Below are 227,724 nucleotides of genomic sequence, written 5' to 3' on the forward strand. Positions count from 1 at the left end.
CGACCACGACACCACCATCTTCGAACCACACCCGCCCAGCCACAAGCAGTTTTCCCTCACCACCGAGACGCGAAGCGGCTTCGCCGCTCGATACGCCGCTGCGCGGCTACTCGACCAGCATGCAAGCGGCGACGCGGCCGGCATTGAGGGAGTCATGGTGATCGAGTAGCCCGCGGAGCGGGCGTATCGAGATCCACCTGCGTCAGGACGGGAGTCTGCAGTCCCGCCCTGCTGAGGACGGTGGGTCTCGATACGCCGCTGCGCGGCTACTCGACCAGCATGGAGGCGGGCGACCGGGGGTCAGCGGCCGCGGGCCTCGCGCTTGCGCATCTGGGCGGCGATGTCCGCTTCGGTGATCTCCTTCTTCGCCGGGCCCCAGAGGGCGGCGGCCTGGCTGGCCACGCCGATGCCGATGCCGAGCATCGGCCAGATCGGCCAGAAGTAGCCGTCGGCGCCGGTCGCGAACCAGACGCCGGTGGTGATCGCGGAGACGCTCGCCCAGCCGCCGACCGAGCCGGCGAAGTCGCGGCGGCGCTTGAGGTCCTTGACGGCCTGCGCCCGCTCGATGTCCTCGGGGCGGGCGAGCTCGGCCTCCGCCGGCTTCTCGGCGCCGTTCTCGGCAGGCGGCTGCGCTGCGGAGCTCCGTTCGACCCCGGTCGCCGACGGCTGATCGCGCCGGGCCGACGGGTCCGGGGACCCCCAGACGTTGTCGCTCATGACACCCCTCCGCTCGTTCCGCCCAGCCTACGCAGGCGGGCGGTCGAGGGCACGGCCCGCCTCAGGGGAGCTCGGGCTGGCAGTGCGGGCACCACCAGGTGCGCCGCTGCTCCGGGTCGTCGCGGACCTCGGCGCGGACGAGGACCGTGGTGCCGCAGCGCAGGCACGGCCGGCCGGCGCGGCCCGCGACCCAGTGCCGCTCGCCGCGGCGGGTGTCGCCGGTGGTGGTCTGGAACATTCCGGGCACGGTCACCGAGGCGCGCAGTCCGCGGGCGGCGGTGGCGACCAGGGCGCGGACGTCGACGGTGCCGACGGGCCGCCAGGGGAAGAGCCCGCGGAGGAAGCAGACCTCGTTGGCCCAGAGGTTGCCGAGGCCCGCCATCAGGCGCTGATCGAGCAGGGCGGCGACGACCGGCCGCTCCGGTGTGCGGGAGAGGCGGGCGACGGCCTCCTCCGCGCTCCAGTCGGCGCGGAGCGGATCCGGCCCGAGGTGGGCGACCGCGCGCGCCTCGTCGCGGGTCGGCAGCAGCTCGACGACGGGGAGGTCGACGCCCCAGAGGGTCACCCCGTCGTCGAGCCGGAGCCGGACGCGGACGTCCTTCTGCACGGCCCGCGGGACGGAGCGGCCGGGCGAGGTGACCGTCCACGAGCCCTGCATCCGGAGGTGGGTGTGCAGGGTCAGGTCACCGGAGAAGCGGGTGAGCAGGTGCTTGCCGTGCGTGTCGTGCTCGAGGATCCGCAGGCCCTCGAGCGAGCTGCCGGCCGCGTCGCCCGAGCGCAGCTCGCCGTCCGCCACGGTGCGGCCGTCCGCTGACCGCCTCAGACGGGCGGCGAGACGGTGGACGCTGTCTCCCTCGGGCATGCTCCGCACTCTAGGAGCCGGACCCGGACGACGTCAGGGGTGGCGCGACGAGGGCGGGCCCGCTTCTCAGCGGACCCGCCCCGGCGGTCGGTCGTGCGCGGTGCTCTAGCGGGCGCTGTAGGCCTGCTGGTAGGTCCGCTCCGTGCCGTCCTTCGCGGTGACCTCGATCGTCGCGGTACCGGCCTTGATCGGGCGGAGCACCGTGAGGTAGGAGGTCGTGAACGACTGGCCGGGCTTCACCGAGCTCTTCGTCCGCGTGCCGTAGGGCGTCGAGATCTCGATCGCGACCGCCTCCGGGCCGTTGTTGACGGCCGTGACCGTCAGCGTGCGGAGCACGGCGAGGCGCGTGGTCTTCGCGCTGGTCGCGACGTCGATCACGGTCGCCGGCGCGGTCTCGGGCAGGTCCAGGCCGACGACGACCGGGTCGTGGTCGCTGGAGCGGTAGGCCGAGGTGTCGTAGAAGATCGTCGCGTTGTAGTCGTAGCGGCTGTACTCCAGCGCCACCGACTCTCCGCTGTTGATGTTCCAGGTGTCGACACCGGTCACGGTCGCGTCGGCCGCCGGGGAGGCGAAGACGTGATCGAGCGAGCCGACCGCGCCGTCGAAGGAGTAGGAGTACTTCCCGTCCTTCGCGCCCTGGTCGATGTAGCCCGCGTCGCGCAGGACCTGGATCGGGTCCTCCTGCGAGTAGGCGTTGAAGTCGCCGAGCAGGTAGACGAGGTCCGTCGCCTTCTCGGTCTTCAGGCGGTCGGCGAACGCGACGAGCGCGGTGGCCTGGTTGACGCGGGAGGCGTTCGAGGCGCCCTGGCCGTCGCCCTGATCCGCGTCGACTCCGGAGCCGGAGCCCTTCGACTTGAAGTGGTTCACGATCGCGACGAACTCGCTGGCGCTGTCGCCGATCAGGCGGAACTCCTGGGCGAGGGGCTTGCGGGCGTTGGAGAAGGCGACGCCGTCGTTCAGGATGACGGACTCGCCGACCGGCTCGATGACGGCCTTCTTGTAGATGAACGCGGTGCGGATGACGTCCTCGTCCGCGAGCGCGGGGAGGGCGGCGGGCGAGGGCACGTAGGCCCACAGCTCCGAGCCGGCGGCGGTGTTGAGCGCGGCGGTCAGCGTGGCGAGGGCCTCGTCGCGCGGCTTGCCGAACTTGGCCGAGTTCTCGATCTCCTCGAGCGAGACGACGCCGGCGCCGAGGCTGTTGATCGCGGTGACGATCTTGGCCTGCTGGCGCTCGAGGTCGTCCGCGTTCGCGGCGCCGCGGGCGTCGCAGCCGCTGTTGACCGTGACGGGGTCGCCGTCGCGGTCGGTGTAGAAGGTGCAGCCGGTGATCGAGTCACCCGTGGTGGAGAAGTAGTTGAGCACGTTGAAGGACGCGATCGAGAGGTCGCCCCCGACGGCCTCGGGGGCCGCCTCGCGGGTGTTCGCGAAGGTCGCGGGCTGGACGGTCGCGGCGTTCTCGACGGTCAGCTGCGTCGTCGGCTGGAAGGACCAGCCGCCGTTGCGGTAGTCGAGGACGACCGGGGTCGTGAAGGTCGCCGGGGCGCCCACGCGGATCGGCTCGGCCGGGGTGAGGTAGGGCAGCGGGATCGCCTTGTTCGCGGCGGCGCCGAGGAAGTTGATCGAGGCGCCGTCGTCGAGGACGATCGCGCGGGCGGCGTTGTCGGCGACGACCGCGGCCAGCTCGGGCGTTCCGGGACGGGCGACCTCGGTCGGGGTCAGCAGCGGCGAGTCGCCGGCGGCGAGGCCGACGGAGCCGAAGCTGTTGAGGTCGAAGGTGTCGGTCACGGTGAACGCGCCCTGCGGGGCGATCAGCATGCTCTCGAGCGTCTCGCGCTCCTCCGTGGAGCGCGGCAGGCCGACGGCGGCCGGGATCGGCGCGACGGCCGGGGTGCCGAGCTTCTCGACGGTCGCGGCCGAGGTCGGGGTGAGCTCGGTGAGGCCGTTGAACTCGCTGACGGCGCCGGTGATGCGCAGGTTGTCGCCGATCGCGACCGCGCCGACCGAGGCGGAGGAGTAGACGAAGACGGCGTCGGAGGCGGTGCGGCCGGTGGTCTGCGCGCCGGTGCCGGCGGTCTGGATCACGTAGCCGTTGTACCCGCCGGTGGCGTAGCGCGCGGTGACGACGCCGGTGGTGGTGACGGTCTGCCCGACGAGCGGCGACGCGGCTCCGGTGCCCTGGATCTCGGCGATCGAGACCGTCGGCGCGGTGGTCGGCGGCGTCGTCGGGGGAGCGGTGGGCGTCGCGGTGGGGGTCGGCGTCCCGGTCGGCGCGGGCGTCGGCTCCGGGGTGGCGCCGCCGCCGGCGGACTCGGGGGTCATCGCGCCGACGGTGAAGTCGGCGGCGTTGGAGTCGGTGTCGCCGGTCGCGGTGTCGGCGCGGGCGATCGACTCGGTCAGCGTCGGCGCGGTGGCGGCCGCCGACTCGAAGGTGTTGGAGGTGCCGTAGCCGAGCAGGTCGAGGACCGCGTCGGGCTGCTCGGCGGTGCCGGTCGGCGGGGCGACGAGGGTCGCGGTGCCCTCGACCAGGAAGAGCGTGCCGCCCGCGGCCGCGATGTTGAGGCCGTTCGCGGTCTGGTCGGCGGCGGGGAGCGGCGCGCCGTTGCTGCCGTTGCTCGCACCGGCGATCAGGAAGTGGCCCTCGGCGGGGACGGTGCCGGTGAGCGCGACGGTCGTCGTCGGGTTCGCCGTGCCGGTGGCCGAGCGGTACTGCAGCGAGAGGCCCGAGAGCGCGACGTCGGCGCCGGTCGGGTTGTAGAGCTCGACGAAGCGGTTGCTGTAGGTCGCGCCGGCCGAGCCGCCGCGGGCGAAGATCTCGCTGATGACCAGCTCGTCTCCGCTCGGAGCCGCGGTGGCGGGGGTCGCGACCAGCGGCGTGGCGACCAGGGCGAGACCGGCGAGGGCCGCGAGGGCGAGGCGCCTCCTCGGTGTGCGGGCGCGAGGCCTGTCCGCGAGGGGTGCGGGGGAGTCGGGCATGGTGGTCCTCTCGATCGCCGCTCCGGAGAGCGGTGGTGCGTCACCGCACGGCGACGGCGACCCTTCGCCCCTGAAAGGGGCACAGTGAGCCACGCTATGCAGTGCGGGTGCCCGGCCTGTGAACCGGACGTTTCATGAACGTAAACTCACCCACCGACATCGGGGCCGCGGTCCCGTCTTCGCGGCCTCCGTCCGGGAACGCGCGCCATGATCGGGGGATGATCTCCTTCGAACTGGCCAGGGCGCTGCGCACCGCTGGGCTGCGCTGGGCACCGGTCACCGGCGACCGCTTCCGCATCGAGCGCGAGGGGTTCGACGGCGACGTCTTCACCGTGAGCGACATGACCATCGAGGCGCACGAGTACGAGACCGGCACGGTCCTCGGCTTCAACGGCACGACCGAGTGGGCGCTCGACTCCGTGGCGCTCGACGACTCGCTCTGGCTGCCGCGCGAGGACCAGCTGCGCGAGCTGCTCCGCGGCACGTTCCGCTCGCTGCGCCGCGTCGCGGACGGCGGGCCGGTGCGCTTCGCCGTGACCGTCGAGCTCGCCGGCGAGCAGCGCGACTTCGAGGACGAGATCGCCGAGAACGCCTACGCGGAGGCGCTGCTCGCGCTGGTCAGCTCGGTCGCGGTCGACCTCGACGACGTGGACGAGCTCGCCTGAGCCGATCCTCCGGGCCGGAGGGGGTCAGGACGCCGCCTTCTCCTCCTCCGCTTCGGCCGTTGAGGCCGCCTTCTTCGCCGCGGGCTTCTTCTTCGGAGTGATCTTCTCCGGAGCGGCCTTCTCGTCGTCGGTCTTCGCGGCGCTCTTCTTCGCCGGCGTCTTCTTGGCGGTGGTCTTCTTCGGCGCCGAGTCCTCGTCGGCGGAGGAGTCCTCGTCCGCCTTCTTCCTCGTCGCCCGCTTCTTCGCCGGAGCCTTCTCCTCGGGGTCCGCGGACGCCCCCGCCTTCGCCCCGCGGCTGCGCTCGACCGAGCGCTTCAGCGCCTCCATCAGGTCGAGCACCTCGCCGCCGCCCTCCTCCTCGGGCTTCTCGCCGAAGGTGGCGGAGGTGTCGAGGGCGTCGCCCTGCTCGATCTTCGCGTCGATGAGGGTGCGCAGCTCGGCCTGGTAGGAGTCCTGGAACTTCGACGCGTCGAAGTCCTCCGAGTAGGAGTCGACCAGGTGCGAGGACATCTCCAGCTCGCGGGCGGCGATCCGGGTGGTGCCCTCGAGCGACGGGAACTCGACCTCGCGCACCTCGTCGGCCCAGAGCAGCGTCTGCAGCATCAGCAGCTTGCCGCGCACCCGCAGCGCCGCGAGCCGGGTCTTCTGCCGGAGCGCGAACTCGACGATGGCGGTGCGGTCCGTCTCCTCGAGGGTGCGGCGCAGCAGCACGTAGGCCTTGGGGGAGGAGGAGTCCGGCTCGAGGATGTAGGCGCGGTCGAACATGATCGGGTCGACCTGCTCGCTCGGCACGAACTGCACGACGTCGATCTCGCGGTTGCGCTCCTCCGGCAGCGCCTTCAGCTCGTCCTTGGTCAGCACGACCGTGCGCTCGCCGTCGTCGTAGGCCTTGTCGATGTGATCGAAGGTCACGACCTCGCCGCAGATCTCGCACTTGCGCTGGTAGCGGATCCGGCCGCCGTCCTTGTCGTGCACCTGGTGCAGGGGGACGTCGTGGTCCTCGGTCGCGCTGTAGATCTTCACCGGCACGTTGACCAGGCCGAAGGTGATCGCGCCCTTCCAGATGGCTCGCATGGCCCCAGTGAACACCGTGCGCCGCCGCGGCGGGAAGCCCCGCCCCTCCCGCGAGATGCCACTTGTGCACGCGACACGCCGTGGAATCGGGTCACAAGTGGCATCTCGCGGCCGGGGACAGAGGGGGCACTCGACGTCCTTTCGGGCGGCGGGTGTCGAATGGACGGCGATGACTGACCAGAACCGGCCCGCCGACAGGCTCCGCGCCGCCCTGACCGCCCCCGACGCGTCGTCCCGGCTGCAAGCGGCGATGACCGCCGGCACCCGGCCCGCCGGCGAGTACGCCCCGGTGCTCGTGGCCCGCTGCGCCGTCGAGCCCGACTTCGGCGTGCGCGAGATGCTCACCTGGGCGCTCACCCGCCACGATCCGGCGGTCACCGTCGACCTGCTGCTGCCCGAGCTCGAGTCCGAGACGCCGCAGGCCCGCAGTCAGGCGCTGCACACGCTGTCGAAGGTGGGCGACCCGCGCGCGTTCCCGGCGATCACGCCCGCGCTGCTGCACGACGAGCACGCCGCGGTCGCGCACGCGGCCTGGCGCACCGCCGCTCGGCTCGCCCCGGACTCCGAGCGGCCCGCGCTGGCCCGGCAGCTCGCGGAGCACCTCGGCGAGCGGGACCGCCCGGACCAGCGCGCCCTCACCCGCGCGCTGCTGATGCTCGGCGACGCCGCGGCCCCCGTCCTCGAGGCCGCTGCGCGCTCGGAGGAGGACCCCCGTCGCTTCCACGCCCTCGCGACCCTCCGTCTCCTCGCCGACCCGGACGAGGACGTCGAGGAGGCCTTCGCCCGCGCCCGCCGTCCCTGACGCGGGCCCGACGGCCCGGAAGCGGACGCAGGGAACGCGTGAGGCGTCCCGTTCCCGTCGAGGCGTCCAGCAGCAGCGGGACTCCTCGACGGGGACGGGACGCCTCGGGCGTCCGGGTCGGCTCAGCCGATCGGGGTCGGGTTCACGGGGTCCGGCGGAACGGGCAGCGAGCCGTTGATGCGGTTCTGCGCCTGGCACTGGCTCGTGCAGTTGGTCGCTCCCTGCGAGAGCTCGACGGCGTCCTCGCCGAGCACCCCGCCGAGGCGGCCACCCGGGGCGACGGTCCACTTCGTGACCGTGCCGCTCTGGAAGGTCTTCGTGGCGACCTGCGGGCTGTCCTTGCCGAGCAGCATCGAGTGGTAGCCCGTCGCGCTCTGGGCCGGGGTCACTGCGTCGACTCCGCTGCCGAAGTTGATCTTGCCGGTGAAGCTGTTGACGAAGTAGAACAGCCCGGGGCCGAGCGTGTGCACGAGCTCGACGTTCCCGGCGAACTCGGGCTCCATCTGGAAGATGCCGCCCTGCGCGCCGTCCTTCGCCTGCACCTTGAGCTTGCCGGCCGCGGTCCGGAGGATCACCACCAGGGTGTCGTCCTTCACCTCCATCGAGTCGAGCCGCGCGCCCGCGAGCTGCGCCGCGGTGAGCGTCGGCACCTTGGACGCGAAGACCACCGTCGGCGAGGTGACCATCCGCTGCGTGTCGGGGGCGCCGGTGAGCGTGTAGTCGTAGACGCCCAGCGTCGACACGCGGAGGTCGAAGCGGTTGTTGACGCCGCGCACGGCGATGGTCCCGGCGACGGCGACGTCCTTGAGCTTCACGTCCTTGCCGGCGGCCGGGTCGTAGGTGGTGCCGTTCACGGTGACGGAGTAGTCGCCTCCGACGGACGAGGTCTTGGCCTGCGCGGGCGAGGCCGCGAGGCCGGTGAGGAGCAGCGCGATCGCGGCGATCGCCGCAGTGCGGGCGGTTCTGCTGAGGGGGGACATCGTGGCCTTCCTGTCGACCGGCGCTGGGCCGGTGCGGGGTAGGAGGCAACCCTCGCCCGCGCCGCGCCGCGCGGCAATCGGACCTTGGTACTAGTACCCGGGCAGGTGGTCGCGCACCCACAGCGCGGCGCTCGTGCGATCGCGCACGCCGATGCGCGTGAAGGCGTGCCCGACGTGCACCTTGACCGTCCGCTCCGCGATCCCGAGCTCTCGCGCGATCTCCTTGTTCGCTCGGCCGGAGGCGATCAGCCGCAGCACCTGCTCCTCGCGAGTGCTGAGCGCGGGCAGGGCGGCGCCGGCACCGCCCGGCAGCAGAGCCCGGGCCGCCCGAGGATCCAGCGGGGCGTGCCCCGCCGCCGCCGAGCGGACCGCGTCGAGCACCACGGCGGGGTCGGCGTCCTTGAGCTGGTACCCCTGGGCACCCGCCCGCAGCGCGGCGAGGACGCGGCCCCGGTCGTCGAACGAGGTCAGGACCACGACGCGGATCGCCGGGTGCAGGGCGAGCATCCGCGCGGTCGCCTCGATGCCGTCCATGCCCGGCATCGACAGGTCCATCAGGACGACGTCGGGCGCGGACTCCGCCGCCGATCCGAGCGCCTCCTCGCCGCTGCCCGCCTGCCCGACGAGCAGCAGGTCCGGCGCGGTCGAGATCAGCGCGGCGAGGCCCGCGCGGACGAGCGGATGATCGTCGACGATCAGGACGCGGATCACGGCGCCGGCTCCAGTCGCCAGTGCGTCCCCCGGCCTGGAGCGGTCAGGAGGCGCAGCTCGGCGCCGCGCTCGCGGGCGAGATCGCGCAGAATGCTCAGCCCGAGGTGTCCCGCTTCCGGATGCGCGAGCGCCGTCGCCGCGTCGAAGCCGCACCCGTCGTCGACGACGTCGAGCGCGACCGAGCGGCCCGTGCGATCGCCTGCGCGCCGCAGCCGGACGAGGACGCTCCGCGCGCCGGAGTGCTTGACCGCGTTCGTCAGCGCCTCGTGCGCGACCCGGTAGAGGAGCCGCTCGTCGTCCGCGGTCAGGCCGGTGCGCGGCGGCGCCTCGACCACCACGTCCAGTCCGCGCGCGCGGGTCGTGACGGCGAGATCCTCCAGAGCTGCCGCGAGCCCCGCGTCGGCGAGGCTCGGCGGGTAGATGTCGACGAGCAGCGACCGCAGTCCGCCGAGGCCGGTGCGGACGGTCGCGGCGACCTCGCGGAGATCCGCGGCGAGGGCGGGATCGCCGTCCGCCTCGGCCCGCTCCGCCCGCCCGTGCACGGCGAAGGAGGCGGCGACGAGGTCCTGCACGGCACCGTCGTGGACGGTCGCCGCGATCCGCCGGCGCTCGTCCGCCGAGGCGTCGAGGGCGCGCTGCAGCAGTGCCTCGCGACTCCGCCGCGACCGACCGATCAGCGCGAGCAGGCGCGCGAGCACCGGCAGCAGCACGAGCACCAGCAGCACCGTGCTCGCGATCGAGATGACGGCGAAGCTGCGCCAGAGCTCGCCGCTGCGCTCGACGACCTCGTCGTAGCGGAAGTAGCTCTCGAACAGGAGCGGAGTCCCCGACGGCGTCCGCACGGTCCGGTAGGCCTCGAGGAGGCGTCCGCTGTCGCGCTCGTACACGTTCTCCGGGGCCTGCAGGTCGGAGACCTCGGCGTGCACAGCGACGTCGGCGAAGGCCTCCAGATCGTCCTCGTCCAGGGTGAAGGTCCGCCCCTCCAGGCGCCGGTCGTCGGAGTAGAGGATGCGGCCCGAGCGGTCCCAGAGCTTCACGCGCACCAGGGAGTCGTCGAGCACGTGCGCCCGGACCTCGCGGTCGACGAGCTCCAGCGCCGCCGGGTCGCCGGTGAGCACGGCGTCCGCGAGAGCCGGCTCGACGATCACCTCCGCGAGGAGATCGGCGGTGTCGGAGGCGTCGGCGACGGCCTCGGACTCCGCGAGCGTCCGCGCAGCCTGGACGTCGAGGGCGCTGATGCCGAGGATCAGGAGCAGGGCGACGGCGATCACGCCGGCGAACACGCGCCGCGGCCGGACGGCGGGCTCGCCGGTCCGCTCGCCCGCGGCCACGACGACGATCCAGGAAGGCTCCATCGCTCGCGAGGCTATCAACGACATCCGTCGTTCAGTGCGAGCGGTCCGGGTCGGCGGCGGCCCGCCGCGAACGAGCGAGGCGTCCCGCCCCCGTCGAGGCGTCCTGCCGGAGCGGGACGCGTCGACCGGAGCGGGACGCCTCGGGTGGTGCGGTGGCTATGCGCCGATGAGCACGCCGCGGTCGGCGAGGTACTTGCGGATCAGGCGCTCAGCGCTCGCCCGGTCGGTGATGCCGTAGCGGTCGATGATCTGCTGCACGTAGGGACGCGCGATCGCCTCGGTGATGCCGAGCTCGGCCGCGATCTCGCGCGGCGAGAGGCCGGCGGCGATCAGTCCGAGGACCTGCTCCTTGGTGGGGAGCACGAACGGCGGGGTGGTGGGCTCCGGCTCCGGCGTGGTCGGGTCCTTCTCGGCGTCGATCGCGGAGGTGTCCTCGGCGAACGAGGCGGTCACGAAGGCGATCGCCTTCGAGGTGATGCCGAGCGCCTCCTGGTTGATGTTCGCCAGGTCGTCGCCGGCCGAGTGGTAGTTCGGGTCGTGCGCGATGCCGACCGTGCCGCCGAAGAGCGCGGCCTCCTCCTCGGTCTTGATGTCGTCCGCTCCGGTGAACAGGCCCGAGGCCGGGATTCCGGCGGAGATGAAGCCGTCGTAGTCGCTGCGGCCGTCGAACGCCGTGTCGATCCAGGGCTGGTCGATCGAGTCGAAGTAGTCCGTGAACGCCTTCTCAGTGGCGATGGAGCCCGCGGGCACCTCGACCGGTGCCTCGAAGGTGGACTCGTTCGCGTCGTAGACCGAGACGACGTAGTTCGGCGAGGCGACCATGTCGAAGTTCAGGTAGGTCGCGATGTCGCCGGCCTCCTCCTCCGAGAGCGAGTCGACGTAGGTGTACGAGCCGACGAGCCCGACCTCCTCGGCGCCCCACCAGGCGAAGCGCACGGCGTTGGTGGTCTCGCCCGCGTCCGCGAGCTGGACGGCGGTCTCGAGGAGCGTGGCCGATCCCGAGCCGTTGTCGTTGATGCCGGGACCCTCGGGCACGCCGTCGAGGTGCGCGCCGAGCATGACCACGTTGTCGTGGTCGCCGCCGGGCGTCTCGGTGATGATGTTGAAGGTGTCGGTGTCGGTGGTCGTCTGCTCGAGGACGAGCGTCGCCGTGCTGGGCAGTGCGGCGATCAGCGACTGGCCCTCCTCGAGCGTCACGCCGACCGACGGGATGTAGCTGGCGTCGGGCGCGCCGAGCGTGCCGTTGAGCGCCTCGCCGGGAACGTTGTTGTAGATGATCACGGCCGAGGCCCCGGCGGCACCGGCGGCGGCCGACTTCTCCGAGAAGCTGCAGGTGCCGCGGCTGACCAGGGCGACCTTGCCGGTCGCATCGAGTCCGGCCCAGGCGTCGGCGTCGCAGCCCAGCGGGTCGACCGGCTGGATCAGCTCGCCCGTGACGCCGCCCTCGGGGGTGGAGGGGGTGAACGACATCGGGATGCCCTCGACCGCGGGGGTCGTGGTCAGCGAGAACTCGTCGATCGTCTGGGTGGTGGTGGTGAAGTCCTGGCGCTCGGTGGTGTAGCCGGCGGCCTTCAGCACGGCCTCGACGTACTGGCCGCTCTGCTCGTAGCCCTCGGTACCGATCGCGCGGTTGCCGTCGTTGGCGTCCGCGATCGCCTGGAAGGCCTCGAGGTGGTTCATGATGCCGTCGACGGTCACCGAATCGGCGAAGTCGACGGGCTCGAGGGCGTTCGCCGCGGGAGCGAAGGTGAAGCCGGCGACCAGCGCACCGGCGCCGATCATCGCGGCCGAGCCGAGGAGTGGACGTCGACGTCGTGCGCCGGAGGTGTCTTCAGTGGTGGTAGCCACAGGTGGTCCCTTTCGTCGAGGGCAGCGGCCGTCGGACCGACGGCCTCCGTCGCCCTCGCTGTGCTGAGAAGCGGCGGTGCCCTCTGCGAGCGTATTCACAGGTCGCGCGAGAACGACACCCCTTCGCGGTACTTGTCACCCGGTGGAAACACGGGCGGCCGGCCGCGGCCGAAGCGCGTCTCAGGCCGTCGCGTCGCTCTCGGCCCACTCGCGGAGCATCGCGATCGTCTCCGCGGGCCGCTCGCGGTGCGGGCTGTGACCGGCTCCGGAGACCACCGCGTAGCGGACGCGCGGGTTCGCGCGGAGGACCTGGGCGGCGAGGGACGGCGGGAAGAACGTGAACACCTGCGGGTCGCCCGCGAGCACGAGCGCGGGCGCGCGCAGGGCCGGGACGTCGGCGAGCAGGTCCCACGGGTCGTTGTCGTCGACGGTCGCGGCGACGGCGGCCGGGTCGGCGGCGTGCGCGGCGCGGAGCTTCTCGGCGCGGTCGCGCTCGTCCCAGTGCGGCTCGGCGGCGGCGAGCTCGTCCGCGGTGACGGCGAGGGCGGCGAGCTCGCCGGCGCGCACCTTCGCCCGCGACTCGGTCGCCAGCTGCAGCACCGGGTCGAGCAGCACCAGCCGGTCGGCCCATCCGGCGTCGCGCGCCGCTGCCCGGACCGCCACGGCTCCGCCGAGGGAGTGGCCGACCACGAGGTCCCAGGTGCCGGACGGAGCGCGCAGGGCGAGCACGTCCTCGGCGTAGTCGTCGTGCCGGGACGACCCACCGCGGGTGCCCGCACCGTGTCCGCGCAGATCCGGAGCGGTCACGCCCCAGCCGGCGGCGGTCAGCGCCTCGGCGACCCGCCACCAGGTGCCGGAGGCGCCGCCGAGGCCGTGCAGGAGGAGAGCCGCTCTCGTCTCCGGGGATCGCGTCGTCATCCGGCCAGGCTAGGGCGGATCAGTCGAGACTCGGATCGCGCCCCGTGCGCTCGCCGGTCGCGAGAGCGCGGATCCCTGCCAGATCCTCCTCGTCGAGGGCGAAGCCGAGCACGTCGAGATTCTCCCGGATCCGCGCGGGCGTCACCGACTTCGGGATCACGACGACCCCGAGCTGGACGTGCCAGCGGAGCACGACCTGCGCGGGCGAGACGCCGTGCTTCGCGGCGATCGAGGCGAGCACGGGCTCGTCGAGCAGCCGGCCACGGGCCAGCGGCGACCAGGCCTGGGTCACGATGCCGTGCGCGGTGTCGAAGGCGCGCAGCTCGTCCTGGGGGAGCCGCGGGTGCAGCTCGACCTGGTTGATCACCGGCACGACCTCGGTCTCGCCGAGCAGCCGCTCGAGGTGCTCGATCGCGAAGTTCGAGACGCCGATCGAGCGCGCCCGGCCCTCCTGGCGGATCCGCTCGAGCGCGCGGTAGGTGTCGACGTAGCGGTCGCGGGAGGGGATCGGCCAGTGCACGAGGTAGAGGTCGACGTAGTCGGTGCCCAGGAGTTCGAGGCTGCGGTCGAAGGCCTCGAGCGTCTCGTCGAAGCCGTGGTCGTCGTTCCAGACCTTGGTGGTGACGAAGACCTGCTCGCGGGGGAGGCCGCTGGCGCGGATCCCCTCGCCGACGCCGCGCTCGTTGCCGTAGAGGGTCGCCGTGTCGATGTGCCGGTAGCCGGCCTCGAGCGCTGTGGCGACCGTGCGGGCCGCCTCGTCGTCGCCGATCTTGTAGACGCCGAGCCCGATCTGCGGGATCGCCCGTCCGTCGTTCAGGGGAACCAGGGGAACGCTCATCCCCCCATTCTTCCCCCTCCGCGAGATGCCACTTGTGCGCACGACACGCCGAGAAAGCCGGTCACAAGTGGCATCTCGCGGAGGGGGTCAGAGGTGCCGGGGGTCAGAGGTGCCAGTGCAGCTCGCCGTGCGGGCCGACGCGGACGGTGTCCTCGATCAGGGCGGCGAGGCCGGCGACGCCGAAGAGGAGGCGGCGGTCGTCGCGCGCGGCCTGGCTGGTGTGCACGAAGCGGCGGACGGCGAAGTAGTCGTCGTGTCCGGGCTGCAGGCCGTCGACGAGGCCCTGCTCGCCGAGGGCGCGCAGGCCGCGGCCCGGCCGGCGCGCGGGCCCGAGACCGAGCCAGAGCGTGCCCGTCTCGAGCAGCACGACGGTGCTCGCCACGATCGCGCCGGCTCGCAGGCGCCGCGCCGTGATCTGCCAGCCGAAGCCGAGGTGGTGCACCCGGATCGGATGCGGTCCGCGCCAGGCGTGCGAGGGGTCCTCCGCGCGGTAGTAGACCGGGCTGGGGCGGAACGAGCCCTGCCAGAGCGCCGCGGCCAGCTCGCCGGCCCACTCGGGCGTCTCGGGGTCGGCCCAGGGGTCGAGGACGTGCGCCTCCTCCGCCTCGCGCTGATGCTGGCGGACGAGTTCCTCCGCGTCGTCGCGCAGTGCCATCGGCAGCCCCTCCGTCCCGTGCGAGCCCCACCCTAAGGGGGACAGCCTGGGAGCCTCAAGGGAGCCGAGTCGGAGCCGAGTGGGAGACGCCTCCGCGCGAGGGCGTCGGAGGACGCCGACTCAGGTCGGCAGCTCCACCGGCTCGGTGTCCGGCAGCGGGCTGGCGTCGCGGCCGCGGAGGTCCGGGTGGAAGCGGCGGCCGAGCGCCGGGACGACGAAGCCGACGAAGGCGAACACCGCGGCGACCACGATCGCGGCCGTCGGGCCGGACCGGTCGATCTGCACGCCCGCGATCGCCGAGCCGAGCGCCGCTCCGATCAGCTGCCCGGTGCCGACCCAGCCGTAGGCCTCCGCCGTGTCGGAGAACTTCACGCTCGCGGCCGTGATCGTGAAGAGCGCGGCCAGGGCCGGCGCGATGCCGACACCGGCCAGGAACAGCGTGATCGAGAGCCACCAGAAATCGGTCGAGAACGCCGCGAGGCCCATGCCGACGGTGACGATCAGCATCCGCCGCGCGGTCGCCCAGCGGCTGATCGGGATGTGACCGAGGGTGAGGCCGCCGAGCAGCGAGCCGGCCGCGAAGATCGCCAGGACGACGCCCGACTCCACCCCGCCCTCCCCGAAGACCGCCACGACGCCGGCTTCGACCGCGGCGCAGGCGCCGACCAGCAGGAAGCCGACCACGGTCGCGAGCAGCACCGGCGGCTTGGTCAGCACGACGCCGAGCTTCCGACGCGAGCGCGGGATGCGCACCCGGCCGACCTCGGGTGACGCGATGAACCAGATGCCGCCGCCGACGAGGAAGAACGCGGCGGTGAGGATGCCCGCGACGGTCGAGATCTGGATCGAGACGAACGTCGTCAGCACCGGGCCGAGCACCCAGATGATCTCCTGCGCCGACGCGTCGAGGGAGAACAGCGGGGTCAGCTGCGAGCTGGGCACCATCTTCGGGTAGATCGTCCGGACCGCCGGCTGCACGGGCGGCATGCTGAGTCCCGAGACGAAGCCGATGACGACGAACTGCCAGATCTCCAGCGGCAGCACCGCCATCGCGATGATCGCGGCCGCGCAGACGATGAGCGTGGCGGTGAGCACCCGCCGCATCCCGAGCCGGCCCATCAGGCGGCTGGTCAGCGGGCCGGCGATCGCCTGGCCGATCGACATCGAGCCGAGCACCAGGCCGGCCGCGGCGTAGGAGTCGTGCACGCGCTCCACGTGCAGCAGGAACGCGAGCGAGAGCATCCCGAACGGGAAGCGCGCGGTGAGCTGGGCCGCGATGATGCGACCCACGCCGGGAGTTCTCAGGAGTTCGGTGTAGCTGCCCACCGGACGACACTAGCGGCCCGCGGCGGCCCGCCGGCGTCGTCCGCCGAACCGGCCGGCGGCGGCCCCGGTCATCCCGCGAGGACCTTGCGGATCCGCTGCAGCGAGACGCTCTCGACGGTGCCCAGGCTCTGCGCGAAGAAGCTGATCCGCAGCTCCTCGATGAGCCAGCGCGCGCGCACGAGACGCTCCGGAGCGTGCGGCGGCAGCGGGATGGTGCCGCCCGCGGAGCGGTAGAGCTCCTGCGCCGCCTGCACCTCGTTCAGCCAGACCCGGTCGCGGCCGACGTTCTCGCCGATCTTGCCGAAGCGCTCGGTGATGCCGGCGAGGTAGCGCGGCAGGTGCCGCAGCCGCTCGAGGCCGGTCGCGGAGACGAAGCCCGGGTGCACGAGCCCGGTCAGCTGCTCGCGGGCGTCGGTCAGCGCGGGGAGCAGCGCCATGCTCGTGGAGGCCTTGAGGGCCTTCTCGACGCCGCGGGCCGTGGTGAGGATCGTGGTGACGGTCTTCACGGTCTCGAACATCGAGTCCATCACGCTGCCCGAGACCCGGTCGCGGACCGCGTCGAACTCGGCGCGGAGGAAGAGCATGCCGTCCGGCTTCATCCGCCAGAGCACCGCGTCGACGCAGGCGAGCAGGCAGTCGCCGAACAGCGCCGTCGTGTTCTGGTACGGGCTCTGCGCGAGCACGAGCTTCTCGTTCGCGGTCAGGTACTGCTGCACGTAGGCGACCGGGCTGGGCGTCGCGAGCAGCAGCAGGCGGCGGACGCCGCGCGGGTGCTCGCGCGCCTGGTCCTCCGCTGTCGCGAGCAGGCGGATCGAGACGGAGTCGCCGTCGTCGATCAGCGCCGGGTAGGCGCGGATCGTGTTGCCGCCCTGGCGGGTGTCGGTGACGCGGGGGAGCTCCGCCATGTCCCACGTCTTGATCCCCCGGCGCTCGAGGGCGTCGGGCACGCGCGCCTCGACGACCCGGGCGACCTCGTCGCGGACCCGGCCGCGCAGGCGCTCGGCCAGCGGCGCGAGCTCCTTGCCGGCGGCGACCGTCCGGCCGCGCTCGTCGGCGATCGCGAAGGTGACGCGGAGGTGCGCGGGGATGCGCTCGAGGTCGAAGTCGGAGGCGTCGATCACGACGCCGGCCTCGCGGCGGATCGCCCCGGCGAGGGTCGCGGCGAACGACTCCGTCGGCGGGTTCGGCACGTCCTGGGGGAGCGCGGCGGTGAGCTTGCGCGCCCAGTCGTTCGCGGGCACGACGTTCCGGCGCAGGTGCTTGGGCAGCGCCTTGATCATCGCGGTGACGAGCTCGGCGCGGAGCCCCGGCACCAGCCAGTCGAAGCCGAGCGGCGTGACGCGCGGCAGCAGCGCGAGCGGCACGTGCACGGTGACGCCGTCCTCCTCCGTGCCCGGCTCGAACCGGTAGGAGAGCCGGAAGCGCTGGTCGGCCTGGCGCCACTGCGTCGGGAACGCGGTCTCGTCGATCTGCTCCGCGTCCTCGGGCAGGAGGGTCTCCTGCGTCATCGTCAGCAGGTCGGGCTCGTCGTGCTGGGCGGTGCGCCACCAGGAGTCGAAGGAGCGGACCGACGTGATGTCGCGCGGGACCCGGCGGTCGTAGAAGTCGAAGACCGCCTCGTCGTCGACGAGCAGGTCGCGGCGGCGGGTGCGCTCCTCGAGCCGCTCGAGCTCGGCGCGCAGGGCCCGGTTCTTCCGGTCGAAGGCGTGCCGCGCGTCCCACTCGCCCTCGACGAGCGCGTGGCGGATGAACAGCTCGCGGGCGTAGCCGGCGTCGATCCGGGAGAACTGCACGCGGCGCCGCGCGATGATCGGCACGCCGTACAACGTGACCTTCTCGTAGGCGACGGCCGCGCCCTGCGCCTTCTCCCAGTGCGGCTCGCTGAACTGCCGCTTCACCAGGTCGCCGGCGATCGCCTCGGCCCAGGCCGGATCGATCGCGGCGTTGGAGCGGGCGAACAGCTTGCTGGTCTCGACCAGCTCGGCGCTCATCAGGGCGTCGGGCTGCTTCTTCGCCAGCGCGCTGCCGGGGAAGATCGAGAACTTCGCGTTGCGGGCGCCGACGTACTGGACGCTCTGGCGCTCGCGGTTCTTCGCCGCACGTTGGGCCTGCTGCGAGGTGGTGTCCTTGATGCCCAGGTGCGAGAGCAGGCCGGCGAGGAGGCTCCGGTGGATCCCGTCCGGGTCGACCTTCGGCTCGCCGAGCTCGAGCTTGAGCGGCCGGGCCAGCTGGCGCAGCTGGCGGAAGACGTCCTGCCACTCGCGTACGCGGAGGTAGTTGAGGTACTCGGCCTTGCAGAGCCGGCGGAAGGCGCTGGAGGAGAGCTCGGCCTGCTTCTCCTCGACGTAGTTCCAGAGGTTGAGCAGGGTGAGGAAGTCGCTGGTCGGGTCGACGAAGCGGGCGTGCTGCTGGTCGGCCTGCGCGCGGCGCTCCAGCGGCCGCTCCCGGACGTCCTGGATCGTCAGCCCGGCGACGATCGCCATCACCTCGCGGCTGACGTCGTGCTTGCGCGACTCGATCACCATCCGCCCGAACCGCGGGTCGATCGGCAGCCGCGCGAGGTCCCGCCCGATCCTGGTCAGCTGAGGCGCCTTGTCGGCCCCCCGCGAGATGCCACTTGTGCTCGCCTTCTCCGGCGTGTCGCGTACCGAAGTGGCATCTCGCGAGGGGGAGTCGGCGGGGGCGGCGGAGGAGCGGAGGGCGCCGAGCTCGGTGAGGAGGTCGAGGCCGTCCTTGATGCCGCGGGAGTCGGGCGGGGTGAGGAACGGGAAGCCGGCGATGTCGCCGAGGCCGAGCGAGATCATCTGCAGGATGACGGCGGCGAGGCCGGTGCGCAGGATCTCCGGATCGGTGAACTCGGGGCGGCGCTCGAAGTCCTCCTCCGAGTAGAGCCGGATCGCGATGCCCGCGCTGGTGCGGCCGGAGCGGCCGGAGCGCTGGTTCGCCGACGCCTGCGAGATCGCCTCGATCGGCAGGCGCTGCACCTTCGAGCGGGCGCTGTAGCGCGAGATGCGGGCGGTGCCGCCGTCGATGACGTAGCGGATGCCGGGCACGGTGAGGCTGGTCTCGGCGACGTTGGTCGCCAGGACGACCCGGCGGCGTACGCCCGGGGTGCGCCCGCGCTCGAAGACGCGGTGCTGGTCGGCGGCCGACAGCCGGCCGTAGAGGGGGAGGACCTCGGTGCCGGGGAGGTTCCGGCCGCGGATCGCGTCCTCGGCGTCGCGGATCTCGTTCTCACCGGAGAGGAAGACGAGGACGTCGCCCTGGTCCTCGCGGGCCAGCTCGGCCAGCGCGTCGGCGATGCCGGTCATCAGGTCGCGGCTGCCGCTCGTGGCGTCGGGGACGTCGGTGTCGTCCTCCTCCTCGGGCTCCTCGGCGACGAGCGGGCGGTAGCGGATCTCGACGGGGTAGGTGCGGCCGGAGACCTCGATGATCGGGGCGGGCTCGCCGGCGGCGTCCCGGAAGTGCTCGGCGAAGCTCTGCGGATCGATCGTCGCGGACGTGATGATCAGCTTGAGATCCGGGCGGCGGGGCAGCAGCCGGTGCAGGTAGCCGAGCAGGAAGTCGATGTTGAGGCTGCGCTCGTGCGCCTCGTCGATGATGATCGTGTCGTACCGGCTGAGCATCCGGTCGTGGTTCATCTCGTTGAGCAGGATGCCGTCGGTCATCAGCTTGATCCGCGTCGACGCGCTCGCCTTGTCGGTGAAGCGGACCTGGTAGCCGACGATCCCGCCGACCTCGTCGTCGAGCTCCTCCGCGATGCGCTCGGCGATGGTGCGGGCGGCGATGCGGCGGGGCTGGGTGTGCGCGATGCTCTCGCGGCCGAGCTCGAGGCAGATCTTGGGCAGCTGCGTCGTCTTGCCGGAGCCGGTGGCACCGGCGACGATCACGACCTGGTGGTCGCGGATGGCGGCGGCGATGTCGTCCCTGCGCGCCGAGACGGGGAGTTCGGGAGGATACCGGATGCTGAGGACGTCTGACATGAGCCCTCCATCCTACGGCGCCGTGACATGATGCCCAGGTCTCCCGGCGCAATCCCCCGGGCGGTTCCCCCCATCGTCCGTCCGGGCAGAGAGGCAGGAGCGTGAACACGCAGTCCCTGCTCGTGGTGCTCAACATCGTCCTGCTGATCCTCGCGATCCGGGGCGTGCTGGCGAACGGGCGGCTGTCGAAGGTCGCGAAGGTCGGCTGGGTGGCGCTGATCGTGATCCTCCCCTTCGCGGGGAGCATCGCGTACCTGGTCTTCGGTCGGCGGGCGAGCGGCGGCGGGTCGTCGTCGGGGCCGCAGCGGCCGACGGGGTGGTTCTTCGAGCGCTGAGGCGTCCTTCGGCGTCTGGGGTGCTGGCGGGTGGGGTGGACGCGGTACCTCGTCGCGGCTCCTTCCCGCGCGCCTGCGGCGCGCCCGCCAGACCCGAGCCAGGAGCCGCGACGAGGCACCGCGTCCACCCCGCCGGAGGCGAGGGTGGGGCCGAGGGGAGGCGTCCCTCCCTTCGGGAGGAGACGGAGTCGAAGGGGGTGATCGGCGCGGTCAGTGCGTGCCGGCGCCGACATCGGGGGCGGTCACGGGGCGCTCCGCCAGGGCGATCGCCTGGTCGCGGGTGAGGTGTGCCGGGAAGTTCACCGCGGCGAAGCGGCCCGTCGGGTCGTCGCGGGAGGTGGGCGTCTCGATGCTGCTGCCGCGCAGGAGCTCGAGCACGGCCTCCTGCGTCCGGCCGGTCGTCAGGCGTCCGAGGCTGTCGCGCAGCTCCAGGAGGATCGTCTGGCCGGGGGCGTGGAGCTCGATCGCGACGCGCTTCGAGCGGCCACCGGTCGGCCGTCGCTGTGCCGAGGTGAAGGCGGCGAACGGGGTCGTCCGGGAGCGGACGCGGACGGTCCGCGCGGTCAGGTCGGCGTACGGGGTCGGGTGCCGGACGGCCATCAGCGTGCCCATCACGCCGAATAGGACGACGGTCAGTGCGGCGAGGACGGCGATCCGAATGCCGAGCTGAACGCCGTCGACGAACACCCCGACGAGATTCCAGGCGGGGATCGCGAGCACCAGCATGCCGATCAGGACGCTCTCGCTCGGTGTCTTCGCCCGCGTGAACCAGTTCCACTGCGTGAGGGGGACATCCTTCGATGACTGCTCCGTGCGCATCCGCCCGCCTCTCCTGCTCGGGCCACCCTACGATCCCGGGCGGGTCGGCGTCACTCGCCGCGGGGTGGGGCGGACGCGGTGCCTTGTCGCGGCTCCTTCCCGCGCGCCTGCGGCGCGCCCGCTAGACCCGAGCCAGGAGCCGCGACGAGGCACGGCGTCCATCCCTCCGGGGTGAGACGGAGGCGAGGGGCGGCGTCCATCCCTTCGGGATGAGACTCTATGTCGTCAGCGGGGCGGCTGCAGCCATGCTGGTCGAGTAGCCCCGGAGGGGCGTATCGAGACCTACCGGCGTCAGCAGTGCGGGTCTGCATGCTCGGCTTCTGACGGTGGTGGATCTCGATACGCCCGCGAAGCGGGCTACTCGATCAGCATGGGGGCCCCGCGGAGCGGGTGTCGACCGGGGGAGCGGCGAGCGTGGGGCGGCTGTCAACGCCCCGGACGGCGGCGGGCGGCGCGTCTAGCGTGGAGGGCATGGCCGAACGACTCCGCTCCAGTGTCAGTCCGTACCTCCGCTCGCACGCCGACAACCCGGTGGACTGGTGGCCGTGGGGGGAGGAGGCGTTCGCCGAGGCGGTGCGCCGGGACGTGCCGGTGCTGGTGTCGATCGGGTACGCGACCTGCCACTGGTGCCACGTGATGGCGCGGGAGTCGTTCTCGGATCCGGTGCTGGCGGCGCGGCTGAACGACGGGTTCGTGGCGGTCAAGGTGGATCGCGAGGAGCACCCGGACGTCGACACCGCCTATCTGACGGCGGCGAGTGCGTTCACGCGGAATCTGGGCTGGCCGCTGACGGTGTTCACGACTCCGGCGGGGGAGACCTTCTACGCGGGGACGTACTTCCCGCCGCGGGCCGTCGGCGGGGTGCCGGCGTTCTCGGACGTGCTCGACGCGGTGTCGGAGGCGTGGCGGCTGCGGCGCGACGAGGTGCAGGCGACGGCGGGGTCGCTGAGCACGGCGCTGCGGGAGGCGACCGCGGTGGTGCCGTTGGGAGGCGCACTGCCGGACGACGCGGCGCTCGCGGCGGCCGTCGGGGCGCTCGCTGCCGAGGAGGACCGGGTGCACGGCGGTTTCGGCGGGGCGCCGAAGTTCCCGGTGGCGCCGGTGCTCGGGTTCCTGGCGTCGCGGGACGACGGCGCGGAGCTGGCCGAGCGGACGCTGCTGACGCTGGCCGGCTCGCCGCTGCGGGATCGCGACGGCGGCTTCTTCCGCTACGCCACCCGTCAGGACTGGAGCGATCCGCACTACGAGCGGATGCTCTACGACAACGCCCAGCTGCTCGACGTCGCGGCGGTGCTGCTCGGCCGCGAGGGCACCGACCGGGAGGCGCTCGCCGGGGTGGCGGAGGGAGTCGCGTCGTTCCTGCTCGCGACGCTGCGGCGGCCGAGCGGCGGCTTCGCCAGTGCGCAGGACTCCGAGAGCGTCATCGACGGGCAGCGCTCGGAGGGCGGCTACTACCTCGCCGAGGACCGTACGGATCTGACCCCGCCCGCACTCGACGAGAAGGTCGTCACGGGCTGGAACGGGCTGGCGATCGGGGCGCTCGCGCGAGCCGGGCGGGTGCTGGGCCGGGAGGACTGGATCGCGGCAGCGCGGGACGCCACCGCTCTGCTGCTCGAGCGGCACCTGGTCGACGGGCGCGTGAGCGTCCGCGCCTCGCTGGGCGACTCCGTGTCGGCCGCGCGTCCGGCGCTCGAGGACCTCGGCATGCTCGCCGGCGGGCTGCTGCAGCTGGCGCTCGCCGAGGGGGCGCCCCGCTACGCGGTCGTCGCCCGGACGCTGATCGACGGGGCGCTGGACGCGGCGCCGTCCTGGCCGCCGTTCGCGCTGCCCGGCGGCGGGGACCCGGCGCTCACCGCGCGCGGGCTGCTGCTGGCGGCGGATCCGTCCGAGGGCGCCTACCCCTCGGGCCTCTCGGCGGCGGCCGACGCGGCGCATGTGCTGTACCTCCTGACGGGGGAGCGGCGCTACCGTGAGGCGGCGGGGGCCGTGGTCGCGGGCATCGGGCCGGGGGCGCTCGGGCAGCCGATGGGATTCGGCGGTGTCCTCGCGCTCGCCGGGCGCCTCGCGCGGCCGGTCACGCAGCTGGTCGTCGTCGTCCCGGAGGACGGCGCACGGGCGCCGCTGCAGCGCGGCGCCCGGGAGACCGGGCTGGGCGTGCTCGCGGTGGTGAGCGACGATGCGGCGGCGGAGTGGGCCCGCGCGGGCTTCGAGCTCTTCGAGGGCCGGACGTCGCGCGACGGCCTGCCGACGGCCTACTCCTGCGAGGCGTTCGTCTGCGCGCTGCCGACGACCGAGCTCCCGGAGGAGCTGCTCACGCGGCTGTGACGACGAGCGGGGCGTCGGGGTCGGCGGCCCACTCGTTCAGCGAGCCGTCGTAGACGACCGCGGTGTCGACGCCGAGGACGGCGAGCGCGAGCGCGTCGGCCGTCGCGGCGATCCCGCCCGCGCAGTAGAGGACGATCCGCTCGGCCTGGAGCGACTCGCCGAAGAGCGCCCGCAGCCGCTCCGGCGGGAGGAGCGTGTTGTCCTCGCGGCCGACCAGCCGCACGGCCGGAACGCTGACCGAGCCGGGGAGGTGGCCGAGGCGCGGCCGGCGCCCCTGCTCGCCGGTGAACTCCTTCGGCGGCACGGCGCAGACCAGGGCGCCCGGCTCCTCGCCGCGGACGACGCGCTCGACGCCGGCCTTGTCGATCCAGAGCGGGCGCTCGGGGCGCACGGTGATGCCCGCGGCCGCCCGCGGCTCGACGTGACCGGTCTCGATCGGGCGCTCCTCCCGCCGCCAGGCGCTGAGTCCGCCGTCGAGCACCGCGACCGCGTCGTGCCCGGCGGCGCGCAGGAGCCACCACAGGCGCGACGCCCACTGGCCCACCGCGGAGTCGTAGACGACGACCACCGAGTCGTCGTCGATGCCGAGGGCGGCCGTCGCCGCGGCGAAGCGCTCGGGGTCGAGCCGGGTGAAGGGGAGGGCCGCCTCCGGATCCGAGAGCTGCGCGAGCAGGTCGCCGAAGACCGCGCCGGGCACGTGGCCCTCGAGGAGGTACTGCTCGTCGCCGCCGAGGTAGCCGGGCCGGCCGTCGAAGCCGGTCACCAGCAGGACGCTCGCGTCGACCACGACGAGGTGCTCGCGGCCGAGCTGGTCGGCCAGCCACTGGGTGGAGACGATCGGCCGGGCGAGGTAGGGGGCTGCAGTGCTGCTCACCCGCACCACGCTAGGCGCGACCCCCGACGCTCCGCAGGCCGGTGCGTCATCGTGGTTCATCCGGCGTCACAGTCCGCTCGGCGCGGCCGTCCCTCCTGCGGTACCGACCGCCGCGCTCAGCACTCGATGACGTTGACCGCGAGGCCGCCCTCGCTGGTCTCCTTGTACTTCGAGGACATGTCGATGCCGGTCTGCCGCATCGTCTCGATCACGGTGTCGAGCGAGACCCGGTGCGTCCCGTCGCCGTGCAGCGCCAGCCGCGCCGCGCTGACCGCGGTCGACGCCGCGATCGCGTTGCGCTCGATGCACGGGATCTGCACCAGTCCGCCGACGGGGTCGCAGGTGAGCCCGAGGTGGTGCTCCATCGCGATCTCGGCCGCGTTCTCCACCTGCCGCGGGGTCCCGCCGAGCACCGCGCACAGCGCGCCCGCCGCCATCGCGCAGGCCGAGCCGACCTCGCCCTGGCAGCCGGCCTCCGCGCCCGAGATCGACGCATTGGTCTTGCAGAGCGAGCCGATCGCCGTCGCGGTGAGCAGGAACCGCCGGATGCCCGCGCGGTCGGCGCCGGGCACGAAGCGGAGGTAGTGGTGCGCGACGGCGGGGATGATGCCCGCCGCCCCGTTCGTCGGCGCGGTGACGACGCGCCCGCCGGCCGCGTTCTCCTCGTTCACCGCGAGCGCGAACGCGTGCAGCCACTCCACCGAGGTCGCCCGCGCGCGGTCCAGCGGGTCGTCCTCGAAGGCCTCGAGCCGCCCGCGCAGGACGGAGGCGCGGCGCTGCACGCCCAGACCGCCGGGCAGGACGCCCTCGGTCGCCAGGCCGTGCTCGACGCAGGCGGCCATCGCGTCCCAGATCGCGTCCAGCCGGGCGTCGACGTCGAGGCCGGGGTGCAGCGCCCGCTCGTTCGCGGCGGCGATCTCGTCGATGCTCGAGCGGGTCCGGTCGCAGGTCGCGAGCAGGTCGAGCGCGGAGACGAAGGGGTAGGGGTGCGGAGCGAGCGAGGCCAGCTCGGCGCGCTCGCCGGCCCGGCGGATGAAGCCGCCGCCGATCGAGTAGTAGGTCTCCTCCCACTCGGGCAGTGCCGCGTCGCCGAGCCAGACGCTGAAGGTCAGGGCGTTGGGGTGCTCGGGGAGCCTGGTGCGCGGCTCGAAGGCGATGTCGTCGCGGGTCATCGGCAGGCGCGCCTCGCCCGCGAGCGCGATCGCACCGTCCTCGTCGAGCCGCCGCCACGCTCCGCGGACCTCCTCCGGGTCGCAGGTCTCCGGGTGCAGCCCGGACAGCCCGGCGACGATCGCGTCCGGCGTCCCGTGGCCGATGCCCGTGGAGCCGAGCGAGCCGTAGAGCGTGCAGACCACGCGGCTCACCCCGTCGAGCAGCCCGGCGTCGCGCAGCCGCTCGGCGAGGGCCAGGGCCGCCCGCATCGGTCCGACCGTGTGCGAGCTGGAGGGGCCGATCCCCACGCTGAACAGGTCGAAGGCGGAGACGTATGCACTCATCTCCCGAGACTACGCCTCGCGCATGGAAGGGGGCGGGCGCCCGATCGAGCGCCCGCCCCTGTCGTTCCGAGTACCGGGACCGAGGTCCCGAGCGTCAGAACTCGCAGTGCACGTGGTCCGAGTGGCCCGCGTCGCCGGGGCCGAGCGTGAGCGTCGCGCCCATCTTGGCGCAGGCGTTCTGGATCGCCTGGTGGTCGGCGCCCTCGTAGACCCGCACGCCGTCGATCAGGTCGATGTCGACCGCGTCGCCGGTGTAGTGGCCGGAGCCGGTGGAGTGGTCCTCACCCGCGATGGAGGTGACCCGCACCGTGTGGCCGTACTGCGTGTTCAGCTTCAGCAGCGCGTCGAGCATGGCCGGGTTCAATGCGACCGAGGTCACGCCGGCGTCGCCCTCGGGGCTCGTCTTGGCCGGCTGGCCGGCGGCCGTGTCGCGGATGTTCGCGAGCGACGTGGAGGCGGCGTCCGAGCCCAGCTCGTAGAGCTCGATCCCCGGGTTGTCGAGGATCGCCTGCGCGGTCGCGGCGGCGTCGCCCGACGGGGGAGGCGTCGTGCCGCCACCGGTTCCGGCGACGAGCGCCTTCCAGGTGGCCGGTCCGACGATGCCGTCGGCGGTCAGTCCGGCACTGCCCTGGAAGCTCTGCACCGCGGCGGTGGTCGCCGCGCCGAACGCGCCGTCGACCGCGACGGACGCGCCGTTCGCGTTCAGCTGCGTCTGGACGGCGCTGACCGCGTCTCCGGACGCGCCGCTCTGCAGGGTCACCGTCAGCGCGCCCCAGGTGGCCGCACCGATCACGCCGTCGGCAGCGAGACCCGCGCCGGACTGGAAGGAGGTGACCGCCGACTGCGTGCCGGCGCCGAACGCGCCGTCGACCGCGAGCGACTGGCCGGAGGAGCGGAGCAGGTACTGCGCGGTGGTCACGTCCTCGCCGGTCGAGCCGGAGGAGAGGACGGGCCAGTCGGCCGCCTGAGCGCTGGTCGCGGTCCCGACGCTGACGCCGAGGGCGAGCAGCAGGGCGGTGACGACGGCGAGGACGCGGGCGCCGATGCTCCGCCGGTGCCGGGCCTCGGGGGCCGCCGTGCTGGTGGTCGTGCTGATCTCCGTCGTGCTGATCTCCGTCGTGCTGATGTCCGTGGTGCTCATGATCCTCATCCCTCGCTCTCGACGGCCTCGCGCGCCAGGGTCTCCCACTGCGCGTAGGCGTCCGGGTAGGCGGAGACCTGCACGGCCTGCGCCGCCTCGGTCACCGACATCGACTCCCAGCCGGCGACGTCCGTCAGGCCGGTGTTCGTGGTGGGGCTGTTCGCCGCCCCGTAGAACGCCCTCGAGGCGTAGACCGGGTCGACGAGGTCGGCCGGGTCGCCCCAGCCCGCCGACGGGCGCTGCTGGAAGAGGCCGACCGAGTCGCGGTCGCCGCCGGAGAGGTTCCGCAGTCGCGACTCCTGCATCGCCGTGGCGATGGCGACGACCCAGCCGTACTCGGGGACGCCGGCCGTCTTGCCCTCCGCGATGATCGTGCGGACGTTGGCGAGCTGCTCCTCGCTGAGGGTCGCGAACGTCTCGCCCGGCTGGCCCGGGTCGGGCGTGGTGCCCGAGCCGGCGCCGACGAGCGACTGCCAGGTCTGCGGTCCGACGACGCCGTCGACCGTGAGCCCGGCCGCCGACTGGACGTTCTTCACGGCGGCGAGGGTCGCGGCGCCGAACGCGCCGTCGACCGTGAGACTCGCGCCGACCTTGTTCAGCTGCACCTGGAGCGCGCTGACCGCCTCGCCGGAGTCGCCGGAGGACACCGTCGTGATCAGGGCGGCCCAGGTCTGCGCGCCGACGATGCCGTCGGCCGAGAGGCCGCGCGCGCTCTGGAAGGAGGTCACCGCGGCGGCGGTGGCGGGCCCGAAGACGCCGTCGGCGTCCACGGAGGCGCCGGACGCGTTCAGCAGGTGCTGCACCGTGCGCGCGTTGGCGCTGTTCTCGCCCTCGGCGACCACGGGCCAGGCGGCGGCCGAGGCGGCAGCGGCGCTGACCGGTGCCTCGGCCGCGAAGACGGCCGGAGCCGTCGCGACCGATCCGAAGGCGAGGGCCCCGCAGGCGAGCCCTGCGATCAGGAGGCGCCTCGGGCGCTGGGCGACTGGAGTGGGACGGGTGGTTCTCATCGTTTCGTACACCTCTTCGTGGCCGCCGGGCGGCCGGATTCGTTGTCACGATCGGCGGAGTTCGCTTCTCCCTTGCCCGTTCTGCTTACTCCTGTCGCTGTCACGGATCCGGGGACACGGAGGGGTCGCCCAGAGAGCGCCCACGCAATGCGGAGGAGACTCCGCCGGCAGGGGGAGGTGCTCAGCGGACGGCAGGAGGATCCTCCGCCGATGGGCTCCGACGTCCCGCGCCGCGCGACACGCCCGGGTTGCACGCCTCCAGCGGCACTGCTAGCTTCGGCGGGCGCGCCACCGGAGTGCGCACCCCCGACGCCCGGAAGGAGCAGCCCGTGACCGCGAACCGATCGACCCGTGACGAGCTGCTCGTCGCCGATCGCCCCCGCGCCCTCGTCGGCGCGGTCGAGCTCGAACGCTCGAAGCGCGATCTCGCGAACCTCCAGCCCGGCGTCGTCCGGCACCCCTAGGCATCCGCCGCGGGCTCCCGGACGACGTCGTCTCGGGGCCCTCGTGCGTCGGCACTCCTCTGCAGGGGAGGGGCCTCGCGGTCGGCTCGCGGCATCCCGCCGCCCCGAGCGCGTCCCACCCCGATCCCGGCGACCGCCGGGCCTTCACGAGAGGAAGGACCATGCAGAGAATCACGGAGCGGCTCGTCTCCTGGGCGAGCATCCTGGACGACAACGCGCGGCAGCAGGCGCTCACCGCATCGGAGATGCCGTTCATCCACCCCCACCTGGCGCTGATGCCCGACGCGCACCTCGGACTCGGAGCGACGGTCGGCTCGGTCATCCCGACCCTCGGTGCGCTCATCCCGGCGGCCGTGGGCGTCGACATCGGCTGCGGCATGATCGCCGTCCGCACGCAGTTCTCCCGGAGCGACCTCGCCGGCCGCGACCTGGGCGAGCTGCGGCGGCAGATCGAGCGGGCGGTGCCGCTGTCGGCGGGAGCGGCGAACCGGAAGGTCGTCGCGACCGCCGAGCCGCGGGTGGCCGAGCTGGAGGCGCTCGCCGTCGAGGCGGGCTTCGACCCGGCGCGCTCGGCGAAGCACTGGCGGCTGCAGGTCGGCTCGCTCGGCAGCGGCAACCACTTCATCGAGGTCAGCGTCGACGAGACGGACGCGGTCTGGCTGTTCCTGCACTCCGGCTCGCGGGGCGTGGGCAACCGGATCGCGACGGCGCACATCCGGGTCGCCCGCGAGTACTGCGAGCGGCACTGGATCGCGCTGCCGCACCCCGACCTCGCCTACCTGGTCGAGGGGACGGAGCAGTTCGACCGCTACGTCGCCGAGCTGCGCTGGGCGCAGCGGTTCGCGCTGCTCAACCGCGAGGAGATGATGGACCGGGTGATCCGCCAGCTCGCCGAGTGGAGCGGTGTCGCGGTCCAGGAGCGGGAGCGGATCAACTGCCACCACAACTTCACCGAGAAGGAGCGCCACTTCGGCCGCGACGTCTGGGTGAGCCGGAAGGGCGCGATCCATGCCGACGCCGGACGGCCGGGGCTCATCCCCGGCTCGATGGGGACCGCCTCGTACGTGGTGGTCGGGCGCGGTGACGCGATGTCGCTGAACTCGTCGCCGCACGGCGCCGGTCGCGAATACTCGCGCTCGGCGGCGCGGAGGACCTTCAGCCACGAGCAGCTGCGCGAGGCGATGGCCGGCATCGAGTACCGCGACACCGACGCCTTCCTCGACGAGATCCCGGCGGCCTACAAGCCGATCGACCGGGTGATGGCCGACGCGGCGGCTCTCGTCGAGATCTGCCGCACCCTCCACCAGCTCGTCAACGTGAAGGGCGACTGACCCCCTCCGCGAGATGCCACTTGTGCGCGCGACACGCCGTGGAAACCGTGCACAAGTGGCATCTCGCGGGGGAGGAGGGCGGCGTCAGCGCAGGGTCTTGCGGGAGGTGATCTGCCCGGTGTCGAAGCCGAGGAGGTGCAGGCCGCCGTGGAAGCGGGCGTGCTCGACCTTGAGGCAGCGGTCCATCACCACGGTGAGGCCCTTCGACTCGCCGTACTCGGCGGCCTCCTGGTTCCAGATGCCGAGCTGCACCCACACCGTCGGCGCGCCGATGGTCACCACGTCGTCGATGACGGACGGGATGTCGCTCGCCTTGCGGAAGACGTCGACGATGTCCGGCACGACGGGGAGGTCCGCGAGGCTCTTGTAGACCGGCTGCCCCAGGATCTCCTTCGCGTTGGGGTTCACGAAGTACAGCTCGTAGTCGCTCGACTGCTGCAGGTAGGTCGACACGAAGTAGGACGAGCGCGCCGGGTTCGGCGAGGCGCCGACGATCGCGACGGTCTTCGCGCGGCGGAGGATGTCGAGCCGCTTCTTCGCGTCCGGCCCGACCCAGGTGCGCTGCGACTTGAGCAGCTTCGCCAGCGGCGAGTTCGTCGGCACGGAGCAGCTGAGCCCGTTGGACAGGTGCGCGACGACGGTGTCGTCGGCCTCGGTGGTCGCGGCGGTGTCGGCAGCGATGCCGCTGGCGGTGTCGCTCATGGTCAGACCTCCACGGTCGGGGAGTCGATGGTCACCGAGACGTCGTCCGGCAGTTCGGTCGGTGCGTCCGGCGTGCCGTGCGCCTCGACCGCGCGGGTGAGCGCCTGGTCGAGGTCGTAGATGATGTCGTCCGCGTCCTCGATGCCGACCGAGAGCCGGACGAGGCCCGGCAGCACCCCGGCGTGCAGCAGCTGCTGCTCGGTGAGCTGCGCATGCGTCGTCGAGGCGGGATGGATCACCAGCGTCTTCGCGTCGCCGATGTTGGCGAGGTGGCTGGCGAGGTCGACCGACTCGATGAAGGTCTGGCCGACGGCGCGACCGCCCTTGACCACGAAGCTGAACACCGAGCCGGGGCCCTTGGGCAGGTACTTCTGCGCGCGCTCGTGGTGCGGGTGCGCGGGGAGGCCGGCCCAGTAGACCTCCTCGATCCGCGGGTCGGCGTCGAGCCACTCCGCGACGCGGCGCGCGTTGTCGACGTGCGCCTGGATCCGGTAGGGCAGCGTCTCGACGCCCTGCGCGAGCAGGAAGGCCGAGTGCGGGGCGAGGACCGGGCCGATGTCGCGCAGCTGCTCGGCGCGCAGGCGGGTGAGGAAGCCGTACTCGCCGAAGTTGCCGTCCCAGGAGAGACCGCCGTAGGAGGCGACGGCGTCGTGCAGCAGCGGGAACTTCTCCTGCGAGTAGTGGAAGCGGCCCGACTCGACGACGACGCCGCCGAGCGTGGTGCCGTGCCCGCCGAGGAACTTGGTGGCCGAGTGGATGACGATGTCGGCGCCCCACTCGATCGGGCGGACGAGGTACGGCGTGGCGACGGTCGAGTCGATGATCAGCGGGATGCCGGCGGCGTGCGCGACGGCGGCCAGACCCTCGATGTCGGCGATCTCGCCGGAGGGGTTCGCGATCGTCTCGGCGTAGAGCACCTTGGTCCTGTCGGTGATCGCGGCGGCGTAGTCGGCCGGGTCGCTCGACTGCACGAAGGTGGTCTCGACGCCGAAGCGCCGCAGCGTGACGTCGAGCTGGGTGATCGAGCCGCCGTAGAGGTTGGCGGAGGAGACGACGTGGTCGCCCGCGCCGACCAGCGCCGCGAAGGTGATGAACTGCGCCGACAGGCCGGAGGCGGTCGCGACGGCGCCGAGCCCGCCCTCGAGGCTCGCGACCCGCTCCTCGAACGAGGCGACGGTGGGGTTGGAGAGCCGGGAGTAGATGTTCCCGTACTTCTGCAGCGCGAACCGGGCCGCCGCGTCGGAGGTGTCGTCGAAGACGAACGCGCTCGTCTGGTAGATCGGCAGCGCTCGCGCGCCCGTCACCGGGTCGGGGATGTTGCCGGCGTGGATTGCCCGCGTCTTGAAGCCGTACTCGCGATCTGCCATGCGATCGACGCTAGCGGGCGCCGCCGACACCGGGCCGCCGGAGCGACGCATCCCGTAACAGTCCCAGGCGGCGACGCGCCGTCACAGCGTCGCGTGCACCGCCGCCAGCGACATCACGGCGATCGCGAACCACGAGGCGAGCGCGACGACCAGCGCCCGCCAGCCCGTCGTCAGCAGCGCCCGCAGCCGCACCCCGCTCCCGAGCGCGAACAGCGCCGCCGCCAGCAGCCAGGTCTGCGCCGTGTCCGCCGCGACCAGCACGCCCTCCGGCAGCGGCAGCAGAGTCCGCAGCAGCACCGCCGCGAGGAAGCCGACCACGAACAGCGGCACGATCGCGGGTCGCGGTCCGCCCTCGTCTCCGCCGCGTCGCGTCACGGCAGCGGCGACGGCCACCATCGGCGCCAGCATCACCACGCGGGTCAGCTTCACGACCACCGCGATCGCGAGGGCCGACGCCCCCGCGACCTGCGCCGTCGCGACCACCTGGCCGACGTCGTGGACCGACGCGCCGACCCAGTGCCCGAACTGCACGTCCGTGAGCCCGAGCGGGTAGCGCAGCGCCGGCAGCACCGCGATCGCGAGGGTGCCGCAGAGGGTGACCAGCGCGACCGGCACCGCTTGCTCCTCCTCCTTCGCCCGGGTCGCACCGGCCATCGCGCCGACCGCCGAGGCCCCGCAGATCGAGAAGCCCGCGGCCAGCAGCAGCGGCTCGCGGCCGGGCAGGCGCAGTGCGCGCCCGAGGCCGTAGGTCAGCCCGAAGGTCGCGAGCACGATCGCGACGACGATCAGGATCGCGCCCCAGCCGAGCGAAGCGATGTCGACGAGCGAGAGCTTGAGCCCCAGCAGGACGATGCCGGTGCGCATCAGCGTGCGCGAGGAGAACTTGAGCCCCGGGGCCAGCCGGCCGCTCAGCAGCGGGCGAGCCGCCGGCAGCTGCGCGACCAGGATGCCGAGCGCCACGGCGGCCGTCAGCATCGGCACGGCGGGGATCGCCAGGTGCACCGCGAACGCCAGGACCGCCGCGGCCGCGCAGGCCGCGAGCCCGGGCCCGATCCGGGCGATCAGACCCACGAGGGCAACCACATGTGCGCCTGCCAGAACGAGAACGACGTCTGCTGCCCGGTCCAGAGCGGGTAGAAGTACGCGGTCAGGGCCGCCGCGAGCACCACGAAGATCAGCACGATCACGATGCCGCGCGTGCGTCTGCCGCGCTCGTCACCGCGCCTGCCGATCACCACCCCCGCCGTCAGGGCGAGCGCCAGCATCATGTACGGCTCGAAGACGACGCAGTAGAACTGGAAGACGGTGCGGTCCAGGTACAGCATCCAGGGCAGGTAGCCGGCGACGATGCCCATCAGCACGAAGCCGGCGCGCCACTCCCGGTAGCGCGCGAGCCGGTAGAGCAGGTAGACCAGCGCGAGCACACCGGCGTACCAGATCAGCGGATTCGCGACCGAGGTGATCGCCTCGTCGCAGCGCACCGCCGCGCAGCCGTCGACGCCGGTGGCCTGGTCGACGAAGTACATGCTCGTCGGCCGCAGCATCAGGAGCCAGGTCAGCGGGTTCGCCTCGTAGGGGTGGGTGGCGCGCAGATTGATCGAGTAGTCGTACATCTGCACGTGGTAGTGCCAGAGGCTCTGCGCCCAGTCCGGCACCCAGGTGAGCGCGCCGGTCCAGGCGTTGCCCGGCGCTTCCGTCGCCCACTGCCGCGCCCAGCCGCCGGAGGTGCGCAGCCAGCCGAGCCAGGTGCCGAGGTAGGCGATCAGCGCGATCGGCACGACCAGGAGGAAGGTGACCGGCCCCTGCTTGAGGATCGCGCCGCTGACCCAGAACGGCACGCCCGCGCGCCGGCGCAGCAGCGCGTCGACGACCACGGCGTAGACGCCGTAGGCGGCGAGGAAGTAGATGCCCGTCCACTTGACGCCCGCGGCGAGGCCGAAGATCAGGCCGGCGGTCAGCAGCCAGGGCCGCCACCAGAGCACCGGGCCCCAGCTCGGCAGGTCTCCCGCGGCGACCTTCACGGCCATCCGCTCCTCGGCCCAGCGCCGGTCGAGCAGGATCGCGGCGACACCGCAGAGGGCGACGAACATCAGGATGCCGTCGAGCAGCGAGACCCGCGACATCACGATCGCGTGGCCGTCGATCGCGAGCAGCAGGCCGGCGAGCGAGGCGAGGAAGGTGGAGCGGAAGAGCAGCTTCCCGATCACGATCACGAGGGCGACCGCGAGGATGCCGACGATCGCGGTGGCGAGGCGCCAGCCGACGCTGTCGTCCGCACCGAGCAGGCCCATCCCGAGCCCGATGATCCACTTGCCCAGCGGCGGGTGCACCACGAAGGACGGCGCTCCGGTGAAGACGTCGACGGCGCCGGTGGCGAAGCCCGGGTCGGGGTTCTCGGGCCAGGCGCCCTCGAAGCCGAGGTTCCAGAGGGTCCAGGCGTCCTTGACGTAGAAGGTCTCGTCGAAGACCAGCGAGCGCGGGTGGCCGAGGTTCCAGAGGCGGAGCACCGCGGCGACCACGACGACGAGGATCGGCAGCCCCAGCTCCCAGAGCCGGCGGCGGGCGGTGGTCGCGACGAGGCGGTCGTGCACGTCGTCGAACCAGGAGCCGCGGGGCAGGTCCGGCGCGCTCTCGCGCACGTGCGCCGCCGGGGTGCTCTCGGCGGTGCTCGCGGTAGCGCCGCGGGCGGTGCCGTCGGCGGTGCTCCCGTCCGCGGGCCCGACCGGCACGGCGCGCGAGGCCCCCGCGGAGTCGAGGAGCAGGTCGTCGAAGTCGCGCTGCGGTCGGTCCGTCACCCGGCCATGCTAACGGCGCGCGGATCCGCCGCCGGGCCGGGTTCGGCCGTCGTCGCGCGCCGACTGGGAGGATGGACGGATGATCATCCTGGCCGGCACGCCCATCGGCAATCTCGGCGACGCGACCCGGAGGCTCGTCGAGGCTCTCGAGAGCACCCGGCACATCGCCGCCGAGGACACCCGCGTCACCATCCAGCTGCTCCGCGCCCTCGGGATCGAGAACCGCCCGCAGCTCTACGCCCTGCACGACCACAACGAGCGCGAGCGCTCCGCGGAGCTGGTCGAGCTCGCCCGCGAGGAGGACCTCCTCGTCCTCAGCGACGCCGGGATGCCGACCGTCTCGGACCCGGGCTACCACCTCGTCGAGACCGCCGTCGCCGCCGGCGTCCGCGTGACCGCTCTGCCCGGCCCGTCGGCCGTGCTGATGGCGCTCGCCGTCTCCGGTCTGCCGACCGACCGCTTCAGCTTCGAGGGCTTCCTGCCGCGCAAGCACGGCGAGCGGGTCACGCTGTTCCGCTCGCTCGTCGACGAGCGCCGGACGATGGTCTTCTTCGAGTCGCCGCACCGCATCGGTGACTCCCTGGCCGATCTCGTCGAGGCGATGGGCCCCGAGCGGCGGGTCGTGGTCTGCCGCGAGCTGACCAAGATGTTCGAGGAGGTCCGCCGCGGCACCGCGGCCGAGCTCGCCGAGTGGGCGGCCGACGGCCTCCGCGGCGAGATCTGCCTCGTGGTCGAGGGCGCCCCCGAGCGCGAGGCCTCCCTCGAGGACGGGCTCGCCGACGTGCTCGAGCGGGTCGCGGCCGGCGCGCGGCTCAAGGAGGCGTCGGCCGAGGTCGCGGAGATCACCGGCCTGTCCAAGCGCGCGCTCTACGAGGCGGCCCTCGCCTCCCGCCGGGGCTGAGCGCCGAGCACGAGTCGGCCTCGGCACCGCTCCGTCACACAGCGGGAGGCCCCGGCGGCGAACCATAGGATGGTCGCCATGTCCGACGGCGCCTCCTTCTATCTCACGACCCCGATCTTCTACGTGAACGACGTCCCCCACATCGGGCACGCGTACACCGAGGTCGCCGCCGACGTCCTCACCCGCTGGCACCGCCAGGCGGGCGACGACACCTGGCTGCTGACCGGGACCGACGAGCACGGCCAGAAGATCCTGCGCACCGCCACCGCGAACGGGACGACCCCGCAGGAGTGGGCCGACCGGCTCGTGCAGAACTCGTGGAAGCCGCTGCTGTCGACGATCGACATCGCCAACGACGACTTCATCCGGACCACGGAGCAGCGCCACGAGGTCAACGTGCAGAAGTTCCTGCAGAAGCTCTACGACGAGGACGCGATCTACACCGGCGAGTACGAGGGCTACTACTGCGTGGGCTGCGAGGAGTACAAGCAGCTCTCCGACCTCGACGAGGGGACCGGCGAGTACGAGGGGCAGTACGTCTGCAAGATCCACTCGAAGCCGGTCGAGCTGCTCAAGGAGAAGAACTACTTCTTCAAGATGAGCGAGTACACCGAGCGACTGCTCGCGCTCTACGAGGAGCGCCCCGATTTCGTGCAGCCCGAGTCGGCGCGCAACGAGGTCGTCAGCTTCGTGCGCCAGGGCCTCGCCGACCTCTCCATCTCGCGCTCGAGCTTCGACTGGGGCGTCAAGGTGCCCTGGGACGACTCGCACGTCGTCTACGTCTGGTTCGACGCGCTGCTCAACTACATCACCGCCGTCGGCTACGGCCAGGACGAGGCGGAGTTCGAGCGCCGCTGGCCGGCGACCCACATCGTCGGCAAGGACATCCTCCGCTTCCACGCGGTGATCTGGCCCGCGATGCTGATGGCCGCCGGGCTCGACGTCCCCAAGCAGGTCTTCGGCCACGGCTGGCTGCTGGTCGGCGGCGAGAAGATGTCGAAGTCGAAGCTCACCGGCATCGCGCCGGAGCAGATCACCGACACCTTCGGCTCGGACGCGTTCCGCTACTACTTCATGCGCGCCATCACTTTCGGACAGGACGGCTCCTTCTCCTGGGAGGATCTCGCGGCGCGGTACCAGGCGGAGCTCGCCAACGGCTTCGGCAACCTCGCCTCGCGGGTCATCGCGATGCTGCACCGCTACTACGACGGCGTCGTGCCCGAGCCCTCGGCACTGACCGAGGCGGAGGAGCGCGTGCAGGCGACGGTCGCGGAGGCGGCGGCCGCGGCCGACCGCTCGATCGAGACCCTCGCGATCCACGACGCGATCACCGCAGTCTGGACGATCGTCGACGAGCTCAACGGCTACATCACCGAGCAGGAGCCCTGGGCCCTGGCCAAGAGGGACGAGCGCGAGCGCCTCGGCACCGTTCTCTACACGGCGTCGGAGGGGCTGCGCGCCCTGGCGGTGCTGCTCTCGCCGGTCGTGCCCCGCGCGACCACCGCGCTCTGGGTGGCGCTCGGCGTGCAGGACGCCCTCGGCGCGCTCACCGCCCAGCCGCTGCGCGCGGCGGGGGAGTGGGGACAGCTGCCCGTCGGCACCACCGTCGGCACCCTCGCCCCGCTCTTCCCCCGCATCGAGGTCCCGGAGTCCTGAGTCGCCCTGGCCGCTGATCGCGGAGCCCGCTGCGCGGGCGCCTTCCGAGGGTCACGGAGCCTGCTCCGCAGGCGCCCATATGTTGATCGAGTAGCCCGCTTGCGGGCGTATCGAGATCCACCGTCTGCAGACGCGGGGTCTCGATACGCCGCCTGCGGCGGCTACTCGACCAGCAGCGTGGGCCGACACGTCGGCAACAGGACCAGCAGCGTGGGCCGACACGTCGGCAACAGCCTGACCAGCATGCGAGGGCGTTCCCTGCGGGGGCGCTCTTCCATGCTGATCGAGTAGCCCGCTGCGCGGGCGTGTCGAGATCCACCGTCCGCAGGCGCGCACTCTCGAGATCCACCCGCCGGGGCCCCGCCGCCCCGCCCCGGTAGCCTGGAGCCATGACCGACAGCCAGCACGTCCGCGCCCGCGAGAACACGTCCGGCCGCGACCTGACGTACCCGCCGCTGCCCGAGGCGCTCGTCGTCCCCGTCTACGACAACCACACGCACCTCGAGATCAGCGATGGTCTCGAGCCCCTGGACTACCGCGAGCAGCTCGACCGTGCCTCCACGGTCGGCGTCCGGGGCGTCGTGCAGGTCGGCACCGATGTCGAGACCAGCCGCTGGTCGGCCGAGCGCGCCGCCTCCGAGCCGCGCATGCTCGCCGCCGTCGCGATCCACCCCAACGAGGCGCCGGCGCTCGAGGAGCGCGGCGAGCTCGACGACGCCCTCGCCGTGATCGCCGAGCTGGCCTCCCAGCCGCGCGTGCGCGCCGTCGGTGAGACCGGCCTCGACTTCTTCCGCACCGGCGAGAGCGGCCGCGCCGCCCAGTTCCGCTCGTTCGAGGAGCACATCCGCATCGCGAAGGAGACCGGGATCGCGCTGCAGATCCACGACCGCGACGCGCACCGCGAGGTGATGGAGACCCTCCGCCGCGTCGGCGCCCCCGAGCGCACCGTCTTCCACTGCTTCTCCGGCGACGCCGAGATGGCGCGGATGTGCGCGGAGGAGGGCTGGTACCTCTCCTTCGCCGGCACCGTCTCGTTCAAGAACGCCGAGTCGCTGCGCGAGGCGCTGGTCGCCACTCCGCGGCACCTGATCCTCGTCGAGACCGACGCGCCCTACCTCACTCCGGAGCCGTTCCGGGGCCGCCCGAACGCGCCCTACCTGATCCCGCACACCCTCCGCTCGATGGCCGCGACGCTGGAGACCGACGTCGGCCACCTCGCCGCCACGATCGCCTCGAACACCGAGCAGGTCTACGGCGAGTGGGGCGGCGAGGTCGGCTCGGAGCCGTCGGAGCCGGTCGGGCAGCTGGCATGACCGGCCGGCACGCGGCGGAGGCGGCGGCCGAGGAGGTCGCCGTCCCGAAGCTGCTCGGACCCGCCGAGATCCGCGATCTCGCCCAGCTGCTCGACGTCACGCCGACGAAGAAGCTCGGCCAGAACTTCGTGCACGACGCCAACACCGTCCGCCGCATCGTCAAGCTCGCCCGCGTGGAGCGGGGCGAGAGCGTCGTCGAGATCGGCCCGGGCCTCGGCTCGCTCACCCTCGGCCTGCTCGAGGCCGGTGCCGGGGTCGTCGCCGTCGAGATCGACGGCCGGCTCGCGGAGCAGCTGCCCCGCACGGTCCAGCTGATGGCGCCCGCCGCCGAGCTCACCGTGATCCGCGCGGACGCGATGAAGGTGCTCGAGCTGCCGGGCGAGCCCGTGCGGCTCGTCGCGAACCTCCCGTACAACATCTCGGTGCCGGTGCTGCTGCACTTCCTCGAGCACTTCCCGAGCATCCGCTCCGGCGTGGTGATGGTGCAGTCCGAGGTCGGGCTCCGCCTCGCGGCCGGCCCGGGCTCCAAGATCTACGGCGGCCCGAGCGTCAAGGCGTCCTGGTTCGGCTCGTTCACGACCGGCGGCACCGTGTCCCGGCAGATCTTCTGGCCGGTGCCCAACGTCGACAGCGTGCTCGTCTCGTTCGAGCGCGGCGAGGAGCCGGGCGACGAGACCCTGCGCCGAGCGGTCTTCGCGGTGGTCGACGCGGCGTTCGCGCAGCGGCGGAAGATGCTCCGCCAGTCGCTCGCCGCGCTCTTCGGCGACAGCACGGCCGCCATCGCCGCCCTCGAATCGGCCGGCGTGCCGCAGACGGCCCGCGGCGAGGAGCTCGACGTCGCGGCGTTCACCGCCCTCGGCCGGGCGCTCGACCCGGCGCGAGTGCCGGTCCGCGGTGGCGCGGTGCCGACTGCGACGGGGCCCGAGGACGACGGCGAGAGCGTCGACGAGGATGCCGGCGAGGCCGTCGACGAGAGCGCTCCCGCCGCGGACGAGCGCGGCTCCGCCACCCTGTAGCGTGGTCGCATGGCCCATCGCGCGACGACGTCGAACCGGGTCCACGCGCGAGCGCCAGGCAAGATCAACGTCTACCTGAAGGTCGGCGCCGTCCGCGAGGACGGCTACCACGAGCTCGCGACGGCCTTCCAGTCGCTGTCGCTCTACGAGGACGTCCGCGCGAGCGACGCCCCCGACTTCTCGGTCGAGTTCTCCGGCTCGATCGACACCCGCGGCCTCGCCGTCGACGGGTCGAACCTCGCGATCAAGGCGGCGCGGGCCCTCGCCCGGGCGACCGGCTACCGCGGCGGCGTGCACCTCGAGATCGAGAAGAACGTGCCGATCGCGGGCGGGATGGGCGGCGGCTCGGCCGACGCAGCCGCGACCCTCCTGGCCTGCGATGCGCTCTGGGGCACCGCCTGCACCCGCGAGCAGATGCTCGGGATCGCCGCCGGGCTCGGCGCGGACGTCCCGTTCTCCTTCACCGGCGGCACCGCGATCGGCGTCGGCCGCGGCGACGAGCTGAGCCCCGCGCTCGCGAAGGGCCGCTTCGAGTGGGTGCTCGTGCTCTCGGAGCAGGGCCTGTCGACCCCCGAGGTCTACCGCGAGCTGGACCGCCACCGCGAGCGGCACCTGCACGACTTCCGGCCGATCTCCGCGACGCCGAGCATCGAGCCGAACGTTCTGCAGGCACTCCGGGCGGGCGATGCCGCGATGCTCGCCGACGCGATGCACAACGACCTCCAGGCGCCCGCCCTGCACCTGCAGCCCGGCCTCGCGCGGATCCTCGAGCGCGGCGAGGAGAGCGGCGCCCTCGGCGGCCTGGTCTCCGGCTCCGGCCCGACGGTCGCCTTCCTCCTGCCCGACGCCGACGCCGCGCTCGACCTGCAGCTCGAGCTGACGTCCGCCCGCCTGCGCGCCGTCCGCGTCTCCGGCCCGGTCCACGGCGCCCGCCTCCTCTCCACCTGACCACGCGCGTCGAGCAGCCGCCACACCATGCTGGTCGAGCAGCCGCGCAGCGGCTCCCTCATGCTGGTCGAGTAGCCGCGCAGCGGCGTATCGAGACCCGGCGTCTGCTCAACGGTGGATCTCGATACGCCCTCTGAATGGGCTGCTCGATCAGCAGGGGCGGGCCGCCGCGCCGTCCGCAGAGAACGCTCGATCTCGTGGCCTAGAGTGCCGCTCATGGCCCCCAGACGAGTAGCACTGTTCGCGATCCTCACCGGGCTCGTCTCGGCCGCCGTCACCCTCGCCACCGCCGAGCTCGTCGCCGTCTTCACGGGCGCCGGCGGCAGCCCGCTCGTCGCGGTCGGCGGCTTCGTGATCGACATCGTCCCGCCGGGCGTCAAGGACACGGTCATCGCCCTGTTCGGCACCGGCGACAAGCTCGTGCTCCTCGTCTCGCTCGGCATCGCGGTCGCCCTGCTCGCTGTCGCCGCCGGGCTGCTCGAGTACCGCAAGACGCCGCTGGGCGTCCTGGTCCTCGCCGCCGTCGCGGGCCTCGGTGCGCTCGCGACCGTCAGCCGGGAGGGCGCCTCCGGCATCGACGCCGCGCCGAGCGTGGTCGGCATGGTCGCCGGCGCGATGGTGCTGCGCGCCGCCTCCGCCCGCCTGCGCGCCTGGGACGAGGAGCCCGCCCAGGGCTCGACCGACCGCCGCTCCTTCCTCCGCCTGGTCGGCATCGCCGGTGCCGCCGCCGTCGTCGCGGGCGTGGGCGCGCGCGTCGTCACCGCCGCCGCCTCCGCCGTCACCGCGGTCCGCGAGGCCGTCGTGCTGCCGACCCCCGCCGCCACCGCCGCGCCGATCCCCGCGACCGGCGTCCTCGACGACATCGAGGGCATCAGCTCCTACGTCACTTCCAACGACGACTTCTACCGGATCGACACCGCGCTCTCCGTGCCCAGCGTCGACCCGGCGGACTGGTCGCTGAAGATCACCGGAATGGTCGAGGAGGAGATCACCCTCACCTGGGACGAGCTCCTCGCCCTCCCGCTCGAGGAGCATCTCGTCACCCTCTCCTGCGTCTCGAACGAGGTCGGCGGCGACCTGATCGGCACCGCGCTCTGGCTCGGCTACCCGATCCGCGAGCTCCTCGCCCGCGCCCGCCCGACCGCCGGCGCCGACATGGTGCTCTCCCGCAGCATCGACGGCTTCACCGCGTCCAGCCCGCTCGAGGTGCTGACGGACGAGGGCCGCGCGAGCCTGCTCGCCGTCGGCATGAACGGCCAGCCGCTCCCGGTCGAGCACGGCTTCCCGGTGCGGATGGTCGTCCCGGGCCTCTACGGCTACGTCTCGGCCACCAAGTGGGTCACCGAGCTCAAGGTCACCACCTTCGAGGACGACGTCGCCTACTGGTCGACGCGCGGCTGGACCGAGCGCGGCCCGATCAAGGTCGAGTCCCGGATCGACGTCCCGCGCCAGGGTCAGGCCGTCCCGTCCGGCACGGTCGCGGTCGCGGGCGTCGCCTGGGCCCCGCACACCGGCATCTCCAAGGTCGAGGTCCAGATCGACGGCGGCGCCTGGCAGTCCGCGCGCCTGGCCGAGGCCGTCACCGCCGACACCTGGATCCAGTGGGTCTACGAGTGGGACGCGATCGCGGGCGACCACGTCGTCCTGGTCCGCGCCACCGACTCCGAGGGCCTGGTGCAGACGCAGGACGAGGCGCCGCCCGCCCCCGACGGCGCGACCGGCTGGCACATGCGCACGGTGACGGTCGCCTGAGCGCACCGCGTCCGCCCGTGGGGATCCGCGAAGGCGGCCCCCCGTAAACTGGGCCCCTATGGCACATCTCCTGGGCGCTGAGTCGCTCCGCCTCGAGTACCCCACGCGGGTCATCTTCGACGACGTCTCCCTCGGCATCGAGGAGGGCGACCGGATCGGCATCGTCGGCCGGAACGGCGACGGCAAGTCGACCCTCCTCCGCCTGCTCGCCCAGCGCATCGAGCCGGACGGCGGCCGGGTTACCCACCGCCGCGGCGTCACGCTCGGCATGCTCGACCAGGCCGACACCGTCGACGAGGAGCTCACCGTCGCCCAGGCCGTCGTCGGCGGCCTCGAGGAGCACGAGTGGGCCGGGGACGCGCGCACCCGCGACGTCATCGCCGGCTTGCTGCGCGACGTCCCCTGGGACGGCGTCGTCGGCGCGCTCTCGGGCGGCCAGCGCCGCCGCGTCGCGCTGGCCAAGCTGCTCGTCGGCGACTGGGACGTCGTCTTCCTCGACGAGCCCACCAACCACCTCGACGTCGAGGGCATCGCCTGGCTCGCCGAGCACCTCAAGCGCCGCTGGGCCGCGACCTCGGGCGGCCTCGCGGTCGTCACCCACGACCGGTGGTTCCTCGACGAGATCTGCACCGCGACCTGGGAGGTGCACGACCGCCTGGTCGAGCCCTTCGAGGGCGGCTATGCGGCGTACATCCTGCAGCGCGTCGAGCGCGACCGGATGGCCTCGACCATGGAGTCGAAGCGGCAGAACCTGATGAAGAAGGAGCTGGCCTGGCTCCGCCGCGGCGCTCCGGCCCGCACGGCCAAGCCCAAGTTCCGCATCGATGCGGCGAACCAGCTGATCGAGAACGAGCCGCCCGTGCGCGACTCCGTCTCGCTCTCGCAGCTCGCCGTCTCGCGGCTCGGCAAGGACGTCGTCGACCTGCTCGACGTCACCGTCCGCTACGGCGAGCGGACCGTGCTCAACAGGATCGAGTGGCGGATCGCGCCCGGCGAGCGCACCGGTGTCCTCGGCGTCAACGGCGCCGGCAAGTCGACCCTCCTCGGCCTCGTGGCCGGCAGCGTGCAGCCGACCAGCGGCAAGGTGAAGCGCGGCACCACGGTCCGCGTCGCGATCCTCGACCAGCAGCTGCGCGAGCTGACCGAGGTGCAGCACCAGCCGGTCCGCGAGATCATCGCCGAGCAGCGCACCAGCTACTCGATCGGCGGCAAGGAGATGACCCCCGGGCAGCTGCTCGAGCGCCTCGGCTTCTCCAGTGCCCAGCTCTCGACGCCGGTGAAGGACCTCTCCGGTGGCCAGCGCCGCCGGCTGCAGCTGCTGCTGATCCTGCTCAGCGAGCCGAACGTGCTGATCCTCGACGAGCCCACCAACGACCTCGACACCGACATGCTCGCCGCGATCGAGGACCTGCTCGACTCCTGGCCGGGCACGCTCCTCGTCGTCTCGCACGACCGCTACCTGCTCGAGCGCGTCACCGACCAGCAGTACGCCGTGATGGACGGCGCGTTCCGCCACCTGCCCGGTGGTGTGGAGCAGTACCTCGACCTGCGCCGCGCGCTGGAGAAGGGCGCGCCCGCGGGTGGCTCGACGGGCGCGTCCGCTCCGGCTCCGTCCGGCCTCGGCGGCGCCGAGCGGCGCACCGCCGAGAAGGAGGTGTCGGCGATCGACCGGCGCCTGCACAAGCTCACGCAGCTCTCCGCCGCGGTGCACGAGAAGATGGCCACCCACGACCCGGACGACTACGACGGCATCCTGGGCCTGAACGCGAAGCTGCGCGAGCACCAGGACGAGGCGGCCGGGCTCGAGCTGCGCTGGCTCGAGCTGTCGGAGCTGCTCGAGGGCTGAGCGCGGCGCAGAACATCAGCTGAGAGAGGGGTGCCTCCGCTGTCGGGGGAGGGACCCCCGTCTCAGCTGATGTTCTGCAGTGGAGTCAGCCGAAGTCGAGCGAGAGCTTGCGGAGCAGCTGCGCGAGCCGCTCCTGCTGCGCGTGCGTGAGGGCTCCGAGCAGCTCCTGCTCGGCGTCGACGAGCCGGGTGATCGCCGCATCCACCCGGGACAGGCCCGACGGCGTCATCTGCACCAGCACGCCGCGGCCGTCGTTCGGATCGTCCAGGCGCTCGACGAGGTCGCGCTCGACCAGCCGGTCGATCCGGTTCGTCATCGTGCCGCTGGTGACCATCGTCGCCTGGAGCAGCTGCTTCGGGCTCATCCGGTAGGGCGCCCCCGCGCGGCGGAGGGCGGAGAGGACGTCGAACTCCCAGGTCTCGAGCTCCGAGCGGCCGAAGGCGCTGCCGCGCGCCCGCTCCAGCTGCTTGGCGAGCCGGCGCATCCGCGAGAAGACCTGCAGGGGAGTGAAGTCGAGGTCGGGCCGCTCGCGCACCCAGGCGTCGACGATGCCGTCCACCTCGTCATTCGCGCTCACCCGTCCATTCTGGCGGGTGCGCGCCCCGGGAGTCGCCGGGAGCCCCTCGGTGGGGACGCCACGGCGACGGCGGGTGCGGGCGGATGGCAGGATGGACGGCGCGCGAGAGCGCGGTCCGCCATGGTGTAACGGCAGCACGGCAGCCTTTGGAGCTGTCCGGTCCAGGTTCGAATCCTGGTGGCGGAGCTCTGTCGTCCAGGAGCACGGTCGCCGAGTACGGCTCCCCAGCTGTCGCGCACGGTGGCGCGAACGTTGGGATTCTCCCAACGAGCGCGTACTCTGCACGCATGACGGCAGACATCGGACGGCGAGTGGCCGACCTGCTTCCGAGTGGCAGCACTCAGCGGAGCATCGCTGCGGACGTCGGAATGACGCCCGACGCGTTCTCGCGCGCTCTCCGCGGCGAGCGCGGATTCGCCGCGATCGAGCTCGCGAAGATCGCGGATCTCCTCGACGCGGACCTGCACTTCATCATCACCGGGGCGCCGGACCCGACCCGGGTGATCGCGGCCGCACGCCACTCCTTCGACCAGGAGACGCGGCGTCATCACGTGCCGGGCAAGGACATCGATCTCCCGCATCTCGACGCGGTCCTGCTCGCCTATGAGCAGGTGCAGGGCGGGCTCGCCGCCTCCGCTGTCCCCGAGACCCTCGAGTCCGCGCGAGTCGCCCTCGGCGCCGACTTCGTCCGTCCCTTCGCCGATCGTCTGGACGCACTGGGGATCGACGTCGTCCGCCTGAGCGAGCTGACCTCCGCCTACTCCTTCCGCTTCGGTGATCGAGCGATCATCGCGCTCAAGGCGACGGGGAACTGGTTCTGGGAGAACTGGTCGCTCGCCCACGAGCTCGGGCATCTCGTCCACCAGGCGGAGTCCCTCCGACGAGGTCGATCGGTGGAGACGGTTTCCAGCGAGCCGGAGGCCAATGGCTTCGCCGCCGAGCTCCTCCTTCCCTCTCCGTGGATCCGGAGCATCGATTGGACGGGCGTGACGGAGTCGGACATCGCGGAGCATGTCTGGGATCGAGGCGTCTCCGTCGACGCCCTGAAGAAGCGGGTCGCGGCGCTGCGCCTCCCGATGAACGAGCATCTCGAGACGTGGTCGACGCAGCCCACGCAGAGGCTTCTGCGACGCCACTGGAGCACGTCCGAAGCCGGCGACCCCATCACGTCCCGGATGGACGCGGCGTCGACGCGGAGATTCCCGCTCGCTCTGCAGGACGCTCATCTCGCGCAGATCTCACAGGGGATCGTCCGCAAGGACACGCTCGCGTGGATGCTCGGGGTGGATCCTGTCGACCTGGAGGTCGACGAGCCGACCGATGGGTCGGCGCTCTCCTCCGATGCCCTCGCCGACCTCCTCGGTCTCGGTGCCTGAGGAGTGCCTTCGCGTGACGGTTCGGCTCTTCCCTGACAACACGGTTCTCATCAACTTCGCCTACCTCCACCGCATGGATCTCCTTCGTCGTCTGCTCGGAGATCCCGCCTGGTGCGCCACCGTCGCCCATGAATGCTGGATGTCCTCGTCCGAGCCGGATCTGGAGGACTTGAACGAGGCGCCCGACATCTTCGGCGAGCCGCTGTTCCCGGAGACTCCGGCAGAACATCTCCTCACGACCGTCTATCGCAAGCAGCTGTCGCGACCAGGGGATCCTCCGACGAAGAATCTCGGAGAGGCGGAGACTCTCGCTATCATCCACAGTCGCGACCTCAAGGCGGTTTTCTTCACGGACGACGCAGGCCCTGCCGCTCTCCTCGCCGGGGAGCCGAGCGGCATCCAGGTGCAGACGGCGACCACGTGGGGGCTGCTGCGGATCGCGTATCGCGCGCACTTCGTGGACGGCGACACGCTCTGGTCGTACGTCTCGGTGCTCCGATCCAGGAACAGGCATCTCCCTCCCGGACGAGCCCGATACGACCGCGACGAGTTCACTGCGTGGTTGGAGAGCTGAGGCGACTCCGCGGACGCGTGCGTGGGGAAGCCGGGAAGGGCCGCTGTCGATTCCGGTAGCGTGATCGGCGGCGCTCAGCTGGTCCGAGGCCCCGGAAGATGTCCGGGGACCCGCCGGCTGTCCGTTCGAGACGAGTCGCCCACCCGATCGCCGACGGAGTTCTGAGGATCGCCGAGGATCTTCAGGTGGCCAGCCGGGGCGCTCACGGAGGAGAACGAATCATGGTCGACAGTACGCTCGCGGTGGTGATCCTGGCCGCCGGTCAGGGCACCCGGATGAAGTCCCGCACCCCCAAGGTCCTGCACCGCCTCGCCGGGCGCCCGCTGCTGGGGCACGTCCTCGACACGGCCGCCTCGCTCGACGCGGGCCACGTCGTCACCGTCGTGCGGCACGAGCGCGAGCAGGTCGCGGCCGCGGTCCTGGACCACTCGCCGGCGGCCCTCGTCGTCGATCAGGACGAGGTGCCCGGCACCGGCCGCGCCGTGGAGCTCGGCCTGGCCGCGCTGCCGGACGACTTCGACGGGACCGTCGTGGTGCTCAGCGCCGACGTCCCGCTGCTGGACGCCCCGACGCTGCGCCGCCTGGTCGACGAGCACCTCGCCGCGGCGAACGCGCTGACGATGCTCTCCTGCGTGCTCGAGGACCCGACCGGCTTCGGCCGGATCGTGCGCGGCGCTGACGGCGGCTTCGCCTCGATCGTCGAGCAGAAGGACGCCAGCGACGCCGAGCTCGCGCTCACCGAGACCAACGCCGGCGTCTACGCCTTCGAGGCCGCCGCCCTGCGCGCGGTGATCGGCGCCATCGGCACCGACAACGCGCAGGAGGAGAAGTACCTCACCGACGCCGCCGCCGCGCTCAAGGCAGCCGGCCGCGCCATCGAGGCCGTCCCCGTGCAGGACCGCTGGCTCGTCGTCGGCATCAACGACCGTGCCCAGCTCGCCGACGCCGCGCTCGAGCTCAACGCCCGCATCGTCCGCCGCTGGCAGCTCGAGGGCGTCACGATCCAGGACCCGGCCACCACTTGGATCGACGTCGACGCGGTGCTCTCGCCCGACGTCGAGATCCTCCCCGGCACGCAGATCAAGGGGCCGACGGTCATCGCCTCCGGAGCGATCGTCGGGCCGGACACGACCCTCGACTCCTGCGAGGTGGGCGAGGACGCGGTGATCAAGCGCTCGGACGCGACGCTCGCCGTGATCGGCGCGCAGGCGCAGGTCGGCCCGTTCTCGTTCCTCCGCCCGGGCACCGTCCTCGGCGAGCGCGGCAAGATCGGCGCCTACGTCGAGACCAAGAACGCGACGATCGGCGCCGGCTCGAAGGTGCCGCACCTCTCCTACGTCGGCGACGCGACGATCGGCGAGGAGTCGAACATCGGCGCCGGCTCGATCTTCGCCAACTACGACGGGGTGAACAAGGCGTCCTCCGTGGTGGGGTCGCACGTGCGCGCCGGGTCGCACAACGTCTTCGTCGCCCCCGTTAGAATCGGTGACGGAGCGTACACGGGCGCCGGCACGGTCATCCGCAAGGACATCCCCGCCGGAGCCCTCGGCATCACCGTCGCTCCGCAGCGCAACATGGCCGGATGGGTGCAGACCCATCGTCCGGGAACCGCGTCGGCCACCGCCGCCGAGGCCGCCCAGGCGTCGGAGCCCGAGGGCACCGACCGCGCGACCGGAGGAAGCGGAGCACAGTGACGGGCATCACCGCCAGCAACAAGAAGAGCCTGGTCCTGGTCTCGGGGAGGGCGCATCCGGCACTGGCGGAAGCGGTCGCCGACGAGCTGGGCACCGAGCTGGTCACCACCGAGGGGCGCACGTTCGCGAACGGCGAGCTCTACGTCCGCTACGGCGAGTCGGTCCGCGGCGGGGACGTCTTCGTCCTGCAGTCGCACACCTCGCCGATCAACGAGTGGCTCATGGAGCAGCTGATCATGGTGGACGCGCTCAAGCGCGCCTCGGCCAAGCGGATCACCGTGGTCGCGCCGTTCTACCCCTACGCGCGCCAGGACAAGAAGGGCCGCGGCCGCGAGCCGATCTCGGCCCGCCTCGTCGCCGACCTGTTCAAGGCCGCCGGCGCCGACCGCATCATGTCGGTCGACCTGCATGCCGCGCAGATCCAGGGCTTCTTCGACGGCCCCGTCGACCACCTCTTCGCGATGCCGGTGCTGCTCGAGCACTTCCGCGAGAAGCTCGACCCCTCGACCCTCACCGTCGTCTCGCCGGACATGGGCCGCGTCCGCGTCGCCGACATCTGGAGCGACAAGCTCGGCGTCCCGCTCGCGATCATCCACAAGCGCCGCGACCCCAAGGTCGCGAACCAGGTCTCCGTGCACGAGATCGTCGGAGAGGTCAGCGGCCGCGTCTGCCTCCTCGTCGACGACCTGATCGACACCGGCCGCACCATCGCCAAGGCCGCCGAGGCGCTCAAGGCCGCCGGCGCGATCGGCGTCGTCGTCGCCGCGACCCACGCCGTCTTCTCCGATCCGGCCCGCGAGCTGCTCAGCTCCGAGTTCATCGACTCGGTCGTCGTCACCGACACCCTGCCGCTGCCCGAGGAGAAGAAGTGGGACCGCCTGACGATCCTGCCGATCGCCCCGCTGCTCGCCCGCGCGATCCACGAGGTCTTCGACGACGGCTCCGTCACGTCCATGTTCGACGGCGACGCGTAGGCCGCACCACCTCGGAAGCCCGCTTCGCGGGCTGCTCGATCAGCAGCGGGAAGCTCGCGCTCGGCGCGGCACATGCTGGTCGAGTAGCCGCGGAGCGGCGTATCGAGACCCGCCGTCGCCCGCGGGGTCATCTGCAGGCCGGCGTCCGACGGTGGTGGATCTCGATACGCCCGCTGCGCGGGCTACTCGATCAGCATGGTGGGGCGGCTCGCGAGCGAGCGGCGCCGTGCTGCTGCATGCTGGTCGAGTAGCCGCGGAGCGGCGTATCGAGACCCGGCGTTGCCAGTAGGGGTGGTCTGCAGGCCGGCGTCTGACGGTGGTGGATCTCGATACGCCCGCTGCGCGGGCTACTCGATCAGCGTGGGGGCGCGGCCTCGTCCTCGGGTCCGCTGCTGTCAGCGGCCTTCGGCCCGCCGGGAAGAGGCCCGACGCCCTAGCATGAGTGAATGCGCATGCATGGTGATCAGACCCGGACGGGGGGTCTGCTGCGCGCCTCCGAGCTGTCGCGGGCGTCGATCGCCGGGGCCGCGCTCTTCCTGGTCTGGTCGCCCGCCGCGCACGAGGCCGGCTGGTGGCTGCTGCTCGGTCTCGGGCTCGCGGCGGCGATGGCCGTCGTCGGAGCAGTCGCCGACTCCGGCCGCGAGGTGCACGACGGACCGACGGGGGAGTGGCTCGGGCTCGCCGGCCGCGCGCTCGCGGCGTCCGCGCTCGCACTGACCGCCGCCGACTCGATCGTCGGCGCGAGCGCGCGCCCGGTGGCCGTGCTCCTGATCGTCGGCACCACCCTTTTCGTGCTCCGCGGCGGTGCCGTCCCGCCCGGCCTCGCGCGCCTGCTCCTGGGGCTCGTGCTGCTCCTCCTGCTGGCCTCGGCCGTGATCGTCGCCCTCGCGGACCCTGTCGCGACCCCGTCCGAGACGGTGATCGGCGGTGCGGAGGGGGCCGGTACAGCGGCCGCCCTGCTGCTCGTCCTCTTCGCTCCGGCCTCGCCCGGCGAGACGCCGACGCTCGGCCGCTCGCTGCTCGCGATCGGCGTCACGACCCTCGTGGCAGCCGTGATCGGCGTCGGGCTTCTCCTGCTCGTCGGTCCGCAGGAGCTCGCCGATGTCCCGGCCTCGCTCTCCGCGGTCGCAGCCGGGACCCCCGCCGCCGCCCTCGTCGGCATCGCGGCCGTGCTCGCCGCCCTCCTCGCGCTCGTCGCCCTGACCCGGCTGGACGCCTCGGCGCTGGTCCGGCTCGCGGACGCGGGAGAGATCCCCGGCCCCTTCGCCCACCGCAACCGCCGCACGGGCGTGCCCGCGGCCGGTCAGCTCGCCGTCTGCCTGGTGTCGGTTCTCGCCGTGGTCGTCCTCGACGCCGACGCCCTGCTCGCGTTCGCGGTCGCGGCCTCGCTGATCGCGCTGATCCTGCGCCGGCTGGACCGCGGAGTCGCCGGCGCGCGGTGGCCCGCGATCGTCTCCGCGGCGGGCGCGCTCGTGCTCCTGCTCGCGCTGCCCTCGGCGACGGCTGCGGCGGTCGCCGTCCTGCTCGCGCTGCTGCTCATCGTCCGCGCCTTCCGCCGCTAGCGGCCTCTACGCGAGCGCGGCGGCCTCGACCGGCCGGTTCGGCAGCGGCAGCGCGAGCGGATCCGCCCGCACCCGCCCGAGTCCCGAGCGGACGGCGCCGAGAGCGACCGCCTGATCGCCGAGGGTCGACGGCAGGATCCGCGGTGCCGGGGCGTGCACCTCGCCCACCAGGCGCTCCGAGACCGCGGCGAGCAGCGGGCCGGCCGAGGCGGCCAGCGCCCCGCCGACCACGATCAGGGAGACGTCGAGCAGGTTGGCGACGGTCGCGGTGATGGCGGTGAGGCGGTCGGTCAGCCGCGCGACGACGGCGGAGGCCAGTGGATCGCCCGCGTCGGCCGCGGCCAGCACCTCGGCGGCCCCGGGCTGCGCCACGGCGTCGAGGAGCGACGCCGGCCGGCCCGCGACGGCCAGCGCCTCGCGGGCCCAGGTCCGCGCGAGGGCCGCGATGCCCTCCGCCGAGCCGACGCCCTCGACCAGGTCGAGGTAGCGCATCTCACCGGTGAGGCCGCGGGCGCCGCGCAGCAGCGAGCCGCCGAGCACGATCCCGCCGCCGAGCCGCTCGCCGGAGAGCAGCGCCAGGTAGTCGTCGCAGCCGATCGCCGCGCCGCGCCAGCCCTCGGCCAGCGCGGCGAGGTTCGCGTCGTTGTCGACCACCGGCGACCAGCCGCGGCCGGAGTAGTGGTCCACGAGCCCGGGGTTCATCGCGCCCCAGAAGCCGTTGTCGCCCGCGGGGGAGTGGCCGAGCGCGTCGACGGGAGCCGGGACGCCGAGGGTCACTGCGAGGACCTCGTCGTCGGTCACGCCGGCGAGGAGGAGGGCGCGGTCGAGCACCCGATCGATGTCGGCGACGCGGCGCTCGTGCAGGAGGTCCTCGACGCGCTCGTGATCGACGGCCTCGACGTGCCGCACGAGGGTCTCGCCGAGCAGGTCGGCGACGAAGACGCCGACGCTGTGCTGTCCGGCATCCACGCCCACGACGACGCCCGCGCGGCGGCGGAGTGCGTACCGGCGCGCAGGCCGACCCTTGACGTAGTCGCCGGCCGCGCGCTGGTTCTCCAGCTCCTCCAGCCATCCGAGCTCGATCAGGTCGTCGCAGACGGCGATCACGGTGGAGCGGGTGAGGCCGGTGCGCTCGATCAGGGCGGAGGCGGTCACCGCCTCACCGGTCCAGGCGCGCTCGAGCACGTCGAGCGCGCTGCGCCGGCGCTGGAACGAGCCGGTGCTCAGGGAGAGCCTGCTCTCGGACATCGCGTCCCCCTTCCCCTTGACGTCGGCCGGATCGGCTGCAAAAGTACATCGCGTACTAGATTTATTACCTAGATTTAGTCGCCGAAGTAACTTATCCGCAACCCGGGAGACGACGACGTGCCCCTCACCACCACCGCCCTCAGCCGGCGCACCCTGCTCACCGCGGCGGGTGCCGGCGCCGCCGCGCTCGGCCTCGCCGCCTGCGCCTCCCCCTCCGGTTCGGGCGGGGTCACCGAGATCACCTTCTTCCAGTCCAAGCCCGAGGTGATCGGCTACTTCGACGAGGTCATCGACCGCTTCCACGCCGCGCAGTCGCGGGTGCGGGTCGTGCACGACTTCTCCTCGAACCTCTCGGCGGGCTTCGTCCGCACCAATCCGCCGGACCTCGGCTGCCTGAACTACAACTTCGAGGTCGCGCGGTTCGTCGAGCGGGGCGCCCTGAGCGACCTGTCCGACATGGCCGAGGCGAAGCGGATCAACCCCGACCTGCAGCCGCTGATCGAGCAGACCGCGTCCTACCCGGGCCGCACCAGCGTGCTGCCCTACTCGCTGATGATGTCGGCGGTGCTCTACAACCGCGAGATCTTCGCCGCGCAGAACCTCGAGGTGCCGACCACCTGGACCGAGTTCCTCGCGGTCTGCGACGCGCTGACCGCGGCGGGCATCACCCCGATCTACGGCACCTACAAGGACCCGTGGACGGTCGCGCAGGGGCTGTTCGACTACTCCGTCGGCGGGACCGTCGACCTCGAGGCCTTCTTCTCGCAGCTGAAGGAGCAGGGCGCCGACGTCGGCCCCTCCTCGCCGGTCTCGTTCGAGAAGGACTTCGCCGCTCCCGTCGAGCAGATGGTGCAGCTCGCCGGTTACGCCCAGCCGAACGCCGCCAGCCGCGCCTACGGCGACGGCAATCTCGCGTTCTCGAACGGCGAGGCGGCGATGTACTTCCAGGGACCGTGGGCGCTGAGCGAGATCGCGAAGACCGCGCCGGATCTCTCGATCGGCGCCTTCCCGCTGCCGATGACGGACGATCCGGACGAGCGCCGCGTGCGGGTGAACGTCGACCTCGCGCTCTGGATCCCGGAGGCCTCGACCAAGAAGGCGGCGGCGCGCGAGTTCCTCTCCTTCCTGATGCAGCCGGAGATCATCGACGCCTACAACGCCGACAACAACGCCTTCGGCGTCACCACCGACGCCCCCGCCGTCACCCAGCCCACCCTCGTCGAGCTGCAGGAGTTCTACGACCGGGCGGCGTTCAGCCTCGGCGCCTCGCAGCTCGTGCCGCAGAACATCCCGCTGCAGAACTACGTCCAGGGCGTCGCCCTCGGCTCCGACCCCGCCGCGACGCTCCGCACGATCGACGCCGACTGGGCGCGCATCGCGTTCCGCTCCTAGACCTCCCCGACCACCTCTCAGAGACGAGACACCATGGCCCTCTCCGCCCCCGCCCGCCCGGAGGAGCGCACCGTCGCGACTCCCCGCACGGCCGTCGCCCCGCGCCGGAAGCCGCGCACCGACCGCACCTTCCTGCTCTACCTGCTCCCCGCGCTCGTGCTCTTCACGCTCGCGATCACCCTGCCCGCCCTGATGGGGATCTTCTTCAGCTTCACCGACTCGATCGGCTTCGGCGAGTGGAGCTTCATCGGACTCACGAACTACGTCGCGCTGTTCTCCGACCCGGCGATCCTCGCCTCCTACGGCTTCACCGTGGGCCTGGCGCTGGTGACCGTGCTCCTGGTCAACGTCGTCGCGTTCCTCCTGGCGATCGCGCTCACCTCGCAGATCCGCGGCAAGGTCGCGCTGCGGGCCGTGTTCGTGCTGCCGATGGTCGTCTCGGGCATCATCATCGCGTTCGTCTTCAACTTCCTCTTCTCCAACTCGCTGCCCGCCTTCGCGCAGTCGGTCGGAGCGACGCCGCTGGCGAGCAGCATCCTCGCGGATCCGAACCTCGCCTGGCTCGCGATCGTGATCGTGACCGCCTGGCAGGCCGTGCCCTCCGCGCTGCTGATCTACATCGCCGGCGTGCTCTCGATCCCCGGCGACGTCTACGAGGCCGCGTCGCTCGACGGCGCCTCCAGCTGGGGGCAGCTGCGCTCGATTACGCTGCCGCTCGTCGCGGGCTACGTCGTGATCAACCTCGTGATCGGCTTCAAGAACTTCCTGAACTCCTACGACATCATCGTCGGCCTGACCGACGGCGGCCCCGGAACCTCGACCCGCAGCGTCGCGATGACGATCTTCTCCGGCTTCACCAGCGGCGACTACGCCTACCAGATGGCCAACGCCACGATCTTCTTCCTCATCGCGCTCGTGATCGCGCTCGTACAGCTGCGCGTCTCGCGCGGAAAGGCGGCCTTCTGATGACCAGCCAGGTCCCCCTCGCCCCGTCCCTCCCCGGCACCCGCGCCGCCGTCGACGCCGACGCCGACGCCCGACGCGGCGGGAAGCGGCGGCGCTCGAGCCTCCTGCTCACCCTCGTCCTCGTGGTCTGCGCCCTCTCGGTGATCGGCCCGCTGTGGGTGACGCTGACGATGGCCTTCAAGACCGGCGCCCAGGCGGTGGACGGGAACGCCTTCTCGATCCCGCTGCCGTTCTCGGTCGACGGCTTCGTCCAGGCCTGGAACCTGACCGACTTCCCCCGCGGCTTCGCCGTCTCGGTGTTCGTCTCGGCGATCACGGTCGGCGGCACCATCGTCCTCTCGGCCCTCGCCGCGTTCGCGATCTCGCGGAACTGGAGCAGGCGCTTCTACCGCTGGTCGTTCTTCTACCTGCTCGCGGCGATGTTCCTGCCGTTCCCGGTGCTCGCGCTCTCGCAGGTCTCGCTCACCGGACTCGTCGGGCTCGACAACCCGCTCGGCGTCGCGATCCTGCACGTGATGTTCCAGCTGAGCTTCAGCGTGATGCTCTTCACGGCGTTCCTCCGCTCGCTGCCCGAGGAGCTCGAGGAGAGCGCCCGGCTCGACGGCGCGACCACCAACCAGGTCTTCTGGCGGCTCGTCTTCCCGCTGCTCGCCCCGATGAGCGCGACGGTCGGCATCTTCGCCTTCCTCGCCTCCTGGAACGACTTCATGATGCCGTCGCTGATCACCTCGGACCCGTCGCTGCAGACGCTCCCGGTGCTGCAGAAAATCTTCCAGACCCAGTTCAGCAACGACTACAACGTCGCCTTCGCCTCCTACCTGATGGCGATGGCCCCGGCGATCATCGTCTACCTGTTCACCCAGCGCTGGGTGATGTCCGGCGTGACTCAAGGCGCCATCAAGTAGGGCTCGCGGGCCTCGGGGCGGCCGTCTGCGGCGTTGTCGTCGGTCGCCGTAGCTCCGCTACGCCTCCCTCCTCCGCCTTGCAGCCGACCACCCCGAGACCCGCGGGCTCGACTCCGGGAGAGGGTGCCGTGCTGCGCACGAGCCGGCCCCGAACATGCTGGTCGAGTAGCGCCGCAGGGGCGTATCGAGACCCGCCGTCACCGAGCGCTCGGCCGCGGCCGACGACGAACCACCAGACCAGACCACGCATCACGAAGAACGGAAGGACACCCGTGACGGACACGGTACTCAGCAGGAGCGGCACGACCGAGGACGCCCAGTGGTGGCGGCAGGCGGCCGTCTACCAGATCTACCCGCGGAGCTTCGCGGACGCGAACGGCGACGGGATCGGCGACCTCGCCGGCATCCTCGAGCGGATCCCGTACCTGCGGGAGCTGGGGATCGACGCGGTCTGGCTCAGCCCGTTCTACCCGTCGGCGCTGGCCGACGGCGGCTACGACGTGGCCGACTACCGCGACGTCGACCCGCGGATCGGCACCCTCGCCGAGTTCGACGAGCTGACCGCCCGCCTGCACGAGAGCGGCATCCGCGTCATCGTCGACATCGTGCCCAACCACTCCTCCGACCTGCACCCGTGGTTCCAGGAGGCCCTCGCCGCCCCGAAGGGCTCGCCCGCCCGGGAGCGCTACGTCTTCCGCGACGGCCGCGGCGAGGACGGCGCCCTGCCGCCGAGCGACTGGGAGTCCGTCTTCGGCGGCCCCGCCTGGGAGCCGGTCGGCGACGGCCAGTGGTACCTGCACCTCTTCGCGAAGGAGCAGCCCGACTGGAACTGGGCCGACCGCGAGATCCGCGACGACTTCCTCGAGACCCTCCGCTTCTGGTCCGACCGCGGCGTCGACGGCTTCCGGATCGACGTGGCGCACTCGCTGGTCAAGGACCTCACCGAGCCGCTCCCCGCCGCGGCGGAGATCGACGGCCAGCGGATCGACGGCAGCCACCCGTTCTGGGACCGCGACGAGGTGCACGAGGTCTACGCCGAGTGGCGCGCCCTCTTCGACTCCTACGACCCGCCGCGCACCGCCGTCGCGGAGGCCTGGGTCGACGCCTCCCGCCGCGCCCGGTACGCCAGCCCGGAAGGGCTCGGCCAGGCCTTCAACTTCGACCTGCTCGAGGCCGGCCTCGACGCGGAGGAGTTCCGCCGGCTGATCACCTTCAACCTCGAACTGGCCGCGGAGTCGGGTTCGTCGACCACCTGGGTGCTCTCCAACCACGACGTCGTCCGGCACGCGACCCGCTACGGGCTCCCGCAGAAGGGCGCGGCCGAGACCGCCCCCGCGAAGCAGTGGCTGCTCAGCGGGGGAGCGGAGCCGGTGCTCGACCGCGCGCTGGGCCTCCGCCGCGCCCGCGCCGCGACCCTCCTGCTGCTGGCCCTGCCCGGCTCGGCCTACCTGTACCAGGGCGAGGAGCTCGGCCTGCACGAGGTGGCCGGCATCCCGGACGCCGACCGCCAGGACCCGACGTTCTTCCGCAGCGGCGGCACCGACGTCGGCCGCGACGGCTGCCGCGTCCCGCTGCCCTGGGAGGCGACCGGCGACTCCTTCGGCTTCGGGCCCGGCGGCGCGCACCTGCCTCAGCCCGCCTGGTTCGCCGACTCCTCCGTCGAGGCGGAGGAGCTCGCCGAGGACTCGACGCTCGCGCTCTACCGCAGCGCCCTCGCGCTCCGGCACGAGCTGCAGACCGACGAGAGCCTGGAGTGGCGGGACGCGCAGCCCGGCGTGCTGCACTTCGCCCGCCCGAACGGCTGGCACTCGGTGACCAACCTCGGCGAGGAGCCGGTCGAGCTCCCCGAGGGCGAGGTGCTGCTCGCGAGCGCGCCGCTCGAGGGGCGCCTGCTGCCGCCGGCCACGACCGTCTGGCTGCGCTGACCCGGCGACCCGTCGCTCCGCACGACGAAGGCGCCCCCGCCCGCGGGATCCGAGGATCCGGCAGGCGGGGGCGCCTTCTGCGTGTGCACCCGTGGGCGCGTCCGCGGGTCAGTGCGTGGACGGGTCCTGCTCGACCTCGGTGCGGTCGCCCGACCACAGCGTGTGGAAGGTGCCGTCCTTGTCGACGCGCTGGTAGGTGTGCGCGCCGAAGAAGTCGCGCTGGCCCTGCACGAGGGCGGCGGGCAGGCGCTCGGAGGCGAGCGAGTCGTAGTACGACAGCGCGGCGCCGAAGCCGGGGATCGGCACGCCCGAGAGCGCGGCGGTGGAGACGATGCGGCGCCAGGCGGCCTCGCCGTTGGCGACGGCCTCGGCGAAGTACGGGTCCTCGAGCAGCGTCGTGATCTCCGCGTTCTCGGCGTAGGCGTCGACGATGCGGTTGAGGAACTGGGCGCGGATGATGCAGCCCGCGCGCCAGATCTTCGCGACGGCGCCCTTGTCGATCTCCCAGCCGTACTTCTCGGCGCCGGCGATGATCGCGTCGAAGCCCTGCGAGTAGGCGACGACCTTGGAGGCGTAGAGGGCGGCGCGGACGTCGTCCTCGAAGCCGTCGTAGAGGGCGACGGGCGTCGGGCGCGAGGTGACGCGCTTCTGCACGGAGGCGCGCTGCGCGGGCTTGGAGGAGACGGCGCGGGCGAAGACGGCCTCGGCGATGCCGCCGACGGGCACGCCCAGGTCGAGCGCGTTCTGCACGGTCCAGACGCCGGTGCCCTTGGAGCCGGCCTGGTCGAGCACGATGTCGAGGAACGGCTTGCCGGTGTCGGCGTCGACCTGGCGGAGCACCTCGGCGGTGATCTCGATGAGGTACGACTCGAGGTCGCCCTTGTTCCAGGCGTCGAAGACGTCGGCGATGGCGGCGGGCTCGTGGCCGCCGACGGTGCGGAGCAGGTCGTACGCCTCGGCGATGAGCTGCATGTCGGCGTACTCGATGCCGTTGTGGATCATCTTGACGAAGTGGCCGGCGCCGTCGGTGCCGATGTGGGTGACGCAGGGCTCGCCCTCGGCGACCGCGGCGATCGAGGCGAGGATCGGGCCGAGCGTCTTGTACGACTCGACCGAGCCGCCGGGCATGATCGACGGGCCCTTGAGCGCGCCCTCCTCGCCGCCGGAGATGCCGGTGCCGACGAAGTGGATGCCGGTCTCGCGGACGGCCTTCTCGCGGCGGATGGTGTCGGTGAACAGCGCGTTGCCGCCGTCGACGATGATGTCGCCGGGCTCGAACGCCGCGGTCAGCTGCTCGATCACGGCGTCGGTGCCGCGGCCGGCCTGGACCATGATGATCGCGGTGCGCGGGGTCTTCAGCGAGGCGGCGAAGGCCTCGATGGTCTCCGAGGCGACGAAGCCGGCCTCGGGGTGCTCGGTGATCAGCGTCTCGGTGCGCCCGTACGAGCGGTTGTAGACGGCGACGGTGTTGCCCTCGCGGCTGGCGAGGTTGCGGGCCAGGTTCGAGCCCATCACCGCCAGACCGACGACTCCGATGTTGGCTGTGGCGGTGGGCTGGTCAGACACGGTTCTCCTCGACGTACACGTTCAGGGTTGACGGATCCAGGCTAGCGCCGGGGTCGCACGCGCAGCCGGGAGCGGCCGTGCACGGAGGGGGAACTCAGCGCGCACGGCCGTTCAGGAGGTCAGGCGCCGTGGCCCTCGGGGACGACCTCGGCGGGGATCGGCGGGCCGGGCGGGGTGCCGTCGCCGAACGGGCGGCCGCCGAGCTCCTCGCGGTGCGAGGGGACGAGCCAGCCGGACAGGTCCGGGCCCTTCGGCACGACGCCGGTCGGATTGATGTCGCGCTGCACCTCGTAGTAGTGCGACTTGATGTGCTGGAAGTCGATCGTGTCGCCGAAGCCCGGGGTCGCGAACAGGTCGCGGGCGTAGCCCCAGAGGGCCGGCATCGCCGAGAGCAGGTTCCGGTTTGCCTTGAAGTGGCTGTAGTAGACGGCGTCGAAGCGGGCGAGCGTCGTGAAGAGGCGGACATCGGCCTCGGTGATCGTGTCGCCGACGAGGTAGCGCTGCGTGCTGAGGCGCTCCTCGAGCCAGTCGAGCCGGGCCCAGAGCGCGTCGTAGGCGCGCTCGTACGACTTCTGCGAGCCCGCGAAGCCGCACTTGTAGACGCCGTTGTTGACGTCCTGGAAGACCAGCTCCGCGACCTCGTCGATCTCGTCGCGGTGCTTCTCCGGGTACAGGTCCGGGGCCCCGTCGCGGTGGAACTCCGTCCACTCCCGCGAGAAGTCCAGCGTCATCACCGGGTAGTCGTTGGTGACGACCTGACCGGTGGGGATGTCGACGATCGCCGGCACCGTGATGCCGCGCGGGTAGTCGGGGAAGCGGGCGAGGAACGCGTCCTGCAGGCGCGGGATGCCGAGCACCGGGTCGACGCCGCCCGGGTCGAGATCGAAGGTCCAGCTGCGCTTGTCGTGCGTCGGGCCGCAGATGCCCATCGACAGCGCATCCTCGAGGCCGAGCAGGCGGCGGACGATCACGGCGCGGTTCGCCCACGGGCAGGCGCGCGAGACGACGAGCCGGTAGCGGCCCGCCTCGACCGGGTAGCCGTCGCGGCCGTCCGCGGTGATGCGGGTCGGGATGTAGTTGGTGTCGCGGTGGAAGCCGTTCTTCTCGACGTAGGAGCCGAAGTCGTCAGAAGTCATCCCCGCACGCTAGCCAGCCCGGCTGGGGGCGCGGTAGGGGCGCCCGCGGGTGGCGGCTCGGCCGCGCGGCCGGTAGGGTGGGCAGCTGAACTTCGGCGAGGGATGCCCCGTGCATCCGTGATCGACGCGGTGGAACCAGGTGGAGCTCCGGAAGGAGCGCCGCGGACCTTTCCTCACGCAGACACGCGTTCGAGTCGAAACCCCGTCCGCGGCCCCAGGCCGGGACCCGAGCAGGCGGCGCACGGCGCCGTCCAGGAGAACACCATGGCAGAACTCACCAACAAGGTCGTCGCCGAGGTCCGCACCTCGTTCGGCAAGGGAGCGGCCCGCAAGATCCGCGCCCAGAACAAGATCCCCGCGGTCCTCTACGGCCACGGCACCGACCCGGTGCACGTCACGCTCCCCGGTCACCAGATCCTCCTGCTGACCCGCAAGGCGAACGCGATCCTCGAGCTCGACATCGAGGGCGTCGCCCAGACGTCGCTGGTCAAGGACATCCAGCGCGACCCGGTCCGCCAGATCATCGAGCACATCGACCTCGCGGTCATCCGTCTCGGCGAGAAGGTCTCGGTCGACATCCCCGTGCACGTCGAGGGCGAGGCCGCTCCCGGCACGCTCGTCTCCACCGAGGCGAACACGCTCTCGCTCGAGGTCGACGCCACGAAGATCCCGCAGAACGTCGTCGTCTCGGTCGAGGGCCTCGAGGCCGGCACGCAGATCACCGCCGCCGACGTCACGCTCCCCGAGGGCGCGACGCTGCTCACCGACCCCGAGGCGCTCATCGTGAACGTCACCGAGGAGGTCGAGCAGGACCTGGGCGAGGAGGGCGAGCCCACCACGCCGGCCGAGCCCACCGAGGCCGCCGAGTAGTCGGAGCACCACCCGCACGGACGGGCCCGCCGCGATCGCGAGCGGGCCCGTTCCGCGTCCGGGGGGCTGCGCCCCGCGGAAGACGTCGCTGCTGAGCGCATCGAGAAGAGGGAACAAGATGGGCGAGACCTGGCTGGTCGTCGGACTGGGCAACCCGGGCGCGCAGTACGCGCGCAACCGGCACAACGTGGGGCAGATGGTGCTCGACGAGCTCGCGACCCGGATCGGCGGCTCCTTCCGGCGGCACAACCGCGCGAACGCCGTGGTCGCCGAGGGCTTCCTCCGCCCCGGCGGGCCGAAGCTGATCCTCGGCAAGCCGAACAGCTTCATGAACCTCTCGGGCGGCCCGACCGCGCAGCTGCTCGACTTCTACTCCCTCGCGCCCGAGCGCCTGATCGTCGTGCACGACGAGCTCGACATCCCCTTCGACACCCTGCGCCTCAAGAACGGCGGCGGCCACGGCGGCCACAACGGCATCCGCGACATCCTCGCCGCGACCGACGGCGCCGACTTCCTCCGCGTGCGCGTCGGCATCGGACGCCCGCCCGGCCGCCAGCCCGCCGCCGACTTCGTCCTCAAGGACTTCGCCGGCCCCGAGCGCGAGAACCTGCCGATCCTGATCGCCGACGCCGCCGACGCCGTCGAGCTGATCGCCGACGCCGGCCTCCAGGCCGCCCAGCTGAAGGTCCACACGACCTCGTAGCGCGCCCTGCGCGGATCCCGATACGGGGCGCTGCGCGGCTCATGCCGGTCGAATAGCCCCGGAGGGGCGTATCGAGACCCACCGTCCTCAGCACCGCGGATCTCGATACGGCCGCTGCGCGCCCTACTCGATCAGCATGCTGTCGCGGATCATGCTGGTCGAGTAGCCCCGCAGGGGCGTATCGAGACCCGCCGTCACCAGCAGGGCGGGTCTGCAGACTCAGGTGCTGACGGTGGTGGATCTCGATACGCCCGCTCCGCGGGCTACTCGATCAGCATGGTTTCTCCATCCTTAGGAGGTGATCTTTCCTAAGAGACCCATCATCCTCAGCGCGGTGGATCCGCCCGCGCTACCGTGGGGCAGCCGACGCGAAGGAGCCGCCGTGAGCGAGTCGTTCTTCCGAGAGGTCGAGCCGCGTGCCCACGACGAGGACGACCTGCTGCCGCCGTTCGAGCTGCCTGCCTGGACCGGCCCGCCGTGGCACCGCATCCCCGGGACGGTGCTCCTGGAGCACGAGCTCGGCCGCTCCGCGACGACGGTGATCTCGCTCGATCTCGCCCGCTGCTACGACGAGGGCGTCCTGCTGCGCTTGAGCGTCCGGATCGCCGACCCCGGCCGCCGCGCCCGCCGGCGCGTCTTCGAGTACCTCGAGCGCGCGCACGGCCGCGGGCAGCTCGACGAGCGCTTCGCCCCCGACGGTCTGCGCTGGGGCGTCTCCTTCGCCGACGGCCGCACCGTCACCACCCAGGACGAGTCCCCGTGGGCCTCGACAGCCGACGTGTTCGAGGCGCACGTCGACGGCCCCGTCCTCGAGGGCGACGGCCGCCCCGACGTGAACCGCGACACCTGGTCCCGCGACTTCTGGCTCTGGCCCCTCCCGCCCCTCCCCACCCTCCGCGTCGCCGTCGAGTGGCCCGCCCGCGCCGTCCCCGAGACAGTCACCACCCTCCCCGCGTCCCCCTTCCACACCGCCGCCCACCGCACCCGCCCCCTCTTCCCCTCCACCTGACCGCCCCGCCGACCCGTCACGAACGGCTGTTCCAGCTCCCCTCAGGTGACCACCGACGACCGATCGATTCCGCCCCTCTCCCGAACGCCGAGTCGATCCGTCAGAAACGGTCGCCTCAACCCCTCCCGGACATCCACTCCCGACGGATCGAGAACGACGAGCACCCGGCAAGCCAGCCGACCCCGCCGAAGGCGAATTCGAAATCGCGTGCCAAGCGATTTCGAAGAGCCGAACGCAGGACGCTCTGCGGAACGCACCCCGCGCCCGACCCGACCGCGCCGCGCCGGGCAGGGACCGGCGTGGACCGACGTCCGACACCGGCCGAGGCCGGTGTCGGAGGTCGGCAGTAAACTCCTCCGGTGCCTCTCAACCGGATCATCTCGGCGCTCTCGCGCGCCTCCACGTTCGACGACGCTCTCGCGTTCGCGATCCGCGACGCCGATTTCTCCGTGGCCGACGGCCTCCGCGTCCCCCTGCTGGCGGGCCTCCTGGAGCGCCGCGCCGAGGCCGACCGTCCGCAGGCCGCGCTCGTCGTCACCGCGACCGGCCGCGACTCCGAGAACGTCCGCGCGTCGCTCAGCTGCGTGCTGCCGGACGCCGAGGTCGTCGAGTTCCCGGCCTGGGAGACGCTGCCGGACGAGCGCCTCAGCCCGAGCGCCGAGATCGTGGGCCGCCGCCTCGACGCCCTGCGCCGGATGAAGACCTGGTCCGGCGAGAAGCCGCTCGTCGTCGTCGCCTCGGTGCGCGCCGCGCTGCAGCCCGTCGCAGACAACCTCGCCGACATCGCGCCGATCCGCCTGGTCAAGGGCGGCCGCGGCTACGACCTCGGCCGCATCTCGTCCGAGCTGGTCGACCTCGCCTACTCGCGGGTCGACATGGTCACCCGGCGCGGCGAGTTCGCGGTCCGCGGCGGCATCCTCGACGTCTTCCCGGCCGTGGCCGAGCACCCGAGCCGCATCGACTTCTTCGGCGACGAGGTCGACTCCATCCGCGGCTTCTCCGTCGCCGACCAGCGCTCGCTGCCGGGGGAGGCCGACTCCGTCGTGCTGCCGCCGAGCCGCGAGCTGCTGCTCGTGCCGGCCGTCCGCCAGCGCGCCCGGGAGATGCTGCACGAGTTCCCGAGCCTCTCCGCGATGCTCGCGAAGATCGCCGAGGGCATCCCGGTGGAGGGGATGGAGTCGCTCGCGCCCGCGCTGCTGGAGCGGCTCGTCCCGATCTCGCACTACCTCCCGGCCGGCGCCGCGGTGGCCGTGCTCGCTCCGGAGCGGGTCGCCACCCGCGCGATCAGCCTCGCCGAGACGAACCGCGAGTTCCTCCAGGCCGCGTGGAGCGCCGCGACCGCCGGCGCCGAGGCCCCGATCGACCTGGCCTCCGGCGAGTTCATCTCGCTCGGCGCCCTCCGCGACGCCGTGAAGTTCAGCGCCCCCGGCGCCGAGACCCCCGACCACCCGTGGTGGACGATGAGCACCTTCCGCCAGGGTCCCGCCGCCGGCGAGGCCGAGGTGCTGCCGGAGGACCTCGGGATCGACGAGATCCTCGCCGTCCGCGTCGACGGCGAGCCCGTGCCCGGCTTCGGCGGCGCGGTCGAGGGCGCGCTCGCGCACGTGCGCGCCCGCCTGGCGGACGGCTGGAGCGTGGTGCTGACCGCCCCCGGTACCGGCACCGTCGAGCGCACCGACCAGGTGCTCGCCGAGCACGAGGTGGCCGCGCGCATCGTCCCCGATCTCCCGGCCGAGCTCGAGCCCGGCCTCGCCTACGTGCTCCAGGCCAACGTCGACCACGGCTTCGAGGTCGACGGCGCCAAGGTCGCTCTGCTCACCGACACCGAGTTCTACGGCCGCACCGTCGGCTACGACTCGCGCGCCGTGAAGAAGCTCGCCTCGCGCCGCAAGAACGTCGTCGATCCGCTGCAGCTCAGTCCCGGCGACTTCGTCGTGCACGCCACCCACGGCATCGGCCGCTTCGTCGAGCTCTCGCAGCGCGAGGTCTCCAGCGGCGGGCGGAACGCCGTGAAGACCCGGCGCGAGTACCTCGTCCTCGAGTACGCGCCCAGCAAGCGCGGCTTCCCGGGCGACAAGCTGCTGGTCCCGACCGACCAGCTCGATCTCCTCTCCCGGTACGTCGGCGGCGAGGCCCCCGCGCTGAGCAAGATGGGCGGCAGCGACTGGGCGCAGGCGAAGAGCAAGGCGCGCCGCGCGGTCCGCGACATCGCGGTCGAGCTGGTGAAGCTCTACTCCGCCCGGATGGCCTCGCGCGGGCACTCCTTCCCGCCGGACACCCCGTGGCAGCGCGAGCTGGAGGAGGCGTTCCCGTTCGCGGAGACGCCCGACCAGCTGACCGTGATCGACGAGGTCAAGGCCGACATGGAGCGGCCGATCCCGATGGACCGCCTGCTCTCCGGCGACGTCGGCTTCGGGAAGACCGAGGTCGCCGTGCGCGCCGCGTTCAAGGCGATCCAGGACGGCAAGCAGGTCGCGATGCTCGTGCCGACCACCCTGCTCGTGCGCCAGCACCTCGAGACGTTCCAGGAGCGCTTCGCCGGCTTCCCGGTGCACCTGCGCGCCCTCAGCCGCTTCCAGAGCGCGAAGGAGTCGAAGGAGACGATCGAGGGCCTCGCCGACGGCACCGTCGACATGGTCATCGCGACCCACCGCCTCCTCAGCGACAACATCGTCTTCAAGGACCTCGGCCTCCTCGTGATCGACGAGGAGCAGCGCTTCGGCGTCGAGCACAAGGAGAAGCTGAAGGCGCTGAAGAAGAACGTCGACATCCTCTCGATGAGCGCGACGCCGATCCCGCGCACGCTCGAGATGGCGGTCACCGGCATCCGCGAGATGTCCACGCTGGCGACGCCGCCGGAGGAGCGCCACCCGATCCTCACCTTCGTCGGCCCCTACTCCGAGAAGCAGGTCTCGGCCGCGATCCGCCGCGAGCTGCTGCGCGAGGGCCAGGTGTTCTTCGTGCACAACCGCGTCTCGACGATCAACCGCGTCGCCGCGCAGCTCGCCGAGCTGGTGCCGGAGGCGCGCATCGCCGTCGCGCACGGCAAGCTCAGCGAGTCGCAGCTCGAGCGGATCATCGTCGACTTCTGGGAGCGCAAGTTCGACGTGCTCGTCTCGACCACCATCGTCGAGACCGGCCTCGACATCCCGAACGCGAACACGCTGATCGTCGATCGCGCCGACAAGTACGGCCTCTCGCAGCTGCACCAGCTGCGCGGTCGCGTCGGCCGCGGCCGCGAGCGCGCCTACGCCTACCTCCTCTACGACGAGATGAAGCCGCTGTCGGAGACCGCGCACGATCGCCTGCAGACCCTCGCCGCGAACTCCGACCTCGGCGGCGGCATGCAGATCGCTCTGAAGGACCTCGAGATCCGCGGTGCGGGCAACCTGCTCGGTGGCGAGCAGTCCGGCCACATCCAGGGCGTCGGCTTCGACCTCTACCTGCGGATGATCGGCGAGGCCGTCGACGGCTTCCGCGGAGAGGTCGCGGAGGGCCAGACCGAGCTGCGGCTCGAGCTGCCGGTCGACGCGCGCATCCCGGAGGAGTACGTCGACAGCGAGCGGCTGCGCCTGGAGGCGTACCAGAAGCTGTCCGCGGCGACCTCGCCGACCGCGAAGGAGGGCAGCGTCGACCTCGTGGTCGAGGAGCTGACCGACCGCTACGGCGAGCTGCCCGAGGCGGTGGAGAACCTCGTCCTGGTCTCGCGGCTGCGGATGCGCGCGCAGCGCGCCGGCCTCAGCGACGTGGTTGCGATGGGCTCGAACGTCCGCGTCGCGCCGGCGCACCTCGCCGACTCGATCCAGGTGCGCCTGCGCCGGATGTACCCGACCGCGAAGTACCTGCAGCAGGCGAACGCCGTGGTCGTGCCGATGCCTGTGCTCGACGGCGTCCCGCTCGGCGACCGCGCGCTGATCGACTGGGTCGCGAACCTGCTCGACGCGCTCTTCCCCGAGCCCGCCGCCGTCGTGAGCTGACCGCCGGCGTCCTCTCGATCGGGCGGCGCCACCGTTCCGGACGCCGCCCGACGACACCGACCCCCGACGACACCGACCCCCGAACGAAGGACGATCATGACCGCCTCCGACGAGCACTCCGTCCCGCCGCGCATCCCCGCTCCCGACGAGCCGAGCATCCCCGAGCTCGAGGAGGACGAGACGATCGCCCCCCGCCCCGAGGAGGAGGCCGCCGACCTCGATCGCGCGACCCCCGACCTCGCACCGCACCCCGAGGGCTAGCCCTCCCCGCGAGATGCCACTTGTGCACGCCTTTCACGGCGTGTCGCGTGCACAAGTGGCATCTCGCGGCGGGGGTCAGGACGCGAAGTGGGCGCGGACCTCGGCCTGCCAGCGGGTGCGGTCCTCGTCGGAGATGAAGGCGGCGTCGAAGGAGTTGATCGCGAGGCGCTCGAGCTGCGCGTCGTCCATCCCGAGCTCCTCGACCAGCGCGCGGTAGTTCGCGTCCACGTAGCCGCCGAAGTAGGGCGGGTCGTCGCTCGAGACGGTGACGATCAGGCCCGCGTCCAGCATCGCCGGCAGCGGGTGGTCCTTCATCGTGTCGACGGCGCGCAGCGCCACGTTCGAGAGCGGGCAGACCGTGATCGGCACGCCCTGCACGCGGAGCATCGCCACGACGGCCGGGTCCTCCATCGCGCGGATGCCGTGGTCGATCCGCTCCACCTTCAGCAACTCGAGCGTCTCGGCGACCGTCTCCGGGCCGCCCTCCTCGCCCGCGTGCGCGACGAGGTGCAGGCCCTCCGCCGCGGCCCGCGCGTAGACGTCGATGAAGAGCTCCGGCCCGAAGCCGACCTCGTTCGAGTCGAGCCCCACGCCGATGATGTGCTCGCGGTAGGGGAGGATCGCGGTCAGCATCTCGTCCGCCGCGTCGGCGCCGAGGTCGCGCAGGAAGCACATGATCAGGTCGGTCGAGATGCCGTGCGTCTCCTCGCTCCGCCCGAGCGCACGGGTGAGCCCGGCCATCACGACGTCGAGCGGCACGCCGTTGCCGAGGTGCGTCTGCGGATCGAAGAAGATCTCCGCGCGGCGGACGTTGGCGAGCTTCGCGCGGTCGAGGTACCCGGTGGCCAGCTCGAAGAAGTCGCGCTCCGTCTTCAGGACCGTGAGGTTCGAGTAGTGCAGCTCCAGGAAGGACGCGAGGTCCTGGAAGGCGTAGCGCGCGCGCAGGGCGTCGAGATCCTCGGTCGGCAGCGCGATGCCGTTGCGGCGCGCCATCTCGACGATGTGCTCGGGCTCGATCGTGCCCTCGATGTGGATGTGCAGCTCGGCGCTCGGCGGCGCTCCGCGATCGAGGGCGGTGCCGGTGGCGGGAGGCATGAGGGTCACGGTGGCGTTCCTGTTCCGGGCCGCGGTCGCGCCCCGCGGTCACCGTAGTCGGCGCGTGTTACGCGCCGATGACCTACCGGTGCGATTCAGTGCCCCGAGGTGCGCTGTGCAGGCGATCCGTCCGCGTCGAGGCTCGCCGTGCGGTGGACTGTGCTTTCCCGGTCACCGGAGCCTGCAGATCGGACCGGCACCCGTCCGGCAGAGCGGATGCGAGGATGGCCGGGTGACCGCGCATCCCCGGCTCGACGAGCTCATCCGCACCGTCCACGTCCTCCGCGCCCCGGGCGGCTGCCCCTGGGACGCCGAGCAGACCCACGAGTCGCTCGTGCGCTACCTGATCGAGGAGTCGCACGAGCTGGTCGACGCGATCGAGGCCGGTGACCGGGCCGACCTGATCGAGGAGCTCGGCGACGTGCTCTACCAGGTGCTGTTCCACTCCGACCTCGCCGCCGACGGACCGGAGCCGTTCACCATCGAGGACGTCGCGGCGCACATGAACGCGAAGATGATCGGCCGCCACCCGCACGTCTTCGGCGACGCGACCGCGGAGACCGCCGACGACGTCATCGCCGTCTGGGACGAGCTGAAGAAGACCGAGAAGCCGCACCGGACGAGCGTGCTCGACGGGATCCCGCAGGGCATGCCCGCGCTCGCGCTGGCAGACAAGGTGATCGGCAAGGCCACCACGCTCGGCATCGTCGACGCGGGGGAGGGGCCGCTGCCGATCGAGTCGGAGGAGGACCTCGGCCCGCTGCTGCTGGCGATCGTCGCCTCGGCGCGGGCGCAGGGGCTGGACGCTGAGCGCGCGCTGCGGACTGCGACGCGCGACCTGCAGGAGGAGATCCGCGCAGTGGAGCAGGAGCGCCGGGAGGGGTGACTGTCGCCTCGAGTGCTGATCACGGGGATCTCGATACGCCCGCTCCGCGGGCTACTCGATCAGCATGAAGGCGCGGGCTGCTCGATCAGCGGGAAGCGCGTACGGCTCGACGCGCGTGCGCCCTTCCATGGTGGTCGAGTAGCCGCGGAGCGGCGTATCGAGACCCCATGTCTTCAGAACGGTGGATCTCGATACGCCCGCTGCGCGGGCTGCTCGATCAGCAGGAAGGCCGACCGTCAGGCCACGCGGCGCCCGCGGGGCAGGCGCGCCGCCGGCGTCGCCGTGCGGCGGATCGCGCCGAGCAGCAGGCCGACCGCCAGCACCAGCTGCAGCGTCAGACCGACGAACCAGGACGGGACGGTCGAGTCGAAGACCTCCTCCGGAGTGTTCGGCCGCGGCGAGCCGGTGTAGCCGGAGCAGGAGAGTTCGACGACCGGCTCCGGCGCGATCTGCGCCTGCCGCACCAGCAGCGAGAGCCCGGTGAACAGGTCCTCCGGCGAGCCGTACTCGTCGAGCTGCGGCGGGACGGCGTCGGCCAGCACCACGAACGGGTTCAGCGCGAGCAGCCCCCAGTAGTAGTCGGCCCGCGCCACCTGCGTCTCGTAGTCCGGTCCGCAGATCCCCTGCTCGTCGTCGACGAAGACGGTCTGCTGCTCCGTGGTCGTGACCGCCGTCAGCAGCCCGAACGCGATCAAGGATCCGACGCTCATCGCCGCGACCAGCAGGTAGGTGGTGACGACCGACATCAGCGGCCGGTCGAGGATCCCGCTGAGACCCACTCCGATCGCCGCGACGACGCCCAGCTGCACCGCGAGCACGAGCACCGAGACCGACGCGGAGGCGAGCGACACCCCGCCGACCCCGACGGCGACGAGCAGGAACGGCACGGTGCTCGCGAGGAACGCCAGCGCGACCAGCCAGGCCGAGACGAACTTGCCGAGCACGAGCTGCGCCGTGGTCACGAGGGTGACCTGCGTCGTCGCGAGGGTCCCCGCGTCGCGGTCGCCGTTCACGGCCGTGCCGGAGAGCGCGGGCGTCACCAGGCTGCCCAGCAGCAGCACGAAGTAGACGAGGGTCGAGTAGAGGAAGCCGCCCACGACGGCGCCGCTGCCCGAGAAGACGCCGGTCGCGACGACCAGCAGTCCGGTGACCGCGCCGACCAGCAGGAAGAACAGCCCGAGCAGGACGAAGGACGAGGTCCCTCGCACCCGCTGCGCGAGCTCGAGGCGGAGCACGATGCCGACGCCCTGCAGGAAGGGCAGCGGCCGGGCGGTGGTCTCGGCGCTCATCGGGCGTCCTCCTCGTTCTCGGTGCCCGGTTCCGCGGGCCGGCCGGGCCCCGCGGCACTCGCCGGCTCCCCGGCCGAGCGGGTCAGGTCCGAGAAGGTGTGCTCCAGCTCGCCGACAGCGGGCGCGAAGCGGCTGACCGCGACCCCGGCTGACACCAGCCGGGAGAGCAGCTCGGCCGCCGCCGCATCGTTGACGACCGGCACGAGCGCTGCATCGCGCTCCACTCGGACCGGCACGCCTGTCAGCCGCTCGACGACCTCGGCGAGCTCCGCCCCGCGCGGCCGCACCGCGTCGATCCGCCAGGCCCGCAGCGCCCGCGACGCGCGCGCGACCGCCTCCTGCGAGGCCGTCACCCCGCCGTCGAGGTAGACCGCCGCGGTCGCCATCTCGTCGAGCTCGGAGAGCACGTGGCTCGAGACCAGCACCGTGCGCCCCTCGCCGGCGAGCCGCAGCACGAGGTCGCGCAGCGCGATCCGCGCCCCGGGATCGAGCCCGGAGGCCGGCTCGTCGAGCACCAGCACCGACGGGTCGTGCACGAGCGCCCGGGCGAGGCTGAGCCGCTGCTTCTGGCCGCGCGAGAGCACCCGGGTCGGCCGGTCGCCGAACTCGACCAGATCCACGAGCCCGAGCAGCTCGTCCGCCCGGGCCTCGGCGTCCGGGCGCGGCAGCCCGTACAGCTGCCCGGTCGTCCGGAGGGTCTCCCGGCAGGTCAGGCTCGCCCAGGAGCCGAGGACGTCGGGCATCCAGCCGAGCGCGGCCCGCACGGCGGCGGGCTCCTCGACCGGGTCGTGCCCGGCGACGCGGAGCCGCCCGGCGTCGGGTCGCAGCAGCGTCGCGAGCAGCAGCATCAGCGTCGTCTTGCCCGCGCCGTTGGGCCCGATCAGCGCGGTGACCTCACCGGGCCGGGCCTCGAAGCTGGCGTCGCGCACGGCATGCACCGGCCCGAACGCACGCGACACCCCCTCCGCGACGATGCCGGCATCAGCGTGCGTGTCCATCGAGTCCCCCTCCTCGGTCCGCGGCGATCCCCCTGACCGCGCGAGCGCCGCGAGCCTAGCCGACACCCCCGACCGGACGGACGACCGCGGCGCGCAGGGCCGGAGAACACCGGTCGACGGTCTGGGAGAATCGCCGCATGGCTTCTGCGATCACCCCGCCCCGCGGCATGCGCGACTTCCTCCCGGCCGACAAGGCGAAGCGCGAGCACGCGCTCGGAGTGATCCGCCGGGTCTACGCGGCGCACGGCTTCGACGAGATCGAGACCCCGGTCGTCGAGGACTTCGAGCGCCTGCACTCCGGCCTCGGCGGCGACAACGAGAAGCTCGCCTTCAGCGTGCTGCGCCGCGGGCTCTCGCACGACGATCTCGCGGCGGCGGCCGCGGCGGACGACGCCTCGGGCCTCGCCGACCTCGGCCTCCGCTTCGACCTCACCGTCCCGCTCGCCCGCTTCTACGCCAGCCACCGCGCCGAGCTGCCGACCGTCTTCCGCTCCGTCCAGATCGCACCGGTCTGGCGTGCCGAGCGCCCGCAGAAGGGCCGCTACCGGCAGTTCGTGCAGTGCGACATCGACATCATCGGCGAGCCGGGGCAGCTGGCCGAGGTCGAGCTGATCACCGCGACGGCCGCCGCCCTCGACACCCTGGGCCTGCGCGAGTGCACCATCCGGATCAACGACCGCCGGATCCTCACCGGCATCCTCGAGCACTGCGGCTTCGCTCCCGAGCGCTTCGGCCCCGCCCTGATCTCGATCGACAAGCTCGACAAGATCGGTGCGAGCGGAGTCGTCGCCGAGCTCGAGGCCGACGGACCGGACGCCGCGGCCGTGCTCGGCGGCTACCTCGCCCGCATCGAGGCGGCCGTCGCGGCCGGGGGAGTGGCGCTCGAGCAGTCCGCGATCCTCGGCGTGCTGCCCGAGGGCATCGACCCGGAGGCGGTGCTCGCGCTCGAGACGCTCGCCCGGTCGCTGCGCTCGCTGCCGACCGGAGTCTCGCTCCGCTTCGACCCCACGCTCGTGCGCGGGATGGGCTACTACACCGGCACCATCTTCGAGATCGCGCACCCCTCCTCCGGCTCGTCCGTCGGCGGCGGCGGCCGTTACGACGGCATGATCGGGCGCTTCCTCGGCCAGGACGTGCCGGCCTGCGGCTTCTCGATCGGCTTCGAGCGGATCGTCGAGCTGATCGACGTGCCGCTGGACGAGCGGCCGGACGCGGTCGTCCTCGTGCACGAGCGGGACGCGGCTCCGGAGGTGCTGCTCGCGCTCAAGCAGGAGCTGATCGCCGCCGGCTCCCGCGTGCGCCTGGAGCGCCGCGCCAAGAACCTCACGCCGCTGCTCGACCGGGCCGCCGCCGCCGGATTCACGCGCTTCGCACTCGTGCCCCGCGACGCCGGAGCGGCTGCGGAACTCGCCTTCAAGCCGCTCGGCTGAGCTGAGAGCGGCCTCAGCCGATCCGCCGGGAGGGACGGGCGGAGCGGTCGGATCGTTGTCGGATCCGTGAGACCCTTAATACCCGCGAAATCTGCGGACACACCGGAGAAATCTCCCGAGGATAGCGTCGAGGCACCCCGATCGGCGCGGCTTGGCGCGCCCCGTGGGGCACCCGTCGCGACCCGCGCACCACAGCAGCTTCCACCGCCTTACCCGAGGAGTCCCCCTTGCCCCTGTCGCCCTTCCGCACCTCGCAGACCTTCGACCGCCGCAGCGTCCTGCGCATGGCCGGCGTCGCCGGTCTCGCCCTCGGCGGCGTCTCCGTCCTCGCCTCCTGCGCCTCCGACTCCTCCGGCGCCTCGGCCGAGGACGGCGGCGACCTCGGCACCCTGAAGGTCCAGCTCTCCTGGATCAAGAACGAGGAGTTCGCGGGAGAGTTCTTCGCCGACTCCAAGGGCTACTACACCGAGGCCGGCCTCTCCGGCGTCACGCTCACCGCGGGCCCCTCCACCGGCACCGCCGAGCTGCTCTCCGGCTCGGCCGACGTCGCGCTCAGCGACGCCGTCTCGGTCGGCACCGTCGTCGCCAACGAGCAGGCACCGCTCAAGATCATCGGCGCGACCTACCAGAAGAACCCGTTCACGGTCCTCTCGATCGCGACAGCCGGCAACATCGCCACCCCCGCCGACCTGGCCGGCAAGAAGATCGGCGTCCAGGCGTCGAACACCTCGCTCTTCCAGGCGCTGCTGAAGGCGAACGGCCTCGCCGAGTCCGACGTCACCGTCGTCCCGGTCGAGTACGACCCGTCGGTCCTGATCAACGGCACCGTCGACGGCTTCATCGCCTACCTGACCAACGAGGCGATCACCGTCGCCGCCGAGGGCTACGAGGTCGTCAACCTGCCCTTCGCCGACAACGGCCTCCCCTTCGTCGCCGAGACCTTCACCGTCACCGACATGGCCATCGCCGACAAGCGCGAGGCGCTCAAGGCCTTCCTCGTCGCCGAGATCAAGGGCTGGACCGACGCGGTCAACGACCCGGAGGCCGGCGCGATGCTCGCCCTCGAGACCTACGGCAAGGACCTCGGCCTCGACGAGGAGTCCTCCAAGAAGGGCTCCACCATCCAGTCCGAGGAGCTCGTCGTCTCGGACGAGACCGTCGCGAACGGCCTCTTCACGATCTCGGACAGCCTGCAGGAGGAGACGCTCGCGTCGCTCTCGGGCGCCGGCATCGAGGTCGACGCCGCCGACCTCTTCGACATGAGCCTCCTCGCCGAGGTCTACGAGGAGAACCCCGACCTCGTCAAGTACGCCGCCTGACCGCGGCGACCGGAACAGCTCCACCACACATGCAGCACCACGGAGGGCACCACTCGTGACCGACACGACCGACGCCGGCACTCTGCGCGAGCAGGGTGCCGGCGGCACCGGCATCCAGATCCACGGCCTGTCGAAGACGTTCCGGATGGGCTCTCGCAGCGTCACCGCGCTGCAGGACACCGATCTGCACACCGACCAGGGCAGCTTCCTCGCGCTCCTCGGCCCCTCGGGCTGCGGCAAGTCCACCATCCTGCGCATCCTCGCGGGGCTGGAGGAGCCCACCTCGGGCTCCATCCGGGTGGACGGCCGCACGCCCAAGGAGCTGCGCCGCGACAACAAGCTCGGCATCGCCTTCCAGGACCACGCGCTCCTGCCCTGGCGCAGCGTGATGTCGAACATCCGCCTCCCGTTCGAGATCGCGGGCAAGTCGGTGGACCAGTCCTACATCGACGAGCTGATCGACCTCGTGGGCCTGCGCGGCTTCGAGAAGGCCAAGCCGGCGCAGCTCTCCGGCGGCATGCGCCAGCGCGTCTCGATCGCCCGCTGCCTCATCCTCAAGCCCGAGGTGCTGCTGCTGGACGAGCCGTTCGGTGCGCTCGACGACATGACGCGGCAGAAGCTCAACCTCGAGCTGCTGCGGATCTGGACCGAGAAGCCGGCCACGACCCTCCTCGTCACCCACGGCATCTCGGAGGCGATCTTCCTCTCCGACCAGGTCGCCGTGATGAGCCCGCGGCCCGGCCGGGTCAAGGAGATCATCGAGATCGACCTGCCCCGCCCGCGCACGCCGGAGATGCAGCGCACCCCCGAGTTCCACGCCTACGTCGACCAGGCGTCCGAGCTGCTGTTCGGCGACGGCGGCGCGGCCGCCGACGACCACTGAGGCGCCCCGTGGCCACCCTGCTCCCCGCTCCCGCCCCGACGACCGAGCGCCGCTCGCGCTCCCTCCCGCCCTGGGCCTCCGGGCTGATCGGCATCGTCGGCATCATCGCCGTCTGGTGGCTGATCGCCCTGATCACCGCCCCCACCGGCGGCACGACCTACGCCCCGGTCCCCACGCCGATCCAGGTCGCGCAGACCATCGCGGAGGACGGACCCGCGTTCTACTGGGCCAACTTCTCGGTGACGATCGGCGAGGCCGCGGTCGGCTACTTCTGGGGCAACCTGATCGCCCTGGTGCTCTCCGCGCTCGTCCTGATCGTGCCGTGGCTGGAGGGGATCGTCTCCCAGCTCGCGGTCGTCACCTACTGCGTGCCGATCGTCGCGATCGGGACGCTCGTGCTCCTCATCCTCGGCGGCTCCGACGCGCCGGGGCGGCCGAGCGACACCGCGATCTTCCTCGCCGGGCTCTCGGTCTTCTTCACCACCGTCGTCGGCAGCCTGCTCGGCCTCAAGGCGGCCGACAAGGCCTCGCTCGACGTCGTCACCGTCTACGGCGGCACGAAGTTCACCCAGCTCCGGAAGGTCCGCGCCATCGCGGCGCTGCCGAACATCCTCTCCGCGCTGCAGATCGCCGTTCCCGCGGCGTTCCTCGGCGCGATCCTGGGAGAGTACTTCGGCAAGATCGAGACCGGGGTCGGGCCGATCCTGGTCGCGGCGCAGGTCTCGCTGAACTCGCCGCGCGTCTGGGCGCTCTTCCTCCTCTGCGCGGCCGTGGCGCTGATCGGCTACGGCCTCGTCGGCCTGATCGGGCGCCTCGTCGCCCCGTGGTCCTCCGGAAAGCGGGCATGACATGACCTCCACGATCCCCGACCGCACCGAGCAGTCGAGCCCGACGCAGATCATCGCGGTCGACGAGCTCCGCCGCCAGCTGCGCAGCGCCGCGCTCGGCGCCACGCTGAAGAGCCTGCGCAAGAGCCTCCTGATCGCGCTGTCGACCGTCGCGATCGTCCTCGCGATCTGGATCGGCGTGATCCTCTTCAGCGGCGTCTCGCCGTACGTGATCAAGGGGCCGTGGGACGTCTGGGCGCACCTGGTCACCGACGAGTCCGCGGCCGAGAACCGCGCCGAGCTCGGCGGGCTCTTCGCCGTCACCATGGTCGACTCGTTCATCGGCTTCGCGGCCGGCCTGATCGTCGCGATCCTGGTCGCGATCCTCTTCCGGCTGTCCAAGGGCGTCGAGCACGCACTGATGCCGTTCGCGCTGCTGCTGCGCTCGGTCCCGCTGATCGCGATGACGCCGCTGATCATCCTGGTCTTCGGCCAGGGGACGGTCGCCTCGGTCGCCGTGGTCGGCGGCATCGTCGTGCTCTTCCCGGCGCTGGTCACGATCGCGTTCGGCCTCAACAACGCCTCACCGCAGATGCTCGACGTCGTCTCGGTCTACGGCGGCTCCACGCTCACGGCGATCCGCAAGGTCGCCATCCCCGGCGCGCTGCCCTCGCTCTTCGCGGCGATCCGCGTCTCCGTCCCCGGAGCGATCACCGGCGCGCTGCTGGCCGAGTGGCTCTCCACCGGCGACGGCATCGGCGGCGGCATCGCGGGCTGGACCGCGCAGGCCCGCTTCGACGACATCTGGTCGGCCGTCGTCCTCGTGACCGGCGTCTCGCTGATCCTCTACATGGTCGTCCAGGTCATCGAGACCTTCGTCCTGTCCCGGATGTCCCTCTCCCTCTCCTGACGCACGTCCGCTCCCCTCCGCGAGATGCCACTTGGGTACGCGACACGCCGTGTCGTGCGTACCCAAGTGGCATCTCGCGGGACGGGGGAGGGACGGGTCAGACGGTGACGATCGCGTCGATGCGGCGCGGGGACAGCAGGTCGCGGCCGCCGAGGCCGTCGAGCTCCATCACCACGGCGATGCCCTCGAGGGACCAGCCGGCGCGCTCGATCAGGCGGCAGCTCGCGTCGAGGGTGCCGCCGGTGGCGAGCACGTCGTCGACGAGCAGCAGGCGCGCGCCCTTCGGCACCGCGTCCTCGTGCACCTCGAGCTGCGTGCTGCCGTACTCGAGCGTGGCCTGCTCGCTCAGCACGGTCCGCGGCAGCTTGCCGGGCTTGCGGATCGTCACGACTCCGAGGCCCGCGGAGTAGGCGGCGGCCGCGGCGAGGAGGAAGCCGCGCGCCTCGACCCCGGCGATCGCGTCGATCCGGCCGCGGTACGGCTCGATCAGCGCGTCGGCGACCGCGCGCAGCGCCTCGCCGTCGCCGAAGACCGGCGTGAGGTCGCGGAAGAGGATGCCGGGCTTCGGGAAGTCGGGGACGACCTCGGTGAGGCGCTCGACGAGGGCGGCGGCGGTGCTGGTCACGGGGTCCTCCGGTGGGGCGGGAGCGGATCGGCGGCCGTGCGGCGCGGCTGCCGTCAGGGCCCTGGGAGTCTACCGACGCCTCGCGGACGCCTCCCGTTCCGAGGCGGTCAGTAGACTCCTTCCCGACCGCTCCCGCCCTCCGGGAGCCCACCCGTCAAGAGGAGATAGTTGTGGCCCTTATCGAGGCAGTCGTCGCCCGAGAAATTCTGGACTCCCGTGGCAACCCCACGGTCGAGGTCGAGGTCCTGCTCGAGGACGGCGCGTCCTCGCGAGCGGCCGTCCCCTCCGGTGCCTCCACCGGCGCCTTCGAGGCCTACGAGCTGCGCGACGGCGACGCCGAGCGCTACCTCGGCAAGGGCGTGCAGAAGGCCGTCGACGCCGTCATCGACGAGATCGGCCCGGCCATCGAGGGCTTCGACGCCACCGACCAGCGCCTCGTCGACGCCGAGCTGATCGAGCTCGACGGCACCGAGAACAAGTCGCGCCTGGGCGCGAACGCGATCCTCGGCGTCAGCCTCGCGGTCGCCAAGGCCGCCGCGCAGTCGGCCGACCTCGACCTCTTCCGCTACGTCGGCGGCCCGAACGCGCACACCCTGCCCGTCCCGCTGATGAACATCATCAACGGCGGCGCGCACGCCGACACCGGCGTCGACATCCAGGAGTTCATGGCCGTCCCGCTGGGCGCCGAGTCCTTCTCCGAGGGCCTGCGCTGGGGCGTCGAGATCTACCACGCGCTCAAGGCGCAGCTGAAGAAGGCCGGCTTCGCCACGGGCCTCGGCGACGAGGGCGGCTTCGCCCCCGACCTGCCCACCAACCGCGAGGCGCTCGACTTCATCCTCAAGGCCGTCGAGGCCGCCGGCTTCACCCCCGGCAAGGACATCGGCCTCGCGCTCGACGTCGCCTCCTCCGAGTTCTACGAGGACGGCAAGTACACGTTCGAGGGCAAGAAGCTCTCGGCCGAGGAGCTCTCCGCCTACTACGCCGACCTCGTCGCCAACTACCCGCTGGTCTCGATCGAGGACCCGCTGGACGAGGACGACTGGGCCGGCTGGACCCACCTCACCGCCGAGATCGGCGACAAGGTGCAGCTCGTCGGCGACGACCTCTACGTCACCAACCCGGTGCGCCTGGCCCGCGGCATCGCCGAGAAGGCCGGCAACTCGATCCTGGTCAAGGTGAACCAGATCGGCACGCTCACCGAGACGCTCGACGCGGTGGCCCTCGCCCAGCGCAGCGGCATGACCGCGATCCTCTCGCACCGCTCCGGCGAGACCGAGGACACCACCATCGCCGACCTCGCGGTCGCGGTGGACGGCGGCCAGATCAAGACCGGCGCCCCGGCACGCTCGGACCGCGTCGCGAAGTACAACCAGCTGCTTCGCATCGAGGAGATCCTGGGAGGCGCCGCGACGTACGCGGGTCGCTCCGCCTTCCCGCGCTTCACCGCGTAGTCTCTCCCCGCCGGAGCGGCCCCGGAGCCCAGCACCTCGGTGCGGGCACCGGGGCCGCTCCCGTTCCGCCCTCATCCGTTCCACCGCTCGAGGAGGCACCCGCCCATGGCCCGACCGCCCCGCCGGCCCTCCACTCCCGGGAGCGCGCCCCGCCGCCCGGCCGCCGCCGAGACGCCGGACTCGACCGCTTCGAAGCCCGGGTCCTCGAAGCCCGGGTCCTCGAAGTCCGGGTCCTCGAAGCCCGCCGCCGCGACGTCGAGTGCCTCGACGCCGTCAGCAGCGAAGAAGCCGGCGTCGAAGCCCGCCACTTCGTCGTCCGTCGCCTCGAAGCGCCCCGGCGCGAAGCCCGGATCCTCCGCCCCGAAGTCCTCGCGCACCCCCCGCGCGAAGCAGCCTCCCGTCACGCCGTCCTCCGCCTGGGTCGCCGGCGTCCGCGGCTCCGGATTCACGTTGCTCGTGATGGGCATCATGATCCTGGCCGTCGTCGTCCTGGCGCCCAGCGTGAAGAACTTCGTCGAGCAGCGCGCCGAGATCTCGGAGCTGCAGCGCTCCGTCGATGCGGCGAAGACCCAGTCGCAGAACCTCGACGAGCAGCGCGTGCGCTGGTCCGACCCCGCCTTCATCCGCGCCCAGGCCCGCGAGCGCCTGTACTTCGTGATGCCGGGGGAGGTCAGCTATCTCGTCCTCGACGACATCGCGGTCGCGCAGCAGGCCGCGCAGCCGGCGTCGAACTCGGTGCAGAAGACCCCGAGCGACTGGGCGGGCTCGCTGCTCTCCTCGATCGCGGTCTCCGGCCTCGGCGACCCGACGACGGCGGAGCTCACGCCCACTCCCTGACCCCGGCCACTCGCCCGGCCCCCGCCTACACTGGAGAGTTCCCTCCGGTCCCCGCGCCCCCTGGAGTCCTCCGTGACCACGCCCCCGTTCGACCCGCCCACCGAGCACGACATCGCCGTCGTCTCCGCCCAGCTGGGCCGACCCGCCCGGGACGTGGTCGGCATCAGCGCGCGCTGCGTCTGCGGCAACCCGACGGTGGTCTCCACCAGCCCGCGGCTGAGCGACGGGACGCCGTTCCCGACCTTCTACTACCTCACCCACCCCGCCGCCACCGCCGCGATCTCGCAGCTCGAGGCGACCCAGGTCATGGTCGAGTACAACGGGCTCCTGGCCGAGGACGAGGCGCTCCGCGACGCCCACGCGGCGGCCCACCGCGCCTTCCTCGCCGACCGCGAGAGCATCGCCGTCGTCCCCGAGATCGCGGGGATCTCCTCCGGCGGCATGCCGACGCGCGTCAAGTGCCTGCACGCCCTGGCCGGCCACGCGCTCGCCGCGGGCCCCGGGGTGAACCCGATCGGCGACCTCGCGCTCGCCCGCGCCGACTGGTCGCCCGAGCGCTGCGAATGCCGGCCGCTCGAGGTCTGACCGACTCCGCGGCCCGGCGGGTCGACGCGATTCGACGCGCGGTTCGCTAGGCTGATTCCCAGTCGGGGTCAGTGCTGCCACCCGCATCGAGAGCGGGCACTTCGCGAGTAGCAGGGTGTTCGCATTGTCCATCCCTCTGGAGTGTTCACCGTGCCCAAAATCCTGATCGTCGGAGGCGGCTACGCCGGCTTCTACACCGCGTGGAAGCTGGAGAAGTACCTCCGCGCCAACGAGGCCGAGGTCACGATCGTCGACCCGCTGCCCTACATGGCGTACCTGCCCTTCCTCCCCGAGGTCGCCGCCGGCTCCATCGAGCCGCGCCACGCGATCGTCTCGCTGCGCCGCCACCTCAAGAAGACCGCGATCCTCGCCGCGAAGGTCACCAAGATCGACCACGCGTCCAAGACCGCGACGATCACCCCGACGGTCGGCGAGCCCTACGAGTTCGTCTACGACCAGATCGTCGTCACCGCGGGCTCCGTCTCGCGCACCTTCCCGATCCCGGGCGTCGCCGACAACGCGATCGGCCTCAAGACGATCGAGGAGGCGACCGCGATCCGCGACCGCATCCTCACCAACTTCGACAAGGCCGCGACCCTGCCGGCCGGCCCCGAGCGCTCGCGCCTGCTGACGGTCACGGTAGTCGGCGGCGGCTTCGCCGGCATCGAGGTCTTCGCCGAGCTGCGCTCCTTCGCGAGCGCGCTGCTGAAGCGCTACCCCGAGATCGACTTCGAGGAGACCAAGTTCCACCTCGTCGAGGCGATGGGGCGGATCATGCCCGAGGTCGCGCTCGAGACGAGCCACTGGGTCCTGAAGAACCTCGACCAGCGCGGCGCCACCGTGCACCTCGACACGCAGCTGAAGTCCGCCGAGGGCGGCGTCATCGAGCTGTCGACGGGCGAGACCTTCGAGTCCGACCTGATCATCTGGACCGCCGGCGTCATGGCGAACCCGTCGATCAAGAACTCCGACCTCCCGATCGAGGAGCGCGGCCGCCTGCGCGTGCGCGCCGACCTCCGCGTCGGCCACGACGACGTCATCGTCGAGGGCGCCTGGGGCGCCGGCGACGTGTCGGCCGTGCCCGACCTCACCGGCGGCGGCGTCGGCGGCTTCTGCGTGCCGAACGCCCAGCACGCCGTCCGCCAGGGGAAGCTCATGGCGACCAACATCATCGCGGTCCTCCGCGGCGAGGCGCCCAAGGACTACTTCCACAAGAACGCGGGAGCGGTCGCCGGTCTCGGCATCGGCATCGGCGTCTTCCAGTCCGGCAAGATCGCGATCAAGGGCTTCCCGGCCTGGGTCATGCACCGCGGCTACCACGGTCTGGCGATGCCCTCGTGGGAGCGCAAGTTCCGCGTGGTCTGGGGCTGGTGGAACAACCTCTGGCTCGGCCGCGACATCGCCTCGATCGAGGCCCGCGAGTACCCGCGCGGCTCCTTCGAGACCTACGCGTCGCGCCCCCGTCCGGCCGCTCCGGCCGCCGAGTCGGCTCCGGCCGGCACCCCCGGCCCGGCCGGCGCGCCGGTGACCGTGGGCGGCGAGCCCGCCAAGGCCTGACAGCACCCTCGGGCGGCGTGTGAGTGATCACGCCGCCCGGTGGTCGCCCCCATAGCCCAATCGGCAGAGGCAGACGACTTAAAATCGTCTCAGTCTGGGTTCGAGTCCCAGTGGGGGCACTCGTTCGGCGCCAGCGCGCTGGTCTTCTTCGCAACCGGATGTAGCATCGAAGGACAACGGGCCGGCCGCCGGAACGTTGCCAGCCTGAAGCCCCGCTCTGCGGGGCTTCAGTCGTTTCGCGTGGAGATCTCGTCACGGCGTCCAGACTCGTGCGTGGGCGGTGGACCCGTCGATCAGCTCGCCCAGTCGCGCCACTGTCCTCGCTGACGCGGGATGCCGCTCGGTCACGGTGAATCTCCGTCGGTGCAGATACACCGCCAGGTCGACGGCTTGCAGCCCGGCCGTCTCTCTCGACGACGCGAAGCGGATGGGCGCCGATATCCGATCCAGTCTGCTCGAGCGGTAGCCGGGCGTTCCGAGCAACTGGTAGCTCTCGAACTCTCGTCGGTGATCGTCCTGGGTCGCGATCTCGTCGGCGACCACCCGGACACCGTCACAGTCTGAGGAGAGGGACCCGCGGCAGTACTCGTCGATCCGCTCGAGAAGATGCTGCAGCACGACGGGATGAGGCTTCTGCTCGAGCTGGTAGCGAGCGTTCAGGCGCCGCACGTCGACCCCGCGGAAGAGGTACTGAACTCCGGCGTGCTGAGCGATCTTGAGTGCCGCACCGTAGACGTCCGCCGCTTCGCGATGCTTCCCCCGCAGGGGCTTCCAGTCTCCGGATCCGCCCATCAGTTCGTGTCCGTGCAGTTCCGCGTCGGGCGCGATGCCGTGTTCGGTCGTCGCTCTCTCTCTGAGACGTTCGTAATCCCGTTCGAGCCGATCCCAGTTCTCCTTCGAGGTCACGGCGGCACCGATGAAGTAGTAGCTCTGGTCGTACGACTCGTCGACGTAGGCGATCAGCATCCGGCGCTCGACTCGGGCGTCCGGCGGGAGTGGAGACGAGTGAGCGGAGCTTGCCAGAACTGGACCATCCACGCTCCCTGCCGGAGGACTCGACTCCGGATAGCGAGGATAATTCAGTACTGATCGGCGGCGAGTCGAGGCGCAAGATGTCGCCCTCACATCAGCGGAGGAGCAACACAGTCACTGACGATTCGGACGTCGACGTCGAAGTTGTTCCTCATCGGCGCACGGTTCGCCGATCACCACGCTCGTACCGAACCGCACCGCCGCTGAACTATCGGGCGCGTCAGAGGCCAGGCTCTGCGCGGTCGTGGTCGCCGGGCTAGGCCGCTCGTGCGTGGGCGCTCTTGCGGAGCGGTACCGCCTCGGTGCGGCTCGCTCCGTCGAGGAGGGCCGCCTCGAGGGCGGCGGTGATCTCGCCGGGGGCGCACTCGGCGCAGAGGACGACGAGCTCCTCGGAGCTCACACCCTCGGAGTCCTCGCCGCCGGAGCGGTCCAGGACGACGGCATCGGTTCCGCAGCTTCCGCATTCGATCATGCGGGTACCGTACGTCCGACCTCCGACATCGCCGCGATGTGCGGACGGTGAGTCGCGCGGGAGCGCAGGAGTTCCGATCCGGGCCATCCGGCCGTGTCCGTTCCTGTCAATCGCTACGCCGGCGCCCGCCCTCGCATAGAGTCGTGGCCGGGCGGTCCTCGCCCGGACGGAGCGCCTGCGCCACCGTCCCGGGGGCGGGCGGCCCGGTGGCGCCTCGTGGCGTCTCCTTCTTCTCGTGCCCTCGGGCACTGTCATGCATCACCCGGCGACGGGTGGTCGGGAGGCCTCCATGGGGAAGCTGCTCTACGGAGCCTCGGGTGTCGAGATCGAGTTCGACGACCGCACGCTCACGCACGTCCAGATCGTCATCGCCAACAAGCTGCGCCGCCGCGAGAGCTTCTTCTTCTCCTGGCGTGACGACCCCGCGGTCGGCGACGGCCGCTCCAGCATCTGGCTCGACCCGTCGGTGCCGCTCTACTTCAAGTACTTCGGCGGCCGGGTGCCGTCGATCAACCGCACCTGGATCGACCTGCTGACGGTCTCCGCGAACTCCTCCGGCGGGTTGCAGCTCGTGCAGGAGCCGGACGCCGCTCCCACCCCGCCGCCGAAGGGCGAGCAGGGCGCGTGAAGCGCGACGTCTCCGCCCGGCTGACCCTCCACGTCGCGCGACCCGCGACGCTCGTCTTCTCGATCGCGGTCGCGGAGGCCTACGGGGCTCCGGAGCGGCTGTCCCTCGAGCTGGACGGGCGCGAGGTCGCCGCCCGCGAGGTGCTCGACCAGCACGGCACCCGCCTGCACGTCCTCGAGGCGGGCGTCGGACGCCTCGTCGTCGACTACACCGCGAGCGTCGACGGCGTGCTGGAGCCGCTGCCCGGCGAGGAGGTCGACCGCCTGCGCTACCTGCGGCCGAGCCGCTACGCGGAGTCGGACATCCTCTGGGCGACCGCGCGCGCCGAGTTCGCGGGCCTCGAGGGCGCCGCCCTGCTCGCCTCGGTCAGCTCCTGGGTCGGCACCCGGCTCGCCTACGTGACCGGCTCGAGCCTGCCCACCGACGGCGCGGAGCGGACGCTGCTCGCCCGCCGCGGGGTCTGCCGCGACTTCGCCCACCTCGTGGTGGCGCTGCTGCGCGCGCTCGACGTGCCGGCCCGGCTCGTCGCGGTCTATGCACCGGGGCTCGCGCCGATGGACTTCCACGCGGTCGCCGAGGCCTGGATCGAGGGCTCCTGGCGGGTGGTCGACGCGACCACGCTGGCGCCGCGCTCCAGCCTGGTGCGGATCGCCACCGGCCGCGACGCGGCGGACACGGCGTTCCTCAGCGTCTACGACGGCATCGCGACGCTCACGGACATGACCGTCGGCGCCGTCGTCGACGTGCTGCCGGACGACGACGTGCGCGAGCTCGTCGCGATCGGCTGAGCCCGCACCCGGGCCGCCGGGCTCGATGCCGCCCCGGCGCTACTCGCCGACGTCGACGAAGCGCCGCCAGGCCCAGATCGACGTGCAGACGACCGTGAAGGCGACCACGGCGAAGAGCGCCGGCCCGCCGCCGCCGTCCGTCGCCCAGGCGGCGATCGTCGGCGTGAGGAGCAGGAAGAGGACGGTGCTCGCCAGCAGCGTCAGCCCGAGCCAGAGCACGGGCGACCAGCGCAGGATGCTCTGCCCCGCGGGCCGGCCGACCGGGAAGAGCAGCACGACGCTCGAGCCGACCGAGAGCAGCGTCGTCGCGCTGAGGATCTCGGTGGTGAGGACCGCGGCGAAGGAGCCGTCGGCGGGGACGGCCGCGGAGGCTCCCCAGGCGACGGCGGCGAGGCCGAGCAGGGAGACGACCCGCACGGTCGCGAGCTTGGCGCGTGCGACGGCCGAGGCGCCCTCGGGCAGGACGAGCCCGATCACCACTCCGAAGAGGAAGGCCGGGTCGAGGCCCGCGAAGCGCGACAGGAGTGCGGCGCCGGCCACCAGCAGCAGCGCGCGGGGCGAGGCGACGATGCGGATGCCCGGCAGGCCGAGGCGGCGCCCCACCAGCGCGGGGACACCCGCGGCGACGGCGTTCACGACGGCGACCGCGATGATCACCGCGATCAGCAGGCGCAGGTAGGCGGGCTGCCCGTCGACCCGACCGGAGAGCAGCACGAGACCTGCGGCGCAGCCGATCATGCCGACGACCATCGTCCGGGCCGAGAGCGGGGCGGGCTCGGGCCGGTCGTCGTACTCCACGCTCGCGCGGTTGCGGCCGGTCAGGCGCCAGGTGCGCGGCTCGCGCGGCACCCGGCCGGCGACGGCCAGGCGGGCGGGGACGACGAGCAGGGCGAGGGAGGCGACGGCCAGCGCGAGGGAGCGCATCCAGTCGGCCATGGTGCCGAGGGGTGCGCTGGAGGAGAGCGCCGTGGTCATCCCGGTGGCGGCGCTCCAGCCGCCGGGGACCGAGCCGCCGTCCGGGGCGGGTGCGGCCGGCGGCGGGTCGCTGGGAGCGGCTCCGGGTGCCGGGGCGGCCGTGGCGCCGTCGGTCGGCAGGGGCTCGGGCGCGGGCGCCGTCTGCCCGGGTCGAGTCGGCGCGGCGGTCGCGGTGCTTCCCGGCGTCGTCGGCCGCGCGGTCGGCGAGCCGGGCGCGGTGGTCGGCGTGCTCCCGCCCGGAGTCGCCTCGCTCGTGCCGGGAGCGGTCGCGGTGGGGGAGGCGGAGGGAGTCGTGGTCGCCGCCGAGAAGGTGGCGTCGATCCACGGGCTGCGCGAGCTGTAGTTGCCGGCCGCGTCGCCCGCGATCGCCGACACGCGGTGCGCTCCGGCCGTCACCGTGCCGCCGGTGCAGCTCCAGGCGCCGCTGGTGATCGGCGCGTCGCAGGTGTTGACGAGGTCGACGTAGACGTAGACCCGCGTGCCCTCGGTCGCGGTGCCGGAGTAGACGGCGCCGGTGAGCGGCAGTGCGGCGCCCGGGCCGGGGGAGGCGAGGACCGGCGCGACCGGAGCCGCGGTGTCCACGACGAGCGAGACGGCCGCGCTGGCGGGCGAGACGGTGCTCCCCGCGAAGGAGGCGGACTGGGTCGCGGTCACGCGGTAGCTGCCGGGGGAGGGGGTGGGCGCGAGCTGGCAGAACCAGCGGCCCGCGCCGTCGGCGGTGGCGAGGCAGGAGGCGCCGCCGTCGGAGGTGACCGCGACGCTCGCTCCCGGGTAGGCGGTGCCGCTCACCGATCCGGCGGACGTCGCCGAGCCGTCGACCGACTCGATGACGGGAGCGCTCAGCACGGCGATCTCGGTGCGGGCCGAGGTGGTGCCGCCGGCGGCGAGGAGCTCGACGGCGGTCAAGCGGATCCGGCCGTCGTCGAGGTCGAGCGCGCAGCTCCAGGTGTCGTCGGCGCCGACGGTGGTGATGCAGAGCGGCTCGCTGCTGCCGGTGAGGCCGATCTGGATCTGATCGCCCGCCGTGCCGGTGCCGGTCGCGGTGACCGCACCGCTCGGCAGCACGGTTCCGGAGGCCGGGGAGGTGATCGTGAGGGGCGCGGCGGCCTGCGCGCTCGGCGCGGTCAGGCCGGCGGCGGCGCCCAGTGCGACGAGCAGCCCGAGCAGGAGGGCGGCCGGACGGCGGCGCGACGAACGGGGGGAGCGGCGAAGGCGACCCGTCGGCACGGCCGACGGACCCCTCGTCGCGGAACCCCCCGGAACAGACGCGGCGACACTCGGAATCACGGTGCGTCCATTGCACGGGGGCGCACGGGTGGTGTCAAGCGCGGCGCGCACCCGTTGCCGGATGTACACCGAAGGGCGGAGCGGGCCTCCTCCGAGCGGGGGAGTGGCTGGTCGGAGCGGGAGAGCGCTTCCGCGACAATATACCCATCGACGAGTCGGAGGAAAGATGAGCGAGGACGCAGCGCGCGGACGCGATCGGCAGCAGGTGCGCGCCGAGACCGCGCGCTTCGACGACCCGCGGGAGCTCGGGCGGCTGCTGCCTCCGGGACTGCGGATCGGGCTCGCACAGAGCGCCTTCCAGACGGAGGGCTCGCTCGAGGCCGGCGGTCGCGGCCGCTCCGTCTGGGACGACTTCGCCCTGCGGCGCGGCACGATCGCGGAGGAGGCGACGCCCGAGTTCGCCACCGACTTCGTGCTGCGCTGGCGCGAGGACCTCGCCCTGCTGGTCGACCTCGGTGTCGACGAGCTGCGGCTCTCGATCTCCTGGACCCGGCTGCAGCCGGACGGCCGCGGACCGATCGACCGCGGCGGGCTCGGCTTCTACGACCGCCTGCTCGACGAGCTCGCCGGGGCCGGGCTGCGGATCGCGCTCACCCTGCAGCACCGCGACACCCCCTCCGCGCTCAGCGGCGGCTGGATGAACCGCGACACGGCCTTCCGCTTCGGCGACGTCGCGTTCGAGATCGGCTCTCGGCTCGGCGACCGGGTCGCGGACTGGATCACGCTGGATCAGCCGTCGACCGTCTTCCTCGAGGGCTACGCGCTGAAGAACCAGGCCCCGGGAGCGGGGCGGCTGTTCAGTGCGCTGCCCGCTCTGCACCACCAGCTGCTCGGGCACGCCGTCGCGGTCGAGGCGCTCCGCTCCGCCGACCTCGCCGGGCGCATCGGGCTCGTCGACGCGCAGGCCGTGGTCGAGCCGGCGAGCGAGTCGGAGCGGGACGGCGCGTGGGCGGCGCTCGCCGACGTCCTGCAGAACCGGCTCGTCGCCGATGCCGTGCTCACCGGCGTCTATCCGTCGGGGCCGGAGGAGCTGCCGCCGTTCCTCGCGCCGCTCGCGGGCGTCGACCCGGTGGACCTCGCCCGCATCAGTGCCCCGCTCGACTTCTACGGGGTCGCGCCGCTGGCCCCGCAGCGGATCGCCGCCGGCCGCGATCCGGCGCTGCCGACCGGGCCGGGTGCTCCGCCGGCTCTGCCGTTCCACGCCCGGCCGTGGCCGGAGCTCGACCGGACCGGTGACGGCTCGCCGTTCGCGCCGTGGGCGCCGGTGGCGGTGCTGCGGAGCCTCGTCGAGCGCTACGGGGATGCCCTGCCGCCGCTGGTGCTGACGGAGCTCGGCGCGAGCTATCCGGATCTGCCGGACCGGCAGGGCGCGATCGTCGACACGGAGCGGATCCGCTGGATCGGCGCGCACCTCGGGGCGCTCGCCGAGGCCGTGCACGAGGGCCTGCCGCTGGAGGCCGTTCAGCTGTGGACGCTGGTGGACGCCTTCGAGTGGCAGCACGGCTACACCCGGCCGCACGGGCTGGTGGCCCTGGACTCCCGCAGCCGCGACCGCGTGCCGAAGGCCTCGTTCGACTGGCTGCGGCGCGTGCTCGACGAGCGCTCCTGACGGCGACTGGCCGCGGGTCTCGATACGCCCCTCCGGGGCTACTCGACCAGCATGGAGTGCCCTGCAGGGGTGCTCGACCAGCATGAGTCGGGGCTGCTCGACCAGCATGGGCCGAGGCCGCTCGAGCAGAAGGGGGGGGCGGTCCGGCGTGGGAGACTGCCGCGATGCGCAGCATTCTCGCCCTCGCCTCGATCCTGCATGCCGAGCCCGCCGTGGTGCTCGCCGCGCTCGCCGACGTGCTCGCGGCCGATGACGGGCCGGCGTTCGCGCGCTCGGCGGACGGGCTCGAGCGGCGGCTGCCGGTCGTCGGAGTCGAGCAGTGGCGGGTGCTCGCGGACGAGGAGGGCTCGCGGGTCGAGTGCGAGCTCGTCGCGTCCGGCGCCTCGTCCGCACTCGCGGGGGTGCTGGCCCGACGCCGGATCCGGGACGCGCCGGAGCGGTTCCGTGCGGTGGTCACCGCCGTCGCCGATGCGGTCGAGCCCCGAGCCTGAGTGCCCCCCGCACGGGGAATGCACGACCCCCGCGCGCTGTTGTCCTCGATAGCGGGGTGGGGCCCGAGTGCCTCGCCCATCGGATCGCTCGGAGGAGCTCGAGGCAGATGGCAGGAACAGGAATGAGCAAGGGACGGGGAGTGCGCGGCGCCGACGAGGAGATCGTCTACCGCCGTCACGCGAACGGACGCGGCATGGTCGCTCCGGGATCGCGCGTCTCCGCGTCGGCGTACGTCGAGACCGGCGCCTACGTCGAACCCGGCGCCACCGTCGGGGAGCGCGCGTGGATCGGTGCCGGCAGCTGGGTCGACCGCGACGCGATGATCGGGCACAGCGCCTTCATCGGCGCGAACGTCCACGTCGGCCCGGAGGCCATCATCGGCCCCGGTGCCCGCATCGGCAGCTACTCGCGGATCGGCGGCTCGGCCGTCGTCGCGACCGGCGCGCGGGTCGACCGCGACACGGTCATCACCCCGGGCAGCCGGTTCGGCACCGACGACGGCGTCCGCGAGATCGGCCGCCGCGCCGCGTAGGCCCGCACGACCCCACGACCCTGTTCCGCCCGACCTCGCGCTCCCAGAGCGGCACCGAGGCGGCGGAATAGGGTCGTTCCATGTTCGAACTCCATCACCTCAGCGCCCAGGAGCAGTGGGACTGGCTGCAGCGCGGCGAGATCACCCCGCTCGAGCTGACCGAGCACTACCTCGCCCGCATCGAGCGCTGGAACGGGGAGCTCGGCGCCTTCATCACCGTGACCGCGGACGCGGCGCGGGCCCGGGCGGCCTCGATCGGCTCCGTGCCGCGCACCGCGCTGCTCTGGGGACTGCCGAGCGGCGACAAGGACCTCTGGCGCCGGGCCGGTGTCCGGACCACCTTCGGCTCGCGGCTGCGCGAGTCGTTCGTCCCCGACGCCTCCGACGAGATCGTCCAGGTGCTCGACGCTGCGGGGGCGATCAGCCTCGGCAAGACGGCCGCGCCCGAGTTCGGCATGCCCTCCTACACCGAGAACCTCGTCGGACCGCCGACGGTCACGCCCTGGGACACCTCGCGCGGCGCGGGCGGGTCCAGCGGCGGCGCGGCGAGCGCGGTCGCGGCGGGACTGCTCCCGTTCGCACCCGGCTCCGACGGCGGCGGCTCGATCCGCATCCCCGCCGCCGCCTGCGGTCTGGTCGGTCTCAAGCCCTCCCGCGGCCGGGTGCCGGCGCTGTCCGGAGTCGGGGGAGTCGGCGGCCTCGTCGTCGCCGGTCCGCTGACCCGCTCGGTGGCGGACGCCGGGATGCTGCTGGAGGGGATGCTCGAGCGCCGCAACGGCGTCGTCCCGCAGCGCACGGCGCTGACCGCGCCGGGCGACGGGGACGGCTCCTTCCTCGGCGCCGCCGTGCGCGGCGAGGGCCGGTTCCAGATCGGCGTGCTGACGGCCTCGCCCTGGGACGAGGAGTACGACATCGGGCTCGCTCCGGAGGCGCGCGCCGCGCTCGAGGAGGGGATCGCAGCGCTCTCGGCGCTCGGCCACGGCCTGGACGATGCGGTGCTGCCGCCGTCCGCCGCCTACCCTGACGCGTTCCGGCTGCTCTGGCAGAGCGGGGCGTCGACGCTCCCGATCGAGGGCGACGAGCTCGACCTTCTCGAGCCGCTGACGCAGTGGCTGATCCGCGAGGGGCGGAAGCGCTCGGCGCGCGAGATCGTCGAGGCGGCGGGGGTGCTGTCCGCCTACGAGCGCGCGGTGATCGCCGCCTTCTCGCCGTTCGACGCGATCCTCACCCCGTCGATGACGATGACGCCGCGGCCGGTCGGCTGGTACGACGCCGAGGATCCGGAGCGCAACTTCGAGCAGCAGGTGCGCTACACGCCGTACACCTCGTTCGTGAACGTGAGCGGCCTGCCCGCGATCGCGCTGCCGTTGAGCGTGACGGCGGACGGCCTGCCGATGGGGATCCAGCTGATCGGGCGCCCCGGCGGCGAGGCGGTGCTGCTCTCGATCGGCGCGCAGCTGGAGCGCCGGGCGCGCTGGCAGCGGCGGCACCCGCCGCAGTGGTGAGGCCCGGGGAGCCGGGCGCCGCGGACACCCGGCGAACGGGCAGGTCCGCACCCTTGGCCGGTCAGGTTAGGCATGCCTATACTTACTTCCGATGTGCATGTTCGAGGGACGAGACGGCTCGGAGCCGGTCGACGTCAAGCAGTTCCTGATCGCGGGTGACGAGACCGTCGTGCCCTGGATCCAGAGCATGCTCGACGCGCTCCCCGCGAACGCCCGGGGCCAGGTCTTCGTCGAGGTCGACGACGCCCGCGGCCTGCCGCCGCTCTCGGCGCCCGGCCGCGTCTGCGTCACCTGGCTCGGCCGCTCGCAGCGCTCCGGCGCTCCCGGCACCGGTCTCGCCTGTGCGCGCGGCGTCGCGCTCGACCGCGCGGTGCGCGCCTGGATGGGCGAGATGTCCGTCGTCGACGGCGACTACCCGTGGGCGGACGACCGGCACGACTTCTGCGCCTGGGTCGGCGGAGAGGGCGCCGTCGTCGCGGAGCTGGCCGCCGATGTCGACGCCCGCCTGCGGGTGTCAGCCGAGCACGCCGCTCGCTGAGAGCCACTCAGGATTAGGTAAGGCTTACCTTCTCTGCGAGACTGGACCGGTGCCTCCGCTGACCGAAGCCCCCGCCCGTCCGGCCTACCGGCCGTATCTCGCGACCGTCGCCCGCGCGACCCGGATCGCGCCGCACTTCATCCGGATCACGCTGACCGGTGACGATCTCGGCTCGGTCGGCTGCACCGGCCCGGACCAGCGGATCAAGCTGGTCGTGCCGACGCCGACCTCGAGCGCACACGACTTCATGGCCTCGGTCGCGGACGAGAGCGGACCGGACGGCCTCGCTCCCGACTGGTACACCCGCTGGCGCGAGCTGCCGGACGCGCTGCGGAACCCGCTGCGCACCTACACGATCCGCGCGACCCGCCCCGAGCTGGCGGAGGTCGACGTCGACTTCGTCGCGCACGGCGACACCGGCCCGGCCTCCGCCTGGGTGGAGTCGGCCCGCGTCGGCGCGCAGGTCGTCATCATCGCGCCCGATACCCGCTCGGAGCTGGCCGGCGGCGGCGTCGAGTGGCACCCGGGTGCGGCGACGACGCTCCTGATGGCGGGCGACGAGACCGCGGTCCCCGCGATCAGCGCGATCCTCGAGAGCCTCCCCGCCTCGGCGACCGGAGCCGCGTTCCTCGAGGTGCCGAGCGCGGCGGACGTCCTGCCGCTCCAGCACCCCGCCGGAGTCCGCGTGCACTGGCTGGTGCGCACCGGGACGACCCCGGGCGCGCAGCTCGGCGACTCCGTCCGCGGCTGGGCGACCCGCTTCATCACGGCGCATCACCGCGGGGTCGAGGTGTCCGACGTCGACGTCGACAGCGAGATCCTCTGGGAGGTGCCCGCGGAGCGCACCGACCCCGGCCTCTACGCCTGGATCGCCGGCGAGGCCGGCGCGATCAAGCTCATCCGCCGCTGCCTCGTCACCGAGCTCGGCGTCGACCGCACCCGCGTCGCCTTCATGGGCTACTGGCGGACGGGCCGCTCCGAGGCCAACTGAGCCTCGCGCCGCGTCCCCTCCGCCCTCAGAGCGCGGCGGGGACGCCGACCAGGCGGCTGGAGAGCGTCCAGAGGTCGCGGCCGAGCTGCCGGTCGCGCGCCTGCGCGGCCGTCGCGCCGCCGGGCCGGAGCCCATCGAAGTAGCTGCCGCTCGCCGCGCCGACGTCGGGTTCGGACGCCAGCGTGATCAGCGGGACGGCGCCCGCGTCGGCGGAGATGCCCGGCGACCCGCTCAGCGACAGCAGCGACATCAGCCGCGAGTCGGCGCCGAAGCCGGTCGCGACGACGCCCGGGTGGAACGAGTAGGCGTCGACGGCGGTCGGCAGCAGGCGCTCGGCCAGCTCGCGGACGAAGAGGATCGTGGCGAGCTTCGAGGTGCCGTAGGCGCGCCAGCCGCCCAGCCACGGCCCGCGCCGGCGGTCGAGGTCGTCGAGCGAGAGCCGGCCGATGCGGTTGGCGGCGCTCGCGGTGGAGACCACGCGGGCACCGGGGCGCTCGCGCCCGGTCTCGATCAGGCGGGGGAGCAGGAGCCGCGTCAGCAGGAACGGGGCCAGGTGGTTGCTCTGGATCGTCCGCTCGTGCCCGTCGACCGTCTCGCCGCGGTGCGAGACGAGGCCGCCCGCGTTGTTCGCGAGCACGTCGATGCCGTCGTAGCGGGCGAGCAGCGCCGCGGCGAGGTCGCGGACGTCGTCGAGACGGTCGAAGTCCGTGACGAACGGGTCGCCGCCGATCTCGTCGGCGACCGCTCGGGTGCGCTCGGCGTTCCTCCCGACGACGGCGACGCGGGCGCCGGCCGAGGCCAGCGCGGCGGCGGCGACCCGCCCGATCCCGGAGCTCGCCCCGGTGAGGACGACGACGCGCCCCGTCTGATCAGCGACCACGGACGTAGCCGCCCTTCTCGAGGCCGGCCTCGATCTCGAAGCGGTTCCGCAGCGGGTCGCGGCCGGCGACGAAGTACATCAGCGGGAACCACATGCCGAAGGTGCGCCACTGCACCTTGTGCACGGCCTCGTGCTCGAGCACGCGGTCGGAGACGTTGCTGTCCGTCAGATAGCTCGTGCCGACGCAGGAGCCGCCGCGGCCGAAGGCCCAGGAGGGCAGCCCGGTGAAGACGACGAGCCCGTTGCGGCGCTCGATCGGGCCCGTGCTCCAGAGCGCGCCCCAGGCCAGCCCGACCGCGCAGGCGAAGAGGTAGCCGGGCCGGGTGATCGCCGGGTCGAGGGCGACGACCGCGACCGCGCGCCGCAGGGCGCTCACGCGCTGTCGCGCCCGTAGGTCTCGAGCAGGCGCAGCCAGACCTCGCTGATCGTCGGGTAGGAGGGGACCGCGTGCCAGAGGCGGGACAGCGGGACCTCGCCGACGACGGCGATCGTCGCGGAGTGCACGAGCTCGCCGACCTCCTTGCCGACGAAGGTGACGCCGAGCAGGACCTTGCGGTCCTCGTCGACGACCATCCGGGCTGTGCCCTTGTAGCCGACGGCGGCGAGCGAGGCGCCGGCGACGGAGCCGATCTCGTAGTCGACGACCCTGGTGCGGTAGCCCGCCTTCTCGGCCGCGGCGGCGGTGAGGCCGACGGAGGCGACCTCCGGGTCGGTGAAGACGACCTGCGGCACGGCCTCGTGGTCGGCCGTGGCGACGTGGGCGCCCCACGGCGCGTCCTTCACCTCGCCGCCGGTGCTGCGGGCGACGATCACGTCGCCGGCGGCGCGGGCCTGGTACTTGCCCTGGTGGGTGAGCAGCGCGCGGTGGTTGACGTCGCCGACGCCGTAGAGCCAGGGCGTGCCGGAGCCGACCGGGGAGCCGTCCGCGCCGAGCACGAGCATCGTGTCGTCGACCGTCAGCGAGTCGCCCGGCTCGAGCCCGACGACCTCGAGACCGATGTCGCGGGTCTGCGGGGCGCGGCCGGTGGCGGCGAGGATCTCGTCGGCCTCGACGACGTCACCGCCCTCCAGGGTCACGGCGACGGTGCCGTCGGCGCGGCGCTCGACCGAGGCGGGGGAGCCGCCGATCCGCACGTCGACGCCGAGCTCGCGGAGGGCGTCGCCGACCAGCTCGCCGGCGAAGGGCTCGAACGGGGCGAGCAGTCCGCTGCGGGCGAGCAGGGTCACGGTGGCGCCCATGCCGGCGTAGGCCGTCGCCATCTCGCAGGCGACGACGCCGCCGCCGATGACGACGAGGCGGCCGGGGACGATCTCGGCGCTGGTCGCCTCGCGGCTGGTCCACGGGGAGGCGGCGCGCAGCCCCGGGATGTCGGGGACGACGGCGCTGGTGCCGGTCGCGACGGCGACGGCGCTCCGGGCGTGCAAGACGCGGACGGAGCCGTCAGGGGCGGTGACGCTCACCTCGCGCACGCCGCTGAGGCGGCCGTGGCCGCGGACGAGCTCGATGCCGGCACCCTCGAGCCACTGGACCTGGCCGTGGTCGTCGAAGCCGCTGGTGACGGAGTCGCGGTGCGCCAGGAGCGCGGCGATGTCGACACCGCCGGTGACGGCCTGCGCCGCTCCCGGGAGGTCGCGGGCGGCCCGGAGCGCCATCGGCGCGCGCAGCAGCGCCTTGGACGGCATGCAGGCCCAGTAGGAGCACTCGCCGCCGACCAGCTCGCTCTCGACGATCGCGGCGGTCAGCCCGCCCTGCACGGCGCGGTCGGCGATGTTCTCGCCGACCGGCCCCGCGCCGATGACGATCAGATCGAAGGTGTCGGTGGGGGCGGTGTCGGTCGCGGCGTCGGTGCTCGGCGTGGTCATGGTCTCTCCGGATCGTTCTCGGGGGCGGATCGCCCGTTCTGTCCTGGACTCCGGCGCCGTGCGGCCCGGAGGACGTTCTCAGTGCGCAGGCACGATCTCGGCACGCCAGCCGTCGTAGCGGCCGCCCTCGCGCTCGACGACCTCGATCACCTGGCGGAGGAAGGCGGTCGTCGCCTCCTCGTCCACCGCGGCGTGGTGGCTCGCCACCAGCACGAGCCGCAGCCGTAGGCGCGAGATCGCGATCTCGAAGCCGGAGGCGACGAGCGCCCGCCCGGCCCGGCGCGCCCTCGAGCGGCGGGAGAAGACGGCGAAGTGGTCGACCTCGCGCAGCTCCCAGACCTGGTCGCCGTAGCGCAGGCGTACCTCGAGCTGCTGGGCCGCGCGCTCGCGCTGGGCCTCCAGCGGGGAGGAGGGCGCTCGGGGCGCGGCAGCGGGGGTGGACGCGGTGGTGGTGGTCACGGGTGCCTGCTCGCTCATCGGCCGGTGAACTCCGCTCGGGTGCGGGAGAGGAAGGCCTTCATGCCGATCCGCGCGTCGTCGGACGCGGCGAGGCGCGCCAGCTCGGCGGGCAGGGCGGCGGCCGTCTCGGCGTCGGAGGAGGCGACGGCGAGCCGTGCGCTCGCGAGCGCCGCCTGGACGGCGAGCGGGGCCTGCGCAGCGATCCGCTCGGCGAGCGCACGGGCGGCCTCGGCGACGGTGCCGTCGGGCACCACCTCCTGGACGAGGCCGATCCGGTGCGCCTCGCGGGCGTCGAACTCGTCGCCGGTGAGGATCCAGCGCATCGCGTCCCCCCAGCCGGCCGCGCGCGGGAAGCGCAGGGTCGCGCCGCCGAAGGGCAGGATGCCGCGGGCGACCTCGATCTGGCCGAAGCGGGTCGACTCCTCGGCGAGGACGACGTCGCTCGCGAGCGCCAGCTCGATGCCGAGGGTGAGGCAGGTGCCCTGCAGGCCGATCACGACGGGCTTGGCCACCGGGCGGGTGCGGATCGCCCACGGGTCGAGGCCGCCCTCGGGCACGAAGTCCAGGCCGTCGCCGCCGAGCCGCGGCCCGATGTCGGCGAGGTCGAGCCCGGCGGTGAAGTGGGCGCCCTCGGCGAGGACGACGCCCGCGCGCAGCTCCGGATCGCGGTCCAGCTCGCCGTAGGCGGCGGCCAGCTCGCCGAGGAGCCGGAAGTCGGCGGCGTTCCGCTTCTCGGGCCGGTCGAGGACGATCTCGAGCACGTGCCCGCGCCGTTCGGTGCGCACACGTCGCCGGTCGTCGCTCATCGGTCCTCCGCTCGGGTCGCGTCCGTCCATCTTGCCCGCTGCCGCCGACACCGGGTCGCGGCGGGGCGCCGATTCGGAGTCGCCGCTCAGGCCGACGGCGTGCGGGCCGGTGCTCGGACGGCGCGGAGTGCTCAGACGCCGCGGGTCGTCGCGCCGACCAGGCGGAGGATCGTCGGCAGGTCGTCGACCGCGGCGGTCGGCGAGGACGGCGCGAAGGAGGTGAGACCCGCGCCGGCGAGCGGGAACCGGGCCCGCAGCGCGGCGAGGCACTCGACCAGCCGCGAGGCGGGGACGCCGAACGGCACGGGGTCGAAGAGTCCGGCGACCTCGGCCGGGTCGAGGACGTCGAGGTCGATGTGCACGTAGACCGAGCCGGCACCGGTCGCCTCGACGGCGGCGACGAGCGCCTCCGGATCGAGCGCGTCGACGCCGAGGTGGGTGGCGCCGCGCTCGAGCAGTCCCTCGAGCTCGCCCGGGTCCGAGGCGCGGACGCCCGCGAGCACGACGTGCTCGTCGGCGATCCGGTCCGCGGCCGAGGCGCTGAGCAGTCCGACGCCGCGGCCGAGGACGGCCGACAGCACCATGCCGCAGAACGCGCCGCTCGGCGAGGTCTCCGGGGTGTTCGCGTCCGGGTGCGCGTCGAACCAGACCAGCGCGACCGGCTCGGGGGAGGAGCGGACCGCGTGCCCGATCGCCGCGAACTCCACGCCGCAGTCGCCGCCGATCGTCACGATCGGCCCGGGGCGGCCGACCAGCGCCTCGCGGACCCGCTCGGCGGTCACGGCGACGGACGCGTAGCGGCGGACTCCGGTGTCCTGCGCGTCGCCCGCCTCCGGCGGGACGTCGACGACGACCGTGGCGGAGGAGGGCAGATCGCCGCGGATCGCCTCGGCTCCGTCGACGAGGCGCATGGCCCGCGTCGAGGCGGATCCCTGCCACTGGGGGACGACGAGGAAGGAGGCCATGGCTCTCACTATGGCACGCGACTCGCGGGGGTCGAGGCCTCGCCGGATCAGGCGGCCGGGAGCTCGCCGGGCGCGCCCGCGAGCGGATCCGCGGACGGCGCCTCGGGGCCGTCGAGGTCGAGCAGCGCCTCGTCCAGCGCGGAGCGGGCGCGGTCGTCGGCGGCCCTCGCCTGCTCGAGTGCGGCGGACGGATCCGCCGCCGCGAGGTGCAGGGCGGCGTCCAGCTGGGAGCGGGTCTCCTCGGCGAGGATGCGCGGCGCGGCGGTGATCCGCTCGCCGTGCACGGCCGCCAGCAGGGCGACCGCGTCGGCCCCGAGCAGGGCGACGGTGCGGGCCCCCTCGACGAGGAGCAGCTGCCGCTCGGCCTGCGCCCGCGGCTCGCGGTAGCCGGCGACCACCGCGTCGAGGGCGGCGTCGGCCTCGAGCAGCAGGGCGAGGACGACAGAGGGGTCGTGCCGGACGTCCGAGGCGCGCGCGTCGTCGGCGCTGAGCAGCAGGGCGGTCGCGGCGGCGCAGGCGGTCGCGACGTCGGCGGCGGAGGCGAGCTGCGCGGTGGTCCGCACGCCGGTCAGGGTGGCTGCGCGGTCGAGGTCGTCCCGCACCGAGCGCTCCAGAGCGCTCAGCTGGGTCTCGGCGCGCTCCAGCAGCACCGTCTGCGCCTCGACGGCGTCGAGCAGCGCGGCCGCGGCGGCGTCGTCGCGCTCGGCGGCCGCCTCGATCGCCTCGCGGAGGGGGCGCACCTGGCGCTCGGAGGTGGTGCCCGCGAGGACGGAGACGTCGGCGCGGGAGCGGTGCAGCCGCTCCGGGAGGGACGGGGTCGGCGAGGTCACTCCGTGATCGTACGGGCCCTGTGTTACCGAGCGTGTCGTCGCGACTCGACCCGCCGCCCGCCCGTGCCCAGGATGGAGGCATGCCAGGAACGCTCGCCATCGTCGAAGTCGCCTCGACGCGCCCCGGACGCGACGAGTACCACGCCTACGTGCAGATGCTCAACGGCCGCATCCTGGGCCTCGCCCGCGAGCTCGGCTGGGAGGCGGAGCGCTTCGCGGCGGAGGACCTCGGCACCGCGCGGCTGCTCGAGCGCACGCTCGGCGCCGACGCGATCGTGCTGGCCGGCGGCGAGGACATCGCCCCCGAGCGCTACGGCGTCGCCCGCGGCTACGCCGGCGAGGGCCCGCACGCGGAGCAGGCCGACGCCGCCCAGATCGCCCTGGTCCGCCGGGCTCTCGCCCGCCGCACCCCGCTGCTCGGCATCTGCCGCGGACTCCAGATCGTCAACGTCGCCCTCGGCGGCACGCTCGTCCCGGACCTCGGCCCGGAGGCCGCGCACCTCAACGCCGACGCGCCGGTGCACGAGCGCATGCACCGCCACGATGTGGTGCTCGCCGCGGACTCGACCCTCGGCGGCCTCTTCGGCGCGGAGGCGCTCGCCGTGCAGAGCGCGCACCACCAGGCGGTCGACGCGCTCGCCCCGGGCCTGCGGGTCGTCGCCCGGGCGGAGGACGGCGTCGTCGAGGCGCTGGAGCACCGCGACGCGCCGATCGTCGGCGTGCAGTGGCACCCGGAGGACCCGGCGGCGCCGGCCGGGCAGCTCGCTGTCCTGCTCGAGGGGCTCGCGCACGCCGTTGCCCGGCAGAACCCGGTCGAGGCCGTCGCCGCCTGAGCGACGCCGACCCCGACCCGGATCCGTGCGGGTCGTGCCTCAGCCGGCCAGCCGCGCCATCCACGCCTCGATCTCGTCGGCGGAGCGGGGGATGCCGGCCGACAGGTTCTCGGCGCCGTCCGCCGTCACGAGGACGTCGTCCTCGATCCGCACGCCGATGCCGCGCAGCTCCTCGGGGACGGTGAGGTCGTCGGGCTGGAAGTAGAGGCCCGGCTCGATCGTGAAGACCATGCCGGCCTCGACGATCCCGTCCAGGTACATCTCGCGGCGGGCCTTCGCGCAGTCGTGCACGTCGAGGCCCAGGTGGTGGCTGGTGCCGTGCACCATGTAGCGGCGGTGCTGCTGGTTGTCGGCCTCGAGCGCCTCCTCGGCGCTCACCGGCAGCAGGCCCCACTCGGCGGTGCGCCGGGCGATGACGGCCATCGCGGCCGCGTGCACCTCGCGGAAGCGGATGCCGGGCCGGACGATCGCGAAGGCGGCGTCGGCCGCCTCCCGGACCGTCTCGTGCACGCGGCGCTGCGCCTCGGTGTAGCGGCCGTCGACGGGGAAGGTCCGGGTGATGTCGGCGGTGTAGTAGCTCTCCTGCTCCACGCCGGCGTCGAGGAGCACCAGGTCGCCGGAGCGCACCGGTCCGTCGTTGCGGGTCCAGTGCAGGATGCAGGCGTGCGCACCGGCGGCGGCGATGGTGTCGTAGCCGACCGCGTTGCCGTCGGCGCGGGCGCGGCCGTTGAAGACGCCCTCGATCAGGCGCTCGCCGCGCTCGTGCCGGATGATGCGGGGCAGGTCGGCGAGGACGTCCTCGAAGCCGCGGGCGGTGGCGTCGACGGCCGCGCGCAGCTCGGCGATCTCGTACTCGTCCTTGACCAGGCGCAGCTCGGAGAGGTCGCGCTCGAGGGCGTCGCCGTCGGACTCCGCATCGGGTGCCTGCGCGTCCACGCGCGCGGTGACCACGGGGTCCGCCTCGCGGAGGACCGCGACCGGCGCCTCGCCGGCGTCCAGGACGGCGTCGAGCTCCGCGATGCCCCGGGTCTCGAGTCCGAGGTCGGCCGCGACCTGCGCGAGCGAGGGGCGCGGGCCGATCCAGAACTCGCCGATCTCGGAGTTGGCGTAGAACTCGTCGGAGTCGCGGCCGGCCCGCTCGCGGAAGTAGAGCGTCGCGGTGTGGCCCTCGCCCGCGGGTTCGAGCACCAGCACGGCGCCGGGCTCCGAGTCCGAGCCCCAGCCGGTCAGCCAGGTGAAGGCGGAGTGCGCGCGGAACGGGTAGTCGGTGTCGTTGGCCCGCTGCTTCAGCCGCCCGGCCGGCACGATCAGGCGGACGCCGGTGTGCAGGGCCGAGAGGCGCTCGCGGCGGCGCGCGGCGAAGGCGGCCTGCTCGCGCGGCGCGGGGAGGGTCTCCTCGCGCTCGGCCCAGCCGGACGCGATGAAGTCGCGGAACCGGTCGGAGCCGGGGGTCGTGGAGCGGTTCGTGGTCGCGCGCGGCGCGGGAGCGGCGGCGACGGTCTCCGGTGCGGCGGTGGTGGTCTGCTCGTCCGTGTTCGTCATGCCGCCATTCTCCTCCCTGCGCCCGACACGGCGGCCGGGGCAGGGTCAGGGGGCAGGGGTCAGGACGACTCCTTGACCATCCCGCGGACCGAGAGCTGCGCGAGCACCGGGCGGTGGTCGCTGCCGGCGTCGTCCTGGTCGTCCAGCACGTCGAAGCCGGAGACGTCCCAGCGACCGGAGAACAGCACGTGGTCGATCGGAGCGGCGAGGGCCGGCGGGAGGCTCGTCGGCCAGGTGCCGACGGCGGCGGCGTTCGCGAGCCGTCCGGCGTCCGTGCAGCCGCCGAGGTCGGCGTCGCCCGGGAGGGCCGACCAGTGGTCGAGAGTCGAGTTGAGATCACCCAGGACGACGAGGTCCTCCTCGGCGGTGCAGAGGTCGGCCAGCCTGGCCAGGTCGCTGCGCCACTCGGTCGCGTGGGCGGGCAGCGGGGCGGTGGTGTGCACGGCCGCGATCACTGGGCGCTCCGGGGTGTCGGGGCGGGCGACGAGGGAGGCGCTGGTCGCGGTCGGCGTGCTCGCCGCGTCGACCGAGTAGCCGCCGAGGGCGGGCGAGAGCAGCAGCGCCGTGCCGTCGCTCGGCCCGGTGCCCGGGACCAGGTGCAGGATCATCGGGCGGCCGGCGGCGGCGAGGGCGTCTCCGACCTGCTCGGCGCGCTCCTGCGACACCTCGAGCAGGGCGACCGCGTCGGCGGCGTTCGCGTCCGCGAGCGCGGCGACGGTCTCGGCGGGGACGCCGTCGTGCAGGAGGTTCCAGCTCAGGACGCGCAGGTCGCCGAGGCGGTGCGCGCGGGGCGGGGCGGAGTCGTCGCCGCGGACCGCCTGCAGGCCGCCGAGCACGAGCGCGAGGGCGACGCCGAGGGCGCCGAGGACGAGGGCGAGCCGGCGCACGGGCTCGACGAGCACCGCGACGACGACGAGGACGACGGCTCCGGCGACCCCGGCCAGGGCGGTGGCCGCGCGGAACGAGACCAGCTGCGCGAAGGGCGTCTGACCGGCGAGGCCGAAGAAGCCGGGTGCCGCGACCACCAGCAGCACGATCGCCACTGCGAGCGCCACCGCGAACTTGACCAGTCGTGTCCCCATCCCGGCCCAGGCTAGGGCATCGGTCCCGGGGAGTCCGCAGGACGCGCGTCTACGATGGCCGGATGCATGTCCCCGGAGGCGGGTACGACCTCCACACCCACTCGCTCGTCTCCGACGGCACCGAGCCGCCCGAGGTGCTCGTCCGCGCGGCCGCCTCGGCCGGTCTCGACGGCGTCGCGCTGACCGACCACGACACCACCCGCGGCTGGGCGGCGGCGATCGCCGCGGCCGAGGAGGCGGGCATCGACCTGCTGCCCGGGATGGAGCTCTCCTCGAGGGTCGGCTGGGCGAGCGTGCACGTGCTCGCGTACCTCCCCGATCCGGAGGACCCCGGCCTCGTGGCCGAGACCTCGCGGATCCGCTCGGAGCGCTCGCACCGCGCGCAGGCCATCGTCGCGGCGATCGCGGCCGACTACGACCTCACCTGGGACGACGTGCTGGCGCAGACCAGCCCCGGCACCACGATCGGGCGCCCGCACATCGCCGACGCCCTGGTCGCCCGCGGGCTCGCGACCGACCGCTCGGCGGCGTTCGCGGGGATCCTCGACTGGCGCGGAGGCTACTTCCAGCCGCACTACGCCCCGGACCCGGTCGAGGCGGTGCGGCTCGTGCGGGCCGCGGGCGGCGTGCCCGTGATCGCGCACCCCGCGACGAGCACCCGCGGCATCGCGATCGAGTCGATGCTGCCGGAGCTGGTCGACGCGGGGCTGTTCGGCCTCGAGGTCGAGCACCGGGAGAACACCGCCGCGGGCAAGCGGCGGCTGCGCGAGCTGGCGGCGCGGTACTCCCTCGTCACGACCGGGTCGAGCGACTACCACGGCACCGGCAAGCCGAACCGGCTCGGCGAGAACACGACGGCGCGCGCGACCGTCGACGCCATCCGCGGGGCGGCGCGCGCGGGCTGAGCCGAGACGACGGCACGGCGGGGTGGGTCTCGATACGCCGCTACGCGGCTACTCGACCAGCATGCTTCTCCTGCCGTTCGAGCAACCCGCGGAGCGGTCCTGCGTGCCGTTCGAGCAGCCCGCGGAGCGGTCCTGCACGCCGACTAAGTAGCCCGCGGAGCGGACTTGCATGCTGATCGAGTAGCCCGCGGAGCGGGCGTATCGAGATCCACCGCTGTCAGAAGCTCGCGCCGCTGAAGGCCGGGTCTCGATACGCGCCTCCGGAGCTACTCGACCAGCATGCTTCTCCTGCTGATCGAGCAGCCCGCGGAGCGGACCTTCATGCTGATCGAGTAGCCCGCGGAGCGGGCGTATCGAGATCCGCGGCCGAGGAGGGCTACGCCGAGCCGTCCGGGCGGGGGCTGCGGCGGCGCTGGCGGGTGCGGCGGCGGGGCTCGCTGTTGCCGTCGTGGTGCTCCTTGCTCTCGCTCGAGGGGGCCTGGCCGGTCTGCACCGGCTCGCCCTCAGTCGCGGCGGGAGCGGTCTCACCGGAGTCTCCGCGGCTGCGGCGACGCGGCTCGCGGCCGCCCTCGCGCGGCTCCCGCGGCTCGCGCTGACGGGGAGCGCGCTCGGGGCGGGCGTCCGCCTTCGCCTCGGCGGGGATCGGAGTCGGCTTCAGCCGGCCCTTCGTGCCGACGGGGATCGCGAGGTCCTCGTAGAGGTGCGGCGACGAGGAGTAGGTCTCGACCGGGTCGGGCTGGCCGAACTCGAGCGCGCGGTTGATGAGGGCCCACTTGTGCAGGTCCTCCCAGTCGACGAAGGTGACGGCGATGCCGGTCTTGCCGGCGCGGCCGGTGCGGCCGACGCGGTGCAGGTAGGTCTGGTCGTCGTCCGGGATCGTGTGGTTGATCACGTGGGTGACATCGTTGACGTCGATGCCGCGGGCCGCGACGTCGGTCGCGATCAGGATGTCCTTCTTGCCGGCCTTGAACGCGGCCATCGCCCGCTCGCGCTGCTCCTGGTTGAGGTCGCCGTGCACGGCGGCGGCGTTGAAGCCGCGGTCGTTGAGCTCCTCGACGATGCGGGCGGCCGCGCGCTTGGTGCGGGTGAAGATGACGGTCTTGCCGCGGCCCTCGGCCTGCAGGATGCGGGCGATGACCTCGTCCTTGTCGAGCGAGTGCGCCCGGTAGACGATGTGCTTGATGTTCGCCTGCGTGATGCCCTCGTCGGGGTCCGTCGCGCGGATGTGGATCGGCTTGTTCATGAAGCGGCGGGCGAGGGCCACGATCGCGCCGGGCATCGTCGCCGAGAAGAGCATGGTGTGGCGGGTGGCCGGGGTCTGCGCGAAGAGCTTCTCGATGTCGGAGAGGAAGCCGAGGTCGAGCATCTTGTCGGCCTCGTCGAGGACCATCGTCTGCACGCTCGCGAGCGAGAGCAGGCGCTGTCCGGCGAGGTCGAGCAGGCGGCCCGGGGTGCCGACGACGATCTGCGCGCCGGCCTTGAGCTGCTCGATCTGACCCTCGTAGGCCTTGCCGCCGTAGATCGAGACGATCTTGGTCGGCCGGTTGGAGGCGGCGAGCTCGATGTCCTCGGTGACCTGCACGGCCAGCTCGCGGGTCGGCACCACGATCAGCGCCTTGACGCCGGGCTCGGGGTCGTTGCCGAGGGCCTGGATGAGGGGGAGGCCGAAGCCGAAGGTCTTGCCGGTGCCGGTCTTGGCCTGCCCGATGATGTCCTGCTTCTGCAGGGCCAGCGGGATGGTCTGCTCCTGGATGGGGAACGGCTCGAGGATGCCCTTGGCGGCGAGTGCGGCGACGATGTCGTCGTCGATGTTGAGATCGGAGAAAGTCACGGAGTGAAGCGCCTGTCGTGTCGAACGGTCCACGCCCCTGTACGACTCGGGCGCAGGGTCACCGATCCAGCGCCGGTGACATCCCGGCGAGTCTACCGCCACGGGGGTCCTCGGGCCCGGAACCGCGGGCGGTGCGCGCTCTACACTGATCGGATGGCAGCCTGGTTCCGACGTCGACGTCCGCTCGGCGAAGCCCCCCGACTGACCCCGCGCGGAGAGTCGACGAGCAAGCGCGACCGCGTCGATCTCGCCGACCTGAGCCCCCAGCTGCTGCCCTACCTCGGTCAGGTGGCCTACCTCCAGCTCGCCGTCTTCGAGGCGCTGGCCCGCGGGGTGGCGGGCACGGAGGACCTCGCCGACAAGGAGGCGATCTCGGCCGCCGCCGGCACCGCGCTGGCGAAGCACCACGCGGTCGTGGCCGAGCTGCGCCGGCGCGACGTCGAGCCGAGCGAGGCGATGGCGCCGTTCCGGCCGGCCATCGACACCTTCGAGCACCTCACCCGCGGCGCCGACCTGCACGAGACGCTGCTCTCGGCGTACATCACCGCCGGGCTGCTCGACGACTTCTTCATCCGGCTCACCGGCGGGCTGCCGAACGACGTCGGACCGCGGATGGCGCAGACGCTCGGCGCCGACACCGGCGTCGACGGACTGGTCGCGATCCTCCGCCGCGAGATCGCCGCGGACGAGCGCCTCGGCTCCCGCCTCGCGGTCTGGGGGCGCCGACTGGTGGGTGACACGCTGCTCGTCGCGCGCTCGGCGCTGATGGGCTCGGGCAACCCCGACTCGGACGAGTCCCGGATCGAGCCGGTCTTCACCGAGTTGATCGCCTCGCACACCCGCCGGATGGACGCGCTCGGGCTGACGGCCTGACGCCTCGGCGCGGCTGTCAGCCGGGGCTCCTACGCCTCCGGCTCGCGGAATCGCCTCCGGCTCGCGGATTCCGCCGGTTTCCACGTGCCGAACGCGGTTCGGCGTGCCGGAGCTCGGCCGGTGCCGCATTCCTGCTGGTCGAGTAGCCCCGGAGGGGCGTATCGAGACCCGCCGTCGCTAGCAGGGCGGGTCTGCAGAGTCGTCCTGCCGGCGGTGGTGGATCTCGATACGCCCGCTTCGCGGGCTACTCGATCAGCATGGTGTGCCCGCTTCGCGGGCTACTCGATCAGCATGGTCCGGCCGCCGCGTCAGTCGTCGATGAAGCCGGGGACGTGGGCCAGGGTGGCGACGGTGCGGGCGCGGCCCCACTCGACGTGGGCGTGGGCGACGGAGACGGCGAGCGGGGCGTCGCCGGCGGCGATCGCCTCCGCGAGCCGCACGTGCTCGTCGTGCCGGACGCCCGGCTCGGCCTGGATGTTGGCGATGTTGAGACGGTTGCTGCGCTCGTCGAGCGGCTGCATCGTGGTGATCAGGAGCCGGTTGCCCGCGATCGCCTCGATCGCGCCGTGGATGCGGCCGCTCTCGGAGTGGAAGCGCGCGAGGTCGCCGGCGGCGAGGGCGGCGCTGGCGTCGGCGACGACGGCGGTCAGGGCCGAGGCGTCGGCGCCGCGGGCCACCGCCTCCGCGGCCTTGCGGGCCACGAGCGGCTCGAGCGCCGAGCGGATGTCGTAGAGCTCCTCGACATCGCGCCGCCGGACGATCGAGACGACGGCGGTGCTGCGCGGGCGCACCGTGACCAGGCCGGCCAGCTCGAGCCAGGGCAGCGCCTCGCGGATCGGGACGCGCGAGACGGCGAGCTCGGTGGCGAGATCGCGCTCGCGGATCGGCTCGCCCGCCGGCAGCCGGCCGTCGAGGATGCGCGCGCGCAGCTCCTCGTACACCCGCTGCGACATCGTCTGCGCGGGACTCTTCGTCGGCATCGGCGCTCCTGTCGGTCTACCCGTTCTCCGTCCTCGAAGGGTAGCGGGCGGTGCAGGAGAGACCCGTCGGCCCTTGTAACGCCGTCTTCATCTGCCCGAAACACCCTGGCGCCGGATCGGATCTACCGTGATCGACGTGCCTCGGTATACCGAGCGCCTCCCTCGCCACTCCGCCGGAAGGACCCGCCCCATGAGCACCGTCACCAATCCGCCCCCCGCCACGACGATGGGCGACCGCATCGAGGCCGCCTACTCGCGCATCGGAGTCACGAGCGCCCACCTCGGCATCGTCGCGATGATCCTCTTCGGCGTCTTCTTCGACGCGATCGAGCAGAACACGGTCGGCGTCGCCGGCCCGATCCTCGCCGCCGACTGGGGACTCGCCGGCGCGCAGATCGGCCTGCTCAACACGGCGACCTTCACGGCGGTCGCGCTCGGCCGGGTCCTCGCCGGAGTGGTGATGGACCGGATCGGGCGGCGCACCCTCCTCGGCGCGAACCTTATGATCTTCGCCGTCGGCTCGCTGCTCTGCGCCTTCGCGCCCAGCTACGAGATCCTGGTCGCGGCGCGCTTCCTGGTCGGCCTCGGCCTCGGCGGCGAGATCGCGACGGCGGTCATCATGCTGGCCGAGTTCTTCTCTGCCAAGCACCGCGGCACCGCCGTCGGCCTGATCAACGTCGCCGCGGCCGGACTCGGCAACATGCTCGCCCCGCTCTTCGGCGTCATCGTCTTCTCGGTCTTCACCGGCGACGACCGCTGGCGCTGGCTCTTCGGCATCCTGGTGATCCCCGCCCTCGCGGTCGTGGTCTACCGGCGCGCGCTGCCCGAGACTCCCCGCTACCTCGCCGCCCGGGGCCGCGTCGCCGAGGCGAACACCGTGATCAACCGTCTCGCTCAGGGCCGGCTGCACCGCCCCGTGACCGACGAGGTGGACTACCTGGGCGGTGCCGCCGACCGACCCGTCACCGCCGTGAGCACCCCGCGCTGGACCGAGCTCTTCGGCCGCCGCCACCGCCGCACCACGATCGCCCTGGGCGTCGCGGTCTGCATGTCCTACGCCGCGCAGATCTCGATGCTCACCCTGATCCCGCTGATCCTCACCTCTCGCGGCTTCGACATCACCAGTGCGCTCTGGTATACCCTCGTGATGCAGTCGGGCTCGCTCGTCGGAGCGCTGGTCGCGGCGCTCGCCGCCCGCCGGCTGCCGCGCAAGCTCACGCTCACGGTCGCGGCCCTGCTCGGGATCGGCGCCGGTCTCGGCTTCGGCTTCCTCGGCACCACCGTCGCGCTGGTGCTCGTCTTCGGCTTCCTCTTCAACTTCTCGGTGATCGTGCTCAACACCACCATCTGGCTGTTCGCTCCGGAGCAGTACCCCACGCGCATCCGCGGCCTCGGCACCTCGGTGATCCTCGCCCTCGGCTCGCTCTCCGGCGGACTGTTCCCGCTCCTCGCCGGCGCCGTGCTCGACGCCTCGGGGGTCGGCGGGATGTTCGCCCTCCTCGCCGGGCTGTTCGCGATCTGCGCGATCGCCGTGCAGTTCCCGCGCGAGACCGTCGGCCGCCCGATGGCGGAGGACTGAGCGTGCAGCGCACGGTCGTCGTCGTGAATCCGAACACCTCGGTCGCGACCACCCGGCTGCTAGTGGCCGTCGCCCGCGACGCGGTGCGCGGGGAGGACGTCCGGATCGTGGGGGAGACGGTGGCGCAGGGGCCCTCGATCATCACGACGCCTGCGGCTCTCTCCGCCGCGGCGGCGCACGTGGTGGCCGCGGCTCGACGCGCGGTGCTGCTGCACGCGCCCGACGCGATCGTGGTCGCCGCGTTCGGCGATCCGGGTGCCGCCGACGCGGCGGAGGCCACGGGGCTGCCGGTCGTGGGCATCGGAGCCGCGGCCGTGCGCGCCGCGAGCGCGGGCGGCCGGCGGTTCGCGATCGCGACGACGACCGGTCGGCTCGAGCAGGTGCTCCGGGCGCTCGTCGCGGACGCGGGGGCCCTGGACGCCTACGCGGGCTGCTTCCTCACGGCGTCGCCGGCGGAGGAGCTCGAGGACCCGGACCGGCTGCACGGCGAGCTGCACGCGGCGGTGCTGCTGGCGCAGGCGGCCGGGGCGGAGGCGGTGATCATCGGCGGCGGGCCGCTCAGCGCGGCGGCCGAGCGGCTCGCGGCGGAGTTCGCCGGGGTGCTGCCGATCGTGGAGCCGATCCGCGCGGCGGTGGCGGAGGCGCTCGCCGCGACGACCCCGGTCGGGGCGCTGCCCGCCTGAGGAGGCGGTTCCGGGAACGACGAAGGCGCGGGAGTCCGGGACTCCCGCGCCTTCGCGTGGTGGTGGGCGGCGCTCAGGGAGCGACGCGGTCCGGGGCGACCCGGCCGGCGAGCATCGCCTCGAGGGCGGCGTCGTCGCGACGGGTGCGCGCCCGGCCCAGCGCGACGTCGGCCGCGAGGACCGCGACAGCCGCGAGGCCGAGCGCGAGGATCCAGATCAGTCCGCCGTCCCAGGGCAGACCGGCCCAGGTCAGCGCGACCCAGACGACGGCGGCGACGACGCCGCCGAGCGCGGGGATCAGGACCGACCCGTGCAGGTGCCGGTGCGGCAGCCCGTAGCGGGCGGCGAGGCCCAGGAGGATCCCGCCGAGCGTGACGAAGAGGAGCTCCACGACGTGACCGTGCGGGAGGGGCTAGGCGACGAAGCCGACGCGGCGCGACTCCTCGGAGCCGACCTCGACGAAGGCGATGGTCTCGGTGGGGACGATGTAGATCTTGCCCTTCTCGTCGCGCAGGCGGAGGACCTTGGCGCCCGCCTCGAGCGCGGTGGTCACCGTCTTCTCGACCTCGGCCACGGACAGCGAGGACTCGAAGTTGAGCTCGCGCGGGGTGTTGACGATTCCGATACGGATTTCCACCAGCAGTGCCTTTCGGGAGGGGACGTGGCTGTCAGGATACGGGACCGCGCGGCGCGGCCGACGCCGGTTTCGCGCTGAGCGGACCCGGCTCGGGAGGGGCCGCCTGAGGGCGCGCGGCAGTGTCGGCGGTCTTCGTTAGCGTGGTCGCGTGAGCGCTCCTCGAACCCCGGCACCCGCCTCCGACGAGGCTCCCGCCCGCGACGGCTCGGCAGGCGAGGGGCTCGTCCTCGACGCGTCGCAGCGCGCCGTCCTCGCCCTGCCGGACGGCCGCAGCGCCGCGGTGCTCGGCGCCCCCGGCTCGGGGAAGACGAGCACGATCGTCGAGCTCGTCGCCGAGCGCGTGCTCGAGCGCGGCTACGAGCCGGAGTCGATCGCCGTGCTCGCCGCCAGCCGCACGGCAGCGACGGCACTGCGCGACGTGCTCGCGCTGCGGCTCGGCGTCCCGACGCGGGGGCCGCTGGCGCGGACCGCCACCTCGCTGGCCTTCGAGGCGGTGACCGCCGCCGCCAAGGAGCTCGGGATCGACCGGCCGACCCTCCTCACCGGCGGCGAGCAGGACGTCATCCTCTCCGAGCTGCTCGAGGGGCACCTCGAGGAGGGCACCGGGCCGCGCTGGCCCGACGAGTTCAGCCCCGAGGTGCTGCGGCTGCGCACCTTCCGCACCGAGCTGCGCGAGTTCGGGATGCGGGCCACCGAGCACGGCCTCGACACCGCCGCGATCCGCCGGCTGGCCGTGGACGCGGACCGCGGCGAGTGGTCGGCCGCCGCCGCCGTGCTCGAGGAGTTCCGCGACGTCGTCGACTGGATGGCCCCGCAGGCGGGGACGAAGCTCGACGCCGCCGAGTTCGCGGCCTTCGCGGCGGAGACGATCCGCGACGGCGGCGGGGGCGAGCGGATCCGGGCGCTTCGCCTCGTCGTCGTCGACGACATGCAGGAGGCGAGCGAGTCGACCGTCGTGCTGCTGCGCGCCCTCGCGGAGCGCGGCGTCACCGTGCTCGCGTTCGGCGACCCGGACGTCGCGACGAGCGCCTACCGCGGCGCCGCCTCCGACACCCTGGGCCGCTTCGGCCCGGCGATCGGCGTGCGCGACGCGGAGACACTGATCCTCGGCCGCGTGCACCGGCACGGGGCGGCCCTGCGCGCGGTCGTCTCCGCGGCGACGCAGCGGATCGGCACGGCCGCGGCGGGTCGGCAGCGCGCCGCCGAGGCCCCCGCCGACGAGGAGGGGGCGCCCGCCCCGCTGCTGGTGCTGCACGCTCCGACGGCGGCGCGCGAGGCGGCGACGGTGGCGCGACTGCTGCGCGAGCGGCGGCTCCGGGACGACGTGCCGTGGCGCCGGATGGCCGTCGTCGTCCGCTCCGGCGCGGCCGTGCAGCCGCTGCTGAAGGCGCTCGCCGTCGCCGAGGTGCCCACGCGCTCCGTGCTGGCCGGCCGCGCCCTGCGCGACGACCACGCAGCCCGGTCGCTGCTCGTGCTGATCGGCGTCGCGGTCGGCGAGCGTCCGCTGGACGCGGAGCTGGCGGCCGAGCTGCTGCTGGGGCCGTTCGGCGGGGTCGACCGGCTCGGCCTGCGCCGGCTGCGGCTCGCTCTGCGCGCGGAGGAGCTCGCAGGCGGGGGCATCCGCGCGAGCGATCCGCTGCTGGTGGAGGCTCTGGAGGCACCGGGCCGCTTCGCCACGATCGACTCCGGTCCGGCGCGCCAGGCCGAGCGCCTCGCCGTCACGATCGACCGGGTCCGCCGGCTGCACGCCGAGCAGGGCTCGATCGAGGAGCTGCTCTGGTCGGCCTGGGAGTCGAGCCGCGTCGCCTCCTCCTGGCGCGAGCTGGCGCTCGGCACCGGTCTCACCGCGGCCGAGGCGAATCGCAACCTCGACGGCGTCGTCGCGCTCTTCAGCGCGGCGCGGCGCTTCGTCGAGCGGGCGCCCGGTCACTCGGCGATCGGCTTCGTCACCGAGATCCTCGAGGCGGAGGTGCCGGAGGACACGCTGGCGCCGCGCTCGGTCGAGGACGCGGCGCTGATCGGCACGCCCTCCTCCGTCGTCGGCCTCGAGTTCGACGTGGTCGTGGTCGCGCGGCTGCAGGACGGCGTCTGGCCGAATCTGCGGCAGCGCGGCTCGCTGCTCGACCCGGACGGCCTGATCCGGCACGCGCGCGGCGAGGGCGACCTGCCGCTCGACAGCCGGAAGGCCACCCTCGACGACGAGCTGCGGATGTTCGCGCTCGCCGCCTCCCGGGCCCGCCGCCAGCTCGTGCTCAGCGCCGTCGCGGGCGAGGACGAGACGCCGTCCCTCTTCTTCCGGCTCACGCCGCCCGACGCGCCCCGGCTCGACGCGGCCTCGGCCGTGCCGCTGACCCTGCGCGGGGCGGTCGCGGGGCTCCGCCGGACCGCGACGACGCCGAACTCGGCCGATGCGCCCGGTGCGATCCGCGGGCTGCGCGCGCTCACGCTAGCCGAGGTGCCGGGGGCCGACCCGGCCTCCTGGTACGGCGTCCTCGAGCCCTCCACCACCGAGCCGCTCTTCGACCTCGACGATCCCGAGCGGCCGGTCTCGGTCTCGCCCAGCCGGCTCGAGGCGTTCGAGCGCTCGCCGCTCGACTGGTTCGTCGACGCCGTGTCGGGCTCGACGACGAGCACCGCGATGGGGGTCGGCACGCTCGTGCACTGGGTGCTCGAGAACGCGGCGAGCACCGAGCCGGAGGCGCTCTGGGCCGAGCTGGAGTCGCGCTGGCCCGAGCTGGTCTTCGAGTCGCCCTGGCTCGGCGAGCGGCAGCTGCGGGTGACCCGGCGCCTGGTCGAGGGCCTCGCCGCCTACCTCGCCGACTTCGAGCGCGGCGGCGGGGCGGTGCTCGGCCGCGAGCAGCAGTTCGAGATCGACGTGCCGCCCGCCCGGATCCGCGGCTCGATCGACCGCGTCGAGCGCGCGCCGGACGGCTCGGTCGTCATCGTCGACCTCAAGACCGGCCGGAGCACCCCGCGCCAGGCCGACATCGCCGAGCACGCGCAGCTCGGCAGCTACCAGCTCGCCGTCGCGAGTGGCGCGATCGAGGCGGCCGGCGCGGACGAGGGCGGCGGCGCGAAGCTGCTCTTCGTCGCGAAGGGCGTCCGCGGGTCGCTCTACCGCGAGGTGGTCCAGCCCCGCTTCGGCGAGGAGGAGCTCGAGGCGCTGCGCGAGCGGGTCCGGGCGGCGGCACGGGGGATGGCCGCGTCCGGCTTCTCGGGGCTGCTCGACGCGGTCCCCTTCTCCCCGGGTGACGCGCTGCGGTACCGGATCCACGCGGTGCCGGAGGTCTCGGGGGACGGTCGGCTGGCGCTCGACGAGGTCGAGACGGACGACGAGGAGACCGCGGCTCCCGAGGACTCGTCCCTGGACGCCGCCGACCCCGACCCCGCCGCGGATCCCGATCCCGCCGCCGACCCCGCTCGGGCCGCCGACCCCGCTCCCGACTCCGCCGCGACCCCCGAGGACGGACCCCGCCCGTGATCGACGCCCTGACCATCGCCGAGGCCCTCGACCTCCGCCCGCCCACCGTCGAGCAGCGCGCCGTCATCGAGGCGCCGCTCGCCCCGGCCCTCGTCGTCGCCGGCGCCGGCAGCGGCAAGACCGAGACGATGGCGAACCGCGTGCTCTGGCTGCTCGCCAACGGGCTCGCCGCGCCGTCCGAGGTCCTCGGCCTCACCTTCACCCGCAAGGCCGCCGCCGAGCTCGGCGAGCGGATCGGCCGGCGGATCGACCAGCTCGGGGCCGCCGGACTGCTGCCGCTGCGCGAGGGCCAGACCGAGCCCGACCCGTTCGAGGCCGCCACCGTCTCGACCTACAACGCCTTCGCGAACACGATCTTCCGCGACAACGCGGCGCTGATCGGGCGGGAGGGCGACGCGACCGTGCTGTCGGAGGCGTCCGCCTGGCACCTGGCGCGCGGGGTCGTCGCCGACACCGCCGACCCGCGCATCCTCGAGGTCGAGGCGAGCATCGACCGCCTGACCGACCTCACCGTCGCGCTCGCGCACGACCTCGCGGACAACCTCGCCGACCCGGCCGAGGTCGCGGGCTTCGCGGAGGACTTCCTCCGCCTCGGCGAGCTGCCCCGCGGCTCCAGCGGCTCCGGTCTCTACCGCGAGCTCGAGAAGGCGCTGCAGGCCGTCGGCGCGCTGCCGGTGCTGACGGCGCTCGCCGAGCGGTTCCAGGAGGCGAAGGCCGAGCGCGGCTTCGTCGAGTTCTCGGACCAGGTGGCGCTGGCGCTGCGGATCATCGAGCGCGTGCCGCGCGTCGTCGACGAGCACCGCGCCCGCTACCGGGTCGTGCTGCTCGACGAGTACCAGGACACCTCCGTGCTGCAGACCCGCCTGCTCGCCCGGCTCTTCGCCGAGCAGGGCGTGATGGCCGTGGGCGATCCGCACCAGTCGATCTACGGCTGGCGCGGCGCGAGCGCGGAGGGCCTCGGCCGCTTCGCCCTCGACTTCGGCTCCGCGGCCCGGTTCTCGCTGTCGACCAGCTGGCGGAACGGCCACGGCGTGCTGGCGGCGGCGAACGCCGTCGTCGCGCCGCTGACCGCGGGCAGCGCCGTCCCGGTCGACCGCCTCGCCGCCGGGCCGGGCGCCTCCGACCACGCCGTCGAGCTCACCTTCCCCGAGACGATCGAGGACGAGGCCGACGACGTCGCGCGCTGGTTCGCCGGCCGCCTCGCCGAGAACGCCGAGCGCGGGGAGGCGCCGCCGTCGGCCGCGGCGCTCTTCCGCGTCCGCGCGCACATGGACCGCTTCGCCGCCGCGCTCTCCCGGCACGGCGTCCGGTACCACATCCTCGGCATCGGCGGCCTGCTGCGGCAGCCCGAGATCGCCGACCTCGTCGCCGCGCTGACCGTGGTGGAGGACCCGGCGGCGGGCAGCGAGCTGGTCCGCCTCCTGGCCGGCGCGCGCTGGCGCCTCGGCGTCCGCGACCTGCGCGCGCTCCGCGATCTCGCCTCCTGGCTCGCCTCGCGCGACCACGCGCACCGGCTGCTGCCCGAGGAGGTGCGCGAGCGGATGCGCGCCTCCGTCACCGAGGGCGAGGGCGGCTCGATCATCGAGGCCCTCGACTTCATCGCCTCGCGACGCCCCGGCGAGGACGGCCGGCTCGACCACTCCGCGCTGTCCTCGTTCAGCGACGAGGGCCTGCACCGCCTGCACGACGCCGGCACGCTCTTCGCGCGCCTCCGAGCCCGGGCGGGCCTCGACCTCCTCGACTTCGTCACGCTGGTCGAGCAGGAGCTCGGCCTCGACATCGAGGTGGAGGCCAACGAGTCGCGCAGCGACGGCCGCGCCAACCTCGAGGCGTTCCGCGAGGCGGTGTCCGGCTACCTGCAGACCGACGACCGCGGCGCGGGCACCGGCTCGTCGCTCCGCGGCTTCCTCCGCTGGCTCGTGCTGGCGGACAAGCGCGACGGCCTCGCGCCTCGGCCCGAGGACCCGGAGCCCGGCACCGTCCAGCTGCTGACGATCCACGGCTCGAAGGGCCTGGAGTGGGACCTGGTCGCCGTGCCGCGGATGGTCGACGGCGAGCTGCCCGGCACTCCGGTCGAGGGCTTCCGCGGCTGGGTGCGCCTCGGTGCGATGCCGTACGCCTTCCGCGGCGACGCCGCCGAGCTGCCGGACCTCGCCTGGCGCGGCTGCACGACGCAGAAGGAGGTCGTCGACGCGATCGCCGACTTCGGCGACACCCTGCGCGAGCGCAACGAGTCCGAGGAGCGCCGGCTCGCCTACGTCGCGGTCACCCGGGCCCGGCACCACCTGCTGCTCAGCGGCTCGTGGTGGGCGGGGCAGGCGAAGCCGCGCGGACCCGGCGTCTTCCTCCGTGATCTCGCCGAGGCGCGCACCCTCCCGGAGCTGCCGGTCGAGCCGTCGAACCTCGAGAACCCGCTCGAGCAGGCGCCGCGCACCTTCCACTGGCCGCACGACCCGCTCGGCGCCCGCGGCGACCGGGTGCGCGCGGCGGCCGAGCGCGTGCGGGTCGCCGAGCCGGCGCTGCTCGGCGCTCGCGGCGCGGACATCCGCCTGCTGCTCGCCGAGCGCGCCGTGCGCCTCGCGGGCGGCGAGCGCGTCGGCCTGCCGACCCGCATCCCGGCCTCGCGGTTCAAGGACATCGTCAGCACGCCCGCCGAGGTCGTCGCGCAGCTGCGCCGGCCGATGCCCGAGCGGCCGTACCGGCAGACCCGGCTCGGCACCACGTTCCACTCCTGGGTGGAGAACCGCTTCGGCATCCAGGGCGAGGCGGAGTCGGTCGACACCTTCCCGGACGAGCTCGACGACGGCGGGGCGACCGCGGCCGGAGCGGAGGGGGAGCAGCTCGCCCGCCTGATCGAGACGTTCGAGCGCTCGGAGTGGGCCGACCGCCGCCCCGAGGCGGTCGAGATCGAGATCCACCTCCAGCTGGCCGGGCACGTCGTCGTCTGCAAGCTCGACGCCGTCTACCGGACGGAGGAGGGCTTCCAGATCGTGGACTGGAAGACCGGCCGCGCCCCGAAGGACGCGGCCGATCTCGAGCTCAAGCAGTTCCAGCTCGCGCTGTACCGGCTCGCCTACTCGCGCTGGAAGGGCGTGCCGCTCGAGAGCGTCGACGCGGTGTTCTACTTCGTCGCCGACGACCTCGTGCTGCGGCCCGAGCGCTTCTACTCGGAGCGCGAGCTCTCGGAGTCGCTCTCCTCGGCGACGGGGGCGAGCCCGCGGCCGTGAGCGGAGGAGCCGGTCCGCGCGCCGGGCGTGCGGTTCAGCAGCTCCTCGACCTCGGAGACCTCGAGCACCGGCCCGGTGTCGGTCGACAGCGGCGCGGACAGGTCGCCGAGGACGCTGTCGACCAGGAGGTCGAGCATGCCGACCGCGTCGTCGACGATCGCCGAGTCCTCAGTCTCGGTGCCGTGCAGCAGCCAGCGGGCCAGCTCGAGTTCGGCGTAGAGCTGAGCGCGCTGGCGGAGGGTGCGGTCGACCGCGCCGGCGCGCATCCGCGAGTACGCGGCGAACGCAGTGCCGGCCCCCGGAGCGCTGAGCAGCCAGTGCAGGTCGCGGGCCGGATCGCCCACCCGCAGCGCCGCCCAGCCGAGCACGGCGCTGACGGAGTCGCCGGAGCGGAGGAAGGAGTCGGAGGTCATCGAGCCGTTCACGACCGTCGGGTCGAACTGCCAGAGCGCCTCGTCGGAGGAGGCCGACTCCCAGCGCGCGACGAGCGCGGCGGGCACGTGGCCGGTGTCGGCGGCGCGCTCGATGACGGCGACCGTCTCGTTGACGCTGTCGCGGGCCGAGGCGACGGGCAGCCCCGCCTCCTGCACGAACGACGCCGGCAGCGAGTGGATCGCGCCGATCGCGCGTCCGACCGAGTCCGCGAGACCACTGGAGGCCTCGACGTCGTCGATCAGCACGCGGTCGCCCTCGAGGTACTCGTAGACGACGCCGCGGGTGCCGTCGAACGGCGTCTGCCCGATGCTCTCCTGCAGATCGAACGGCAGGCGGCTGCGGATGCCGGCGGTGAGCGCGCGCAGGGCGACGAGGTCGCCGAGCTGCTCCTGCTCGGCCAGTGGCGAGGTCGGCACGCGCACCACCAGGCGGGCGCCGTCGCGCGTGGTCAGCAGAGCGGAGTCGAAGTCCCCGTGCGTCGAGTGCGTGAATTCGCGCGCGGTCCGGACGTCGAGGCCCTCGACGGCCGAAGTGGCCAGCGCGGCTAGAGTGAGATGGGATCTGGCCATGCTCACCAGGGTAGGTCGCCGGGCGCCCGACCGGCCGGTCGCCACGCGCTGACCAGCCGATGCCGTCGAGGAGCCGCGCTCCTCCCGGCCGCCGCCCGGCCCGCCACCTCCTCGGCCCCGCACCGGCCGTCCCCCCGGCACCGCTTCGAAATGAGCCCGCATGATCCCGTCCTTCTCCGACCGCCTCCCGCTCGCCCGTCAGGCGGTCGACCGGGACTACCTCGCCCGGGCGCGTCCCGAGCTCTTCGACGAGCTGGACGCCGATGCGGCGACCCGGGTCGTCCTCCTGCGCGGCGACCGCGCCCTGGTCGACGGCGAGCGCCTCGCCCTGCGCCCCGCGGCCGACGTGCCGGCCGGCGCCCTCCGCCTCTACCTCGGCCGCACCACCGTCGACGCCGAGGGCGAGCCCGCGGGCACTCCCGTCGTCGCCGCCGTGCTCACGGACGAGCAGGCGAGCGCCCTCGAGCCCGACGACGCCGCCTGGGGCGCACTGCGCACCCTCGCCGAGCACCTCAGCGACCGCGATGCCGGCCTCTTCACCGAGGCGCTCGCGATGGTCAACTGGCACGCCTCGCACGGCTTCTCGCCGCGCAACGGCGAGGCCACCGTGATCGAGCAGGGCGGCTGGGTCCGCCGCTCGCCCGCCGACGGCAGCCAGGTCTTCCCGCGCACCGACCCGGCGATCATCGTCTGCGTCCTCGACGCCGACGACCGCCTGCTGCTCGGCTCCAACGCGATGTGGGGCACCGGCCGCTTCTCGCTGCTGGCCGGCTTCGTCGAGCCGGGGGAGTCGCTCGAGGCGGCGGTCGTCCGCGAGATCTTCGAGGAGTCCGGGATGCGCGTCGTCGACCCGCAGTACCTCGGCTCGCAGCCCTGGCCGTTCCCCGCCTCGCTGATGATCGGCTTCACCGCCCGCCTCGCCGAGGACCAGGCCCCCGCCGACCTGCTCCCGGACGGCGAGGAGATCGTCGCCCTGCGCTGGTTCACCCGCCAGCAGCTGCACGACTCGCTCGAGTCGGTGCTGCTGCCCGGCCGCTCGTCGATCGCCCGCGCGATGATCGAGGACTGGTACGGGGGAGCGCTCGAGAACGGCCCCATCGTCGCGTGACCCTGCTCGACGGACTCGACGAGGGGCAGCGCGAGGCGGCGGAGGCGCTGCTCGGCCCGGTCTGCGTCCTGGCGGGCGCAGGCACCGGCAAGACGCGGACCATCACCCACCGGATCGCGCACGGCGTCGCGACCGGCGTCTACACGCCGGCCCGCGTGATGGCGCTGACCTTCACCAGCCGCTCGGCCGCCGAGCTGCGCTCCCGGTTGCGCGTGCTCGGTGCGGGCGGCGTCATGGCCCGGACGTTCCACGCCGCCGCGCTCTCGCAGCTCGGTTTCTTCTGGCCGCAGCTGGTCGGCGGCACGATGCCGCAGCTGCTCGACGGCAAGGCGCGGCTGCTCGGCCACGCCGCGGAGCGGCTCCGGCTGAAGCTGGACACCGCGACCCTGCGCGACCTCTCCGCCGAGATCGAGTGGCGGAAGGTGTCCGCCCTCTCGCTCGAGCAGTACGCGGTGGCCGCCCGGACCCGTGCGCTGCCCGGACGGCTCACCCTCGAGCAGACCGTCGCGATGGTCGACGAGTACGAGGGGCTGAAGGACCAGCGCCGGCAGATCGACTTCGAGGACGTCCTCCTCGTCACGGCTGGGATGCTCGAGTCCGAGCCGGCGATGGCGATGCAGGTGCGCGAGCAGTACCGCTTCTTCGTCGTCGACGAGTACCAGGACGTCAACCCGCTCCAGCAGCGGCTGCTCGAGCTCTGGCTCGGTGACCGCAGCGACCTCTGCGTGGTCGGCGACGCGAGCCAGACCATCTACTCCTTCGCCGGCGCCCGCGCCGACTACCTGCTCGACTTCGGCTCGCGCTGGCCGGCCGCGACGGTCGTCCGCCTCGAGGAGAACTACCGCTCGGCGCCGCCGATCGTGCAGACCGCGAACCGGCTGATGCGCGGCCGGCCCGGCGCGCTCGTGCTGCACTCCGTCGCGAGCGCCCCCGCCGCCGCCGAGAGCCCGGAGCCGGCGATCGACGCCTACCCCGACGACGTCGCGGAGGCCAGAGGAGTGGCGGCCCGCGTCGCCGCCGACATCGAGGCGGGCGTGCGCCCCTCCGCCATCGCGATCCTCTTCCGCACCAACTCGCAGTCCGCGATCCTCGAGCGTGCGCTGCACGAGCGCGGCGTCGCGGCGCACCTGCGCGGCGGCAGGCGCTTCTTCGACCTGCCGGAGGTGAAGCAGGCGGTGATGCAGCTGCGCGCGGCCTCGGTCTCCATCTCCGGCGAGCCGCTGTTCAAGTCGGTCAGCGACGTCCTCCGCTCGCTCGGCTGGAGTGCCGAGCCGCCGTCGGCGCCGGGCGCCGTGCGCGAGCGCTGGGAGTCGCTGGACACGCTCGCCCGGCTGGTCGACGAGGCGCCGGCCGGCTGGAGCTTCAAGCAGTTCACCGACGACCTCCTCGCCCGCCAGCAGGTGCACCACGAGCCGGACCGCGCCGCGGTCACCCTCGCCACCTTCCACTCGGCCAAGGGCCTCGAGTGGGAGTCGGTGCACCTGATGGGCCTCACCGAGGGCCTGCTGCCGATCTCCTATGCGAGCGGCCTCGAGGCGATCGACGAGGAGCGCCGGCTGCTCTACGTCGGCATCACCCGCGCGCGTCAGCGGCTGCGGCTCTCCTGGTCGCAGTCGACCGTGGGCCGGGTCACGCGGCGGGAGCCGTCGCGCTTCCTCGCAGAGATCGGCACGCGCACCCGCGGTGCGGCTCCAGCCGCCGCTCGCTGAACGAGCCGGAGGCGTCGGAGTAGGTGCGCTCGACACTGCGCAGCCCGGTCCAGCCGGCGTGCAGCCGCCGGAGCGCCGCGTCGGCCGCCGCGACCGCGATCGCGGCACTGGAGAGGGCGGTGCGGGTCGAGGCGGTGGTGCCGAGCACCTGGATCACCAGTCGCGGCCACTCCGGGTCGAGGTCGATCCGGTCGCGGTAGGCGCAGTGCAGGCAGGGTCCGCCGCCCGGCTCGACGAGGGGGCCGATGCGGACCGCCTCGTCGCCGAAGACCACGGCCAGGTGCGGCACGTCGCTCGAGAGCCAGTGCGCGGCGCGCGCCGGAGCGACGGCGTAGTCGGCGACGAGCACCGCGAGAGCGGGCACCGCGTCCTCGCCGACCAGCTCGCAGCCCTCGCCGCGGAGCAGGCTGCGCAGGGCGTCGGCCGCCGAGCCGACGCCCTCGACGACCACCCGTGGCGGCGCGGGCGGATCCGGGTCGATGCTCCGCAGCAGCACCGGGCGCAGCGTGGCGAGCAGCTCGTCGACGCGCGCGTCCGAGGCGCCGGCGCGGGTCGCGATCAGCCGCGCCGTGCCCGCACTGGTGCCCACCCGCAGGGCGTGCACCAGCAGCTCCTCGGCGTAGCCGACACCCTCCAGAACGACCCGCGGGTGGTCGAGTCCGACCTGCATCGCGGTCGCGGAGCGCCAGACGAGGGGGAAGCGGGGATCGAGCCGGAGGACCATCGGGAGATCATGGCCGAGAGCTGCCCGGCGGCGCGGGAGTTGTCCACAGGTCGTGGGCCCCTCCCGCGCGAGGATCAGACCGGTCGGTCGCCGGTGGGAGCGGTGCCGTCGTCGTCCGGACGGCCGCCGTCGGTGCCGGCCTCGGGCTCCTCGCCCTCCGGCGCCGCGGGCGTCGTCCCGTTCAGCAGCTCCTCGAGTGCGCGGTCCATCTCGTCGGGCTCCGGGGTCTCGCCGCGGGCCTCGGCGCTCAGGCGCGCGACGAGGGCCGTCGGGTCGTCGAGGTCGTCCGAGCCGGGCAGCACGTCGGGGTGCGACCAGAGCGCGTCGCGCGCCTCCGGACCGACCGCGTCGGTGACGGCCTGCCACATCGCGGCGGCCTCGCGGAGGCGGCGCGGCCGCAGCTCCAGGCCGACGAGCGTGGCGAAGGCCGACTCGGCGGGCCCGCCGGACGCGCGACGGCGGCGGACGGTCTCGGCGATCGCGCCGGCGCTGGGCAGGCGGGTGGTCGCCGCGGCGGTGACCACGTCCACCCAGCCCTCGATCAGCGCGAGCATCGTCTCGAGTCGGCCGTGCGCGGCGAGCTGCTCCTCCGTCTTCGGCGGGATCAGCGCGCCGGAGGTCATCGCGTCGCGCAGCTCCTCGGGGTTGGACGGGTCGAAGTTCTCGGCCAGCTCCTCGAGGCGGGTGGTGTCGATCGTGATGCCGCGGGCGAAGTCGGTGATCTGCGAGATCAGGGCGAGCCGGACCCACTTGCCGTGCCGGAAGAGCCGCGCGTGGGCGAGCTCGCGCACCGCGAGGTAGATCTGCACCTGGTCGATCGGGATGTCGAGGCCCTCGCCGAACGCGGCGACGTTCTGCGGCAGGATCGCCGCGTCGTTCTCCTCGAGCAGCGGGATGCCGATGTCGCCGCCGGAGACGACCTCGGCGGCCAGCTGGCCGACCACCTGACCGAGCTGGAGGGCGAAGAGGGTGCCGCCGATGCCGCGCATCATGTCCTCGGCGCCAGCGATCATCGCCTTCATCTCCTCGGGGGCCTGGTCGCGCATGACGCCGGTGAGCGCGTCGGAGATGCTGAGGGCGACCGGCTCGGCGAGCTGCGTCCAGACCGGCATCGTGAGCGAGATCCACTCGAGCCGGCTGATGGTGCGCGGCGGGCGGCTCAGCTCGGAGACGTAGGCGACCTCGTCGAGCCAGAGCGCCGCGACGCCGAAGGCGCCGTCGAGCGGGGCACGCACGGCGTCGGTCACCGGGACCGACTCGGCGCGCGCCAGCTGCTTCGCCTGCTCGAGTGCGAGCGACCAGTTGATCCCGCCGCCCGACTGCTGCATCGCGCTCTGCAGCTGCGAGAGCAGGTTCTGCAGCGCGACCGGGTCGTTGGGCAGACCGGCGGCGCCGGCGAGCTGGCTCGGGTCGATCGGGCCGTTCCCCGAGAGGAACTGCCGGAGCATGTCGCGGAACTCGTCCTCCGAGCCGCCGCCCGGTCGGTCCGCGTTGTCGCCTTCGGCCATTCGGGGAGCCCTCTCTCATCGCACGGAGCCGGCCTCTGCACACCCGGTTCGGGCGACGGATCGTGACACGACTCCCAGTCGTGCAAGCTACGTTAGCCCGAGCGTCCGGAGCCACGACGTGAAGTCGACCGCCCGGCCCCGACCCGCTTCCGCCCGCCGCGAACACGCCGGCGCCGCCGCCCCGCACGTCCCCAGAGAGGCCCCCGTTTGCTGTTCTCCGTCGACCCGCGCCCCTCCTCCCCGCGCGGCCGGCGCGCCTGGGTCGGGCCCGCGGTCCTCTTCTCCGGCGTCGCGCTCGTCGTCGGGCTCGGCGTCACCCCCGCCCCCTACGTGATCGAGCAGCCGGGCCCGGTCTTCGACACCCTCGGCACGAGCGGCGAGGACGTGCCGCTGATCTCCATCCCGGACGAGACGACCTATCCCACCGAGGGCACGCTCGACATGCTGACGGTCTCGGTGGTCGGCAACCCGCAGAGCCTGCCGACCTGGATCGAGGTCGCGAGCGCCTGGTTCGACCGCACCAAGGCCGTCGTGCCCGTCGCGCAGATCTTCCCGCCGTCCTCCACGGTCGAGGAGCGGGATCAGGCGAACCAGGCCGAGATGACCGACTCGCAGCAGGAGGCGATCGCCGCGGCGCTCACGGAGCTCGGCTATCCGATCGGGCAGCGGGTCGCTGTCGCGCAGGTCCCGGACGACTCGCCCGCCGCCGGTGCGCTCGAGGCCGGCGACGAGATCCTCGCTGTCGCGGGGGAGCCGGTCGCCGACGTCCCCGCCCTGCGCGCGGCCGTGCAGGCCTCGGGCACGCAGCAGCCGGTGACCCTCTCCATCGAGCGGGACGGGGCCGAGCAGGACGTGCAGGTCACCCCGGTCGACAACGACGGCGCGGCCGTGATCGGCATCGTCGCCGGTGCGGCCTTCGACTTCCCGTTCGAGGTCGACATCCAGCTGGACGACGTCGGCGGACCGAGCGCCGGGATGATGTTCGCGCTCGGGATCATCGACAAGCTCACCGAGGGCGCGCTGAACGGCGGCGCCTCCGTCGCCGGCACCGGCACCATCGACGCCGCGGGCGAGGTCGGCGCGATCGGCGGCATCCGCCAGAAGATGTTCGGCGCGGTCGACGCGGGGGCGCAGTACTTCCTCGCGCCCGCCGACAACTGCAACGAGGTCGTCGGCCACGTGCCCGACGGCCTCCAGGTCTTCAGCGTCGCCACCCTCGACGACTCCCTCGCCGCGCTGAAGGGCGTCGCCGCGGGCGACACCGGCGCGCTGCCGACCTGCGACGGCGCGACCCCGATCAACTGACGGGTCGGGTCTCGATGCGCCCCTGCAGGGCTACTCGACCAGCATGTGCGGCCACCGAGTCGCCGAGCGTCCGCCGCATGCTGATCGAGCAGCCCGCGGAGCGGGCGTATCGAGATCCACCGCCCGGCCGAACCGCCCTGTCCGCTCAGGGCGGAGCCGCCGAGCCGCTCCCTGAGGGCGACGCTCAGGTCCCCTCGCTGGTCGTCGCCTACCATGGGGAGCCTCCCGTCACATCTCCACATCAAGAGGCTTATCCGTGAGTTCTGCAGCAACCGAAGCCCCGCCGCGCAAGAGACGGAGCGTTCTCGCCGTCACGGTCGTGGTGGTCGCCGTCCTGGTGGTGGCGTTCTTCGTCTTCGCCGGTCTCTACACCGACATCCTCTGGTACGACCAGCTCGGGTTCCTCTCGGTGCTGACGACGCAGTGGTTCGCCGCGGGCGGGCTCTTCGTCATCGGCTTCGTCGCGATGGCCGTCCCGGTGTTCGTGAGCCTGACGCTCGCCTACCGGCTGCGCCCGGTATACGCGAAGCTCAACTCGCAGATCGACCGCTACCAGCAGGTCGTCGAGCCGTTGCGGCGCCTGGCCACCTTCGGCATCCCGGCGGTCCTCGGCCTCTTCGCCGGCGTCTCCTCCTCCACCCGGTGGCAGACGAGCCTGACCTTCTGGAACCGCACGCCCTCGGGCGACGTCGATCCGCTGTTCGGCCTCGACACGTCCTTCTACCTCTTCGAGCTGCCCTTTTACCAGAGCATCGTCGGCTTCGCCTCGGCCGTGCTCATCATCTCGGCGCTCGCCACCCTCGCCACCGGCTACCTCTACGGAGCGATCCGGATCAACGGCCGCGAGATCCGCATCTCGAAGTCCTCGCGCATCCAGCTGGCGATCATCGCGGCGCTCTACCTGCTCGTGCAGGCGGTCAGCCTCTGGCTCGACCAGTACGCGACCCTCAGCCGCCAGGGCACCCGGATCACCGGCGCGACCTACGCCTCCGTGAACGCCACGATCCCCGGCCTGCAGATCCTCGCCGCCATCTCCGCGCTGATCGCCGTCCTCTTCATCATCACGGCCTTCGTCGGCCGCTGGCGCCTGCCCGTCATCGGCACCGCGCTCCTCATCGTCGCGAGCCTGCTCGTCGGCTCGCTCTACCCGTGGGTCGTCCAGAAGTTCCAGGTGGAGCCGAACGAGCGCACGCTCGAGTCGACGTACATTCAGGACAACATCGACATGACGCGGCAGGCCTACGGCGTCTCCGACGTCCAGGTCATCCCCTACGACGCGACGACCGATGCCGAGCCGGGCGCGCTCCGCTCCGACGCGGAGACCACGGCGAACATCCGCATCCTCGACCCCGCCGTCGTGACCGACGCGTTCTCGCAGCTGCAGCAGTTCCGCCAGTACTACTCCTTCGGCGACCAGCAGAACGCGCTCGACGTCGACCGCTACTCGATCGACGGCTCGACGCAGGACGCCGTCGTCGGCGTCCGCGAGCTGAACCTCAACGGCCTCGGCACCAACCAGACCTGGTACAACCAGACCCTCGTCTACACCCACGGCTACGGCCTGGTCGCCGCCTACGGCAACCAGCGCTCATCCGACGGCGAGCCCGTCTTCATCGAGTCCGGCGTCCCGACGACCGGTGACCTCGGCGACTACGAGCCGCGGATCTACTTCGGCGAGAACTCGCCCGGCTACTCGATCGTCGGCGGCGACGGCGACCGCAACATCGAGCTCGACTACCCGTCGGGCACCGAGGGCGAGCAGCAGACCTACACGACCTTCGACGGCAACGGCGGCCCCTCGCTCGACAACGTCTTCAAAAAGCTCGTCTACGCGATCAAGTTCCAGTCCGAGCAGATCTTCCTCTCGGACGGCGTCAACGACCAGTCGCAGATCCTCTACGACCGCGACCCGGTCCAGCGCGTCCAGAAGGTCGCCCCGTACCTGACGCTCGACTCGGACGCCTACCCGACCGTCGTCGACGGCCGCGTCGTCTGGGTGGTCGACGGCTACACCACCTCCGCGGACTACCCGTACTCGGAGGTGCAGAGCCTCTCGCAGGCGATCGCCGACACCAACACGCAGCAGCAGTTCCCGACCGACGACGTCAACTACATCCGCAACTCGGTCAAGGCGACGGTCGACGCCTACGACGGCAGCGTGACGCTCTACGCCTGGGACACCGAGGACCCGATCCTGCAGACCTGGCAGAAGATCTTCCCGAGTACCGTCGAGCCGATCAGCGAGATGTCGGCCGGCCTGCTCAGCCACGTCCGCTACCCGGAGGACCTCTTCAAGGTGCAGCGCGCCGTGCTCGGCACCTACCACGTGACCGACGCCGGCTCGTTCTACTCCCGCGAGGCCGCCTGGTCCACGCCGAACGACCCGACCTCGGGTGGAGCGAGCACGGCCGCCGTCGGCGGCGGGGACACGCTGCAGCCGCCGTACTACCTGACGCTGCAGACGCCCGACGTCGAGACGCCGTCGTACTCGCTGTACTCCACCTACATCCCGGCGAGCACACCCGGCAGTGCGGCGAGCCGCAACGTGCTCACCGGCTACCTCGTCGCCGACTCGGATGCGGGCTCGACGGAGGGCGCAGTGGCCGACGGCTACGGCACGCTCCGGCTGCTCGAGCTGCCGAGCGACGACACGGTGCCCGGCCCCGGTCAGGTGCAGAACGCGTTCAACACCGATCCGACCGTCGCGAACCAGCTGGCACTGCTCCAGCGCGGCGACACCACGGTGACCCGGGGCAACCTGCTCACCCTGCCCGTCGGCGGCGGTCTGCTCTACGTGCAGCCGATCTACGTCAGCTCGAACGGAGACACGAGCTTCCCGCTCCTGCAGAAGGTGCTCGTCGCCTTCGGTGACGACATCGCCTTCGAGGACACCCTCGACGCCGCCCTCGACAGCCTCTTCGGCGGCGACTCGGGAGCGGACGCGGGTGACACCGGCACGGTGGTCACTCCGACCCCGACGCCGACCGACACGGCGGATCCGGGCGCGGGCGGCACCGGGACCGGCGACACGGGCACCGGCGGGACGACTCCGACCGGCGACCAGACCGAGCTCCAGGCCGCGCTGAGCGACGCGAGCACGGCTCTCGCCGCTCGCGAGACGGCCCTGAAGGCCGGCGATCTGACCGCCTTCGCGGCGGCGGACGAGCAGCTCACCGAGGCGCTCCAGCGGGCGCTGGCGGCCGAGGGGCAGCAGTAGGCCGATGGTCCAGGTCGATCGTGGCGAGCACCTGCGTGCAGGGGAGTGGCTCGATCCGAACCGGGAGTACTGGGAGGGGCGTGCCGGCGACGGCGCGCCCCTCCGGGCGTTCGGGGCGGCGGTGCCGGCCGGGGCGCGGGTCCTGCTCCTGCAGTGCGGTGCCGGAGGCGACGCGCTCCTGCTCGCCGAGCGGGGCGAGGACGTCATCGGCGTCGACTTCTCGATGCCGGCGATCCGGCTGGCCCGCGAGGCGGCCCGCGAGCGCGGTCTCGCCGAGCGGACCCGCTTCGTCTGCGCCAACCTCTACGAGCTGCGGCACATGCTGCCCGAGCCCGACGCCTTCGGCGCCGTCGTGACGACCCTGGACGCGGTCGCCTGGCTCCCCGATCTCGAGGAGTGGGCGCGGATCGTCGAGCGGTTCGTCGCACCGGGTGGGACCGCGGTGATCGGCGCGCAGGCGCGGCCGCGCGTCGACGACCCGGCGGTGCGCACCTGGGAGCGCTCGGCGGACCAGGTCGCGGAGGCTCTCCGGGTGACCGGTCTCGAGGTCGCCGCGAGCGCCCTCGACGGTGTCGCGTGGACGGCGACGAAGCCCGTCTGAGCCGCCGAGCACGGCACTGCCCGCTCCGAGTGCCCGCTCGATTTGCATCGGTCCTGATCCCCGTGTAGTGTCTCTTCTTGTGCCGCGGGGTGGAGCAGTTCGGTAGCTCGCTGGGCTCATAACCCAGAGGTCGTAGGTTCAAATCCTGCCCCCGCAACAAGAAGAGGAAAGCCGGTCGCGAAAGCGGCCGGCTTTCGTCGTTAACGGCGGCGTCACACGGCGCTACGAGGCCGCGTCGATGACGCTCAGCACGTTGCCCGACGGGTCGCGGAACCAGGCGATCGTCGGTCCCCGCCCTCGCATCACGCCGTTCTCGTCGGTCGGCATCTCGCTGTCCGAGTAGATCTTGGTGACGACGCCGGACTCGTTGAGCGCCGCGACCGCCGCGTCGACGTCCTCGACGGCGAAGTTCAGGATCGTGAACTCGGCCGGCACGTGGCTCGGCTTCGGGTAGGCGATGGCGCTCCCGCCGCCGGGCAGGGCGATGTCGAGGATCCCCATCGCGTTGACCGACACGTCCAGCCCGAGGACGTCGCCGTAGAACGCCCTCGCCGACTCGACGTCCTGCACGCTGAACCCGCTGAAGGCCCGCTCGCTCCGGATCATTACCGCACTCCCGTCCGCGCAGCGCCGTCGCCGCGTCCTGCGCGCGACGCTACTCCGCCGGCAGCACGCTGGTCGAGTAGCCCCGCAGGGGCGTATCGAGACCCACCGTCCTCAGCAAGCCGGGTCTGCAGACTCATCGTTCTGACGCCGGTGGATCTCGATACGCCTGCTCCGCGGGCTACTCGATCAGCATGAGGACCAGCTCCGCGGGCTACTCGATCAGCAGGAGCGGCCCGCTCCGCGGGCTGCTCGATCCGAGTGCGCCGGAGGCGCGTCCGCCCCGCATGCTGGTCGAGTAGCCCGCAGGGCGTATCGAGACCCACCATCGCCCCGCCGCCGCGTCGACCCCGAGTCGCTCGGTGTGTCGGGCCGGGGCGCACGCTATCCTCGTCCGGGATGCGAAGGGTGCTGGTGTGAGCGACGAACAGGTGGACGAGACCGCAGGAGCGACCCGGGACGGGTCCCCGAGCGAGGGGATCCACCTCACCCGCCGGAGCCGGCGGGACGCCGAATCCGCCGCACAGACTCAGCGTCCGACTCCCCGCACCCGCCCGGTGCCCGTCGCCCCCGTCGCGGTGCGCACACCCGTCCTCACGACGGTGGCGCCCGTCCGCCGCCGCCGTGGCCGAGTCCTCCGCACCACGGTCAGCACGGTCGCGGCCGCCGCGATCGCCGGCATGGTCGCCGTGATGGCCCTGCCCGCCTACTCCTTCGACCCCGCGCCCGACTCGCAGGCCGCGATCGAGGCCGCCGCCCGCATCCAGGCGCTCGGCAACCAGAAGCTCACGGTCGCGTCGACCGCCGTGCAGGAGCAGGTCATCCGCGACTCCTTCACCGCCCCCACCCAGGCGCAGCTCGACGAGGCCGCCGCGCAGGCGCGTGCCCTCGCCGCCGCCGCGGAGAAGGCCGCCGCCGATGCCGCAGCGGCAGCCGCCGCGGCCGCCGCCGAGGAGGCCTCCGGCACGTCCACGGGCGCTGCCGCGACGAGCCGCTCGGGCGGCACCAGCAGCTCCGTCACTCCCCGCGAGGAGGGCGACGACTACCCCTGGCGCGACGCGCTGACCGACGATCAGGGCGGCGGCCTCTCGCCGCTGCGCTACTACTACCGCGAGTGCGTCGACTTCGTCGCCTGGCGCCTGAACCGCGACCAGGGCTCCACCGGCGCCCCGTTCAAGTGGACCTGGGGCAACCTGACCCCCGGCGGCGGCAGCGCCTACGCCTGGGCCGGCCAGTGGGCCTCGCACGGCTGGGAGACCAGCACCACGCCCGTCCCCGGCGCCGTCGCCTGGTTCAACGGCAACCACGTCGCCTACGTGCAGTCCGTGAACGGCGACGGCACCGTCTCGCTCGAGGAGTACAACTGGGGCAACGACCACGCGTACCACGCGCGGACGATCCCGGCCTCGAGCGTCCCGCTCTTCCTCTACCCGCCGAGCTGATGGCGGCGCAGCGCAGAGCCTCCACGCGCAAGGCCGCCCATCCCGCGAGCGCGGCGGCCGTCGGCTTCGCCGTCGCGCAGTTCGCTCCGACCGACGACCGCGCGGCGAACCTCGCGGTGATCCGCCGCTTCGCCGGCGTCGCCGCTCAGCGCGGCGCCAGCGTCGTGGTCCTGCCCGAGTACAGCTCGTTCTTCGTCGACCCGCTCGGCCCCGAGCTCGTCGCCGCGGGCGAGGCGCTCGACGGCCCCTTCGTCCAGGGACTGGGTGAGATCGCCCGCGAGCTCCGCGTCCACCTGGTGGCGGGCATGGTCGAGTCGGTCGACGACGGCGAGCGGATCGCCAACACCCTCGTCGCGGTCGAGCCCGGGGGAGCGGTCGTCGCGACCTACCGCAAGCTGCACCTCTACGACGCCTTCGGCCAGACCGAGTCCGACTGGGTCGCGCCGGGCGAGATCGGCGTGCCGCAGACCTTCGAGGTGGGCGGCCTCGTCGTCGGCCTGCAGACCTGCTACGACCTGCGCTTCCCGGAGGTGACCCGCTGGCTCGTCGACGCGGGCGCCGACGTGGTCGCGGCCCCCGCCGAGTGGGTCCGCGGCCCACTCAAGGAGGCGCACTGGCGCACCCTCGTCACCGCCCGTGCGCTGGAGAACACGATCTACCTCGTCGCCGCCGACCAGACCCCGCCGATCGGCGTCGGGACGAGCATGATCGTCGACCCGATGGGCGTCGAGATCGCCACGCTCGGCGAGGTCGAGGACGTCGCGGTCGCCTGGCTCTCCCAGGAGCGCATCGCCTCGGCCCGGGAGAAGAACCCCGCGCTCGCGCTGCGGCGCTTCGAGGTCCGCCCCGTCCGGGCCGGCCGCCGGTCAGCCGCGGCGCGCGAGTCCCGCTAGCCGCTCCGCCGCGCTGTCGAGCACCTCGAAGCGCTTGCAGAACGCGAATCGCACGAGCGAGCGGTAGGCGTCCGCGTCCTCGGTGCTGCAGAACGCCGACACCGGCACCGCCACCACTCCGGCGAGCCCGGGCAGCGCCCGGCAGAAGGCGGCCCCGTCGTCCCAGCCGAGCGGGGCCGCGTCCGCGACGACGAAGTACGACCCCGCCGACGGCGACACCGTGAAGCCGGCCGCCGCGAGCCCGGCCGAGAGCACGTCGCGCTTGCGCTCCAGCGTCGCCGCGATGCCGGTGAAGAACGCGTCGGGCAGCTCGAGGCCGACGGCGACCGCGCCCTGGAACGGCGACCCGCTGACGTAGGTGAGGAACTGCTTCACCGCGAGCACCGCCGTGATCAGCGTTCGCGGCCCGGTGATCCAGCCGATCTTCCAGCCGGTGGTGCTGAAGGTCTTGCCCGCGGAGGAGACGGTGAGCGTCCGCTCCCGGGCGCCGGGCAGCGTCGCGATCGGCACATGGCCGCCGTCGAAGCGCAGGTGCTCGTAGACCTCGTCGGTGACGATCAGCGCGTCGTGCCGGTGCGCGAGCCGCACGATCAGCTCCCGGGTCTCGGCGGGCAGCACGGAGCCGGTCGGGTTGTGCGGGTCGTTGACGAGGACGACGCGGGTGCGGTCGGTGACGGCGGCCGTCAGCTCCTCGTGGTCGACGTGGAAATCCGTCCCCCGCAGCGGGACCGTGCGGTGCACACCGCCGGCCAGGGCGATCAGCGCGCCGTAGGCGTCGTAGTGCGGAGTGAAGGTGACGACCTCGTCACCGGGCTCGAGGAGCGCGAGCAGCGTCGCCGCGAGCGCCTCCGTGGCGCCGGTGGTGACCAGCACCTCGCCGTCCGGGTCGACCTCCAGCCCGTAGAAGCGGCGCTGGTGCGCGGAGACGGCCTCACGGAGCACCGGGAAGCCCGGCCCCGGCGGGTACTGGTTGAGGCCAGCGGAGATCGCCGCGCGCGCCGCCTCGAGCACCTCCTGCGGTCCGTCCTCGTCCGGGAAGCCCTGACCGAGGTTGATCGCCCCGGTCCGCGCGGCGAGCGCGCTCATCTCGCTGAAGACGGTGGCGGCGACCTCGCCGCTCGGGCCGAGAAGACCGGCGCCGGCGGCGGCGCGGGTCCAGGATCCGTGGATGCTCACCCCGCCAGTCTGGCGGCTGGAGCCCCCTTGGGCGCGCCGGCGGGCATTGGCGTGCCGCTCGCAGGCGCGTCATAAGGAACGCACAGGTTCTCTGGTCAAGCTATCCCCGCTTGGAAGGAGCACCACCCATGACCGAGAGTCACGACGGTCCTCGTCAGCCGGAGGATCCCCGCACACCGGAGGATCGCCGCCACGAGGCGAACCAGCCCATCTCCGGCGAGCACACCCCCGGACAGCCCACCACCCCGCTGGGCACCGGAGAGCCGTCGTCGTCCACCGGGCCCACCGAGCCCCTCCCGTCCTACACGTCGAACGCGGCGGAGGGGAACCAGGCACAGCCGGTCCCGCCGACCCCGCGCTACGGCCAGTTCGCCCCTCCCGCCGCGCACACCGTGCAGAGCACCGAGCAGCCGCCCGTCGGCGAGCAGGGCTCGTTCGGCGGCGGCCAGCCCCCGGTCGGGCCGCCCACCGCGACCAAGCGCCGCGCCGGTGTCGGCGTCGTCGCGGCCCTCGCCATCGGCGCGGTCGTCGGCGGAGTCGCCGGGGCCGGCGTCTTCGGCCTCTGGTCCGCCTCCAACGGAGCCGGCACCCGCGTCGTCTCCTCGAGCGGCTCGCAGACCATCACGGTGAACAACGCCGAGGACGCGACCACCGCGACCGCCGTCGCCGCCAAGGCCACGCCGAGCGTCGTGACGATCGCCGTCGCCGGCAGCTCCTCGTCCGGCACCGGCTCGGGCATCGTGCTCTCGAAGGACGGCTACGTCCTCACCAACACCCACGTCGTCACCCTCGACGGCCAGATCTCGGACGGCGCGGTCACCGTGACCACGCAGGACGGCCGCATCTTCACCGCGACCATCGTCGGCACCGACCCGACACTCGATCTCGCCGTGATCAAGCTGGCCGACGCGACCGACCTGGTCCCGATGACCTTCGCCGACTCGACCGAGGTCAACGTCGGCGACACCGCCGTCGCGATCGGCGCGCCGCTGGGCCTCTCCGGCACCGTCACCGACGGCATCGTGAGCGCGCTCAACCGGAGCATCCAGGTCGCCTCCTCCGCCGCCCCCGACGACTCGGGCGACAGCTCGAGCGGCAGCACCGAGAGCCCGTTCAACTTCGACATCCCCGGCCAGACCCAGCAGACGCCGGCGACCAGCACCATCTCGCTGCCCGTCATCCAGACGGACGCAGCGATCAACCCCGGCAACTCGGGCGGCGCGCTGCTCGACAGCGACGGCGAGCTGATCGGCGTCAACGTGGCGATCGCGAGCGCGGGGCAGTCCTCGAGCTCGAGCGGGCAGTCCGGCAACATCGGCGTCGGCTTCGCGATCCCGAGTGCCATCGCCGAGCGCGTCGCGAAGGAGATCATCGCGAACGGCGCCGCCACGCACGGCCTGCTCGGCGCGAGCGTCTCGGACTCCACCCAGGACGTCCTCGGCGCGAAGATCCAGGAGGTGACCAGCGGCGGTGCCGCGCAGGCCGCCGGCCTGGCCGCGGGCGACATCGTCACCGGAGTGGCCGGGACGCCGATCACGAGCGCCTCGGACCTCACCGCCCAGGTGCGCGCGCAGGCCGCGAACGCCGACGTGAAGCTGACCTACGTGCGCAGCGGCAAGACCTTCGAGATCGACGTCACACTCGGCACCATGGCCACCAGCTGACTCCTTGCGCAGTGAGCGGCAGCCCCCGGGGATCCGTCCCCGGGGGCTGCTCCGCGTCCGCGGGGCGGTGCGCGGCCCGCTGGTAGTGTGGGGCGCCCGCGTCCGGCCAGGACGCCCGGCCCCGCCTCACGAACTGGACCCATGCAGCCCGAGACCCCGACGGACGACCTCCCCGATCTGCCCGGCGTCTCCTACGTGATGCCCGTGCTGAACGAGGTCACCCACGTGCGAGCGGCGGTCGACTCCCTGCTGGCTCAGGATTACACCGGGCCCTTCGACGTCGTCCTCGCGCTCGCGCCCAGCATCGACGGCACCGAGCGGCTCGTCGCCGAGCTCAGCGCGGCCGACGAGCGGATCCGCGTCGTGGCGAATCCCGTCGGCTCGACACCGGCCGGACTGAACGCCGCGATCCGCGCCTCGCGGCACCCCGTCGTCGTCCGCGTTGATGCGCACTCCGTCCTGCCGCCCGAGTACGCGCGGATCGCCGTCGAGGCGCTGCAGCGCTCGGGAGCCGCGAACGTCGGCGGAGTGATGGCGGCCGAGGGGCTGACGCCGTTCCAGCGCGCCGTCGCCCGCGCGTACGGCTCGCGGATCGGCCTCGGCGGCACCCCGCACCACGTCGGCGGCGAGGAGGGCCCGGCCGACACCGTCTACCTCGGCGTCTTCCGCCGCTCCGCCCTCGAGCGCGCCGGTCTCTTCGACGAGCGCTTCAAGCGCGGCCAGGACTGGGAGCTCAACCGCCGGCTGCGCGAGGCGGGCGGCCTGGTCTGGTTCACCCCGCGGCTCACCGTCACCTACCGGCCCCGGCCGTCGATGCGGGCGCTGCTGCGGCAGTTCCTCTCCACCGGGATGTGGCGGGGCGAGCTGACGCGGCTGTTCCCGGCCTCGCGGTCGCTGCGCTACTTCGCACCGCCCGTCCTCGTGGCGCTGCTCGCCCTCGGCCTGCTCGCCGGGGTCGCCGGAGTGCTGCAGGCGCTGCTCGGCGTCGCGCCGTGGCTCCTGCTCGGGCTCGTCGTCCCGGTCGGCTACCTCGCGCTCGTCGCGGCGGCCACGATCGCCGTCGCCCGCGTCGACGGACCGCGCACCATGCTGTGGTTCCTCGTCGTGATCCCCGCCATCCACGTGGCCTGGGGCACCGGCTTCGTGCTCGGCTTCGCGGGCCTCACCAGCAACATCGCGGCGCACCGCCACCACCCCGCGGCCGACTCCGCCGCCGACTCCGCGAGGGACGCATGACCAGCACCGCCAGACCGCGATCGATCGCCGAGCTCCGCGCGGTCGCCCAGCCGCCCGAGGTCCGCGGACGGCGCAACGCCGAGCACTGGACCGCATCGCTGTACCTGCGCCGCTTCTCGCCGTACCTGACCATGCAGCTGCTGCGCACCTCGATCTCGGCCAACGGCGTGACCGGGCTGATGATCCTCGTGGGCTGGAGCGCGGCCGCGGCGCTGCTGATCCCCGGGATCGCCGGCGCCGCCCTCGCGCTGATCCTCGGCCAGCTGCAGATGCTCGTCGACTGCTGCGACGGCGAGGTCGCGCGCTGGCGCCGCACCTCGTCGCCCGCCGGCGTCTTCCTCGACAAGGTCGGCCACTACACGACGGAGTCGCTGATCCCGATCGCGCTCGGACTGCGGGCCGCCGGGACCCCCTTCGACGCCCCCGAGGACTTCCTCTGGACCTCGATCGGCCTCGCGCTCGCGCTGGTGATCGTGCTGAACAAGGCGCTCAACGACATGGTGCACGTCGCCCGGGCGAACGCCGGGCTGACGAAGCTCGCCGACACGAAGGGGGAGGCGACGCCGTCCTCCTCCGCTCTCGCGCGCCTGCGCCGTGCCGCGCGGTTCGTGCCGTTCCACCGGCTGTACCACTCGGTCGAGCTGACCATGCTGGCCTTCGCCGCGAGCCTGGTCGGGCTGGTGGTGGGCGCCGGCACGGCAGACCGCGTGCTGGTCTCGGCGCTGCTGCCGCTCGCGCTCCTCGCGCTCGTCGGCCACTTCGTCGCGATCATGGCGTCCAAGCGTGTCCGGTCCTGAGCCGGGCGGGCTGCCGCGCGTCGGCGTCGTCGTCCTGACCCAGGGCACGCGCCCCGACGACCTCGCGGCCGGGCTCGCGAGCGTCCTCGCCCAGGAGGGCGTCGAGCTCGACGTCGTCTGTGTCGGCAACGGATGGGTGCCCGAGGGACTGCCCGAGGGCGTCCGCGCGCTCGCCCTCCCGGAGAACCTCGGCATCCCGGCCGGCCGCAACGCCGGCGTGCCGGCCGTCGCGGGGGAGTACCTGTTCTTCCTCGACGACGACGCGCGCGTGCCGTCGCCGAGCTTCCTCCGCGACGCGATCGCGCTGCTCGCCTCGCCGCGCCGGATCGGCATGGTGCAACCGCGGGTCGACAGCATCGACGGCACGCCCGCGCCCCGGCGCTGGACCCCGCGCATCCTCAAGGGCGACCCGCGCCGCTCCGGACCCGTCTTCTCGGTCTGGGAGGGCGCGGTGGTGCTGCGCCGCGACGTCTTCGAGCGGACCGGCGGCTGGGCCGCTCCCTTCTTCTATGCGCACGAGGGCATCGAGCTGGCCTGGCGGGTCTGGGACACCGGGCGCAGCACCTGGTACGCGGGCGAGCTCGTCGCCCAGCACCCGGTGATCCAGCCGACCCGTCACGCCGACTACTACCGGCTGAACGCCCGCAACCGGGTGTGGCTCGCCCGCCGCTCGCTGCCGGCTCCGCTCGCGCTCGCCTACGTCGGCTCGTGGACCGCGATCCAGTGCCTGCGCTGGCGGAACGACCGTCCGGCGCTCCGGGCCTGGTTCGCCGGCTGGCGCGAGGGCTGGACCGCCGACCCCGGGGAGCGCCGCATTCTGGCAGGCCGGACGCTGCTGCGCATGACGGTCGCCGGGCGTCCCCCGATCGTCTAGCATCGGGGAATCCGCCCCCCGTCGGGCGGACGCCCCTCGGAAGGACGACGGTGTTCGATTCGACGCAACTCCCCTCGACAGCTCTGCCCGGTGCAGTTCTGGCCGAGCCGGTGCCCACCCCCGACGACCTGATCGCGGCCGTGCGCTCCCGCGTGGACGCCCTCGGCGGACCGGTCGAGGAGCCGGAGTTCCAGTCGCGCCTGGACGCCCGCCTCCCGCGGCTGGTCGACCTGCTCGCCGCGGTCTACGCGCATCGCGACGACCTCGTCGAGCAGATCGTCGCCCTGGTCGAGCTCGCCGCGACCTCCTGGCAGGAGCGCCCGGAGGACCTGCGCGCGCTCGATCGTGCCCGCGGGCAGCACCCGGACTGGTTCCTCTCCAACAAGGCCCTCGGCGGCGTCTGCTACGCCGACCGCTTCGCCGGCGACCTCGCGGGTCTGCGCGCCGAGATCCCGTACTTCCGCCAGATCGGGCTCAACTACCTGCACCTGATGCCGGTCTTCGACGCTCCGGAGGGGGAGTCCGACGGCGGCTACGCGGTGTCCAGCTACCGCCGCGTCCGCCCGGACCTCGGCGACATGGACGATCTGCGCCTGCTCGCCGCGGAGCTGCGCGGGCACGGCATCGCGCTCGTCGTCGACTTCGTCTTCAACCACACCTCGAACGAGCACGAGTGGGCGCGGAAGGCGCTCGCGGGCGAGCCGCGCTACGAGGACTACTACTGGATCTACCCCGACCGCGAGCAGCCGGACGCCTTCGAGCGCACCACCCGCGAGATCTTCCCCGACGACCACCCCGGCTCCTTCGTGCAGCTCGAGGACGGCCGCTGGGTCTGGGCGACCTTCCACCGCTACCAGTGGGACCTCAACTACTCGAACCCCGAGGTCTTCCGCGCGATGGCCGGCGAGATGCTCTTCCTCGCCAACCAGGGCGTCGATGCGCTGCGGATGGACGCGGTCGCCTTCATCTGGAAGGAGCTCGGCACCACCTGCGAGTCCCAGCCCGAGGCGCACGTGCTGCTGCGCGCGTTCAACGAGGTCTGCCGGCTCGCCGCGCCGTCGCTGCTGTTCAAGTCCGAGGCGATCGTGCACCCCGACGAGGTGATCGAGTACATCGACCTCGAGGAGTGCCAGCTCTCCTACAACCCGCTGCAGATGGCGCTGACCTGGGAGGCGCTCGCGACCCGCGACGTCCGGCTGCTCGCCCAGGCGCTCGAGCGGCGGCACGCGCTGCCGGCCGGGACGGCGTGGGTCAACTACGTCCGCGGGCACGACGACATCGGCTGGACCTTCGCCGACGAGGACGCCGCCGAGCTCGGCATCGACGCGGCCGGGCACCGGCGCTTCCTCAACGACTTCTACACCGACCGCTTCGAGGGGACGTTCGCGCGCGGCGTGCCCTTCCAGGAGAACCCGCGTACGGGCGACCGGCGAGTGTCCGGGACGACGGCCTCGCTCGCGGGCGTCGAGGCGGGCGACCCCTACGGGATCGACCGGGTGCTGCTCGCGCACTCCATCGCCCTCAGCACCGGCGGTCTGCCGCTGCTCTACCTCGGAGACGAGGTGGGACAGCTGAACGACCACGGCTATCTGGACGATCCGAGCACCGCGGGCGACTCCCGCTGGGTGAACCGCCCGCGGCGGCCCGCGGAGCGCTACGCCGAGCGCGAGACCCCGGGGGCCGACGCCGCCGAGATCTTCGGCGGGCTCCTGCACCTGATCGCGGTGCGCAAGCGGACCGACCTCTTCGCGGGCAACGCGCTCACGGTCTTCGACGCGGTCAACGACCACGTTCTCGGCTACCAGCGCCCCGGCGACGGCGAGGCCGTGCTCGTCCTGGCCAACGTCTCCGACGAGGCGCAGGAGGTCGCGCCGGAGCGCTTCGGCGGCTTCGCCCCCGAGGCGGTCGACCTGGTCACCGAGATCGCCGTCGACCTCCGCGAGGGCTTCCGCCTCGCCCCCCTGCAGTTCGTCTGGCTGCGAGTGACCCCGGCCCCCACCTCGCCGGCCGAGTAGTCCGCAGAGCCGCAGCCATCTGCTGGTCGAGCAGCCCTGCAGGGGCCCACCACATGCTGGTCGAGTAGCCCCGCAGGGGCGTATCGAGACCCACGGTCGCACGGACTCCGGTCTGCAGAGCCGACCTTCAGGCCACGGCGGATCTGCTTGGAAGAGACGCCCGCAGTCATGCTGGTCGAGTAGCCCCGCAGGGGCGTATCGAGACCCACCACCGCATGGAGGTCGGCCTTCCCCGCCCTGCGCTGGCGCCGAAGGCGCCCCCTCCGCTCGATACGCCCGCTGCGCGGCCTGCTCGATCAGCATGCTGAACCCCGGCTTGTAGCCTGGTCCGATGACACCCGCACCCCGCGCCGTCCTCTCCCGCCTGCTCCGGGACGCGACGCTGGCGCGCGGAGTGGCCCGCGATCTGCTCACCGCACGGCGGGCCCGCCGCGACGTCGCCCGCGAGCTCGCGGCCCGCGCGCCGCTGACACCCGGCGTGTTCGAGATCGGCGTCTACTTCGCCGACGGCGACATCAACCTCTACCAGCTGCGCCAGTGGTACGCGCCGCTGCAGGAGCTCGCGAAGACCCATCCGGTCGTCCTCCTCTCCCGGAACGCCACCGCCACCCGGGCGCTGCTGCGCGAGAGCCCGATCCCGGTCGCGCACGTGCGCTCCGTCGCCGACCTCGAGACCGCCATCGACGAGCAGCCGCTGCGGATCGTCCTCTACGTCAACCAGAACGCCCGCAACTTCCAGATGATGCGCTACGGGCGCCGCTGGCACGTCTTCGTCAACCACGGCGAGAGCGACAAGATGTACATGACGACCAACCAGTTCAAGGCCTACGACTACAGCTTCATCGCCGGCGACGCCGCGCTCGCGCGCCTGCGCCGCGTGCTCTGGGACTTCGACTTCGACAAGCGCGCCCTCGCCATCGGCCGCCCGCAGGCCGACCACGTCTCCGGCCGCACCCCGTACCCCGCGGACGAGCGCCGCGTCGTGCTCTACGCCCCCACCTGGGAGGGCGACCGCCCCGCCGCCGGCTACGGCTCGATCCGCACCCACGGCGTCGCGCTCACCCGCGCCCTGCTGGCCGACCCCCGCTACCGCCTGGTCTACCGGCCGCACCCGCGCAGCGGCGCCGTGGACCCGGCCTACGGGGCGGCCGACCGTGAGATCGTCGCGCTGATCGCGGCGGCGAACGCAGCGGATCCGGCGGCCAGGCACGTGCACGACACCTCCGCCGAGCTCGGCTGGCAGCTCACCGCCGACATCGCGGTGCTGGACGTCTCGGCCATGGTCTACGACCGGCTCGCGACCGGCCGCCCGCTGCTGGTCACCCGGCCGGCCAGCCCGCTGGCCGAGGTCGACGAGTCCGGCTACCTGGGCGACGCGGAGTGGCTGCGCGCCGAGGACGCGGCCGCGATCGTCGCCCGGCTCCAGAGCGTGGAGCACGACGAGGCGGCGGTCGAGCGCCTCGAGCGCTGGGTCGCCCACTACTTCGGCGACACGAGCCCCGGAGCCGCGACCGCCCGCTTCCACGCGGCCATCGAGCAGCTGCTCGCCGAGTGGGACCGGCACGCCGAGCTGCACCGCGACGACGCCGCCGTCGACGAGCACGATCCCGAGCACTGAGCGGGCCGCCGGCAGCCTCTCCGGCACCCGTCCGTCAAGCCTTCTCCCGCGGCGCGGGCGGCCGTCCGGGCCCCGCTACGCTCGACGCATGATCACCCCGCGCGCCTTCGCCCGCTCCCGCCGGCGTGCCGCCGCGCCGGCCCAGCCCGCCGCCGAGCCCGACATCGTGGTGTCGAGCGACCCGGAGCGACCGCAGTTCACCATCCGCTCGTTCCGGATCGGCCTCTTCGGCGGTCTCGGCGTGCTCGTCGCCCTCGTGGTCGGCGGACTGGTCGTCTCGCTGAGCACGGTGCTGACCTACGTCTTCGTCGCGCTGTTCTTCGCCCTCGGCCTCGACCCGCTCGTCTCCTGGCTGGAGAGCAAGAGGATCCCGCGCGCACTGGCGATCACGATCGTGCTGGCCTCGGTGCTGCTGATCTTCGCCGGGCTGCTCCTCTACATCATCCCGATCCTGATCGAGCAGCTCACCATCTTCGTGACGAGCGCTCCCCGGATCGTCTCCGACATCGCCTCGCAGCCGTGGGTGCTCGACCTGGAGCGGCAGCTCAGCGGCGTCGTCGACGTCGACTCGCTCATCGGCAACGTGCAGAGCTTCATCGGCAACCCGAACAACCTGCTCTCGCTCGGCGGCGGCATCCTCGCCGTCGGCAGCGGGATCGCGAGCGGCGTGACCGGCGCGATCATCGTGCTGATCCTCACCCTCTACTTCCTCGCCTCGCTGCGCTCGATGAAGTCGGTCGCCTACCGCTTCGCGCCCGCCTCCCACCGCCCGAAGGCGCGCGAGGTCGGCGAGGAGATCACCGGCGCGGTCGGCCGCTACGTCGTGGGCCAGGTGTCGCTCGCGGCCGTCAACGGCGTGCTGACCTTCATCCTGCTGCTGATCATCGGCGGGCCCGTCCCGGCCCTGCTGGCCTGCGTGGCCTTCCTCGGCTCGCTGATCCCGCTCGTCGGGACGATCTCGGGCGCCCTCATCATCTCGCTCGCCTGCCTGCTCGCTTCGCCGGTGACAGCGCTCGTCGCGGCGATCTACTACCTCGTCTACATGCAGGTCGAGGCGTACGTCCTCAGCCCGCGGATCATGAACCGCGCCGTGTCCGTGCCCGGCGCCGTCGTCGTCATCGCGGCCGTCGCGGGCGGGACGCTCGCAGGCGTGCTGGGCGCGCTCGTGGCGATCCCCGTGGCGGCGTCGGTGATCATCGTGGTGCAGAAGGTCGTGTTCCCGAGGCAGGACACCAAGTAGGTCCGTCCCCGGGGCAGGACTGCGCGTCGCTTCGCGACGGCGCGGGGGCGGCTCGGGGCGCGTCGCTGCGCGACGGCGCGGGTGCGGTACCTCGTCGCGGCTCCTTCCCGCGCGCCTGCGGCGCGCCCGCCAGACCCGAGCCAGGAGCCGCGACGAGGCACCGCACCCGCGCCTCGTGCTCGGTCGGACGGGAGCGCAGCGTCGGCATGCCGGTCGGGCGGCCCCGCAGGGGCCCGTCCATGCTGGTCGAGCAGCCCCGGAGGGGCGTATCGAGACCCGCCGTCGTCAACCGGGAGGATCTGCAGACTCGTCTTCTGACGCAGGTGGATCTCGATACGCCCGCTGCGCGGCCTACTCGATCAGCATGACGTCGCCGCAAGCATTCTTGCTAGGGCGGCCCCGGAGGGGCCCATCCATGCTGGTCGAGTAGCCCCGGAGGGGCGTATCGAGACCCGCCGTCCTCAGCGGGGCGGGTCTGCGGACTCGTCCTCCCATGACGGTGCGGGATCAGCGGAAGGGCGGCACCGTGCTGTCGACCGTGCGGGTGAAGGCGGTCGCCGACGCCGGGAGATCGGACGCGGACCCGGGCGCCGGCACCGGGGGGAGGGTACGGGTGACCAGGGGGACGGTGCCCGCCCAGACGCCGGGGGTCTGGGCGTCGTCGTCGGAGGGGCCGGCGGCGCGGATCTTGAGGCTCGCCTCGGCGAGGGGCAGGCGCAGGACGAGGGTGGCGGCGATCTCGCGGGCGGTGCTCGGGCGGGTCTCGGCGGGGCGGCCGGGGAGGAGGCGCTCGGTCAGCAGGTCGAGGGCGCGGGCCTTGCCGGGGCCTTCGACGGGCTCGGCGCGGCCGAGGATCATCGCGGACCGGTAGTTCATCGAGCTGTCGAAGGCGGAGCGGGCGACGACGAGGCCGTCGACCAGGGTCACAGCGACGGTGAGCAGCGAGCCGCGGGCGGCCTCGCGCAGGAGACCGCCGCCGCTGGAGCCGTGCAGGAGGAGGTCGTCGCCGTCGCGGGCGAAGAGGATCGGCAGCACGATCGCGGCCCCCTCGCGGACGACGGCGACGTGCGCGATCAGCGCTTCGTCGAGCAGGGCGTCCAGGGCGCCGCGGTCGAGGACCTGGCGGTCGCGGAGCCGGGTGACGCGGGTGCGGTCGGTGGTGTCGAGGGTGTCCATGGTCCGAGGATCGCGTCCGCACTGGATCTGCGAGAATGCCAGGGAGCCACGGGTCGAGTGGTCCAGAACGGGGGAGTCGATGGCGTCCGGTGATCTCGAGGTGCCGCTGCTGCTGCGTGCGCCGGAGCGCGGAGCGGTCCGCTCCGGGCTGGCCGAGGCGCTGCGGGCGGCGGTGCTCGACGGGCGCTACGGGGCCGGCGACGCCATCCCGTCCAGCCGCGTCCTGGCGCAGCAGCTGGGGGTCTCGCGCGGCTCGGTCGTCGCGGCGGTCGATCAGCTGGTCGGCGAGGGCTACCTCGTGGCGCACCCGCGCGCGGCGGTGACGGTGGCGGCGGACGGGGTGGTCGTGCCGATCCGGTCCCGGGTCGAGCGGGCGGAGCCGGCGGTGCTGCCGGCGACGGTCCGGCTGGATCTGCGGCCAGGGCGCCCGGACACGCGCGATCTGGACGGGCCGGAGTGGCGCGCCGCCTGGCGGCCGGCGCTCTCGGCTCCGCCCTCGGAGCTGCCGTCGGCAGCGGGGCACGCGGGTCTGCGGGGGCGGATCGCCGAGCAGCTGCGGCGCTCGCGGGGGATCGACGTCGAGGCGGAGGACGTCCTCGTGACGAGCGGGACCGCGGACGCCGTCGCGCTGCTGGTGCGGGCGGCGGTCGCCGCGCTCGGCCGTCCGGTGCGGGTGGCGGTGGAGGACCCGGGCTACCCGGCGGTGCGGCGGCGGCTGCGCGCGGAGGGCCACGAGCTCGTGGGGGTGCCGGTCGATGCGGACGGCATCGACCTGGACGCGCTCGCGACGAGCGGCGCGGACGTCGTGGTCGTCACGCCCTCCCACCAGTACCCCACCGGAGGCCGACTGGCGCTCGCCGCCCGGCTCGAGCTGGTGCGTCGCGCGGCGACGGAGCGGCTCCTGGTGATCGAGGACGACTACGACAGCGAGTTCCGCTACGTCGGCGCACCGCTGCCGGCGCTCGCGTCGCTCGACGGCGGCGGGGGAGTGGCGCACGTCGGCTCGTTCTCGAAGACGGTGTCGCCGTGGCTGCGGGTGGCGTACCTGGCGCTGCCGCCGTCGTCGTGGCTGCACGGGGCGGTGCGGGAGGTCGACGCCGAGCGCGACGCCTCCGTCTCCGGCCCGACGCAGGAGGCGCTCGCCGCCTTCATGGCGGGCGGCGGCTTCCGGCGGCACCTCACCCGCTCGCGGCGCCGCTACGCGCACCGTCGCGGGCTGGTCCGCGACTTCTCCGAGGCGATCGACTGGGGCTCGGCGCGCGGACTCGACGGCGGCCTGCACGTCGTGCTCGGGCTGCCCGCGCCGCTCACAGCGAGGGCGGTGGTGGCGGCGCTCACGGGGGAGGGGCTCCTCGTCGCTCCGCTCGACGACTACGCCCTGGCCGACCGCGCGGAGGAGGAGGCGCTGGTCCTCGGCTACGGCAGCGCGAGCGATCTCGAGCTGACCGCCGCGCTGAGCACGATCGACCGGACGGTCCGAGCACTGCTCGGCGGCGGTCCCGCCGTCCGTGGTATCCCTGGAGGATGACCGCCGACTCCGCCCTGCACATCACCGACGACGCCGACGCCGACGCGCTGCTCACCCGCGACCCGCTCGCCCTGCTGATCGGCATGCTGCTGGATCAGCAGGTCGCGATGGAGACGGCGTTCTCGGGGCCGCTCAAGCTATCGGAGCGCCTGGCCGAGGAGGGGTCGTCCTTCGACGCGGCCGCGATCGCGGACTTCGACGAGGACCGCTTCTCGGAGCTGTCCCGGACGCCCCCGGCGATCCACCGCTACCCGGCGAACATGGCCGGCCGGGTGCAGACCCTCTGCCGCGCGATCGTCGACGACTGGGACGGCGACGCCTCGGCCATCTGGACCCGCGACGACCCCGACGGCCGCGAGGTGCTCACCCGCCTCAAGGCGCTGCCCGGCTTCGGCGACCAGAAGGCCCGCATCTTCGTCGCCCTGCTCGGCAAGCGCCGCGGCTTCGAGGGCGCGGGCTGGCGCGAGGCCGCCGGCGCCTACGGCGAGGAGGACTCGTTCCGCTCGGTCGCCGACATCGTCTCGCCCGAGTCCCTCGCCAAGGTCCGCGCCACGAAGCAGGCCGCCAAGGCCGCCGCCAAGGCCAAGAAGTAGAACGCGCGCGCGGCTCGCGCCTCCTGCTAGTCGAGTAGCCGTGCCGCGGCGAAGCCGCTTCGCGTCTCGCTGGTGGGGGAGGACGCGGCTGCGCCCCGTCATGCTGGTCGAGTAGCCCCGCAGGGGCGTATCGAGACCGGCCGTCGCCATCAGGACGGGACTGCAGAGTCGTCTTCCGACGACGGTGGATCTCGATACCCCCGCTGCGCGGGCTACTCGATCAGCAGGGCTTTCCTCTGCGAACTCGGTGATCTTTCCTCGGAGACCCGCGATCGCCTGGAGACTGGATCTCGAGACGCGCCCTGCGGCCGCTACTCGATCAGCAGGGATGCGGCGGCTCCGCGCTCTGCTATCGGACTCGACCGGTGAGATCGAGGACCCGATGCGAAGCAGCTGCTCTCCGTGCCGATCCCTGCGCCCCCTGGCCCGACCCGGTCGGCGATGGTTACCATGTCGGTGTCTCCTTCCGGATCTCGCGATCCGGTCGGATGACTTCACCGGGCCGGGTGGACACGACTGAACGGTCGTCGGACAGTGTCCTTTCAGGTCACTTCCCCCACCCGGTCCGGCCCTCCGATCCCTCTGGACGCAGAGCGGAGCAGCCGCAGGCGGCGGCGTATCGAGACCTGCGGGAGCGTTCCGTGCCGGTACCGTGGCGTTGATGCTGCCGTTCGACACCGCGCGACTCAGGTTCCGCGAGATGACCGCCGCGGACCTCGATCTCCTGTCCGGATTGCTCGGTGACGCGGAAATGATGCGCTACTACCCGGCCCCGAAGACGCGCGCTGAGGCCGCCGACTGGATCGCCTGGAACCGGCGCAACTACGAGCGCGACGGCTTCGGGCTGTGGGTCATCGAGACCATGGACCGCGAGTTCGTGGGGGACTGTGGCCTGACCTGGCAGAGCGTCAACGGCGTCCCCGAGCTGGAGGTCGGCTACCACGTCCGCTCCTCCCTGCAGGGGCGGGGCTACGCCACGGAGGCCGCGGCCGCCTGTCTCGAGCTGGCTCGACGGTGCGGCCTCGCGGAACGCCTCGTGGCGATCATCCATCCCGAGAACAGCGCCTCCCAGCGCGTCGCCGAGAAGATCGGGCTCCGCATCGCCGGTGAGGACCGTTGTCATGATCTGCCGGTCAGGACCGTCCTTACGACGCCTCTCCGCGGTGTTCGATCTGCGCTCGATCGAGGCTGAGCCGGTTCGAGTGAGTGAGGAGCCGCGAAGCGGCACGGCGAGCCCCTGCATCGTTCGGTGGGTGGATCTCGATACGCGCCCTGCGGGCGCTACTCGATCAGCATGTTGCGGAGGCGGACGCTCAGCCCCCCCATGCTGGTCGAGTAGCCGCGCAGCGGCGTATCGAGACCCGGGGAACCGCATCGCCTCGGCGATCCCGCTCGGCGGAGGTCGAGATCAGAGGCGGTCGGCGAGGGCCGCGATGAGGGCCGCGCGGTCCTCGCGGAGGATCGAGGCGCCCGCGCCGGGGACCGTGCGGACCTCCGCACCGTGGTCGGCGAGGACGTCGCCGAGCGAGGAGTGGCCCAGCGGGTCCTCCGGCAGCACGGCGAGCGTCGGCACCGGGAAGGCGTCGGGCGCGTCGGCCGCTCCGCGCGCCGTCAGTCCGGCCGCGGACTCCGGGTCCCAGAGCGCGTGGGCCGAGACGTCGAGCTCGATCTGCTCGTCGGTCCAGATCGGGTGGCGGTGGCGCAGGTCGTCGGCGTCGCCTTTCTCGACGTGCGCGATCGAGCCGCCGCGGCGCAGGGCGCTGCCGAGCCCCTTCGCGTCGGAGAAGGCGGGGTCGAGCAGGATCAGCCGCTCGGCGCGGTACTCCGGGGCGAGCCGCGCGGCGACGACGGCGCCGAGGCCGTGCCCGATCACCAGGTCGGGCGACTGCAGCACCGAGGCGCGCACGTCCTCCGCCCAGTGGTCGACGGAGTAGGCGGGCGACTTCGGCGAGCCGCCGTGCCCCGCGAGGTCCGGCGCGACGACGCGGTAGCCGTGCTCGTGCAGCGTCGGCACCAGGGCGTACCAGACCCGCGAGTCCGTGCCGAGGCCGTGCAGCAGCAGGGCGACCTTCTCGCCGGTACCGCCGTAGTCGCGCACGTGCAGCTCGAGCGGCTCGGCGCCGGCCGCGAGGGCCTTCCGCTCAGCCTTGGTCGGCGGGAGCACGAAGGTGTTGCCGAACTCGCGCGGGGCCGGCCCGAACGCGTCCCGCGCGCTCTGCACGACCTTGCGGCCGAGCATCGCGTTGCCGACGCCGCCCAGCGCGGCGCCGATCCCGAACGGCATCGCCCGCCCCAGCAGCCCCGCACCCTGCTGCGCGAGGAAGTGCTTCGCGAACGACTTCTTCGCCCGGTCGGCCAGCTCGCCCACGAGGAACGACGGCAGCCCCTTGGTCACCACCGAGCCCCAGTACTGGTTCATCCCGGCGCTGGTCCCGGTCGCGTGCCCGGCGACCTGGCGCACCAGCTCGCTGCCGGAGGAGCCCATCATCAGCGTGAGCACGAGGGCACGGGCGCGGTCCGGGTCCTCGAGGCGGATGCCGTGCACCTCGGTGACCGACTGCGCGAAGAGGGCGCTCGCCTCGAGGAAGCCGATCGCACCGGCGCCGGAGAGCGCGACGGACGCGGCGGTGCCGATCCCGGGGACGACCGCGGTCGCTCCGATGGCCGCGCCACCGGCGGCGACGCTCGAGAGGTACTGGCGCTCGAGCGAGGTGATCAGCTGCTCGGGAGTCGCGTTCGGCCGGCGGCGCCGCAGCGCCCGGATGTTCGCGAGGACCGCGGGCCGCTGGACGGCGAGGACGCGGTCCAGGATCCGGGCCAGCTGCGCGTTCTCGACGTCGGCGGTGCCGGCCTGCTCGAGCTCGTCGCGGTCCTTGCGGTCCTTCTTCGAGGACATGTCTGCACTCCTGCGTCGTGAGGACCCGCGCGTCGCGCTGTCGCGGCGAGCACCGGGCCGTGCGGCTCGGACTGCCGGTCACTCCGCGGCGGGCTGCGCTTTCGGCGCGTAGTCCTCAGAATACCGGGCGAGAACCTGATCGATCGGTGCGTCGAGCACCAGCGCGCCCTTGTCCAGGTAGAGCCCGCGGGTGCAGAAGCGGCGGAGGTCGCGCTCGTTGTGCGAGACGAAGAAGAGCGTCCGGCCGGCCGCGAGCAGCTCCTCGATCCGGGCGTAGCACTTCTCGCGGAACGCCTTGTCGCCCACCGCGAGCACCTCGTCGACCAGGATGATCGGCTCCTCGAGCCGCGACACCACCGAGAACGCGATCCGCACCTTCATCCCGCTGGAGAGGTGCTTGTACGGGGTGTCCAGGAAGTCGCCGATCTCGGCGAACTCGATGATCGAGTCGAACCGATCGTCGACCTCGCGCTTGGACATGCCGTGCAGCCCCGCGGTCAGGTAGACGTTCTCCCGGACGCTGAGGTCGGCGACGAAGCCGCCGGTGATCTCGATCAGCGGAGCGACCCCGCCGCGGACCTCCACCACGCCCTCGTCCGGCAGCACGACACCGGCGACGAGCTTCAGCAGCGTCGACTTGCCCTGGCCGTTCCGGCCGACAACGCCGATCGCCTCGCCCGCGTGCACTCGCACGTCGAGCCCGCGCAGCGCCCAGAACTCGCCGGGCCGCGAGCGCCGCGTCCCGCGCGAGAAGAGGTCCTTGAAGGAGCGACGGCCGCGGCGGTTCCGCCGGAACCGGATCCCGAGACCCCGGCACTCGATCACGACGGGGGCGTCCGCGGCGGGGCGCTCGTCAGCGGAGGACACGCTCACAGCTCCTTCAGCACCGCGCGCTCGGAGCGGCGGAAGACGATCAGGCCGAGACCGAGCACGAGGAACGAGATCAGCACGGAGGTGAGGATGAGCGGCAGGTCGAGCTCGCTCGCGAAGAAGGTGGAGCGGTAGAGCGCGAAGATCCCACTGAGGGGGTTCAGCGCGGCCCACGGCCGGATCGCGTCGGGCAGGTTCGCCGTCGAGTAGATGATCGGCGAGGCGTAGAAGAGGAAGCGCAGCACCAGCTTGATCGCGCGCTCGAGGTCGCGGAAGAACACGACGAGCGGGGCGACCAGCAGGCCGACGCCGAGGGTGAGCACGCCCTGGAGCAGGATCGCGAGCGGGAAGAGCAGGATCGCCGGCGTCACTCCCGCGCCCGCGACGACCGCGAAGAGCACGAGCACCGGCAGACTCGCGACGAACTCGATGCCCTTGGAGAGCACGATCCGGCCGACCCAGATGGTGCGCGGGATCGACGTGGAGCGCACGAGCTTCGCCTCGCGGAGGAAGGCCCGCGTCGCATCCGACGTCGCCTGGTTGAACCACATCCACGGCAGCAGGCCCGCGAGCAGGAAGACGATGTACGGGTCCTCGCCGACGGTGCGCTGGAACACCACGGTGAAGACGAAGTAGTAGATGCCCGACATCACCAGCGGGTCGAGCACCGACCAGACGTAGCCGAGCGCGCTGGTGGCGTAGCGGACCGTGAGGTCGCGCTTGGTCAGCAGCCAGAGCGAGTGCCGATAGCGCCAGGCCCGCGAGCGGTGCGGGCGCATGGCGGTCGCGCCGGCGTCGACGCGTGCGGGACTGCTCACGGCAGACGACTCCTCTCCGGCTCGGATCGAGCCGGAGCAGCGAGCGTCAGACGAAGAGGTTCGCCCGCTCGAGATCCTCGGCGAAGTCCACCTCGACGGCGTAGAGGTCGGAGATGTCCATCGGCTCGACGAGCAGTCTGTCCTGCTCGATCGCCAACTCTATTCCACGCTCGAAGTAGTCCTGGGCGTCGACCCGGGCCAGCTGGCGGATGAGCGCCGGCTTGTCCGCGGCCGAGACGTAGTTGATCCCGACGGCCTCGCCGAGACCGCGCTTGACGGTCTTGGACAGCTCGTCGATGTAGCCCTCGGCGCTGGTCGTGTACTTGACCTCCTCGTCGGACACCTTCGCGGTGTTGACGGTGACGAAGGAGACGTCCTTCGCGATGAGGTCCGCGGTGCGGTCGAGGATGCGCGGGTCGAAGACGACGTCGCCGTTCATCCAGAGGACGCCGCCCTGGCCGGAGGCCTGCAGCGCGCGGAGGAGGCTCTTCGAGGTGTTGGTCTGGTCGTACTGCTCGTTGTAGACGAACGTCGCCGAGGGGAACGCCTCGATGATGTGCTCGAGCTTGTAGCCGACGACGATGCTCACCGGCACCTTCGTGCCGAAGGCGTGGTGGATGTTGTCGAACTGCTGCTGCATGATCGTGCGGCCGTCGCTCAGCGGCGTCAGCGGCTTCGGCAGGGAGCGGCCGAGCCGGCTGCCCATGCCTGCGGCGAGGATGACGACGGAGGCGGGCACACCGGTGGAGCCGCCGGTGGGGGCGGTCGGGAAGGGCTTGCTCGTCATGTGTTCTCCTCGCGTCGATCGCCGCGGAGCGATGAGTTCACCGCCGCGTAGCGATCATTAACCGGCGTGCAGCGACCTGATCGCTTCCTGGGTCGACACTTAGTGTACAGTGCACGCCTTCGAAGGCCAGGGGTTGCCAGGAGCCGTGTCGGCGAGACGGATCGGACGCTCCTCTCCACAGGCCCCGGCGCGCCCCGTCCCCGTCCTGAGCGACTTGGTACCGTAGCCGGATGACGTCCGCGACGAACGCCGAGGAATCCGAGCGCGACGGCGCTCCGCCCGCCGAGTCGCCGACTCCCGCAGAATCTGTCGCGACGGAGACCGCTAATCCGGCCGCTCCCGCGCAGACGGCCGACCCCGCGCAGACGGCCGACCCCGCGCAGACGGCCGACCCCGCGCAGCAGCCCGAGACCGCCCAGCCCGCCGACCCCGAGCACCCCGTCGTCTTCGAGCTGCACGCCCTCACCCGCACCTTCGGGCGCACGGTCGCGGTCGACCGCATCGACCTCGCCGTCCGCGCCGGGACCTTCTACGGGATCATCGGCCCGAACGGCGCGGGCAAGACCACGACGCTGTCGATGATGACCGGCCTCCTCCGCCCCGACACCGGCCGCGTGCTCGTGCACGGCGTCGACGTCTGGAAGGACCCGCGCGCCGCGAAGCCGCTGATCGGCGTGCTGCCCGACCGCCTGCGCCTGTTCGACCGGCTGACCGGCGCGCAGTTCCTCTACTACTCCGCCGCGCTGCGGGGGATCGACCGGAAGACCGCCAAGCAGCGCACGGTCGAGCTCGCCGAGGCGCTCGGCCTGACCGACGCGCTCGAGCGCCTGATCTCCGACTACTCGGCCGGCATGGCCAAGAAGGTCGCGCTGGCCGGCGCCATGATCCACGCGCCCCGCGTCCTGGTGCTCGACGAGCCGTTCGAGTCGGTCGACCCGGTCTCCTCGGCCGCCGTGATCACCGTCCTGCGCCGCTTCGTCGCGGGCGGCGGCACCGTCGTGCTCTCCAGCCACGGCCTCGACTTCATCGAGCGCGTCTGCGACGACGTCGCCGTGATCGTGGGCGGCAAGGTCCTCGCCGCCGGGTCCGTCGAGGAGGTCGCCGGCACCGCGACGCTCGAGGAGCGCTTCCTCGAGCTCGCGGGCGGCAAGCAGATCGCCGAGGGGCTGCAGTGGCTGCACGACTTCTCCGGCTGAGGCTCGACGTCCTGCTCGGCGCCTTCCGCTCTGGCGCGCGGCACACGGGCGGTGCCCTGCTCGGGGTGCTCGTCGTCGTCGTGGCGACCGCGGCGCTCCTGGCCGGTCTCGGCACGCTCGAGCCCGGTTCCTGGCTCGCGGACGACGCCGTCGTCGCCGGGGGAGCGGTCGTCACGCTCGGCTTCCTGGTGCTCCCGTTCCTGCTCGGGCCGAAGGATCCGATGGACCCGCGCGCGTTCCGGCTCTTCGGCATCCCGAGTGGCCGGCTCGCGGCCGCGCTCGCGCTGGCCGGGCTCGTCTCCCTCCCCGTGCTCGCGCTCGTCGTCCTGGGTGCGGCGTCGATCCGGCTCTTCCCGGCCGCCGGACTCCTGGCCGTGCTCGGCCCGCTGCTCGGCGTGCTGACCGCGGCGCTGCTGGCCAGGATCGGCCTCGCCGCCTCCTCGGCGCTGGTGCCCTCCCGCACGGCGCGGGAGCTGCTCGCGGTGCTCGGCCTCGTCCTCCTGCTCACCGCGCCGGTCGCGCTCGTGCTGAGCACCGGACTCGACTGGGGCGGCGAGGGCTCCGAGGCGCTGGAGCGGCTCGCCGCCGTCCTCGCGCCGACTCCCTTCGGCGCCGCCTGGGCGATCGCGCCGAGCGCGGCGTCCGGGGCGGTCGCCGGCCCGCTGCTGACCGCGCTGCTCACCCTCGTCGTCGCCGGGGCGCTCTGGTGGCTGGTCGTCCGCGCGCTGACCGTCCGCCCCGAGCGCACCTCGCGACCGCCGCGGGGGCTCCGCCTGGGCTGGTTCGACGTTCTCGGCGGCAGCCGCACCGGTGCCATCGCCGCGCGCAGCACGACCTACTGGCTCCGGGACCCCCGCTACCAGGCGTCGCTCGTCGCGGTCCCGCTGCTCCCGGTGCTCGCCGTGGTGCTGCTGGCGCTGGTGGGAGTGCCGTTCCCGCTGCTCTCGCTGCTGCCCGTCCCGCTCGTCGCGCTGTTCCTCGGCTGGTTCCTGCACAACGACGTCGCCTACGACGGCTCGGCCTTCTGGCTGCATGCCGCCGCCGGGGTGCGCGGCTGGTCGGACCGCCTCGGCCGCGCCTTCCCGACGCTGCTCCTCGGCCTGCCGGTCGTCGTGCTCGGCTCGCTCGTCAGCAGTGCCACCTCCGGCCTCGACGATGCGCTGCCGGTCCTGCTCGCGGTGAACGCCGCGCTGCTCCTGGTGCCCGCGGGGGTCGCGAGCGCCCTCTCCGCGCGGCTCGCCTACCCGGCGCCGCGTCCCGGCGACAGCGCCTTCGTCCAGCCGCAGGCACCGGGAGCGAGCGGGGCCGGCTCGCAGGCGCTCGCCTTCGGCCTCGGGCTGCTTCTGTCAGCGCCGACCGTCGTGCTGGCGGTGCAGACCCTGTTCTTCGAGGGCGACCGGGACCAGGCGATCCTCGCGGGCCTCGGCAGCGCGGTCGGCGTCTTCTTCCTCGGTGTGCTGCTCGGCGGCTTCCTCTTCGACCGCCGCGCGGCCGAGCTGGTCTCTTTCACCAGCCGCTACTGAGCCTCACGGAGCCCCGCCCGCTCCCGCGCTCCGAGCGTAGGATCGGAGGCATGACGTCCCGATTCGAGAACAGCAGCACCGACCCCCTCGAGGGAGGCGGAGGAACCGCCACCCTCGACCGCGAACTCGAGGAGCTCCTCAACCAGGAGACGATCGAGCCGGGCGACCACGAGCGCTTCTCCCACTACGTCCCGAAGGACAAGATCCTCGAGAGCGCGATGACCGGCAAGCCCGTCCGCGCCCTCTGCGGCAAGAAGTGGCTGCCGGGCCGCGACCCGGAGAAGTTCCCGGTCTGCCCCTCCTGCAAGGAGATCTACGCCCGGATGAAGTAGGGCGCGCGGCCCGGCCCCCTCGGGAGCCGGGCCGGTCCCGTTCTGGGACCGTTCCGCTCAGGGGCCGTTCCGCTCAGGCGTAGCGGGTCGGGATCACCGGGTCGCCGCGGCCGAGACGCAGCGCGTCCTGCGGCAGCTCGAGCACGGCGTTCGCCCGGTGCTCGCGCGCGGTGACGACACCCGCCGCACCCAAGTACTCCTCGCGGATCCGGCCGTCCTCGATCAGCGGCACCAGCAGCGCGCGCTCGTCCTCGCCGACCGCGCCCTCGGGCCCGGCTCCCACGTGCACGACCTCCTCGACGGCGACGCCGTCCTCGGTCAGGCGCCGCCCCGCGGACTTGCGTCCGCCGATGGAGGCCTTCGCCGCCGACTTCTTGGCGACCGAGACCCACTCGCCCGCATCGTCCTCGTGCGCGACGAGCTTGTAGACCATGCCCGCGGTGGGGTGGCCGGAGCCGGTTGCGACCGAGGTGCCCACGCCGTAGGAGTCGACGGGGGAGGCGGCCAGCGCCGCGATGCCGTACTCGTCCAGGTCGTTGGTGACGGTGATCTTCGTGCCGGTGGCGCCGAGCCCGTCCAGCTGGGCGCGGACGGCGGCGACCTGCTGGGGGAGGTCGCCCGAGTCGATCCGCACGGCGCCGAGCGAGGTGCCCGCCACCCGGACCGCGAGGTCCACCGCGGCGGTGACGTCGTAGGTGTCGACGAGGAGGGTCGTGCCGGGGCCGAGCGCGGCGACCTGCGCGCGGAAGGCGTCCTCCTCGGAGTCGTGCAGCAGCGTGAACGCGTGCGCGGAGGTGCCCATCGTCGGCACGCCCCAGCTGCGGCCCGCCTCGAGGTTCGAGGTCGCGCCGAAGCCCGCGATGTGCGCCGCGCGCGCAGCGGCGACCGCCGAGCGCTCGCCGGCCCGGCGCGAGCCCATCTCGGCCAGCGGCCGGCCGTCGGCGGCCGAGACCATCCGGGCCGCGGCGCTCGCCACGGCGCTGTCGTGGTTGAGCACGCTCAGCACCAGCGTCTCGAGCAGCACGCCCTCGGCGAAGGGCGCCTCGACGATCAGCACGGGAGAGCCGGGGAGGTAGACCTCGCCCTCGCGGTAGCCCCACATGTCGCCCTGGAAGCGGTAGTCGGCCAGCCAGTCCAGCGTGCGGGCGTCGACGACGCGGTTCTCCCGCAGCCAGTCGAGCTCGGCGTCGCCGAAGCGGAAGCGGGAGATCAGCTCGAGCAGGCGGCCGGTGCCGGCGAGGATCCCGTAGCGGCGGCCCGGCGGGAGGCTCCGCGCGAACACCTCGAACATGCAGCGCCGGTTGGCGGTGCCGCTGCCGAGAGCGCCCTCGACCATCGTCAGCTCGTAGCGGTCGGTGAGGAAGGCCGTCGCGTCCATCCGACCAGTGTTCCATGCACCGTTCCCCGCACGGGGCACCCTCCCCGGGCGCGGGTAGGCTCTTCCTCCGTGACGGACGCACCCCTCGGCATCTTCGACTCCGGCGTCGGCGGACTCACCGTCGCCCGCGCCGTGATCGACCAGCTGCAGAACGAGTCGATCGTCTACCTCGGCGACACCGCGCACTCGCCCTACGGGCCCAAGCCCCTCGCCGACGTCCGCGCCTACGCCCTGGACACCCTCGACACGCTGGTCGACCAGGGCGCGAAGCTGCTGGTGATCGCCTGCAACACCGCCTCGGCCGCGATGATGCGGGACGCGCGCGAGCGCTACACGATCGGCCGCGGCATCCCGGTGATCGAGGTCATCCAGCCCGCCGTCCGCAGCGCCGTCCGCGACACCCGCAACCGCAGGGTCGGCGTGATCGGGACCGTCGGCACGATCCGCTCGCGCGCCTACGACGACGCGTTCGTCGCCGCACCGGACCTCGAGCTGGTCACCGCCGCCTGCCCGCGCTTCGTCGAATTCGTCGAGGCCGGCGTCACCTGGAGCGACGAGCTGCTGGCGCTCGCCGAGGAGTACCTCGCGCCGCTCAAGCAGGCCGGCGTCGACACGCTCGTGCTCGGCTGCACGCACTACCCGCTGCTGCGCGGCGCCATCGCCTACGTGATGGGGCCCGACGTCCGGCTGGTCTCGAGCGCCGAGGAGACCGCGCTCGACGTCTACCGCACACTGGTGGCGCACGGCCTGCAGCGCACCGCCGCCGCCCCGCCGACCTACCGCTGGGAGGAGACCGGATCGAGCGATTTCGTCCGCCTCGCCCGGCGCTTCCTCGGCCCCGAGGTCTCGAGCGTCGACCTCGTCGAGACCGGCACGATCAACCTGCGCGAGCTCGACCGGGCCGCGCGCCGCACGACTCCAGGGAGACCCGAGTGACCGACAGCACCGCCGCCCAGCCCGCCGCCGCCCAGCCCACCGTCAAGCGCAAGGACGGCCGCGCGCCCGACGAGCTGCGCGCGATCACCATCGAGCGCGGCTGGAGCACCCAGGCCGAGGGCTCCGCGCTGATCTCCTACGGGAACACCAAGGTGCTCTGCACGGCGTCCTTCACCAACGGCGTCCCGCGCTGGCTGCAGGGCAAGGGCAAGGGCTGGGTCACCGCGGAGTACGCGATGCTGCCCCGCGCCACCAACTCCCGGATGGACCGCGAGGCCGTCAAGGGCAAGGTCGGCGGGCGCACCCACGAGATCTCCCGGCTGATCGGCCGCAGCCTGCGCGCCGTCGTCGACACCAAGGCCCTCGGCGAGAACACGATCGTGATCGACTGCGACGTCCTCCAGGCCGACGGCGGCACCCGCACCGCGGCGATCACCGGCGCCTACGTGGCGATGGTCGACGCGATCGAGTGGGCCCGCGGCAAGAAGTACGTCGGCCAGAAGGCTCAACCGCTGATCGACAGCCTGTCGGCGGTCTCCGTCGGCATCATCGACGGCGTCCCGATGCTCGACCTGGCCTACGTCGAGGACGTGCGCGCGGAGACCGACATGAACGTCGTCGTCACCGGCCGCGGCCTCTTCGTCGAGGTGCAGGGCACCGCCGAGGGCGCCCCCTTCGACCGCCGCGAGCTCGACGCGCTGCTCGACCTCGCCGTCGGCGGCGCGGCCGACCTGGCCCGCTTCCAGACCGAGGCGCTCGCCGCGGGGCAGGACGCGTGAGCCTCGACCTCGTCCTCGCCACCCACAACGCGGGCAAGGTCGAGGAGTTCCGGGCGATGCTGGCCGGCGCGCTGCCGGGCGTCGGCGTCCGCGCCTTCGACGGGCCGGAGCCGGTCGAGGACGGCGTCTCCTTCACCGAGAACGCGCTGATCAAGGCGCGGGCCGCGGCGGCGCACACCGGCCTCGTCGCGCTCGCCGACGACTCCGGCCTCTGCGTCGACGTGCTCGGCGGCTCGCCCGGCATCTTCTCGGCCCGCTGGTCGGGCCGCCCGCACGACGCGGTCGCGAACTATGAGCTGCTGCTCGCGCAGCTGATCGACGTGAAGCCGGAGCACCGCGGCGCGCACTTCGTCTGCACGATCGCGCTGGTCGTCCCCGAGTCGGTCCTGCCCGGCGGCCGCGAGATCGTGGTCGAGGGCCGCTGGGACGGCGCCATCGCCGCCGGCCCGCGTGGCACCAACGGCCACGGCTACGACCCGGTCTTCGTCCCCGCCGGCTCGGCCCTCTCGGCCGCCGAGATCGCCCCCGCCGAGAAGAACGCCCGCAGCCACCGCGCCCGGGCCTTCACCGCCCTCCGAGCCGAGCTGACCGCCCTGGCGGCCACTCTGCCCTGATCGGGGGCGCAGCCTCCCGACCGCGAGATGCCACTTGTGCACGCGACACGCCGTGTCGAGCGTGCACAAGTGGCATCTCGCGGAAGGGGTCAGTGCTTGCGGTGCTTGTCGTCGACGGCGGTGGGGTCGAGGACGAGGGCGCTCGCCTCCGACGCGTCGGTCTCCTTGTCGGCCGCGAGGCGGGCCTTGCGGCGCTGCTGGAGCAGGTGGAACACCGTCGGGATGATCGCGAGGGCCACGGCGCCGATCAGGATCACGTCGATGTAGTGCGAGACGAAGTCGGCGACGGGCGGGATGAAGGCGAGGAGCCAGCCGATCAGCGTCACGCCGCTGCCCCAGATCAGGGCGCCGATGGCGTTGTAGAGGCTGTACCTGCGGTAGTTCATGTGGGCGACGCCGGCGGCGATCGGCGCGAAGGTGCGGACGATCGGCACGAATCGCGCGAGGATCACCGCGAGGCCGCCGAAGCGCTCGAAGAAGGCGTTGGTGCGCTTGACGTTCTCGATGCTGAAGAGGCCCGACTCCTTGCGCTCGAAGATGCGCGGGCCGGCCTTGTGCCCGATCAGGTAGCCGACCTCGCCGCCGAGGAACGCCGAGAAGCCGACCGCGAGGCAGATCAGCCAGATCGGGACGCCCAGCCCGCCGTTGGAGGCGTTCTCGTGAGCCAGCAGGCCCGTGATGATCAGCAGGGTGTCGCCGGGGAAGAGGAAGCCGATCAGCAGGCCGGTCTCGGCGAAGACGATCAGGCAGACGACCAGCACGCCCCACGGACCGAACGAGGTGAGGATCGTCTCCGGGTCCAGCCAGGGGATCAGGGCGGCGTGGTTCAACGGTTCTCCAGTCGATCAGTGCCGTGCGGCCGGCCGACGCCGCAGCCGATCCTCGGTCTGCGGCGGCTCGACCGCGCTCACTGTACCGGCGAAACCGGGAAGACGGCCGGGGCGGCCCCCGAAGGTGGCGTGCCACGCCGGTCACTCCGAGCGCCCCTGGTGCGGAAGGTGGGACTCGAACCCACATGCCTCTCGGCACAGGAACCTAAATCCTGCGTGTCTGCCATTCCACCACTCCCGCGTGCGCGCTCCAGTGTAGGAGGGGAGCGCGAGCAGGGGCCCGCGCGGAGACCGCGTGGCCGCCAGGCGTGCTGCGGGTCAGGTGCGCGGGCGCCGGTGCGGCAGGTACCGCGGGATCCAGCGCGAGAGCGCAGCGGCACCGGCCAGCCCGAGCACGCCCATCGCTCCCGCAGCGAACGGCAGCGAGACCGCCGCGGTCAGCGCGGACACCGCGATCGGCGCCGCGGCGTTGCCCGCGTCGCCGGTGAAGCGGAACGCCCCGAGGAAGGGCGCCGGATCCTTCGGCGGTGCGAGATCCGCGGCGATCGTCATCAGGATGCCCGAGCCGATCCCGTTCGCCACCGCGAGGACGCAGGCCACCGCGATGAACCAGGGCACCGGATCGGCGGCGAGGAGTGTCGCCACCAGCAGAAGGTGCCCGACCCCGAGGCCGATCATCGACGGGATCGCCGTGGCGCCGCGGCCGAAGCGGTCCATCACCTGTCCGCCCGCGTAGAAGAGGGCGAAGTCGAGGGCCCCGGCGATGCCGATGATGATCGCCGTGTCGGTCTCGGCGAGGCCGAGGCTGACCGCCCAGAGCGGGAGGATCAGCGTCCGGCTCGCGCGCAGGGCGCCGATCACGGCGGCGCCGGAGCCCATCCGCGCGAGCACGCCGCGGTGCGAGCGGAGGGTGCGGACCAGGCCGGGGGAGGACTCCGGCACGGCCGCGGCCTCGGCGGCGGCGTCGAGTGCGGGGTCGGCGGCGGCGGAGGCGGCCGCCGCGCGGCGCAGCACCGTCGCCGGGTCGGGCACCAGCAGCAGCACGACCACCGCGGCCACGCAGCAGGCGATGTGCACCCAGAAGATCGACTCGACCGAGCCGCTGAGGTGCACGACCCCCGCCGCGAGGAACGGACCGATCAGCCAGCCCGCGCGGAACACCCCCGCGAGCGAGGACAGCGCCCGGGCCCGGTGGCTGATCGGCACGAACGAGGTCATGAAGGCGTGCCGGGCGAGCGCGAAGACCGCCGTCGCGAGGCCGATCAGGAAGACGCCCACGGTCAGCGTCACCCACGAGGTGGAGACGAGGCAGATCACCAGGCCGAGGATCGAGGCGGCCGAGGCGCCGAGCATCGCGCCGCGCTCGCCGATCCGCGAGACGATCCAGCCGCTCGGGATGTCGCCCGCGAGCTCGCCGATCATGATCATTCCCGCGACGAGGCCGGCGATCGCCAGCGTCGCCCCGAGGTCGCCGGCGACGGCGGGGAGGAGGGGGATGATCGCGCCCTCGCCGACCGAGAAGAGCAGCGTCGGCAGGAAGGTCGAGAGCAGGAGGGGCCCGACGGGGAAGGGGCGCTCGGCGGTGCTGCTCACCAGCCCCATCCTAAGCGCCGCCCGGGCGGCCGCCCGCGGTGACCCCCGGCGCCCCCGGTAGTCTGGAGCCACCATGCTGGACAACGACTTCACCGAGCAGATCACTGCTCTCCGCTCCACCTTCTCCGACATCCTCGCCGTCATCGACGTCGCCGAGCTCCGCGCGAAGATCGAGGAGCTGAACGAGCAGGCGGGCGTCCCCGACCTCTGGGACGACACCGACAACGCGCAGAAGGTGACCAGCGCGCTGAGCCACCGCCAGTCCGAGCTCGCCCGGATCACCGCGATCGAGCGGCGCCTGGACGACCTCGAGGTCCTGGTCGAGATTGCCAACGAGGCCGACGACGCCGAGTCCGAGCAGGAGGCGATCGCCGAGCTCGAGGCCCTGCAGAAGACGATGGGCGAGCTCGAGGTGCAGACCCTCCTCGACGGCGAGTACGACGACCGCCCCGCCGTCATCACGATCCGCGCGGGAGCCGGCGGTGTCGACGCCTCCGACTTCGCCGAGATGCTGATGCGGATGTACCTCCGCTGGGCCGAGAAGCACAAGTACCCCGCGACCGTGATGGACGCGAGCTACGCGGAGGAGGCCGGCATCAAGTCCGCCACCTTCCAGATCGACGCGCCCTACGCCTTCGGCACCCTCTCCGTCGAGGCCGGCACCCACCGCCTCGTGCGGATGAGCCCGTTCGGCGCCGCGGGCAAGCGCCAGACGTCCTTCGCCGCGGTCGAGGTCATCCCGCTGATGGAGGAGGCCGGCGCGATCGAGATCCCGGACAACGACATCCGCGTCGACGTCTTCCGCTCCTCCGGCCCCGGCGGCCAGTCGGTCAACACGACCGACTCCGCGGTGCGCCTGACCCACCTCCCCACCGGCCTGGTCGTCTCGATGCAGAACGAGAAGAGCCAGATCCAGAACCGCGCTGCCGCCATGCGCGTGCTGCAGTCGCGCCTGCTGCTGCTGCAGAAGGAGCAGGAGGCCGCGACCAAGAAGGAGCTGGCCGGCAACATCACCGCGAGCTGGGGCGACCAGATGCGCAGCTACGTCCTCGCGCCGTACCAGATGGTCAAGGACCTCCGCACCGACCACGAGGTCGGCAACCCCTCGCACGTCTTCGACGGCGACCTCGACGGCTTCATCGCCGCCGGCATCCGCTGGCGCAAGTCCGCCTGACCGGCAGTAGCGACGCTCGACGCAAAGCTACGGACGGCCCGCGCCAACATGTCGGGCCGATCGTTGCGGTGCGGCGAATCGGGGCGCTCCTCGCCAAATCTGGGGCAGACAGGCGAGGCGCATTGTTCTATCTTCGAGAAGTCCTCACGGTGAGGATCATTCACGAAGGAGTGGGTCATGTTCAGGCAAATGATGAAGGTCGGGGCTGGTGGCGCCGGGCTGGTGCTCGCGTTCGGTCTCGTTCCACCGGCCCAGGCTGACGAGCAAGGCGTCCTCGGCGACCTGGCGTCGGTGTCATCGTTCTCCGACAGCGTCGCGACAGACGTCCTTGCTCGGGTCGCCGACGTTCCCGCGCGAGAAGCCGGAGCGGCGATCATGGAGGCGACCGTCGACGGCGTCGAGCTTTCGCTCCCCAGAGATCCTGAGTCGCCGATAAAGCTGACGACGACCGGCGATGGAACCATCGAACTCCTCCTGCCGTTCTCGGAGTCGGCGGCCGACGCAAACGTCGAGACCGATGGGGTTGTCTCCTACGACAACGGCAATCAGTCGACCACCGTTCCGATCGTGAAAGACGACGGCTCCGTGCAGATCACGACCCTCATCGAGGATGCTTCGTCGCCCACCACTTACGAATACGGTCTCGTCCTCCCCCCTGGTGGATCAGCATCCCTCCAGGACAACGGCGCAGTGCTGCTTGCCGCCGAGACCGGTGGCTACGTCGGCATCGTCGCTCCTGCCTGGGCCACGGATGCGTCCGGGGCGAGCGTTCCGACGCACTACGAGATCGGCAGCGGCATCCTTCGTCAGGTCGTCGAGCACTCCGCCGCTGATACCGCGTATCCGGTCATCGCGGACCCGTGGTTCGGCGTCAATCTGATCGACAGGTTCGCCTGGTCCAAGCCTGACCACCCGACCAATCACGGTCGCGGCTGGACGATCTCTGTCGCTGTCACGCCGATGATGGCTTTGGTCAACGAGCTCGTCGCATCAACGGCAGGGTGGGACGAGCTCGTCTCTCGGATCAGTGCCGACAATCCCGCCGGAACCAACTTCCCGAACCGCTCTTATCAGCTGCAGTGGCAATGCCATTCCCTGGGGAAGGCCGCGATCGGGCTGAGCGGATGGCTCGGTATCGACCAGCGTCCGACCTGGGATCTGGAGAGCTGGCGCCGAGAGATCAGCGTCCCCGAGGCCTGGGGTGGCGTCATCGACAAGCACTGCAACTGGTAGAAACCTCCCATGAGCTCTCCGATCGAGCGTCCGATCCGCCCCGCTGTACTCGGGCTTGCGGTGTTCGCGGCGGCGGCGGCCGCCTCCGTCGTCGCGTCCGTCATCGGCAACCGGACAGGTGCGTTCGACGCCGTGCCGGACGAGGGGTGGCGGGTCGGCTTCGCGGTGGCGCTGGCGCTCGCCGGTCTGCTGCTGCTCGGAGCCGCCGCTCTCCTCGGGCGCGCGTGGGGTGCCGAGCGAGGGGGGAGCACAGCCCCCGTGATCGCGACGACGGCGGCCGCGGCGGCGGTCTGCCTTGTCGTCGGGCTGTCGCTCGTCAGCGTCGGGACGGAGCCGGCGACGTCGATGCCGACTCCCGAGGCGCAGAGGGCGTCGTCGGCTCTCGCGATCGCTCTTCTCGCCTGCGCGACCGTCTCCGCCGGCTCCTTCGTCGTCGCTCTGGTGCGGCGGCCGGGGGAGTCGCGAGGCGTCTGACTCCCAGGTCGGGTCCGCCGAAGGGCCGGCCGCTCGGCGCGCCGGGCGGCCGGACGGGTCACTCTCCGGAATCGTCGCTTACCCTCGTACCGACATGATTCGCTTCGACAACGTCTCCAAGCAGTATCGGGGTGGCACGAGACCCGCCCTCAACGCCATCGATCTCGAGATCCTCCGGGGCGAGTTCGTCTTCCTCGTCGGCGCCTCCGGGTCCGGCAAGTCCAGCTGCCTCCGCCTGATCCTCAAGGAGGAGCGGCCCTCCTCCGGCTCGATCCACGTGCTCGGGCAGAACCTGGGCAAGATCTCGAGCCGCAAGGTCCCCTACTTCCGCCGCAACATGGGCGTGGTGTTCCAGGACTTCCGGCTCCTCCCGAACAAGTCGGTCTTCGACAACGTCGCCTTCAGCCTCCAGGTGATCGGCAAGTCGAAGGGCTACATCCAGGAGGCGGTCCCCGACACGCTCAAGATGGTGGGCCTCGCCGGCAAGGCCGCGCGCCTGCCGCACGAGCTCTCCGGCGGCGAGCAGCAGCGCGTCGCCATCGCCCGCGCCGTGGTCAACAAGCCCGCGGTCCTCCTCGCCGACGAGCCGACCGGAAACCTCGACCCGACGACCAGTGCCGGCATCATGGCGCTGCTCGAGCGGATCAACGCCGGCGGCACGACCGTGATCATGGCCACCCACGAGGCCGGCATCGTCGACCAGATGAAGCGCCGCGTCATCGAGCTCTCGGCGGGCAGCATCGTCCGCGACGAGAGCCGGGGCGGCTACGGCCAGACCGAGAGCATCACCGTCGTGCACGACGGCGTCGTGGTCGTCGCGGCCGACGACCACCCGACCACCACGTCCTCGATCGCCGTCCCCGTGATCACCGAGAGTGCGCTCGCGCCCACCGAGGTCCCGGAGGTCGACCTGCGCCGCGCGCCGGCGCCCGCCGCCGCCGCTCCGGAGCTCCCCGAGCACGGCGCCGCGTTCGCGCGCCCGCGCCTGCCGCAGACCGCGCCGCAGCCCCGCGTCCCGGAGGGCCGCCGCTCGGCCGCCGCCCCCGAGACCCATGTCGCTCCGGCGCGCCCCACCACCCGGTCGAACCCGGTCGTCCCGCCGCCGCCCCCCGCCCCGACCGAGGCGCCCGCCTCGCCGCGCGTGGTCGAGCTGCAGAGCCAGACCGGCCCGATCTACCTCCCCGCCGACACCGGGGCCCTCCCCGAGGAGTCCCTCGCGGCCCGCCTGGGGCTGCGCGCCCACGCCGGCGAGGGCGACGAGTCCGGGGACGACCAGCAGGATGTAGGACCCGTCAAGTGAGATACGCACTGATCTGGTCGGAGGTCTCCAGCGGCCTCCGGCGCAACGTCTCCATGGTCGTCTCGGTGATCCTGGTGACCTTCATCTCGCTCACCTTCGTCGGCACCGCGATCCTGCTGCAGATGCAGATCGGCCAGATGAAGAACTTCTGGTACGACAAGGCCCAGGTCGCGGTGTACATGTGCACCGCCACTTCCGGCGGCGCGAACTGCAGCGGATCCGACGCGACGCAGGAGCAGATCGACACCGTCGAGTCGCAGCTCGCGGGCGCGACGCTCGCCCCGTACATCGACCGCTCCTACTTCGAGGACCACGACCAGGCCTACGCGAACTTCCAGGAGCAGTTCGCCGGGAACCCGGTCGCCGAGTACGTCACGCCCGACCTGCTCAACCAGACCTTCTGGATCAACCTGAAGGACCCCACGCAGTCGGACGTGCTCGTGGAGAGCCTGTCCAGCGTCTCGGGGGTCGAGAGTGTCACGGATCAGAAGCAGTACCTCGACCAGATCTTCTCGATCCTCAACGCGGCCAGCTACACGGCCATCGGCATCGCGGTGCTGATGCTCGTGGCGGCGGTGCTGCTGATCGCGACGACGATCCGATTGTCGGCGTTCTCGAGGAGACGGGAGCTGGGCATCATGCGGCTCGTGGGCGCCTCGAACCGGTTCATCCAGACCCCCTTCATCCTCGAGGGCGTGTTCGCGGCGCTGCTCGGCTCGATCCTCGCGGGGGTCGCTGTCGTCGCGATCGTGGTCTTCTTCGTCCAGGGGTTCCTCGCGTACCGGATCCCGCTGACGTCGTTCGTGGGCGTCGACGACGCGCTGATCGTGGTGCCGATCCTGATCGTGGTGGGGATCGTCCTGGCGGCGATCTCGGCGAACGTGGCGATCGCGCGGTACCTGCGGGTCTAGACCGCCCGGCGTTCTCGGCCGCGTGCGGTCGTATACTGGTGGGCTGCCCCGATCGGGGCGGCCCACCATCGCTCTCGGACCGAAGGAGCAGCCGTGCCCAGGGAACAGGGACAGAAGGTCGTCGCGACCAATCGCAAGGCGCGCCACGACTACCTCATCGAGGACACCTACGAGGCGGGACTCGTGCTCTCGGGCACCGAGGTCAAGTCGCTCCGCAACGGCCGCGCGTCGCTGGTCGACGGCTACGCCTTCGTCGACGGCGGTGAGGCGTGGCTCGACGCCGTGCACATCAACGAGTGGGCCCAGGGCACCTGGACCAACCACCCGCCGCGCCGGAAGCGCAAGCTGCTGCTGCACAAGGCGCAGATCCTCAAGATCCACAACAAGGTGAAGGAGGGCGGCTACACGCTGATCCCGCTCTCGCTCTACTTCAGTGACGGCAAGGCCAAGGTCGAGCTCGCGGTCGCGAAGGGCAAGAAGGACTACGACAAGCGCCAGGTGCTCCGCGAGCGCCAGGACCGCCGCGAGGCCGACCGCGCCATGTCCACCCGCCGCCGCATGGGCGAGTAGGCCGTCCGCGCCGATGTCCCGCAAGCGGGGGAGGCGCGCGCTCCGGTCCTGAGAGACTGGAGGACGTGACCTCTCCCGACAACGCCCCCGACGCGCCGCCCACTGCCGCGGAGGAGAGGACGCGCTGGCGGGCCTTCGCGGTCGCGGTATCGGTCGCCGCCTTCACGATCCTCGACCTGTCGAAGGTCAACGTCGGGCTGCCCTCGATCGAGAAGTCGCTCTCGGCCGATCCGAGCCAGCTGCAGCTGATCGTCGCCGGCTACGCGCTCGCGTTCGGTCTCTCGCTCGTTCCCTCCGGACGGCTCGGCGACATCAAGTCGCGGCGCCTGCTGTTCCTCGTCGGCCTCACCGCGTTCACGCTCGCGAGCCTGCTCTGCGCCGTCGCGCCGACGATCGAGCTGCTCGTCGTCGCCCGCTTCGTCCAGGGCATCGCCGCCGGCATCCAGATGCCGCAGGTGCTCGGCCTGGTGCAGCAGCTGTTCACCGGGGCTGCACGGGCCCGCGCCTTCGGCGTCTTCGGCGCCGTGATCGGCCTCTCCACGGCGTTCGGGCCGACCCTGGGCGGCCTGCTGATCGCGATCGGCGGCGAGCAGGACGGCTGGCGGCTGCTGTTCTGGATGAACATCCCGCTCGGCATCGCCGCGCTGGTCTTCGCCTGGAAGCTGCTGCCGAAGGTGCAGCGCACACCGCAGGGCGACACCTCGCTCGACCCGGTCGGCCTGCTGCTGCTGGGCGTGACGATCTTCGCCTTCATGCTGCCGTTCCTGCTGACCACCGGTGCCTCGACGGACTCGCCGTTCCGCTGGTTCTGGCTGCTGCTCGCGGTCGTCGCCGCGTACGCCTTCGTGAAGTGGGAGGCGCACTACGCCGCGAAGGACCGCACCCCGGTCATCGACTTCCGGATCTTCCGCACCAGCTCGTACCGCAACGGGATCCTGGTCGCGACCTCCTACTTCGCGGCCATCCCGGCGACCTTCCTGCTGACCACGCTCTTCCTCCAGCAGGGCCTCGGCCTCGCGCCGGTGTTCGCGGGCATGGTCAGCATCCCGTTCGCGCTGACCTCGGCGGTCACCGCCTGGTACGGCGGCAAGCTCGTCCAGCGCTACGGTCGCGCACTCGTCGTGCTGGGCATCGTGCTCGTCGTCATCGGCTTCACGCTGGTGCTGCTGGCGGCCGAGCTGCTGCCGGCCGAGACCGCGGCGTACGGGATGGGTGCGGCGATGCTGGTCGCCGGCGCGGGCGGCGGCTTCGTCGTCTCGCCGAACCAGACGCTGACGCTCGCCGAGATCTCGCCCGAGCAGGGCGGCGTCGCGGGCTCGGTCGGCCAGCTCGGCCAGCGCGTCGGCACCGCGGTCGGCACGGCCTGCGCCTCCGCCGTCTTCTTCGCCACCCTCGCCAGCGAGGCCGGGATGGCCGAGGGACTCGACCAGTACCACGACGCCTTCCGCAACGGCTACTTCGTCACCCTCGGGCTGATCGCACTCGCCCTCGTGCTCGGACTGCTCGATCTGCGCCGTCGTCGGGTCACCGCCCGCGCGACGAGGTAGACTCTTCTCTCGTAACTCCACAGTGTGCGACGACGACCCACTCCACCTGGCCCGTGTCTGCCAAGGCTCAGTGCCGGCGAGTGCTCGCGGGGATGATCGGTTTCGACATTGCCTGCGAAACTGCGAGAAGCGGGTCGAGGATTCAGGGTTATCTCGTTAACGATCTCTGAAAAACACAGGTGCCGAACAGAAGCGCACCGACTTCGCTCTCGCTGCCTAAGCCAGAGTAGATAGTCCGTCAGCCCGTGGGTGCGTCCTCGCCCCGGATCCTGGCGTCATCTAGAGGACTTGCTGCGTCGTTACGCCTGAGGGCGACGCGGGACTTGCACTCGGGCTGGGCCCGTCGACCGATGCGCCAGTGGTAACGGTCGGGGCCGAGTAGAACGCTCTCACTGGCTACACCCGTAGAAGGCGCAGAATCACAGCGATGGACGGGGGTTCGATTCCCCCCATCTCCACCACCGGTCGTCGTCGCACACAGGAGCTGCCGCTCCGAGCCGCTGCCGCTCCGAGCCGTCACTCCGGACGCACGTCCAGCTGGCGGACGCGGCCGTAGAGGGTCAGCAGCGCGAGGCGCTCGTCGTCGTCGCGCTCCGCGCCGTTCTCCGGACCCTGGAGCGTCTCGGGAGGCGTCCACGCGCGGTAGAGGTTCTCGGGCGTGACGACCGTCGCCATCGCTCCCTCCGGGTAGTGCGCGTGGGCATCGAGGGGCAGCTCGGCGAATCCGCTCGGGAGCATCCGCGCGAGTGCCTGCGTGAGCGGTGCGAGGCGCTCGGCGCGCTCGTCGTCGACGGTCAGCGTCACCGCGTTCATCGCCGCGAGAGCGGCAGCCAGGTGCTCGACCGCGTGGTCGTCCGCGCACTCCTCCGTGACCAGGAGGGCGACGACGCCGCGGGGCTTCAGCCAGCCCAGGACGGCCTCCTCGGCGCCGCCGTGCACCGACACGATCCGGTCCGAGGTCAGCGCGTAGTCGTGGATCAGCCGGGACCAGCGCCGGACGGAGTCCTCGGTCGAGTCCGCCAGCGTCTCCGCCGCCGAGAGCAGCGCGCACTGCTGCTGCAGCCGGGTGAAGAGGCTGTCCGCCGGCCGGAGCTCGTGCTCCGCCGTCGCCGAGCGCTCCGGCTCCGCGCTCTCCGGAACGTCTCCTGCGTGCTCGTGCATCTTCGACTCCTGCAGCGCTTCGCGGCACCCCCGAGCCGTTCGCCGATCGTGTGTGATCGTCCTCCCACAGTGCGCGTGCGCCGCGAACCTGTCAATCGAGGCGCGGAGGGGATTGACCCGGACGGCGGGCGTCCGGGCTGGTCGTCAGCGCGCGGCGCCGAAGAGGCTGCCCGTGGTCTCGCCGGTCGCAGGGTCGAAGACGGCGCAGAGCACGGCGCGGTCGCCGTGGCGCCAGCTGACCTCGGACGGGACGAAGCTGCGGTACTCGAGGGCGGAGTCGCCGTAGGCGATGCCCATCACCGCGCTGAACTCGGGCTCGCAGCCGGCGTCCGCCTGCGCCAGCAGGGTGTTGCGGCTGGTGTAGTCGTCGCCGGGCTGCGCGAAGACGTGGAAGACCTCGAGGTCGTGGCTGTCCGCGCAGGGGACGGCCTCGAAGTCGGCGACGCGGTCGTCGTCCGGCTCCCGGAGGCAGTCGCCCTTCGCCACCGAGAAGGCGTCGACGACGCCCGCGGTGGTGACCGTGCCGCCCTCGTCGCGGAGCGCTGCCGGATCGTCGGAGCCGACGACGGACGAGCACGCCGCGAGCGGGAGCACAGCGGTGAGGAGTGCCGCCGCGAGGAGCGCCGAGCGCCGGCTCATCGGCGGGCGGCGATCGCGAGGACCTCGTCGTGCAGGAGGCCGTTGGTCGCGACGGCGCTGCCGTGCCAGGGGCCGTCCTCGCCGTCGGCGGAGGTGAAGCGGCCGCCCGCCTCCTGGACGATCGGGACCAGGGCGGCGAGGTCGTAGGGCTTCACGTCGAACTCGCCCGCGCCGTCGATGAGGCCCTCGGCGACCAGCATGTAGGGCCAGGCGTCGCCGTAGGCCCGGTCGCGCCAGACCGTGCGCGCGAGCTCCAGCAGCTGCTCGAGCCGGCCGGCGCCGTCCCACTGCTGGATGCTGTTGTAGCTGAAAGTGGCGTCGGCGAGGGACGCGACGCCGGAGACCTGGAGCCGGCGCGGCTCCTCGGCGGCCGGGGCGACCAGGACGCCGCGCAGGCCGTCCGGCAGGTCGAGGCTGCCCAGGGGAGCGCGGCTCTCGTCCACCCAGGCGCCGGCGCCCCGGGAGGCCCACCAGCGCTTGCCGAGGGCGGGGGCCGAGACGACGCCGACCACCGGGACGCCGTCGATCGCCAGCGCGATGAGGGTGGCCCAGATCGGGACGCCGCGGACGAAGTGCGCCGTGCCGTCGATCGGGTCGAGGATCCACTGGCGAGAGGCCTCGCCGGAGGTGCCGAACTCCTCGCCGAGGATCGCGTCGTCGGGGCGCTCTGCGGCGAGGAGCGCGCGGATCGCCTCCTCGACGGCGCGGTCCGCGTCCGAGACGGGCGTGCTGTCGGGCTTGGTGTCCACGACGAGGTCGAGGGCGAGGAAGCGCTCGCGCGAGATCGCGTCGGCGGCGTCGGCGAGGCGGAGGGCGAGGCGGAGGTCGTCGTCGAGGGTCACGCGTCCACGATACTGAGCGCCCCTGGCGGAGGGGCGCACTGCATGCTGGTCGAGTAGCGCCCAACGCGTATCGAGACCCGCCCCTCGGAGCACGGTGGATCTCGATACGCCCGCTGCGCGAGCTACTCGATCAGCATGGCGCGAGTGTCGATTTGACGAAACGGGGGTGGGCGCTGGTAATGTGATCCCTCGGTTCGGCACGCACGATTCGCCGGTCGCCACGCACCTCTAGCTCAATCGGCAGAGCAACTGACTCTTAATCAGTGGGTTCTCGGTTCAAGTCCGAGGGGGTGCACCACATCGAGACGCCCGCCACTCCGGCGGGCGTTTCGTCGTTTCCGGAGCGTCCGACGTCGTCGCGCTCCGCCTGGGCATCCCCGCAACGTGCGGCGTCGCCCCGTGCGCTCCCCGCCGTGTCCGTGGGAGGCTGCCCTCTTCGTCCGATCCGCTCGATGGTGCGCGCCCCTTCCCCCACCCGAAAGGACCGCCGTGCCAGAAGACGCCCTGCAAGAAGTCGGCTCCATCGCCCTCGCCGTGCTGATCGCCGTCGTGATCGCCGTCGTCGTGACCGCGGTCTTGGCGCTGATCATCCGCTCGATCGGCAAGCGCAAGACGTGGGCCCGGCTGCTGATCCGCCGGGTGCGCATCCCGTTCCGGGTGCTGCTGCTCACGATCGCCGTCTGGGCCGCGCTCGCCGCCACCGTCTCCGGTGACCCCTGGCCAGGGCTCGTCGACCGGATCTTCCAGATCGCCACGATCGGCGCCGCCGCCTGGCTGGTCGGCGCGACCTTCGTCTTCCTCGAGGACCTGGGCGCCGAGCGCTACCGCACCGACACCGCCGACAACCGGCGGGCCCGACGCCTGCGCACCCAGATGACGATCATCCGGCGGGTGGCCGTCGCGGCCGTCGTCGTGATCGCCATCGGCGCCTCGCTGCTGACCTTCCCCGAGGCGCGGACCGCCGGAGCCTCCCTGCTGGCCTCGGCCGGTGTGCTCTCGATCGTCGCCGGTCTCGCCGCGCAGTCGAGCCTGACCAACATCTTCGCGGGGATGCAGCTCGCCTTCAGCGACGCGATCCGCCTGGACGACGTGGTCATCGTCGAGAACGAGTGGGGCCGGATCGAGGAGATCACCCTGACCTACGTGGTCGTGCACCTCTGGGACGACCGCCGCCTGGTGCTGCCGACCAATTACTTCACCACCCAGCCCTTCCAGAACTGGACCCGCACCGGCTCCGAGCTGCTCGGCGCCGTCGAGCTCGACCTGGACTGGCGCGTCCGCCCCGACGAGATGCGCACCGAGCTGCACCGGATCCTCGAGGAGACCGACCTCTGGGACCAGCGGGTCAGCGTCCTGCAGGTCACCGACGCGGTCGGCGGCTACGTCCGGATCCGCGTGCTCGTCACCGCGAAGGACGCTCCGACGCTCTTCGACCTGCGCTGCTACGTCCGCGAGGGTCTGGTGAGCTGGCTGCACGAGAGCGACCCGATCGCCCTGCCGCGCCAGCGCGTCGAGATGCAGCACGAGGAGGCGGGCACCGCCCCCGCACCGCGCAGTCGCACGAAGTCGGCGCCGGACAACCTGTTCTCGGGCGACCAGCAGTCGAACGAGCGCGGTGCGCTCTTCACCGGGCTGATCGACCTCCGCGAGACGCCCGACCGCGACGGCCGCCGGCACGACTGACCGCCACGGCGGGCGGCGGTCCGGCGCTGCGTGTGCCGGAAGCGGCGAGGGCCCGTGGCGGTACCCGTGGCGGAACTCGTCCAGAGCCGGTCACGGGTCGCAGCAATGATCACCGAGCAGTGAGCCGGATCCGATCGGCGGCGAGAAGGCGGTCCTCGGTCGCGATGCGGTCGAGGGCGGCGGCGTATTCCGGACCCGCTCGATGGGTGAACGCGTGACCGGCCATCGTTCGGGCGTCTACGACGAGCTGCTCGAGCAGGGGCAGCAGGTCGGCCTGCAGGAGGCCGGCGAGACGGGCATGCGCGAGATCGTCGTGGAGATCGTCCAGCCAGCGGCGGGCGAGGGCCGGCGTCGGGGGATTCAGCCGTCCGATCTCGACCGCTTGGGCCGCGCCGTCCAGCCGGCTCTCTTCGGGTCCACGGTTCTCGTCGTAGAGCGTCTGGCCGGCTCGGTTGCAGATCGTGATCCGGTCCACGGCGTCGGAGCTCTCTGCGGCCGCGATCGTCTGCGGTGTTCCGCTGTACCCGTGCTCGTGTGCCTCGAGCGGAGTCCAGCGGGCGTCGCCTCCGAGGCGGGCGTCGGTGACGGCACGGTGCAGGATCGAGTTCCGGCTGACCGCAGCAGGGACGGAGAGCGCCACGATCCGCGTCGCGTACCCGGCACCGTGGAAGGCAGCGGCCTCCGCGAGCGTCACTGTGGGCCGGCGAAAGGTGCCCTCGATCAGGACGCTGTACCGGTGCCGGCGGGCATGGTCGATGGCCATCCGCATCCACTCGCCGACGGTGGCGTTCGTCGCTCGCGTCATGTTCGCGGGGTCATCGGAGAGGAGCTCGAGATAGGCGGGATGGAACGCTCGGAGTTCGTCGACGCCGAGGGGGAGCGGTGCGGCACCCGGGTACTCGAGCAGGACCTCCTCCGACGCGCGGGTCTTGCCAGCGCCGGGCTGCCCTCCGAGGAGGACGGCGACCGGGCCCGCCGCGGTGACCGCCCCGTCGAACAGGAGCGGCTCGATGACGTCGCGGAAGAGGCGACGGCGTTCGGAAGGCGGGAGCTCGTATCGGCTCTCGTCGATCACCTCGCGCGCAGCTCCTGCAGCTCGCGATCGAAGCGAACCGTCGCGGCGGCGATCTCTTCCGCGTCTCGGGTCGGCACGGCCCGCGCCGCACGTCGGACAGCGACCATGCGCTGCATTCCGGCGTGATGCTCGGGATCGGACGAGTCCGCGGGGAGACGCGCGGCGTACTCGCCCACGAGGCGAAGGGCCGTCTCACGCATGGCGTCGTACTCGGCGACGGTGTCGTGGTCGACGGCGGCTGACGATGTCGTTGTTCCGGTCACCGGTGTCATCTGCGCCTCATCTCTCGTGGTTCGAGTCTACCCAGCGGCGCGTCGAGCGGCGGAGGACGTTCTCCTGCGTGACGTTCGCGTCCCGCGGCGCCTGCTCTCTCGAACCGGGACCTCTCGCTCGTCGGTGCAGGGCTGCTCGAACTGCTCGGACCTGTGCGCCGAGGCGACGCAGGCCCGGTCCCGGCTCAGCCGCGCTCGCTCGCGAAGGCGAGCAGCGCCTCGGCGATCTGCGCGTCGGCCTCCTCGTGGCTGATCGTGGCGGTGCCGTCGCCCGGCTGCAGGCCGTACCAGCCGAAGTCGGCGTGGTTCGACCCGTCGATCTCGACGAAGCGCGCGTCGGCGGGCAGCCGGTCGCTCGCCGCGGCGACCTTCTCCGGGGTGCTCAGGCCGTCCTCCGAGCCGCTCACGCTCAGCACGGGCAGTCCCGACGCGGACAGGTCGTTCGCGCAGTAGCTGCCGAAGAGCACGAGGCCCGCGACCTCGGGGTCCTCGCCCCACTGGCAGGCCTTCACGCCGCCCAGGGAGTGCCCGCCGACCAGCCACTCGTCGACGCCGTCCGCCTGCGCCGTGAAGCTCTCGAGCGAGCGCAGGTCGAAGAACGCCAGGTTGAGGATCGGCCGGGTGATCACCACGCTCGCGCCCTCCTCGACGAGCGGCGCGAGGGTCGCCTCGTAGGAGGCCGCGTCGACCTTGGCGCCGGGGACGAAGACGAGGCCGACGCCGTCGAGGCCGGTGCCCGCGTCGTCCGTCGGGGTGAGCACGATCGCGGTGTCGGTGCGCTCGACGGCGACCGCTTGGTCCGCGTCGACGCGGGCGAGCGCCTCCGGATCGGGGCCCATCACGATCGAGGACCAGGTCAGGAAGCCGAGGACGGCGACGGCGACGAGGCCGCCCAGGCTCAGGAGGACGATCCGGAGCGGGCGGCGGTGCCTCCGCGGGGAGGCTGCGCGCGCGGCCCGGGCGCTCATCGGTGCCGCGCGATCGCGTCGGCGGCCTGGACCAGCGCGAGGTGCGAGAGCGCCTGCGGGGTGTTGCCCGCGTGGCGCCGGTTCTCGACGTCGTACTCCTCCGAGAGCAGGCCCACGTCGTTGCAGAGCCCGACGAGGCGGTCCATCAGCGTGCGGGCGTCGTCGAGACGGCCGGAGTCGGCGTACTGCCGGACCAGCCAGAACGAGCAGGCCAGGAAGGGATGCTCACCGCCGGCCAGGCCGTCGACCGAGGACTCCGTGCGGTAGCGGTGCAGCAGGCCGTCGTGCATCAGCGCCCGCTCGAGCTCGGCGACCGTGCCGAGCATCCGCGGGTCGTCCGCGGCGACGAAGCCGACCATCGGCAGCACGAGCAGCGAGGCGTCCACCTCGGTGGAGCCGTAGGACTGCACGTAGTGGCCGCGCTCGGAGTCGAAGCCCCGCTCCTCGATCTCGGCGCGGACGGTGTCGCGCAGCCGCTCCCAGGTCTCGACCGGGCCGTCGAGCCCGTGCTCGCGGACGGCGCGGACGCCGCGGTCCAGCGCCGCCCAGACCATCACCCGGGAGTGGGTGAAGTGCCGGGGCTCGCCGCGGATCTCCCAGATGCCGTTGTCGGGCCGCTGCCAGTTGCTCTCGACGAAGCCGAGCAGCGCGCGCTGCAGCGGCCAGGAGAACTCGGTCTCATCCACTCCGGCCACGCGCGCCTCGTGCAGCGCCACCATCACCTCGCCGATCACGTCGGCCTGGTACTGGTCGACGGCCGCGTTCCCGATCCGGACGGGGGAGGCGCCGTCGTAGCCGGGCAGGCTCGGCATCTCCCGCTCGGCCAGGTCGCGCTCGCCGGCCAGGCCGTACATGATCTGCACGTCCTCCGGCGAGCCGGCGACCGCCCGGAGCAGCCAGGCGCGCCACTTCTGCGCCTCCTTCTCGAAGCCGTGCGCGAGCAGGGCCTCGAGGGTGAGGGACGCGTCGCGGAGCCAGACGTAGCGGTAGTCCCAGTTGCGGCTGCCACCGAACTCCTCCGGGAGGGAGGTGGTCGCGGCGGCGACGATGCCGCCGGTCTGGTCGTCGGTCAGGGCGCGCAGCGTGAGCAGCGAGCGGACCACGGCGTCACGGTGCGGGCCGTCGTAGCGGATGGCGCCGGCCCAGTCCGTCCACCAGCGGACGGTGCGCTCGATCGCCTTGTCGACGTCGAGCACCTTCGGGGCGCGCTGGTGCGAGGGGAACCAGGCCATCGAGAGGTCGACCGTCTCGCCGGGCGCGACGTCGAACTCGGCGGAGTGCACGTGGTCGGTCGCCGAGAGGCGCACGCCGCGGACGACGACCGCATCCGGGCCGGCGACGGCGACGAGCAGCGGATCCTCGTCCGTGCCCTCCTGGCGCACCCACGGCATCGTGCGGGCGTAGTCGAACCGGATCCGCAGCTCCTGGCGCATCCGCACCGAGCCGGAGACCCCCTTCACGCGGCGGACCAGCTCGGCGCGGTCGTCGCGCAGCGGCATCACGTCGGTGACCTCGACGACGCCGGTCGCGGTGGTCCAGGTGGTGACGAGGGCGAGGGTGTCGCCGAGGTAGTGCCGCTCCACGGTGGCGTCCGCGTCCACCGGCCGGAGCGACCAGCGGCCCTGGTCGTCACCGCCGAGGAGCGCGCCGAAGATCGAGGCGGAGTCGAAGCGGGGGAGGCAGAGCCAGTCGATGCCGCCGTCACGGGAGACGAGAGCGGCGGTGCGGCAGTCGGAGAGGACGGCGTAGTCCTCGATCGGGGAGACCATGCGCTGATCCTGGCAGCAGAACGCTGGGCGCTCCTGCGAGCACCGCGGACCGCCGACCCGGACACGCCGCCGTCAAGGCCGGGAAACGGTCGGCGGGGGCGCCGTAGGGTGTGGCGCATGCCTCAGTCGGTCCACACGCTGCTCATCCTCGGTGCGACGGGCGACCTGTCCGCCCGCCTCCTCCTCCCCGCTGTCGGTCAGCTCCTGACCCGCGAGCCCGATCGCCGCCTGCACCTCGTCGGCGCCGGTCAGGAGGACTGGACGCAGGAGCACTGGCACGAGGTCGTGTCCACGTCGTTCGCCACGGAGACCGCCTCGGGTGCCGGCATCGACACCCTCGTCTCGGGCACGCGCTACCAGCAGGTGGACGTGACGGATCCGGAGGCGCTCGCCGCGCTGCTCGCGAGCTGCGAGGGACCCGTCGCGATCTACTTCGCCCTGCCGCCGGCGATCGCTGCGAAGGCCTGCGACGCGCTCGCCGCGCACGAGCTGCCGGAGGGGACGGTGCTCGCGCTCGAGAAGCCGTTCGGCACCGACGAGAAGAGCGCCAGGGACCTGAACGCGCGCGTCGCCGCGCTCGTCCCCGAGGACCGGGTGCACCGCGTCGACCACTTCCTCGGCCGTGCGACCGTCATGAACCTGCTCGGGCTGCGCTTCGCGAACCGGATCCTCGAGCCGCTGTGGTCCGCGGAGCACATCGAGAGCGTCGCCATCGTCTACGACGAGCAGCTGGGCCTGGAGGGGCGCGCGGGCTACTACGACGGCGCGGGTGCGCTGATCGACATGATCCAGAGCCACCTGTTGCAGGTGCTGGCGGTCGTCGCGATGGAGCCGCCGTCGACCCTCGGCGCGGCGGACCTGCGCGACGCCAAGGGCATCGTGCTGCGGGCGACGCGGCTGCACGGCGAGGACCTGAGTGCGAACTCGCGTCGGGCGCGCTACACCGCCGGCTCGGTCGACGGGCGCGAGCTCCCCGCCTACACGGACGAGAAGGGCGTCGACCCGTCGCGCAAGACCGAGACGCTGGCCGAGCTGACCGTCGAGATCGACACCTGGCGCTGGGCGGGCGTGCCGTTCACGCTGCGCTCGGGCAAGGCGCTGGGGGAGCGGCGGCGCGAGATCGTCATCCGCTTCAAGCCGGTGCCGCACCTGCCGGCCGGCTTCTACGGGACGGCGGAGGCGTCGGTGCTGCGGCTGTTCCTCGCGCCGGACCAGATGGCGCTGGAGCTGAACATCAACGGCCCGGGCGACCCCTACACGCTCGAGCGCGCGTCGCTCGAGGCGACCTTCGGTGCGGGGGAGCTGCTGGCCTACGGCGAGGTCATCTCCGGGATCCTCGACGACGACCCGTCGCTCTCGGTCCGCGGCGACGCGGCCGAGGAGTGCTGGCGCATCGTCCAGCCCGCGATCGACGCCTGGCGCGCCGACGACGTGCCGCTGGACGAGTACCCGGCCGGCAGCGAGGGCCCGGAGAGCTGGCCGGCGGTCTGAGCGCGCGGGATCTCGAGACGCCCTCGGCGAGCGCTACTCGATCAGCATGGAAGGCGCCGTCCGCGAGGGCTGCTGGATCAGCAGCGGCGCTGCCTGCTCGGCGGCCGTGTCGTTTCATGCTGGTCGAGTAGCCGCGGAGCGGCGTATCGAGACCCGGCGGCGGGCGCGCAGGGCGTTTCGCGCCACAGCACGGCCGGGCTCCGCTCCGACCTACTGTGATCGGCGACCGGTGCCGAGTACGAGCCGGTCTCCGGTTCGAGGGAGTCTCCGTGGTCGTCGTCCTGTCCCCACTCGCCGGGCGCGCCGTGCCTCTCTCGGCCGTGCCCGATCAGCTCTTCGCGGCCGGCGTGATGGGAGCCGGAATGGCGATCGAGCCTCCCGCGGAGCGCGTCGAGGTCCTCTCGCCGGTCCACGGGGTCCTGCTCCAGGTGCTGCCGCACGCCTTCGTGGTCGTCGCGGACAGCGGACGAGCGGTGCTCGTCCACCTCGGGATCGACACGGTGGGGCTGAAGGGCGCCGGCTTCACGGTCCTCGCCGCCAAGGGCGACCGCGTCGAAGCCGGGACCCCGGTCCTGGAGTACGACGTCCCGGCGGCCCTCGCCGCGGGACTCCCGACGGTGGTGCCCGTGGTCGTGCTGGAGCGGACCGCGGACCACGTCGACGCCCTCGCGGAGGACGGCGCATCCGTCCTCGCCGGTGATCCTCTGCTCTCCACATGACCACCCGTCCTCGGAGCACGCCCGCCTCCCGCCGTCGCCTCGTCCTCCCGGGCTTCGCGGGTCTGCAGCGCCTCGGCAAGAGCCTCATGCTCCCGATCGCGGTGCTCCCCGCCGCAGGGCTCCTCCTCCGGATCGGACAGCCCGACCTGCTCGGGCGGATCGATCTGCCCGTCCTCGGTCCGTTCTTCCAGGCGATGAGCGCGGCGGGCGGCGCGCTCTTCGAGAACCTGGCGCTGCTGTTCGCCGTCGGTGTCGCCATCGGCTTCACCAGGAAGCCGGACGGCTCGACCGCCCTCGCGGCCGTCGTCGGCCACCTCGTGCTCGCGAAGGTCTTCACCGTCCTGTCACCGATCGTCCTGGCGGGGCGGACGACGGCCGCCGGCGACCAGGCGCAGATCGACTACAGCGTCTTCGGCGGGATCGTGGTCGGTCTGCTCACGGCCGTGCTGTTCGACCGGTTCCACACCATCGAGCTCCCCGCCTACCTCGGGTTCTTCAGCGGCCGGCGGTTCGTCCCGATCGTCGTCTCACTCGCGTGCCTCGTCGTCGGCTTCGGTCTGAGCTGGTTCTATCCGGTCTTCGAGTCCGGCCTCACCGGTCTCGGCGCCTTCATCGGCGGCACCGGGGCGCTCGGCGCCTTCATCTACGGCTTCGCCAACCGCATGCTGATCCCGCTGGGGCTGCACCACATCCTCAACTCGTACGTCTGGTTCCTCCAGGGCTCGTACACGAACGCCGACGGCGGCGTCGTCACGGGGGAGCTGACCCGGTTCGCCGCGGGCGACCCGACGGCCGGCGCGCTCACCTCGGGCTTCTACCCGGTGCTCATGTTCGGACTCCCGGCGGCGGCGCTGGCGATGATCCACGTGTCGAACCGCTCGCAGCGCGCGGCCGCGATCGGAATCCTCGGTGCGGCCGGGCTGACCGCCTTCCTCACCGGCATCACGGAGCCGCTGGAGTTCGCGTTCATGTTCGCGGCGTTCCCGCTCTACGTCGTGCACGCCGTGCTGACCGGGCTGTCCCTCGCGATCGCTGACCTCCTCGACATCCATCTCGGCTTCTCGTTCTCCGCCGGGCTCGTCGACCTGCTTCTCTACGGCACGGCGCCGGCTGCGAAGAACGTCGGGCTGCTCGTGGTGATGGGCGTCGTGTACTTCGCCGTGTACTACCTGCTGTTCCGGGTGGTGATCAGGAGGTGGAACCTGCGCACACCGGGGCGGGAGGAGGTCGTCTCCGGAGTGGACGAGGGTGAACCTGCCGCGGTCGTGGCGGAGCCGACCTCCGCGTCGAACGAACCGCCGGAGTCCGAGGCCGAGTCGCTCATCGCGGCCTTCGGCGGGCGCGGCAACCTCGTCCACGTCGACGCGTGCATCACGCGGCTGCGCGTCCAGGTCGGCGACCGGGCGCTGGTCGATCCCGCGCGGCTGAAGGCTCTCGGCGCGGCCGGCGTGCTGGAGGTCGGCGAGAGCGTGCAGGCGGTCTTCGGCCCCCGCGCGGAGGCGCTGAAGAACGACATCCTCGACCTGCTCTGACGGGCGCGGGATCTCGATACGCCCCCTGCGAGGGCTACTCGATCAGCATGAGTGGCGCCCTCTGCGAGGGCTACTCGATCAGCATGAGTGGCGCCCTCTGCGAGGGCCACCCGATCAGCATGGGTCGGAGCATGCCGGCGAGGCGGCGGCATCCCATGGTGGTCGAGTAGCCGCGGAGCGGCGTATCGAGGCCCGGCGGGTCAGCGGGTGGCGTCGGCCGGGGACGCGACGGACGCGGCGTCGGGCTCGGCCCAGACGGCGATGGGCTTCGGGTCCCAGGTGAGGGCGGCGGGCTCAGCGACGGGGGCGGCCGGCTCCGCGGTGACGGGGGGAGTGGAGGCGCGCATCACGGGGATGGCGGAGGTGACCGGGTTGGCGGTGGCCTCGACGCCGGCGCGCAGCTGCTCGGACTGGATGGCGGCGGACAGCTCGTGGGCGAGCGACCGGGCGAGCATCCCGTGGAAGATCGGGTCGCGGTCGTCGTGACTGCGCCGGGTGACGACCCAGGCGCCCTCGGCGCCGACGAAGGCGGAGAGGCGCTCGTGCACGACGGCGAAGAGCTCGTCCTGCGTGAGCGCGGGGGCCGCGACGACCTCGGGCGCCGGCTGACGGCGCCTCAGACGAAACCTCATGACGAACCCCGTTTCCCGTGCCGCGTGCTGAGACTCCAGTGTCCAGGGGCGACGGCGCCGGAGCGCGCTGACACGCCGCGGCCGGTGGCGCGCGGCGTGTCAGAAGGCGGTCAGCGGTCGCGCTTCTTGCCGTTCTGCTCCTTGACGAGCTCCTTCGAGTCGTAGGAGACCGAGCCGATGGCGACCGCGAGAGCGATCGCCCAGCTGACCCACTGCAGGGCCAGCCGCCAGTCGCGCGGACCCTTGCGCGTCGTCTGCAGGATGGACCAGCCTCCGACGATCGCGCTGATGACGCTGGAATTGAGGATGAACTTGCGCATCGATTGCCTCCTGTGTTCACCACGACGCTAGTGGCCCGGCCCCGTTCCCTCCCAACGGTTGACACCGCCGACGGCCAGCGGACGGCTCCGACGTCGGTCCCGCCCGCTACGGTGAACCGCTGCTCGGCGCCGGGCCGCGGCGGGCACCGAGGAGAACGGGTACGAGATGCGCACGGCTGTGATCGGAGCGGTGCTCCTCGTGCTCGGCGTGATCGCCGCCCTCACCGGGGTCCTGCCGATGGACGCGCTCGGCGAGCTGGTCGAGCGCACGGCGCCGATCCTCGCCTTCGTGGTCGCCGTCACCGTGGTGGCGGAGCTGGCCTCCGAGGCCGGAGTCTTCACGGTCGTGGCGGAGCGGGCGGCGATCTGGGGTCGCGGGCGGACCGCTCTGCTCTGGCTCCTGGTGGTCGCGATGGCGATCGTCAGCACCGTCTTCCTCTCCCTCGACACGACCGCCGTGCTGCTCACTCCGGTGGTCGTGCTGCTCGCCGCGCACGTCCGGGTGTCGCCGCTGCCGTTCGCGATGGCGACCGTCTGGCTCGCCAATTGCGCCTCCCTGCTGCTCCCTGTGTCGAACCTCACCAACCTCCTGGCAGAGAGGCGGCTCGGCGTCGACGGGCCGCTCGCCTTCGCCGCGCTGACCGCCGCGCCCGCGCTCGTCGCCGCCGTGATCCCGGTGCTCGTGCTCGCGATCCGCTACCGCCGCGAGCTGGCCGGCCGCTACCGGACGGGGGAGCGGACCCCGGTCGAGGACCGCGTCCTGCTGATCGGCGCCGGCATCGTCGTCGCGCTGCTGCTGCCCGCCCTCGTCTCCGGGCTCGAGGTGTGGATCCCCGCGGCCGTCGCGGCGCTCGCCCTCGTCGTGCTCTTCGCGGTGCGGCGGCCGACCGCGCTGAAGGTCTCGCTGCTGCCGTGGCAGCTGGTCGTCTTCGCCTCCGGTCTCTTCGTCGTGATGGAGGCGGCGCACCAGCTCGGGCTCGGCGCGGCGCTCGCCGTGGTCGCGGGCGACGGGAGCGGCGTGGGCGAGCTGCTCCGGCTCGCGGGCTCCGGTGTCGTCGCCGCGAACCTCGTCGACAACCTGCCCGCCTACCTCGCACTCGAGCCGGTCGCCGCCGACCCGGTGCGACTGGTCGCCCTGCTGATCGGCGTGAACGCCGGTCCGCTGATCACCCCGTGGGCCTCGCTCGCCACCCTGCTCTGGCACCAGCGGCTGACCGCGCTCGGCGTGACCATCTCCTGGCGGCAGTACGCGCTGCTCGGTGCCGTCGCAGTGGTGCCGACCGTCGGCGGCGCGGTGCTCGCGCTCGCCCTCGCCCAGGGCTGAGCCCGGCCCCCGTTCGAGTGCGGCTGGTAGCCTCGGCGGGTACGAAGACGGGCACGACCGACGATCGGGACCACCATTCCTCCGCACTCCGCCTCCGCCCCCGCACCCCTCGAGGACAGCGCCGACGGGACGACTCCAGCCGCTGCCGACCACACCGCCGGAGCGCGCAACGCGTTCGTCGTCGTCTCCAACCGCCTCCCGGTCGACCGCGTCGTCGACGCCGACGGCACGGCCTCGTGGAAGACCTCGCCCGGCGGGCTGGTCACCGCGCTCGAGCCCGTGATGCGGGCCAACGAGGGCGCCTGGGTCGGCTGGCCCGGAGTCGCGGACGAGGAGGTCGCGCCGTTCGAGAACGACGGCGTGCTGATCGTCCCGGTCGCCCTCAGTGCCCAGGAGCTCGAGGACTACTACGAGGGCTTCTCCAACGACACCCTCTGGCCGCTGTACCACGACGTGATCGCGCCGCCCACCTACCACCGCGAGTGGTGGGACGCCTACGTGCGGGTGAACCGCCGCTTCGCCGAGGCCGCCGCCGCGGTCACCGAGCAGGACGGCGTGGTCTGGGTGCAGGACTACCAGCTGCAGCTGGTGCCGAAGATGCTCCGCGAGCTGCGGCCGGACGTCACGATCGGCTTCTTCAACCACATCCCGTTCCCGCCCTACGGCATCTTCGCCCAGCTCCCGTGGCGCAAGCAGATCGTCGAGGGCCTCCTCGGTGCCGACGTGATCGGCTTCCAGCGCCAGGGCGACGCGGGCAGCTTCCTCCGCGCGGTCCGCCGCCTGCTCGGCTACGACACCCGCAGCACCGTCGTCGAGGTGCCGGTCGAGGACGACGCGGTCGACGGCACCCGGCGGGTCAACCGCTCGCGCCGCGGCGCCAGCGTCCGCCCGGTCGTCGCCCGGCACTTCCCGATCTCGATCGACTCCGCCGCCTTCGAGGCGATGGCGCGCACCCCCGAGATCCAGGAGCGGGCGCGCCAGATCCGCTCCGACCTGGGCGATCCCGAGACCGTCATGCTCGGCGTCGACCGCCTCGACTACACCAAGGGCATCGGCCACCGGCTGAAGGCGTTCGGCGAGCTGCTCGCCGACGGCCGGCTCAGCACCAAGGACGCGGTGCTCGTGCAGGTCGCGAGCCCGAGCCGCGAGCGGGTCGAGACCTACAAGCAGCTGCGCGACGACATCGAGCTGCAGGTCGGCCGGATCAACGGCGACTACGGCACGATCGGCAACCCGGCGATCAGCTACCTGCACCACGGCTACCCGCGCGAGGAGATGGTCGCCCTCTACCTCGCCGCCGACGTGATGCTGGTGACGGCGCTGCGCGACGGGATGAACCTGGTCGCGAAGGAGTACGTCGCCTCCCGCTTCGACAACGACGGCGTGCTCGTGCTGAGCGAGTTCACCGGAGCGGCCGACGAGCTCAAGCAGGCCGTCCAGATCAACCCGCACGACATCTCCGGCCTCAAGGACGCGATCGAGAGCGCCGCCCGGATGCCGCGTGCCGAGCGCACCCGCCGGATGCGGGCGCTGCGCCGCCGCGTGCTCGAGAACGACGTCTCGCGCTGGTCGGCGAGCTTCCTCGATGCGCTGAGCGAGCACGCCGCGGGCCAGCAGCTCGACGTGCACCCGGCCGCGCGCGGCCAGGAGGCGCCGCTCGGCCAGGAGGCGGAGCACCACGAGGACGGCGTCCGCGGACGCGCGGCCGAGGACGCGCACCACGAGACGGCGGAGGCGACGCGATGACCGTCGTGACCCCGACCCCGGGCGAGCACCTGCCCGGCGTGCCCGACCGCCTCGTCGCCGCGCTGCACGAGCTGGCGGCGACCGGACGCCTGCTGGTGGCACTCGACTTCGACGGGACGCTCGCCCCCGAGGTCGACGACCCGGCGCACGCCCGCGCCCTGCCCGAGGCGCGCGAGGCGGTCCTCCGACTGCTCGCGCTGCCCGGCACCCGCGTCGCACTGGTCTCCGGCCGTGCCCTCGGCAGCCTCGAGGAGGTCGCGCAGCTGCCGGACGAGGCGCTGCTGGTCGGCTCGCACGGCATCGAGATCCGCCTGGACCCGGGCGACGACGCCGTCCGCCTCGACGAGACCGAGCTGGCGAAGGTCGGCGTGCTCGAGGACGTGCTGAAGGGCATCGCCCGCGGGATCGACAACGTCTGGATCGAGGACAAGCCGGCCGGCTTCGCGCTGCACACCCGCCTGGCCACCGACCGGCACAGCCGCGTCGCGCACGTCGTCGCCCTGTCGGAGGCGCGCGCCGAGGTCGAGGGGGTCACCGTCCGCGAGGGCAAGAACGTCCTCGAGTTCTCGGTCCGCTCGACCACCAAGGGCGAGGCCGTGCAGCACCTGCGCCGCTACACCGGCGCGACCGCCGTGCTCTACGCCGGCGACGACGTCACGGATGAGGACGCCTTCGCGGTGCTCGGCACCGGTGACGTCGGCGTCAAGAGCGGCCCGGGCACGACCTCGGCCGCCTACCGCGTCCGCGGCCCCGAGCAGATCGCCCACGTGCTGTCGATCCTCGCCGACTTCCGCGCCACCGCCGACTGAGCCCTACCGGTCGATCCGTCACGAACGGTCGGTGCGCGGCTGACGACACGACCATCCGTGACGGATCGAGGCTCCGGAGGTGACCGTTCGCGACGGATCGGGGCGCGCTCCGGAGCGCCGGAGCACCGCGCGCGAGGCGGTAGCCTCGTCACATGCCGGAAATCGATTGGAAGCCTCGTTCGCGCACCGTCACGGACGGCATCGAGGCCACGACGTCGCGCGGGATGCTGCGCGCCGTGGGAATGGGCGATGACGACTGGGAGAAGCCCCAGATCGGCATCGCGTCGTCCTGGAACGAGATCACCCCCTGCAACCTCTCGCTGGAGCGCCTCGCGCGCAGCGCGAAGGAGGGCGTGCACTCGGGCGGCGGCTATCCGCTGCAGTTCGGCACCATCTCCGTCTCGGACGGCATCTCGATGGGTCACGAGGGCATGCACTTCTCGCTCGTCTCACGCGAGGTCATCGCCGACTCCGTCGAGACCGTGATGATGGCCGAGCGCCTCGACGGCACCGTCATGCTGGCCGGCTGCGACAAGTCGCTGCCCGGCATGCTGATGGCCGCCGCGCGGCTCGACCTCGCCGCCGTCTTCGTCTACGCCGGGTCGATCGCGCCGGGCTGGGTCAAGCTGTCCGACGGCACCGAGAAGGACATCACGATCATCGACTCCTTCGAGGCGGTCGGCGGCGTCAAGGCCGGGATCATGTCCGAGGAGGACGCCAAGCGCATCGAGTGCGCCTTCGCCCCGGGCGAGGGCTCCTGCGGTGGCATGTACACCGCGAACACGATGGCCAGCGTCGCCGAGGCGCTCGGGATGAGCCTGCCCGGCTCCGCGTCGCCCGCCGCGGCCGACCGCCGACGCGACTACTTCGCCCGCAAGTCGGGGGAGGCGGTCGTCGAGCTGCTGCGCAACGGCACCACCGCGCGCGACATCCTGACCAAGGAGGCGTTCGAGAACGCGATCGCCGTGGCGATGGCCTTCGGCGGCTCGACCAACGTCATCCTGCACCTGCTCGCGATCGCGAACGAGGCGGAGGTCGACCTCACGATCGACGACTTCAACCGCATCGGCGACACGATCCCGCACATCGGCGACCTCAAGCCGTTCGGCAAGTACGTCATGAACGACGTCGACCGCCACGGCGGCGTCCCCGCCGTGATGAAGGCCCTGCTCGACGCGGGCCTGCTGCACGGCGACTGCCTCACCGTGACCGGGAAGACCGTCGCCGAGAACCTCGCGGCGATGGACATCGCGCCGTTGGACGGCGAGGTCATCCGCACCCTCGACAACCCGATCCACGCCACCGGCGGGCTGACCGTGCTCAAGGGCTCGCTCGCCCCCGAGGGCGCGGTCGTCAAGACGGCCGGCTTCGACGCCTCCGTGTTCGAGGGTCCCGCGCGGGTGTTCGAGCGCGAGCGCGCCGCGATGGACGCCCTCACCGACGGCGAGATCACGAAGGGCGACGTGGTGGTCATCCGCTACGAGGGCCCCAAGGGCGGCCCGGGCATGCGCGAGATGCTGGCCATCACGGCCGCCATCAAGGGGGCCGGCCTCGGAAAAGATGTACTACTGTTGACCGACGGACGATTCTCAGGCGGCACAACCGGCCTGTGCATCGGCCACATAGCTCCCGAATCGGTGGACGCAGGTCCCATCGCATTCGTTCGCGACGGAGACCCGATTCGGGTCGACATCGCCGCTCGATCGATCGACCTACTCGTCGACGAATCCGAGCTCGCCGCCCGCCGAGAAGGCTGGGCGCCCCTCCCTCCGCGCTACACCCGCGGTGTCCTCGCCAAGTACGCCAAGCTCGTCCGCTCGGCCGCCGAGGGCGCCACCACGGGTTGATCCCGGCCCGCTCGGGCCGGCCGCGCACTCGCGCCTCCCGGGCACCGCTCGCTCGCACTCCGAGCCCCCGGTGCCCGCCGCCGCACACCGCTTCGAAGGAATCGACACCCGCATGACCCCGGACCCGTCCGCCGCGCCTCCCGCCCCGACCCCCCAGCCACCCCGCTCCGCCGCGTCCGCGACGGCGGTCGCTCCCGTCGCCGAGTCGCTCACCGGAGCGCAGGCGGTCGTCCGCTCGCTCGAGATGCTCGGGATCGAGGACGTCTTCGGCCTGCCCGGCGGCGCGATCCTGCCCGTCTACGACCCGCTGATGGACTCGTCGAAGATCCGCCACATCCTGGTCCGCCACGAGCAGGGCGCCGGCCACGCGGCCGAGGGCTACGCGGCGGCGACCGGGAAGCTCGGCGTCTGCATCGCGACCTCCGGGCCCGGTGCGACCAACCTCGTCACGGCGATCGCCGACGCCTACATGGACTCCGTGCCGATGCTCGCGATCACCGGTCAGGTCTTCTCGACGCTGATGGGCACCGACGCCTTCCAGGAGGCGGACATCGTCGGCATCACGATGCCGATCACCAAGCACTCGATCCTGGTCACGCGCCCCGAGGACATCCCCTCGGCGCTCGCCTCCGCCGTGCTGATCGCGACGACCGGCCGCCCCGGCCCCGTGCTCGTCGACATCACGAAGGACGCGCAGCAGGACGCCGCGCCGTTCAGCTGGCCGCCGAAGATCGACCTGCCCGGCTACCGCCCGGTGACGAAGGCCCACGGCAAGCAGATCCAGGCCGCGGCGCAGCTGCTGGCCGAGGCGAAGAAGCCGGTGCTCTACGTCGGCGGCGGCATCATCCGCGCCCGTGCGGCGGCGGAGCTCCTGGCGTTCGCCGAGGCCTGCGGCGCTCCCGTCGTCACGACGCTGATGGCGCGCGGCGCGTTCCCCGACTCGCACGAGCAGCAGCTGGGCATGCCCGGCATGCACGGCACCGTCCCCGCGGTGCTCGCGCTGCAGGAGTCGGACCTGATCCTGGCGCTCGGCTCGCGCTTCGACGACCGGGTGACCGGCAAGGCGGCGCTCTTCGCGCCGAACGCCAAGGTCGTGCACGTGGACATCGATCCGGCCGAGATCTCCAAGATCCGCACGGCCGACGTGCCGATCGTGGGCGACCTCAAGGACGTCCTGCCGGACCTCACCGACGCGTTCGCGAAGGCGATCGACGGCGCCGCGCCCGACACGGCCGACTGGTGGACCTACCTCAAGGGTCTGCAGGAGGAGTTCCCGCTCGGCTACACCGAGCCGGTCGACGGCCTGCTGTCGCCGCAGTACGTGATCAAGCGGATCGGCGAGATCACCGGTCCCGAGGGCGTCTTCGCCTCGGGTGTCGGCCAGCACCAGATGTGGGCGGCGCAGTTCATCAAGTACGAGCGCCCCAACTCGTGGCTCAACTCCGGCGGCGCCGGCACGATGGGCTACTCCGTGCCCGCGGCGATGGGCGCCAAGGTCGGCGAGCCGGACCGCACGGTCTGGGCGATCGACGGCGACGGCTGCTTCCAGATGACCAATCAGGAGCTCGCCACCTGCACGATCAACGACATCCCGATCAAGGTCGCGGTGATCAACAACTCCTCGCTCGGCATGGTGCGCCAGTGGCAGACCCTGTTCTACGAGGGCCGCTACTCCAACACCGACCTCAACACGGGGCACGACACCGTCCGGGTGCCGGACTTCGTGAAGCTCGCGGAGGCCTACGGCGCCCTGGGCATCCGGGTCACCAAGCCGGAGGAGATCGACGCGGCCATCGAGCTGGCGATCGCCACCAACGACCGGCCGGTCGTCATCGACTTCGTGGTCAGCCGCGACTCCATGGTGTGGCCGATGGTCCCGCAGGGCGTCTCGAACAGCTACGTCCAGTACGCCAGAGACCACAGCCCGACCTGGGACGACGAGGAGTAGACCGCATGACCCACCACGTTCTCTCCCTGCTCGTCGAGGACAAGCCGGGACTGCTCACCCGCGTCGCGGGGCTGTTCGCGCGCCGCGGCTTCAACATCGAGTCGCTGGCCGTCGGGCCGACCGAGCTCGAGGGGCTCTCGCGCATCACGGTCGCCGTGGACGTCGAGGACCTGCCGCTCGAGCAGGTGACCAAGCAGCTGAACAAGCTGATCAACGTCATCAAGATCGTCGAGCTCGACCCCGACCAGTCGGTGCACCGCGAGCACCTGCTCGTGAAGGTGCGCGTCGACAACGTCACCCGCTCGCAGGTGCTCGAGGCCGTGAACCTCTTCCGCGCCCGCGTGGTCGACGTCGCGACCGACGCCCTGGTCATCGAGGTCACCGGCGACTCCGGCAAGACCACCGCGTTCCTCCGGGTCATCGAGCCCTACGGGATCAAGGAGATCGCCCAGTCGGGTCTGCTGGCCATCGGCCGCGGCTCTAAGTCGATCACCGAGCGCGTCTTCAAGAACTGACGGCTCCGCGCCGTCCCCTCTGCTCCGCCCACTCCACAACCAGAAAAGGAAGCATCACGTGACCGAGCTCATCTACGACGCCGACGCCGATCTCTCCATCATCCAGTCCAAGAAGGTCGCGATCGTCGGCTACGGCTCGCAGGGCCACGCGCACGCGCAGAACCTCCGCGACTCCGGTGTCCAGGTCGTCATCGCTCTCAAGGAGGGGTCGAAGTCGACCGCCAAGGCCGAGGACGACGGGTTCGAGGTCAAGAGCGTCGCCGACGCCGCCGAGTGGGCCGACCTGATCATGATCCTCGCGCCGGACCAGCACCAGCGCGCCATCTACAGCGAGCAGATCGCGGACAAGCTGACCGAGGGCAAGACCCTCGCCTTCGCGCACGGCTTCAACATCCGCTTCGGCTACATCGAGGCCCCCGCGGGCGTCGACGTGATCCTGATCGCGCCGAAGGCCCCTGGCCACACCGTGCGCCGCGAGTTCGTCGCCGGCCGCGGCATCCCGGACATCATCGCCGTCGAGAACGACGCGACCGGCACCGCCTGGGAGACCGCGAAGTCCTACGCGAAGGCGATCGGCGGCACCCGCGCCGGCGTCATCAAGACGACCTTCACCGAGGAGACCGAGACCGACCTGTTCGGCGAGCAGGCCGTGCTCTGCGGCGGCACCTCGCAGCTCGTCCAGTACGGCTTCGAGACCCTCGTCGAGGCCGGCTACCAGCCCGAGATCGCCTACTTCGAGGTGCTCCACGAGCTCAAGCTGATCGTCGACCTGATGTGGGAGGGCGGCATCGCCAAGCAGCGCTGGTCGGTCTCCGACACGGCCGAGTACGGCGACTACGTGTCCGGCCCCCGCGTCATCGACCCGAGCGTCAAGCAGAACATGCAGGCGGTGCTCGGCGACATCCAGAGCGGTGCCTTCGCCAAGCGCTTCATCGCGGACCAGGACGCGGGAGCGCCCGAGTTCCAGGAGCTGCGCGCCAAGGGCGAGAAGCACCCGATCGAGGAGACCGGCCGCGAGCTGCGCAAGCTCTTCGCCTGGAAGCAGACGGACGAGGACTACACCGACGGCAGCGTCGCGCGCTAGTCGCCGGCACGGACGGACCTCGGAGCCCCGGGCCGTCGACGGACACCGCTTCTGCGGTGGACGTCGGCGGGGCCGGGGCTCCGTCGCGTCCGGGGGGCCGTCGTTCTGGCGGGGGTGGATCTCGATACGCCCGCTGCGCGGGCTACTCGATCAGCATGCAAGGGGGCATTCCTCGGATGCGGTCCACCCATGGTGGTCGAGTAGCCCCGGAGGGGCGTATCGAGACCTGGCGTCGCAAGCAGGGTGGTCTGCAGACCCTCGTCCTGGCGCTGGTGGATCTCGATACGCCCGCTGCGCGGGCTACTCGATCAGCATGAAACGGGGCGTTCCCCGGATGCGGCCCACCCATGGTGGTCGAGTAGCCCCGGAGGGGCGTATCGAGACCCGGCGTCGGCGGCGCGGGTTGTTTGCAGACCGTCGTTCGGGCGGGGTGGATCTCGATGCGCCCGCTGCGCGGGCTGCTCGGGCAGCGGGCGCACCGCGGGGGAGCTCACGGGGCACGCGGGTAGCGTGGGGCGGATGGAGCGACGGGCACGGCGGCTGCGGCAGTGGGACGAGGGCGTGGCGGCGGCGCGGGACGGGCTGTCGTACGAGGTGTCGGCGGGGATCGTGCTGTGCGGGGTGGCCGGCGGCGGGCTCGCGGCGGCGCTCGCGCTGGCGTCCGGCGGGATCCTCGAGTCGGCGCCGGTGGCGCTGCGGACAGTGACGGCCCTCGCGCTCGCGCTGATCGCCGGCACGGTCCTCGTGGCGACCGCCACCGCCCTGCGGCGACGGACGGAGGCCGCGGGAGCCCGCTTCGCCCGGGCCGCCTGGCCGGTCCCCGCCGACCTCGGCCGGGACGACCTCGTGGAGACCGCCGATCTGCCGTTCGACCTGCGACTGCCGGAGGACGCGCTCTCACCGGCGGACCTCGTCGGCATCCTCGCGCCGTCGCGTGCGGCACGGGCCGAGGCGAGGAGGAGGGCGGCCACGCGGGATCTGCGGGCCCACTCCCTCCTGTTCTCGGCGCTCTCGCTCGTCGGCATCGTCCTCGCGCTCGTCGGCGTGCTGCTGATGATCGCGGTGATCGCCCTGCAGGGCTCGGAGGGGGCCGTGGTCACGGCGGCGGTCGTCGTCGCGGCCGGAGCGGCGGCCGGGATCGGCTCGTCCCAGGCGAACGGGCTGCCGCTGGCGGTGCTGCGCGCGTCCGACGCCGCCCTGGCGCGGAGCCGCGGGCTGCTGGTCGAGCGCTGGCCGGGGGATCTCGAGGAGGGACCGCTGTCGGTGCGCGGGGGAGTGGCCGCGATCGACCGCCGCCGGCTGACCGGACTCGCGCGGAGGCCGGCACCGTCGAGCACGGGCGCGGGACGGGTGGCGCCGATCGTGATGCTCGCGGTGGCGCTGCTGCTGGTGGCGGGGCTGCCGCTGGTGTCCTAGCGGCCGGCGCTTCGGGATCGGGCGGCTCGTCGCGCGGAACATCAGCGGAGAGTGCTGCTCATCGCCGATGGCCGATGACGAGTGCTCTCGGCTGATGTTCTGCGCGCGGATGCTCGTCAGCGGGCGGCGTCGCGGGCGAGGCGGCGCAGGCCGCCCTTGGGCGGGACGAGCACGGGATCCGGCCAGCGCGGGGAGAGGTGGTCGCCGAGGGTCACCCGGCGGATCTTCCGGCCGACGAGGGGGAGCACCCAGTCGTGCGCCCAGCGGTACTGGTCGCGGAGCAGCTCGCGCGGGGTGAGCGGCTCGGGCGGGTCCCACGGGCCGGTGGAGATGGTGTGCGGCACGCCGAGGACGTCCAGCACCTGGGCCGCGAGCACGCGGTGCCCGCGCTTGGAGAGGTGCATCCGGTCGCTCGACCACATCGCGGCGTCGCGGAACACCTGCATCCGCCAGTAGTCGACGAGGACGGCGCCGCGCTCGCGGGCGATGCGGCGGACGGCGCTGTTGTAGACGCGGTTGCGCTTGACGAACATCCGCGGGGCGGGCAGGAAGGGGATGTCGAAGCCCGTGAAGAGCACGAGCGAGGCGCCCGTCGTCGCGAGGGCGTCGACGAGGTGCTCGTAGCCGTCGATGAGCACGCGCATGTCGGTGCCGAGGTCGAGGATGTCGTTGCCGCCGGCGTAGAGGGTGACGAGGGTCGGCCGCAGCTCGAGCGCGGGCGTCAGCTGCTCCGCGGTGATCTGCGCGAGCCGCTTGGAGCGGATCGCGAGGTTGGCGTACTCCCAGCCGGGCTCGGCGCGGGCGAGCCGGTCGGCGACGCGGTCGGCCCAGCCGCGGACGCCGTTGGGCAGGAGCCGGTGCGGGTCGCCGACGCCCTCGGTGAAGGAGTCTCCGATCGCGACGTAGCGGCGCCGGCCGCCCTCCACCGCGCGCTCGTCCGTCCCCGACTGCTCCGCCATCCTCGAAGGGTCGCCCGCCGAGGAGGCCGGGCGGTGACGCGGCGGTGGCGGGGAGGTGTCGGGGAGCTCCGAGCCGACGGCGAGGCCGCGCGGCTAGGGTGTTGCGGTGATCGACAGCAGACCCGAGGACGACCGGGACGACGACGCGCTCAGCTGGGCGGGCGAGGGCGGCGACCCCACCCTGGTGGCGGGCGATGCTCCGGCGCGCCGCCGGACGCCCCGTGCGGTGCGCTCGGCTCCGGAGGTCCGCGCGGCGCGCGAGGGCGACGTCGACGAGCTGCCGGACGAGCTCCGCGAGGACGACGACGAGCTCGAGGACGACGACGAGCTGGAGGACGACGAGCGCGACGCCGCCGACGCGGCGGCCGCCTCCTCCGTGCTGCTGGTCGCGATGGGCGTCGCCGCGGGTCTGTACCTGCTCTGGACGATCGGCTGGATGATCACCGCGACGCGGCAGAACGCCACGGTCGCCGGGACGTTCGCGGGCGACCCGCTCGGCGGCGGGCTCTACGGGCTCGGCCTCTGGCTCGCGGTCGCCGGGCCGGCGGCCTGGTTCGCCGCCGTGCTGCTCGGCACACGCAGCGCCCGCACGCGCACCCGGGTGCTCTGGCTGATCGCCGGGCTGATCCTGCTGGCCCCCCTGCCGTTCCTGAAGGGGGCGTGATGAGCGACACCGCATCGACCGGCTCCGCCGCGACCGACTCCACCTCCACCGGCTCCGCCGCGACCGACATCTCGGCGAAGGCGACTCTCGGCGGCGGCGCGCGCCGCAGCGACCCGCGCCGGCGCCTCCTGCTCTCGGTGCTGATCGCCGCGGTCTTCGCGCTCTTCTTCGCCTGGGACGTCTGGGAGGGGATCGGCAACCTGGTCGGCCTGCGCACCTATGCCGCCACGCTCGGCACGGACCTGAACGGCACGGGCTGGACGGTGCTGCTGCTCGGACTGGTGCTGCCGGTGGTCTGCTTCGTGCTGGCGCTGGTGCTCGGCCGTCGGCGCGGGCTCCTGGCGCGGACCGGGCTGCTCGTCGCGGCGCTCTGCCTCTCCGCGGCGCTGTCGCTCGACGTGCAGCTGATCCTCGGATTCGAGAGCCTGGTCTCGCTCTAGACGCGTCGTTCGCAACCGGGCGAGACCGGACGTCACACGGCCGGGGACGGCTGCGGCCCTCCGCTACAGTGGCGGGGGCTCCACCGGCCCTCGTGCTCGGTGCCCGCTCCGTCCCCTCCCCGAAGGAAGCGCCTCTCGTGACTAAGCCGGTCGTTTTGATCGCCGAAGAACTCTCGCCCGCCACCGTGGACGCCCTCGGTCCCGACTTCGAGATCCGCTCCGTGGACGGCACCGACCGCCCCGCGCTGCTCGAGGCGCTCGGCTCGGCCGACGCGATCCTGGTCCGCTCCGCGACGCAGGTCGACGCGGAGGCGATCGCCGCGGCCCCCTCGCTGAAGGTCGTCGCGCGCGCCGGCGTGGGCCTCGACAACGTCGACATCACCGCTGCCACCGCCGCGGGCGTCATGGTCGTGAACGCGCCGACCTCGAACATCATCTCGGCCGCCGAGCTCACCGTGGGCCACATCCTGAGCCTCGCCCGGCACATCCCGGCGGCGCACAGCGCGCTCGCGCAGGGCCTCTGGAAGCGCTCGAAGTACACCGGTGTCGAGCTCTACGAGAAGACGGTCGGCATCATCGGCCTCGGCCGCATCGGCGCGCTGATCACCGCGCGCCTGCAGGCCTTCGGCGTGAACGTCGTCGCCTACGACCCCTACGTCACCAGCGCCCGCGCGCAGCAGCTCGGCGTGACGCTCCTGCCGCTCGAGGAGCTCCTCGCGCAGAGCGACTTCATCACCATCCACATGCCGAAGACCCCGGAGACCACCGGGATGATCTCGGACGCGCAGCTCGCGCTGATGAAGCCGACGGCGTTCCTGGTGAACGTCGCCCGCGGCGGGCTGATCGACGAGGACGCGCTGCACCGCGCGCTCGTCGCGAAGACCATCGCCGGCGCCGGGCTCGACGTGTTCGTCAAGGAGCCGCCGACCGACTCGCCGCTGCTGGCCCTCGAGAACGTGGTCGTCACTCCGCACCTCGGCGCGTCGACGGACGAGGCGCAGGAGAAGGCGGGCGTCTCGGTCGCGAAGTCGGTGCGCCTCGCGCTCTCGGGCGAGCTCGTGCCGGACGCGGTCAACGTCGCCGGCGGCGTCATCGACCCGTACGTCCGCCCGGGGATCCCGCTGGTGGAGAAGCTGGGCCAGGTCTTCTCCGGCCTCGCCGCCTCGCCGGTCACGTCGATCGACGTCGAGGTGCGCGGCGAGCTCGCCGGCTTCGACGTCAAGGTGCTCAAGCTCGCGGCGCTCAAGGGCGTCTTCAGCAACGTGGTGTCGGAGACGGTGTCGTACGTCAACGCGCCGGTGCTCGCGGAGCAGCGCGGCATCGAGGTGCGGCTCATCACGGACGCGGTCTCGGACGAGTACCGCAACGTGATCACGCTCCGCGGCGCCCTCTCGGACGGCTCGCAGATCTCGGTCTCGGGCACGCTGACCGGCACCAAGCAGGTCGAGAAGCTCGTCGCGATCAACGGCTACGACGTCGAGGTGCCGCTCGCGAAGCACCACGTGGTGATGAGCTACGTCGACCGTCCCGGGATCGTCGCGGTCTACGGCCGCGAGTTCGGCGAGGCCTCCGTCAACATCGCGGGCATGCAGATCGCGCGCACCGAGGCGGGCGGCAAGGCCCTCTCGGTGATCACCATCGACTCGCCGGCGCCGGACGGACTGCTGGAGAAGGTCCGCGTCGCGATCGACGCCGACCTGATGCAGGAGATCGACATCACCGAATAGGTCCGAGCGCGGCGGAGGAGACGGCAGCATGGAGCGCAGGTTCGCCCAGGTCGACGTGTTCGGCGCGGAGCCGTTCCTCGGCAACCCGGTGGCGGTGGTCGTCGACGGCGACGGCGTGTCCGACGCGTCGATGGCCGCGTTCGCGCGCTGGACGAACCTGTCGGAGACGACGTTCCTGCTGCCGCCGACGTCGCCCGAGGCCGACTACCGGCTGCGGATCTTCACGCCGCGGCGCGAGCTGCCGTTCGCCGGGCACCCGACGCTCGGCAGCGCGCACGCGTGGCTGGCGGCCGGCGGAGTGCCGCGCAACGCCGGAGTGCTGGTGCAGGAGTGCGCGGCCGGGCTGGTGCGGCTCCGGGTGTCGGACGGGGCGATCGCGTTCGCGGCGCCGCCGCGGCAGCGCACGGGGCCGGTGGACGAGCCGACGCTGGCGCGCGCCGTGGCGGCGCTGGGGCTCGCGCGCGAGGAGATCCTCGGGCACGAGTGGGCGGACAACGGGCCGGGCTGGCTGGCGCTGCGGCTCGAGTCGGCGGAGCGGGTGCTCGCGATCCGGCCGGAGTCGGCGCGGCTCGGCGGGCTCGCGGTCGGCGTGGTCGGGCCGCATCCGGCGGGGGCGGAGTGCGCCTTCGAGGTGCGCGCGTTCATCCCGGACGCGGGGGTCGCCGAGGATCCGGTGACGGGGAGTCTGAACGCGGGGATCGCGCAGTGGCTGATCGGGGCCGGGCTGGCGCCCGAGCGGTACGTCGCGGCGCAGGGGACCGCGATGGGGCGCGCGGGACGCGTGCTCGCGGAGCGCGTGGGCGACGACGTGTGGATCGGCGGGGGGACGGCGACGCTGATCGAGGGGACCGTGCGGCTGTAGGCGGCGGGACTCGATACGCCGGCCTGCGGCCGGCTACTCGACCAGCATGCTCCGCGTCCTTCGGGCTGGTGCTCCTCCGGGGTCAGCGGGGGAGGAGGCGGGCGATGACGGCGAGGACGTCGGCGGCCTCGCCGCGGGGGCTGTCGCCGGTGGGGAGCAGGGCGGAGTTGTAGTAGATGCCGTCGCTCAGCAGGACGATGGCGCGGGCGACCAGGGGGTCGCCGACGGCCTCGGCGACGACGGCGTACCAGCTGTCGTGGATGCGGGCGAGGCCGGCGCTCGCGCGCTCGTCGTGGCCCTGGGCCACGCGCGAGACCGCGAGGATGGTGCGGTCGAAGGGGGTGTCCGCGGCGAACGAGGTGCGGATCAGGTACGGGACGACGCCCTCGTCGGAGGTGCGGATCCGGTCGATGTCCTCCGCGAGGCGGTCGTCCAGGCGGCCGACGAGTCCGTCGACGAGGGCGTCCTTCGAGGGGAAGTGGTAGAGCAGCCCGCCCTTGGAGACTCCGGCGGCCTTCGCCACGGCGTCGAGGGTGGCCGAGCGCTCGCCCTGCTCGATCAGCAGGGCCTCGAACGCGTCGAGGACGCGGTCGCGGGCGGGGGCGGCGGGCATGGGCTCCATCCTAGGGACGGATCCCGGTTCCGCCCCTGGCCACTGTACCGGCTGGACGGTATACTCGGTCGCGATCACCCCGTTCGAGAGAGAGCACCACTGTGTCCGCCCGCACCGCACCCGTCACCACCGTCACGACCCCCGGCCCCGCCGCGCGCGCCGCCGTCGAGCCCGACGGACCCCGCGTCGGCCGCCGCGCCTGGTTCGCGCTCGCGGTCCTGATGCTGCCGGTGCTGCTGGTCTCGGTCGACAACACCGTCCTCAACTTCGCGCTGCCGCTGATCGCGGAGGACCTCGGTCCCTCCGGCACCGAGCTGCTCTGGATCGTCGACGCCTACCCGCTCGTGCTCGCCGGACTGCTGGTGGCGATGGGCAGCCTCGGCGACCGGGTCGGCCGGCGGAAGCTCCTGCTGATCGGCGCGGTCGGCTTCGCGGTGGTCTCCGTCGCGGCGGCCTTCGCTCCGACGGCCGGCGCCCTGATCGCTGCTCGCGCCGCGCTCGGTCTCTTCGGCGCCACCCTGATGCCCTCGACCCTCTCCCTCCTGCGCAGCCTCTTCCCGAACCGCGACCAGCGCCGGATGGCGATCGCGATCTGGGCGACCGGGTTCGCGGTCGGCTCGGCCGTCGGCCCGCTGGTCGGCGGCGTGCTGCTGGAGAACTTCGCCTGGGGCTCCGTGTTCCTGCTCGCGGTGCCGGTGCTGCTGCCGCTGGTGGTGCTCGCGCCGATCCTGGTGCCGGAGTCGCGCGACCCGGAGCCCGGGCCGGTCGACGTGGTCAGCATCGTCCTCTCGCTCGCGACGATGGCGCCGATCGTCTACGCGATCAAGTCGGCCGCCGAGCACGGGATCGACGCGGTCGCGGTGCTCTCGCTCGTGGTCGGCATCGTGAGCGGCGTGCTCTTCGTGCGCCGGCAGCAGCGCCGCGAGGTGCCGATGCTCGACCTCTCGCTCTTCCGCCGCGGCTCGTTCAGCGCGGCCATCCTGGTCAACCTGCTCAGCGTCGTCGCCCTGGTGGGCGGCCTGTTCTTCGTCTCGCAGCACCTCCAGCTCGTCGTCGGCCTCTCGCCGCTCGAGGCGGGGCTCGTGCTGGTGCCGGGACTCGTCGTGATGATCGGCGCGGGGCTCGGCGTGGTGCCGATCGCCCGGCGGATCTCGCCGCGGATCGTCGTGCCGGCGGGACTCGTGATCTCGGCGGTGGGCTACGCGCTGCTCGCGATCGGCAGCGCGGCGCCCGGCGGCGCCTCCGCGCTGACCGTCGCGGTCTCGTTCGCCTTCCTCGGGCTCGGGATCGGCGCGGCCGAGACGGTCTCCAACGAGCTGGTGCTCGCGAACGCGCCCGCCGACAAGGCCGGGTCCGCCTCGGCGGTGTCGGAGACGGCGTACGAGCTGGGCGCGGTGCTCGGCACGGCGACGCTCGGCACGGTGCTGACGGCCGCCTACCGGAGCGGCGTGGTGCTGCCCGAGGGCCTCGACGCCGGCCAGGCGCAGCGCGCGGGGGAGACCCTGGGCGGCGCGGTCGCGGTCGCGGGCGAGATCCCGTCCGAGTCGGCGTCGAGCCTGCTCGCCTCGGCCGGAGCCGCGTTCGACGCGGGCGTCGGCTGGTCGGCCTGGATCGGCGTCGGACTGGTGCTGCTCGCCGGCGTGGTGGCGGCCTGGCGCCTGCGCCGGAGCTGACGCGGCGCGACCGGCGCGGGCGGCGGCCCGAGAGTACGCTGGGCTGGTCTCCTGCCCCGCACGCTCGAGTGCTCCGCACGCCCAGTCCTCTGGATGCGCAGCACTCCGGCCCGTGCCCCCCCCGCACGTCTGAGGACCGCCATGACCCGCACCGTGAAGCTCGCCGTCATCCCCGGAGACGGGATCGGACCGGAGGTGATCGCCGAGGCCGTGAAGGTCCTCGACGCCGTCACCGCCGACTCCGACCTGGTGATCGAGAAGACGCCGTTCTCGCTCGGCGCCGGCCGCTTCCTCGAGACCGGCGACGTCCTCACCGACGAGGACCTCGCGTCGATCTCCGCGCACGACGCGATCCTGCTCGGCGCCGTCGGCGGTGTGCCCGGTGACCCGCGCCTCAAGGACGCGAACATCGAGCGCGGGCTGCTGCTGCGCCTGCGCTTCGCGCTCGACCACTACGTCAACCTCCGCCCGACCCGCCTCTACGCGGGCGTGCCGTCGCCGCTGTCGGCGCCCGGCGAGGTCGACTTCGTCGTCGTCCGCGAGGGCACGGAGGGCCCGTACGTCGGCAACGGCGGGTCGATCCGCCAGGGGACGCCGCACGAGATCGCGAACGAGGTCTCGGTGAACACGGCCTACGGCGTCGAGCGCGTCGTCCGCCACGCCTTCGAGCTGGCCCGCAAGCGCCGCTCGAAGCTGACGCTGGTGCACAAGACGAACGTCCTGGTCTTCGCGGGCTCGCTCTGGAAGCGGCTCGTGGACGAGGTAGGGGCCACCTACGAGGACGTGGCCGTCGACTACCTCCACGTGGACGCGGCGACGATCTTCCTGGTGACCGATCCTGCTAGGTTCGACGTCATCGTCACCGACAACCTGTTCGGCGACATCCTGACCGATCTGGCCGGCGCGATCAGCGGCGGCATCGGACTCGCGGCCTCGGGCAACATCAACCCCGACGGCGCGTTCCCCAGCATGTTCGAGCCGGTCCACGGATCCGCGCCCGACATCGCCGGGAAGCAGCTCGCCGATCCGACCGCCGCGATCCTGTCGGTGGCGCTGCTGCTCGACCACCTGGGTCGCGGCGACGAGGCCGCCCGCGTGACGGCGGCCGTGACCGCCGACATCGAGTCGCGCGACGGCACCCCGCGCTCCACGGCCGCGATCGGCGACTCCGTCGTCTCGCGGCTCCGCTGACCCTCCTCTCCGGCCCCCGCCCCCGGGCCCCACGCCACTCCAGGAAGACCCCCTCATGACCGACACCCTCCCCGCGCAGGACCTCGCCTTCGAGGTGACCGCCAACCCCGCGCCCCGCTCCGACGAGGAGCGCGCCCGCATCCTCGCGAACCCCGGCTTCGGGGTCCACTTCACCGACCACATGGTCGACATCCGCTGGTCGCGCGCCGGCGGCTGGGACCAGGCGCGCGTCGAGCCCTACGGCCCGATCCAGCTCGACCCGGCCGCGGCCGTGCTGCACTACGCGCAGGAGATCTTCGAGGGGATGAAGGCCTACCGCCACGCGGACGGCTCGATCTGGACCTTCCGCCCCGAGGCGAACGCCGGCCGGCTGCAGCGCTCCGCCCGCCGGCTCGCGCTGCCCGAGCTGCCGACCGAGCTGTTCGTCGAGTCGCTCCGGCAGCTGATCGCGGCCGACGGCGCCTGGGTGCCGTCCGAGCCGGAGACGAGCCTGTACCTGCGGCCGTTCATGTTCGCCAAGGAGGCGTTCCTCGGCGTGCGCGCGGCCGAGGAGGTCGGCTACTACGTGATCGCGAGCCCGGCCGGCGCCTACTTCTCCGGCGGCGTGGCCCCGGTGTCGATCTGGCTGTCGACGTCCTTCGCCCGCGCGGGCAAGGGCGGCACGGGCACGGCGAAGACCGGCGGCAACTACGCCTCGTCGCTGCTGCCGCAGCAGGAGGCGTACCAGCACGGCTGCGCGCAGGTGCTCTTCCTCGACTCGCAGGAGTCGCGCTGGATCGAGGAGCTCGGCGGCATGAACGTGGTGCTGGTGAAGAAGGACGGCACGCTCGTCACGCCGGAGTCGGACTCGATCCTCGAGGGGATCACCCGCGACAGCGTGCTGCAGCTGGCCGAGGACCGCGGCCATCGCGTGGAGCGCCGCCAGGTGTCGATCGACGAGTGGCGCGACGGGGTCGAGTCCGGCGACGTGGTGGAGGTGTTCGCCTGCGGGACCGCGGCGGTCATCACGCCGATCGCCGAGCTCAAGGGCGACGGCTTCTCGGTGGGCCACGAGGGCGCGCCGGCCGGCGCGCTGACGATGTCGCTGCGCGAGGAGCTGACCGACATCCAGTACGGACGTCGCGAGGACACGCACGGCTGGATGACGAGGTTGGACGCATGAAGATCGCACGATTCGCCACGCAGCGCTCCGGAGACAACGGGGGCGCGATCCACTTCGGGATCCTGGACGAGGACGACCTGGTCGTGCTCGCCGGCGACCCGATGTTCGCGGGCTTCGAGACCACGGGGGAGCGGATCCCGCTCGCCGAGGCGAAGCTGCTCGCGCCGGTGATCCCGCGCTCGAAGGTGATCGGAATCGGCAAGAACTACTCCGACCACGCGGCCGAGATGGGCGGCGACGCTCCGGCCGAGCCGCTGATGTTCCTGAAGCCGAACACCTCGGTGATCGGGCCGGACGAGCCGATCGTGCTGCCCGAGGACAGCCAGCAGGTGGAGTTCGAGGGCGAGCTCGCGGTCGTGATCGGTGCGATCGCGCGGAACGTCCGGGCGGAGGACTACGAGGACGTCGTCTTCGGCTACACGATCGCGAACGACGTCACGGCGCGCGACCTGCAGAAGTCGGACGGGCAGTGGGCCCGGGCGAAGGGCTACGACACGTTCTGCCCGATCGGGCCGGTCATCGAGACCGAGTTCGTCTGGAACGAGAGCGCGCTCGAGACTCGGGTGAACGGGCGGCGGCTGCAGTCCGGGAACACCGGCGACATGATCCACGGGGTGCCCGAGATCATCGCGTACGTCTCGAGGGTGTTCACGCTGCTGCCGGGCGACATCATCCTGACCGGGACGCCCGCGGGCGTCGGGCCGATCGCCAACGGCGACACGGTCGCGATCGACATCGAGGGCATCGGCACGCTCTTCAGCCCGGTGGTGTCCCGGGCCTGACGCGTCTCGCGAGATGCCACTTGTGCGCGCTTCTCGCGGCGTGTCGCGTGCACAAGTGGCATCTCGCGGAGGGGGTCAGTCCGTGGTGACGGGGGCGTCGGTGGCGTCGTCGTCGGGGAGGCCGGCGTCGCCGGAGACGGTGTCGCCTCCGCTGTCGGCGTCGGTGACGGTGTCGGAGACGCCGCGGTCGATCGCGGTGCCGCCGGGAGCGGCACCCGCGGCGCTCGCGTCGGTCGCGTCCTCGCCGGGCAGCACGGTCTGGGCGCCACCGGTGTTCGGGGTCAGGTCGGGCTCCTGCTCGGGCAGGTCCTCGTTCACGTTCTCGGGCACGGGGGCTCCTCTCGTCGGAGTGTCCATCGGAGCATGTGGGCGGCGGCGGGCGTCAGGGTCTTGACACCGTCGGGGAGCGGCCGGTCTCGCTACGCGCCTGTGGGGCTGCTCGACCGGCATGATTGGGCGCTGTGTCTCCGCCGATCGAGCTGCTGCCTTCCTGCGGATCGAGCAGCTGTCCTCATGCTGATCGAGTAGCCCGTGGAGCGGGCGTATCGAGATCCACCAGCGTCGGAACAGGAGTCTGCAGGCCCGCCCTTCTGAGGGCGGTGGGTCTCGATACGCGCCGGCGGCGCTACTCGACCGGCATGGTGGCGCTCCGGCGCTCTGCGACCGGCACGGGGCGGGGCGGTGGCTTCACCGTGCTCCCTGGAGCTGTCAAGTGGAGACGCTCGACGGGGACGGAGTCGTAGCGTCGAAGCATGAGCTCGTCCCGCACGATCCGCAGTTCCGATACCACCGCCACGACCAAGAGCACTGCCACGAAGACCGCCGCCGCCGAGAAGAGCAGCGCGACGAAGACCGCAGCGACGACCGCCACGGCGGAGACGAGCGCTGCGAAGAAGGCCACTGCGAAGGTCGCTCCGGCGAAGAAGACCACCGTGAAGAAGGCCACCGCGAAGAAGGCCACCGCGAAGAAGGCCACCGCGACGAAGAGCGCTGCGAAGACGACCGGCGTGAAGGTGAGCGCTGCGAAGACGACCGGCGCGAAGGCCGCTTCCGCGAAGAAGACTGCGGCGGCGAAGAGCACGCGCGGCACTATCGACCGCATCGCTCGCGAGGACTTCGGCTGGACGTCGCTGCTGCCGGGGCAGCGCGAGGCCATCGAGTCGGCCGCCGCGGGCCGGGACACGCTGCTCGTGCTCGCCACGGGCGGCGGCAAGTCCGCCGTGTATCAGATCGCCGGCGCCGAGCGCGGGGGCGTCGTGCTCGTCGTCTCGCCGCTCGTCGCGCTGCAGGCCGACCAGCTCGCCTCGATCGAGGCCGCGCCGGCCGCGCCGCCCGCCGTCGCCATCAACTCCGCGCAGGGCGCCGCCGCCGTCGCGCGGGCCTGGGAGCGCATCGACGAGGGCGGCCCGCTGTACGTGCTGCTCGCTCCGGAGCAGCTGGCCAAGGAGGAGAACGTCGCCCGGCTCGCCGCGGCCGGCGTCTCGCTCCTGGTCGTCGACGAGGCGCACTGCGTCTCCTCCTGGGGCCACGACTTCCGCCCGGACTACCTGCGGCTGAAGGACGTCCGCAGCGCACTGGGCGATCCGCCGGTGCTCGCGATGACGGCCACCGCCTCTCGGCCCGTGCGCGAGGAGATCATCGACCGGCTCGGCATGACCGACCCCGAGGTGCAGGTGCACGGCGTCGACCGCCCCGAGATCCGTCTCGTGGTGCACCGCCACGAGAGCGAGAACGAGAAGCGCGCGGCCGTCGTCGAGGAGGCGCGCAGCTGGACGGCGCCGGGGCTCGTCTACGTCGCCACGCGCAAGGAGACCGAGACCTACGCGGCGGAGATCGCTGCCTCGGGCCGGAGCGTCGCGGCCTATCACGCCGGGCTCAAGACGAGCGAGCGGCGCGAGGTGCACGAGCGCTGGCGCGACGGCGAGCTCGACGTGGTGATCGCCACCTCCGCCTTCGGGATGGGGATCGACCGCGCCGACGTGCGCTACGTGCTGCACGCGACGACGACAGAGTCGCTGGACGCCTACTACCAGGAGATCGGACGCTCGGGGCGAGACGGCGAGCCCGCGACCGGTGCGCTGCACTACCGGCTCGAGGACCTCGGGCTGCGCCGCTTCTTCGCCAAGCGCCGGGTCGAGCCGGCCGCGCTGCGCGTGGTGTGGGCGGCCGTGTCGGACAAGCCGGGCGTGCAGGTCGACGAGCTGGCGGCGGCGCTGGGCAAGTCGCCGCGCACCGTCGCGCGGCTGGTGAACGATCTCGCCGAGGCCGACCTGCTCGAGACCGAGGGCGGCCTGCGGGCCGTGAGCGACGCGAGCGGCGACGACGCCGTCCGCGCGGTGAAGGAGGAGCTCTCCTCCCGCGAGCGCATCGCGGAGTCGCGGCTGTCGATGATGCGGGCCTATGCGGAGACCTCGCAGTGCCGGCGGCGCGTGCTGCTCGACTACTTCGGCGTCGAGGGGCCGGAGTGGTGCGGCAACTGCGACGGCTGCGAGCGGCACGAGGCGCGCCAGGAGGCGGCCGACGAAGCGGCGTCCGCTGCTCCCTCCGAGGCACCGCTGAGCGTCGACGAGGCCGTCGAGCACCGCGAGTGGGGTGCGGGGACCGTCATGAGCGTCGAGGACGACCGCGCGACGATCTTCTTCGAGTCCGAGGGCTACAAGGTGCTCTCGTTCGCGGCGCTGGAGTCGGGGGTGCTGAAGGAGCGGGAGGCCGTCTCGGCCTAGGCGCCGGCGGGGCGGGGTCTCGATACGCCGTCCTGCGGACCGCTGCTCGACCAGCATGAAGGGGCGGGCCTCTTCCGCGAGGGCCGCTCGTCCGACTGGGGGCCCTCATGCTGATCGAGTAGCCCGCGCAGCGGGCGTATCGAGATCCACCTGCGTCAGGAGACCGGTCTGCAGACCGTCGTGCTGAGGACGGTGGGTCTCGATACGCCCCTGCGGGGCTACTCGACCAGCATGAAGGGGCAGCCGCACCGGAGGTGCGACCTCCACGTGCGAGATGCCACTTGTGAGCGGGCGACACGGCGTGTCGTGCTCACAAGTGGCATTTCGCGGAGGGGGTCAGACGTTCGAGACGGCGGAGCTCACGTCGGTGGGCTTGTCGTAGTCGCCCTCGGGGATGGCGCGGAGCGCGTCGAGGACGTCGCTGTCGGCGCCCTCCTTCTCGGCGGTCTCGACGATCGTGTCCTTCGAGGCCGGGTAGTCGATCCCGGCGAGGTACTTCTGGACCTGGATCGGGTTGGGTGCATCCATCGTGCTGTCCTTTCGTCGTTCGGTCAGTGCTGGTGCTCTTCGGTGAAGAGCCGGTCGAAGGCGTCCACGCGCCGGTCGGTGACCGTCGTGGGCGTCTCGAGGTGCACGGCGCCGCTGGGGACGAGCCCCGCGCCACCGAAGCGCTCCATGACGCGCCACTGCGCGGCGACGTCCTCGCCGCTGTGCTCCGGGGGCAGCTGCTCCCAGAAGTCGAAGCCGCCGCAGGCGACGAGCGCCTCGCGACGGTAGAGCACGCACGCGCCGAGCCAGGCGACGCGGTAGGCGCGCCAGGCGCCCTCCGGCACGTCGAGGCGGGCGGCGACGTGGGTGAGGTTCGCGGCGTTGTGCAGCGGCCAGCGCTCGAACTCCGGCGTGCCGCGCCGGATCCGCTCGGGCTGCACGCCGTCGTCCCAGGGCTCGAAGGCGGTCTGCTCGTGCGGCCGCTCGTCGCCGAGGTAGGACAGCCCCTGCACGGCCGAGCCGACGAAGCCGCAGCCGAGGCGCCCGAGCGCCTCGTGCAGCCGCGCCAGCGTGCCCGGCTCGAGCCAGACGTCGTCGTCGAGGTAGAGGACCGCGGGGGCGGTCGCGAGCGAGAGCAGGTAGTGCCGCTGCTCCGCGAGGCCGCGCCGGGGGAGGTGCCGGCGCACGAGCGGAGCGCGGCCCTGCGCCGCGAGGATCCGCAGCATCGACACCACGGTCGGGTCCGTCTCCGTCACCGCGGCGTCCGACTGATCGCTGACGATCACGCGGAACGGCGGATCGTCCTGCGCCGCGAGGCCCGCGAGGGTCGCCGCCAGCTCGGCCGAGCGGCCGGCCGTCGGGATCAGGACGTCGACGGCCGGGGACTCCGGGTGCAGGTCGCGCCCCCAGAGCCCGGACCAGCGCCGGCTGCTCACGGCGCCGACGACGAGCGGATGCGCTGGACCATCTCGGTCGTCGAGTGCTCGGAGACGTAGCCCACGGTGGTGACGGTCCCGCCGTAGGAGCGGACGACCACCGCCTCCGCGAGCATGTCGGGGGCGTAGTCGCCGCCCTTCACGTAGACGTCGGGCTGCACGCGCTCGAGCAGCGGGATCGGGGTGTCGCCGCTGAAGAGCGTGACGTAGTCGACGCAGCCCAGCTCGGCGATGACGCCCGCGCGGTCGCCCTCGGGGTTGATCGGGCGGCCCTCGCCCTTCAGCCGGCGGACGGAGTCGTCGTCGTTCACCGCGACGACGAGCACGTCGCCGAGCTCGCGCGCCTGGCGGAGGTAGGCGGTGTGGCCGCGGTGCAGCACGTCGAAGCAGCCGTTCGTGAAGACGATGCGGCGGCCGCGGCGGGCCTCCTCGGCGAGCACCTCGACCAGGCCGTCCTCGCCGAGCACGACCGCGCCGGGCGCGGCGAGCGAGGCGAGCAGGTCGTCCGCGGTGCAGACGGAGGTGCCGGGGCGCTGGACGACCACGTCGGCCGCGGCCTGCGCCAGGTCGACGGCGGTCGCCAGCGAGCGGCCCGCGGCGAGGGCGAGGGTCGCGGTGGCGGCGAAGGTGTCGCCGGCTCCCGAGGCCTGCTTCTCCTCCGCGGGCTGGGCGAAGGTGCGGCTGACGGTGCCGTCGGCATCGAGGGCGGTCGAGCCGTCGCGGTCGAGGGTGACCACGACGTGGCGGGCGCCGGAGCGCTCGCGGAGTCTCTCGGCAGCGGTACGGACGGCGGCGGCGCGCTCGGTGCCGCGGCCGAGCGGGGTGCCGAGGAGCCGCTCCGCCTCCTTCGCGTTCGGGGTGACCAGGTCGGGGGCCGCGAAGGCCCAGTCGGCGAGCTCGTGCGCGTCGATCACGAGGAGGCCGGGGCGCTGAGCGGCGAGCACGCGCTCGACGGCCTCGCGGAGGATCCCGGAGCCGTAGTCGCAGACCAGCACGGCGTCGGCGCCGTCGGCCGCGCGGACGGCGGCCTCGGCGAGCTCGGCCAGCTCGGGGTCGGACGGGCGGTGCGGTCCGGAGTCGACGCGCAGCATCACGCTGTCGCCGCCGACGACGCGGGTCTTGATCGTGGTCGCGGCGTCGCTCCGGACGATCGCGCCGGTGTCCAGGCCCGCGCGCTCGAGCGCGGCGAGGAGGCGGTCGCCCTCGGGGTCGCGGCCGGCGACTCCGACCGTGCGGACCACGGCGCCGAGCGCGCAGAGGTTCGCCGCGGTGTTGGCCGCGCCCCCGGCGACGTCGACGACGTCCTCGAGGCGCAGCACCGGGGCGGGGGCCTCGCGGGTGACCCGCTCGGCCTCACCGAGCCACCAGGAGTCGAGGATGAGGTCGCCGATCACGGCGACGACCGGCGGCCGCTCGCGCACGTGCGCGACCAGCGCGCTCGCCCGCTGGAGCGCGGAGCCCTCGAGGCTCATCGCCCGGCGCCGGGGAGGACGGGGAGGCCGAAGTGCACGACCGTGGTGGTGGTCATCTCGTCGAGCAGCTCCGGGCCGTAGCCGAAGCCCGAGCCGCTGGTGCCGCGGGGCTGCGCGCTGCCGCCGGGGGCGCCGCCGAAGACGCCGTTGATCTTGACGGTGCCGACCGGGAGGGTCGCCGCGGCACGGTGCGCGTGCTCCATGTCGGCGGTGAGGACGGTGGCCGCGAGGCCGTAGGGGCCCGTGGCGGCGCGGGCGAGCGCCTCGTCGAAGTCGTCGACGACGAGGACGGGGGCGACGGGGCCGAAGGTCTCCTCGGTCATCACCAGCATCTCGTCGGTGCAGTCGGCGAGGACGGTGGCGGGGTAGAAGGTGCCGTCGCCGGGCTCGCCGCCGGTGAGGATGCGGGCGCCGTCGCGGACGGCGGAGGTGACGTGCTCGTGCACGGCGTCGCGCATCCGCGCATCGACCAGGCGGGGGAGCGGGCCGTCGCGCCAGCGCTCGGCCTCGACGACCAGTGCGGCGGTGAAGGCCTCGGCGACGTCGCGGTGCACGTAGATCCGCTCGACGGAGGTGCAGATCTGGCCCGCGTTGGCGAAGGCGCCGAGGGCGGCCTGCTCGGCGGCCCAGACCGGGTCGACGTCGCGGTCGACGACGAGCGCGTCGTTGCCGCCGTTCTCGAGGATGGTGTGCGCGCCGGTGACGGCGGCGATCCGGGCGAGGGCGCGGCCGGTGGCGGTCGAGCCGACGTGCGCGAGGACGTCGACACCGTCGGTGCGGGCCAGGGCGTCGCCCACGGCGCCGTCGCCCTCGACGAGGGTCAGCACGCCCTCGGGCAGGGCCTCGGCGAGCAGGCGGGTGAAGAGCGCTCCGGTGCCGGGGCTGCGCTCGCTCGGCTTGTGCACGACGACGTCGCCGGAGACGATCGCGGCGCCGAGCAGGCCGGCGGCGACGGCGACCGGGTCGTTCCAGGGGGTGAGCGCGAGGACCACGCCGCGCGGGTGCGGCAGGGCGAGGTCGACGTTGAGGGCGCCGCCGCGCAGGCTCTTGCCGCGGTGCAGGGGGCCGAGCTCGGCGTACTGCAGCAGGGTGTCGACGCCGGCGCGGACGCCGCCGAGGGCGTCGCCGGCGGGCTTGCCGGTCTCCTCGGTGTTGAGGTCGGCGAGCTCCTGCTCGCGGGCGGCCACGCGGTGGGCGGCGGCGCGCAGGAGGGCGCCGCGCTCGGCGGGCGCGGTGGCGGCCCAGGCGGGGAAGGCGGCGCGGGCGCGGGAGACGGCGTCGGCGGCGAGGTCGGCGGTGGCGCCGGTCGTGCCTGCGGCGGGGGTCGCGGTGTCGATGGTCACGGTCACCTCTCGGTCGGAGGCGTCCGCAGGGGTCGCGGACGCACGTGCAGACGTCCGGTACCCGCGCGGCGGCGGCTCAAACGGATACCGCCGCACAACATCAGCTGAGAAGGGTGGGCCTCCTCTGTCAGCCGAGGCCGACCACTCTCAGCTGATGTTGTGCGCGCACCGGGGGGTCAGGCGGGGCCGAGGCGGGTGACGGCGGACGTGATCGCGGGGGTGGTCTCGCCGTCGGGCCAGCGGAGGGTGACGCCCTCGCCGGGGACGACGCGGCCGATGGCGGCGGTCGTCGTGTGCGGGGTGCCCATGCGGGAGGCGCCGGCGCGGTCGGCGGTGAGCATCGCGAAGCCGGGGAAGCAGGAGAGCCAGTCGGCGAGTCCCGCGGCGGCGGGGCGGGGGATCGCCGCGACCTCGAGCTCGGCGCCCGCGCCGGACGCCTCGGCGAGCATGCCGACGGTGCCGACGAGGCCGGCCATGCTGACGTCCTTCGCGCCGTCGGGCGCGCCGGAGCCGACGCTCGCCGCGAGGGCGCGGAGCACCTCCGGTGATCGATGCGAGGTCGAGTCCCACTGCAGCCCGGCGTAGCCCGGGCGCCAGCCGCCGGCGAGGTCGGCGGTCAGGCTCAGCTCGTGGCCGACCGGGGCGCTGCCGGGGACCGGGCGCACGGTGCGGCCGAGGCCGGTGACGGAGAGTGCGGCCGGGACGCCGAGCTGGGTGTGCCCGCCGAGCAGCGGGACGCCCCAGGCCTCGGCGCCGGCGCGCAGTCCGCGGAGGATGCGGGCGGCGAAGGAGGCGTCCCGCGCGCCGACCGCGTCGAGCAGGCCGACCGGATCCGCGCCCATCGCCGTGAGGTCGTTGACGTTGACGAGCACCGAGCACCAGCCGGCCCACTCCGGGTCGCGCTCGACCATCGAGGGGACGATCGCGTCGCAGACGGCGACGAGGTCGGAGCCGGGGACGGGGGCGCCGTCGTCGCCGCGGAAGCCCGGGCCGCCGAGCTGCCCGGCGAAGGCGTCGAGCAGCGGACCGAGAGCCGCCTTCGCGCCGCGGGCGAGCCGGTCGAAGCGGTCGATCGGCCAGCGCATCCGCACATGGGGAGTCCCCGCGACCTCGACAGCGCCGAGCCGGTCCCAGCCGAGCCGGCAGAAGAGCACCTCGTTCTGCGTCTGCACCGTCGCCTCGAAGCGGATCACGCCGCGCGCCTCGGCCTCGGCGCAGGCGGCGCGCACCAGCGCGGCGCCGATCCCGGCCCCGCCGCGGGCGCTGCGGCGGACGACCAGCCGGCTGCCGGTCCACCAGCCGAGGTCCTGATCGAGCGCGGGCGCGATCCGCACCCCGCCGAGCACGCCGTCGGCCGAGCGGGCGACCAGCACGACGGTGCGCGGATCCTCGTCGAGCGCGTCGCGGTCGTCGGCGTCGAAGAGGCCCTGCTCGCCGACGAACACCTCGCGGCGCAGCGCCCGGTAGGCGGCGGTCTCGGCAGTATCGGCGACCACGACCACGAAGGCCTCGCGGGCGGCCGGCGCGACCGCGCGGACCCCCTCGAGGATCGAGAGCTCCATCAGGCGCCGGCGGTCTTCAGCACGCCGCAGGCACCGCAGGCCGCGCAGCCCGCCTTCTGCCCGGAGGAGAGCATCCCGGCGGCGATCAGCAGCGCGGCGACCTGCTCGCTGACCTTCTCCAGCAGCGAGCCGGCCGGCGGCAGGACGTGGTCCACCTCCGTCGCCAGAGTCCCCTTGAGCGGCCGGAACGGCACCACGAACGGGTAGATCCCGCGCTCGATCAGCTCGCCGGCGCTGGCGACCAGCTCGTCCGGGTCCTCGCCGAGGCCGACGAGCAGGTAGGTCGAGACCTGGTTGCGGCCGAAGATCCGCACCGCCTCGTCCCAGGCCTCCCAGTACTTCGCGGTCGAGACGCGCGCCTTGCCGGGGGTCCAGCGGCGGCGGATGTCGTCGTCCATCGACTCGATGTGGATGCCGATCGAGAGGGCGCCGGCGTCCTTGAGCTCCTGCAGGGCGGCGAGGTCCTCCGGCGGCTCGCACTGCACCTGGATCGGCAGTCCGGGGACGGCCTGGAGCACCGCGCGGACGCAGCGGGCGAGGTGCCGGGCACCGCGGTCGCGGCCCTTGGAGGTGCCGGTGGTCATCACCATCTGGCGGATGCCGTCGAGCCGGGCGGCCGCCTCGGCGACCTCGGCGAGCTGCGCCGGGGTCTTCACCGCGATGGTCGAGTCGTTGGCGAGCGAGGCCTCGATCGCGCAGAAGCGGCAGCGCTCGGCCTCGTCGTAGCGCATGCAGGTCTGCACGACGGTGGTGGCCAGGATGTTCCGGCCGTGCAGGCGGGCGATCTTCTCGTAGGAGACGCCGTCGGCGGTGTGCAGGTCGTAGAAGCGCGGGCGCTTCACCGGCTCCACGTCCAGGCCGATGTCGGCGCCGTCGAGCAGGAGGCGGCCGTTCGTGACGGCGTAGGGGCTCTTCGGGTTCACCGGGATGGCGGCGCCGAGCCCGCCGAGCATCACGTGGCCGTCGTCGCTCGGGCCGGCGCCGGCCTCGCGGTGCACGGGGGCGTCGACGCGGATGCCCTGCAGGGCGATGTCGACGCGGGTGCGCAGGGCGGTGGAGCCGGTGCGGCGGACGGGGGCCGAGCCGCAGGCGTCGGGGCCGCAGGAGGAGTCGGCGGAGTCGGAGGGTGCGGGATCGGCGGTGCGGAGGCGGGGCGTCTGCAGATCGGTCATGGTGCTCCTCGGAGTCTCGAGTCGAGCGGTGCGCGACGGCGGAGTCCGACGTCGTGAGCCTCCATTAGGTCAACGCGGTGTTTCGGAGCGATGACATCGGGAACGCGATCGTGTTACATCCGGCGGCGGCCTCGGCGCCCACCCGATGCCCGCCCGGCGTCACGCAGGCTTCTTCTGGCCGAAACCACTTCGAAACACGAGCGGCCTTGACTGGACGCAGTCGGGACGAACGCTCCCGACCCGGCCCCGTCGCTCCGCTCGTCCTCTGTCCCGCCCGAGCGACGCCGGCCTCTGCATCACAGCACCGCCCGTTCCACCCGGCACTCCTGTCCCTGCACCACTCGCTCGCGCCCCGCCCGGCGCGCTCCTCACCGAACCCCGGAGGTTCCCATGACCGACGACCAGCCCAGCACCGACGACCAGACCAGCATCGAAGAGCAGATCAGCGCCAACATCGAGAAGTCGCGCTCCGAGATCGCGCACCCCTCGCTGCCCAAGGGCAGCAACCTCTACGGCTCCACCAAGGTCTTCCCGGACTACCAGGCCGAGCCCGGCCAGTCCTACTTCACCCTCGTGCACGGCATCGCGCACGAGTCCTCGGTCAGCTTCGTCGCGATCCTGCAGGCGACCCGCGCGGCCCGCAAGGGCTTCGAGTCGGCCGTCTACTTCTACGGCCCCGGCACGATCAACGCGATGGCGACCCGCGGCTTCCCGACCGTCGGCGACTCCGGCTTCCCGGGCGAGCAGAACATCAACGACGCCCTGAAGACCTTCATCGAGGAGGGCAACCGCGTGTTCGTCTGCCGCTTCGGCCTGGCGCTGCACGGCCTGCGCGAGGAGGACCTGATCGAGGGCACCATCCCCTGCCACCCTCTCGACGTGCAGGACGCCCTGATCCACTACGCCCGCAAGGGCGCCATCATCAACTCGACCTACAACCTCTAGGCGCGCGCCATGACCGTCGTCGGATCGGTCGCGGCGAACTTCACCCGCGACCTCGATCAGAACTACGCGCTCATCGCCGCGCTGGCCGAGGAGGCCCGCGAGAAGCGGGTCGAGTTCCTCGTCCTGCCCGAGGCCGCGATCGGCGGCTACCTCTCCTCCCTCGGCAACCACGGCGACACGGTCAAGACGACCACCCGCTCGATGCCCCCGGCGATCGCGCTGGACGGGCCGGAGCTGCGCCGGGTGCAGGAGATCGCCGGCGACCTGCTGGTCGCGATCGGCTTCTGCGAGCTCGACGCGGACGGCGAGACCCGCTACAACGCGGCCGCCCTGCTCGACGGCGGGCAGATCTACGGCAGCTACCGCAAGGTGCACCAGCCGCTCGGCGAGCACATGTCGTACTCGCCCGGGCCCGGCTACTCGGTCTTCGAGACGCCGGTCGGCCGGGTCGGGCTGCAGATCTGCTACGACAAGGCCTTCCCGGAGGCGGCGCGCTCGATGGCGCTGGACGGGGCGGAGATCATCGCCTCGCTCTCGGCCTGGCCGGCCGCGCGGACGGCGACGGCGGAGAACCTGCAGGAGGACCGCTGGACCTACCGCTTCAATCAGTTCGACATCGCGCGGGCCCTGGACAACCAGGTGTTCTGGCTGGCGTCGAACCAGTCCGGCACCTTCGGGTCGCTCCGCTACGTGGGCAACGCGAAGGTCGTCGATCCGGGCGGCAACATCCTCGCGACGACGCTGCTCGGCTCGGGCATGGCGGTCGCCGACATCGACGTGCGCGGCACCTTCGAGGCGATGCGCGGCGGGATGTTCCACCTCCGCGACCGCCGGCCGGACGCCTACGACATCGACCGCGTCTGGAGCGGAGGGCTGGTCCATGCCTGAGATGACCTTCCACGTCCGCTGGCCGGACGGCGTCGAGGAGCGCTGCTACTCGCCGAGCCTGGTGATGCACGACTACCTCGCCGAGGGCGAGAGCTACCCGATCGAGGACTTCGTCGGCCGCTCGACCGAGGCTCTGCGGCTGGCGAGCGAGCGGGTGCGCGCGAAGTTCGGCTTCGCCTGCACCTCCGCGCTGCAGCAGGAGTCGGAGATCCTCGCGGCCGCCGCGCGCTTCGACGGCGGGCGGGTGCGGGTGCTGGCGATGGATCCGCCACTGCCTCCCGCCTCCCTCCCCGCGTCCGCGCAGGGGGCGCGCGCATGACCACGCTCGAGAACGGCCGGCATCTCCCGGTCGCCGTGATCGGCGCCGGCCAGGCCGGGCTGTCGATCAGCCGCCTGCTCACGGACCAGGGCGTCGAGCACCTCGTGATCGAGCGCGACACCATCGCGCACGACTGGATCGACCGCCGCTGGGACAACTTCACGCTCGTCACGCCGAACTGGCAGTGCCGGCTGCCGGGCTACCCCTACGACGGCGACGACCCCGACGGCTTCATGACCCGCGCCGAGGTGCACGCCTGGGTGCGGCGCTATGCGGAGTCGTTCGACGCTCCCGTCGCCGAGGACACCGAGGTGCTCCGGATGCGCGAGAGCGCGGACGGGGCGTTCGAGATCGTCACCTCGCGCGGCACGATCACCGCCGATCAGGTCGTCGTCGCCACCGGCGGCTACCACCGGCCGGTGCTGCCGGCGGTCGCGCACCGCATCCCGGACGCGATCGTGCAGCTGCACTCGGCCGACTACCGCTCGGCCGCGGCGCTGCCCGAGGGCGGGGTGCTCGTGGTCGGCTCCGGCCAGTCCGGCGCGCAGATCGCGGAGGACCTCTTCCTCGAGGGACGCGACGTGCACCTGGCGCTGGGGACGGCTCCGCGGGTCGCCCGGTTCTACCGCGGTCGCGACTGCGTCGCCTGGCTCGCCGACATGGGCGTCTACGACGTGCCGGTGCACGCGCAGGTGGGCGGGCTCTCCAAGCGGGAGTCGACCAACCACTACGTCACCGGGCGCGGCGGCGGCCGCGACATCGACCTCCGCGCGTTCGCCCGGGACGGGATGACGCTCTACGGCCGGCTGCAGCAGGTCGACGGCGGGTCGCTCCGCTTCGCGCCGACGGCGGAGGCGTCGCTCGACTACGCGGACTCGGTGGCCGAGTCGATCAAGAACGACATCGACGCCCACATCGAGCGCTCGGGGATCCAGGCGCCGACCGAGGCCCGCTACACCCCGGTCTGGCGTCCGGAGCGCGAGATCGAGGAGCTGGACCTGGCGGCCGCGGGGATCACGAGCATCGTCTGGGCGGTCGGCTTCCGCTCCGACTACTCCTGGATGCAGATCGGCGTCTTCGACGGCGCCGGGCACCCCACCCACCGGCGCGGCGCGACCGCCGTGCCCGGGCTGCACTTCCTCGGGCTGCCGTGGCTGAACACCTGGGGCTCCGGGCGCTTCGAGGCGATCGCGCGCGACGCGGAGCACGTGGCGGAGCAGCTGCTCGGCGGCGCGCGGATGGACCGGCTCGAGGGCGCCGCGGTACGGTGACGGCCACGCGCTCGGCCCGAGCGCACCGCTCTGCCGCGCGAGGCGGAGGAGGGCGGAGGCTCTCTGTCCGCCCGGCGCACCGTCCGCCCGCAGAGGGCGGGAGAGAAGGACCATGTCGACGATCACGATGGCCGCGGTCGCGGCGCACTTCGGCCGCGACATCGAGCGCACCCTCGTCAAGCTGCCCGGCATGATCGCGAGCGCGCAGGAGCGCGGGATCGATCTGCTGGTGCTGCCCGACGCGACCCTCGGCGGCTACCTCCTCGACATGCACCACCCCGGCCCCGACGACCTGCCGCAGGCGGTCGAGGTCGACGGGCCGGAGGTGGCGGCCGTCGCGGCGATGGCGGGCGACACCACGGTGTGCTTCGGCATCGCGGAGCGCGCGCTGGAGGGCGGCGAGGTGCGGCGCTACAACTCGGCGGTCTGCGTGCAGGGCGGTGAGGTGATCGGGACGCACCGCAAGGTGCACCTGCCGCTGGGCGAGTCCGAGGCGTACGCCGCGGGCGACTCCTTCCGCTCGTTCGACTCGGCCGTGGGGCGGATCGGGATGATGATCGACTTCGACAAGACCTTCCCGGAGTCGGCCCGCTCGCTCGCCCTCGACGGGGCAGAGATCCTCTGCTGCCTCAGCGCCTGGCCCGCGAGCGTGACCGACCGGTCGGACCGGATCCGGAACGACCGCCAGGCGCACCTGTTCGACCTCTACGACTGCGCGCGTGCCGCGGAGAACCAGGTCTACCTGGTCTCCTCGAACCAGACCGGCGTGCTCGGCGGGCTGCGCTTCCTCGGGCAGGCGAAGGTCGTGGACCCGGCCGGCGAGATCCTCGCGAAGACCTGGGCGAAGGGCGGGCTGGCGGTCGCGACCGACGACGTCTCGGCCTCCGTCGCCCGAGCCCGCCGCAGCATGGACCACCTGCGCGACCGCGCCGAGCACGCGTACCACCGCGCGGCTCCCACCGTCTGAACCCGGGCCGCCCGTCCGACCGGTGCCGCCCGTGGGCGTCGCCCCGCCTGAAGGAGATCCCGTGCGGATCGCGCAGCTGACCTACTCCACGAAGCCCCGCGGCGGCGTGGTGCACACGCTCGCGCTCTCGGAGGCGCTGGCCCGGCGCGGGCACGAGGTGACCGTCTGGACGCTCGGCCGCGGCGGCGACTCCGCCTTCTTCCGCGCGGTCGACCCCGCGGTGGCCGTCCGCGTGGTGCCGTTCGCGGCGCGCGACGGGGAGGACGTCGGCGACCGGATCGTCCGCTCGCTCGACGCGCTGGCCGTCGCGCTGGGGGAGGACGGCGGGGAGTGGGACGTCGTGCACGCGCAGGACTGCATCTCGGCGAACGCCGCGCTCGACGCCGGATTCGCGGGGGCCGGCGGGCTGCTCCGCACGGTGCACCACCTGGACGCCTTCACCACGCCGGCGCTGATCGCCTGCCACGAGCGCGCGATCACCGGGCCGGCCGGGCTGCTCGCGGTGTCGCGGGCGGTCGCCGACGAGGTGGCGGCGGGCTGGGGGCGCTCGCCGGCGGTGATCCCGAACGGCGTCGACGCCGCGCGATTCGCGGCCGCGGCCGGCGGCGCTGCGGCGGGGGAGTGGCGGGCCGAGCTCGGCCGCTACGTGCTCGCGCTCGGCGGCATCGAGCCGCGGAAGGGCAGCGTCGACCTGCTCGAGGCGTTCGCGGGGCTGGCTTCGGGGACCGCCCTCGTCTTCGGCGGCGGGGAGACGCTGTTCGACTACCGGGGCTACCGCGCGGAGTTCGAGCGCCGGGCGGCCGAGCTGGGGGTCGTGCCCGTCGTGCTCGGCACGGTGCCGGAGGAGCGGCTCGCGGGCCTCGTTGCGGGCGCGGCGGTGCTCGGCTTCGTCTCGACCAAGGAGGGCTTCGGGCTGGCGGCGATGGAGGCGCTCGCCGCGGGGGTGCCGGTCGTCGCGCGCGATCTGCCGGTGCTGCGCGAGGTGTTCGGGGAGACGGTGTCGTACGGGAGCGACGTGGCGGCGATCCGGGGTGCGCTCGCCGCCGCGCTCGCGGGGGCGGCGCCGGCGCCCGGGCCCGGGCGGGAGCTGGCGTTCTCGCACTCGTGGGACGACGTCGCGGCGAGTCACGAGGCGCTGTACCGGGCGCACGCGGGCGCGGCCTGATGCGCCGGTCGTTCTCGCGCTGCTTCTCGGCGCTGGCCGAGCGGGACCCCGAGCGCGTCGTGGTCGTCGCGGACGACGCGACCTTCACCGCGGGCGCTCTGGACCGGGCCTCGAACCGGCTGGCGCGCGCCTACGCGGCGCGGGGCGTCACTCCGGACTCGCTCGTCGCGGTCTCGCTGCCGAATAGTGCCGAGCTGGTGCTCGCCTGCGCCGCGATCTGGAAGGCGGGCGCGACGCCGCAGCCGCTCTCGCGCGGGCTGTCGGCGCGGGAGCTCGCCGAGGTCGGCGCGCTCGGGCGGCCGTCGCTGAGCATCGGCGTGGAGCTGGAGGGCGTGCCCTTCGTACCCGCGGGCTTCGCGCCCGACCCCGCGCTGCCGGACGACGCGCTGCCGGATCTCTGGGCCTCGTCCTGGAAGGCGCCCGCCTCCTCCGGCAGCACCGGGCGGCCGAAGATCGTGCTCGCGGCGGCGCCCGCGCTGATGGATCCGACGCAGCCGGTCGCGGCGTTCCTGCCGCGGGAGGGGGTGCAGCTGGTGGTCGGGCCGCTCACGCACTCCGCGACCTTCACCTACGCCTTCCGCGGGCTGCTGACCGGGCAGCGGCTGGTGATCCTGCCGCGCTTCGACGAGGCGCGGGTGCTCGCGGCGATCGCGGAGCACCGGGTGACCTGGGCGCTGCTGGTGCCGACGATGATCCACCGGCTGCTGCGGACGCCCGGGCACCGGGACGCGGACGTGTCGTCGCTGGAAACGGTGCTGCACCTCGGCTCGCCGTGCCCGCCCGCGGACAAGCGCGCGCTGATCGAGTGGATCGGTGCCGAGCGGGTCGTGGAGGTCTACGCCGGCAGCGAGTCGAACGGGCTGACCATGATCCGCGGCGACGAGTGGCTCGAGCGGCCCGGGAGCGTCGGCCGGCCGATCGGTGGGACGGAGCTGCGGGTGCTGCGGTCGGACGGGTCGGAGTGCGGGCCGGGCGAGCCCGGACTCGTGCAGCTGCGCCGTGGGGAGGCGACCTACCGCTATCTCGGCGGGGAGTCGAAGCGGACCGACGACGGCTGGGACACCCTCGGCGACCTCGGCTCCGTCGATGCCGACGGCTTCCTGACGGTGCTCGACCGAGCGGACGACCTGATCCTGCGCGGCGGCGTGAACGTCTACCCGGCGGAGATCGAGCGGGCGCTGGAGGAGCACCCGGCGGTGCGCGGCGCGGTCGCCTTCGGCGTCCCGGACGCCGAGCTCGGCCAGGCGGTGGAGGCGGTGACGGACATCGCGGAGAGCGACGTGACGGAGGAGGAGCTGCTCGCCTTCGCGCGCGAGCACCTCGGCTCGCGGGCACCGCGGGCGCTGCGACTCCAGCGGACCCCGCTGCGCGACGACGCGGGCAAGATCCGCCGCGGGGCGCTCGCCGACGACTGAGCAGCCGCGCAGGCGGGCCCGCGCGGGGCCGTCGCCCGAAGGTCGCCGCACAACATCAGCTGAGAGGGGGGTCCCTCCCTCCACAGCGGAGGCCCTCCCATTTCAGCTGATGTTGTGCGGGGCTCGACGGCTGCCTCCGGTTTCGGATCGCCCCCGACGGGGAAGAGGAGGAGTGCCCCTTCCCCGGAGCCGCCCCGCGCGGCTCCGCCCCACCGAGAGGAACGACCGTGGTCGCCATCGCCCCGCTCCGAGACCGCTTCGACGGAGTCGAGAGGATCGCCGTGCTGCGCGGCGGCGGACTCGGCGACCTGCTGTTCGCGCTGCCCGCCGTGGACGCGCTCGCCGCCGCCTACCCGGGCGCCGAGATCGTGCTGCTCGGCACTCCGGCGCACCGCGTGCTGCTGCAGGGTGTGGAGTCGCCGGTGAGCGACGTCGAGATCCTGCCGGTGGCGCAGGGCGTCCGCGACGGCGAGGGCGAGGACCCGCGGGTCGTCGAGGACTTCACCGAGCGGATGCGCGCGCGCCGCTTCGATCTCGCGGTGCAGCTGCACGGCGGCGGCCGCTTCTCCAACCCGTTCCTGCAGCGCCTCGGCGCGCGGCACACGATCGGCTCGCGCACCGACGACGCGGCCGAGCTGGAGCGCACCATCCCCTACGTCTACTACCAGCACGAGATGCTGCGGGCGCTCGAGATCGTCGGGCTCGCGGGGGCCGCGGCGGTCCGGCTCGAGGCGTCGCTGCAGGTCGACCCGGAGCGCCGCGACCGCCTCGCCGCCGCTCTGCCCGCCGGCGGGCCGCTGGTGCTGATCCACCCGGGCGCGACCGACGTCCGGCGCCGCTGGAGCTCGGCGAACTTCGCCGAGGTGGCCCGCGCGCTGCTCGCCGACGGCGCGCGCGTGCTCGTCGTGGGCGACGCCTCCGACGCGCCCGCCGCTGAGGCGATCGTCGCGGGCGCTCCGGGCGCGGTGTCCTGGGCGGACCGGGTCGAGCTCCCGGACCTCGCTCCGCTGCTCTCGCTCGCCGACCTCGTCCTCGGCAACGACAGCGGACCGCGGCACCTCGCGGCGGCGGTCGGCGCGCCCACGGTCGGCGTCTTCTGGGTCGGCAACGCCATCAACGCCCAGCCCCTCGGCCGCCAGCGCCACCGCGTCCAGCTGAGCTGGACCACCCGCTGCCCGATCTGCGGCATCGACGTCACCCAGGTCGGCTGGACCGCCCCGCGCTGCGAGCACGAGCTGTCCTTCGTCGACGACGTCCCCGTCGCCCGCGTCCTCGAGGACGTCCGCGGCGTCCTGGCCTCCACCCGCTGACGACGCCCGGCCCTGCCCCCAACCGCGAGATGCCACTTGCGTACGCGACACGCCGAGGCGTGCGTACTCAAGTGGCATCTCGCGGAGCCCCGGCGGGGGCGTCAGGGGGTCACGGCCAGGAGGGCTCCTCCTCGTGGGTGATGACGAGCTCGCGGACCTCGCAGCCGCGGGGCTGGCCGAGGACGAACATCACGGCGTTGGCGACGTTCTCCGGGTCGTTGAGGAGCGCGTCGGGGCCCGGCTTGTACTGGGCGTCGCGGTCGTCGAAGAAGCGGGTCTTCATGCCGGAGGGGATCAGCGTGGTAACGCCGATCTCGCCCTTGGTCTCGGCCGCGAGGGCGCGGGTGAAGCCGAGCACGCCGAACTTCGACGCGCAGTAGGCGGTGGCGTCCGAGACGGCCTTGATCGCGAGCGAGGACGCGACGGTGACGACGCGGCCGTGGGTCTCGGTGAGGAACGGCAGCGCGGCGCGGACGACGGCGGCGGTGCCGAGCAGGTTGACCGAGATCACGCGCTCCCACTCCTCCGGCTCGACGTCGACGAGGCGGCCGCAGCGGTCGATGCCGGCCGCGGTGACGACGGCGTCGAGGCCGCCGTGCTCGCGGGCGATCTCGACGACGGCCTTCTCGGCCTCGCGGGTCTTGGCGACGTCCACCTGGTAGGCGGCGACGCCCTCCTGGACGTTCGAGACGTCGCGGTCGAGGACGATCGGGGTGCCGCCCGCGGCCGTGACGGCGGCGGCGACGGCGGCTCCGAGTCCGGAGGCGCCTCCGGTGATCAGGACGCGGCCGATGGGGGTGGGGGTGGTGGTCATGGGTGTCCCTTCCAGGATCCTCGTCGTCGGCGGGGCCGACGTGGTGGGGCGGCGGTCGGCGGGGCCGGCCGGGTCTGCGGTGGTCGGCCGGAGCCGACGCGGTCAGCCGACGCGCGCGAGCGCGGCGGCGAGATGGGTGGTGGAGCGGCCCGCGTGGTACGGCACCGTCAGGACGCGGCCGCCCCACTCGGCGACCGTCGCGGTCTCGGGCAGCGATTCGGCGGAGTAGTCGCCGCCCTTCACCCAGACGTCCGGGCGGATGCGGCGCAGCGCCTCGTCGGGGGTGTCCTCGCCGAAGACGAGCACCGCGTCGACGCACTCGAGCGCGAGCAGCAGGTCGACCCGGTCGTCCTCAGGGATGATCGGCCGGGCCGGTCCCTTGAGGCGCCGGACGGAGTCGTCGGAGTTGAGGCAGACGATCAGGCAGTCGCCGAGCGCCCGGGCGGCCGAGAGCGTGCGGGCGTGGCCGGCGTGCAGCAGGTCGAAGCAGCCGCCGGTGGCGACCACGGTGCCGCCGGCGCCGCGGACGGCCTCGGCGACGCGCAGCGCGTCCACTCCGGACGCCCCGTGCAGGGCGGCGGTGTCCGCCGGAGCGCCGAGGGAGGAGACTCCGCCCGCGAGCAGGTAGGCCCCGGCCGCGGCGACGGCTGCGCCGACCGCCTCGGAGGGGGTGGCCCCGCCGGCCAGCGCGATGGCGGCGGAGGCGGCGAAGCGGTCGCCCGCCCCGCAGGGATCGGTCGGCGGCACGGCGGCGGCGGGGTGCACCACCGGCACGCCGGCGCCGCGCGAGCGGACCAGGGCGCCACCGGAGCCCATCGTCACGGCGACCGCGCCGCAGCCCCAGCGCTCGAGCAGCGTGGTGGCGGCGGTCTCGGCGAGGGTGACGCCGCGGCCACTCGCCCCGGAGAAGCCGGTCGCCTCGCCGAGGTTCGGCGTCGCGAGGGTCGTCCCGGCGACGGGCGCCGTCCCGCGCGGGTGCGGATCCCAGACCAGCGGCACGGTGAGCGCGTCGAGGGCGGCGCGGAGCGAGGCGTCCTCGGTGAGCCGGCGGCCGTAGTCCGCGACCACGACCGCGTCGACCTCGCCGAGGGCGGCGAGCATCTCCTCGGTCACGGTCGGCACCGGCGGGCGCTCGCAGCCGCGGTCGAAGCGGACGACCGCCTGGCCGGAGGCGGCGACGCGCGTCTTCACGGGCGTCGGCGCGCCGGAGGGCCCGGCGACCACGCGGACACCGTCGAGGGCGGCGAGCAGCTCGGCCGCATCGGGATCGGCGGCGTCGGCCAGCGCCGTCACCAGCACGACCTCGTGCCCGTCGCGCATCAGCATCCGCGCCACGAGCCCGGCACCGCCGGCGCGCACCCCGCGGGTCGACACGTCGACCACGGGCACCGGCGCGTCGGGGCTCAGCCGCTCGGCCGGCCCGGAGAGGTCGACGTCGAGCATCACGTCGCCGACCACGGCGATCCGCAGGCGGCTCACGCGGCCGCCCCCGTCCGCACGCGGATCCGGTGCTCGAACGCCCGGCAGAGCGCGTGCACCAGCACGAGCTGCGCCTCCTGCACGTTCGAGCCGTGGCCCTCGAGCGCGATCGACTCGTCGCAGGCCTCGGTCAGCGGGTTGGGCCCGTCGCCGGTGAGCGCCCAGGTGCGGGCGCCGGCGGCGCGGGCCGCCTCGGCCGCGTGCAGCAGATTGGCGCTGCGGCCGCTGGTCGAGAGCAGCACGACGACGTCGCCGGTGCGGGCGTGCGCGGTGACCTGGCGGGCGAAGACGTGGTCGAAGCCGTAGTCGTTGCCGATCGCGGTGAGGCTCGAGGTCTCGGAGTGCAGCGAGATCGCGGAGAAGGGGATGCGGTCGCCGTCGAAGCGGCCGACCAGCTCCGCCGTGAGGTGCTGGGCCTCCGCCGCCGAGCCGCCGTTGCCGGCCGCGAGCAGCCGCGCCCCGGAGTGCAGGCGGTCCGCCAGCTCGACGCCCCAGGCGACGATCCGGTCGGAGTGCCGCTCCAGCTGCGCGACGACGTCGAGCGCGCGGGCGACGTGGTCGTCGACGAGGCGCCGGGCGGCGTCCGCCGGGGTGTCGGACGGCGTGTCCGTCGGGGTGTCCAGAACGGTGTCGATGCTCATCTGCGCGGGGCCGCCTTCCGGGGGGTGGAGGAGAGGGAGGTGCGAGCGGTGCCGCTCATGGCGGCATCGCCGTCGCCGAGTCCGGCGAGGGTGGTCAGGTAGGCGCGCTCGGTGTCCGCGGCGACGCGGTCCCAGGAGTAGCGGGACTCGACGCGGGCGCGGCCGGCGGCTCCGTAGGCGCGGGCGCGCTCCGGGTCGGCGATCAGCGCGGCGAGGGCCTCGGCGAGCGCGGCGGGGTCGCGCGGCGGCACGTGGACGCCGGTGACGTCCTCGACCACCGTGTCGATCAGCCCGCCGACGGAGGAGGCGACCACCGGCACGCCGCAGGCCATCGCCTCCAGCGGGGTGATGCCGAACGGCTCGTACCAGGGCGCGCAGATCACGATGTCGGCGGAGCGGAGCATCGCCGGCATCTCGGTCTGCGAGAGCTGGCCCGCGAAGACGACGCGGTCGGCGACTCCGAGGCCCTCGGCGACCGCGTGCAGGCGCTGGTACTCCGGGTCGGCGGCGAGTGCATCGCCCGATCCGGAGCCGCCGACGACGACCAGCTCGGCGTCGCAGCCGTCGGCCACCAGGCGGGCGAGCGCCTCGATCGCGTGGCCCATGCCCTTGCGGGGCACGAGGCGGCCGATGCTCATCAGGCGCACCCGCCCGGTGCGCTCGGCGACGGGTCCGTCGGGCGTGAAGCGCTCGAGATCGACACCGCAGGGCACCACCGAGATGCTCGAGGTCGGCACGCCGAGGCCCTTCAGCTCGAAGGCCTCGTCCGAGCAGGTGGCGACGACGCCGTCCGCCCGCTGGCCGACGCCGGGCTCGAGCCAGGCGCGCTCCTCGGGGCTGGTGTCGAGCGCGCCCTGCTGACGGCGCTTGACCACGCCGAGCGCGTGGAAGGTGTGGAAGACGGGCACGCGGCGCCCGGTGGCGCGCTCCACCCGCTCGGAGGCGTCGAGCGCGGCGACCCCGGACATCCAGAAGTGGCTGTGCACCAGGTCGGGACGCGAGTCGAGCCAGTCGTTCGCGAGGTCGACGGCGAAGTCGCCCATGAAGGGCAGCAGCTCGTCCTTGGAGACCTTGGCGGCCGGGCCGGCGTCGATGTGCACGACCTCGACGCCGGAGGTGAAGGGCACCCGGCGGGGGAGCGACGCGTCGTCGCGCCGGGTGTAGACGGTGACGCGGTGACCGCGGCGCGCGAGCGCGTCGGCGAGCGCCGCGACGTGCACGTTCTGGCCGCCGGCGTCGACGCCGCCGAGCGTCGCCAGCGGGCTGGCGTGCTCGGAGACCATCGCGATCGAGAGGGGTCGGCTGGTGCTCATCGGGTGCTCCCTTCGCGGGTTCCGGCGGTGGAGAGGGTGCGCGGGGCGGCGGCGAGGTCGCCGAGCAGCTCGTCCCAGTCGCGGTGGAAGCGGCCGAGGCTGTAGCGCGCGAGCGCGGCCTCGCGGGCGACCGCACCGGCGACGGCGGCCCGCTCCGGGTCCTCCATCAGCGCACGGGCGGCTGCCGCCAGCGCGTCGAGGTCGTTCGAGACCGCGCCGGCCTCGGGCGGCACGGCGCGGCCGGCCTCGGTCGTCTCGAGCGCGACGACCGGCATGCCCAGGTGCATCGCCTCGAGCAGCGCCAGGCCGAGCGAGGTCCAGCGGAACGGGTGCAGGTAGACCCGGCGGCGGGCCAGCTCCGCGTGCATCGCGCCGGTCGTCACGTCGCCGAGCACGTCGAGGCGGTCGGCGGGCAGCCCGGGCGTCCCGACGAGGCCCTCGGTCTTCATCCCGAAGACGTCCAGCGGAGCGACCGCGGCGAAGCGCGGCAGCAGATCCGTGCCGGTCACCCGCTGCCGGCGCACCGGCTCGTTGATGACGACGCCGAAGCGCGCGAGCTCACCGGTGTAGAGGGGGCCGGGGTCGTTGATCCCGTGCTCGATCACCGTGGTGCGCGTCGATCCGGTGTCCCACATCAGCGCGTTGAAGTGCGTGACGTGCACGAGGAGGAGGTCGTCGCGGTCGGCGAGCGGGTGGCGGTTGTCGGGCACGTCGCCGCGGGGCGTGTTGTGCTCGACGTAGACCGCCGGGATCTCGCGGCCGAGCCGGCGGCCGAGCAGGCGCTCCGCCTCCGCGAGCTCGTCCGGGCGCTGCAGAAGGACGACGTCGACGTCGGCGTCGCGCAGCTCCTCCGGGGCGATCTCGACGGTGTTCGGCCAGTCGCGGCCGCCGGTGCCGAGGCCCCAGCCGTCGCGGGCCGGGGTCGTCGGCAGCAGGTACTCGTGGTCGCCGCGGACGAACGCGTCCGCCCAGCCGCCGTGCACGTGCCAGAGCAGGATCCTCATGCGAGCGCCTCCGAGGGTGTCGTCGTGGATGTCGTGGAGTCGCGCCGCGGGAGCGCGCGGAGCCGGTGGGCGGCGGCGACCGCCTCCTCGGCGCTCACCCCCGCGAGGCAGGGGTGGCCGGGGACGGGGCAGACGCGGGCGCGCGAGCCGGCGCAGGCGGCCTGCTGGTCGCCGAGCAACTCGACCGGCACGCCGTAGGGCGCCCAGCGGATCGCCGGGACGACGGGCGCGAACAGGCTGACGACCGGGGTGCCGACGGCCGCGGCGAGGTGCGCCGGGCCGGTGTTGCCGCTGATCACGACCTCCGCGCGAGCGAGCACCTCGGCCGCGCCGGCGAAGTCGGTGGCGCCGCCGAGGTCGATACCGCGGCTGCCCGCGACCCGCGCGGTCAGCGCGCGCTCGCCCGGCCCGCCGGTGACGGCGACCGCGAGGCCGGAGTCGGCGAGCAGCTCGACCGCGCGCGCCGCGTTCTCGGCCGGCCAGGCACGGGCGGGCACGGCGGCTCCCGGGTGCACGACGACGTACGGTCCGACACCCTCGAGCGCGGCGGGCAGGACGCCGCCGCGGTCGACCCGCAGGAGCCCGTCGTCGCCCTCCGGCAGCGCGAAGCCCGCGGCCGCCGCGATGGCGAGGGCGCGCTCCGGCTCGGGCTGGTCCTCCTCGAGCGTCTCGCCCGGGACGAGCCGCACGTCGAGCAGAGCACCGGCGAAGTCGACCGAGGCCCCGGAGATCCGCGCGACGCCGGACAGGCGCAGCAGCAGCGCCAGCGGCAGCGGCGACTGGTGGAAGGAGGTGAGGATCACGGCCTCGTCCGGAGCGAACTCCTCGACGATCGATCGCAGCTCCGCCACGAGGGCGGCGTCGACGGGCTTCGTGGCGTCGCCGATCCACGGGCAGGACCAGGTGCGCAGGGCCACGGGCCCCGGCAGCAGCGCCGCAGCGGGCGCGCCCTGCGGCCCGGCGAGCAGCAGCACCTCGGCGTCGGCGGCGATCGCCCGCACGGCAGGCCCGCAGAGCAGCACGTCGCCGGCGCTGTCGAGGCGCGCCACCAGCACGCGGCGGGTCACTCGGCGTCCTCGTCCGGCTGCATCGCCAGCAGCAGCTCGACGGCCTCGAGGAGCGTCGCCGCGCGCAGCGGAGCGGCGGCCACCTCCTCGGCCCGGGTGATCGGGGTGGGCACGAGCACGCCGCGGGCACCCGCGGCGGCGGCCGCGCCGACGTCGGCGCCGATGTCGCCGATCACCGCGAGGGAGTCGGCGGGCAGCCCGAGGGTCTGCGCGGCGTCGAGCACCATGCCCGGCGCGGGCTTGCGGCAGGCGCAGCCGGCCTCCGGGCCGTGCGGGCAGAGCATCCACGCGTCGAAGCCGCCGAACAGCTCGTCGACGCGGCGGTTCACGGCGTCGGCCTGCGCGCGGTCGATGATGCCGCGGGCGATGCCGGACTGGTTCGTGACGACGCCGAGCTTCAGTCCCGCCTCGCGGGCCCGCTCGACCGCGTCCAGCGCGGTGGGCATCGGCTCGACCCGCGCCGGGTCGCCGTTGTAGGGCACATCGACCACGAGCGTCGCGTCGCGGTCGAAGAGGATTCCGCGCAGGCGCGCAGCGCGCGGGGCGGGGGCGTCCTCCGCGGTGCGGTGCGCGGAGCCCGGCTGGATCGAGTCGTTCACCTCTCCCTCGTACCCCCCTCGTCCGGGTTCCAAACGCGGGGGAGGAGAAGTGGTGCGCTCGGGCGCGTCGGAGCCGCGAGGCCGGCCGGGCGAGATCCGCGCGTCTGAGGTCGCCGGAGCGGGGTACGGGACCTCCGACAGGAAGGAGGCGCCGTGCGCGCTCTCACCGACCCGGACGGAACCCCGGAGATCCTCGCCCTGCGAGCCCTCAAGCTCGGCGACATCCTCGTGGCCGTCCCCGCCCTCAAGGCGCTGCGCCGCGGCTTCCCCGAGCACCGGCTGATCCTCGCGACCACGCCCTGGCTGGAGCCGATCGTCGACCTGATCGACGGCCTCGACGCCCTCGTGCCGACCCTGCGCGGGCTGGACGATCCGCTGCCGGTCGCGCCCGGGCGCATCGAGCTCGCCGTCAACCTGCACGGCAACGGCCCGGAGTCCCGTGACGCCCTGATCGCGCTCGAGCCCGAGCGCCGCCTCGAGTTCCGCGTCCCCGCCCTCGACCCCGACGCGAGCCACGACGACCCGCGCCCGCTCTGGCTCGACGGCGAGCTGGAGCGCGCGCGCTGGGCCCGCCTCGTCAACTCGATCGGCCTCGACGCCGACCCCGAGGACGTCGGCATCGCCGTCCCGGCCGTGCCCGCCCCCGTCGACGGCGCGGCGATCGTGCACATCGGCGCGTTCTACGGCTCGCGCGAGTGGCCGGAGGAGCGCTTCGCCGCGGTCGCGCAGTCGCTGGCCGCCGAGGGGCACCGCGTCGTCTACACCGGGGGCGCGAACGAGGCCGACCGCGCCCGCCGCGTCGCCGAGCTGGCCGGAACGGGCGAGGTGCTCGCCGGCGCGATCGACCTGAGCGGATTCGCCGCGGTCGTCGCCGCGGCCGAGGTGCTCGTCACGGTCGACACCGGTGCCGCGCACCTGGCGTCCGCCTACGGCATCCCGTCGGTCGTGATCTTCGGACCGGCGCCGCCCGAGGCCTGGGGTCCGCCGGCGAGCGGACCGCACATCGTGCTGACCGACGCGTCGCTGCGCCGCGGCGACGTCTTCTCCTCCGAGCCCGACCCGGCCCTGCTCGCGGTACAGACCGAGCACGTCCTCGACGCGCTCGCCACCCTGCCCTCGCGCGCCGACGCGCACCTCAGGCGGTCCGCAGCCGCGCCGCAGGGTGGACGGGCGTGACGGTCGCGACCCCGCTCCGGGACGCCTTCGGCTGATGGCCGCGCGAGGGTGCGCCGAGGCGGTCGGCGAGCTGCGCGAGGATCCGGCGTTGCAGCCGCGAGACCTGCATCTGCGTGGTGCCGAGCGCGTCGGCGATCTGCTGCTGCGTCATCTCCTCGACGAAGCGCATCCGGAGCAGCTCGCGCTGGCCGTTCTCGAGCTCGGCGAGCGCCCGGGCCAGACCGTGCCGGCGGTCGATCGCCGCGAGGTCCTCGTCCTCCCCGCCGATCGTCTCGGCCAGCCGGACGCCGGTCTCGCCGACGGTCTCGTCGAGGGAGAGCGGGTGCCCGGCCGCGCGCGCGTCGGCGACCTCGGCCGGCTCGACGCCGAGCCGCGCGGCGATCTCCCGATCGCTCGGGTGGCGGCCGAGCTCCTGCGCGAGCTCATCGGCGACGACGGCCGAGCGGCGGTGCAGCTCCTGCACGCCGCGGGGCGGGCGGATCATCCAGCCGAGGTCGCGCAGGTGGCGCTTGAGCTCTCCGGTGATGGTGGGCACCGCGAAGGCGGCGAAGCTGTCGCCGCGCTCCGGCGTGAAGCGGCGGGCGGCCTTGACCAGCCCCACGTAGGCGACCTGGCGGAGGTCCGCGCGATCGCCGCCGGCGCGGGACACCCGGTTCGCCATCGCCTCGGCCAGCCCCAGGTGGTCGAGCACGATCCGCTCCCGGATCCGCGCGCCCTCGGCGTCGTCGGCGGTCGCCGCCGCGTGGAAGAGCGAGAGGGTGCGGGCGTCCTTCTCCTCGCGCGGCGAGGCGGACTCGCTCGACGAGTCGGTCGCAGGGGCGAGCGCTGAGAGGGCGGTGTCGAGAACGACCGTGCTCATCGGGACCCCTTTCCGGGCATGCTGGCGCGTCCGGGGCGGCAGGGTGCGACGCGCTCGTCGTCGAGCGGCCCCGGGGGAGAAGCGGTAGCCACAGGCCACCACTGCTCCTCCCGTTCGAGAAGTCCGTTGACTCGGAGCACTGCTTCGCGCTAAGCGTCTCCATCGCGCCCCCCACCGCGCTCCCGGCCGCGCCGTCCTCCGCCGCACCTCCGGCTCGCGATTCCACCTCCGGCTCGCAGAATCACGCGCTTCCCACGAGCCTCAGCCGTTTCCGCGTGCTGAGCGTCCACTCGCGTCACCTCCGGCTCGCGAATCCACTCCCGGCTCGCCGGATCGGCCGCTTCCTGCGTGCCGAGGCCGTTTCCGCGAGCCGAACGTCGACCCGCCGTCACCTCCGGCTCGCGATTCCACCTCCGGCTCGCTGGATCGGCCGGTTCCCGCGTGCCGAGGCCGTTTCCGCGAGCCGAACGTCGACCCGCCGTCACCTCCGGCTCGCGATTCCACCCCCGGCTCGCCGGATCGGCCGGTTCCTGCGAGCCGGACCGTATTCCGCGAGCCGGACGTCCACCCGAGCGGGGCCCCCTGTCCAGTCCGGGCGCCGATCCCCGCCCCGCCGCTAGAATCGCCCCGTATGTCTGAGCTCACCCCGCCCTCCGATCGCGCCCACGACGCGCACCCGTTCACGACCGCGACCGGGAGCGACGTCCGCGTCCGCTTCTGCCCGTCCCCGACCGGGACGCCGCACGTCGGCCTCATCCGCACGGCCCTGTTCAACTGGGCCTACGCGCGGCACACCGGAGGCACCTTCGTCTTCCGGATCGAGGACACCGACGCGGCCCGCGACAGCGAGGAGAGCTACGAGCAGCTCATCGACGCGCTCCGCTGGCTGAAGCTCGACTGGGACGAGGGCGTCGGCGTCGGCGGCCCGCACGGCCCGTACCGGCAGTCCGAGCGCAGCGACGTCTACACCGACGTCATCCAGCGCCTGCTCGCCTCCGGCCACCTCTACGAGAGCTACTCGAACGCCGAGGAGATCGACGCGCGCAACGAGGCGGCCGGCCGCGCCAAGCAGCACGGCTACGACAACTTCGACCGCGACCTCACCGAGGAGCAGCGCGCCGCCTTCCGCGCCGAGGGCCGGAGCCCGGCGCTGCGCCTGCGCGTCCCGGACGCCGACCTCTCCTTCGACGACCTCGTCCGCGGCGAGATCACCTTCCCGGCCGGCTCCTTCAGCGACTTCGTCGTCGTCCGCCCCAACGGCCAGCCGCTCTACACGCTGGTGAACCCGGTCGACGACGCGCTGATGCAGATCACCCACGTCCTCCGCGGCGAGGACATCCTGCCCTCGACCGCGCGCCAGATCGCGCTGTACCACGCGCTGATCGACATCGGACTGACCACGTTCGTCCCGCGCTTCGGCCACCTCCCCTACGTGATGGGCGAGGGCAACAAGAAGCTCTCGAAGCGCGACCCCTCCGCCAACCTCTTCCACCACCGCGACCGCGGCTTCATCCCCGAGGGCCTGGTCAACTACCTCGCCCTGCTCGGCTGGTCGCTCACCCACGACCGCGACGTCTTCTCGATCGACGAGATGATCGCCGCCTTCGACGTCGCCGACGTGAACCCCAACCC

At 73.0% G+C, this 227,724-nt stretch carries 197 protein-coding genes, 5 tRNA genes, 1 other RNA gene and 2 pseudogenes (1 of these 205 only partly in view); 118 read left to right on the forward strand and 87 right to left on the reverse strand.

Going from position 1 to position 227,724, the window contains the following annotated elements:
- Positions 1–300: 300 nt before the first annotated feature.
- From EDF35_RS15930 to EDF35_RS15940, 3 genes are all read right to left on the reverse strand, one after another.
- Positions 301–717 carry a 2TM domain-containing protein gene (locus EDF35_RS15930; RefSeq protein ID WP_133963061.1) on the reverse strand — a complete coding sequence of 139 codons (417 nt, stop codon included), beginning with the start codon at positions 715–717 and terminating at the stop codon, positions 301–303.
- 61 nt (positions 718–778) lie between these two features.
- Positions 779–1,579 carry a DNA-formamidopyrimidine glycosylase family protein gene (locus EDF35_RS15935; protein WP_133963062.1) on the reverse strand — a complete coding sequence of 267 codons (801 nt, stop codon included), beginning with the start codon at positions 1,577–1,579 and terminating at the stop codon, positions 779–781.
- A 105-nt stretch (positions 1,580–1,684) separates the two neighbouring features.
- Complete coding sequence (locus EDF35_RS15940; RefSeq protein WP_133963063.1) at positions 1,685–4,552, reverse strand: ExeM/NucH family extracellular endonuclease; 2,868 nt, start codon at positions 4,550–4,552, stop codon at positions 1,685–1,687.
- 218 nt (positions 4,553–4,770) lie between these two features.
- On the opposite strand from EDF35_RS15940, the gene EDF35_RS15945 reads away from it, so the two are divergent.
- A complete protein-coding gene (locus EDF35_RS15945; protein WP_133963064.1) occupies positions 4,771–5,217 on the forward strand; it encodes a hypothetical protein in 447 nt (148 codons plus the stop codon).
- Between the two features lie 24 nt (positions 5,218–5,241).
- Here the strand turns inward: EDF35_RS15945 and EDF35_RS15950 are convergent, their stop codons facing one another.
- Positions 5,242–6,291, reverse strand: coding sequence for a Ku protein (locus tag EDF35_RS15950; RefSeq protein ID WP_133963065.1), 1,050 nt, complete (start codon positions 6,289–6,291; stop codon positions 5,242–5,244).
- Positions 6,292–6,460: 169 nt separating this feature from the next.
- Here EDF35_RS15950 and EDF35_RS15955 point away from each other — a divergent pair, with 169 nt between their 5' ends.
- On the forward strand, positions 6,461–7,093 hold the full coding sequence (locus EDF35_RS15955; RefSeq protein ID WP_133963066.1) for a HEAT repeat domain-containing protein: 633 nt from the start codon (positions 6,461–6,463) through the stop codon (positions 7,091–7,093).
- Between the two features lie 122 nt (positions 7,094–7,215).
- Here the strand turns inward: EDF35_RS15955 and EDF35_RS15960 are convergent, their stop codons facing one another.
- The 9 genes from EDF35_RS15960 to hrpA form a co-directional block, all read right to left on the reverse strand.
- The gene (locus EDF35_RS15960; protein ID WP_133963067.1) at positions 7,216–8,073 is read right to left on the reverse strand and encodes a hypothetical protein; all 858 of its coding nucleotides are present in this window, start codon (positions 8,071–8,073) and stop codon (positions 7,216–7,218) included.
- Between the two features lie 90 nt (positions 8,074–8,163).
- Entirely contained in the window at positions 8,164–8,784 is a 621-nt protein-coding gene (locus tag EDF35_RS15965) for a response regulator transcription factor (protein ID WP_133963068.1), read from the reverse strand.
- Positions 8,781–10,139, reverse strand: a complete 1,359-nt coding sequence (locus EDF35_RS15970; RefSeq protein ID WP_123705167.1) for an ATP-binding protein — start codon at positions 10,137–10,139, stop codon at positions 8,781–8,783. Before EDF35_RS15970 ends, EDF35_RS15965 begins: the two co-directional genes overlap by 4 nt.
- A 156-nt stretch (positions 10,140–10,295) precedes the next feature.
- Positions 10,296–11,987 carry a M28 family peptidase gene (locus EDF35_RS15975; protein ID WP_243840022.1) on the reverse strand — a complete coding sequence of 564 codons (1,692 nt, stop codon included), beginning with the start codon at positions 11,985–11,987 and terminating at the stop codon, positions 10,296–10,298.
- Between the two features lie 180 nt (positions 11,988–12,167).
- Complete coding sequence (locus EDF35_RS15980) at positions 12,168–12,905, reverse strand: alpha/beta fold hydrolase (RefSeq protein ID WP_133963069.1); 738 nt, start codon at positions 12,903–12,905, stop codon at positions 12,168–12,170.
- A 19-nt stretch (positions 12,906–12,924) separates the two neighbouring features.
- A complete protein-coding gene (locus tag EDF35_RS15985; RefSeq protein WP_133963070.1) occupies positions 12,925–13,743 on the reverse strand; it encodes an aldo/keto reductase in 819 nt (272 codons plus the stop codon).
- A gap of 103 nt (positions 13,744–13,846) precedes the next feature.
- Complete coding sequence (locus EDF35_RS15990) at positions 13,847–14,398, reverse strand: hypothetical protein (protein ID WP_133963071.1); 552 nt, start codon at positions 14,396–14,398, stop codon at positions 13,847–13,849.
- Positions 14,399–14,518: 120 nt separating this feature from the next.
- Complete coding sequence (locus tag EDF35_RS15995; RefSeq protein WP_123705163.1) at positions 14,519–15,724, reverse strand: MFS transporter; 1,206 nt, start codon at positions 15,722–15,724, stop codon at positions 14,519–14,521.
- 68 nt (positions 15,725–15,792) lie between these two features.
- Positions 15,793–19,707, reverse strand: coding sequence for an ATP-dependent RNA helicase HrpA (gene hrpA, locus EDF35_RS16000; RefSeq protein ID WP_133963072.1), 3,915 nt, complete (start codon positions 19,705–19,707; stop codon positions 15,793–15,795).
- A gap of 101 nt (positions 19,708–19,808) precedes the next feature.
- On the opposite strand from hrpA, the gene EDF35_RS16005 reads away from it, so the two are divergent.
- Positions 19,809–20,042, forward strand: a complete 234-nt coding sequence (locus tag EDF35_RS16005; RefSeq protein ID WP_133963073.1) for a PLD nuclease N-terminal domain-containing protein — start codon at positions 19,809–19,811, stop codon at positions 20,040–20,042.
- Between the two features lie 210 nt (positions 20,043–20,252).
- On the opposite strand, the gene EDF35_RS16010 is transcribed toward EDF35_RS16005, so the two are convergent.
- Positions 20,253–20,861, reverse strand: coding sequence for a hypothetical protein (locus EDF35_RS16010; RefSeq protein WP_133963074.1), 609 nt, complete (start codon positions 20,859–20,861; stop codon positions 20,253–20,255).
- Positions 20,862–21,332: 471 nt separating this feature from the next.
- Here EDF35_RS16010 and EDF35_RS16015 point away from each other — a divergent pair, with 471 nt between their 5' ends.
- Entirely contained in the window at positions 21,333–23,186 is a 1,854-nt protein-coding gene (locus EDF35_RS16015; protein WP_133963075.1) for a DUF255 domain-containing protein, read from the forward strand.
- On the opposite strand, the gene EDF35_RS16020 is transcribed toward EDF35_RS16015, so the two are convergent.
- The 4 genes from EDF35_RS16020 to EDF35_RS21420 all read right to left on the reverse strand — a co-directional run bounded on the left by EDF35_RS16020 (position 23,173) and on the right by EDF35_RS21420 (position 27,704).
- Positions 23,173–24,060 carry a rhodanese-like domain-containing protein gene (locus EDF35_RS16020; RefSeq protein WP_166674137.1) on the reverse strand — a complete coding sequence of 296 codons (888 nt, stop codon included), beginning with the start codon at positions 24,058–24,060 and terminating at the stop codon, positions 23,173–23,175. The two genes, EDF35_RS16015 and EDF35_RS16020, sit on opposite strands and share 14 nt — an antisense overlap.
- Before the next feature lie 116 nt (positions 24,061–24,176).
- A complete protein-coding gene (locus tag EDF35_RS16025; RefSeq protein ID WP_133963077.1) occupies positions 24,177–25,556 on the reverse strand; it encodes an L-serine ammonia-lyase in 1,380 nt (459 codons plus the stop codon).
- 94 nt (positions 25,557–25,650) lie between these two features.
- Positions 25,651–26,697, reverse strand: coding sequence for a peptidoglycan-binding protein (locus EDF35_RS16030; RefSeq protein WP_208323085.1), 1,047 nt, complete (start codon positions 26,695–26,697; stop codon positions 25,651–25,653).
- Between the two features lie 5 nt (positions 26,698–26,702).
- Complete coding sequence (locus EDF35_RS21420; protein ID WP_133963079.1) at positions 26,703–27,704, reverse strand: peptidoglycan-binding protein; 1,002 nt, start codon at positions 27,702–27,704, stop codon at positions 26,703–26,705.
- Positions 27,705–28,033: 329 nt separating this feature from the next.
- Between EDF35_RS21420 and EDF35_RS21425 the strand changes: the two genes are divergently transcribed.
- Together EDF35_RS21425 and EDF35_RS16040 are read left to right on the forward strand one after the other, a co-directional pair.
- Positions 28,034–28,168: a hypothetical protein gene (locus EDF35_RS21425; RefSeq protein WP_260312332.1), complete on the forward strand. Its 135-nt coding sequence runs from the start codon at positions 28,034–28,036 to the stop codon at positions 28,166–28,168.
- Positions 28,169–28,329: 161 nt separating this feature from the next.
- A complete protein-coding gene (locus tag EDF35_RS16040) occupies positions 28,330–29,499 on the forward strand; it encodes an RtcB family protein (RefSeq protein WP_133963080.1) in 1,170 nt (389 codons plus the stop codon).
- An 84-nt stretch (positions 29,500–29,583) separates the two neighbouring features.
- Here the strand turns inward: EDF35_RS16040 and EDF35_RS16045 are convergent, their stop codons facing one another.
- The 4 genes from EDF35_RS16045 to EDF35_RS16060 all read right to left on the reverse strand — a co-directional run bounded on the left by EDF35_RS16045 (position 29,584) and on the right by EDF35_RS16060 (position 34,363).
- Complete coding sequence (locus tag EDF35_RS16045) at positions 29,584–30,201, reverse strand: CoA-binding protein (RefSeq protein ID WP_123733577.1); 618 nt, start codon at positions 30,199–30,201, stop codon at positions 29,584–29,586.
- 2 nt (positions 30,202–30,203) lie between these two features.
- On the reverse strand, positions 30,204–31,568 hold the full coding sequence (locus EDF35_RS16050) for an O-acetylhomoserine aminocarboxypropyltransferase/cysteine synthase family protein (protein WP_243840023.1): 1,365 nt from the start codon (positions 31,566–31,568) through the stop codon (positions 30,204–30,206).
- Positions 31,569–31,649: 81 nt separating this feature from the next.
- On the reverse strand, positions 31,650–32,651 hold the full coding sequence (locus EDF35_RS16055; RefSeq protein ID WP_133963081.1) for a putative sulfate exporter family transporter: 1,002 nt from the start codon (positions 32,649–32,651) through the stop codon (positions 31,650–31,652).
- Positions 32,630–34,363 carry a phospholipid carrier-dependent glycosyltransferase gene (locus EDF35_RS16060; RefSeq protein WP_243840024.1) on the reverse strand — a complete coding sequence of 578 codons (1,734 nt, stop codon included), beginning with the start codon at positions 34,361–34,363 and terminating at the stop codon, positions 32,630–32,632. The genes EDF35_RS16055 and EDF35_RS16060 overlap by 22 nt, the downstream gene beginning before the upstream one ends.
- 79 nt (positions 34,364–34,442) lie before the next feature.
- Between EDF35_RS16060 and rsmI the strand changes: the two genes are divergently transcribed.
- The 7 genes and pseudogenes from rsmI (at position 34,443) to EDF35_RS16095 (ending at position 43,795) form a co-directional block, all read left to right on the forward strand.
- A complete protein-coding gene (gene rsmI / locus EDF35_RS16065; RefSeq protein ID WP_123447639.1) occupies positions 34,443–35,264 on the forward strand; it encodes a 16S rRNA (cytidine(1402)-2'-O)-methyltransferase in 822 nt (273 codons plus the stop codon).
- A 78-nt stretch (positions 35,265–35,342) separates the two neighbouring features.
- Positions 35,343–36,920 (forward strand): methionine--tRNA ligase, encoded by a 1,578-nt coding sequence (gene metG / locus EDF35_RS16070; RefSeq protein ID WP_133963082.1) that lies wholly within the window; start codon positions 35,343–35,345, stop codon positions 36,918–36,920.
- A 389-nt stretch (positions 36,921–37,309) separates the two neighbouring features.
- Positions 37,310–38,233 carry a TatD family hydrolase gene (locus EDF35_RS16075; protein WP_133963083.1) on the forward strand — a complete coding sequence of 308 codons (924 nt, stop codon included), beginning with the start codon at positions 37,310–37,312 and terminating at the stop codon, positions 38,231–38,233.
- Positions 38,230–39,099, forward strand: a pseudogene (gene rsmA / locus EDF35_RS16080) (16S rRNA (adenine(1518)-N(6)/adenine(1519)-N(6))-dimethyltransferase RsmA); the annotation flags it as partial. The gene EDF35_RS16075 and the pseudogene rsmA, both read left to right, overlap by 4 nt.
- Before the next feature lie 159 nt (positions 39,100–39,258).
- Positions 39,259–40,197 (forward strand): 4-(cytidine 5'-diphospho)-2-C-methyl-D-erythritol kinase, encoded by a 939-nt coding sequence (locus tag EDF35_RS16085; protein ID WP_133963085.1) that lies wholly within the window; start codon positions 39,259–39,261, stop codon positions 40,195–40,197.
- Positions 40,198–40,413: 216 nt separating this feature from the next.
- A complete protein-coding gene (locus EDF35_RS16090; protein ID WP_133963086.1) occupies positions 40,414–41,949 on the forward strand; it encodes a molybdopterin-dependent oxidoreductase in 1,536 nt (511 codons plus the stop codon).
- 58 nt (positions 41,950–42,007) lie between these two features.
- Complete coding sequence (locus EDF35_RS16095; protein ID WP_123447634.1) at positions 42,008–43,795, forward strand: ABC-F family ATP-binding cassette domain-containing protein; 1,788 nt, start codon at positions 42,008–42,010, stop codon at positions 43,793–43,795.
- Positions 43,796–43,880: 85 nt separating this feature from the next.
- On the opposite strand, the gene EDF35_RS16100 is transcribed toward EDF35_RS16095, so the two are convergent.
- A complete protein-coding gene (locus EDF35_RS16100; protein ID WP_123447633.1) occupies positions 43,881–44,372 on the reverse strand; it encodes a MarR family transcriptional regulator in 492 nt (163 codons plus the stop codon).
- 114 nt (positions 44,373–44,486) lie between these two features.
- On the opposite strand from EDF35_RS16100, the gene EDF35_RS16105 reads away from it, so the two are divergent.
- The 6 genes from EDF35_RS16105 to EDF35_RS16130 all read left to right on the forward strand — a co-directional run bounded on the left by EDF35_RS16105 (position 44,487) and on the right by EDF35_RS16130 (position 50,552).
- Positions 44,487–44,558: transfer RNA gene (locus tag EDF35_RS16105), tRNA-Gln, on the forward strand.
- Between the two features lie 101 nt (positions 44,559–44,659).
- A complete protein-coding gene (locus tag EDF35_RS16110; RefSeq protein WP_166674138.1) occupies positions 44,660–45,748 on the forward strand; it encodes an XRE family transcriptional regulator in 1,089 nt (362 codons plus the stop codon).
- 13 nt (positions 45,749–45,761) lie between these two features.
- Entirely contained in the window at positions 45,762–46,322 is a 561-nt protein-coding gene (locus tag EDF35_RS16115; protein ID WP_133963087.1) for a hypothetical protein, read from the forward strand.
- A gap of 221 nt (positions 46,323–46,543) precedes the next feature.
- Positions 46,544–48,016 carry a bifunctional UDP-N-acetylglucosamine diphosphorylase/glucosamine-1-phosphate N-acetyltransferase GlmU gene (gene glmU / locus EDF35_RS16120; protein ID WP_133963088.1) on the forward strand — a complete coding sequence of 491 codons (1,473 nt, stop codon included), beginning with the start codon at positions 46,544–46,546 and terminating at the stop codon, positions 48,014–48,016.
- Positions 48,013–48,990: a ribose-phosphate diphosphokinase gene (locus EDF35_RS16125; RefSeq protein ID WP_123447631.1), complete on the forward strand. Its 978-nt coding sequence runs from the start codon at positions 48,013–48,015 to the stop codon at positions 48,988–48,990. The genes glmU and EDF35_RS16125 overlap by 4 nt, the downstream gene beginning before the upstream one ends.
- A 446-nt stretch (positions 48,991–49,436) precedes the next feature.
- The gene (locus EDF35_RS16130; RefSeq protein WP_133963089.1) at positions 49,437–50,552 is read left to right on the forward strand and encodes a hypothetical protein; all 1,116 of its coding nucleotides are present in this window, start codon (positions 49,437–49,439) and stop codon (positions 50,550–50,552) included.
- Between the two features lie 6 nt (positions 50,553–50,558).
- Here EDF35_RS16130 and EDF35_RS16135 read toward each other — a convergent pair whose 3' ends face one another.
- Positions 50,559–51,800, reverse strand: a complete 1,242-nt coding sequence (locus tag EDF35_RS16135) for an ROK family protein (protein ID WP_133963090.1) — start codon at positions 51,798–51,800, stop codon at positions 50,559–50,561.
- 117 nt (positions 51,801–51,917) lie between these two features.
- Between EDF35_RS16135 and EDF35_RS16140 the strand changes: the two genes are divergently transcribed.
- From EDF35_RS16140 to EDF35_RS16155, 4 genes are all read left to right on the forward strand, one after another.
- Positions 51,918–53,192 carry an extracellular solute-binding protein gene (locus tag EDF35_RS16140; protein WP_133963091.1) on the forward strand — a complete coding sequence of 425 codons (1,275 nt, stop codon included), beginning with the start codon at positions 51,918–51,920 and terminating at the stop codon, positions 53,190–53,192.
- 33 nt (positions 53,193–53,225) lie between these two features.
- Complete coding sequence (locus EDF35_RS16145; protein ID WP_133963092.1) at positions 53,226–54,158, forward strand: sugar ABC transporter permease; 933 nt, start codon at positions 53,226–53,228, stop codon at positions 54,156–54,158.
- On the forward strand, positions 54,158–55,063 hold the full coding sequence (locus EDF35_RS16150; protein WP_133963093.1) for a carbohydrate ABC transporter permease: 906 nt from the start codon (positions 54,158–54,160) through the stop codon (positions 55,061–55,063). Before EDF35_RS16145 ends, EDF35_RS16150 begins: the two co-directional genes overlap by 1 nt.
- A gap of 272 nt (positions 55,064–55,335) precedes the next feature.
- Complete coding sequence (locus EDF35_RS16155) at positions 55,336–56,988, forward strand: alpha-amylase family glycosyl hydrolase (protein WP_133963094.1); 1,653 nt, start codon at positions 55,336–55,338, stop codon at positions 56,986–56,988.
- Positions 56,989–57,096: 108 nt separating this feature from the next.
- On the opposite strand, the gene gndA is transcribed toward EDF35_RS16155, so the two are convergent.
- Both gndA and EDF35_RS16165 read right to left on the reverse strand, forming a co-directional pair.
- Positions 57,097–58,554, reverse strand: coding sequence for an NADP-dependent phosphogluconate dehydrogenase (gene gndA / locus EDF35_RS16160; RefSeq protein WP_133963095.1), 1,458 nt, complete (start codon positions 58,552–58,554; stop codon positions 57,097–57,099).
- Between the two features lie 119 nt (positions 58,555–58,673).
- A complete protein-coding gene (locus tag EDF35_RS16165; RefSeq protein WP_123733564.1) occupies positions 58,674–59,690 on the reverse strand; it encodes a glutathione S-transferase C-terminal domain-containing protein in 1,017 nt (338 codons plus the stop codon).
- Positions 59,691–59,954: 264 nt separating this feature from the next.
- Here EDF35_RS16165 and EDF35_RS16170 point away from each other — a divergent pair, with 264 nt between their 5' ends.
- The 5 genes from EDF35_RS16170 to EDF35_RS20895 all read left to right on the forward strand — a co-directional run bounded on the left by EDF35_RS16170 (position 59,955) and on the right by EDF35_RS20895 (position 66,510).
- Positions 59,955–60,560 carry a 50S ribosomal protein L25/general stress protein Ctc gene (locus EDF35_RS16170; RefSeq protein WP_123705137.1) on the forward strand — a complete coding sequence of 202 codons (606 nt, stop codon included), beginning with the start codon at positions 59,955–59,957 and terminating at the stop codon, positions 60,558–60,560.
- Positions 60,561–60,678: 118 nt separating this feature from the next.
- Positions 60,679–61,263 carry an aminoacyl-tRNA hydrolase gene (pth, locus tag EDF35_RS16175; protein WP_123705136.1) on the forward strand — a complete coding sequence of 195 codons (585 nt, stop codon included), beginning with the start codon at positions 60,679–60,681 and terminating at the stop codon, positions 61,261–61,263.
- Positions 61,264–61,645: 382 nt separating this feature from the next.
- Positions 61,646–62,272 carry a hypothetical protein gene (locus EDF35_RS16180; protein ID WP_133963096.1) on the forward strand — a complete coding sequence of 209 codons (627 nt, stop codon included), beginning with the start codon at positions 61,646–61,648 and terminating at the stop codon, positions 62,270–62,272.
- Positions 62,273–62,631: 359 nt separating this feature from the next.
- Complete coding sequence (mfd, locus tag EDF35_RS16185; protein ID WP_133963097.1) at positions 62,632–66,249, forward strand: transcription-repair coupling factor; 3,618 nt, start codon at positions 62,632–62,634, stop codon at positions 66,247–66,249.
- Between the two features lie 96 nt (positions 66,250–66,345).
- Positions 66,346–66,510 (forward strand): hypothetical protein, encoded by a 165-nt coding sequence (locus tag EDF35_RS20895; protein WP_160090439.1) that lies wholly within the window; start codon positions 66,346–66,348, stop codon positions 66,508–66,510.
- A gap of 75 nt (positions 66,511–66,585) precedes the next feature.
- On the opposite strand, the gene EDF35_RS16190 is transcribed toward EDF35_RS20895, so the two are convergent.
- Positions 66,586–67,605 carry an adenosine deaminase gene (locus EDF35_RS16190; protein WP_133963200.1) on the reverse strand — a complete coding sequence of 340 codons (1,020 nt, stop codon included), beginning with the start codon at positions 67,603–67,605 and terminating at the stop codon, positions 66,586–66,588.
- Positions 67,606–67,837: 232 nt separating this feature from the next.
- On the opposite strand from EDF35_RS16190, the gene EDF35_RS16195 reads away from it, so the two are divergent.
- Positions 67,838–68,491: a MazG family protein gene (locus EDF35_RS16195; RefSeq protein WP_243732930.1), complete on the forward strand. Its 654-nt coding sequence runs from the start codon at positions 67,838–67,840 to the stop codon at positions 68,489–68,491.
- Positions 68,492–68,727: 236 nt separating this feature from the next.
- Here EDF35_RS16195 and EDF35_RS16200 read toward each other — a convergent pair whose 3' ends face one another.
- Entirely contained in the window at positions 68,728–69,780 is a 1,053-nt protein-coding gene (locus EDF35_RS16200; RefSeq protein WP_133963099.1) for an ABC transporter permease, read from the reverse strand.
- A complete protein-coding gene (locus EDF35_RS16205) occupies positions 69,777–70,778 on the reverse strand; it encodes an ABC transporter ATP-binding protein (protein ID WP_133963100.1) in 1,002 nt (333 codons plus the stop codon). Before EDF35_RS16205 ends, EDF35_RS16200 begins: the two co-directional genes overlap by 4 nt.
- Positions 70,779–70,915: 137 nt before the next feature.
- Between EDF35_RS16205 and hisS the strand changes: the two genes are divergently transcribed.
- The 5 genes from hisS (at position 70,916) to EDF35_RS16230 (ending at position 76,147) form a co-directional block, all read left to right on the forward strand.
- Positions 70,916–72,208, forward strand: a complete 1,293-nt coding sequence (gene hisS / locus EDF35_RS16210; RefSeq protein ID WP_133963101.1) for a histidine--tRNA ligase — start codon at positions 70,916–70,918, stop codon at positions 72,206–72,208.
- A gap of 227 nt (positions 72,209–72,435) precedes the next feature.
- Entirely contained in the window at positions 72,436–73,527 is a 1,092-nt protein-coding gene (locus EDF35_RS16215) for an ABC transporter substrate-binding protein (protein ID WP_243840025.1), read from the forward strand.
- A 145-nt stretch (positions 73,528–73,672) separates the two neighbouring features.
- Positions 73,673–74,410: an ABC transporter ATP-binding protein gene (locus tag EDF35_RS16220; RefSeq protein WP_123705595.1), complete on the forward strand. Its 738-nt coding sequence runs from the start codon at positions 73,673–73,675 to the stop codon at positions 74,408–74,410.
- An 8-nt stretch (positions 74,411–74,418) separates the two neighbouring features.
- Positions 74,419–75,258: an ABC transporter permease subunit gene (locus EDF35_RS16225; RefSeq protein ID WP_243587465.1), complete on the forward strand. Its 840-nt coding sequence runs from the start codon at positions 74,419–74,421 to the stop codon at positions 75,256–75,258.
- A 1-nt stretch (position 75,259) separates the two neighbouring features.
- Complete coding sequence (locus EDF35_RS16230) at positions 75,260–76,147, forward strand: ABC transporter permease subunit (RefSeq protein ID WP_208110631.1); 888 nt, start codon at positions 75,260–75,262, stop codon at positions 76,145–76,147.
- 97 nt (positions 76,148–76,244) lie between these two features.
- Here the strand turns inward: EDF35_RS16230 and EDF35_RS16235 are convergent, their stop codons facing one another.
- The gene (locus EDF35_RS16235; protein WP_132437731.1) at positions 76,245–76,772 is read right to left on the reverse strand and encodes an adenine phosphoribosyltransferase; all 528 of its coding nucleotides are present in this window, start codon (positions 76,770–76,772) and stop codon (positions 76,245–76,247) included.
- A gap of 170 nt (positions 76,773–76,942) precedes the next feature.
- Here EDF35_RS16235 and eno point away from each other — a divergent pair, with 170 nt between their 5' ends.
- A complete protein-coding gene (gene eno / locus EDF35_RS16240) occupies positions 76,943–78,223 on the forward strand; it encodes a phosphopyruvate hydratase (protein WP_123447613.1) in 1,281 nt (426 codons plus the stop codon).
- Between the two features lie 71 nt (positions 78,224–78,294).
- Here the strand turns inward: eno and EDF35_RS20900 are convergent, their stop codons facing one another.
- Entirely contained in the window at positions 78,295–78,690 is a 396-nt protein-coding gene (locus EDF35_RS20900; RefSeq protein ID WP_166674139.1) for a hypothetical protein, read from the reverse strand.
- Between EDF35_RS20900 and EDF35_RS20905 the strand changes: the two genes are divergently transcribed.
- From EDF35_RS20905 to EDF35_RS16260, 4 genes are all read left to right on the forward strand, one after another.
- Positions 78,683–79,060, forward strand: a complete 378-nt coding sequence (locus tag EDF35_RS20905; protein WP_166674140.1) for a septum formation initiator family protein — start codon at positions 78,683–78,685, stop codon at positions 79,058–79,060. The genes EDF35_RS20900 and EDF35_RS20905 overlap by 8 nt on opposite strands.
- Before the next feature lie 72 nt (positions 79,061–79,132).
- Positions 79,133–79,645, forward strand: coding sequence for a DUF501 domain-containing protein (locus EDF35_RS16250; RefSeq protein ID WP_133963103.1), 513 nt, complete (start codon positions 79,133–79,135; stop codon positions 79,643–79,645).
- Positions 79,646–79,795: 150 nt separating this feature from the next.
- Positions 79,796–81,202, forward strand: a complete 1,407-nt coding sequence (locus EDF35_RS16255) for an NAD(P)/FAD-dependent oxidoreductase (RefSeq protein ID WP_123705592.1) — start codon at positions 79,796–79,798, stop codon at positions 81,200–81,202.
- 45 nt (positions 81,203–81,247) lie between these two features.
- Positions 81,248–81,321 (forward strand) — tRNA-Leu (locus EDF35_RS16260).
- A gap of 133 nt (positions 81,322–81,454) precedes the next feature.
- On the opposite strand, the gene EDF35_RS16265 is transcribed toward EDF35_RS16260, so the two are convergent.
- Together EDF35_RS16265 and EDF35_RS16270 are read right to left on the reverse strand one after the other, a co-directional pair.
- The gene (locus EDF35_RS16265) at positions 81,455–82,168 is read right to left on the reverse strand and encodes a DUF3800 domain-containing protein (RefSeq protein WP_133963104.1); all 714 of its coding nucleotides are present in this window, start codon (positions 82,166–82,168) and stop codon (positions 81,455–81,457) included.
- A gap of 322 nt (positions 82,169–82,490) precedes the next feature.
- Entirely contained in the window at positions 82,491–82,706 is a 216-nt protein-coding gene (locus EDF35_RS16270) for a hypothetical protein (RefSeq protein ID WP_133963105.1), read from the reverse strand.
- A 289-nt stretch (positions 82,707–82,995) separates the two neighbouring features.
- On the opposite strand from EDF35_RS16270, the gene EDF35_RS16275 reads away from it, so the two are divergent.
- Entirely contained in the window at positions 82,996–83,334 is a 339-nt protein-coding gene (locus EDF35_RS16275) for an ATP-dependent DNA ligase (RefSeq protein ID WP_068211888.1), read from the forward strand.
- Complete coding sequence (locus EDF35_RS16280; RefSeq protein WP_133963106.1) at positions 83,331–84,122, forward strand: transglutaminase family protein; 792 nt, start codon at positions 83,331–83,333, stop codon at positions 84,120–84,122. Before EDF35_RS16275 ends, EDF35_RS16280 begins: the two co-directional genes overlap by 4 nt.
- Before the next feature lie 39 nt (positions 84,123–84,161).
- Here the strand turns inward: EDF35_RS16280 and EDF35_RS16285 are convergent, their stop codons facing one another.
- Positions 84,162–86,324, reverse strand: coding sequence for a hypothetical protein (locus tag EDF35_RS16285; protein WP_133963107.1), 2,163 nt, complete (start codon positions 86,322–86,324; stop codon positions 84,162–84,164).
- Between the two features lie 226 nt (positions 86,325–86,550).
- Between EDF35_RS16285 and EDF35_RS16290 the strand changes: the two genes are divergently transcribed.
- The 6 genes from EDF35_RS16290 to EDF35_RS16315 all read left to right on the forward strand — a co-directional run bounded on the left by EDF35_RS16290 (position 86,551) and on the right by EDF35_RS16315 (position 92,051).
- Entirely contained in the window at positions 86,551–87,993 is a 1,443-nt protein-coding gene (locus EDF35_RS16290; protein WP_166674141.1) for a family 1 glycosylhydrolase, read from the forward strand.
- Between the two features lie 164 nt (positions 87,994–88,157).
- Positions 88,158–88,484, forward strand: coding sequence for a hypothetical protein (locus EDF35_RS16295; RefSeq protein ID WP_133963109.1), 327 nt, complete (start codon positions 88,158–88,160; stop codon positions 88,482–88,484).
- A 122-nt stretch (positions 88,485–88,606) separates the two neighbouring features.
- Positions 88,607–89,017 carry a transferase gene (locus tag EDF35_RS16300; protein WP_133963110.1) on the forward strand — a complete coding sequence of 137 codons (411 nt, stop codon included), beginning with the start codon at positions 88,607–88,609 and terminating at the stop codon, positions 89,015–89,017.
- An 80-nt stretch (positions 89,018–89,097) separates the two neighbouring features.
- Positions 89,098–90,522 (forward strand): amidase, encoded by a 1,425-nt coding sequence (locus EDF35_RS16305; protein ID WP_133963111.1) that lies wholly within the window; start codon positions 89,098–89,100, stop codon positions 90,520–90,522.
- Positions 90,523–90,619: 97 nt separating this feature from the next.
- Positions 90,620–91,060 (forward strand): SIP domain-containing protein, encoded by a 441-nt coding sequence (locus EDF35_RS16310; protein ID WP_166674142.1) that lies wholly within the window; start codon positions 90,620–90,622, stop codon positions 91,058–91,060.
- 49 nt (positions 91,061–91,109) lie between these two features.
- A complete protein-coding gene (locus tag EDF35_RS16315; protein ID WP_243840026.1) occupies positions 91,110–92,051 on the forward strand; it encodes a siderophore-interacting protein in 942 nt (313 codons plus the stop codon).
- Between the two features lie 25 nt (positions 92,052–92,076).
- Here the strand turns inward: EDF35_RS16315 and EDF35_RS16320 are convergent, their stop codons facing one another.
- The 7 genes from EDF35_RS16320 to EDF35_RS16350 all read right to left on the reverse strand — a co-directional run bounded on the left by EDF35_RS16320 (position 92,077) and on the right by EDF35_RS16350 (position 97,854).
- Positions 92,077–92,931, reverse strand: coding sequence for an SDR family NAD(P)-dependent oxidoreductase (locus tag EDF35_RS16320; RefSeq protein ID WP_133963113.1), 855 nt, complete (start codon positions 92,929–92,931; stop codon positions 92,077–92,079).
- The gene (locus EDF35_RS16325) at positions 92,921–93,307 is read right to left on the reverse strand and encodes a Fe-S oxidoreductase (RefSeq protein WP_123447600.1); all 387 of its coding nucleotides are present in this window, start codon (positions 93,305–93,307) and stop codon (positions 92,921–92,923) included. The genes EDF35_RS16320 and EDF35_RS16325 overlap by 11 nt, the downstream gene beginning before the upstream one ends.
- A complete protein-coding gene (locus tag EDF35_RS16330; protein ID WP_133963114.1) occupies positions 93,304–94,794 on the reverse strand; it encodes an NAD(P)/FAD-dependent oxidoreductase in 1,491 nt (496 codons plus the stop codon). The genes EDF35_RS16325 and EDF35_RS16330 overlap by 4 nt, the downstream gene beginning before the upstream one ends.
- Positions 94,795–94,872: 78 nt before the next feature.
- The gene (locus tag EDF35_RS16335) at positions 94,873–95,253 is read right to left on the reverse strand and encodes a ribonuclease E inhibitor RraB (RefSeq protein ID WP_133963115.1); all 381 of its coding nucleotides are present in this window, start codon (positions 95,251–95,253) and stop codon (positions 94,873–94,875) included.
- 14 nt (positions 95,254–95,267) lie between these two features.
- Positions 95,268–96,059 carry a crotonase/enoyl-CoA hydratase family protein gene (locus tag EDF35_RS16340; protein WP_133963116.1) on the reverse strand — a complete coding sequence of 264 codons (792 nt, stop codon included), beginning with the start codon at positions 96,057–96,059 and terminating at the stop codon, positions 95,268–95,270.
- A gap of 131 nt (positions 96,060–96,190) precedes the next feature.
- Positions 96,191–97,024 carry an arginase family protein gene (locus tag EDF35_RS16345; RefSeq protein WP_133963117.1) on the reverse strand — a complete coding sequence of 278 codons (834 nt, stop codon included), beginning with the start codon at positions 97,022–97,024 and terminating at the stop codon, positions 96,191–96,193.
- A 47-nt stretch (positions 97,025–97,071) separates the two neighbouring features.
- On the reverse strand, positions 97,072–97,854 hold the full coding sequence (locus tag EDF35_RS16350; protein ID WP_123447595.1) for a hypothetical protein: 783 nt from the start codon (positions 97,852–97,854) through the stop codon (positions 97,072–97,074).
- A gap of 80 nt (positions 97,855–97,934) precedes the next feature.
- Here EDF35_RS16350 and EDF35_RS16355 point away from each other — a divergent pair, with 80 nt between their 5' ends.
- Positions 97,935–98,687, forward strand: a complete 753-nt coding sequence (locus EDF35_RS16355) for a gamma-glutamyl-gamma-aminobutyrate hydrolase family protein (protein ID WP_123447594.1) — start codon at positions 97,935–97,937, stop codon at positions 98,685–98,687.
- Positions 98,688–98,726: 39 nt separating this feature from the next.
- Here EDF35_RS16355 and EDF35_RS16360 read toward each other — a convergent pair whose 3' ends face one another.
- Positions 98,727–100,229 carry an aminopeptidase P family protein gene (locus tag EDF35_RS16360; RefSeq protein WP_133963118.1) on the reverse strand — a complete coding sequence of 501 codons (1,503 nt, stop codon included), beginning with the start codon at positions 100,227–100,229 and terminating at the stop codon, positions 98,727–98,729.
- A 59-nt stretch (positions 100,230–100,288) separates the two neighbouring features.
- Positions 100,289–101,311 (reverse strand): endonuclease/exonuclease/phosphatase family protein, encoded by a 1,023-nt coding sequence (locus EDF35_RS16365; RefSeq protein WP_127887188.1) that lies wholly within the window; start codon positions 101,309–101,311, stop codon positions 100,289–100,291.
- 62 nt (positions 101,312–101,373) lie between these two features.
- Between EDF35_RS16365 and EDF35_RS16370 the strand changes: the two genes are divergently transcribed.
- On the forward strand, positions 101,374–102,216 hold the full coding sequence (locus EDF35_RS16370) for a PHP domain-containing protein (protein WP_123705107.1): 843 nt from the start codon (positions 101,374–101,376) through the stop codon (positions 102,214–102,216).
- A gap of 376 nt (positions 102,217–102,592) precedes the next feature.
- Here the strand turns inward: EDF35_RS16370 and EDF35_RS16375 are convergent, their stop codons facing one another.
- Complete coding sequence (locus tag EDF35_RS16375) at positions 102,593–104,047, reverse strand: DEAD/DEAH box helicase (RefSeq protein WP_123447590.1); 1,455 nt, start codon at positions 104,045–104,047, stop codon at positions 102,593–102,595.
- A gap of 153 nt (positions 104,048–104,200) precedes the next feature.
- Here EDF35_RS16375 and EDF35_RS16380 point away from each other — a divergent pair, with 153 nt between their 5' ends.
- Positions 104,201–104,920: a ferritin-like fold-containing protein gene (locus tag EDF35_RS16380; protein ID WP_133963119.1), complete on the forward strand. Its 720-nt coding sequence runs from the start codon at positions 104,201–104,203 to the stop codon at positions 104,918–104,920.
- A 308-nt stretch (positions 104,921–105,228) separates the two neighbouring features.
- On the opposite strand, the gene EDF35_RS16385 is transcribed toward EDF35_RS16380, so the two are convergent.
- A complete protein-coding gene (locus tag EDF35_RS16385) occupies positions 105,229–105,900 on the reverse strand; it encodes a GntR family transcriptional regulator (protein WP_133963120.1) in 672 nt (223 codons plus the stop codon).
- A gap of 190 nt (positions 105,901–106,090) precedes the next feature.
- Here EDF35_RS16385 and EDF35_RS16390 point away from each other — a divergent pair, with 190 nt between their 5' ends.
- Both EDF35_RS16390 and EDF35_RS16395 read left to right on the forward strand, forming a co-directional pair.
- Positions 106,091–107,479 (forward strand): MFS transporter, encoded by a 1,389-nt coding sequence (locus EDF35_RS16390; RefSeq protein WP_243583074.1) that lies wholly within the window; start codon positions 106,091–106,093, stop codon positions 107,477–107,479.
- Between the two features lie 2 nt (positions 107,480–107,481).
- Positions 107,482–108,162 carry an aspartate/glutamate racemase family protein gene (locus EDF35_RS16395; protein WP_208323086.1) on the forward strand — a complete coding sequence of 227 codons (681 nt, stop codon included), beginning with the start codon at positions 107,482–107,484 and terminating at the stop codon, positions 108,160–108,162.
- A 73-nt stretch (positions 108,163–108,235) separates the two neighbouring features.
- Here EDF35_RS16395 and EDF35_RS16400 read toward each other — a convergent pair whose 3' ends face one another.
- On the reverse strand, positions 108,236–108,553 hold the full coding sequence (locus EDF35_RS16400; RefSeq protein ID WP_123447587.1) for a hypothetical protein: 318 nt from the start codon (positions 108,551–108,553) through the stop codon (positions 108,236–108,238).
- 21 nt (positions 108,554–108,574) lie between these two features.
- Positions 108,575–108,799, reverse strand: coding sequence for a DUF3107 domain-containing protein (locus EDF35_RS16405; RefSeq protein ID WP_123447586.1), 225 nt, complete (start codon positions 108,797–108,799; stop codon positions 108,575–108,577).
- 148 nt (positions 108,800–108,947) lie between these two features.
- On the opposite strand from EDF35_RS16405, the gene EDF35_RS16410 reads away from it, so the two are divergent.
- Complete coding sequence (locus EDF35_RS16410) at positions 108,948–112,280, forward strand: ATP-dependent DNA helicase (protein WP_133963121.1); 3,333 nt, start codon at positions 108,948–108,950, stop codon at positions 112,278–112,280.
- Complete coding sequence (locus tag EDF35_RS16415; RefSeq protein WP_133963122.1) at positions 112,277–115,507, forward strand: ATP-dependent DNA helicase; 3,231 nt, start codon at positions 112,277–112,279, stop codon at positions 115,505–115,507. The genes EDF35_RS16410 and EDF35_RS16415 overlap by 4 nt, the downstream gene beginning before the upstream one ends.
- On the opposite strand, the gene EDF35_RS16420 is transcribed toward EDF35_RS16415, so the two are convergent.
- Complete coding sequence (locus tag EDF35_RS16420) at positions 115,444–116,511, reverse strand: phosphotransferase (RefSeq protein WP_123705102.1); 1,068 nt, start codon at positions 116,509–116,511, stop codon at positions 115,444–115,446. The genes EDF35_RS16415 and EDF35_RS16420 overlap by 64 nt on opposite strands.
- 160 nt (positions 116,512–116,671) lie before the next feature.
- Here EDF35_RS16420 and nudC point away from each other — a divergent pair, with 160 nt between their 5' ends.
- Entirely contained in the window at positions 116,672–117,619 is a 948-nt protein-coding gene (nudC, locus tag EDF35_RS16425; protein WP_123705101.1) for an NAD(+) diphosphatase, read from the forward strand.
- A complete protein-coding gene (locus EDF35_RS16430; protein WP_133963123.1) occupies positions 117,616–119,328 on the forward strand; it encodes an ATP-dependent helicase in 1,713 nt (570 codons plus the stop codon). Before nudC ends, EDF35_RS16430 begins: the two co-directional genes overlap by 4 nt.
- Here EDF35_RS16430 and EDF35_RS16435 read toward each other — a convergent pair.
- A complete protein-coding gene (locus tag EDF35_RS16435; protein WP_123447580.1) occupies positions 119,249–120,052 on the reverse strand; it encodes a hypothetical protein in 804 nt (267 codons plus the stop codon). The two genes, EDF35_RS16430 and EDF35_RS16435, sit on opposite strands and share 80 nt — an antisense overlap.
- Positions 120,053–120,126: 74 nt before the next feature.
- Complete coding sequence (locus EDF35_RS16440; RefSeq protein WP_123705098.1) at positions 120,127–121,560, reverse strand: zinc-dependent metalloprotease; 1,434 nt, start codon at positions 121,558–121,560, stop codon at positions 120,127–120,129.
- 207 nt (positions 121,561–121,767) lie between these two features.
- Between EDF35_RS16440 and EDF35_RS16445 the strand changes: the two genes are divergently transcribed.
- From EDF35_RS16445 to EDF35_RS16460, 4 genes are all read left to right on the forward strand, one after another.
- Positions 121,768–122,865, forward strand: a complete 1,098-nt coding sequence (locus EDF35_RS16445) for a PDZ domain-containing protein (protein WP_133963124.1) — start codon at positions 121,768–121,770, stop codon at positions 122,863–122,865.
- 256 nt (positions 122,866–123,121) lie between these two features.
- Positions 123,122–126,082 carry a UPF0182 family protein gene (locus EDF35_RS16450; protein WP_243840027.1) on the forward strand — a complete coding sequence of 987 codons (2,961 nt, stop codon included), beginning with the start codon at positions 123,122–123,124 and terminating at the stop codon, positions 126,080–126,082.
- A gap of 4 nt (positions 126,083–126,086) precedes the next feature.
- A complete protein-coding gene (locus EDF35_RS16455) occupies positions 126,087–126,683 on the forward strand; it encodes a class I SAM-dependent methyltransferase (RefSeq protein WP_133963125.1) in 597 nt (198 codons plus the stop codon).
- A gap of 83 nt (positions 126,684–126,766) precedes the next feature.
- A tRNA-Met gene (locus tag EDF35_RS16460) sits at positions 126,767–126,840 on the forward strand.
- 65 nt (positions 126,841–126,905) lie between these two features.
- Here the strand turns inward: EDF35_RS16460 and EDF35_RS16465 are convergent.
- Positions 126,906–127,289, reverse strand: coding sequence for a VOC family protein (locus EDF35_RS16465; RefSeq protein WP_133963126.1), 384 nt, complete (start codon positions 127,287–127,289; stop codon positions 126,906–126,908).
- 413 nt (positions 127,290–127,702) lie between these two features.
- On the opposite strand from EDF35_RS16465, the gene EDF35_RS16470 reads away from it, so the two are divergent.
- On the forward strand, positions 127,703–128,728 hold the full coding sequence (locus EDF35_RS16470; RefSeq protein ID WP_133963127.1) for a CHAP domain-containing protein: 1,026 nt from the start codon (positions 127,703–127,705) through the stop codon (positions 128,726–128,728).
- Complete coding sequence (locus tag EDF35_RS16475; RefSeq protein ID WP_133963128.1) at positions 128,728–129,621, forward strand: carbon-nitrogen hydrolase family protein; 894 nt, start codon at positions 128,728–128,730, stop codon at positions 129,619–129,621. Before EDF35_RS16470 ends, EDF35_RS16475 begins: the two co-directional genes overlap by 1 nt.
- On the opposite strand, the gene EDF35_RS16480 is transcribed toward EDF35_RS16475, so the two are convergent.
- Positions 129,595–130,797, reverse strand: a complete 1,203-nt coding sequence (locus EDF35_RS16480; protein ID WP_133963129.1) for a pyridoxal phosphate-dependent aminotransferase — start codon at positions 130,795–130,797, stop codon at positions 129,595–129,597. The two genes, EDF35_RS16475 and EDF35_RS16480, sit on opposite strands and share 27 nt — an antisense overlap.
- Before the next feature lie 128 nt (positions 130,798–130,925).
- Here EDF35_RS16480 and EDF35_RS16485 point away from each other — a divergent pair, with 128 nt between their 5' ends.
- The 7 genes from EDF35_RS16485 to EDF35_RS16515 all read left to right on the forward strand — a co-directional run bounded on the left by EDF35_RS16485 (position 130,926) and on the right by EDF35_RS16515 (position 140,241).
- Positions 130,926–132,461, forward strand: a complete 1,536-nt coding sequence (locus tag EDF35_RS16485) for a trypsin-like peptidase domain-containing protein (protein WP_133963130.1) — start codon at positions 130,926–130,928, stop codon at positions 132,459–132,461.
- 141 nt (positions 132,462–132,602) lie between these two features.
- A complete protein-coding gene (locus EDF35_RS16490) occupies positions 132,603–133,697 on the forward strand; it encodes a glycosyltransferase family 2 protein (protein WP_133963131.1) in 1,095 nt (364 codons plus the stop codon).
- Positions 133,694–134,494 carry a CDP-alcohol phosphatidyltransferase family protein gene (locus EDF35_RS16495; protein ID WP_133963132.1) on the forward strand — a complete coding sequence of 267 codons (801 nt, stop codon included), beginning with the start codon at positions 133,694–133,696 and terminating at the stop codon, positions 134,492–134,494. The genes EDF35_RS16490 and EDF35_RS16495 overlap by 4 nt, the downstream gene beginning before the upstream one ends.
- Positions 134,481–135,368 carry a glycosyltransferase gene (locus EDF35_RS16500; protein WP_133963133.1) on the forward strand — a complete coding sequence of 296 codons (888 nt, stop codon included), beginning with the start codon at positions 134,481–134,483 and terminating at the stop codon, positions 135,366–135,368. The genes EDF35_RS16495 and EDF35_RS16500 overlap by 14 nt, the downstream gene beginning before the upstream one ends.
- Before the next feature lie 152 nt (positions 135,369–135,520).
- A complete protein-coding gene (locus EDF35_RS16505; RefSeq protein ID WP_243840038.1) occupies positions 135,521–137,383 on the forward strand; it encodes an amylosucrase in 1,863 nt (620 codons plus the stop codon).
- A gap of 331 nt (positions 137,384–137,714) precedes the next feature.
- The gene (locus EDF35_RS16510; RefSeq protein ID WP_243840028.1) at positions 137,715–139,001 is read left to right on the forward strand and encodes a hypothetical protein; all 1,287 of its coding nucleotides are present in this window, start codon (positions 137,715–137,717) and stop codon (positions 138,999–139,001) included.
- 88 nt (positions 139,002–139,089) lie between these two features.
- Positions 139,090–140,241, forward strand: a complete 1,152-nt coding sequence (locus EDF35_RS16515) for an AI-2E family transporter (protein WP_133963134.1) — start codon at positions 139,090–139,092, stop codon at positions 140,239–140,241.
- Positions 140,242–140,748: 507 nt separating this feature from the next.
- On the opposite strand, the gene EDF35_RS16520 is transcribed toward EDF35_RS16515, so the two are convergent.
- Entirely contained in the window at positions 140,749–141,417 is a 669-nt protein-coding gene (locus EDF35_RS16520; RefSeq protein WP_133963135.1) for a pyridoxamine 5'-phosphate oxidase family protein, read from the reverse strand.
- A 79-nt stretch (positions 141,418–141,496) separates the two neighbouring features.
- Here EDF35_RS16520 and EDF35_RS16525 point away from each other — a divergent pair, with 79 nt between their 5' ends.
- From EDF35_RS16525 to EDF35_RS16535, 3 genes are all read left to right on the forward strand, one after another.
- Entirely contained in the window at positions 141,497–142,945 is a 1,449-nt protein-coding gene (locus tag EDF35_RS16525; RefSeq protein ID WP_166674143.1) for a PLP-dependent aminotransferase family protein, read from the forward strand.
- Positions 142,942–143,538 (forward strand): HhH-GPD-type base excision DNA repair protein, encoded by a 597-nt coding sequence (locus EDF35_RS16530; protein ID WP_133963137.1) that lies wholly within the window; start codon positions 142,942–142,944, stop codon positions 143,536–143,538. Before EDF35_RS16525 ends, EDF35_RS16530 begins: the two co-directional genes overlap by 4 nt.
- A gap of 661 nt (positions 143,539–144,199) precedes the next feature.
- Positions 144,200–144,730, forward strand: coding sequence for a GNAT family N-acetyltransferase (locus EDF35_RS16535; protein ID WP_123734108.1), 531 nt, complete (start codon positions 144,200–144,202; stop codon positions 144,728–144,730).
- Between the two features lie 216 nt (positions 144,731–144,946).
- Here EDF35_RS16535 and EDF35_RS16540 read toward each other — a convergent pair whose 3' ends face one another.
- The 4 genes from EDF35_RS16540 to EDF35_RS16555 form a co-directional block, all read right to left on the reverse strand.
- Positions 144,947–146,434, reverse strand: a complete 1,488-nt coding sequence (locus tag EDF35_RS16540) for an alpha/beta hydrolase (RefSeq protein ID WP_133963138.1) — start codon at positions 146,432–146,434, stop codon at positions 144,947–144,949.
- 78 nt (positions 146,435–146,512) lie between these two features.
- Positions 146,513–147,259, reverse strand: a complete 747-nt coding sequence (locus EDF35_RS16545) for an ABC transporter ATP-binding protein (protein WP_123737310.1) — start codon at positions 147,257–147,259, stop codon at positions 146,513–146,515.
- Positions 147,260–147,303: 44 nt separating this feature from the next.
- The gene (locus EDF35_RS16550; protein WP_123705584.1) at positions 147,304–148,083 is read right to left on the reverse strand and encodes an ABC transporter permease; all 780 of its coding nucleotides are present in this window, start codon (positions 148,081–148,083) and stop codon (positions 147,304–147,306) included.
- Positions 148,084–148,168: 85 nt separating this feature from the next.
- On the reverse strand, positions 148,169–148,861 hold the full coding sequence (locus EDF35_RS16555; protein WP_133963206.1) for a phosphocholine cytidylyltransferase family protein: 693 nt from the start codon (positions 148,859–148,861) through the stop codon (positions 148,169–148,171).
- 278 nt (positions 148,862–149,139) lie between these two features.
- Between EDF35_RS16555 and EDF35_RS16560 the strand changes: the two genes are divergently transcribed.
- The 3 genes from EDF35_RS16560 to EDF35_RS16570 are packed head-to-tail and all read left to right on the forward strand — an operon-like array spanning position 149,140 to position 151,960.
- Positions 149,140–150,105 (forward strand): ABC transporter ATP-binding protein, encoded by a 966-nt coding sequence (locus EDF35_RS16560; protein WP_123705083.1) that lies wholly within the window; start codon positions 149,140–149,142, stop codon positions 150,103–150,105.
- On the forward strand, positions 150,081–151,628 hold the full coding sequence (locus EDF35_RS16565; RefSeq protein ID WP_133963139.1) for an ABC transporter permease: 1,548 nt from the start codon (positions 150,081–150,083) through the stop codon (positions 151,626–151,628). The genes EDF35_RS16560 and EDF35_RS16565 overlap by 25 nt, the downstream gene beginning before the upstream one ends.
- 50 nt (positions 151,629–151,678) lie before the next feature.
- Positions 151,679–151,960: a DUF3039 domain-containing protein gene (locus EDF35_RS16570; RefSeq protein WP_123448008.1), complete on the forward strand. Its 282-nt coding sequence runs from the start codon at positions 151,679–151,681 to the stop codon at positions 151,958–151,960.
- Positions 151,961–152,033: 73 nt separating this feature from the next.
- Here EDF35_RS16570 and EDF35_RS16575 read toward each other — a convergent pair whose 3' ends face one another.
- Positions 152,034–153,338 carry a nicotinate phosphoribosyltransferase gene (locus EDF35_RS16575; protein WP_133963140.1) on the reverse strand — a complete coding sequence of 435 codons (1,305 nt, stop codon included), beginning with the start codon at positions 153,336–153,338 and terminating at the stop codon, positions 152,034–152,036.
- A gap of 69 nt (positions 153,339–153,407) precedes the next feature.
- Between EDF35_RS16575 and murI the strand changes: the two genes are divergently transcribed.
- Genes murI through EDF35_RS16590 form a run of 3 tightly spaced genes read left to right on the forward strand, consistent with a single transcriptional unit; the run spans position 153,408 to position 155,667 of the window.
- Positions 153,408–154,274, forward strand: a complete 867-nt coding sequence (murI, locus tag EDF35_RS16580) for a glutamate racemase (protein ID WP_132438493.1) — start codon at positions 153,408–153,410, stop codon at positions 154,272–154,274.
- Positions 154,271–155,053, forward strand: coding sequence for a ribonuclease PH (gene rph, locus EDF35_RS16585; protein WP_123705079.1), 783 nt, complete (start codon positions 154,271–154,273; stop codon positions 155,051–155,053). The genes murI and rph overlap by 4 nt, the downstream gene beginning before the upstream one ends.
- Positions 155,050–155,667, forward strand: a complete 618-nt coding sequence (locus EDF35_RS16590; protein ID WP_133963141.1) for a non-canonical purine NTP pyrophosphatase — start codon at positions 155,050–155,052, stop codon at positions 155,665–155,667. The genes rph and EDF35_RS16590 overlap by 4 nt, the downstream gene beginning before the upstream one ends.
- An 89-nt stretch (positions 155,668–155,756) precedes the next feature.
- Here the strand turns inward: EDF35_RS16590 and EDF35_RS16595 are convergent, their stop codons facing one another.
- The 3 genes from EDF35_RS16595 to EDF35_RS16605 form a co-directional block, all read right to left on the reverse strand.
- The gene (locus tag EDF35_RS16595; RefSeq protein WP_133963142.1) at positions 155,757–156,497 is read right to left on the reverse strand and encodes a VTT domain-containing protein; all 741 of its coding nucleotides are present in this window, start codon (positions 156,495–156,497) and stop codon (positions 155,757–155,759) included.
- 157 nt (positions 156,498–156,654) lie between these two features.
- A tRNA-Leu gene (locus EDF35_RS16600) sits at positions 156,655–156,738 on the reverse strand.
- A gap of 77 nt (positions 156,739–156,815) precedes the next feature.
- Positions 156,816–158,090 (reverse strand): MFS transporter, encoded by a 1,275-nt coding sequence (locus tag EDF35_RS16605; protein WP_243840029.1) that lies wholly within the window; start codon positions 158,088–158,090, stop codon positions 156,816–156,818.
- A gap of 73 nt (positions 158,091–158,163) precedes the next feature.
- Here EDF35_RS16605 and prfB point away from each other — a divergent pair, with 73 nt between their 5' ends.
- From prfB to ssrA, 8 genes are all read left to right on the forward strand, one after another.
- Positions 158,164–159,264, forward strand: coding sequence for a peptide chain release factor 2 (prfB, locus tag EDF35_RS16610; RefSeq protein WP_133963144.1), 1,101 nt, complete (start codon positions 158,164–158,166; stop codon positions 159,262–159,264).
- 177 nt (positions 159,265–159,441) lie between these two features.
- Complete coding sequence (locus tag EDF35_RS16615) at positions 159,442–160,497, forward strand: hypothetical protein (protein ID WP_133963145.1); 1,056 nt, start codon at positions 159,442–159,444, stop codon at positions 160,495–160,497.
- 9 nt (positions 160,498–160,506) lie between these two features.
- Positions 160,507–160,971, forward strand: a complete 465-nt coding sequence (locus tag EDF35_RS16620) for a hypothetical protein (protein ID WP_133963146.1) — start codon at positions 160,507–160,509, stop codon at positions 160,969–160,971.
- A 94-nt stretch (positions 160,972–161,065) separates the two neighbouring features.
- Positions 161,066–162,271, forward strand: coding sequence for a cell division ATP-binding protein FtsE (gene ftsE / locus EDF35_RS16625; protein WP_133963147.1), 1,206 nt, complete (start codon positions 161,066–161,068; stop codon positions 162,269–162,271).
- A complete protein-coding gene (ftsX, locus tag EDF35_RS16630; RefSeq protein ID WP_123447997.1) occupies positions 162,268–163,182 on the forward strand; it encodes a permease-like cell division protein FtsX in 915 nt (304 codons plus the stop codon). The genes ftsE and ftsX overlap by 4 nt, the downstream gene beginning before the upstream one ends.
- Before the next feature lie 93 nt (positions 163,183–163,275).
- Complete coding sequence (gene smpB, locus EDF35_RS16635; RefSeq protein WP_123447996.1) at positions 163,276–163,752, forward strand: SsrA-binding protein SmpB; 477 nt, start codon at positions 163,276–163,278, stop codon at positions 163,750–163,752.
- 65 nt (positions 163,753–163,817) lie between these two features.
- Positions 163,818–165,299: an MFS transporter gene (locus EDF35_RS16640; protein ID WP_166674145.1), complete on the forward strand. Its 1,482-nt coding sequence runs from the start codon at positions 163,818–163,820 to the stop codon at positions 165,297–165,299.
- Between the two features lie 88 nt (positions 165,300–165,387).
- Positions 165,388–165,760, forward strand: a transfer-messenger RNA (tmRNA) gene (ssrA, locus tag EDF35_RS16645).
- 55 nt (positions 165,761–165,815) lie between these two features.
- On the opposite strand, the gene EDF35_RS16650 is transcribed toward ssrA, so the two are convergent.
- The 3 genes from EDF35_RS16650 to EDF35_RS16660 all read right to left on the reverse strand — a co-directional run bounded on the left by EDF35_RS16650 (position 165,816) and on the right by EDF35_RS16660 (position 167,941).
- Positions 165,816–166,460, reverse strand: a complete 645-nt coding sequence (locus EDF35_RS16650) for a hypothetical protein (protein WP_133963149.1) — start codon at positions 166,458–166,460, stop codon at positions 165,816–165,818.
- A 144-nt stretch (positions 166,461–166,604) separates the two neighbouring features.
- Positions 166,605–167,099: a septum formation family protein gene (locus EDF35_RS16655; RefSeq protein ID WP_123705072.1), complete on the reverse strand. Its 495-nt coding sequence runs from the start codon at positions 167,097–167,099 to the stop codon at positions 166,605–166,607.
- Positions 167,096–167,941 carry an inositol monophosphatase family protein gene (locus EDF35_RS16660; RefSeq protein ID WP_123447993.1) on the reverse strand — a complete coding sequence of 282 codons (846 nt, stop codon included), beginning with the start codon at positions 167,939–167,941 and terminating at the stop codon, positions 167,096–167,098. The genes EDF35_RS16655 and EDF35_RS16660 overlap by 4 nt, the downstream gene beginning before the upstream one ends.
- A gap of 222 nt (positions 167,942–168,163) precedes the next feature.
- Here EDF35_RS16660 and EDF35_RS16665 point away from each other — a divergent pair.
- Together EDF35_RS16665 and EDF35_RS16670 are read left to right on the forward strand one after the other, a co-directional pair.
- Positions 168,164–168,239, forward strand: a tRNA-Lys gene (locus EDF35_RS16665).
- 191 nt (positions 168,240–168,430) lie between these two features.
- Complete coding sequence (locus tag EDF35_RS16670) at positions 168,431–169,624, forward strand: mechanosensitive ion channel domain-containing protein (RefSeq protein WP_133963150.1); 1,194 nt, start codon at positions 168,431–168,433, stop codon at positions 169,622–169,624.
- Positions 169,625–169,733: 109 nt separating this feature from the next.
- Here EDF35_RS16670 and EDF35_RS16675 read toward each other — a convergent pair whose 3' ends face one another.
- From EDF35_RS16675 to EDF35_RS16690, 4 genes are all read right to left on the reverse strand, one after another.
- On the reverse strand, positions 169,734–170,699 hold the full coding sequence (locus EDF35_RS16675) for a zeta toxin family protein (RefSeq protein ID WP_133963151.1): 966 nt from the start codon (positions 170,697–170,699) through the stop codon (positions 169,734–169,736).
- Complete coding sequence (locus EDF35_RS16680; protein WP_123705068.1) at positions 170,696–170,971, reverse strand: hypothetical protein; 276 nt, start codon at positions 170,969–170,971, stop codon at positions 170,696–170,698. The genes EDF35_RS16675 and EDF35_RS16680 overlap by 4 nt, the downstream gene beginning before the upstream one ends.
- 185 nt (positions 170,972–171,156) lie before the next feature.
- The gene (locus EDF35_RS16685) at positions 171,157–171,939 is read right to left on the reverse strand and encodes an alpha/beta hydrolase (RefSeq protein WP_133963152.1); all 783 of its coding nucleotides are present in this window, start codon (positions 171,937–171,939) and stop codon (positions 171,157–171,159) included.
- Positions 171,936–173,708 carry a glycoside hydrolase family 15 protein gene (locus EDF35_RS16690; RefSeq protein ID WP_133963153.1) on the reverse strand — a complete coding sequence of 591 codons (1,773 nt, stop codon included), beginning with the start codon at positions 173,706–173,708 and terminating at the stop codon, positions 171,936–171,938. The genes EDF35_RS16685 and EDF35_RS16690 overlap by 4 nt, the downstream gene beginning before the upstream one ends.
- Positions 173,709–173,825: 117 nt before the next feature.
- On the opposite strand from EDF35_RS16690, the gene EDF35_RS16695 reads away from it, so the two are divergent.
- From EDF35_RS16695 to EDF35_RS16705, 3 genes are all read left to right on the forward strand, one after another.
- A complete protein-coding gene (locus EDF35_RS16695) occupies positions 173,826–175,199 on the forward strand; it encodes a glucose-6-phosphate dehydrogenase (protein ID WP_166674146.1) in 1,374 nt (457 codons plus the stop codon).
- A 269-nt stretch (positions 175,200–175,468) separates the two neighbouring features.
- The gene (locus EDF35_RS16700; protein ID WP_133963155.1) at positions 175,469–175,918 is read left to right on the forward strand and encodes a PTS glucose transporter subunit IIA; all 450 of its coding nucleotides are present in this window, start codon (positions 175,469–175,471) and stop codon (positions 175,916–175,918) included.
- Entirely contained in the window at positions 175,915–177,450 is a 1,536-nt protein-coding gene (locus EDF35_RS16705) for a PTS transporter subunit EIIC (RefSeq protein ID WP_208323087.1), read from the forward strand. Before EDF35_RS16700 ends, EDF35_RS16705 begins: the two co-directional genes overlap by 4 nt.
- Before the next feature lie 200 nt (positions 177,451–177,650).
- Here the strand turns inward: EDF35_RS16705 and EDF35_RS16710 are convergent, their stop codons facing one another.
- A complete protein-coding gene (locus EDF35_RS16710; RefSeq protein WP_123734029.1) occupies positions 177,651–178,082 on the reverse strand; it encodes a hypothetical protein in 432 nt (143 codons plus the stop codon).
- 110 nt (positions 178,083–178,192) lie between these two features.
- Positions 178,193–178,402, reverse strand: coding sequence for a hypothetical protein (locus tag EDF35_RS16715; RefSeq protein WP_123447985.1), 210 nt, complete (start codon positions 178,400–178,402; stop codon positions 178,193–178,195).
- Between the two features lie 166 nt (positions 178,403–178,568).
- On the opposite strand from EDF35_RS16715, the gene EDF35_RS16720 reads away from it, so the two are divergent.
- The 8 genes and pseudogenes from EDF35_RS16720 to EDF35_RS16755 all read left to right on the forward strand — a co-directional run bounded on the left by EDF35_RS16720 (position 178,569) and on the right by EDF35_RS16755 (position 189,091).
- Positions 178,569–179,726 (forward strand): SLC13 family permease, encoded by a 1,158-nt coding sequence (locus EDF35_RS16720; protein ID WP_133963156.1) that lies wholly within the window; start codon positions 178,569–178,571, stop codon positions 179,724–179,726.
- Between the two features lie 177 nt (positions 179,727–179,903).
- Positions 179,904–181,472: pseudogene (locus EDF35_RS16725) on the forward strand (trehalose-6-phosphate synthase); the annotation flags it as partial.
- On the forward strand, positions 181,469–182,281 hold the full coding sequence (gene otsB, locus EDF35_RS16730) for a trehalose-phosphatase (protein WP_133963158.1): 813 nt from the start codon (positions 181,469–181,471) through the stop codon (positions 182,279–182,281). The pseudogene EDF35_RS16725 and the gene otsB, both read left to right, overlap by 4 nt.
- 152 nt (positions 182,282–182,433) lie before the next feature.
- Positions 182,434–184,128 (forward strand): dihydroxy-acid dehydratase, encoded by a 1,695-nt coding sequence (gene ilvD / locus EDF35_RS16735; protein ID WP_123734025.1) that lies wholly within the window; start codon positions 182,434–182,436, stop codon positions 184,126–184,128.
- 112 nt (positions 184,129–184,240) lie between these two features.
- Positions 184,241–186,076, forward strand: coding sequence for an acetolactate synthase large subunit (locus EDF35_RS16740; protein ID WP_133963159.1), 1,836 nt, complete (start codon positions 184,241–184,243; stop codon positions 186,074–186,076).
- Between the two features lie 5 nt (positions 186,077–186,081).
- Positions 186,082–186,591 (forward strand): acetolactate synthase small subunit, encoded by a 510-nt coding sequence (ilvN, locus tag EDF35_RS16745; RefSeq protein WP_123447978.1) that lies wholly within the window; start codon positions 186,082–186,084, stop codon positions 186,589–186,591.
- A 58-nt stretch (positions 186,592–186,649) separates the two neighbouring features.
- On the forward strand, positions 186,650–187,675 hold the full coding sequence (gene ilvC, locus EDF35_RS16750) for a ketol-acid reductoisomerase (protein ID WP_123734023.1): 1,026 nt from the start codon (positions 186,650–186,652) through the stop codon (positions 187,673–187,675).
- Between the two features lie 519 nt (positions 187,676–188,194).
- The gene (locus tag EDF35_RS16755) at positions 188,195–189,091 is read left to right on the forward strand and encodes a hypothetical protein (protein WP_133963160.1); all 897 of its coding nucleotides are present in this window, start codon (positions 188,195–188,197) and stop codon (positions 189,089–189,091) included.
- A gap of 116 nt (positions 189,092–189,207) precedes the next feature.
- Here the strand turns inward: EDF35_RS16755 and EDF35_RS16760 are convergent, their stop codons facing one another.
- Complete coding sequence (locus EDF35_RS16760; RefSeq protein WP_133963161.1) at positions 189,208–190,050, reverse strand: SGNH/GDSL hydrolase family protein; 843 nt, start codon at positions 190,048–190,050, stop codon at positions 189,208–189,210.
- 106 nt (positions 190,051–190,156) lie between these two features.
- On the opposite strand from EDF35_RS16760, the gene EDF35_RS16765 reads away from it, so the two are divergent.
- The 4 genes from EDF35_RS16765 to EDF35_RS16780 all read left to right on the forward strand — a co-directional run bounded on the left by EDF35_RS16765 (position 190,157) and on the right by EDF35_RS16780 (position 193,743).
- The gene (locus tag EDF35_RS16765) at positions 190,157–190,714 is read left to right on the forward strand and encodes a hypothetical protein (protein ID WP_133963162.1); all 558 of its coding nucleotides are present in this window, start codon (positions 190,157–190,159) and stop codon (positions 190,712–190,714) included.
- Entirely contained in the window at positions 190,714–191,154 is a 441-nt protein-coding gene (locus EDF35_RS16770) for a hypothetical protein (RefSeq protein WP_133963163.1), read from the forward strand. Before EDF35_RS16765 ends, EDF35_RS16770 begins: the two co-directional genes overlap by 1 nt.
- 137 nt (positions 191,155–191,291) lie before the next feature.
- Positions 191,292–192,881 carry a phosphoglycerate dehydrogenase gene (gene serA / locus EDF35_RS16775; RefSeq protein WP_123447972.1) on the forward strand — a complete coding sequence of 530 codons (1,590 nt, stop codon included), beginning with the start codon at positions 191,292–191,294 and terminating at the stop codon, positions 192,879–192,881.
- Positions 192,882–192,909: 28 nt separating this feature from the next.
- Entirely contained in the window at positions 192,910–193,743 is an 834-nt protein-coding gene (locus tag EDF35_RS16780; RefSeq protein ID WP_133963164.1) for a PhzF family phenazine biosynthesis protein, read from the forward strand.
- 82 nt (positions 193,744–193,825) lie between these two features.
- Here EDF35_RS16780 and EDF35_RS21430 read toward each other — a convergent pair whose 3' ends face one another.
- Entirely contained in the window at positions 193,826–194,356 is a 531-nt protein-coding gene (locus EDF35_RS21430) for a TetR/AcrR family transcriptional regulator (RefSeq protein ID WP_133963165.1), read from the reverse strand.
- 101 nt (positions 194,357–194,457) lie between these two features.
- Here EDF35_RS21430 and EDF35_RS16790 point away from each other — a divergent pair, with 101 nt between their 5' ends.
- The 4 genes from EDF35_RS16790 (at position 194,458) to EDF35_RS16805 (ending at position 199,164) form a co-directional block, all read left to right on the forward strand.
- Positions 194,458–196,029, forward strand: coding sequence for an MFS transporter (locus EDF35_RS16790; protein WP_243840030.1), 1,572 nt, complete (start codon positions 194,458–194,460; stop codon positions 196,027–196,029).
- 141 nt (positions 196,030–196,170) lie between these two features.
- Complete coding sequence (locus EDF35_RS16795; protein ID WP_123734015.1) at positions 196,171–197,220, forward strand: 3-isopropylmalate dehydrogenase; 1,050 nt, start codon at positions 196,171–196,173, stop codon at positions 197,218–197,220.
- 55 nt (positions 197,221–197,275) lie between these two features.
- Positions 197,276–198,382, forward strand: coding sequence for a branched-chain amino acid aminotransferase (locus tag EDF35_RS16800; protein ID WP_133963166.1), 1,107 nt, complete (start codon positions 197,276–197,278; stop codon positions 198,380–198,382).
- Entirely contained in the window at positions 198,379–199,164 is a 786-nt protein-coding gene (locus tag EDF35_RS16805; RefSeq protein WP_123734013.1) for a fumarylacetoacetate hydrolase family protein, read from the forward strand. The genes EDF35_RS16800 and EDF35_RS16805 overlap by 4 nt, the downstream gene beginning before the upstream one ends.
- 75 nt (positions 199,165–199,239) lie before the next feature.
- Here EDF35_RS16805 and EDF35_RS20910 read toward each other — a convergent pair whose 3' ends face one another.
- Complete coding sequence (locus tag EDF35_RS20910; protein ID WP_166674147.1) at positions 199,240–199,494, reverse strand: hypothetical protein; 255 nt, start codon at positions 199,492–199,494, stop codon at positions 199,240–199,242.
- 422 nt (positions 199,495–199,916) lie between these two features.
- Between EDF35_RS20910 and EDF35_RS16815 the strand changes: the two genes are divergently transcribed.
- Positions 199,917–201,887 (forward strand): RecQ family ATP-dependent DNA helicase, encoded by a 1,971-nt coding sequence (locus EDF35_RS16815; protein WP_133963167.1) that lies wholly within the window; start codon positions 199,917–199,919, stop codon positions 201,885–201,887.
- Between the two features lie 336 nt (positions 201,888–202,223).
- On the opposite strand, the gene EDF35_RS16820 is transcribed toward EDF35_RS16815, so the two are convergent.
- The 6 genes from EDF35_RS16820 to EDF35_RS16845 form a co-directional block, all read right to left on the reverse strand.
- Complete coding sequence (locus EDF35_RS16820; protein ID WP_123705046.1) at positions 202,224–202,415, reverse strand: DUF2795 domain-containing protein; 192 nt, start codon at positions 202,413–202,415, stop codon at positions 202,224–202,226.
- 23 nt (positions 202,416–202,438) lie between these two features.
- Entirely contained in the window at positions 202,439–203,311 is an 873-nt protein-coding gene (locus EDF35_RS16825) for a glycosyltransferase family 2 protein (protein WP_208323088.1), read from the reverse strand.
- Positions 203,308–204,783, reverse strand: a complete 1,476-nt coding sequence (gene rfaE2 / locus EDF35_RS16830) for a D-glycero-beta-D-manno-heptose 1-phosphate adenylyltransferase (RefSeq protein WP_133963168.1) — start codon at positions 204,781–204,783, stop codon at positions 203,308–203,310. Before rfaE2 ends, EDF35_RS16825 begins: the two co-directional genes overlap by 4 nt.
- Positions 204,780–206,120: an aldehyde dehydrogenase gene (locus tag EDF35_RS16835; protein WP_243840040.1), complete on the reverse strand. Its 1,341-nt coding sequence runs from the start codon at positions 206,118–206,120 to the stop codon at positions 204,780–204,782. Before EDF35_RS16835 ends, rfaE2 begins: the two co-directional genes overlap by 4 nt.
- 182 nt (positions 206,121–206,302) lie before the next feature.
- Positions 206,303–207,688, reverse strand: coding sequence for an MSMEG_0567/sll0787 family protein (locus tag EDF35_RS16840; protein WP_133963170.1), 1,386 nt, complete (start codon positions 207,686–207,688; stop codon positions 206,303–206,305).
- A complete protein-coding gene (locus EDF35_RS16845) occupies positions 207,688–208,860 on the reverse strand; it encodes an MSMEG_0568 family radical SAM protein (RefSeq protein WP_133963171.1) in 1,173 nt (390 codons plus the stop codon). Before EDF35_RS16845 ends, EDF35_RS16840 begins: the two co-directional genes overlap by 1 nt.
- 390 nt (positions 208,861–209,250) lie before the next feature.
- On the opposite strand from EDF35_RS16845, the gene EDF35_RS16850 reads away from it, so the two are divergent.
- From EDF35_RS16850 to EDF35_RS16885, 8 genes are all read left to right on the forward strand, one after another.
- Positions 209,251–209,805 (forward strand): MSMEG_0572/Sll0783 family nitrogen starvation response protein, encoded by a 555-nt coding sequence (locus EDF35_RS16850; protein ID WP_133963172.1) that lies wholly within the window; start codon positions 209,251–209,253, stop codon positions 209,803–209,805.
- Positions 209,806–209,814: 9 nt separating this feature from the next.
- Positions 209,815–210,693, forward strand: coding sequence for a carbon-nitrogen hydrolase family protein (locus tag EDF35_RS16855; protein ID WP_123447958.1), 879 nt, complete (start codon positions 209,815–209,817; stop codon positions 210,691–210,693).
- Positions 210,686–211,012: an MSMEG_0570 family nitrogen starvation response protein gene (locus tag EDF35_RS16860; protein ID WP_123705040.1), complete on the forward strand. Its 327-nt coding sequence runs from the start codon at positions 210,686–210,688 to the stop codon at positions 211,010–211,012. The genes EDF35_RS16855 and EDF35_RS16860 overlap by 8 nt, the downstream gene beginning before the upstream one ends.
- Positions 211,009–212,283 carry an MSMEG_0569 family flavin-dependent oxidoreductase gene (locus EDF35_RS16865; protein ID WP_133963173.1) on the forward strand — a complete coding sequence of 425 codons (1,275 nt, stop codon included), beginning with the start codon at positions 211,009–211,011 and terminating at the stop codon, positions 212,281–212,283. Before EDF35_RS16860 ends, EDF35_RS16865 begins: the two co-directional genes overlap by 4 nt.
- Before the next feature lie 112 nt (positions 212,284–212,395).
- Positions 212,396–213,250 carry a carbon-nitrogen hydrolase family protein gene (locus tag EDF35_RS16870; protein WP_123734002.1) on the forward strand — a complete coding sequence of 285 codons (855 nt, stop codon included), beginning with the start codon at positions 212,396–212,398 and terminating at the stop codon, positions 213,248–213,250.
- Between the two features lie 61 nt (positions 213,251–213,311).
- Complete coding sequence (locus EDF35_RS16875) at positions 213,312–214,415, forward strand: MSMEG_0565 family glycosyltransferase (RefSeq protein WP_133963174.1); 1,104 nt, start codon at positions 213,312–213,314, stop codon at positions 214,413–214,415.
- Positions 214,415–215,830: an AMP-binding protein gene (locus tag EDF35_RS16880; protein WP_133963175.1), complete on the forward strand. Its 1,416-nt coding sequence runs from the start codon at positions 214,415–214,417 to the stop codon at positions 215,828–215,830. The genes EDF35_RS16875 and EDF35_RS16880 overlap by 1 nt, the downstream gene beginning before the upstream one ends.
- Before the next feature lie 227 nt (positions 215,831–216,057).
- Positions 216,058–217,140, forward strand: a complete 1,083-nt coding sequence (locus tag EDF35_RS16885) for a glycosyltransferase family 9 protein (RefSeq protein ID WP_133963176.1) — start codon at positions 216,058–216,060, stop codon at positions 217,138–217,140.
- A 109-nt stretch (positions 217,141–217,249) separates the two neighbouring features.
- Here the strand turns inward: EDF35_RS16885 and EDF35_RS16890 are convergent, their stop codons facing one another.
- The 7 genes from EDF35_RS16890 to EDF35_RS16920 form a co-directional block, all read right to left on the reverse strand.
- Positions 217,250–217,954: an SDR family oxidoreductase gene (locus EDF35_RS16890; protein WP_123733999.1), complete on the reverse strand. Its 705-nt coding sequence runs from the start codon at positions 217,952–217,954 to the stop codon at positions 217,250–217,252.
- Positions 217,955–218,056: 102 nt separating this feature from the next.
- Positions 218,057–219,424: a PfkB family carbohydrate kinase gene (locus EDF35_RS16895; RefSeq protein ID WP_133963210.1), complete on the reverse strand. Its 1,368-nt coding sequence runs from the start codon at positions 219,422–219,424 to the stop codon at positions 218,057–218,059.
- Positions 219,425–219,429: 5 nt separating this feature from the next.
- Positions 219,430–220,074 (reverse strand): SIS domain-containing protein, encoded by a 645-nt coding sequence (locus tag EDF35_RS16900; RefSeq protein ID WP_123705033.1) that lies wholly within the window; start codon positions 220,072–220,074, stop codon positions 219,430–219,432.
- The gene (locus tag EDF35_RS16905; protein ID WP_133963177.1) at positions 220,071–221,387 is read right to left on the reverse strand and encodes a glycosyltransferase; all 1,317 of its coding nucleotides are present in this window, start codon (positions 221,385–221,387) and stop codon (positions 220,071–220,073) included. Before EDF35_RS16905 ends, EDF35_RS16900 begins: the two co-directional genes overlap by 4 nt.
- Positions 221,384–222,391 (reverse strand): glycosyltransferase, encoded by a 1,008-nt coding sequence (locus EDF35_RS16910; RefSeq protein WP_133963178.1) that lies wholly within the window; start codon positions 222,389–222,391, stop codon positions 221,384–221,386. Before EDF35_RS16910 ends, EDF35_RS16905 begins: the two co-directional genes overlap by 4 nt.
- Complete coding sequence (locus tag EDF35_RS16915) at positions 222,388–223,458, reverse strand: glycosyltransferase family 9 protein (protein ID WP_133963179.1); 1,071 nt, start codon at positions 223,456–223,458, stop codon at positions 222,388–222,390. Before EDF35_RS16915 ends, EDF35_RS16910 begins: the two co-directional genes overlap by 4 nt.
- Positions 223,455–224,057 carry an HAD family hydrolase gene (locus EDF35_RS16920; RefSeq protein WP_347876896.1) on the reverse strand — a complete coding sequence of 201 codons (603 nt, stop codon included), beginning with the start codon at positions 224,055–224,057 and terminating at the stop codon, positions 223,455–223,457. Before EDF35_RS16920 ends, EDF35_RS16915 begins: the two co-directional genes overlap by 4 nt.
- A 153-nt stretch (positions 224,058–224,210) precedes the next feature.
- On the opposite strand from EDF35_RS16920, the gene EDF35_RS16925 reads away from it, so the two are divergent.
- A complete protein-coding gene (locus tag EDF35_RS16925) occupies positions 224,211–225,233 on the forward strand; it encodes a glycosyltransferase family 9 protein (protein WP_133963180.1) in 1,023 nt (340 codons plus the stop codon).
- On the opposite strand, the gene EDF35_RS16930 is transcribed toward EDF35_RS16925, so the two are convergent.
- Positions 225,193–226,092: a sigma-70 family RNA polymerase sigma factor gene (locus tag EDF35_RS16930; RefSeq protein ID WP_133963181.1), complete on the reverse strand. Its 900-nt coding sequence runs from the start codon at positions 226,090–226,092 to the stop codon at positions 225,193–225,195. The two genes, EDF35_RS16925 and EDF35_RS16930, sit on opposite strands and share 41 nt — an antisense overlap.
- A 631-nt stretch (positions 226,093–226,723) precedes the next feature.
- Between EDF35_RS16930 and gltX the strand changes: the two genes are divergently transcribed.
- Positions 226,724–227,724 carry the 5' portion of a glutamate--tRNA ligase gene (gene gltX, locus EDF35_RS16935; RefSeq protein WP_133963182.1) on the forward strand. It continues 541 nt past the right edge of the window, so only the first 1,001 of its 1,542 coding nucleotides appear in the window; it begins with the start codon at positions 226,724–226,726; its stop codon lies off the right edge, out of view.

It is taken from the genome of Rathayibacter sp. PhB151, assembly GCF_004366415.1.
GTDB classification, from domain to species: Bacteria; Actinomycetota; Actinomycetes; order Actinomycetales; family Microbacteriaceae; genus Rathayibacter; species Rathayibacter festucae.

Bases quoted from the DNA above. Each gene is read 5' to 3' on its own strand.
- EDF35_RS16780 (WP_133963164.1), top strand. From the start codon at position 192,910: ATGGAGCGCAGGTTCGCCCAGGTCGACGTGTTCGGCGCGGAGCCGTTC.
- EDF35_RS16870 (WP_123734002.1), top strand. From the start codon at position 212,396: ATGTCGACGATCACGATGGCCGCGGTCGCGGCGCACTTCGGCCGCGAC.
- metG (WP_133963082.1), top strand. From the start codon at position 35,343: ATGTCCGACGGCGCCTCCTTCTATCTCACGACCCCGATCTTCTACGTG.
- EDF35_RS16650 (WP_133963149.1), bottom strand. From the start codon at position 166,460: ATGCACGAGCACGCAGGAGACGTTCCGGAGAGCGCGGAGCCGGAGCGC.
- EDF35_RS16710 (WP_123734029.1), bottom strand. From the start codon at position 178,082: ATGAGGTTTCGTCTGAGGCGCCGTCAGCCGGCGCCCGAGGTCGTCGCG.
- EDF35_RS20895 (WP_160090439.1), top strand. From the start codon at position 66,346: ATGACCGCCTCCGACGAGCACTCCGTCCCGCCGCGCATCCCCGCTCCC.
- EDF35_RS16855 (WP_123447958.1), top strand. From the start codon at position 209,815: ATGACCGTCGTCGGATCGGTCGCGGCGAACTTCACCCGCGACCTCGAT.
- EDF35_RS20900 (WP_166674139.1), bottom strand. From the start codon at position 78,690: ATGCCCATCACGAGCAACGTGAATCCGGAGCCGCGGACGCCGGCGACC.
- EDF35_RS16075 (WP_133963083.1), top strand. From the start codon at position 37,310: ATGACCGACAGCCAGCACGTCCGCGCCCGCGAGAACACGTCCGGCCGC.
- EDF35_RS16795 (WP_123734015.1), top strand. From the start codon at position 196,171: ATGACCCGCACCGTGAAGCTCGCCGTCATCCCCGGAGACGGGATCGGA.
- EDF35_RS16130 (WP_133963089.1), top strand. From the start codon at position 49,437: ATGCGCATGCATGGTGATCAGACCCGGACGGGGGGTCTGCTGCGCGCC.
- EDF35_RS16330 (WP_133963114.1), bottom strand. From the start codon at position 94,794: ATGACCACGCCGAGCACCGACGCCGCGACCGACACCGCCCCCACCGAC.
- EDF35_RS16090 (WP_133963086.1), top strand. From the start codon at position 40,414: ATGGCCCCCAGACGAGTAGCACTGTTCGCGATCCTCACCGGGCTCGTC.
- prfB (WP_133963144.1), top strand. From the start codon at position 158,164: ATGCTGGACAACGACTTCACCGAGCAGATCACTGCTCTCCGCTCCACC.
- EDF35_RS16850 (WP_133963172.1), top strand. From the start codon at position 209,251: ATGACCGACGACCAGCCCAGCACCGACGACCAGACCAGCATCGAAGAG.
- EDF35_RS15985 (WP_133963070.1), bottom strand. From the start codon at position 13,743: ATGAGCGTTCCCCTGGTTCCCCTGAACGACGGACGGGCGATCCCGCAG.
- EDF35_RS16390 (WP_243583074.1), top strand. From the start codon at position 106,091: ATGAGCACCGTCACCAATCCGCCCCCCGCCACGACGATGGGCGACCGC.
- EDF35_RS16615 (WP_133963145.1), top strand. From the start codon at position 159,442: ATGTTCAGGCAAATGATGAAGGTCGGGGCTGGTGGCGCCGGGCTGGTG.
- EDF35_RS15990 (WP_133963071.1), bottom strand. From the start codon at position 14,398: ATGGCACTGCGCGACGACGCGGAGGAACTCGTCCGCCAGCATCAGCGC.
- EDF35_RS16570 (WP_123448008.1), top strand. From the start codon at position 151,679: ATGACGTCCCGATTCGAGAACAGCAGCACCGACCCCCTCGAGGGAGGC.
- EDF35_RS15940 (WP_133963063.1), bottom strand. From the start codon at position 4,552: ATGCCCGACTCCCCCGCACCCCTCGCGGACAGGCCTCGCGCCCGCACA.
- EDF35_RS16190 (WP_133963200.1), bottom strand. From the start codon at position 67,605: ATGCCTCCCGCCACCGGCACCGCCCTCGATCGCGGAGCGCCGCCGAGC.
- EDF35_RS16510 (WP_243840028.1), top strand. From the start codon at position 137,715: ATGACACCCGCACCCCGCGCCGTCCTCTCCCGCCTGCTCCGGGACGCG.
- EDF35_RS16485 (WP_133963130.1), top strand. From the start codon at position 130,926: ATGACCGAGAGTCACGACGGTCCTCGTCAGCCGGAGGATCCCCGCACA.
- EDF35_RS16205 (WP_133963100.1), bottom strand. From the start codon at position 70,778: ATGGACACGCACGCTGATGCCGGCATCGTCGCGGAGGGGGTGTCGCGT.
- EDF35_RS15945 (WP_133963064.1), top strand. From the start codon at position 4,771: ATGATCTCCTTCGAACTGGCCAGGGCGCTGCGCACCGCTGGGCTGCGC.
- EDF35_RS16815 (WP_133963167.1), top strand. From the start codon at position 199,917: ATGAGCTCGTCCCGCACGATCCGCAGTTCCGATACCACCGCCACGACC.
- EDF35_RS16355 (WP_123447594.1), top strand. From the start codon at position 97,935: ATGCCAGGAACGCTCGCCATCGTCGAAGTCGCCTCGACGCGCCCCGGA.
- EDF35_RS16165 (WP_123733564.1), bottom strand. From the start codon at position 59,690: ATGACTTCTGACGACTTCGGCTCCTACGTCGAGAAGAACGGCTTCCAC.
- EDF35_RS16930 (WP_133963181.1), bottom strand. From the start codon at position 226,092: ATGAGCACGGTCGTTCTCGACACCGCCCTCTCAGCGCTCGCCCCTGCG.
- EDF35_RS16755 (WP_133963160.1), top strand. From the start codon at position 188,195: ATGGAGCGACGGGCACGGCGGCTGCGGCAGTGGGACGAGGGCGTGGCG.
- EDF35_RS16095 (WP_123447634.1), top strand. From the start codon at position 42,008: ATGGCACATCTCCTGGGCGCTGAGTCGCTCCGCCTCGAGTACCCCACG.
- EDF35_RS15950 (WP_133963065.1), bottom strand. From the start codon at position 6,291: ATGCGAGCCATCTGGAAGGGCGCGATCACCTTCGGCCTGGTCAACGTG.
- EDF35_RS16490 (WP_133963131.1), top strand. From the start codon at position 132,603: ATGCAGCCCGAGACCCCGACGGACGACCTCCCCGATCTGCCCGGCGTC.
- EDF35_RS16465 (WP_133963126.1), bottom strand. From the start codon at position 127,289: ATGATCCGGAGCGAGCGGGCCTTCAGCGGGTTCAGCGTGCAGGACGTC.
- EDF35_RS16220 (WP_123705595.1), top strand. From the start codon at position 73,673: ATGGGCTCTCGCAGCGTCACCGCGCTGCAGGACACCGATCTGCACACC.
- EDF35_RS15935 (WP_133963062.1), bottom strand. From the start codon at position 1,579: ATGCCCGAGGGAGACAGCGTCCACCGTCTCGCCGCCCGTCTGAGGCGG.
- EDF35_RS16275 (WP_068211888.1), top strand. From the start codon at position 82,996: ATGGGGAAGCTGCTCTACGGAGCCTCGGGTGTCGAGATCGAGTTCGAC.
- EDF35_RS16145 (WP_133963092.1), top strand. From the start codon at position 53,226: ATGGCCCTCTCCGCCCCCGCCCGCCCGGAGGAGCGCACCGTCGCGACT.
- glmU (WP_133963088.1), top strand. From the start codon at position 46,544: ATGGTCGACAGTACGCTCGCGGTGGTGATCCTGGCCGCCGGTCAGGGC.
- EDF35_RS16520 (WP_133963135.1), bottom strand. From the start codon at position 141,417: ATGGACACCCTCGACACCACCGACCGCACCCGCGTCACCCGGCTCCGC.
- EDF35_RS16845 (WP_133963171.1), bottom strand. From the start codon at position 208,860: ATGACCGATCTGCAGACGCCCCGCCTCCGCACCGCCGATCCCGCACCC.
- EDF35_RS15960 (WP_133963067.1), bottom strand. From the start codon at position 8,073: ATGTCCCCCCTCAGCAGAACCGCCCGCACTGCGGCGATCGCCGCGATC.
- EDF35_RS16705 (WP_208323087.1), top strand. From the start codon at position 175,915: ATGACCACCCGTCCTCGGAGCACGCCCGCCTCCCGCCGTCGCCTCGTC.
- EDF35_RS16200 (WP_133963099.1), bottom strand. From the start codon at position 69,780: ATGAGCGCCGAGACCACCGCCCGGCCGCTGCCCTTCCTGCAGGGCGTC.
- EDF35_RS16840 (WP_133963170.1), bottom strand. From the start codon at position 207,688: ATGGAGCTCTCGATCCTCGAGGGGGTCCGCGCGGTCGCGCCGGCCGCC.
- EDF35_RS16740 (WP_133963159.1), top strand. From the start codon at position 184,241: ATGACCCCGGACCCGTCCGCCGCGCCTCCCGCCCCGACCCCCCAGCCA.
- EDF35_RS16890 (WP_123733999.1), bottom strand. From the start codon at position 217,954: ATGACCACCACCCCCACCCCCATCGGCCGCGTCCTGATCACCGGAGGC.
- ilvN (WP_123447978.1), top strand. From the start codon at position 186,082: ATGACCCACCACGTTCTCTCCCTGCTCGTCGAGGACAAGCCGGGACTG.
- EDF35_RS16495 (WP_133963132.1), top strand. From the start codon at position 133,694: ATGACCAGCACCGCCAGACCGCGATCGATCGCCGAGCTCCGCGCGGTC.
- EDF35_RS16170 (WP_123705137.1), top strand. From the start codon at position 59,955: ATGGCAGAACTCACCAACAAGGTCGTCGCCGAGGTCCGCACCTCGTTC.
- EDF35_RS16535 (WP_123734108.1), top strand. From the start codon at position 144,200: ATGCTGCCGTTCGACACCGCGCGACTCAGGTTCCGCGAGATGACCGCC.
- EDF35_RS16295 (WP_133963109.1), top strand. From the start codon at position 88,158: ATGCGCAGCATTCTCGCCCTCGCCTCGATCCTGCATGCCGAGCCCGCC.
- hrpA (WP_133963072.1), bottom strand. From the start codon at position 19,707: ATGTCAGACGTCCTCAGCATCCGGTATCCTCCCGAACTCCCCGTCTCG.
- EDF35_RS16540 (WP_133963138.1), bottom strand. From the start codon at position 146,434: ATGTCCTCGAAGAAGGACCGCAAGGACCGCGACGAGCTCGAGCAGGCC.
- EDF35_RS16910 (WP_133963178.1), bottom strand. From the start codon at position 222,391: ATGAGGATCCTGCTCTGGCACGTGCACGGCGGCTGGGCGGACGCGTTC.
- EDF35_RS16820 (WP_123705046.1), bottom strand. From the start codon at position 202,415: ATGGATGCACCCAACCCGATCCAGGTCCAGAAGTACCTCGCCGGGATC.
- EDF35_RS16860 (WP_123705040.1), top strand. From the start codon at position 210,686: ATGCCTGAGATGACCTTCCACGTCCGCTGGCCGGACGGCGTCGAGGAG.
- EDF35_RS16040 (WP_133963080.1), top strand. From the start codon at position 28,330: ATGCAGAGAATCACGGAGCGGCTCGTCTCCTGGGCGAGCATCCTGGAC.
- EDF35_RS16680 (WP_123705068.1), bottom strand. From the start codon at position 170,971: ATGACACCGGTGACCGGAACAACGACATCGTCAGCCGCCGTCGACCAC.
- EDF35_RS16575 (WP_133963140.1), bottom strand. From the start codon at position 153,338: ATGGACGCGACGGCCTTCCTCACCGACCGCTACGAGCTGACGATGGTC.
- EDF35_RS16770 (WP_133963163.1), top strand. From the start codon at position 190,714: ATGAGCGACACCGCATCGACCGGCTCCGCCGCGACCGACTCCACCTCC.
- EDF35_RS16085 (WP_133963085.1), top strand. From the start codon at position 39,259: ATGGCCCATCGCGCGACGACGTCGAACCGGGTCCACGCGCGAGCGCCA.
- EDF35_RS16800 (WP_133963166.1), top strand. From the start codon at position 197,276: ATGACCGACACCCTCCCCGCGCAGGACCTCGCCTTCGAGGTGACCGCC.
- EDF35_RS16530 (WP_133963137.1), top strand. From the start codon at position 142,942: ATGACCGCCGACTCCGCCCTGCACATCACCGACGACGCCGACGCCGAC.
- EDF35_RS16620 (WP_133963146.1), top strand. From the start codon at position 160,507: ATGAGCTCTCCGATCGAGCGTCCGATCCGCCCCGCTGTACTCGGGCTT.
- EDF35_RS16685 (WP_133963152.1), bottom strand. From the start codon at position 171,939: ATGAGCGCCCGGGCCGCGCGCGCAGCCTCCCCGCGGAGGCACCGCCGC.
- EDF35_RS16720 (WP_133963156.1), top strand. From the start codon at position 178,569: ATGCGCACGGCTGTGATCGGAGCGGTGCTCCTCGTGCTCGGCGTGATC.
- EDF35_RS16695 (WP_166674146.1), top strand. From the start codon at position 173,826: ATGCCTCAGTCGGTCCACACGCTGCTCATCCTCGGTGCGACGGGCGAC.
- EDF35_RS16475 (WP_133963128.1), top strand. From the start codon at position 128,728: ATGGCGGCGCAGCGCAGAGCCTCCACGCGCAAGGCCGCCCATCCCGCG.
- EDF35_RS16550 (WP_123705584.1), bottom strand. From the start codon at position 148,083: ATGCGCCCGCACCGCTCGCGGGCCTGGCGCTATCGGCACTCGCTCTGG.
- EDF35_RS16420 (WP_123705102.1), bottom strand. From the start codon at position 116,511: ATGGCCAGATCCCATCTCACTCTAGCCGCGCTGGCCACTTCGGCCGTC.
- EDF35_RS16515 (WP_133963134.1), top strand. From the start codon at position 139,090: ATGATCACCCCGCGCGCCTTCGCCCGCTCCCGCCGGCGTGCCGCCGCG.
- EDF35_RS16365 (WP_127887188.1), bottom strand. From the start codon at position 101,311: ATGGGGACACGACTGGTCAAGTTCGCGGTGGCGCTCGCAGTGGCGATC.
- EDF35_RS15955 (WP_133963066.1), top strand. From the start codon at position 6,461: ATGACTGACCAGAACCGGCCCGCCGACAGGCTCCGCGCCGCCCTGACC.
- EDF35_RS16340 (WP_133963116.1), bottom strand. From the start codon at position 96,059: ATGAGCGACGACCGGCGACGTGTGCGCACCGAACGGCGCGGGCACGTG.
- EDF35_RS16110 (WP_166674138.1), top strand. From the start codon at position 44,660: ATGACGGCAGACATCGGACGGCGAGTGGCCGACCTGCTTCCGAGTGGC.
- EDF35_RS16455 (WP_133963125.1), top strand. From the start codon at position 126,087: ATGGTCCAGGTCGATCGTGGCGAGCACCTGCGTGCAGGGGAGTGGCTC.
- EDF35_RS16440 (WP_123705098.1), bottom strand. From the start codon at position 121,560: ATGGCCGAAGGCGACAACGCGGACCGACCGGGCGGCGGCTCGGAGGAC.
- EDF35_RS16380 (WP_133963119.1), top strand. From the start codon at position 104,201: ATGGCAGCCTGGTTCCGACGTCGACGTCCGCTCGGCGAAGCCCCCCGA.
- EDF35_RS16760 (WP_133963161.1), bottom strand. From the start codon at position 190,050: ATGGCGGAGCAGTCGGGGACGGACGAGCGCGCGGTGGAGGGCGGCCGG.
- EDF35_RS16880 (WP_133963175.1), top strand. From the start codon at position 214,415: ATGCGCCGGTCGTTCTCGCGCTGCTTCTCGGCGCTGGCCGAGCGGGAC.
- EDF35_RS16370 (WP_123705107.1), top strand. From the start codon at position 101,374: ATGCATGTCCCCGGAGGCGGGTACGACCTCCACACCCACTCGCTCGTC.
- EDF35_RS16310 (WP_166674142.1), top strand. From the start codon at position 90,620: ATGTTCGAGGGACGAGACGGCTCGGAGCCGGTCGACGTCAAGCAGTTC.
- EDF35_RS16305 (WP_133963111.1), top strand. From the start codon at position 89,098: ATGTTCGAACTCCATCACCTCAGCGCCCAGGAGCAGTGGGACTGGCTG.
- EDF35_RS16135 (WP_133963090.1), bottom strand. From the start codon at position 51,800: ATGTCCGAGAGCAGGCTCTCCCTGAGCACCGGCTCGTTCCAGCGCCGG.
- ilvD (WP_123734025.1), top strand. From the start codon at position 182,434: ATGCCGGAAATCGATTGGAAGCCTCGTTCGCGCACCGTCACGGACGGC.
- EDF35_RS16900 (WP_123705033.1), bottom strand. From the start codon at position 220,074: ATGAGCATCGACACCGTTCTGGACACCCCGACGGACACGCCGTCCGAC.
- EDF35_RS16360 (WP_133963118.1), bottom strand. From the start codon at position 100,229: ATGACGAACACGGACGAGCAGACCACCACCGCCGCACCGGAGACCGTC.
- EDF35_RS16655 (WP_123705072.1), bottom strand. From the start codon at position 167,099: ATGAGCCGGCGCTCGGCGCTCCTCGCGGCGGCACTCCTCACCGCTGTG.
- EDF35_RS16805 (WP_123734013.1), top strand. From the start codon at position 198,379: ATGAAGATCGCACGATTCGCCACGCAGCGCTCCGGAGACAACGGGGGC.
- EDF35_RS16010 (WP_133963074.1), bottom strand. From the start codon at position 20,861: ATGCGCACGGAGCAGTCATCGAAGGATGTCCCCCTCACGCAGTGGAAC.
- EDF35_RS16525 (WP_166674143.1), top strand. From the start codon at position 141,497: ATGGCGTCCGGTGATCTCGAGGTGCCGCTGCTGCTGCGTGCGCCGGAG.
- EDF35_RS16045 (WP_123733577.1), bottom strand. From the start codon at position 30,201: ATGAGCGACACCGCCAGCGGCATCGCTGCCGACACCGCCGCGACCACC.
- EDF35_RS16230 (WP_208110631.1), top strand. From the start codon at position 75,260: ATGACCTCCACGATCCCCGACCGCACCGAGCAGTCGAGCCCGACGCAG.
- hisS (WP_133963101.1), top strand. From the start codon at position 70,916: ATGGCTTCTGCGATCACCCCGCCCCGCGGCATGCGCGACTTCCTCCCG.
- EDF35_RS16435 (WP_123447580.1), bottom strand. From the start codon at position 120,052: ATGGTCCTCCGGCTCGATCCCCGCTTCCCCCTCGTCTGGCGCTCCGCG.
- EDF35_RS16290 (WP_166674141.1), top strand. From the start codon at position 86,551: ATGAGCGAGGACGCAGCGCGCGGACGCGATCGGCAGCAGGTGCGCGCC.
- EDF35_RS16150 (WP_133963093.1), top strand. From the start codon at position 54,158: ATGACCAGCCAGGTCCCCCTCGCCCCGTCCCTCCCCGGCACCCGCGCC.
- EDF35_RS16905 (WP_133963177.1), bottom strand. From the start codon at position 221,387: ATGAGCACCAGCCGACCCCTCTCGATCGCGATGGTCTCCGAGCACGCC.
- EDF35_RS16030 (WP_208323085.1), bottom strand. From the start codon at position 26,697: ATGAGCACCACGGACATCAGCACGACGGAGATCAGCACGACGGAGATC.
- pth (WP_123705136.1), top strand. From the start codon at position 60,679: ATGGGCGAGACCTGGCTGGTCGTCGGACTGGGCAACCCGGGCGCGCAG.
- ftsE (WP_133963147.1), top strand. From the start codon at position 161,066: ATGATTCGCTTCGACAACGTCTCCAAGCAGTATCGGGGTGGCACGAGA.
- EDF35_RS16050 (WP_243840023.1), bottom strand. From the start codon at position 31,568: ATGGCAGATCGCGAGTACGGCTTCAAGACGCGGGCAATCCACGCCGGC.
- EDF35_RS16025 (WP_133963077.1), bottom strand. From the start codon at position 25,556: ATGAGTGCATACGTCTCCGCCTTCGACCTGTTCAGCGTGGGGATCGGC.
- EDF35_RS16345 (WP_133963117.1), bottom strand. From the start codon at position 97,024: ATGGCCTCCTTCCTCGTCGTCCCCCAGTGGCAGGGATCCGCCTCGACG.
- EDF35_RS21430 (WP_133963165.1), bottom strand. From the start codon at position 194,356: ATGCCCGCCGCCCCCGCCCGCGACCGCGTCCTCGACGCGTTCGAGGCC.
- EDF35_RS16015 (WP_133963075.1), top strand. From the start codon at position 21,333: ATGGCCGAACGACTCCGCTCCAGTGTCAGTCCGTACCTCCGCTCGCAC.
- EDF35_RS16300 (WP_133963110.1), top strand. From the start codon at position 88,607: ATGAGCAAGGGACGGGGAGTGCGCGGCGCCGACGAGGAGATCGTCTAC.
- EDF35_RS16715 (WP_123447985.1), bottom strand. From the start codon at position 178,402: ATGCGCAAGTTCATCCTCAATTCCAGCGTCATCAGCGCGATCGTCGGA.
- otsB (WP_133963158.1), top strand. From the start codon at position 181,469: ATGACCGTCGTGACCCCGACCCCGGGCGAGCACCTGCCCGGCGTGCCC.
- EDF35_RS15970 (WP_123705167.1), bottom strand. From the start codon at position 10,139: ATGGAGCCTTCCTGGATCGTCGTCGTGGCCGCGGGCGAGCGGACCGGC.
- EDF35_RS21420 (WP_133963079.1), bottom strand. From the start codon at position 27,704: ATGAGAACCACCCGTCCCACTCCAGTCGCCCAGCGCCCGAGGCGCCTC.
- EDF35_RS15930 (WP_133963061.1), bottom strand. From the start codon at position 717: ATGAGCGACAACGTCTGGGGGTCCCCGGACCCGTCGGCCCGGCGCGAT.
- EDF35_RS15980 (WP_133963069.1), bottom strand. From the start codon at position 12,905: ATGACGACGCGATCCCCGGAGACGAGAGCGGCTCTCCTCCTGCACGGC.
- nudC (WP_123705101.1), top strand. From the start codon at position 116,672: ATGATCCCGTCCTTCTCCGACCGCCTCCCGCTCGCCCGTCAGGCGGTC.
- EDF35_RS16560 (WP_123705083.1), top strand. From the start codon at position 149,140: ATGACGTCCGCGACGAACGCCGAGGAATCCGAGCGCGACGGCGCTCCG.
- rfaE2 (WP_133963168.1), bottom strand. From the start codon at position 204,783: ATGAGCCTCGAGGGCTCCGCGCTCCAGCGGGCGAGCGCGCTGGTCGCG.
- EDF35_RS16690 (WP_133963153.1), bottom strand. From the start codon at position 173,708: ATGGTCTCCCCGATCGAGGACTACGCCGTCCTCTCCGACTGCCGCACC.
- EDF35_RS16385 (WP_133963120.1), bottom strand. From the start codon at position 105,900: ATGCCGACGAAGAGTCCCGCGCAGACGATGTCGCAGCGGGTGTACGAG.
- EDF35_RS16865 (WP_133963173.1), top strand. From the start codon at position 211,009: ATGACCACGCTCGAGAACGGCCGGCATCTCCCGGTCGCCGTGATCGGC.
- EDF35_RS16265 (WP_133963104.1), bottom strand. From the start codon at position 82,168: ATGCTGATCGCCTACGTCGACGAGTCGTACGACCAGAGCTACTACTTC.
- EDF35_RS20905 (WP_166674140.1), top strand. From the start codon at position 78,683: ATGGGCATCATGATCCTGGCCGTCGTCGTCCTGGCGCCCAGCGTGAAG.
- rsmI (WP_123447639.1), top strand. From the start codon at position 34,443: ATGATCATCCTGGCCGGCACGCCCATCGGCAATCTCGGCGACGCGACC.
- EDF35_RS16270 (WP_133963105.1), bottom strand. From the start codon at position 82,706: ATGATCGAATGCGGAAGCTGCGGAACCGATGCCGTCGTCCTGGACCGC.